At 72.7% G+C, this 228096-nt stretch carries 205 protein-coding genes, 3 rRNA genes, 2 pseudogenes and 1 riboswitch (1 of these 211 running past the window's edge); of the genes and pseudogenes, 124 read left to right on the top strand and 86 right to left on the bottom strand.

The window, feature by feature from the left end; translation table 11 throughout:
- The first annotated feature begins 49 nt into the window (after positions 1-49).
- Entirely contained in the window at positions 50-991 is a 942-nt protein-coding gene (locus tag Srubr_RS07060; RefSeq protein ID WP_189998146.1) for a 5-dehydro-4-deoxyglucarate dehydratase, read from the top strand.
- On the top strand, positions 988-2151 hold the full coding sequence (locus tag Srubr_RS07055) for a hypothetical protein (protein ID WP_189998145.1): 1164 nt from the start codon (positions 988-990) through the stop codon (positions 2149-2151). The genes Srubr_RS07060 and Srubr_RS07055 overlap by 4 nt, the downstream gene beginning before the upstream one ends.
- A 127-nt stretch (positions 2152-2278) precedes the next feature.
- Here Srubr_RS07055 and Srubr_RS07050 read toward each other — a convergent pair whose 3' ends face one another.
- Complete coding sequence (locus Srubr_RS07050) at positions 2279-3499, bottom strand: MFS transporter (RefSeq protein ID WP_189998144.1); 1221 nt, start codon at positions 3497-3499, stop codon at positions 2279-2281.
- A 289-nt stretch (positions 3500-3788) separates the two neighbouring features.
- Between Srubr_RS07050 and Srubr_RS07045 the strand changes: the two genes are divergently transcribed.
- The 15 genes from Srubr_RS07045 to Srubr_RS06975 all read left to right on the top strand — a co-directional run bounded on the left by Srubr_RS07045 (position 3789) and on the right by Srubr_RS06975 (position 21511).
- Positions 3789-4445 carry a GntR family transcriptional regulator gene (locus Srubr_RS07045; protein WP_189998143.1) on the top strand — a complete coding sequence of 219 codons (657 nt, stop codon included), beginning with the start codon at positions 3789-3791 and terminating at the stop codon, positions 4443-4445.
- The gene (locus Srubr_RS07040) at positions 4442-5353 is read left to right on the top strand and encodes a dihydrodipicolinate synthase family protein (RefSeq protein ID WP_189998142.1); all 912 of its coding nucleotides are present in this window, start codon (positions 4442-4444) and stop codon (positions 5351-5353) included. Before Srubr_RS07045 ends, Srubr_RS07040 begins: the two co-directional genes overlap by 4 nt.
- A complete protein-coding gene (gene araD, locus Srubr_RS07035; RefSeq protein ID WP_189998141.1) occupies positions 5341-7083 on the top strand; it encodes an L-arabinonate dehydratase in 1743 nt (580 codons plus the stop codon). Before Srubr_RS07040 ends, araD begins: the two co-directional genes overlap by 13 nt.
- 80 nt (positions 7084-7163) lie before the next feature.
- Positions 7164-8099, top strand: a complete 936-nt coding sequence (locus Srubr_RS07030) for a carbohydrate ABC transporter permease (protein WP_189998140.1) — start codon at positions 7164-7166, stop codon at positions 8097-8099.
- Positions 8096-8980, top strand: a complete 885-nt coding sequence (locus tag Srubr_RS07025) for a carbohydrate ABC transporter permease (RefSeq protein ID WP_189998139.1) — start codon at positions 8096-8098, stop codon at positions 8978-8980. The genes Srubr_RS07030 and Srubr_RS07025 overlap by 4 nt, the downstream gene beginning before the upstream one ends.
- Positions 8977-10269 (top strand): pectate lyase family protein, encoded by a 1293-nt coding sequence (locus Srubr_RS07020; protein WP_189998138.1) that lies wholly within the window; start codon positions 8977-8979, stop codon positions 10267-10269. Before Srubr_RS07025 ends, Srubr_RS07020 begins: the two co-directional genes overlap by 4 nt.
- Positions 10266-11405, top strand: coding sequence for a Gfo/Idh/MocA family protein (locus Srubr_RS07015; protein WP_189998137.1), 1140 nt, complete (start codon positions 10266-10268; stop codon positions 11403-11405). The genes Srubr_RS07020 and Srubr_RS07015 overlap by 4 nt, the downstream gene beginning before the upstream one ends.
- Positions 11405-12250 carry a DUF6807 domain-containing protein gene (locus tag Srubr_RS07010; protein ID WP_189998136.1) on the top strand — a complete coding sequence of 282 codons (846 nt, stop codon included), beginning with the start codon at positions 11405-11407 and terminating at the stop codon, positions 12248-12250. Before Srubr_RS07015 ends, Srubr_RS07010 begins: the two co-directional genes overlap by 1 nt.
- Entirely contained in the window at positions 12247-13752 is a 1506-nt protein-coding gene (locus Srubr_RS07005; protein ID WP_189998135.1) for a glycoside hydrolase family 43 protein, read from the top strand. Before Srubr_RS07010 ends, Srubr_RS07005 begins: the two co-directional genes overlap by 4 nt.
- Positions 13753-13781: 29 nt before the next feature.
- Positions 13782-15767, top strand: a complete 1986-nt coding sequence (locus Srubr_RS07000; RefSeq protein ID WP_189998134.1) for a pectinesterase family protein — start codon at positions 13782-13784, stop codon at positions 15765-15767.
- A gap of 70 nt (positions 15768-15837) precedes the next feature.
- Complete coding sequence (locus Srubr_RS06995) at positions 15838-17172, top strand: ABC transporter substrate-binding protein (protein WP_189998133.1); 1335 nt, start codon at positions 15838-15840, stop codon at positions 17170-17172.
- Between the two features lie 103 nt (positions 17173-17275).
- A complete protein-coding gene (locus Srubr_RS06990) occupies positions 17276-18055 on the top strand; it encodes a rhamnogalacturonan acetylesterase (protein ID WP_189998132.1) in 780 nt (259 codons plus the stop codon).
- 92 nt (positions 18056-18147) lie between these two features.
- Positions 18148-19464, top strand: a complete 1317-nt coding sequence (locus tag Srubr_RS06985; RefSeq protein WP_413790250.1) for a pectate lyase family protein — start codon at positions 18148-18150, stop codon at positions 19462-19464.
- Between the two features lie 53 nt (positions 19465-19517).
- Positions 19518-20633: a pectinesterase family protein gene (locus tag Srubr_RS06980; protein ID WP_189998130.1), complete on the top strand. Its 1116-nt coding sequence runs from the start codon at positions 19518-19520 to the stop codon at positions 20631-20633.
- 80 nt (positions 20634-20713) lie between these two features.
- Positions 20714-21511 (top strand): HAD family acid phosphatase, encoded by a 798-nt coding sequence (locus Srubr_RS06975; RefSeq protein WP_189998129.1) that lies wholly within the window; start codon positions 20714-20716, stop codon positions 21509-21511.
- A gap of 18 nt (positions 21512-21529) precedes the next feature.
- On the opposite strand, the gene Srubr_RS06970 is transcribed toward Srubr_RS06975, so the two are convergent.
- From Srubr_RS06970 to Srubr_RS06955, 5 genes and pseudogenes are all read right to left on the bottom strand, one after another.
- Positions 21530-22396, bottom strand: coding sequence for a hypothetical protein (locus Srubr_RS06970; RefSeq protein ID WP_189998128.1), 867 nt, complete (start codon positions 22394-22396; stop codon positions 21530-21532).
- Positions 22393-22962 (bottom strand): SigE family RNA polymerase sigma factor, encoded by a 570-nt coding sequence (locus tag Srubr_RS06965; protein WP_189998127.1) that lies wholly within the window; start codon positions 22960-22962, stop codon positions 22393-22395. Before Srubr_RS06965 ends, Srubr_RS06970 begins: the two co-directional genes overlap by 4 nt.
- A 280-nt stretch (positions 22963-23242) precedes the next feature.
- Positions 23243-24697: a peptidoglycan D,D-transpeptidase FtsI family protein gene (locus Srubr_RS06960; RefSeq protein ID WP_189998126.1), complete on the bottom strand. Its 1455-nt coding sequence runs from the start codon at positions 24695-24697 to the stop codon at positions 23243-23245.
- Positions 24698-24761: 64 nt separating this feature from the next.
- A pseudogene (locus Srubr_RS40245) lies at positions 24762-25264 on the bottom strand (GNAT family N-acetyltransferase).
- Between the two features lie 52 nt (positions 25265-25316).
- A complete protein-coding gene (locus Srubr_RS06955; RefSeq protein WP_189998125.1) occupies positions 25317-26090 on the bottom strand; it encodes an IclR family transcriptional regulator in 774 nt (257 codons plus the stop codon).
- A gap of 145 nt (positions 26091-26235) precedes the next feature.
- Between Srubr_RS06955 and Srubr_RS06950 the strand changes: the two genes are divergently transcribed.
- Entirely contained in the window at positions 26236-27765 is a 1530-nt protein-coding gene (locus Srubr_RS06950; RefSeq protein WP_189998124.1) for an aldehyde dehydrogenase (NADP(+)), read from the top strand.
- Positions 27766-27990: 225 nt separating this feature from the next.
- Here the strand turns inward: Srubr_RS06950 and Srubr_RS06945 are convergent, their stop codons facing one another.
- Positions 27991-29367: an MFS transporter gene (locus tag Srubr_RS06945; protein WP_189998123.1), complete on the bottom strand. Its 1377-nt coding sequence runs from the start codon at positions 29365-29367 to the stop codon at positions 27991-27993.
- A 49-nt stretch (positions 29368-29416) separates the two neighbouring features.
- Here Srubr_RS06945 and Srubr_RS06940 point away from each other — a divergent pair, with 49 nt between their 5' ends.
- Positions 29417-30415: a GlxA family transcriptional regulator gene (locus Srubr_RS06940; protein ID WP_229926902.1), complete on the top strand. Its 999-nt coding sequence runs from the start codon at positions 29417-29419 to the stop codon at positions 30413-30415.
- Between the two features lie 315 nt (positions 30416-30730).
- Here Srubr_RS06940 and Srubr_RS06935 read toward each other — a convergent pair whose 3' ends face one another.
- The gene (locus Srubr_RS06935; RefSeq protein ID WP_229926901.1) at positions 30731-31390 is read right to left on the bottom strand and encodes a DUF6461 domain-containing protein; all 660 of its coding nucleotides are present in this window, start codon (positions 31388-31390) and stop codon (positions 30731-30733) included.
- Positions 31391-31519: 129 nt separating this feature from the next.
- On the opposite strand from Srubr_RS06935, the gene Srubr_RS06930 reads away from it, so the two are divergent.
- Both Srubr_RS06930 and Srubr_RS06925 read left to right on the top strand, forming a co-directional pair.
- Positions 31520-32239, top strand: coding sequence for a DsbA family oxidoreductase (locus tag Srubr_RS06930; protein WP_189998122.1), 720 nt, complete (start codon positions 31520-31522; stop codon positions 32237-32239).
- Positions 32240-32357: 118 nt separating this feature from the next.
- A complete protein-coding gene (locus Srubr_RS06925) occupies positions 32358-33419 on the top strand; it encodes an aminotransferase class V-fold PLP-dependent enzyme (protein WP_189998121.1) in 1062 nt (353 codons plus the stop codon).
- On the opposite strand, the gene Srubr_RS06920 is transcribed toward Srubr_RS06925, so the two are convergent.
- Positions 33368-33931 (bottom strand): MarR family winged helix-turn-helix transcriptional regulator, encoded by a 564-nt coding sequence (locus Srubr_RS06920; RefSeq protein WP_189998120.1) that lies wholly within the window; start codon positions 33929-33931, stop codon positions 33368-33370. The genes Srubr_RS06925 and Srubr_RS06920 overlap by 52 nt on opposite strands.
- Before the next feature lie 145 nt (positions 33932-34076).
- On the opposite strand from Srubr_RS06920, the gene Srubr_RS06915 reads away from it, so the two are divergent.
- Positions 34077-35138 carry an alkene reductase gene (locus tag Srubr_RS06915; protein ID WP_189998119.1) on the top strand — a complete coding sequence of 354 codons (1062 nt, stop codon included), beginning with the start codon at positions 34077-34079 and terminating at the stop codon, positions 35136-35138.
- 230 nt (positions 35139-35368) lie between these two features.
- On the opposite strand, the gene thpD is transcribed toward Srubr_RS06915, so the two are convergent.
- From thpD to Srubr_RS06890, 5 genes are all read right to left on the bottom strand, one after another.
- Positions 35369-36262 carry an ectoine hydroxylase gene (gene thpD, locus Srubr_RS06910; protein WP_189998118.1) on the bottom strand — a complete coding sequence of 298 codons (894 nt, stop codon included), beginning with the start codon at positions 36260-36262 and terminating at the stop codon, positions 35369-35371.
- A gap of 6 nt (positions 36263-36268) precedes the next feature.
- A complete protein-coding gene (locus Srubr_RS06905; protein ID WP_189998117.1) occupies positions 36269-36673 on the bottom strand; it encodes an ectoine synthase in 405 nt (134 codons plus the stop codon).
- Positions 36674-36765: 92 nt separating this feature from the next.
- Positions 36766-38037: a diaminobutyrate--2-oxoglutarate transaminase gene (gene ectB / locus Srubr_RS06900; protein WP_189998116.1), complete on the bottom strand. Its 1272-nt coding sequence runs from the start codon at positions 38035-38037 to the stop codon at positions 36766-36768.
- Between the two features lie 13 nt (positions 38038-38050).
- Complete coding sequence (gene ectA, locus Srubr_RS06895) at positions 38051-38569, bottom strand: diaminobutyrate acetyltransferase (RefSeq protein ID WP_189998115.1); 519 nt, start codon at positions 38567-38569, stop codon at positions 38051-38053.
- Positions 38570-38892: 323 nt separating this feature from the next.
- On the bottom strand, positions 38893-39993 hold the full coding sequence (locus tag Srubr_RS06890) for a pyridoxal-phosphate-dependent aminotransferase family protein (RefSeq protein ID WP_189998183.1): 1101 nt from the start codon (positions 39991-39993) through the stop codon (positions 38893-38895).
- A gap of 139 nt (positions 39994-40132) precedes the next feature.
- On the opposite strand from Srubr_RS06890, the gene Srubr_RS06885 reads away from it, so the two are divergent.
- The 5 genes from Srubr_RS06885 to Srubr_RS06865 all read left to right on the top strand — a co-directional run bounded on the left by Srubr_RS06885 (position 40133) and on the right by Srubr_RS06865 (position 44763).
- Complete coding sequence (locus tag Srubr_RS06885; protein WP_189998114.1) at positions 40133-40981, top strand: transporter substrate-binding domain-containing protein; 849 nt, start codon at positions 40133-40135, stop codon at positions 40979-40981.
- On the top strand, positions 40978-41811 hold the full coding sequence (locus Srubr_RS06880) for an amino acid ABC transporter permease (RefSeq protein ID WP_189998113.1): 834 nt from the start codon (positions 40978-40980) through the stop codon (positions 41809-41811). The genes Srubr_RS06885 and Srubr_RS06880 overlap by 4 nt, the downstream gene beginning before the upstream one ends.
- Positions 41808-42602, top strand: coding sequence for an amino acid ABC transporter ATP-binding protein (locus Srubr_RS06875; protein WP_189998112.1), 795 nt, complete (start codon positions 41808-41810; stop codon positions 42600-42602). Before Srubr_RS06880 ends, Srubr_RS06875 begins: the two co-directional genes overlap by 4 nt.
- 18 nt (positions 42603-42620) lie before the next feature.
- A complete protein-coding gene (locus tag Srubr_RS06870) occupies positions 42621-43712 on the top strand; it encodes an amidohydrolase family protein (protein ID WP_189998111.1) in 1092 nt (363 codons plus the stop codon).
- A gap of 142 nt (positions 43713-43854) precedes the next feature.
- Positions 43855-44763, top strand: a complete 909-nt coding sequence (locus Srubr_RS06865) for an SCO1860 family LAETG-anchored protein (RefSeq protein WP_189998110.1) — start codon at positions 43855-43857, stop codon at positions 44761-44763.
- Between the two features lie 72 nt (positions 44764-44835).
- Here Srubr_RS06865 and cobC read toward each other — a convergent pair whose 3' ends face one another.
- The 6 genes from cobC to cobM are packed head-to-tail and all read right to left on the bottom strand — an operon-like array spanning position 44836 to position 51162.
- The gene (cobC, locus tag Srubr_RS06860) at positions 44836-45933 is read right to left on the bottom strand and encodes an Rv2231c family pyridoxal phosphate-dependent protein CobC (protein ID WP_189998109.1); all 1098 of its coding nucleotides are present in this window, start codon (positions 45931-45933) and stop codon (positions 44836-44838) included.
- On the bottom strand, positions 45923-46852 hold the full coding sequence (locus Srubr_RS06855; RefSeq protein WP_189998108.1) for a sirohydrochlorin chelatase: 930 nt from the start codon (positions 46850-46852) through the stop codon (positions 45923-45925). Before Srubr_RS06855 ends, cobC begins: the two co-directional genes overlap by 11 nt.
- A complete protein-coding gene (locus tag Srubr_RS06850; RefSeq protein ID WP_189998107.1) occupies positions 46849-47439 on the bottom strand; it encodes a precorrin-8X methylmutase in 591 nt (196 codons plus the stop codon). Before Srubr_RS06850 ends, Srubr_RS06855 begins: the two co-directional genes overlap by 4 nt.
- Positions 47436-49115, bottom strand: a complete 1680-nt coding sequence (gene cobJ, locus Srubr_RS06845) for a precorrin-3B C(17)-methyltransferase (RefSeq protein ID WP_189998106.1) — start codon at positions 49113-49115, stop codon at positions 47436-47438. The genes Srubr_RS06850 and cobJ overlap by 4 nt, the downstream gene beginning before the upstream one ends.
- A complete protein-coding gene (gene cbiE / locus Srubr_RS06840; RefSeq protein WP_189998105.1) occupies positions 49112-50347 on the bottom strand; it encodes a precorrin-6y C5,15-methyltransferase (decarboxylating) subunit CbiE in 1236 nt (411 codons plus the stop codon). The genes cobJ and cbiE overlap by 4 nt, the downstream gene beginning before the upstream one ends.
- Positions 50344-51162, bottom strand: a complete 819-nt coding sequence (gene cobM / locus Srubr_RS06835; RefSeq protein ID WP_030791188.1) for a precorrin-4 C(11)-methyltransferase — start codon at positions 51160-51162, stop codon at positions 50344-50346. Before cobM ends, cbiE begins: the two co-directional genes overlap by 4 nt.
- A gap of 91 nt (positions 51163-51253) precedes the next feature.
- Between cobM and Srubr_RS06830 the strand changes: the two genes are divergently transcribed.
- On the top strand, positions 51254-52147 hold the full coding sequence (locus Srubr_RS06830; RefSeq protein ID WP_189998104.1) for a ZIP family metal transporter: 894 nt from the start codon (positions 51254-51256) through the stop codon (positions 52145-52147).
- Between the two features lie 11 nt (positions 52148-52158).
- Here Srubr_RS06830 and cobI read toward each other — a convergent pair whose 3' ends face one another.
- The 10 genes from cobI to Srubr_RS06780 all read right to left on the bottom strand — a co-directional run bounded on the left by cobI (position 52159) and on the right by Srubr_RS06780 (position 65730).
- Positions 52159-52890, bottom strand: a complete 732-nt coding sequence (cobI, locus tag Srubr_RS06825; protein WP_189998103.1) for a precorrin-2 C(20)-methyltransferase — start codon at positions 52888-52890, stop codon at positions 52159-52161.
- Positions 52887-54236, bottom strand: coding sequence for a cobyrinate a,c-diamide synthase (locus tag Srubr_RS06820; protein WP_189998102.1), 1350 nt, complete (start codon positions 54234-54236; stop codon positions 52887-52889). Before Srubr_RS06820 ends, cobI begins: the two co-directional genes overlap by 4 nt.
- A complete protein-coding gene (gene cobO, locus Srubr_RS06815) occupies positions 54233-54832 on the bottom strand; it encodes a cob(I)yrinic acid a,c-diamide adenosyltransferase (protein ID WP_189998101.1) in 600 nt (199 codons plus the stop codon). The genes Srubr_RS06820 and cobO overlap by 4 nt, the downstream gene beginning before the upstream one ends.
- Positions 54832-56820: a putative cobaltochelatase gene (locus Srubr_RS06810; RefSeq protein ID WP_189998100.1), complete on the bottom strand. Its 1989-nt coding sequence runs from the start codon at positions 56818-56820 to the stop codon at positions 54832-54834. Before Srubr_RS06810 ends, cobO begins: the two co-directional genes overlap by 1 nt.
- Positions 56817-60467, bottom strand: a complete 3651-nt coding sequence (gene cobN, locus Srubr_RS06805) for a cobaltochelatase subunit CobN (protein WP_189998099.1) — start codon at positions 60465-60467, stop codon at positions 56817-56819. The genes Srubr_RS06810 and cobN overlap by 4 nt, the downstream gene beginning before the upstream one ends.
- Positions 60464-61972, bottom strand: coding sequence for a cobyric acid synthase (locus Srubr_RS06800; RefSeq protein ID WP_189998098.1), 1509 nt, complete (start codon positions 61970-61972; stop codon positions 60464-60466). The genes cobN and Srubr_RS06800 overlap by 4 nt, the downstream gene beginning before the upstream one ends.
- On the bottom strand, positions 61969-62913 hold the full coding sequence (locus Srubr_RS06795; RefSeq protein WP_189998097.1) for a cobalamin biosynthesis protein: 945 nt from the start codon (positions 62911-62913) through the stop codon (positions 61969-61971). The genes Srubr_RS06800 and Srubr_RS06795 overlap by 4 nt, the downstream gene beginning before the upstream one ends.
- 98 nt (positions 62914-63011) lie before the next feature.
- Positions 63012-63154, bottom strand: a riboswitch (cobalamin riboswitch).
- A 158-nt stretch (positions 63155-63312) separates the two neighbouring features.
- On the bottom strand, positions 63313-63534 hold the full coding sequence (locus tag Srubr_RS06790) for a hypothetical protein (RefSeq protein WP_189998096.1): 222 nt from the start codon (positions 63532-63534) through the stop codon (positions 63313-63315).
- A 34-nt stretch (positions 63535-63568) separates the two neighbouring features.
- Positions 63569-64852 (bottom strand): inorganic phosphate transporter, encoded by a 1284-nt coding sequence (locus Srubr_RS06785; RefSeq protein ID WP_189998095.1) that lies wholly within the window; start codon positions 64850-64852, stop codon positions 63569-63571.
- A 143-nt stretch (positions 64853-64995) separates the two neighbouring features.
- Entirely contained in the window at positions 64996-65730 is a 735-nt protein-coding gene (locus tag Srubr_RS06780) for a lysozyme (RefSeq protein ID WP_189998094.1), read from the bottom strand.
- A 217-nt stretch (positions 65731-65947) separates the two neighbouring features.
- Here Srubr_RS06780 and Srubr_RS06775 point away from each other — a divergent pair, with 217 nt between their 5' ends.
- From Srubr_RS06775 to Srubr_RS06765, 3 genes are all read left to right on the top strand, one after another.
- Positions 65948-66769, top strand: a complete 822-nt coding sequence (locus tag Srubr_RS06775; protein WP_229926900.1) for a class II aldolase/adducin family protein — start codon at positions 65948-65950, stop codon at positions 66767-66769.
- A 678-nt stretch (positions 66770-67447) separates the two neighbouring features.
- Positions 67448-68575: an alpha/beta hydrolase gene (locus Srubr_RS06770; RefSeq protein ID WP_189998093.1), complete on the top strand. Its 1128-nt coding sequence runs from the start codon at positions 67448-67450 to the stop codon at positions 68573-68575.
- 193 nt (positions 68576-68768) lie between these two features.
- A complete protein-coding gene (locus Srubr_RS06765) occupies positions 68769-70187 on the top strand; it encodes a hypothetical protein (protein WP_189998092.1) in 1419 nt (472 codons plus the stop codon).
- A 16-nt stretch (positions 70188-70203) separates the two neighbouring features.
- On the opposite strand, the gene Srubr_RS06760 is transcribed toward Srubr_RS06765, so the two are convergent.
- The gene (locus Srubr_RS06760) at positions 70204-70623 is read right to left on the bottom strand and encodes a VOC family protein (protein WP_189998091.1); all 420 of its coding nucleotides are present in this window, start codon (positions 70621-70623) and stop codon (positions 70204-70206) included.
- Between the two features lie 638 nt (positions 70624-71261).
- Here Srubr_RS06760 and abc-f point away from each other — a divergent pair.
- The 3 genes from abc-f (at position 71262) to Srubr_RS06745 (ending at position 74338) form a co-directional block, all read left to right on the top strand.
- The gene (abc-f, locus tag Srubr_RS06755; protein WP_189998090.1) at positions 71262-72860 is read left to right on the top strand and encodes a ribosomal protection-like ABC-F family protein; all 1599 of its coding nucleotides are present in this window, start codon (positions 71262-71264) and stop codon (positions 72858-72860) included.
- A gap of 335 nt (positions 72861-73195) precedes the next feature.
- Positions 73196-73417, top strand: coding sequence for a helix-turn-helix domain-containing protein (locus Srubr_RS06750; RefSeq protein WP_004002281.1), 222 nt, complete (start codon positions 73196-73198; stop codon positions 73415-73417).
- A 117-nt stretch (positions 73418-73534) separates the two neighbouring features.
- Positions 73535-74338 (top strand): enoyl-CoA hydratase/isomerase family protein, encoded by an 804-nt coding sequence (locus Srubr_RS06745; RefSeq protein ID WP_189998089.1) that lies wholly within the window; start codon positions 73535-73537, stop codon positions 74336-74338.
- Positions 74339-74449: 111 nt separating this feature from the next.
- On the opposite strand, the gene Srubr_RS06740 is transcribed toward Srubr_RS06745, so the two are convergent.
- From Srubr_RS06740 to Srubr_RS06720, 5 genes are all read right to left on the bottom strand, one after another.
- Entirely contained in the window at positions 74450-75205 is a 756-nt protein-coding gene (locus Srubr_RS06740) for an SDR family oxidoreductase (RefSeq protein WP_189998088.1), read from the bottom strand.
- 4 nt (positions 75206-75209) lie between these two features.
- Positions 75210-76994 (bottom strand): glycoside hydrolase family 15 protein, encoded by a 1785-nt coding sequence (locus Srubr_RS06735; protein ID WP_189998087.1) that lies wholly within the window; start codon positions 76992-76994, stop codon positions 75210-75212.
- Positions 76995-77150: 156 nt separating this feature from the next.
- Positions 77151-77951, bottom strand: a complete 801-nt coding sequence (locus tag Srubr_RS06730; RefSeq protein ID WP_189998086.1) for an SURF1 family cytochrome oxidase biogenesis protein — start codon at positions 77949-77951, stop codon at positions 77151-77153.
- A gap of 49 nt (positions 77952-78000) precedes the next feature.
- On the bottom strand, positions 78001-78234 hold the full coding sequence (locus Srubr_RS06725) for a hypothetical protein (protein ID WP_078637757.1): 234 nt from the start codon (positions 78232-78234) through the stop codon (positions 78001-78003).
- Between the two features lie 103 nt (positions 78235-78337).
- A complete protein-coding gene (locus Srubr_RS06720; RefSeq protein WP_189998085.1) occupies positions 78338-79321 on the bottom strand; it encodes a DEDDh family exonuclease in 984 nt (327 codons plus the stop codon).
- A 410-nt stretch (positions 79322-79731) separates the two neighbouring features.
- On the opposite strand from Srubr_RS06720, the gene Srubr_RS06715 reads away from it, so the two are divergent.
- Both Srubr_RS06715 and Srubr_RS06710 read left to right on the top strand, forming a co-directional pair.
- Positions 79732-80535: an acetoacetate decarboxylase family protein gene (locus Srubr_RS06715; protein WP_189998084.1), complete on the top strand. Its 804-nt coding sequence runs from the start codon at positions 79732-79734 to the stop codon at positions 80533-80535.
- Between the two features lie 328 nt (positions 80536-80863).
- Positions 80864-81574: a VIT1/CCC1 transporter family protein gene (locus Srubr_RS06710; RefSeq protein ID WP_189998083.1), complete on the top strand. Its 711-nt coding sequence runs from the start codon at positions 80864-80866 to the stop codon at positions 81572-81574.
- Between the two features lie 233 nt (positions 81575-81807).
- On the opposite strand, the gene Srubr_RS06705 is transcribed toward Srubr_RS06710, so the two are convergent.
- Positions 81808-83205: a CoA transferase gene (locus tag Srubr_RS06705; protein ID WP_189998082.1), complete on the bottom strand. Its 1398-nt coding sequence runs from the start codon at positions 83203-83205 to the stop codon at positions 81808-81810.
- Positions 83206-83273: 68 nt separating this feature from the next.
- Positions 83274-84797 (bottom strand): S8 family peptidase, encoded by a 1524-nt coding sequence (locus Srubr_RS06700; protein ID WP_189998081.1) that lies wholly within the window; start codon positions 84795-84797, stop codon positions 83274-83276.
- A gap of 285 nt (positions 84798-85082) precedes the next feature.
- Between Srubr_RS06700 and Srubr_RS06695 the strand changes: the two genes are divergently transcribed.
- The 3 genes from Srubr_RS06695 to moaA all read left to right on the top strand — a co-directional run bounded on the left by Srubr_RS06695 (position 85083) and on the right by moaA (position 88223).
- Positions 85083-85439 carry a DUF485 domain-containing protein gene (locus tag Srubr_RS06695; protein WP_189998080.1) on the top strand — a complete coding sequence of 119 codons (357 nt, stop codon included), beginning with the start codon at positions 85083-85085 and terminating at the stop codon, positions 85437-85439.
- Positions 85436-87061 (top strand): solute symporter family protein, encoded by a 1626-nt coding sequence (locus tag Srubr_RS06690; protein ID WP_189998079.1) that lies wholly within the window; start codon positions 85436-85438, stop codon positions 87059-87061. The genes Srubr_RS06695 and Srubr_RS06690 overlap by 4 nt, the downstream gene beginning before the upstream one ends.
- A gap of 172 nt (positions 87062-87233) precedes the next feature.
- Positions 87234-88223 carry a GTP 3',8-cyclase MoaA gene (gene moaA, locus Srubr_RS06685; RefSeq protein ID WP_189998078.1) on the top strand — a complete coding sequence of 330 codons (990 nt, stop codon included), beginning with the start codon at positions 87234-87236 and terminating at the stop codon, positions 88221-88223.
- Positions 88224-88244: 21 nt separating this feature from the next.
- Here moaA and Srubr_RS06680 read toward each other — a convergent pair whose 3' ends face one another.
- Both Srubr_RS06680 and Srubr_RS06675 read right to left on the bottom strand, forming a co-directional pair.
- Positions 88245-88469, bottom strand: coding sequence for a hypothetical protein (locus Srubr_RS06680; RefSeq protein ID WP_189998077.1), 225 nt, complete (start codon positions 88467-88469; stop codon positions 88245-88247).
- A 238-nt stretch (positions 88470-88707) separates the two neighbouring features.
- Positions 88708-89115 (bottom strand): DUF3099 domain-containing protein, encoded by a 408-nt coding sequence (locus tag Srubr_RS06675; RefSeq protein ID WP_189998076.1) that lies wholly within the window; start codon positions 89113-89115, stop codon positions 88708-88710.
- Positions 89116-89360: 245 nt separating this feature from the next.
- On the opposite strand from Srubr_RS06675, the gene Srubr_RS06670 reads away from it, so the two are divergent.
- A complete protein-coding gene (locus Srubr_RS06670; protein ID WP_189998075.1) occupies positions 89361-89645 on the top strand; it encodes a GlsB/YeaQ/YmgE family stress response membrane protein in 285 nt (94 codons plus the stop codon).
- Positions 89646-89706: 61 nt separating this feature from the next.
- Here the strand turns inward: Srubr_RS06670 and tyrS are convergent, their stop codons facing one another.
- From tyrS to Srubr_RS06645, 5 genes are all read right to left on the bottom strand, one after another.
- Positions 89707-90975 carry a tyrosine--tRNA ligase gene (gene tyrS / locus Srubr_RS06665; RefSeq protein WP_189998074.1) on the bottom strand — a complete coding sequence of 423 codons (1269 nt, stop codon included), beginning with the start codon at positions 90973-90975 and terminating at the stop codon, positions 89707-89709.
- Positions 90976-91041: 66 nt separating this feature from the next.
- Positions 91042-92433, bottom strand: a complete 1392-nt coding sequence (locus tag Srubr_RS06660; protein ID WP_189998073.1) for a TldD/PmbA family protein — start codon at positions 92431-92433, stop codon at positions 91042-91044.
- Positions 92430-93953 carry a TldD/PmbA family protein gene (locus Srubr_RS06655; RefSeq protein ID WP_189998072.1) on the bottom strand — a complete coding sequence of 508 codons (1524 nt, stop codon included), beginning with the start codon at positions 93951-93953 and terminating at the stop codon, positions 92430-92432. Before Srubr_RS06655 ends, Srubr_RS06660 begins: the two co-directional genes overlap by 4 nt.
- Before the next feature lie 164 nt (positions 93954-94117).
- Positions 94118-94303 carry a DUF397 domain-containing protein gene (locus Srubr_RS06650; RefSeq protein WP_189998071.1) on the bottom strand — a complete coding sequence of 62 codons (186 nt, stop codon included), beginning with the start codon at positions 94301-94303 and terminating at the stop codon, positions 94118-94120.
- Positions 94300-95151 carry a helix-turn-helix domain-containing protein gene (locus Srubr_RS06645; protein ID WP_189998070.1) on the bottom strand — a complete coding sequence of 284 codons (852 nt, stop codon included), beginning with the start codon at positions 95149-95151 and terminating at the stop codon, positions 94300-94302. The genes Srubr_RS06650 and Srubr_RS06645 overlap by 4 nt, the downstream gene beginning before the upstream one ends.
- Before the next feature lie 168 nt (positions 95152-95319).
- Here Srubr_RS06645 and Srubr_RS06640 point away from each other — a divergent pair, with 168 nt between their 5' ends.
- From Srubr_RS06640 to Srubr_RS06625, 4 genes are all read left to right on the top strand, one after another.
- Positions 95320-95811 carry an ATP-binding protein gene (locus tag Srubr_RS06640; RefSeq protein ID WP_189998069.1) on the top strand — a complete coding sequence of 164 codons (492 nt, stop codon included), beginning with the start codon at positions 95320-95322 and terminating at the stop codon, positions 95809-95811.
- A gap of 236 nt (positions 95812-96047) precedes the next feature.
- Positions 96048-96752 carry a 3-oxoacyl-[acyl-carrier-protein] reductase gene (gene fabG / locus Srubr_RS06635; RefSeq protein WP_189998068.1) on the top strand — a complete coding sequence of 235 codons (705 nt, stop codon included), beginning with the start codon at positions 96048-96050 and terminating at the stop codon, positions 96750-96752.
- A 5-nt stretch (positions 96753-96757) separates the two neighbouring features.
- Positions 96758-97525 carry an enoyl-ACP reductase FabI gene (gene fabI / locus Srubr_RS06630; protein WP_189998067.1) on the top strand — a complete coding sequence of 256 codons (768 nt, stop codon included), beginning with the start codon at positions 96758-96760 and terminating at the stop codon, positions 97523-97525.
- A gap of 239 nt (positions 97526-97764) precedes the next feature.
- Positions 97765-98136 carry a hypothetical protein gene (locus Srubr_RS06625; RefSeq protein ID WP_189998066.1) on the top strand — a complete coding sequence of 124 codons (372 nt, stop codon included), beginning with the start codon at positions 97765-97767 and terminating at the stop codon, positions 98134-98136.
- Here the strand turns inward: Srubr_RS06625 and Srubr_RS06620 are convergent.
- Positions 98114-98806 (bottom strand): FadR/GntR family transcriptional regulator, encoded by a 693-nt coding sequence (locus Srubr_RS06620; protein ID WP_189998065.1) that lies wholly within the window; start codon positions 98804-98806, stop codon positions 98114-98116. The genes Srubr_RS06625 and Srubr_RS06620 overlap by 23 nt on opposite strands.
- Before the next feature lie 82 nt (positions 98807-98888).
- Between Srubr_RS06620 and Srubr_RS06615 the strand changes: the two genes are divergently transcribed.
- From Srubr_RS06615 to Srubr_RS06605, 4 genes are all read left to right on the top strand, one after another.
- Entirely contained in the window at positions 98889-100205 is a 1317-nt protein-coding gene (locus Srubr_RS06615) for a CynX/NimT family MFS transporter (RefSeq protein WP_373313608.1), read from the top strand.
- 58 nt (positions 100206-100263) lie between these two features.
- Positions 100264-100383, top strand: a complete 120-nt coding sequence (locus Srubr_RS41315) for an SGM_5486 family transporter-associated protein (protein ID WP_258565284.1) — start codon at positions 100264-100266, stop codon at positions 100381-100383.
- A gap of 475 nt (positions 100384-100858) precedes the next feature.
- A complete protein-coding gene (locus tag Srubr_RS06610) occupies positions 100859-101065 on the top strand; it encodes a hypothetical protein (protein ID WP_189998063.1) in 207 nt (68 codons plus the stop codon).
- A gap of 78 nt (positions 101066-101143) precedes the next feature.
- Positions 101144-101662, top strand: coding sequence for a SixA phosphatase family protein (locus tag Srubr_RS06605; protein ID WP_189998062.1), 519 nt, complete (start codon positions 101144-101146; stop codon positions 101660-101662).
- 296 nt (positions 101663-101958) lie between these two features.
- Here Srubr_RS06605 and serB read toward each other — a convergent pair whose 3' ends face one another.
- Complete coding sequence (gene serB / locus Srubr_RS06600; RefSeq protein ID WP_189998061.1) at positions 101959-103182, bottom strand: phosphoserine phosphatase SerB; 1224 nt, start codon at positions 103180-103182, stop codon at positions 101959-101961.
- 572 nt (positions 103183-103754) lie between these two features.
- Here serB and Srubr_RS06595 point away from each other — a divergent pair.
- A complete protein-coding gene (locus Srubr_RS06595) occupies positions 103755-106406 on the top strand; it encodes an FHA domain-containing protein (protein ID WP_229926899.1) in 2652 nt (883 codons plus the stop codon).
- A 98-nt stretch (positions 106407-106504) separates the two neighbouring features.
- On the opposite strand, the gene Srubr_RS06590 is transcribed toward Srubr_RS06595, so the two are convergent.
- Positions 106505-107245 carry a transglycosylase SLT domain-containing protein gene (locus Srubr_RS06590; protein WP_189998059.1) on the bottom strand — a complete coding sequence of 247 codons (741 nt, stop codon included), beginning with the start codon at positions 107243-107245 and terminating at the stop codon, positions 106505-106507.
- Between the two features lie 538 nt (positions 107246-107783).
- On the opposite strand from Srubr_RS06590, the gene Srubr_RS06585 reads away from it, so the two are divergent.
- From Srubr_RS06585 to Srubr_RS06575, 3 genes are all read left to right on the top strand, one after another.
- Positions 107784-108929, top strand: coding sequence for a GAF domain-containing sensor histidine kinase (locus Srubr_RS06585; protein ID WP_189998058.1), 1146 nt, complete (start codon positions 107784-107786; stop codon positions 108927-108929).
- Positions 108922-109563, top strand: a complete 642-nt coding sequence (locus Srubr_RS06580) for a response regulator (RefSeq protein ID WP_189998057.1) — start codon at positions 108922-108924, stop codon at positions 109561-109563. Before Srubr_RS06585 ends, Srubr_RS06580 begins: the two co-directional genes overlap by 8 nt.
- A gap of 168 nt (positions 109564-109731) precedes the next feature.
- A complete protein-coding gene (locus tag Srubr_RS06575) occupies positions 109732-109971 on the top strand; it encodes a chaplin (RefSeq protein ID WP_189998056.1) in 240 nt (79 codons plus the stop codon).
- A gap of 153 nt (positions 109972-110124) precedes the next feature.
- On the opposite strand, the gene Srubr_RS06570 is transcribed toward Srubr_RS06575, so the two are convergent.
- Positions 110125-110913, bottom strand: a complete 789-nt coding sequence (locus Srubr_RS06570; protein WP_189998055.1) for a hypothetical protein — start codon at positions 110911-110913, stop codon at positions 110125-110127.
- Positions 110914-111061: 148 nt separating this feature from the next.
- Here Srubr_RS06570 and Srubr_RS06565 point away from each other — a divergent pair, with 148 nt between their 5' ends.
- The 3 genes from Srubr_RS06565 to Srubr_RS06555 all read left to right on the top strand — a co-directional run bounded on the left by Srubr_RS06565 (position 111062) and on the right by Srubr_RS06555 (position 113416).
- Positions 111062-111859, top strand: coding sequence for an ABC transporter ATP-binding protein (locus Srubr_RS06565; protein WP_189998054.1), 798 nt, complete (start codon positions 111062-111064; stop codon positions 111857-111859).
- 60 nt (positions 111860-111919) lie between these two features.
- On the top strand, positions 111920-112348 hold the full coding sequence (locus Srubr_RS06560) for an NfeD family protein (protein WP_189998053.1): 429 nt from the start codon (positions 111920-111922) through the stop codon (positions 112346-112348).
- Positions 112349-112471: 123 nt separating this feature from the next.
- Complete coding sequence (locus tag Srubr_RS06555) at positions 112472-113416, top strand: SPFH domain-containing protein (protein ID WP_189998052.1); 945 nt, start codon at positions 112472-112474, stop codon at positions 113414-113416.
- A gap of 96 nt (positions 113417-113512) precedes the next feature.
- On the opposite strand, the gene Srubr_RS06550 is transcribed toward Srubr_RS06555, so the two are convergent.
- The 3 genes from Srubr_RS06550 to Srubr_RS06540 all read right to left on the bottom strand — a co-directional run bounded on the left by Srubr_RS06550 (position 113513) and on the right by Srubr_RS06540 (position 115553).
- Positions 113513-114019, bottom strand: coding sequence for an HNH endonuclease (locus Srubr_RS06550; protein WP_030791048.1), 507 nt, complete (start codon positions 114017-114019; stop codon positions 113513-113515).
- A gap of 167 nt (positions 114020-114186) precedes the next feature.
- Entirely contained in the window at positions 114187-114726 is a 540-nt protein-coding gene (locus Srubr_RS06545; protein ID WP_189998051.1) for a YbhB/YbcL family Raf kinase inhibitor-like protein, read from the bottom strand.
- 44 nt (positions 114727-114770) lie between these two features.
- Positions 114771-115553 (bottom strand): sporulation protein, encoded by a 783-nt coding sequence (locus tag Srubr_RS06540; protein ID WP_189998050.1) that lies wholly within the window; start codon positions 115551-115553, stop codon positions 114771-114773.
- A 100-nt stretch (positions 115554-115653) separates the two neighbouring features.
- On the opposite strand from Srubr_RS06540, the gene Srubr_RS06535 reads away from it, so the two are divergent.
- From Srubr_RS06535 to Srubr_RS06510, 6 genes are all read left to right on the top strand, one after another.
- Complete coding sequence (locus Srubr_RS06535) at positions 115654-116304, top strand: DNA-3-methyladenine glycosylase (protein WP_189998049.1); 651 nt, start codon at positions 115654-115656, stop codon at positions 116302-116304.
- Between the two features lie 605 nt (positions 116305-116909).
- Positions 116910-118436 (top strand): 16S ribosomal RNA (locus Srubr_RS06530).
- 295 nt (positions 118437-118731) lie between these two features.
- Positions 118732-121851 (top strand): 23S ribosomal RNA (locus tag Srubr_RS06525).
- 110 nt (positions 121852-121961) lie between these two features.
- Positions 121962-122078 (top strand): 5S ribosomal RNA (rrf, locus tag Srubr_RS06520).
- Together the 16S, 23S and 5S rRNA genes form the textbook arrangement of a ribosomal RNA operon.
- Positions 122079-122229: 151 nt before the next feature.
- Entirely contained in the window at positions 122230-123384 is a 1155-nt protein-coding gene (locus Srubr_RS06515) for a hypothetical protein (protein ID WP_203854923.1), read from the top strand.
- Positions 123276-124064, top strand: coding sequence for a tetratricopeptide repeat protein (locus Srubr_RS06510; RefSeq protein WP_194732797.1), 789 nt, complete (start codon positions 123276-123278; stop codon positions 124062-124064). Before Srubr_RS06515 ends, Srubr_RS06510 begins: the two co-directional genes overlap by 109 nt.
- A gap of 71 nt (positions 124065-124135) precedes the next feature.
- Here the strand turns inward: Srubr_RS06510 and Srubr_RS06505 are convergent, their stop codons facing one another.
- Complete coding sequence (locus Srubr_RS06505) at positions 124136-125482, bottom strand: DUF1015 family protein (protein ID WP_189996033.1); 1347 nt, start codon at positions 125480-125482, stop codon at positions 124136-124138.
- Positions 125483-125556: 74 nt separating this feature from the next.
- On the opposite strand from Srubr_RS06505, the gene Srubr_RS06500 reads away from it, so the two are divergent.
- From Srubr_RS06500 to Srubr_RS06485, 4 genes are all read left to right on the top strand, one after another.
- Positions 125557-126585, top strand: a complete 1029-nt coding sequence (locus Srubr_RS06500; protein ID WP_189996034.1) for an HAD hydrolase-like protein — start codon at positions 125557-125559, stop codon at positions 126583-126585.
- Positions 126586-126760: 175 nt separating this feature from the next.
- Entirely contained in the window at positions 126761-127804 is a 1044-nt protein-coding gene (locus Srubr_RS06495) for a FecCD family ABC transporter permease (protein ID WP_189996035.1), read from the top strand.
- Entirely contained in the window at positions 127801-128847 is a 1047-nt protein-coding gene (locus Srubr_RS06490) for a FecCD family ABC transporter permease (protein ID WP_189996036.1), read from the top strand. The genes Srubr_RS06495 and Srubr_RS06490 overlap by 4 nt, the downstream gene beginning before the upstream one ends.
- A complete protein-coding gene (locus tag Srubr_RS06485) occupies positions 128844-129686 on the top strand; it encodes an ABC transporter ATP-binding protein (RefSeq protein ID WP_189996037.1) in 843 nt (280 codons plus the stop codon). The genes Srubr_RS06490 and Srubr_RS06485 overlap by 4 nt, the downstream gene beginning before the upstream one ends.
- On the opposite strand, the gene Srubr_RS06480 is transcribed toward Srubr_RS06485, so the two are convergent.
- Positions 129670-130017 (bottom strand): sterol-binding protein, encoded by a 348-nt coding sequence (locus Srubr_RS06480; protein WP_189996038.1) that lies wholly within the window; start codon positions 130015-130017, stop codon positions 129670-129672. The genes Srubr_RS06485 and Srubr_RS06480 overlap by 17 nt on opposite strands.
- Before the next feature lie 42 nt (positions 130018-130059).
- Here Srubr_RS06480 and Srubr_RS06475 point away from each other — a divergent pair, with 42 nt between their 5' ends.
- The 6 genes from Srubr_RS06475 (at position 130060) to Srubr_RS06450 (ending at position 136163) form a co-directional block, all read left to right on the top strand.
- Complete coding sequence (locus Srubr_RS06475; protein WP_189996039.1) at positions 130060-130341, top strand: hypothetical protein; 282 nt, start codon at positions 130060-130062, stop codon at positions 130339-130341.
- 23 nt (positions 130342-130364) lie between these two features.
- The gene (locus Srubr_RS06470) at positions 130365-131180 is read left to right on the top strand and encodes a TlyA family RNA methyltransferase (RefSeq protein WP_189996040.1); all 816 of its coding nucleotides are present in this window, start codon (positions 130365-130367) and stop codon (positions 131178-131180) included.
- A complete protein-coding gene (locus Srubr_RS06465) occupies positions 131177-132094 on the top strand; it encodes an NAD kinase (RefSeq protein WP_189996041.1) in 918 nt (305 codons plus the stop codon). The genes Srubr_RS06470 and Srubr_RS06465 overlap by 4 nt, the downstream gene beginning before the upstream one ends.
- A gap of 39 nt (positions 132095-132133) precedes the next feature.
- Positions 132134-133876: a DNA repair protein RecN gene (recN, locus tag Srubr_RS06460; RefSeq protein ID WP_189996042.1), complete on the top strand. Its 1743-nt coding sequence runs from the start codon at positions 132134-132136 to the stop codon at positions 133874-133876.
- A gap of 74 nt (positions 133877-133950) precedes the next feature.
- Positions 133951-134703, top strand: a complete 753-nt coding sequence (locus Srubr_RS06455; RefSeq protein ID WP_189996043.1) for a hypothetical protein — start codon at positions 133951-133953, stop codon at positions 134701-134703.
- Positions 134704-135008: 305 nt separating this feature from the next.
- Positions 135009-136163, top strand: coding sequence for a glycosyltransferase family 4 protein (locus Srubr_RS06450; RefSeq protein WP_189996044.1), 1155 nt, complete (start codon positions 135009-135011; stop codon positions 136161-136163).
- A gap of 234 nt (positions 136164-136397) precedes the next feature.
- Here Srubr_RS06450 and Srubr_RS06445 read toward each other — a convergent pair whose 3' ends face one another.
- Entirely contained in the window at positions 136398-138044 is a 1647-nt protein-coding gene (locus Srubr_RS06445) for a PucR family transcriptional regulator (RefSeq protein ID WP_189996045.1), read from the bottom strand.
- A gap of 224 nt (positions 138045-138268) precedes the next feature.
- Here Srubr_RS06445 and Srubr_RS06440 point away from each other — a divergent pair, with 224 nt between their 5' ends.
- Both Srubr_RS06440 and Srubr_RS06435 read left to right on the top strand, forming a co-directional pair.
- Positions 138269-139777 carry an APC family permease gene (locus Srubr_RS06440; RefSeq protein WP_189996046.1) on the top strand — a complete coding sequence of 503 codons (1509 nt, stop codon included), beginning with the start codon at positions 138269-138271 and terminating at the stop codon, positions 139775-139777.
- A 9-nt stretch (positions 139778-139786) separates the two neighbouring features.
- Complete coding sequence (locus Srubr_RS06435) at positions 139787-141400, top strand: flavin monoamine oxidase family protein (protein WP_268257583.1); 1614 nt, start codon at positions 139787-139789, stop codon at positions 141398-141400.
- A 15-nt stretch (positions 141401-141415) separates the two neighbouring features.
- On the opposite strand, the gene Srubr_RS06430 is transcribed toward Srubr_RS06435, so the two are convergent.
- Both Srubr_RS06430 and Srubr_RS06425 read right to left on the bottom strand, forming a co-directional pair.
- A complete protein-coding gene (locus Srubr_RS06430) occupies positions 141416-142780 on the bottom strand; it encodes an FAD-binding oxidoreductase (RefSeq protein ID WP_189996047.1) in 1365 nt (454 codons plus the stop codon).
- 84 nt (positions 142781-142864) lie between these two features.
- On the bottom strand, positions 142865-144667 hold the full coding sequence (locus Srubr_RS06425; protein WP_189996378.1) for a glycoside hydrolase family 15 protein: 1803 nt from the start codon (positions 144665-144667) through the stop codon (positions 142865-142867).
- A gap of 542 nt (positions 144668-145209) precedes the next feature.
- On the opposite strand from Srubr_RS06425, the gene Srubr_RS06420 reads away from it, so the two are divergent.
- The 11 genes from Srubr_RS06420 to Srubr_RS06370 all read left to right on the top strand — a co-directional run bounded on the left by Srubr_RS06420 (position 145210) and on the right by Srubr_RS06370 (position 157742).
- Positions 145210-146859 carry a CTP synthase gene (locus Srubr_RS06420; RefSeq protein ID WP_189996048.1) on the top strand — a complete coding sequence of 550 codons (1650 nt, stop codon included), beginning with the start codon at positions 145210-145212 and terminating at the stop codon, positions 146857-146859.
- 87 nt (positions 146860-146946) lie between these two features.
- Positions 146947-147573, top strand: coding sequence for an NUDIX domain-containing protein (locus Srubr_RS06415; RefSeq protein ID WP_189996049.1), 627 nt, complete (start codon positions 146947-146949; stop codon positions 147571-147573).
- Between the two features lie 164 nt (positions 147574-147737).
- A complete protein-coding gene (locus tag Srubr_RS06410; RefSeq protein ID WP_189996050.1) occupies positions 147738-149813 on the top strand; it encodes a tetratricopeptide repeat protein in 2076 nt (691 codons plus the stop codon).
- A 135-nt stretch (positions 149814-149948) separates the two neighbouring features.
- On the top strand, positions 149949-151073 hold the full coding sequence (gene ald / locus Srubr_RS06405) for an alanine dehydrogenase (RefSeq protein WP_189996051.1): 1125 nt from the start codon (positions 149949-149951) through the stop codon (positions 151071-151073).
- A gap of 425 nt (positions 151074-151498) precedes the next feature.
- Positions 151499-152632 carry a ParA family protein gene (locus Srubr_RS06400; protein WP_189996052.1) on the top strand — a complete coding sequence of 378 codons (1134 nt, stop codon included), beginning with the start codon at positions 151499-151501 and terminating at the stop codon, positions 152630-152632.
- Positions 152617-153165, top strand: a complete 549-nt coding sequence (locus Srubr_RS06395; RefSeq protein WP_189996053.1) for a hypothetical protein — start codon at positions 152617-152619, stop codon at positions 153163-153165. The genes Srubr_RS06400 and Srubr_RS06395 overlap by 16 nt, the downstream gene beginning before the upstream one ends.
- 18 nt (positions 153166-153183) lie before the next feature.
- The gene (locus tag Srubr_RS06390; protein ID WP_189996054.1) at positions 153184-154227 is read left to right on the top strand and encodes a segregation and condensation protein A; all 1044 of its coding nucleotides are present in this window, start codon (positions 153184-153186) and stop codon (positions 154225-154227) included.
- Positions 154224-154841, top strand: coding sequence for an SMC-Scp complex subunit ScpB (gene scpB / locus Srubr_RS06385; RefSeq protein WP_030790591.1), 618 nt, complete (start codon positions 154224-154226; stop codon positions 154839-154841). Before Srubr_RS06390 ends, scpB begins: the two co-directional genes overlap by 4 nt.
- 13 nt (positions 154842-154854) lie before the next feature.
- Entirely contained in the window at positions 154855-155916 is a 1062-nt protein-coding gene (locus Srubr_RS06380; protein WP_189996055.1) for a pseudouridine synthase, read from the top strand.
- 64 nt (positions 155917-155980) lie between these two features.
- On the top strand, positions 155981-156988 hold the full coding sequence (locus Srubr_RS06375) for an ADP-ribosylglycohydrolase family protein (protein ID WP_189996056.1): 1008 nt from the start codon (positions 155981-155983) through the stop codon (positions 156986-156988).
- A gap of 4 nt (positions 156989-156992) precedes the next feature.
- On the top strand, positions 156993-157742 hold the full coding sequence (locus Srubr_RS06370; protein WP_189996057.1) for a nucleotidyltransferase domain-containing protein: 750 nt from the start codon (positions 156993-156995) through the stop codon (positions 157740-157742).
- On the opposite strand, the gene Srubr_RS06365 is transcribed toward Srubr_RS06370, so the two are convergent.
- Both Srubr_RS06365 and Srubr_RS06360 read right to left on the bottom strand, forming a co-directional pair.
- The gene (locus Srubr_RS06365) at positions 157668-158411 is read right to left on the bottom strand and encodes a nucleotidyltransferase domain-containing protein (RefSeq protein ID WP_189996058.1); all 744 of its coding nucleotides are present in this window, start codon (positions 158409-158411) and stop codon (positions 157668-157670) included. The two genes, Srubr_RS06370 and Srubr_RS06365, sit on opposite strands and share 75 nt — an antisense overlap.
- 22 nt (positions 158412-158433) lie before the next feature.
- Entirely contained in the window at positions 158434-158919 is a 486-nt protein-coding gene (locus Srubr_RS06360; protein WP_189996059.1) for a Rieske (2Fe-2S) protein, read from the bottom strand.
- Positions 158920-159065: 146 nt separating this feature from the next.
- Here Srubr_RS06360 and aroH point away from each other — a divergent pair, with 146 nt between their 5' ends.
- From aroH to der, 5 genes are all read left to right on the top strand, one after another.
- On the top strand, positions 159066-159428 hold the full coding sequence (aroH, locus tag Srubr_RS06355) for a chorismate mutase (RefSeq protein WP_189996060.1): 363 nt from the start codon (positions 159066-159068) through the stop codon (positions 159426-159428).
- A complete protein-coding gene (locus Srubr_RS06350; protein ID WP_189996061.1) occupies positions 159425-160510 on the top strand; it encodes a prephenate dehydrogenase in 1086 nt (361 codons plus the stop codon). The genes aroH and Srubr_RS06350 overlap by 4 nt, the downstream gene beginning before the upstream one ends.
- Before the next feature lie 172 nt (positions 160511-160682).
- Positions 160683-161378, top strand: coding sequence for a (d)CMP kinase (gene cmk, locus Srubr_RS06345; protein WP_189996062.1), 696 nt, complete (start codon positions 160683-160685; stop codon positions 161376-161378).
- Positions 161379-161440: 62 nt separating this feature from the next.
- Positions 161441-162028 carry a lysophospholipid acyltransferase family protein gene (locus Srubr_RS06340; RefSeq protein WP_373313540.1) on the top strand — a complete coding sequence of 196 codons (588 nt, stop codon included), beginning with the start codon at positions 161441-161443 and terminating at the stop codon, positions 162026-162028.
- 81 nt (positions 162029-162109) lie between these two features.
- Positions 162110-163591: a ribosome biogenesis GTPase Der gene (gene der, locus Srubr_RS06335; protein WP_189996064.1), complete on the top strand. Its 1482-nt coding sequence runs from the start codon at positions 162110-162112 to the stop codon at positions 163589-163591.
- A 63-nt stretch (positions 163592-163654) separates the two neighbouring features.
- Here the strand turns inward: der and Srubr_RS06330 are convergent, their stop codons facing one another.
- Both Srubr_RS06330 and Srubr_RS06325 read right to left on the bottom strand, forming a co-directional pair.
- Entirely contained in the window at positions 163655-164050 is a 396-nt protein-coding gene (locus Srubr_RS06330; RefSeq protein WP_189996065.1) for a hypothetical protein, read from the bottom strand.
- 79 nt (positions 164051-164129) lie between these two features.
- A complete protein-coding gene (locus tag Srubr_RS06325; protein WP_189996066.1) occupies positions 164130-164921 on the bottom strand; it encodes a hypothetical protein in 792 nt (263 codons plus the stop codon).
- 545 nt (positions 164922-165466) lie between these two features.
- Here Srubr_RS06325 and Srubr_RS06320 point away from each other — a divergent pair.
- The gene (locus Srubr_RS06320; RefSeq protein WP_189996067.1) at positions 165467-166162 is read left to right on the top strand and encodes a LysM peptidoglycan-binding domain-containing protein; all 696 of its coding nucleotides are present in this window, start codon (positions 165467-165469) and stop codon (positions 166160-166162) included.
- Between the two features lie 74 nt (positions 166163-166236).
- Here the strand turns inward: Srubr_RS06320 and ctaD are convergent, their stop codons facing one another.
- Positions 166237-167922: an aa3-type cytochrome oxidase subunit I gene (ctaD, locus tag Srubr_RS06315; RefSeq protein WP_189996068.1), complete on the bottom strand. Its 1686-nt coding sequence runs from the start codon at positions 167920-167922 to the stop codon at positions 166237-166239.
- 419 nt (positions 167923-168341) lie between these two features.
- Between ctaD and Srubr_RS06310 the strand changes: the two genes are divergently transcribed.
- A complete protein-coding gene (locus Srubr_RS06310; protein ID WP_189996069.1) occupies positions 168342-168557 on the top strand; it encodes an I78 family peptidase inhibitor in 216 nt (71 codons plus the stop codon).
- Between the two features lie 109 nt (positions 168558-168666).
- On the opposite strand, the gene Srubr_RS06305 is transcribed toward Srubr_RS06310, so the two are convergent.
- Positions 168667-169686 (bottom strand): phosphatase PAP2 family protein, encoded by a 1020-nt coding sequence (locus Srubr_RS06305; protein ID WP_189996070.1) that lies wholly within the window; start codon positions 169684-169686, stop codon positions 168667-168669.
- A gap of 238 nt (positions 169687-169924) precedes the next feature.
- Positions 169925-171136, bottom strand: coding sequence for a glycosyltransferase family 39 protein (locus Srubr_RS06300; RefSeq protein WP_189996071.1), 1212 nt, complete (start codon positions 171134-171136; stop codon positions 169925-169927).
- Between the two features lie 259 nt (positions 171137-171395).
- Here Srubr_RS06300 and Srubr_RS06295 point away from each other — a divergent pair, with 259 nt between their 5' ends.
- Positions 171396-173021 carry an MFS transporter gene (locus Srubr_RS06295; protein WP_189996072.1) on the top strand — a complete coding sequence of 542 codons (1626 nt, stop codon included), beginning with the start codon at positions 171396-171398 and terminating at the stop codon, positions 173019-173021.
- Between the two features lie 157 nt (positions 173022-173178).
- Positions 173179-174369: an acyl-CoA dehydrogenase family protein gene (locus Srubr_RS06290; protein ID WP_189996073.1), complete on the top strand. Its 1191-nt coding sequence runs from the start codon at positions 173179-173181 to the stop codon at positions 174367-174369.
- Between the two features lie 37 nt (positions 174370-174406).
- Here the strand turns inward: Srubr_RS06290 and Srubr_RS06285 are convergent, their stop codons facing one another.
- Together Srubr_RS06285 and Srubr_RS06280 are read right to left on the bottom strand one after the other, a co-directional pair.
- Entirely contained in the window at positions 174407-174844 is a 438-nt protein-coding gene (locus Srubr_RS06285; protein ID WP_030790534.1) for a cell division protein SepF, read from the bottom strand.
- Between the two features lie 312 nt (positions 174845-175156).
- Positions 175157-176077, bottom strand: a complete 921-nt coding sequence (locus tag Srubr_RS06280) for an ABC transporter substrate-binding protein (protein ID WP_189996074.1) — start codon at positions 176075-176077, stop codon at positions 175157-175159.
- A gap of 437 nt (positions 176078-176514) precedes the next feature.
- Between Srubr_RS06280 and Srubr_RS06275 the strand changes: the two genes are divergently transcribed.
- From Srubr_RS06275 to Srubr_RS06235, 9 genes are all read left to right on the top strand, one after another.
- Entirely contained in the window at positions 176515-177372 is an 858-nt protein-coding gene (locus tag Srubr_RS06275) for an amino acid ABC transporter permease (protein ID WP_189996075.1), read from the top strand.
- Positions 177369-179150, top strand: a complete 1782-nt coding sequence (locus Srubr_RS06270) for an FAD/NAD(P)-binding protein (protein WP_189996076.1) — start codon at positions 177369-177371, stop codon at positions 179148-179150. The genes Srubr_RS06275 and Srubr_RS06270 overlap by 4 nt, the downstream gene beginning before the upstream one ends.
- The gene (locus Srubr_RS06265) at positions 179147-179908 is read left to right on the top strand and encodes an amino acid ABC transporter ATP-binding protein (RefSeq protein WP_289970766.1); all 762 of its coding nucleotides are present in this window, start codon (positions 179147-179149) and stop codon (positions 179906-179908) included. The genes Srubr_RS06270 and Srubr_RS06265 overlap by 4 nt, the downstream gene beginning before the upstream one ends.
- A 34-nt stretch (positions 179909-179942) precedes the next feature.
- Positions 179943-181025: an LLM class flavin-dependent oxidoreductase gene (locus Srubr_RS06260; RefSeq protein ID WP_189996077.1), complete on the top strand. Its 1083-nt coding sequence runs from the start codon at positions 179943-179945 to the stop codon at positions 181023-181025.
- A complete protein-coding gene (locus Srubr_RS06255; RefSeq protein ID WP_189996078.1) occupies positions 181022-182320 on the top strand; it encodes an NtaA/DmoA family FMN-dependent monooxygenase in 1299 nt (432 codons plus the stop codon). Before Srubr_RS06260 ends, Srubr_RS06255 begins: the two co-directional genes overlap by 4 nt.
- A 22-nt stretch (positions 182321-182342) precedes the next feature.
- A complete protein-coding gene (locus Srubr_RS06250) occupies positions 182343-183125 on the top strand; it encodes a DUF1684 domain-containing protein (protein ID WP_189996380.1) in 783 nt (260 codons plus the stop codon).
- 244 nt (positions 183126-183369) lie between these two features.
- Positions 183370-184272: a S1 family peptidase gene (locus Srubr_RS06245; RefSeq protein WP_189996079.1), complete on the top strand. Its 903-nt coding sequence runs from the start codon at positions 183370-183372 to the stop codon at positions 184270-184272.
- 199 nt (positions 184273-184471) lie between these two features.
- Entirely contained in the window at positions 184472-187978 is a 3507-nt protein-coding gene (locus Srubr_RS06240) for a DNA polymerase III subunit alpha (RefSeq protein ID WP_189996080.1), read from the top strand.
- Positions 187975-188943, top strand: a complete 969-nt coding sequence (locus Srubr_RS06235; RefSeq protein ID WP_189996081.1) for a DNA polymerase Y family protein — start codon at positions 187975-187977, stop codon at positions 188941-188943. Before Srubr_RS06240 ends, Srubr_RS06235 begins: the two co-directional genes overlap by 4 nt.
- A 23-nt stretch (positions 188944-188966) precedes the next feature.
- Here the strand turns inward: Srubr_RS06235 and Srubr_RS06230 are convergent, their stop codons facing one another.
- Positions 188967-189341: a cupin domain-containing protein gene (locus Srubr_RS06230; protein WP_189996082.1), complete on the bottom strand. Its 375-nt coding sequence runs from the start codon at positions 189339-189341 to the stop codon at positions 188967-188969.
- An 87-nt stretch (positions 189342-189428) separates the two neighbouring features.
- Between Srubr_RS06230 and Srubr_RS06225 the strand changes: the two genes are divergently transcribed.
- Together Srubr_RS06225 and Srubr_RS06220 are read left to right on the top strand one after the other, a co-directional pair.
- On the top strand, positions 189429-189875 hold the full coding sequence (locus Srubr_RS06225; RefSeq protein ID WP_189996083.1) for a MarR family winged helix-turn-helix transcriptional regulator: 447 nt from the start codon (positions 189429-189431) through the stop codon (positions 189873-189875).
- A 162-nt stretch (positions 189876-190037) separates the two neighbouring features.
- Positions 190038-190904 (top strand): esterase/lipase family protein, encoded by an 867-nt coding sequence (locus tag Srubr_RS06220; protein WP_189996084.1) that lies wholly within the window; start codon positions 190038-190040, stop codon positions 190902-190904.
- 50 nt (positions 190905-190954) lie between these two features.
- On the opposite strand, the gene Srubr_RS06215 is transcribed toward Srubr_RS06220, so the two are convergent.
- Positions 190955-191923, bottom strand: coding sequence for a lytic polysaccharide monooxygenase auxiliary activity family 9 protein (locus Srubr_RS06215; RefSeq protein ID WP_189996085.1), 969 nt, complete (start codon positions 191921-191923; stop codon positions 190955-190957).
- Between the two features lie 187 nt (positions 191924-192110).
- Here Srubr_RS06215 and Srubr_RS06210 point away from each other — a divergent pair, with 187 nt between their 5' ends.
- Positions 192111-192590, top strand: a complete 480-nt coding sequence (locus tag Srubr_RS06210) for a GNAT family N-acetyltransferase (RefSeq protein WP_189996381.1) — start codon at positions 192111-192113, stop codon at positions 192588-192590.
- 12 nt (positions 192591-192602) lie between these two features.
- On the opposite strand, the gene Srubr_RS06205 is transcribed toward Srubr_RS06210, so the two are convergent.
- Together Srubr_RS06205 and Srubr_RS06200 are read right to left on the bottom strand one after the other, a co-directional pair.
- Positions 192603-192740 (bottom strand): hypothetical protein, encoded by a 138-nt coding sequence (locus tag Srubr_RS06205; protein WP_189996086.1) that lies wholly within the window; start codon positions 192738-192740, stop codon positions 192603-192605.
- Between the two features lie 313 nt (positions 192741-193053).
- Positions 193054-193983, bottom strand: a complete 930-nt coding sequence (locus Srubr_RS06200) for a GNAT family N-acetyltransferase (protein ID WP_189996087.1) — start codon at positions 193981-193983, stop codon at positions 193054-193056.
- Between the two features lie 72 nt (positions 193984-194055).
- Here Srubr_RS06200 and Srubr_RS06195 point away from each other — a divergent pair, with 72 nt between their 5' ends.
- Positions 194056-194427, top strand: a complete 372-nt coding sequence (locus Srubr_RS06195) for a GntR family transcriptional regulator (RefSeq protein WP_189996088.1) — start codon at positions 194056-194058, stop codon at positions 194425-194427.
- 114 nt (positions 194428-194541) lie between these two features.
- Here Srubr_RS06195 and Srubr_RS06190 read toward each other — a convergent pair whose 3' ends face one another.
- The 3 genes from Srubr_RS06190 to Srubr_RS06180 all read right to left on the bottom strand — a co-directional run bounded on the left by Srubr_RS06190 (position 194542) and on the right by Srubr_RS06180 (position 197013).
- Positions 194542-195324 (bottom strand): DUF72 domain-containing protein, encoded by a 783-nt coding sequence (locus Srubr_RS06190; protein ID WP_189996089.1) that lies wholly within the window; start codon positions 195322-195324, stop codon positions 194542-194544.
- A gap of 46 nt (positions 195325-195370) precedes the next feature.
- Complete coding sequence (locus Srubr_RS06185; RefSeq protein ID WP_189996090.1) at positions 195371-196465, bottom strand: DUF5925 domain-containing protein; 1095 nt, start codon at positions 196463-196465, stop codon at positions 195371-195373.
- A gap of 116 nt (positions 196466-196581) precedes the next feature.
- Positions 196582-197013: a hypothetical protein gene (locus tag Srubr_RS06180; RefSeq protein WP_229926717.1), complete on the bottom strand. Its 432-nt coding sequence runs from the start codon at positions 197011-197013 to the stop codon at positions 196582-196584.
- Positions 197014-197317: 304 nt separating this feature from the next.
- Between Srubr_RS06180 and Srubr_RS06175 the strand changes: the two genes are divergently transcribed.
- Positions 197318-198124, top strand: a complete 807-nt coding sequence (locus tag Srubr_RS06175; RefSeq protein ID WP_189996092.1) for an SGNH/GDSL hydrolase family protein — start codon at positions 197318-197320, stop codon at positions 198122-198124.
- 402 nt (positions 198125-198526) lie between these two features.
- Positions 198527-198796, top strand: coding sequence for a hypothetical protein (locus Srubr_RS06170; RefSeq protein ID WP_189996093.1), 270 nt, complete (start codon positions 198527-198529; stop codon positions 198794-198796).
- A 40-nt stretch (positions 198797-198836) separates the two neighbouring features.
- Here the strand turns inward: Srubr_RS06170 and Srubr_RS06165 are convergent, their stop codons facing one another.
- The 4 genes from Srubr_RS06165 to hmgA form a co-directional block, all read right to left on the bottom strand.
- Positions 198837-200033, bottom strand: coding sequence for a CaiB/BaiF CoA transferase family protein (locus Srubr_RS06165; RefSeq protein WP_189996094.1), 1197 nt, complete (start codon positions 200031-200033; stop codon positions 198837-198839).
- Between the two features lie 140 nt (positions 200034-200173).
- Positions 200174-201328, bottom strand: coding sequence for a type ISP restriction/modification enzyme (locus Srubr_RS06160; protein ID WP_189996095.1), 1155 nt, complete (start codon positions 201326-201328; stop codon positions 200174-200176).
- Between the two features lie 24 nt (positions 201329-201352).
- Positions 201353-202102, bottom strand: a complete 750-nt coding sequence (locus Srubr_RS06155) for a GntR family transcriptional regulator (RefSeq protein ID WP_189996096.1) — start codon at positions 202100-202102, stop codon at positions 201353-201355.
- Between the two features lie 46 nt (positions 202103-202148).
- The gene (hmgA, locus tag Srubr_RS06150) at positions 202149-203459 is read right to left on the bottom strand and encodes a homogentisate 1,2-dioxygenase (protein WP_189996097.1); all 1311 of its coding nucleotides are present in this window, start codon (positions 203457-203459) and stop codon (positions 202149-202151) included.
- 151 nt (positions 203460-203610) lie between these two features.
- On the opposite strand from hmgA, the gene Srubr_RS06145 reads away from it, so the two are divergent.
- The 8 genes from Srubr_RS06145 to Srubr_RS06110 all read left to right on the top strand — a co-directional run bounded on the left by Srubr_RS06145 (position 203611) and on the right by Srubr_RS06110 (position 212543).
- Complete coding sequence (locus tag Srubr_RS06145; RefSeq protein ID WP_189996098.1) at positions 203611-204150, top strand: hypothetical protein; 540 nt, start codon at positions 203611-203613, stop codon at positions 204148-204150.
- A gap of 811 nt (positions 204151-204961) precedes the next feature.
- Positions 204962-205579, top strand: a complete 618-nt coding sequence (locus tag Srubr_RS06140) for a TetR/AcrR family transcriptional regulator (RefSeq protein WP_189996099.1) — start codon at positions 204962-204964, stop codon at positions 205577-205579.
- Positions 205580-205720: 141 nt separating this feature from the next.
- On the top strand, positions 205721-207100 hold the full coding sequence (locus tag Srubr_RS06135) for a CitMHS family transporter (protein WP_189996100.1): 1380 nt from the start codon (positions 205721-205723) through the stop codon (positions 207098-207100).
- Positions 207101-207123: 23 nt separating this feature from the next.
- Positions 207124-208362 carry an MFS transporter gene (locus tag Srubr_RS06130; RefSeq protein ID WP_189996101.1) on the top strand — a complete coding sequence of 413 codons (1239 nt, stop codon included), beginning with the start codon at positions 207124-207126 and terminating at the stop codon, positions 208360-208362.
- 102 nt (positions 208363-208464) lie between these two features.
- Positions 208465-209157, top strand: coding sequence for a hypothetical protein (locus Srubr_RS06125; protein ID WP_030781527.1), 693 nt, complete (start codon positions 208465-208467; stop codon positions 209155-209157).
- Positions 209144-209791, top strand: coding sequence for a class F sortase (locus tag Srubr_RS06120; RefSeq protein ID WP_189996102.1), 648 nt, complete (start codon positions 209144-209146; stop codon positions 209789-209791). The genes Srubr_RS06125 and Srubr_RS06120 overlap by 14 nt, the downstream gene beginning before the upstream one ends.
- A gap of 266 nt (positions 209792-210057) precedes the next feature.
- The gene (locus Srubr_RS06115; protein WP_189996103.1) at positions 210058-211446 is read left to right on the top strand and encodes an aldehyde dehydrogenase family protein; all 1389 of its coding nucleotides are present in this window, start codon (positions 210058-210060) and stop codon (positions 211444-211446) included.
- Between the two features lie 14 nt (positions 211447-211460).
- A complete protein-coding gene (locus Srubr_RS06110) occupies positions 211461-212543 on the top strand; it encodes a Zn-dependent alcohol dehydrogenase (protein WP_189996104.1) in 1083 nt (360 codons plus the stop codon).
- Between the two features lie 70 nt (positions 212544-212613).
- On the opposite strand, the pseudogene Srubr_RS06105 reads toward Srubr_RS06110, so the two are convergent.
- Positions 212614-212835: pseudogene (locus tag Srubr_RS06105) on the bottom strand (ArsR/SmtB family transcription factor); the annotation flags it as partial.
- Positions 212836-212878: 43 nt separating this feature from the next.
- Positions 212879-213514: a TetR/AcrR family transcriptional regulator gene (locus tag Srubr_RS06100; RefSeq protein WP_189996105.1), complete on the bottom strand. Its 636-nt coding sequence runs from the start codon at positions 213512-213514 to the stop codon at positions 212879-212881.
- A 103-nt stretch (positions 213515-213617) separates the two neighbouring features.
- On the opposite strand from Srubr_RS06100, the gene Srubr_RS06095 reads away from it, so the two are divergent.
- The 3 genes from Srubr_RS06095 to Srubr_RS06085 all read left to right on the top strand — a co-directional run bounded on the left by Srubr_RS06095 (position 213618) and on the right by Srubr_RS06085 (position 215813).
- On the top strand, positions 213618-214769 hold the full coding sequence (locus tag Srubr_RS06095) for an acyl-CoA dehydrogenase family protein (protein ID WP_189996382.1): 1152 nt from the start codon (positions 213618-213620) through the stop codon (positions 214767-214769).
- Positions 214770-214828: 59 nt separating this feature from the next.
- Positions 214829-215116, top strand: a complete 288-nt coding sequence (locus Srubr_RS06090; protein WP_189996106.1) for a YiaA/YiaB family inner membrane protein — start codon at positions 214829-214831, stop codon at positions 215114-215116.
- A gap of 73 nt (positions 215117-215189) precedes the next feature.
- Complete coding sequence (locus Srubr_RS06085; RefSeq protein WP_189996107.1) at positions 215190-215813, top strand: TetR/AcrR family transcriptional regulator; 624 nt, start codon at positions 215190-215192, stop codon at positions 215811-215813.
- A gap of 43 nt (positions 215814-215856) precedes the next feature.
- Here Srubr_RS06085 and Srubr_RS06080 read toward each other — a convergent pair whose 3' ends face one another.
- A complete protein-coding gene (locus tag Srubr_RS06080) occupies positions 215857-216318 on the bottom strand; it encodes a MaoC family dehydratase (RefSeq protein WP_189996108.1) in 462 nt (153 codons plus the stop codon).
- Positions 216319-216432: 114 nt separating this feature from the next.
- Between Srubr_RS06080 and soxR the strand changes: the two genes are divergently transcribed.
- Complete coding sequence (gene soxR, locus Srubr_RS06075) at positions 216433-216891, top strand: redox-sensitive transcriptional activator SoxR (RefSeq protein WP_189996109.1); 459 nt, start codon at positions 216433-216435, stop codon at positions 216889-216891.
- A gap of 6 nt (positions 216892-216897) precedes the next feature.
- Here the strand turns inward: soxR and Srubr_RS06070 are convergent, their stop codons facing one another.
- Complete coding sequence (locus Srubr_RS06070) at positions 216898-217650, bottom strand: 3-keto-5-aminohexanoate cleavage protein (RefSeq protein WP_189996110.1); 753 nt, start codon at positions 217648-217650, stop codon at positions 216898-216900.
- Positions 217651-217760: 110 nt separating this feature from the next.
- Positions 217761-218363, bottom strand: coding sequence for a hypothetical protein (locus tag Srubr_RS06065; RefSeq protein ID WP_189996111.1), 603 nt, complete (start codon positions 218361-218363; stop codon positions 217761-217763).
- 208 nt (positions 218364-218571) lie between these two features.
- Between Srubr_RS06065 and Srubr_RS06060 the strand changes: the two genes are divergently transcribed.
- Positions 218572-221361 (top strand): penicillin acylase family protein, encoded by a 2790-nt coding sequence (locus Srubr_RS06060; protein ID WP_189996112.1) that lies wholly within the window; start codon positions 218572-218574, stop codon positions 221359-221361.
- A gap of 27 nt (positions 221362-221388) precedes the next feature.
- Here the strand turns inward: Srubr_RS06060 and Srubr_RS06055 are convergent, their stop codons facing one another.
- Both Srubr_RS06055 and Srubr_RS06050 read right to left on the bottom strand, forming a co-directional pair.
- Positions 221389-222690 carry a serine-threonine protein kinase gene (locus Srubr_RS06055; RefSeq protein WP_189996113.1) on the bottom strand — a complete coding sequence of 434 codons (1302 nt, stop codon included), beginning with the start codon at positions 222688-222690 and terminating at the stop codon, positions 221389-221391.
- Between the two features lie 31 nt (positions 222691-222721).
- Positions 222722-223942, bottom strand: a complete 1221-nt coding sequence (locus Srubr_RS06050) for an exo-beta-N-acetylmuramidase NamZ family protein (protein WP_189996114.1) — start codon at positions 223940-223942, stop codon at positions 222722-222724.
- A gap of 139 nt (positions 223943-224081) precedes the next feature.
- Here Srubr_RS06050 and Srubr_RS06045 point away from each other — a divergent pair, with 139 nt between their 5' ends.
- The 3 genes from Srubr_RS06045 to Srubr_RS06035 are packed head-to-tail and all read left to right on the top strand — an operon-like array spanning position 224082 to position 227130.
- Positions 224082-224852 carry an SDR family oxidoreductase gene (locus Srubr_RS06045; protein WP_189996115.1) on the top strand — a complete coding sequence of 257 codons (771 nt, stop codon included), beginning with the start codon at positions 224082-224084 and terminating at the stop codon, positions 224850-224852.
- Positions 224849-226510: a class I adenylate-forming enzyme family protein gene (locus tag Srubr_RS06040; RefSeq protein ID WP_189996116.1), complete on the top strand. Its 1662-nt coding sequence runs from the start codon at positions 224849-224851 to the stop codon at positions 226508-226510. The genes Srubr_RS06045 and Srubr_RS06040 overlap by 4 nt, the downstream gene beginning before the upstream one ends.
- A 26-nt stretch (positions 226511-226536) precedes the next feature.
- A complete protein-coding gene (locus Srubr_RS06035; protein WP_189996117.1) occupies positions 226537-227130 on the top strand; it encodes a TetR/AcrR family transcriptional regulator in 594 nt (197 codons plus the stop codon).
- 16 nt (positions 227131-227146) lie between these two features.
- Here Srubr_RS06035 and Srubr_RS06030 read toward each other — a convergent pair whose 3' ends face one another.
- On the bottom strand, positions 227147-227368 hold the full coding sequence (locus tag Srubr_RS06030; protein WP_189996118.1) for a hypothetical protein: 222 nt from the start codon (positions 227366-227368) through the stop codon (positions 227147-227149).
- Positions 227365-228096 carry the 3' portion of a type III PLP-dependent enzyme domain-containing protein gene (locus Srubr_RS06025; protein ID WP_189996119.1) on the bottom strand. It continues 612 nt past the right edge of the window, so 732 of the gene's 1344 nt are visible here — the last part of the coding sequence; the start codon falls outside the window, past its right edge; the stop codon is at positions 227365-227367. Before Srubr_RS06025 ends, Srubr_RS06030 begins: the two co-directional genes overlap by 4 nt.

Raw genomic sequence — 228096 nt, 5'->3', positions numbered from 1 at the left:
TTCAGAAATATAGACAGTGATCAGAAACATGCACCGACAGGGAGCGCCTGTGACGCCAGCCCCTCTCGCCGCCCGGCTCCGCGACCCGCGCGGACCGCTCTTCTTCCCCGTCACGGCCTACGGCCCGGGCGGCTCACTCGACCTGGACGCCTACCGCACCCATGTGCGCCGCGGCGTCGAAGCCGGTGCCGCCGCCGTCTTCGCCGCCTGCGGCACCGGGGAGTTCCACGCGCTGCTGCCGGAGGAGTTCGAGGCCTGCGTCCGCGCGGCCGTCGAGGCCGCCGACGGACGCGTCCCGGTCGTCGCGGGCGCCGGATACGGCACCGCCCTCGCCGTCCGCTACGCCCGGCTCGCCGAGGCCGCGGGCGCCGACGGCCTCCTCGCCATGCCGCCGTACCTGGTGCTCGCCGGCCAGGAGGGCCTGCTGCGGCACTACCGCGAGGTCGCCGCGGCCACCGCCCTGCCGGTGATCGTCTACCAGCGCGACAACGCCGTCTTCACCCCGGAGACGGTCGTCGGACTCGCCCGCACCGAGGGCGTCATCGGCCTCAAGGACGGCCTCGGCGACCTCGACCTGATGCAGCGCGTGGTCAGCGCCGTCCGCACCGAGGTCCCCGGCGACTTCCTGTACTTCAACGGCCTGCCCACCGCCGAGCAGACCCAGCTCGCCTACCGCGCGCTCGGCATCACCCTGTACTCCTCCGCGGTGTTCTGCTTCGCCCCCGAGATCGCCCTCGCCTTCCACCGCGCCCTGCGCACCGGTGACCTGCCCGTCGCCCACCGCCTCCTGGACGGCTTCTACGGCCCGTTCGCCGACCTGCGCGCCCAGGGCCGCGGCTACGCCGTCTCCCTGGTCAAGGCGGGCGTACGGCTGCGCGGCCTGGACGTCGGCGAGGTCCGGCCCCCGCTGCACGAACCGGCCGACGACCACGTCAAACAGCTCGCCCGGCTCATCGAGCGCGGCCAGGCGCTGCTGGAGGGGGACGCGTGAGGGCGTCGGCGTTCGTCTACCCCTGGGACGTGGGCGGCGACCCGGAGGCGCCCGCGCGCATCGCCGGGCTCGGCGTCGAGCAGGTCACCCTGGCCGCCGCCTACCACTCCACCCGCGCGCTGACCCCCCGCCACCCACGGCACCGCGTCGTCACCGCCGAGTACGCGGCCGTCCTCTACCCGCCCGGCGACCGCTGGGCGGGACGCGGCCTGCGCCCCTACCCGGCCGGCCGCTGGGCCCCGGGCAACGCCTACGCCGAGGCCGCCGAGGCCCTCGCCGCGGCCGGCCTGGAGGTGCACACCTGGGTCGTCCTCGCCCACAACTCCCGCATGGGCGCCGAACACCCGGACACCTCCGTCGTCAACGCCTACGGCGACCGCTACCCGTGGGCGCCCTGCATCGCCCAGCCCGGCACCCGCGCGTACCTGACCGACCTGGCCGCCGAGGCCGCCGTACGCCCCGGCGCGCGGGGCACCGAACTGGAGTCCCTGGGCTGGTACGGGTTCCAGCACCTGCACGCCCATGACAAGACCGCCGGCGTGCCCCTCGGGGAGGCCGGGCAGTACCTGATGTCCCTGTGCTTCTGCCCGTCCTGCCGGGCCGGCTACGGCGAGCAGGGCCTGGACGCCGACACGCTGGCCACGGCCGTGCGCCGGGCGCTGGAGCCGCTGTGGCGGGGCACGGCCGACGACACCGGCTGGCCGACGGTGGAGAAACTGCTCGGCGAGGAGCCGGCGGCGGCCACGCGCGCGTGGCGGGACACCACCGCCCGCACCCTCCAGGAGGAGGTCGTCGCCGCCGTACGCGCCGCCGCGCCGAGCGGCTTCCGGGTGCTGCTGCACGCCGACCCGGTCTCCTACCACTGCGGCGCCAACGCGGGCGTCGACCCCGCCCACATCCTGTCCGTGGCCGACGGCGTCGTGGTGCCCTGTGCGGGCGGTACGGCGGCGCTGGCGCCGTTCGCCGCCGAGGCGCGCCGGGGGACGGTGCTGGCCGCCAACCTCACCGTCGTCACCGGCATGGGCGGCAGCCCCGGCACGCTCGCGGCGGACGCGGCCCGCGCGCGTGCCGAAGGCGCCACCGAACTGCGGCTGTACCACGCCGGGCTGGCCTCCGACGAGGACCTGGCCGCGGTGCGGGCGGGGCTGGCGGCCCGCTGAGGGGGACATGTGAGGCCGGTGCCGGTCTGGGGGCTTCGCCGAGGGGTTCGTGCGGGGCCGGTGTCGGTCGGGGGCTTCGCCGGGAGGCATGTGAGGCCGCACCGGCCGGGGGCTTCGCCGAGGGGGTTCATGTGAGGTCCACGCCGACCGGGGTCTCCGCCGGGGCGGCCGGCCGCTTCCGCAGCGGGACGGCCGACGCCAGCAGGGCCAGGCCGCACAGCGGCAGCAGCGGGCCGGGGCCGGCCGGTTCCACCAGGCCGGTCCCGGCGGCCAGCCCGACCGCCGTGGGCGTGAACATCAGCGTGTTGGCGGTCGCCGTAGCCCGGCCCAGCAGCGGCTCCGGCGTGCCCCGCTGCACGGCGGTGAGCGCGGCGATCAGCACACAGGGCAGGCCCAGCCCGCCGGCCGCGCTCGACGCCAGGGCCACCGGGTCCCACGGCACCGCCCGCGCCGCCGCCGCGACCGCGGTCAGCGCGATCCCGGCCGCCGCGAGCCGCCGCGCGCCCAGCCGGCGCAGCGCCGGCCCGGCGAGCAGCCCGGCCGCCACCGAGCCGGCGCCCTGGGCGGCGTACAGCACGCCCAGGTAGGCGGGGGAGTGGCCGAGGCGGTCGACCACGGCGTACACCGCCGTACTCGCGAGCGAGGTGAACAGCATCGTCAGGCCGCCCGCCAGGACCAGCGGGCGCAGCGCCGGGTGCCCCCACAGGTGGCGGGTGCCCTCGGCGGTCTCCCGCCACCAGCCCGCGCCGGACGGTACGGGCCGTTCCTCGCGGACCCGCAGCAGGGCGCACATCCCGGCCGCGAGCACGAAGCTGGCCGCGTCCAGGCAGGCCACGGCGGGGCCGCCCCAGGCCGCGTACAGGCCGGCGCCGGTCAGCGGGGCGACGAGTTTCATGCCCTCGGTGACCGTCATCCGCAGCCCGTTGAAGTCACCGAGCAGGCGGGTGCCGACCACGGTGGTCACCAGCGCCGACTCGGCGGCGTCATGGACGGTGCCGGCGGCGCCGTACACCAGCAGCACGGCGTACAGCAGCCACACGCGGTGCGGGGAGTCGACGGCGAAGAGCACCGGGAGCAGCGCGGCGAGGCCCAGGTTCAAACAGATCAGCAGGGGCCTGCGGCGCACCCGGTCGGCGAGCGTACCGAGCGCCGGACCGGCGAGCGAGGGCGCCCACATCGCGAGCATGCACAGCGCGGCGAGGGCGTCGGAGCCGGTCATGTCCTTCACCCACACCCCACAGGCCAGCCACAAGGAGGAGGTGCCGAACCCGGACACCACCACGGCCCCCAGATACAGCCCGGCATCCCGGTCCCGCAGCACCCGGAACACGGTCGGAGAAGTCGTCATGCCCGCCCATCGTGGGCCTAAGGCAGGGGCGCGGGGATCGGGAGGATGCCCGGGACCGGGGGGGCGCGGACAGGGGTGCGGGTAGGGAGTGGCGGGAGCCGGGCTAAGGCGGTTCCGGTGCCCCCGTGGGGAGTCACCGGGCCGCCCCCGCCCCGACGAACCGGAACCCACGCCCCCGCAACTTCCTTTGTCAGAAGCATTGACGAAACATTCGGCCCCTCCTACCTTCAACGCGTCGTACTTCGTACGTCATATATGAGACGCGATATGTGAGATCCGAGAGGGCCGCATGACCTCTGTGCCCACCCCGATCCCGTCCCGTACGCAGTACGTGCTGGACGCGATCAAACACCGCATCCTCACCGGGCGGCTGACGCCCGGTCAGGCGCTGGTGGAGACGGAACTGGCCGCGCAGTTCGGGGTGTCCAAGACCCCGGTGCGCGAGGCGCTGAAGACCCTCGCCGGGACCGGCCTGGTCGTGATGAGCCAGTACAAGGGCGTCACGGTGCGCATGGTGGACGCGGACATGGCGCGCGAGGTGTACGACGTACGGCTGCTGCTGGAGCCGGAGGCCCTGCGCCGGGCCGTCACCAGGGGCGCCTCCCTCGACGCCGCCCGCGACGCGCTGACCCGCGCCGACGACGCCACCGACACCGCCGAACGCTCCCTGGCCAACCGGGAGTTCCACCGCGCCCTGTACCTGCCCTGCGGCAACCCGCTGCTCGCCCGGATGCTGGACCAGGTCCGCGACCAGGCCGCCCTCGTCTCCGCCGTGGCCTGGGCCACCGACCCCTCCTGGGAACGGGAGGCCGCCGAGCACCGCGAGATCCTGCGGCTCGCCCTGGACGGCGACGCGGACGGGGCAGCGGGCGCCCTGCACGCCCACATCGCGTCCTTCGTCGGCCGGGCGTTCCCCGAGCCCCTCCCCACGGAAGGCGAGCAATGAGCAGCGTGACCTTCGAGACCCAACGGACGGCCCTGGCCGACGTGGTGGCCATCCCGGTGACCCCCTTCGCCGCGGACGGCACCGTCGACACCGCCGCCCACCGGGCGCTGCTGCGCCGCCTGCTCGACGGCGGCATCACCACCCTCACCCCGAACGGCAACACCGGCGAGTTCTACGCCCTCACCCCCGAGGAGCGCCGGCTGGTCGCCGAGCTCACCGCGGACGAGGCCGGTGACCGCGCCGTGATCCTGGCCGGCGTGGGCCACGACCTGCCCACCGCGATCGCCTCCGCCCGGCACGCCGGGAGCCTCGGCGCCCGGATGGTCATGGTCCACCAGCCGGTGCACCCGTACGTGTCGGCGGCCGGCTGGGTCGACTACCACCGCGCCATCGCCGAGGCCGTCCCCGAACTGGGCGTGGTGCCCTACATCCGCAACGCGCAGCTGCCCGGCGCCCGGCTCGCCGAACTCGCCGACCACTGCCCGAACGTCATCGGCGTGAAGTACGCCGTCCCGGACGCCGCCCGGTTCGCGGCCTTCGCCCGGGACGCCGGCCTGGACCGCTTCGTCTGGGTGGCCGGCCTCGCCGAACCGTACGCCCCCTCCTACTTCTCCGCGGGCGCCACCGGCTTCACCTCCGGGCTCGTCAACGTCGCCCCGGCCGTCTCCCGGAACATGCTGGACGCGCTGCGCGCCGGCGACTACCCGGCCGCCATGAAGGTCTGGGAGCAGATCCGCCGCTTCGAGGAGCTGCGCGCCGCGCAGGGCAGCGCCAACAACGTCACCGTCGTCAAGGAGGCCCTCGCCGCGCTCGGACTGTGCCGCCGGGACGTCCGCCCGCCCAGCAGGCCGCTGCCCGAGAACGAGCGCGCCGAGGTCGCCGCCATCGCCGCCGGATGGTCCATGTGAACGCGACCCCCAAGCGGCCCGAGGAACTGCGCAGCCACCAGTGGTACGGCACCGACGGGCTGCGCTCCTTCAGCCACCGCGCCCGCACCCGCCAGCTCGGCTACCTGCCCGAGGAGCACCTGGGCAAGCCGGTCATCGCCATCCTCAACACCTGGTCCGACATCAACCCCTGCCACGTCCACCTGCGCGACCGCGCCCAGGCCGTCAAGCGCGGGGTGTGGCAGGCGGGCGGCTTCCCCCTGGAGTTCCCGGTCTCCACGCTCAGCGAGACCTTCCAGAAGCCGACCCCCATGCTCTACCGCAACCTGCTCGCCATGGAGACGGAGGAGCTGCTGCGCTCCTACCCGGTCGACGGGGCGGTGCTCATGGGCGGCTGCGACAAGTCCACGCCCGCGCTGCTGATGGGCGCGGCCTCCGCCGACCTGCCCGCCGTGTTCGTGCCGGCCGGTCCGATGCTCCCGGGCCACTGGCGCGGCGAGGTCCTCGGCTCCGGCACCGACATGTGGAAGTACTGGGACGACAAGCGGGCCGGCCTCATCGGCGACTGCGAGATGGCCGAGCTGGAGAGCGGCCTGGCCCGCTCGCCCGGCCACTGCATGACGATGGGCACGGCGTCCACGCTCACCGCGGCGGCCGAGGCGCTGGGGGTGACCGTGCCGGGCGCGTCCAGCATCCCGGCGGTGGACTCCGGGCACGACCGGATGGCGGCGAAGGCGGGCATGACCGCCGTGGAACTCGTCCACCAAGGCCGCAGGCTGTCCCGCATCCTCACCCGGGAGGCCTTCGAGGACGCCGTCACCACCGTGCTCGGCCTCGGCGGCTCCACCAACGCGGTGATCCACCTCATCGCCATGGCAGGCCGGGCCGGGGTCCGGCTCACCCTGGACGACTTCGACAGCATCGCCCGCACGGTCCCGGTCCTCGCCAACGTCCGCCCCGGCGGGCGGAAGTACCTGATGGAGGACTTCCACTTCGCCGGCGGCCTGCCCGGCTTCCTGTCCCGGATCACCGACCTGCTCCACCTGGACCGGCCGACGGTGTGCCACGACACCCTGCGCGAGCAGCTGGCCGGCGCCCGGGTCCACGACGACGACGTCATCCGCACCCGGGACAACCCGGTCGCGAGCGAGGGCGGGGTCGCGGTGCTGCGCGGCAACCTCTGCCCGGACGGCGCGGTCATCAAGCACATCGCCGCCGAGCCGCACCTGCTCAAGCACACCGGACCGGCCGTCGTCTTCGACGACTACAAGACCATGCAGCGCACCATCAACGACCCCGCGCTCGGCATCACCGCCGACAGCGTCCTGGTGCTGCGCAACGCCGGCCCCAAGGGCGGCCCGGGCATGCCCGAGTACGGCATGCTGCCGATCCCGGACCATCTGCTGAAGCAGGGCGTGCGGGACATGGTCCGGATCTCCGACGCCCGGATGAGCGGCACGAGTTACGGCGCGTGCGTGCTGCACGTGGCCCCCGAGTCCTACGTCGGCGGCCCGCTGGCCCTGGTGCGCACCGGCGACCTGATCACGCTCGACGTCGAGGCGCGCACCCTCCGGCTCGACGTGGACGACGCCGAACTGGAGCGTCGCAGGGCCGAGTGGACCCCGCCGCCCGTGCGCTACGAACGCGGCTACGGCGCGCTCTACAGCGAGCAGATCACCCAGGCGGACACCGGCTGCGACTTCGAGTTCCTCGCCCGGCCGGGCACGGTGCAGGACCCGTACGCGGGCTGAACCGCACTGGATCACGGCCCCCTGTGGCCGAGATCTCGAACACTGATCGGAAAGCGCTTCACCGAGAACGGAGAACAGTCATGGCCCAAGCCGCAGCCGTGGCGAAGCCGCCCGCGCCACCGAGGCGGCGCCGTGCCTCCGCCACCCCGCGCAGGCTGCCGTACCTGCTGATCGCCCCGGCGGCCCTGCTGATGCTGGGTTTCATCGCCTACCCGGTGCTCAGTGTCTTCTACTACAGCCTGCAGAACTACAACCCCACCAAGCCCTGGCGGAACGGATTCGCGGGCCTGGACAACTTCACCCGGGCCTTCGCGCACGACCCGCAGTTCTGGGACACCCTGACCTTCAGCGCCAAGTGGGTCGTGGTGGAAGTCGCGTTGCAGCTGCTGTTCGGTCTCGCGCTGGCGCTGATCGTCAACCAGACCTTCGTGGGCCGGGCGGTGGGCCGCGCGCTCGTCTTCTCGCCCTGGGCGGTCTCCGGCGTGCTGACCTCCGCGATCTGGGTGCTGCTCTACAACTCCCAGACCGGCATCAGCCGTTACCTCGCCGACGCGGGGCTGGGCTCGTACGGCACCAGCTGGCTGTCGGACACCTCCACGGTGTTCCCGGCGGCGGTGGTCGCCGACCTGTGGCGCGGGGTGCCGTTCTTCGCGATCCTCATCCTCGCCGACCTCCAGTCCGTCTCCAAGGACCTGTACGAGGCCGCCGAGGTCGACGGGGCGAGCCGGCTCAAGCAGTTCTGGCACATCACCCTGCCCCACCTGAAGGACGCCATCGTCCTGTCCACACTGCTGCGCGCGGTGTGGGAGTTCAACAACGTCGACCTGCTGTACACCCTGACCGGCGGCGGCCCGGCCGGCGAGACCACCACCCTGCCGCTGTACATCGCCAACACGTCCGTCGACGCCCACAACTTCGGCTACGCCTCCGCCCTCACCACGGTGGCGTTCGTGATCCTGCTCTTCTGCTCGATCGTCTATCTGCGGCTGAGCAAGTTCGGAGGTGAGTCCAGGTGATCACCGAGATCGCTCCCGCTCCCGAGCGCGTGGCGGCCGAGCCCGCCCGGCCCGGTGGGAAGCGCCGCGCCTGGGACGAGGTCCCGCGCTGGCAGATCTACGTCCCGCTGACCGTCTACCTGCTGTTCACCCTGATCCCCTTCTACTGGATCCTGCTCTTCGCGCTCCGCCCGGCCGGCTCCACCTCGCTGGTGCCCTGGCCGATGACCTTCGAGCACTTCGAGAAGGTGTGGACCGAACGCAGCTTCGGCACCTACTTCACCAACAGCGTCTACGTCGGCCTGGCCACCCTGGTGCTGACCACCGTCGTCGCCCTGGCCGGCGGCTACGCGCTGGCCCGCTTCGACTTCCGGCTCAAGCGCGGCTTCATGCTGGCGCTGCTGTGCTCGCAGTTCGTGCCGGGTGCGCTGCTGCTGGTGCCGCTGTTCCAGATCTTCGCCAACCTGCGGATGATCAACTCGCTGGGCAGCGTGGTCATCGCCGAGACCGTCTTCCAGCTGCCGCTGTCGATGATCCTGATCAGCGGGTTCATCCGGAACGTGCCCTACTCCCTGGAGGAGGCCGCCTGGGTGGACGGCTGCAACCGTCTGACCGGCTTCCGGATCGTGGTGCTGCCGCTGCTGCGGCCCGGTCTGATCGCCGTCGGCTCCTTCGCCTTCGTGCACGCCTGGAACCACTTCCTGTTCGCCCTGATGTTCCTCTCCGACCAGGGCAAGCAGACCATCCCGGTCGGCCTGAACACCCTGATGAGCGCCGACAGCGTCGACCTGGGCGCCCTGGCGGCGGGCGGCATCATCGCGGCCGTCCCGGTGGTGATCGTGTTCGCCTTCATCCAGAAGTGGCTGATCACCGGCTTCAGCGCGGGGGCGGTGAAGGGATGAGACCGCGCCACCTGCTCCCGGCGGCGGCCCTGGCCGGACTGTTCTGCCTGCCCGCCCACGCCGCCGGCACGGCCGGCCGGGACATCAGCCGCGACGTCCTTGCCGCCGACGACGGCTGGGCGGCGTACGGCACCGGCACCACCGGAGGCGCGGCGGCCGACGACGCGCACGTGTACACGGTGACCGACCGCGCGGGGCTCGTCCGCGCCCTCGACGGCGGCAGCGACACCCCGAAGATCATCAAGATCGCCGGCACCATCGACGCCAACACCGACGACTCCGGCCGCCGGCTGGACTGCGCCGACTACGCCACCGGCGGCTACCGTCTGAAGGAGTACCTGGCCGCCTACGACCCCCGCACCTGGGGCTCCGCCAAGCCCAGCGGCCCCCAGGAGGAGGCCCGGCAGGCCTCGGCGGCCCGGCAGGCCGAGCGCGTGCAGTTCACCGTCGGCTCCAACACCACCATCGTCGGCCTCGGCCGCGCGGTGCTGAAGGGGGCGAGCCTCCAGGTCCGGAACGCGGACAACGTCATCGTCCGCAACCTCGAACTCCGCGACGCCTACGACTGCTTCCCCGTCTGGCAGCCCAACACCGGCGGTCTCGGCGACTGGAAGAGCGCCTACGACACCCTCTGGCTGACCGGAGCCACCCACGTCTGGGTCGACCACGTCACCGCCTCCGACGAGGGCCACCCGGACGCCGGGGAGCCCGCCTACTTCGCCCGCAACCACCTGCGCCACGACGGCCTGCTGGACATCACCAACGGCTCCGACCTGATCACCGTCTCCTGGTCCCGGTTCGCCGGCCACGACAAGGCGATGCTCATCGGCAACAGCGACACGGCCGCCGGGGACCGGGGCCGGCTCCGGGTCACCCTGCACCACAACCAGTTCGAGTCGGTCGTCCAGCGCGCGCCCCGGGTCCGCTTCGGCCAGGTGCACCTGTACGACAACCGGTACGTGGTCACCGACGACGACTACCGCTACTCCCTCGGCGTCTCCACCGAGTCCGCCCTCTACGCCGAGAACAACGCCTTCCACACCCCGGCCCACGTGGAGGCCGCCGACCTGGTCAAGAGCTGGAACGGCAGCGCGCTGCACGCGAGCGGCACGTTGTTCAACGGCTATCCGGTCGACCTGCTCGCCATCCACAACGCCTACAACTCCGGCAGCGAGCGCGACCTGACGGCGGACGTCGGCTGGACACCCGTCCTGCACGGGAGGATCGACAGCGCGGCGGTGGCCGACCGGGCCGTGGCGCGCGGCGCGGGCGCGGGGAGGATCCGGTGACCGTACCCGTCGTCCTCGCGGGCGCCCGCGGTCACGGCCGCTGGCACCTGGACAACATCCGCCGGCTCCAGGCCCGGGGCGTGGTCCGCCTCGCCGGGATCTGCGAACTGACCCCGCTCACCGCGGCGGAGATCCCGGACGGTCTGGGCACCCCGGAGCAGTCCGCCGACCTCGGGGCGCTCCTGGACGCCACCGGCGCGCGGATCGCCGTGATCTGCACGCCCATCCCCACCCACACCGACCTGGCCCTCACCGCCGCCGTCCGGGGCGCGCACCTGCTGCTGGAGAAGCCGCCCGCGCCCTCCTACGCCGAGTTCCGCCGCATGGCCGACGGCGTCGCCGAGGCTCGGGTGGCCTGCCAGATCGGCTTCCAGTCGCTCGGTTCGCACGCGGTGCCCGCGATCCGGCGCCTGATCGCCGAGGGCGCCATCGGCACGGTCAAAGGGGTGGGCGCCGCCGGGGCCTGGGCGAGGGACGAGGCCTACTACCGGCGGGCTCCCTGGGCGGGCCGGCGGCGGCTGGACGGCGCCGACGTGGTCGACGGGGTGCTCACCAACCCCCTCGCGCACGCCGTCGCCACCGGCCTCGCCCTGCTCGGCACCACCCGCGCCGAGGACGTCACCGGCATCGAGACCGAACTGCTGCGCGCCAACGCCATCGAGTCCGACGACACCTCCTGCGTCCGCGTGCACACCCCGCGCGGTCCGGTCACGGTCGCCGCGACCCTGTGCGCCGAGCACCCCGGGGAGCCGTATGTGCTGGTGCACGGCGACCGCGGCCGGATCACCTTCTGGTACAAGCAGGACCGGGTGCTGCTCCAGCGCACCGGGCACGGCCCCGAAGAGACCGAGTACGGCCGCACGGACCTGCTGGAGAACCTGGCCGGCCACCTGGAGCACGGCACCGCGCTGCTGGTCCCGCCCGACGACACCGGCGCCTTCATGCGGGTCGTCGAGGCGATCCGCACCGCCCCCGACCCGGCACCCCTGCCGGAGACCGCCTGGCGGTCGCTGCCGGACGAACGGCGCCGGATCGTACCCGGCGTCGAGGGACTGGTCGCCGCGGCGGCGGACACCCTCGCCCTCTACTCCGAACTGGGCGCCTCCTGGGCCCTGCCGAACGAGGTGAGCACCTGATGACATCCCCCGACAGCCTGGTCCTGCGGGCCGCCGGCCGCCCGGTCGGCCGCTACGTCACCCGGCCCGGCCTGCCCGCCCGGCTCGCCCCACGCCCCTATCTGCACCCCGTCACCACCCTGGCCGGCACCCCGGTCACCGAGGTGAGCCCCGCCGACCACGCGCACCACCTCGGCGTCGGTGTCGCCGTTCCCGACGTCGAGGGGCACAACTTCTGGGGCGGGCGCACCTTCGTGCGCGACCAGGGCCCGACCGAGCTGGACAACCACGGCGTCCAGCGGCACACCGGCTTCCAGCTGTGCGACCCGGACGGCTTCGTGGAGGAGCTGCGCTGGGCCGCCGCCGGCACCGAGCTGCTGCGCGAGCGCCGCACGGTCGCGGCCACCGGGCTCACCGAGACCGCCTGGGCGCTGGACTTCACCTTCTCCCTCACCAACGTCACCCCCGGCCCGCTGTCCTTCGGCAGCCCCGCCACCAACGGCCGGCCCGGCGCGGCCTACGGCGGCTTCTTCTGGCGGGCCCGCAAGGAGTCCCGGCCCCCCGAGGTCTTCACCGCCGACCGGGAGGGCGAGGCCGAGGCGCACGGCACCCGCGCCGACTGGCTCGCGCTGGCCGGCGCCGGCTGGACGCTGGCGTTCGCCGGGGCCACCGAGGACACCCGCCGCGACCCCTGGTTCGTCCGGGCCGCCGAATACCCCGGAGTGGGCTCCTCCCTGGCGCACACCGAGCGGCTGACCGTCGCGCCCGGCGAGACCGTCGTGCGCCGGATCGTCACCGTCGTCGCCGACGGCCGCCCGGCCCGCGACGAGGTGGCCGCCCTGGTCCGCAAGGCGGTGGCCCAGTGACCGGCACCTACCGCAACCCGGTGCTGAACGCCGACTGGTCCGACCCGGACGTGGTCCGCGTCGGCGACGACTTCTACCTCACCGCCTCCAGCTTCGGCCGCGCCCCCGGACTGCCCCTGCTGCACTCCCGGAACCTGGTCGACTGGACCCTCGTCGGACACGCCCTCGCACGCCTGGAACCGGAGGAGGAGTACGCCCTGCCCCGGCACGACCGCGGGGTCTGGGCGCCGTCCATCCGGCACCACGACGACCGGTTCTGGATCTTCTGGGGCGACCCCGACCAGGGCGTCTTCCAGGTCAACGCCCCGGAGATCAGGGGCCCGTGGACCCGCCCGCACCTGGTCAAGGAGGGCAAGGGCCTGATCGACCCGTGCCCGCTGTGGGACGACGAGACCGGCGAGGCCTACCTCGTGCACGCCTGGGCCAAGTCCCGCTCCGGCGTCAAGAACCGCCTCACCGGCCACCGGATGCGCCCCGACGCCACCTCGCTGCTCGACGAGGGCAAGGTGATCGTCGACGGCGACCGCATCCCCGGCTGGTTCACCCTCGAAGGGCCCAAGCTCTACCGGCACGACGGCTATTTCTGGATCCTCGCCCCCGCCGGGGGAGTGGAGACCGGCTGGCAGGGCGCGTTCCGCTCGCGCGGGTTCTTCGGCCCCTACGAGGAGCGGATCGTGCTGGAGCAGAAGGACACCGACGTCAACGGCCCCCACCAGGGCGGCTGGGTGCGCACCGCGGTCGGCGAGGACTGGTTCCTGCACTTCCAGCAGCGCGGCCCCTACGGCAGGGTGGTCCACCTCCAGCCGATGCGCTGGGGCCGGGACGGCTGGCCGGTGCTGGGGGACGAGGGCGCCCCCGTCGCCGTACACCGGCGGCCCGCGCTGCCGGCGCAGCCGCCCGCCGCGCCCGCCACCGACGACGACTTCCCCGGCGGCCGGTACGGCCGGCAGTGGCAGTGGACCGCCAACCCCGGCGACGGCTGGGCCACCCAGCACTCCGGGGACGGGCTGCGGCTGACCTGCGTGCGCTCGGCCGACGCCCACGACCCGCGGAAACTGCCGAACGTCCTCACCCAGCGGCTGCCCGGGCTGCCGAGCGCGGTCGAGGCCGAGCTGCGGCTGGACGCCGCCGAGCCGGGCGCCCGCGCGGGACTCGTGGTGCTCGGGGACGCCTTCTGCTGGATCGGGCTGGAGCGCGGCGCCGACGGCACGGTGCGGCTCGTGCACCGGTTCGCGGAGGCGGTCGCCGAGCGGGAGCGTGACGCCGGGGTGCCGTGCGTCGCGCCCGGGGGCCGGGCGCGGCTGCGGATCGAGGCCGGGCCCGGGGCGCGCTGCCGGTTCTCCTACGACGTCGGGGACGGGTTCCGCCCCTCCGGCCCGGTCTTCGCGGCCACGCCCTGGCGCTGGGTCGGCGCCCTGCTCGGCCTGTTCGCCGTCGCGCCCGAGGGACCCGGGCACGCGGGCTCGGCGACCTTCACCCGGTTCCGGATCACGCCCCTGTAGTCGCCCGAGAAGCCCTGTTGGGAGCCGCAATGACGCACATCCCTGGCAAGCGCCTGCCCCGTCCGGGCCCCGTCCTCGCCGCCGTGACCGCCCTCGTCGCCACGTTCGGCCTCGGCCTGGCGGGCGAGGCGAAGGCCGCCGCCCCGCGGGCCGCGACCCCGGCGAAGACCGCCGGGCCCTTCGACGACGACCGGCCGCACGGCTTCGCCTCGCTGACCGGCGGGACCACCGGCGGAGCCGGCGGCCGGGTCGTCACCGTCACCGACCAGGCGTCCCTCGCCCGCTACGCCTCGGCCCCGGAGCCGTACGTCATCCGGGTCGCCGGATCGATCGCGGTGGAGCCCTTCGGCTCGGACATCGTGGTCGCCTCGGACAAGACCATCGTCGGCGTCGGCGACACCGGCGAGATCGTGCACGGGGAACTGCACCTGAACCCCGGCACGCACAACGTCGTCATCCGCAACCTGACCATCCGGGACTCGTACGTCGAGGGCGACTGGGACGGCAAGACCACCGACTTCGACGCCATCCAGATGGACGGCGCCGACCACGTCTGGATCGACCACAACACCTTCACGCACATGGGCGACGGGCTGCTCGACATCCGCAAGGACAGCCAGTACGTCACCGTCTCCTGGAACCGGTTCACCCACCACAACAAGGCGCTCGGCATCGGCTGGACCAGCGACGTGCGCACCCAGATCACCATCGACCACAACTGGTTCTCCGGCACCAAGCAGCGCAACCCCTCCGCCGACAACTGCGCCTACGCCCACCTGTACAACAACTACCTGTCCGGCCAGGTGGCCGACGGCGACCCGGTGTGGACGTACGGCAACTACGCGCGCGGCCGCACGAAGATGGTCATCGAGAACAGCTACTACGACGGTGTCCAGCACCCCTACCAGGCCGACGCCACGGCCGAACTGGTGCAGCGCGGCTCGATCCTGAGGCACACCAGCGGACGGACCGACGAGCACGGCACCGCGTTCGACCCGCACGCCTTCTACGACTACCGGCCGGACCCGGCCGCCGCCGTCCCCGCCCTCGTCGAGCGCTTCTCCGGCCCGCAGCAGCGGATCGGCACCGTGCTGCGCGTGCCGGGCGAGTACCCGACCGTGCAGTCGGCGGTGGACGCCGTGCCCGACGGCAACACCGTGCCGGTGACGATCGAGATCGCGCCCGGGACCTACCGCGAGAAGGTGTACGTCCCGCCGTCCAAGCCCCGTATCACGCTGCTGGGCACGGGACGCGACCGGTCGGACACCGTCATCGTGTACGACACGCCCGCCGAGTACGGCGGCTCCAGCGGCAGCGCCACCGTCCGCGTCGCCGCGAACGACACCACCGCCCGGCACCTGACCTTCAGTAACGACTTCGACGAGGCCGCCGTCGAGCTGAAGGGCGAGCAGGCGCTGGCGATGAAGACGACCGGCGACCGGATCGTCTTCGAGGACACCGCGTTCCTCGGCAACCAGGACACCCTGATGACCGACAGCCCCAAGCTGACCACGACCAGCCGGGTGTACCTCCGTAACGCGTACATCGAGGGCGACGTCGACTTCGTCTACGGGCGCGCCACCACCGTCATCGAGCGGTCGGTGATCCGGGCGCTCAGCCGGGGCTCCGCCACCAACAACGGCTACATCACCGCCGCCTCCACCTGGAAGGGCAACCCGTACGGGTTCCTGATCACGGACTCCAGGATCGTCAGCGACGCCCCCGCCGGCTCCGTCCACCTCGGCCGGCCCTGGCACCCGGGCGGCGAGCCGGACGCGGTCGGCCAGGTGCTGATCCGGAACACCGGACTGCCCGCCGCGATCAAGTCCGCGCCGTGGACCGACATGAGCGGCTTCTCCTGGAAGGACGCCCGGTTCGCCGAGTACCGCAGCCACGGACCCGGCGCCGCCGTCACCGTCGACCGGCCGCAGCTGAGCGACGCGGACGCACGGTCGTACACCGTCGCCGACTACCTGCGCGGCACGGACGGCTGGGCGCCGTACGCCCGCCGCTGACCCGCCCACGACTTCGCACCACCCCCACACCACCCTGTCCCCGCACCATCCAGCAGAAGAGAGCCGACCAATGAACAGCAGCATCCGCAGGAGCAGGCGCGCCGCCCTGGCCGTTGCCCTGGGCTCCGCCCTCGCGCTGACCGCCACCGCCTGCGGCGACGACGGCAGCGGCAGCGCGGGCGGGAAGGGCGACGAGGGCTCCGGCACGGGCACGATCACCTTCTGGGACAACAACGGCGGTGTCCGCACCGACATCTGGAAGCAGATCATCGCCGACTTCGAGCACAAGTACCCCGACATCAAGGTGAAGTACGTCGGGGTGCCCGCCGCGAGCGCGCAGTCCAAGTACGACACCGCCATCCAGGGCGGCGGCCTGCCGGACGTCGGCGGCGTCGGCACGGCGATGCTCGCCGAGGTCGCCGCGCAGGGCGCGCTGGAGCCGCTGGACGAGCGGCTCGCCGGCAGCCCGCTCAAGGGCAAGCTCAACACCAAGTTCCTGGAGAGCGTGAAGGCGGCCGGCGGGGACGGCAGGACGTACACCGTGCCGACGTCCGCGAACAACGGCACGCTGTGGTACCGCACCGACCTGTTCCGCGCGGCCGGGCTGGAGCCGCCGACCACCTGGACGAAGTTCTACAAGGCCGCCGACAAGCTCACCGACAAAAGCAAGAACGCCTTCGGGTACACCATCCGCGGCGGTGACGGCTCCATCGCGCAGGCCCTGGACGCGATGTACGGGCAGAGCGGGATCACGTCCTTCTGGAACGGCGACAAGACCACCGTCAACGACCCGAAGAACGTGGCCGCGCTGGAGAAGTACACCGGCCTGTACAAGAAGAACACCCCGTCCGCCGACGTCAACAACGACTTCACCAAGATGGTCGCCCAGTGGGACTCCGGCACCATCGGGATGCTCAGCCACAACCTGGGCTCCTACGCCGACCACGAGAAGGCGCTGAAGGGCAGGTTCCGGGGCATTCCCAGCCCGACCCTGGACGACGGGACCCGGGTGCAGGTCTCCAACCCGGTCGACGGGCTCGCCCTGTTCAAGTCCGGCGAGAACAAGGCCGCCGCCTGGAAGTTCATCGAGTTCGCCGCCTCCCACGAGGCCAACAGCAAGTGGAACGAGTCGGCCGGGTCGGTGCCGGCCAACGCGGAGGCCGCGCAGGACGCCTGGGTGCGGGCGAACGAGCCGGCGAAGCTGGCGGCCGAGGCGCTGGACGGGGCCGGCACGAAGATCGTGCAGCTGCCGTACTACCTGCCCGACTGGAACACCATCTCCAAGGCCGACAACGAGCCGAACTTCCAGAAGGTGCTGCTCGGCAAGATGAGCGCCAAGGAGTTCCTGGACCTGCTGGCCGACCAGCTCAACAAGGCCCAGGAGGACTGGAAGCAGAACCACTGAGGTCCCGGGTGGTCGCGGTGGCGGGGAGCCGCCGCCCGGTCACGGGCCGGTCGCGCGGTTCCCCGCGCCCCTTGTCGGAAAACGTATGTGAAAGGCGCAGGTTGTGTCCCTTACGCGCAGACAGGTCACGTCCGCCGCTGTCGCCGCCGTCCCCTTGGCCGGGCGGCCCGGGAAAGAGGCGCGGACCCTCTACATCGCCGGTGATTCCACGGCCGCCCAGAAGTACGCCGACGCCGCTCCCGAGACCGGCTGGGGCATGGCACTGCCCTTCTTCCTCCACAAGGAGCTGACGGTCGCCAACCACGCGGTGAACGGCCGGAGTTCGAAGAGCTTCGTCGACGAGGGCCGGCTGGACGCCGTACTCGCCGTGCTCCGGCCCGGGGATCTCCTGCTCGTCCAGTTCGGGCACAACGACGAGAAGGCCACCGACCCCACCCGCTACACCGAGCCGTGGACGTCGTACCAGCGGTACCTGCGGCTGTACCTCGACGGCGCCCGGACCCGGGGCGCCCGGCCCGTCCTCGCCACCTCCGTGGAGCGCCGCCGGTTCGCCGCCGACGGCACCGCCCAGGCCACCCACGGCGACTATCCGGCGGCCATGCGGGCGCTCGCCGAGGCGGAGCGGGTCCCGCTGCTCGACCTCCAGGCGTTGTCGCTCGCGCTGTGGCAGCGGCTCGGGGCGGAGGAGACGAAGACCTACTTCAACTGGACCGCCACGGAGCAGGACAACACGCACTTCAACCCGCCGGGCGCCGTCGCCGTGGCGCGGCTCGTGGCGCGTGAGCTGCTGCGCACCGGGGTGCTGGCCCGCCGCGACGTCCGCCGGCTGGACGAGGACGTCCCGGCGTCCTGGATCACCTGGCCGGACGCCCCCGCGTCCTGACCGGCCCTCGTCGGGCCACCGGGCCACCGGCCCATCCGATGCGTCGGGCCACCGATTCACCGAGTCATCAAGCCATCTAGGAGAGCCGCACAGTGCGTACACAGAGATGTCATGGACGGGTCATGGGCGCGCTGGTGGGCGCCACCGCCCTCGTCCTCGCCGTCACCGGCACCGCGTCCGCGCACCCCGCCCACCACACCGGCCCCGACCGGCAGGTACTCCCCGCCCGGGACGGCTGGGCCGCGTACGGCACCGGGACCACCGGCGGGGCCGCCGCCGACCCCGCGCACGTGTACACCGTCACCACCTGGGAGCAGTTCAAGGCCGCCCTCGCCGACGGCGGCAGCGCGCCGAAGATCGTCCGGGTGAAGGGCACGATCGACGCCGACGGCCCCGGCTGCGACTCCTTCGCCGTGCCCGGCTACGACTTCGCCGCCTATCTGAAGACCTACGACCCGGCGGTGTGGGGCCGCACCAAGACCCTTGACGCCGAGCCCGACGACAGCCCCGAGGGCTTGCGCCGCGCCTCCGCCGCCCGCCAGGACGCCTCCATCAAGGCGGCCGTCCCCGCCAACACCACCATCGTCGGCATCGGCCGCGACGCCGGGTTCAAGGGCGCCAGCCTCCAGATCAAGGGCGTCGACAACGTCATCGTGCGCAACCTGGCCTTCGAGAGCCCCCTCGACTGCTTCCCGCAGTGGGACCCCACCGACACCGCCGACGGCAACTGGAACTCCGAGTACGACAGCGCCGTGGTGCACGGCTCGACCCACGTGTGGATCGACCACGACACCTTCACCGACGGCGACCACCCGGACAGCACCCTGCCGTCGTACTACGGACGGATCTACCAGCAGCACGACGGCGAGCTGGACGTCGTCAAGGGCTCCGACTACGTCACCGTCTCCTGGAACGTCTTCGAGGACCACGACAAGACGATCCTCATCGGCAACAGCGACAGCGCGGCCACCGCCGCCGTCGACCGCGGGCACCTGAAGGTCACCTTCCACCACAACCTGTTCCGGAACCTGGTCGAGCGGGCCCCGCGCGTCCGCTTCGGGCAGGTGGACTCGTACAACAACCACTTCGTCGCCGGCGACGGCTACTCCTACACCTACGGCATCGGCATGGAGTCCCGACTCGTCGCCGAGCACAACGCGTTCACCCTGCCGGACGGCGTCCGGGCCGGTTCGGTACTGAAGAAGTGGAAGGAGGCGCCGGTCACCGCCGCCGACAACCACGTCAACGGCCGACCGGTGGACCTCCTCGCCGTCCACAACGCCGAGGTACCCGGCGAGACCCTCCAGGCGGGGGCCGGCTGGACACCACAGCTGCGCACCCGGATCGACCGGCCGCAGGCCGTCCCCGGCATCGTCGGCCGCCACGCGGGCGCCGGACACCTGCGCTGACCCGCTCCCGGCCGGGGCGCCCCCGCCCCGGCCGCCCGAGAGGAAGGACTCCCATGCCCCTGACCAGACGGGCCCTGCTCACCGCGGGCACCGGCACCGCCGCCGCGCTCGCCCTGACCCCCGCCCCCGCCCACGCCCGCACCCGCCCCTTCGGCCACCACGGCTCCCCGGACCGCCGCCGCACCCCGGGCACCCTGTACGTCGACCCGCACGGCCGGGGCGACTTCACCTCCGTCCAGGCCGCGGTCACCGCCGCCACCGGCAGCGGCCGGACCCTGGTCATCGCCCCCGGCACCTACCGCGAGACGGTCGCCGTCGACGCCGGCCGTACGGAGATGACCTGGATCGGCGCCTCCGAGGACCCGCGGGACGTGGTGATCGTGTACGACAACGCGGCCGGCACCCCCAAGCCCGGCGGCGGCACCCACGGCACCAGCGGCTCGGCCACGACCACCGTCCAGGCCGACGGGTTCACCGCCCGCTGGATCACCTTCGCCAACGACTGGCTGCGCGCCGACCATCCGGACACCACCGGCACCCAGGCCGTCGCGCTCAAGGCACAGGGCGACCGGAGCGCCTTCTGGCACTGCCGCTTCCTCGGTCACCAGGACACCCTGTACGCCGACTCCACCGCCCTGTCCGCCTTCGCCCGGCAGTACTACGCCCACTGCCACATCGAGGGCGACGTCGACTTCGTCTTCGGGCGGGCCACGGCCGTGTACGAGCACTGCCGCTTCCGCACCCTGGACCGCACCGACCTGTCCGCCCCGCCCTACGGCTTCGTCTTCGCGCCCTCCACCGCCCGGGCCAACCCGCACGGCATGCTCGCCGTGCGCTGCCGGTTCACCTCCGGCGCGCCGGACGGGGCGTACAAGCTGGCCCGGCCGTGGGTGCCGTCGAACGAGACCACGGCCCGGCCCGCGCTGGTCGTCCGGGACAGCGTCATCGGGCCCGGCATCGACCCGGTGGCCCCCTACGCCGACATGCGGGACGCCTACCCCTGGCAGTCCATGCGCTTCGGCGAGTACCGCAACTCCGGTCCGGGCGCGGTGGTCACGGTTCCGGCCAACCGGCCGCAGCTCACCGCCGCCGAGGCCGCATGGCACACCCCGGCCGCCTACCTCGGCGACTGGCGCCCCCGGGAAGCGGCTCGTATATCGATCGGGTAACAGGGCTCGCGCTCTCGATGTGATGCGCGTAGACAGTCTCCGACCTGGTACATCACTCTCATCCACCGGATCGGAGAACCATGCGGAAGTCCCTCAGGGCCCTCGCGGCCGGCGCCGCCTGTGCCGTCGCCGGCGCGGCGCTGTACGGCGCGGGCCCGGCCACCGCCGGCCAGTCGACCGCCAACTCCACCCACGAGCCGTACAACATCGGCCAGTTGGTGAAGGACATCGACACCTACTACGGCACCACCGTCGACGCGAACGGCGTCTACCAGGCGTCCCCGGACAGCCCGTACGCCCGGGACCTGGCGCGGATCGACGCCGACGCCAAGAGCTACATCGACAAGGCCGCCCGCAAGGCGCACCGCCGGGGCGAGAAGCCCGCCGTCGTCTTCGACATCGACGACACGCTGCTGCTCAGCCTGGACTACGAGAAGCGCACCAACTACACGTACGACGACGCCGACTGGAACGCGTACGTGGACCGGGCCGACCGCCCGGCCGTCTTCGGCAGCCCGGAACTGGTGCGCTACGCCGACTCCAAGGGCGTCGAGGTCTTCTACAACACCGGTCTGGGCGAGGCCCGCCGCGCCGCCGCGGTGGCGAACCTGAAGAAGGTCGGCGCCGACGTCAACCTCGACACCGCCCACATGTTCCTCAAGGACAAGGCCAACCCGCCGGCCTACCTGAAGAACTGCGCCACCCCGGGCAACTGGAAGTGCACCACGGTCCAGTTCAAGTCCGCCACGCGCAAGCACATCGAGCAGGACCTCGGCTACGAGATCATCGCCAACTTCGGCGACCAGTACTCGGACTTCGGGGGCGGCTACGCCGACCGCACCTACAAGCTGCCGAACCCGACGTACTTCGTCTCCTGACGACAGGGCCCGCGGGCGTCAGGAGCGCTCGTGCGGGGCGAAGTCACCGGTCACCGTGTAGGTGTGCCCGGCGGTGGCCCCCGTCATGACGTAGCCGTCGTCCTTGGCGTCCCGCCCCCCGCGGGCGTGGTCGTACTGCCCGGCGAACACCCACTCGCCCTCCGGCACCGTACGCCCCGGCCTCAGCGTCCAGGTGTAGACGACGAACCCGTCCCGCTCCGCGACGCTCTGGGCGAAGTCCGCCTCGGGCAGCGAGCGCCAGGCGCCCGTGGAGGTCACCCCGCCGGTCTGCGCGATCCTCAGCTCGACGGTGAGCGACTGAAGCGGCGCGGACGTCTTCAGGGTCAGATTGCTCTGCGCCCAGAAGTCGTTGCTGTGCGGGTCCACCGACCCGTCCGACCACAGGGGGCCGTTCCGCTCGGCGCGGGCCGGCGGCCAAACGGCCGGGGCGGTGGCCCCGGGAGTGGCGGAGGAGGGTGAGGAGGGGGAGGAGGGGGAGGAGGAAGGCGTGCGGGACGGCCCGCCGTCGGCCTCACCGGGCGTCGGGCGCGTCGTGGGGGCGGGGGGTGCCGGGGCCGTGGAGCGCTCCGGTGCCGCGCTGGGCGTCGGCGACACCGCCACCGTCCGCCGGGCCGGCGGGTCCTCCCGCACGGCGGACGCCACCGCGTAGCCCCCGGCCGCGAGCACACCGGCCACCGCGGCCGTCGCGGAGACCACCCGCAACCAGCCCGCCACCGGCGGGCGCACGGCCCGGTGGCCGGGACCGGTCGGCTCGGCCATGCCGCGCTCCACCCGGGCCAGGATGCGCGCGCGGTCCGGTTCATGGGCCTCGGCCGCCTCGTGCAGCCGGGCGCGCAGCTCGTCGTGCACGTCCTGCCGCCTCATCGGTTCCTTCCTCCGCTCTCGCCGCCCCGGGCCGCCATCGCCGCGCGCACCCGCCGCGGGTCGCCCTGCGGGCCGAGCAGCCGCTGGAGTTCGGCCATGCCCTTGGACGTCTGGCTCTTTACCGTACCCACCGAGATCCCCAGCGCGAGCGCGGTGTCCTTCTCCGACAGGTCGAACGCGTGCCGGAGCACCACGCACGCCCGTTTCCTGAACGGCAGCCGGCGCAGGGCCTCCTGGACGTCCACCACACCGGCGACGTCCGGGACCTCGGTCCGCTCCTCGCCGCGCGGCCAGAACAGCGCGATCCGCCGCCGCTCGCGCACCGCGCCGCGGATGCGGGTACGGGCCAGGTTGGCGACCACGCCCCGCGCGTACGCCACCGGCCGGTCGGCGGCGCGCACCCGGTCCCAGCGGTGCCACAGCGCCAGCAGCGCGTCCGCCGCCAGGTCGTCCGCGGCGTCCGCTTCGCCGGTCAACAGGTGGGCGAGGCGGGCCAGTTCGGCGTAGTGCCGTTCGAAGAAGGCATGGAACTCCACGGAGGCGGCGTCGTCGACGACTGTGCCCACGGGTGACCTCTTCTCGATGCGCGCTCTGGAGGTGAGTGTCATGTGAATGACATGCGAGGGTCCAGGGAGGCCCGGACGGAGATCCGGAAGCGTAGCAGTGATCGTTTATGTGTTCTTGTACGGGGGGTCGGACACCGTATGACCGACCGAACCTGTCGGGGGACACGGAAACGATCCGAAAAGGGTTCACAAGGGAGGGGAGAAGGAGGGGGAATCCGCGCCGGACGAGCCGGGGGGAGTGCGTGGCGCCCCGCCCCCTGCCGGGGCGCCACGGGCGGTGCTACTTCAGTGCCGCCTGCATCATGGCCCGCGCCACCGGCGCCGCCAGGCCGTTGCCGCTCACCTCGGAGCGGGCCGCGTCGGACTGCTCCACCATGACCGCGACGGCCACTTCCTTGCCGCTCGCGTCCGACTTGCCGTAGGAGGTGAACCAGGCGTACGGCGTCTTGCTGTTGTTCTCGCCGTGCTGCGCGGTACCGGTCTTGCCGCCGACGGTCACCCCGTCGATCAGCGCGTTCGTGCCCGTACCGTCCTTCACCACCGTCTCCATCGCCGACTGGAGCTGCTCGGCGGTGCCGGCGCTGATGATCTCCGAGGTGTCGGTGTCGTCGTCGTAGTCCTTCAGCACGTCACCGCCGCTGTCGGTGATCCGCGAGACCATGTGCGGCGAGACCAGCTTGCCGCCGTTGGCTATGGCCGCGGACACCATGGCCATCTGGAGCGGGGTGGCCGTGACGTCGAACTGGCCGATGCCCGACAGGGCCGTCTGCGCCTTGTCCATGCCGGAGGGGTAGACGCTCGCGTAGGCGCGCACCGGCACGTCCTGCTCGTCGTCGTTGAAGCCGAACTTCTCGGCCATCTCCTTGACCTTGTCCTGCCCCAGCTCGACGGCCATGTGACCGAAGACGTTGTTGCAGGAGTAGCGCAGGGCGACCCGGATGGAGGCGTTCTCGCACGGCGCCGACTTGTTCTCGTTGTTCAGCGGCTGCACCGTGCCCGGCATGATGTACGGGTCCGGGCTGTCGGTGGGCTGGTCCACGTCCTTGTACAGCCCGTCCTCCAGCGCGGCGGCGGCGACGACCAGCTTGAACGTCGAGCCCGGCGGCAGCGGCTGGCGCAGCGCGCGGTTGGTGAGCGGCTTGTCCTTGTCCGCGTTGAGCGCCTTCCACGCCTTGCCCGCGGTGTTCGCGTCGGTGAGCGTGGAGGGGTCGTACGACGGCGTCGAGACCGCCGCGAGGATCTTCCCGGTCTTCGGGTCGATCGCGACGGCCCCGCCCTTCTTGTCGCCCAGCGCGCGATAGCCCGCTTTCTGCACGGCCGGGTCGATCGTCGTGAGCACGTTGCCCGGGTCGGGCCGCTCCCCGGTGACGGTGTCCATCACCGTCTTGAGCTTGGTGTCCGTGCCGTTGAGCAGGTCCGTGTAGATGCCCTCCAGCTGGGTGGGGGCGTAGGCCTGCGAGGCGTAGCCCGTCACCGCCGCGTACAGCTCGCCGTCCGTGTACGTGCGCTTGTACGCGAGATCGCTTCCCTTCGTCCGCGCGGAACCGGTGATCGCCTCACCGGCCACGATGATGTTCCCCAGGGGACGCGAGTACGTCGCGATCACGTTCCGCCGGTTGTCCTTGTCGTCCGCGAGGGCCTGGCCGTCGTAGAACTGCAGCCATGTCGCCCTGACCAGCAGGGCGAGCACGAGCAGCAGCGCGAAGACGGACGCCCGCCTGATCGTCTTGTTCATCCCGCACGGAAGACGACCGGACCGGTGCCGATCGTTCCCGTACGCCCCGTTTTTCATCCGGCTCTCAGGGAGCGGCCTCCTTGGGGCGGCCGCCCGCCACGCCCTCCCGCACCGGCACGACCTCCTCGATCTCCCGGCCCCGCGCGTTCGCGAACCCCCGGGCGCGGGACGTCTCGGGGAAGCCGCACTTGGCCAGTACCCGCAGCGAGCCCGCGTTGCCGGCCGCCGCCCGGGGCGGACAGCGGGCGTTCGGGGACCTCGGCGAGCAGGGCCCGCAGCGCGGCCGTCGCCACGCCCGGCCCCAGACGCGCGGTCGGTCCAGTACGACACCTCGCGCTCGCCGGCCTCCCCGTACACCAGCGCGTTGCCCGCCACGGTCCCGTCGGCCGGGACCGTGCGCAGGACGGCGCGGCCGGCGCGCAGGCGCCGCCAGTACGCCGCGAAGACCTTTGGGCCGGTGGAGACCTCCGGCCCGGACGCGGCCATCCGGACGGCCTCCGGGTCGGTCATCCGGTGGTGGAACACCCGTACGTCACTGTCCCGGACGGCGCGCAGCGCGATCTCCACGCGACCGAGCCCAGGCGCGCTGTCCCCGGCAGCACACCTCGGCCCGGTCGGCTCACAGCCGGCGGGTCGCCAGGGTCAGCCGGTCGCGCGCGTCGAACAGCGCGTCCTTGATCATCTGCTCGTGGGCCGGGGTCAGCCGGGCCACCGGCACCGAGCAGCTGATGGCGTCCCGGGCGGGCGTGCGGTAGGGGATGGCCACGCCGAAGCAGCGCAGGCCCAGCGTGTTCTCCTCGCGGTCGACCGCGAAGCCCTGCTCCCGGACCTGGCGCAGCTCCTCGATGAGCCGCTCCCGGTCGGTGATGGTGTGCTCGGTGAGCGCGGGCAGCGTCTCGGGCAGCAGCTTGCGCACCTGCTCGTCGGTGTAGGTGGCGAGGATCGCCTTGCCGAGCGAGGTGGAGTGGGCGGGCAGCCGGCGGCCGACCCGGGTGAAGGGGCGCAGGTAGTGCTGGGACTGGCGGGTGGCCAGGTAGACCACGTTGGTGCCGTCGAGCCGGGCGAGGTGGATGGTCTCCGTGGTGTCGTCGGAGAGCCGGTCCAGGGTCGGGCGGGCGGCGGCCACCACCTCGTCGCCGTCGATGTAGGAGGTGCCGACGAGCAGCGCCCGCACCCCGATGCCGTACCGCGTGCCCGTGGCGTCCGTCTCCACCCAGCCGAGCTCCACCAGCGTGCGCAGCAGCATGTACAGGCTGGACTTGGGATAGCCCACGGCCTCCTGGACGGCCGCGAGGGAGTGCATACCGGGCCGGCCGGCGAAGTACTCGAGCAATTCCACGGTCCGTACCGCGGACTTGACCTGCGCCCCGCCCCCTGCGTCGCCTGCCGTCATCGCCCTTGACCCCTTCGTTCGACGAGGACCTGAGATATATAGTCTCCGAGCAGCGTTCATCATCAGAGACAGTGTTCAGTATATCGAACGCGGCTGATGGGTGACGCACCGGTTCAATCAGTGCGGCCTTTTGGAGGGACCCGCGGTGGCAGCAGCACCAGTCTGGAGTGTCGACCCGCGCACCGGGAAGCAGCGCGAACAGGTTGCGGTCGAGGCCACAGCCCAGGAGGTGGACGCGGCCGTCCGGGCGGCGCACGCGGCGCGCGAGGCGCTCGCCGACCGCGCCGTCCGCGCCGCCTTCCTGCGCTCGGCCGCCGCGGGCCTGGAGCAGGCCCGGGACCCCCTGGTCGGCACCGCCGACGCCGAGACCGCCCTCGGCCAGGTCCGGCTGGCCGGTGAACTCGCCCGCACTGCCTACCAGTTGCGGGCCTTCGCGGACATCGTCGACGAGGGCGCCTTCCTGGACGTCGTCATCGACCACCCCGACGCCACCGCGACCCCGCCCGTGCCGGACCTGCGGCGCTACAAGGTGCCGCTCGGCGTCGTCGCCGTCTACTCCGCCTCCAACTTCCCCTTCGCCTTCTCCGTCGCCGGCGGCGACACCGCGAGCGCGCTCGCCGCGGGCTGCCCCGTCGTGGTCAAGGCCCACCCCGACCACCCGGCACTGTCCGAGCGGGTCGCCGAGGTGCTGCGCCGGGCCGCCGCCGAGCACGGCGTCCCCGAGGGCGTCGTCGGCCTGGTGCACGGCTTCCAGGCGGGCATCGAACTGATCAAGCACCCGCTGGTCGCCGCGGCCGGCTTCACCGGCTCCGTCCGCGGCGGCCGGGCGCTGTTCGACGCCGCCGCCGCGCGCCCGGTGCCGATCCCGTTCCACGGCGAACTCGGCTCACTCAACCCGGTCCTGGTGACCGAGGCCGCCGCGGCCGAGCGGGCCGAGGAGATCGGCGGCGGGCTCGCCGGCTCGATGACCCTCGGCGTCGGCCAGTTCTGCGTCAAGCCCGGCCTGGTGCTGGTGCCCTCCGGCGGCGCCGGCGACCAGCTGGTGAAGTCGCTGGCCGACGCCGTCGCCGGCACCGACGCCGGGGTGCTGCTCGACCACCGCATGCGGGACAACTTCATCGCCGGCGTGGCCGAACGCGCCGAGCTGCCCGACGTGGACGCGCCCGTCACCCCGGGCGAGGGCGGCGAGCACACCGTCAGCGCGGGCTTCCTCACCGTGCCGGCGGCGAAGCTCACCGAGGAGGGCGACCACGACCTGCTCCTGGAGGAGTGCTTCGGGCCGGTCACGGTGGTGGCCCGCTACGCCGACGAGCAGGAGGCCAAGGCCGTCCTGTCCCGCCTCCCGGGCAACCTCACGGCGACGGTCCAGCTCTCCTCGGAGGAGGCCGCGGGCCAGGGCCGGGGGCCGGAGCTGCTCGCCGAACTGACCCCGCTGGCCGGGCGGGTCCTGGTCAACGGCTGGCCGACCGGGGTGGCCGTGGCACCGGCCCAGCACCACGGCGGGCCCTACCCGGCGACCACCTCCACCTCGACCTCCGTGGGCGGCACCGCCATCGAGCGGTGGCTGCGGCCGGTCGTCTACCAGAACGCGCCCGAGGCGCTGCTGCCGGCCGAGCTGAAGGACGACAACCCCCTCGGCCTGCCCCGGCGGTTCAACGGCCGGCTGGAGCGGTAACCGGTCCGCGCCGCTGGTCGTGCGGCCGGTCTGGCGTGGTGACTGGTCTGTGTTGCTGGGTGTGCGGCCGGTCGGCGTGGTGACTGGTCTGTGTTGTTGGGTGTGCGGCCGGTCTGGCGTGGTGACTGGTCTGCGTTGCGGGTGTGCGGCCGGTCTGGCGTGGTGACCGGGCCGCGCCGCTGGTCGTACGGTCGGTCGGCGTGGTGAGTGGTCCGCCCCGTCGGTTCAGCGGGCGGCGGGAGCGGTGGCCCGTCGGCAGCCCAGCAGGAACGTCACGGCGAGCAGGGCCGCCGCCACGGTCAGGCTCGCCCGCAGTCCGGCGGCGAAACCGCCGTCCACCAGGGCGCCGAACACCGCGATCCCGAGCCCGCCGGACACCTGCCGGGCCGCGTTGAGCACCCCGGCGGCCACCCCCGTCCGCTCGGCCGGCACGGCGTCCAGCAGCACCGTGGTCAGGGCCGGGATGGCCAGCGCGACACCGACGGCCATCGGCACCAGCAGTACGGCCACCACCGCGGCCGGGGTGCCGGCGCCCACGGTGAACAGGGCCAGCAGGCCCGCCACCGCGAGCGCCTGGCCGGCCAGCAGCGGCACCCGGGCGCCGTAGCGCCCCGTGAGCCGGCCCGCCACCACGTTCGTCCCCGCGATCAGCCCGGTCATCGGCAGGAACAGCAGCCCGGCGGCGAGCGCCGAACGGCCCTGCACCTGCTGGAAGAACAGCGAGAACACGAAGACCATCCCGTAGAACGCCACGCTGGACGCCGACCCGGTGGCCACGGCCAGCCGTACCGCCCGGTCGCGGAACAGGCCGAGCGGCACCACCGGGTGCGGCTGCCGCGTCTCGATCAGGACGAACGCGACGGCGGCGGCCACGGCCACGGCACCGGAGACGAGGCCCGCCGTACCGCCCTCGATCACCGCGAACGTCAGCGCGGTCAGGGCGAGCACGGCCGTCGCCTGGCCCGGCAGGTCCAGCGGGGCCGGGCGGCGCGCCGAGCGGGGGGCGCGTACCAGCAGGACCAGCGCGGCCACGCCCAGCGGCAGATTGACGAAGAAGATCGCCCGCCAGTCCCACCAGGTGGTCAGTACCCCGCCCGCCACCGGACCGAGGGCCAGCGCCGTCGAGCTGCCCGCCGCCCAGGTGGCCACCGCCCGGCCACGCCGGGCCGGATCCGGGTACGCCTGGCGCACCAGGGCCAGCGAGGCGGGCAGCACCACGGCCGCCGCCGCCCCCTGCACCGTCCGCGCGCCGATCAGCGCCGGCAGGCCCGGCGCCAGCCCGCAGGCCGCCGAGGCGAGCGTGAACACCGTGATGCCCAGGGCGTACGCGCGACTCGCCCCCGCGCGGTCCGCGAAGGCGCCCGTGGACAGCATGAGCGCGGCCAGGGCGAGGGTGTAGGAGTCCACCACCCACTGGAGCCCGGACATCCCGCCGCCGAGGGAGGAGCCGATCGCCGGGAGGGCGACGGTCACGATGGTCGAGTCCAGGGTGATCAGGGCGGTCCCGAGGATGGCCGCCACGAGGGTGAGCACCGGCGCGGTGCCCGTTTCCTCCTTCTGGCCGGTCAGTTGAGGGGTGGTCAGAGTCTTTCCGTTCGGCATACGGCCATGGTGCTGATCTTTTCCGCCGTACAGTAGTGGCCTGAATGCCATGCATCCGGAGGTTCTGGCCATGCTGCGTGTCGCCGTCGTCGCGTCCCCGCCCGTGTCGATGTTCAACCTCGCCATCCCCGAGCTGCTCTTCGACAAGGTGCGGGTCGACGGCGAGCCGGGCTACGAGGTCGTGATCTGCGCGCCCGAGCCCGGCCCCATGCCCACCACCGGCACGCTGGACCTGTACGTGCCCCACGGCCTGGAGGCGCTGCGCGAGGCGCACACCGTGATCGTCGCGGGCACCGGGCGACCCCTGTCGCCGGATCCCCGGGTGGTCGAGGCGCTGCGCGAGGCCGCGGCGGCGGGCAAGCGCATCGCCTCCATCTGCTCCGGCGCCTTCTCGCTCGCCGAGGCGGGCCTGCTCAAGGGCCGCAAGGCCACCACCTACTGGGCGCAGGCCGGGGAGCTGCGCCGCCGCCACCCCGACATCGACCTCCAGGGCGACGTCCTGTTCGTCCAGGACGGCCCGTTCCTGACCGCCTCCGGCTACGCGGCCGGGATCGACCTGTGCCTGCACATCGTCCGCACCGACTACGGCGCCGCCATCGCCAACGAGGTCGCCCGCCTCGCCCTGGTCGCCCCGGTCCGGCCCGGCGGGCAGACCCAGTTCACCCAGACCCCGCTGCCGCCCGAGCGCGGCACCGCCTGCGCCGACACCCGCGGCTGGGCGATGCGCAACCTGGACAAGCCGCTCACCCTGACCGACCTGGCCCGGCACGCCGGTGTCTCGGTGCGCACCCTCACCCGCCGGTTCCAGGCCGAGAGCGGGGTCAGCCCGTTGCAGTGGCTGCTGCACCAGCGCATCGAGCGGGCCAAGGAACTGCTGGAGACCACCCGGCTGCCCATGGACCAGGTGGCCGCCGCCTGCGGCCTGGGCACCGCCGACTCCCTGCGCGCCCACCTGGTCCGCCGCACCGGCCTCACCCCGAGCGCGTACCGGGCCCAGTTCAGCAGGCACGGCACCGCGGCCGCGGCCGGCACGCCCGCGGCGGCCTGACCCGCCGGACCATCTGTCGCGCGGAAGTCGGAGACAGTGGGTCTCGGTCCGGCGGGCTGCTGTACCGCTCCAACGTCGCCTTGCCCGTGGACCGGTCGGCAAGGCGCAGTTCCCAAGGCCCGGTGTCACCCCGCACCGGCTCCCCAGCCCCTGAGCTGCCCGCAGGGCGGTGCGTCACAACGGATGCCGGGTGGTGGTCACCGGCGCGTCGGTCTCCGCCCGTGCACGGTCGGAGGCCGCCGCGATCTCCTCGTAGGTCCATTCCTTGTGCAGACGCTCTCCGTGGGCATCGGTGATGTCGACGACCAGGCCGGTCTACTCCTCGGCGGGCTGTTCGGGCACAAGTCCCAGTTCGTACGTGACGTCCTGGAGCAGGGATTCGGTGACACGTACGCCGGTGAGTCTCTCGGCCAGAGCGAGAACCGCCGCCTTCCCGTCGACGACCGGGGCGCTCTCGTCGTGCTCTCCCCCGGGAGTCAGCGGGAAACCGACTTCCCGCAACAACGGCACCAGTTCGTCGGGGCTGCTGCCGTCGCGCGCCGAGGGGGCCTCGAACGTCGTACGGAGCTCACCGTCCTCGAACCAGTGGAAGAGGTGGATGGGCTTGCCGCCGTTGCTCGAGTGCGCCACGACCTGGCCGCCCTCCGACAGCGCCTCCGCGCACGGCACCCCAAGGCCGCCGTCAAAGCCGAGGACAACTGTCCAGTCGCCGTCCTTGCCCGGGACCGTGAAGGCGCCCGCGACGTAGGAATCGTCCCAGTAGTCGTCATCCACGTCGGCACGGTGCGCATCTTCCGCCTCGATCAGCCCGGCCGTGCCCTCACCGGTGCCGCGCGGTTCCGCCTCCATCGCACGCAGTACCTCCCGCGGGCTCCTTCCCCGTATCGATGTCAGGGTGTATCCGCTCTCCACCATGTGGCGGAAGAGCGGCGAGGTGCGGATCCAGGCGTAGTCGTGTGCGGTCACCGGGTTCATACGGCGCAGTGTGCCTGACGTCTCTGACAGTGCGGGCACAGGGGAATATCCGGTCCTGCTTGAATGTTCACATACCCGGCCCGGGGAGATCCCCCACGGCCGTACGACCTGGAGAGAGAGCCGGAAGACATGCGCGTCGAGATCTGGAGCGACATCGCCTGCCCTTGGTGCTACGTGGGCAAGGCCCGCTTCGAGAAGGCGCTGGCTGCCTTCCCGCACCGCGACGAGGTGGAGGTGGTGCACCGCTCCTTCGAGCTGGACCCGGGCCGTGCCAAGGGCGACGTGCAGCCGGTGATCACCATGCTGACCAGGAAATACGGCATGAGCGAGGCCCAGGCCCAGGCCGGCGAGGACAACCTGGGCGCCCAGGCCGCCGCCGAGGGCCTGGACTACCGCACCCGGGACCGCGACCACGGCAACACCTTCGACATGCACCGCCTGCTGCACTTCGCCAAGGAGCACGGCCGGCAGGACGCGCTGATCCAGATCCTCTACCGGGCCAACTTCGCCGAGGAGCGGTCCGTCTTCGCCGAGGGCGACGAGCGCCTGGTGGAGCTGGCCGCCGAGGCCGGACTGGACGCCGGGGCCGCCCGCGCGGTGCTCGCCGACCCGGACGCCTACGCCGACGAGGTACGCGCCGACGAGCGCGAGGCCGCCCAGCTCGGCGCGACCGGCGTGCCGTTCTTCGTCCTCGACCGCAAGTACGGCGTCTCCGGCGCCCAGCCCGCCGAGGTCTTCACCCAGGCGCTGACCCAGGCATGGGGCGAGCGCTCCCCGCTGCGGCTGGTCGGCCGGGGTGACAGCGACGCTTGCGGCCCGGACGGCTGCGCGGTCCCGCAGCAGGGCTGAAGACGGCAGGCCGCAGGACCCGAAACCGCAGGTCACGGGCGTGCTATAAGCACTGCTACGCGTTACCACGTAAAAATCCGCAATGGACGGGGAGTTCCGCGGGCCGCAGAGTGGTCCCATGCAGACCACGGAGACCTTCGACCGCCTCGTCCGCGCCGAGTTCCGGCCCCGGAGCACCTACCTCAACACCGCGAGCAACGGCCTGTTGCCGGCCCGTACCGTCGCCGCCCTGAACGAGGCGGCGCTGCTGCGCGCCGAGGGCCGGCCGCTGACCCGGCTGTACGAGGACGTGGAGGCGAGCCGGGCCGCGTTCGCCCGGCTCGCCGGCGTCCCGGCCACCCGGGTCGCGGCCGGCGCCTCGGTCGCCGCGCACACCGGGGTGATCGCCGCCGCGCTGCCCGCGGGCGCCGAAGTCCTCACCGCCGAGGACGACTTCACCTCCGTGCTCAACCCGTTCCACGTCCGCGGCGACCTCAAGGTCCGCACGGTCCCGCTGGAGCGGATCGCCGAGTCCGTCCGGCCGGGCACCGCGCTCGTCGCGGTCAGCGCCGCGCAGTCCGCCGACGGCCGGCTCGCCGACCTGCCCGCCCTGCGCGAGGCCGCCCGCGCCCACGGCGCCCGCACCTACGTCGACTTCTCGCAGGCCGCCGGCTGGCTGCCCTTCGACGCGGACGCCTACGACTTCACCGCGTGCGTCGCCTTCAAGTGGCTGCTGGGCCCGCACGGCGCCGCCTTCCTCACCGTGCCCGAGGACTTCGGCGGACTCACCCCGCTGCTCGCGGGCTGGGTCGCGGCCGAGCACCCGTGGGACAGCTGCTACGGCCCGGTGGCCGAACTCGCCCGTTCGGCCCGGCGGTTCGACCTCACCCACGCCCTGTTCACCTTCGCCGGACTGCGCCGGTCCCTCGAACTCGTCGAGGAACTGGGCGTGCCGGCGATCCACGCCCACGACACCGCGCTCGCCGACCGGTTCCGTACGGGGCTCGCCGCGCTCGGCCACGAGCCGGTGCCGGCCCCCGGCTCGGCGATCGTCTCGGTGCCCGGACTGGGCGCCCGGCAGCCGGAGTTGAGCGAGGCGGGCATCGAGGTCTCCGACCGCGCGGGCAACCTGCGCGCGGCCTTCCACCTCTACAACACGCCCGAGGACGTGGACCGCCTGCTGGCCGCGCTGACCGCCTGACCGTCCCGGTCCTCCCGCGCGGCCGACGCGCACAGATTGGCCTCGACCCGACCGAGCAGCCCCAGCAGTTGCTCGCGCTCGGCGGGCGTCAGCCCGGCGAAGCTCTCCTCCTCCAGCGCGCTCCACAGCCGCGCCACCTCGTCCAGCAGCCGTGCCCCGGACTCCGTGGCCTCCACGAGCACCGCGCGCCGGTCCGCCGGGTCCGGCAGCCGCCGCACGTGGCCGGCCTGCTCCAGCCGCTGGAGCATCTTCGTCACCGTGGACGGGTCCAGTCCGAGCAGCCGGATCAGCTCCGACTGCCGGGCCGGGCCGCGCTCCCACAGGTGCATCATCACCAGTTCCTGGCCCGGGTAGAGGCCGAGCCCGCGCAGCAGTCCGGCGGCGGCCGTGCGGTGCAGCCGGGCCACCCGGCTCAGCGCGTGCCCGACCGGTCCGCCCCGGGCGGCGGCGGGCAGCTCGGCGTGGGAGTGCCGGGCGGCGTCCGCCGTCGCCGGTTCGCTGCTGGCGTCCATGGGTGGCTCCCGCGCTGTTCGTAGATCCCGTCCGTACGGTCCCGAAGCCTACTCACCGACATTTGCTTGGTCGACCAAGGAATGCGTTAAGGTGGTCCGTGCCGATCTACTTGGTCGGCCAACTAACTCTTCTTGGGGGTTTACCATGACCACCGCCTTCGACCCCGTGGACCTCCCGGGCCTGCGGCTGCCCAACCGCATCGCCATGGCGCCGATGACCCGCAGCCGGGCCGCAGCCGGCGGACTGCCCACCGCCCTGACCGCCGAGTACTACGCCCAGCGCGCCTCGGCCGGCCTGATCGTCACCGAGGGCATCCAGCCCTCGGCCGTCGGCCAGGGCTACCCCGACACCCCCGGCCTGCACACCGCCGGGCAGATCACCGCCTGGCGTACCGTGACCGACGCCGTGCACGCCGCCGGGGGCCGGATCTTCGCCCAGCTCATGCACACCGGCCGCGTCGGCCACCCCGACCTGCTGCCCGGGGGACTGGTCAACGTCGCCCCCTCGGCGGTGGCGGCGCGCGGCCAGGTCTACACCCACCAGGGGCCCAAGGACTTCGTCACGCCCCGGGAACTGTCCGAGGCGGAGATCCACGCCACCCTCGCCGACTTCGCCGCGGCGGCCCGGGGCGCCGTCGAGGCCGGGTTCGACGGTGTCGAACTCCACGGCGCCAACGGCTATCTCATCCATCAGTTCCTGGCGCCCGGCAGCAACCGGCGCACCGACGGCTGGGGCGGCTCCGTGCCGGGCCGCGTCCGCTTCGCCGTGGCGGCCGTCCGGGCCGTCGCCGAGGCGATCGGTCCCCACCGCACCGCCCTGCGGATCTCCCCGGGAAACCCCCTCAACGACATCGAGGAGCCCGAGCCGGAACCGGAGTACACCGCGCTGCTCGACGCGCTGGAGCCGCTGGGCCTCGCCTACCTGCACGTGATGGAGAGCGCGGACTTCCGCGCCCTGACGCCCGTGCTGCGCAAGCGCTTCAGCGGGGCCTTCGTCCTCAACCCGGCGACCGAGGACCCCACCGGACCGGACGCCCTCGCCCTGATCGAGGACGGCTCGGCCGACCTGATCGCCTTCGGCCGGCTGTTCCTCGCCAACCCCGACCTCCCGGCCCGCCTCCGCACCGGCGGTCCGTTCAACCCGGCGGACCCGGCGACCTTCTACGGCGGCGGAGCCGAGGGCTACACGGACTACCCGACGCTGTGACCCCTGGCGGACGGACCCGGCGCAGCGGACGAGACGGTGTGTCTCAGCGGTAGCCGGCCAGGCCGTCCGCGAGTTCTTCCTCAGAGCGCGCTGCGTCGCCGCCGTAGGTGTGGTGACAGCCGGACGCGGTCGGACCCGCCACCCCCGAAGAGGGCGCGGGTCCGACCGCTGATCCGGGCGTCGACGGCTTGATCGACGAGCCGGTTTACGAGGTCACCCGGGGTCCGGGCTCACCGCACCGGCGTGAAGTCACGCGCCCCGATGAACTCCGGCCGGCGCACCGGTGCCGCGAACGGTTCCACCGCCGTGTTCTCCACGCTGTTGAAGACGATGAACACGTTGCTGCGCGGGTACGGCGTGATGTTGTCGCCCGAGCCGTGCATGCAGTTGCAGTCGAACCAGGTCGCCGAGCCGGCCCTGCCGGTGAACAGGCGGATGCCGTGCTCGCTCGCCAGGGCGGTCAGCGCCTCGTCGGACGGGGTGCCCGCGTCCTGCATCTGGAGGGACTTCTTGTAGTTGTCCTTCGGCGTGGCACCGGCGCAGCCCAGGAACGTCCGGTGCGAACCCGGCATGATCATCAGGCCGCCGTTGGTGTCGAGGTTCTCGGTCAGCGCGATCGAGACGGACACCGTCCGCATGTTCGGCAGGCCGTCCTCGGCGTGCCAGGTCTCGAAGTCCGAGTGCCAGTAGAAGCCGCTCGCGCCGAAGCCCGGCTTGACGTTGATCCGGGACTGGTGGACGTACACGTCCGAGCCGAGGATCTGGCGGGCGCGGCCCACCACGCGCGGGTCGCGCACCAGGTTCGCGAACACCTCGCTGATCCGGTGCACCTCGAAGACGGAGCGGATCTCCTTCGACTTCGGCTCCACGATGGAGCGTTCGTCGGCGCGCACGTCCGGGTCGGACACCAGCCGGTCCAGCTCACGCTTGTAGACCTCGACCTCGTCCGGCGTGATCAGCTGGTCGACGGCGAGGAAGCCGTCCCGCTCGTAACGCTGGAGGTCGGCGGTCGCGATCGGGCCCGGGGTGTCCGGGGCGCCCCAGACGACGGGGTCCTGACGGGGGACGGTCACCTCGGCGGTGCCGCGGGTCGGGTAGAGGTCCTTCACGGTGGCGGTGGTCATGGGTTCTCACACCTCCTCGGGCTCGGTGAGCAGGGGGTAGACGCCGTTCTCGTCGTGGTCCTCCCGGCCGGTGACCGGCGGGTTGAACACGCAGATGCAGTGGAAGTCCTCCTTGACGCGCAGCGTGTGCCGCTCGTGCCCGTCGAGGAGGTACATGGTGCCGGGCGTGATGGTGTACGTCTTGCCGGTCTCGTGGTCGGTGAGTTCCGCCTCGCCCCGGGTGCAGACGACGGCCTCGATGTGGTTGGCGTACCACATCGACGTCTCCGTCCCGGCGTACAGAATCGTTTCGTGCAGGGAGAAGCCGACCCGCTCCTTCGCGAGGACGATCCGCTTGCTCTCCCAGGTGCCCGACGCCGCCTTCACATGGCGGTCGGTGCCCTCGATCTCCTTGAACGATCGGACGATCACGGTGCTGCTCTTCCTCCTTGCCCGGCCTTGCCAGGCGGTTCGCGGGCGTTCTCCAGGCGTCTCTAGGCGGTCTCCACGCCTCTACGCCGTCTTCATGCGGTTTCGCGGACGGAGCGGGCGAGGACGCTCAGGCCCTCGTCCAGTTCCTCGGGGGTCACGGTGAGCGCGGGCAGCAGCTTGACGACCTCGCCCTCGGGGCCGGACGTCTCGATCAGCAGCCCCAGTTCGAAGGCGCGCCGGGCGACCCGAGCGGCCCGGTCCTTCGCGTGGAACTCCAGACCCCACACGAGCCCGCGCCCGCGGTACTCCTTGACGTCGGCGAGGTTCTCCTCGGTGATGGCGATCAGCGCCCGCTCGACCTGCTCACCGCGGGCGCGGGTCTGCTTCTCCATGGCCGAGCCGTCGGTCCAGTACGTCTCCAGGGCGGCGGTGGCGGTGACGAAGGCGGGGTTGTTGCCGCGGAAGGTGCCGTTGTGCTCGCCGGGCTCCCACACGTCCAGTTCGGGCCGGAACAGCGTGAGCGCCATGGGCAGGCCGTAGCCGCTGATCGACTTCGAGACGGTGACGATGTCCGGGGTGATGCCGGCCTCCTCGAAGGAGAAGAAGGCGCCGGTACGGCCGCAGCCCATCTGGATGTCGTCGACGATGAGCAGCATGTCCTGCCGCTCGCACAGTTCCTTCAGCGCGCGCAGCCACTCGGGCCGGGCGACGTTGATGCCGCCCTCGCCCTGCACGGTCTCCACGATCACGGCGGCGGGCTTGTCCAGTCCGGAGCCCTGGTCCTCGAGCAGCCGCTCGAACCACAGGAAGTCCGGGACCGTGCCGTCGAAGTAGTTGTCGAACGGCATCGGCGTGCCGTGCACCAGCGGGATGCCGGCGCCGGCCCGTTTGAAGGCGTTGCCGGTGACCGCGAGCGAGCCCAGCGACATGCCGTGGAAGGCGTTGGTGAACGACACGACCGCCTCGCGTCCCTTCACCTTCCGCGCCAGTTTCAGCGCGGACTCCACCGCGTTGGTGCCCGTCGGCCCCGGGAACATCACCTTGTACGGCAGGTCCCGCGGGCGCAGTACCAGATCCTGGAAGGTACGCAGGAAGGTCCGCTTGGCCGTGGTCGACATGTCCAGGCCGTGCGTGACGCCGTCCCGGTCCAGATAGTCGAGCAGCGCCCGTTTCAGTACCGGGTTGTTGTGGCCGTAGTTGAGTGATCCGGCGCCGGCGAAGAAGTCCAGGTAGGCATGGCCGTCCTCGTCGTACATCCGGCTGCCCTGGGCCCGGTCGAAGACGGTGGGCCAGCCGCGGCAGTAGCTGCGTACCTCGGATTCGAGGGTCTCGAACACGCTCAGGTCGGGCTGGGTGATGGTCACGGTGAATCGCTCCTCAGAGGGCGGTGGACTCGGTCAACGGGCCGATGCGGTACAGGACTTCGGGGTCGTGCGAGCCGCCCGGGAACAGGTCGGCGGGGAACAGCACCTCGCGGCTGACCCGTGCGCCGTGCCGCTCGGCGAACGAGGTGAACAGCCGCTCGGAGGCGGTGTTGCCGGGGGTGATGGTGGTCTCCAGCTCGGTGATGCCGCGCTCGGCGACGAGGCGCCCGGCCAGCCCGTCCAGCAGCCTGGCGGCGATGCCGCAGCCCCGGTGGGCGGCGTCGACGGCCACCTGCCAGACGAGCAGGGTGCGGGGGCGGCCGGGCCGCAGGTAACCGGTGACGAAGCCGACCGGCTCCCCGTCCGCGCCACGGGCCACCACCGAGGTGCCGGCGAAGTCCCGGCACCACAGCAGATAGCTGTAGGAGGAGTTCAGGTCGAGGGTTTTCGATTCCTTGGCGATGCGCCAGAGCGCGGCTCCGTCGCTGGTCGCCGGACTTTCGATGAGCAGGTCTGCGGGTGCGGCGGTCATGCGGCACGAATTTAGCGAGGTGAATTCGAAAATGCACGGGAGTCGGCGCGGGGTCACCTCGGCCGCGGTGAAGTATGTCCGTAATGCACCCGGGAAAATCGGTACAAAACTCGTTCGCTGTGGAGTGTGTCACAGCCCGAAATGCCGGAGAAACCTCCCGGAAAACTCGCTCGTTTAGCTCTGCAAAAAGCGGGCAGAAGAAGATGGGAAGCTATCGTCCGGCGAATCGGCGGGAATTGTGAAAATGAATGGAGTGGGTTTCGGTAACGTCCGGGCATAAAAAAGTTCCCGGGAGCGGAGCCCCCGGGAACGGCGAACGGACCTCAGCGCCAGGCGTCCTCCGCGGCCCGGCGGGCGGCGGCCGGGTCGACCGTCAGACCCTGCTCCGCGAGCGCCGCGCCCAGCGCCGCCAGGCAGCCCTGCACCGCGCCCGGCGTCGCGTCCCGGCCGTAGTGGTTGACCCGGATCATCTCCTTGGCCAGCGCCCCGCCGCCGGCCGCCAGCGGCAGCGCCGGATCGCTCTCCAGGGCCCGTGCCACCACCTGCGACGCCACCACGCCGGACGGCACCCGCAGCGTCGTCGCGACCGGCGCCGCGTCCCGCTCCTGGCGCACGTACGGCTGAAGGCCCCCGCCGAGCGCCACCGCGCCGGCCCGCGCGGCCCGCGCCGCGCGCCGGTGCCGGGCCATCACCGTCTCCAGCCCCTCCGACCCGATCCGCTCCAGGCACGCCTGGAGCGCCAGCATCTCCAGCTGGGCCGGCGCGTGCGGCAGCGCCTTGCGGCCCGCGTCGGTCCAGCGCTCCTTCCAGTCCAGCAGGGACAGGTAGGAGCGGCGCGGGGCGTTCGGGTTGGCGGCCATGCGGGCCCACGCCCGCTCGCTCACCGAGATCGCCGACACCCCCGCCGGGCCGCCCATCGCCTTCTGCGCCCCGATCACGCACAGGTCCACGCCCCAGGCGTCCGGCAGCACCGGCTCCGCGCCCACGGAGGCCACCGCGTCCAGATAGAAGAGGGCACCCTGCTCCCGTACCGCCTCGCCGATCTCCGCGACCGGGTTGGTGTTGCCGGTCGCCGCCTCCGCGTGCACCAGCGACACGAAGTCGATCTCCGGGTGCTCGGCGAACGCCTCCCGGACCTGCCCGGCGGTCACCGCCGTGTGGAAGGGGACGGAGAGGTCGTGCACGGTGGCGCCGGCGTCCCGCAGCCAGTCGCCGAAGGTCTGGCCGTACGGACCGGTGATCACGTTCAGGGCCACCGTGCCCGGCCCGGCCGCCGCGCGGATCGCGCCCTCCAGCGGCAGCAGCGCCTCGCCCTGGGTGATCAGGACGTCCTGCCGGGTGCCCAGCAGCCGGGCCACGCCGTCCTCGATGGCGGCGAAGCGCTCGGCACTCAGCGGGGGCAGATCGAGGAAGGGGTGGGTCACGGCGTGCTCTCTCTTCATACGGGAAGTCGATTCCCTCGATCTTAGGTGCAACGGCTCCGTTACCATGGGTTTGATTTGAGGGGCTCAAACTTTTCCTTATAATCGGAACCCAACGTTCCCCTACCGGGAGATTCCCCCCATGACAACGCTCCTCGGGCGCCGGACCCGCGCTCTGGCAGCCATCACCGTGACGGCCGGGCTCGCGCTCGTGGCCGGCTGCTCCTCGGACGACGGCGGGGGGAGCGGCAAGACCACCGTCAAGGGCGTCCACCTGGCCAAGGCGGGACAGCTGACCACCTGCACCCACCTCCCGTACCCGCCGTTCCAGTCGGAGGTCGACGGCAAGGTGCAGGGCTTCGACGTCGCCCTGATCGACCTCGTCGCCAAGGACCTCGGCGTCGAGCAGAAGATCCTCGACACGCCCTTCGAGAACTTCAAGACCGGCGCCTTCCTCAACTCGGGGGAGTGCGACCTGGCCGCCGCCGGCATGACCATCACCGACGAGCGCAAGAAGAACGTCGACTTCTCCGCCCCGTACTTCGAGGCCACCCAGGCCGTCCTCGTCGACAAGGACAGCGGGATCACCTCGCTCGCCGACGTCAAGGCCAAGGGCAGGAAGCTCGGCGCCCAGGCGCAGACCACCGGCGAGGACTACGTCAAGGAGAAGGGCTACGACCCGATCTCCTTCGAGTCCTCCGACGCGGTCCTCAACGGCCTGCGCACCGGCCAGGTCAAGGCTGTCGTCATCGACTACCCGGTGGTCCAGGGCTGGCTGAAGGACAAGGCCAACGCGGACAAGTTCAAGGTCGTCGACAACCTCAAGACCGGCGAGGAGTACGGCTTCACCGTCAAGAAGGGCAACACGGCGCTGCGCGACGCCATCGACAAGGCCCTCAAGCAGGCCAAGGCCGACGGCACCTACAAGAAGATCTACGAGAAGTGGATCGGCCCGTACGACGCCTCCGTCGCGTCTCCCGCCGCCTCATGACCGACACGGACACAGCCCTCCAGCCGAAGAAGAAGGGACTGACCCGGCGGCAGAAGCGCACCCTGTCGCGGGGCGTCCAGTACGCCGTCTTCGCCGCCGCCGTGATCGCCTTCGCGGTCACGGCCGACTGGGGCCGGCTGCGGAACCAGTTCGCCCAGGCCGACATCGCCGAGCAGATGTTCCCGGACGTCATCACACTGGCGCTGAAGAACACCGTGCTGTACACGCTGTCCGGCTTCGTGGTCGGGCTGGTCCTCGGCATGGTCATCGCGCTGATGCGGCTGTCCTCCGTCGGCCCCTACCGCTGGCTGGCGGGCGTCTACATCGAGATCTTCCGCGGCCTGCCCGCCCTGCTGATCTTCATCTTCGTCGGCGTGGCCGTGCCCCTCGCCTTCCCCGGCACGGAGATCCCCGGCGGCACCTACGGCAAGGTCGCCCTCGCGCTCGGCCTGGTCTCCGCCGCCTACATGGCCGAGACCATCCGCGCCGGCATCCAGGCCGTGCCCAAGGGACAGATGGAGGCGGCCCGTTCGCTCGGCTTCTCGCCGGCGAAGGCCATGATCTCCATCATCATCCCGCAGGCGTTCCGGATCATCCTGCCGCCGCTGACCAACGAACTCGTCCTGCTGTTCAAGGACTCCTCGCTGGTGCTGTTCCTCGGCGTCACCCTGGAGGAACGCGAACTGTCCAAGTTCGGCCGGGACCTGGCCAGTACGACCGCCAACTCCACGCCGATCCTGGTCGCGGGCCTGTGCTACCTGCTGGTCACCATCCCGCTCAGCCTCGTCGTGCGCCGCATGGAGACCAAGGCCCAGGAGGCGATCCGGTGAGCCGTCCGGAGATCGAAGTCCGGGGGCTGCACAAGTCCTTCGGCGACAACGAGGTGCTGCGCGGCATCGACCTGGAGATCAGCCAGGGCGAGGTCGTCTGTGTCATCGGCCCCTCCGGGTCGGGCAAGTCGACGCTGCTGCGCTGTGTGAACCTGCTGGAGGAGCCCACCAAGGGCCAGGTGTTCGTCGGCGGCACCGAGGTGACCGACCCGGACGTCGACATCGACGCCGTACGCCGCCGTATCGGCATGGTCTTCCAGCAGTTCAACCTCTTCCCGCACCTGAGCGTCACCGAGAACCTCACGCTGCCCCAGCGCCGGGTCCTTGGGCGGGACAAGGCGACCGCCGCGCGGACCGCCGCCGAGAACCTGGCCCGGGTCGGCCTCGCCGAGAAGGCGGACGCCTACCCGTCCTCCCTCTCCGGCGGCCAGCAGCAGCGCGTCGCCATCGCCCGCGCGCTCGCCATGGGCCCGGAGGTGATGCTCTTCGACGAGCCGACCTCCGCGCTCGACCCCGAGCTCGTCGGCGACGTCCTCGCCGTGATGCGCATGCTCGCCCGGGAGGGCATGACGATGATGGTCGTCACCCACGAGATGACCTTCGCCCGCGAGGTCGCCGACCGGGTCGTCTTCATGGACGGCGGAGTGATCGTCGAGGACGGCAGCCCGGACCAGGTCATCGGAAACCCGCGGCACGAGCGCACCCGGCACTTCCTGTCCCGCCTGCTCGACCCGGCGATGGCCGAGGTGGAGGAGGAGACCTCCGACCAGGTGGGCAAGTCGAAGCCGTAGGCCGTTAGGGTGCGGTGCATGAGCGATGGCGCTGTGCTGCACGTGAAGGGGCGCGTCCTGGCCGGTCCGGACGACGTCCGGGACGAGCTGTGGGTGGTCGGGGGCCGGATCTCCTACGACCGCCCCGCCGGCGCCCGGGACGTCAGGACCGTCACCGGCTGGGCCCTGCCCGGCCTGGTCGACGCCCACTGCCACGTGGGCCTGGACGCGCACGGCCCGGTCGACGCCGAGACCGCCGAGAAGCAGGCGCTCACCGACCGGGAGGCGGGCACCCTGCTGATCCGGGACGCGGGCTCGCCCTCCGACACCCGCTGGATCGACGACCGCGCCGACCTGCCGAAGATCATCCGGGCGGGCCGGCACATCGCCCGCACCCGCCGCTACATCCGCAACTACGCCTGGGAGATCGAACCGGACGACGTCGTCGCCTACGTCGCCCAAGAGGCCCGGCGCGGCGACGGCTGGGTCAAGCTGGTCGGCGACTGGATCGACCGCGACCTCGGCGACCTCGCCCCCTGCTGGCCGCGCGAGGCGGTGGCGGCGGCCATCGCCGAGGCCCACCGGCTCGGCGCCCGCGTCACCGCGCACTGCTTCGCGGAGAGCTCGCTGCGCGACCTGGTCGAGTCGGGCATCGACTGCATCGAGCACGCGACCGGGCTCAGCGAGGACCTGATCCCGCTGTTCGCCGAGCGGGGCGTCGCCATCGTGCCCACCCTCGTCAACATCGCCACCTTCCCGAGGCTCGCCGAGGGCGGAGAGCGGAAGTTCCCCCGCTGGTCCGCCCATATGCGCCGGCTGCACGAGCGGCGCTACGACACCGTGCGCGGCGCCTACGACGCCGGCATCCCGGTCTACGTCGGCACGGACGCCGGTGGCTCGCTGGCCCACGGCCTGGTCGCCGAGGAGGTCGCCGAGCTGGTCGCCGCCGGCATCCCGCCCCTCGCGGCCCTGTCGGCGACCACCTGGGGCGCCCGGGACTGGCTCGGCCGCCCCGGACTGGAGGAGGGCGCGCCCGCCGACCTGGTGGTGTACGAGGCCGATCCCCGGGCCGACGTACGGGTGCTGGCGGCGCCGCGCCGGGTGGTGCTGAACGGGCGGATCATCGAGTGATCGAGTAGCCGCGCCCCCGATTCGAATCACCGTGCGGGGTATTCACGTTCGGGTGAAGTAGCCCCGGAACGCTGACCGTTCACCCACACCGGGGACAAGGTTGACGGGTCCCAAGCACGTTTCCTCTGGGGGTCCCACCGCCTTGAACAGCAACAACTTCCGCATGCCCGCACGCCGTTCGGCCGCCCTCGCGACGGCCGCCGCCCTCACCGCGGCACCCCTGGCCCTGGGCACGGGCACCGCGCACGCGGCCACCGGCCAGGGCCGCGCCTCCGCCGCCGTGCTGCGCACCGCGCTCGATGTGTCCCTGCTGAACAGGACCGTGAACGTCCCGCTCGCGGTCTCCTTCAACGAGGTCCAGGCACCGCGCAGCGCGGACCGGACGGCGCTGTCCGTCCGGCTCGACGGCGTCGACGGCGGCAAACCGTTCACCGTGGTCGGCGCCGACGTCGCCGAGTCGAAGGCCACGGCCACCGCCCGGCGCGCCGAGGGCTCGGTCCGCGTCGCCCACGCCCGGCTGCACGTCCCCGGGCTGCCCCTGCTGTCCCTGATCGAGGCGGAGACGATCACCGCCCGGGCCACCTGCGCGGCCGGCCAGGCACCCACCGCCGAGGCGAACGTCCTCGGCACCGTCACCGTCCTCGGCAAGCGCGTCACCCTGACCGCCGGCGGCCCCGTCGAGGTGAAGGTGCCCGGCGTCGGCGAGGTCCGCCTCGACCTGTCCCGGCACACCACGACGACCCGCACGGCCGCCGCGACCGCCCTCGGCCTCAAGGTCTCCGTCAACCCCCTGAAACTCAACGTCGCCGAGGTCGAGGGCACGGTCACCCTGGCCGAGGCCACCTGCGAGTCCCCGACGGCCCCGCCCGCCACCAAGCCGGCCCCCGGCCACGAACCGGCCGCCGGCACCCGCCCCCAGGGCACCCCGTCGGAAACCAGTCTCGCGGAGACCGGCGGCGACTCGACCACCCCGTACATCGCCGGCGGCGCCCTCGCCCTGCTGCTGGCGGGCGGGGGAGCGCTGACCTTGGCCCGGCGCAGGAAGCACTGACGGCTCGGGAGGGCCGGACGGCCGCCGGGACGTCCGACGGCCGCCGCTCTTTGCTCGGTGGGCCGCCCCCGGTCAGGGAGCGGCCTCGCAGGGCGGGGAGTCCGGCGCGTCGAGCACGGCCGACAACGCCTTCAGGAAGCCGTCCGTCGTCGTGCGGTCGCGTACGGCCAGGCGGATCCAGTCGCGGTCCAGGCCCGGGAACGTGTCGCCCCGGCGGACCGCGTAGCCGAGGTCGCGCAGGCGGTGGCGGACCGTGGCCGCGTCCGGGACGCGGACCAGGACGAAGGGGCCCTGGGCCGGCCGCACCACCCGTACCCCGTGGGCGGCGAGCGCGGTCAGGCCGGCCACCAGGTGCGCCCGGTCCCCGGCGATGCGGTGGGCAGCGTGGCCCGCCTCGGCCAGCGCCCGGGGGGTCACGCACGCCCGCGCCGCGGCCAGCGCCGGGGTGGAGACCGGCCACAGGGGCTGGGCCCGTTCCAGTTCCGCGATGATCTCCGGGGGAGCCAGGACATAGCCGATGCGCAGACCGGCCAGGCCCCAGGTCTTGGTCAGGCTGCGCAGCACGACGAGGCCGGGCACGTCGGTGCGGCCGGCCAGGGCCTCCCGCTCACCCGGTACCGCGTCCATGAACGCCTCGTCCACCACCAGCGTCCGGCCGGGGCGGGCGAGCCCGGCGACCATCCGCGCCGGGTGCAGTACCGACGTCGGGTTGGTGGGGTTGCCGATCACCACCAGGTCGGCGTCCTCCGGGACGGCCGACGGGTCCAGCCGGAACCCGTCCCGCTCCCGCAGCAGCACCCGGTCCACGCTGTGCCCGGCGTCCCGCAGCGCCGCCTCCGGCTCCGTGAACTGCGGATGCACCACCACCGGCCGGCGCACCTTCAGCGCGCGGGCCAGCAGCACGAACGCCTCCGCGGCCCCCGCCGTCAGCAGCACCCGCTCCACCGGCAGCCCGTGCCGCGCGGCCACCGCCGCCCGCGCGGCCCGCCCGTCCGGGTAGGCCGCGAGGGACGACAGCGAACCGGCGATCTCCTCCCGCAGCCACCCCGGGGGTGTGTCCGCCCGGACGTTGACGGCGAGGTCCACCACACCGGCCCCGGCGTCCCGGACCTCGGCGTCCCCGTGGTGCCGCAGGTCCGGCTCGGGGGCGCCGCCCGGCTCAGTGCGCATGGCTGTGCGAGTGGCCCCCGTGGTGGTGCCCGTGCCCGTGGTGCCCGTGCCCGTGGTGGTGACCGTCGTCGTCCGGGTGGAAGTGCGGCTGCTGCGGCAGCCCCACCTTGTCCTCGAACCCCGGCAGCGCGATCCGGTACACGCACGAGTCGCAGTTCATCCGCAGATCGCCCTTGACGGCCTCCTCGTACCGCTCCATCACCAGGTCCAGCAGCTCCGGCTCGGGCCCGATGACATCGGCCGACCGCACGTCCAGCTCCGGGTGCGCCGCCGCCCAGTCCCCCGTCTGCTGCCGCACCCGGTCCGGCAGGATGCCGGTGAACAGGAAGTACGGCAGGACCACGATCCGCTTCGCGCCCAGCGCCGCGCACCGGTCCAGGCCGCTCGGCACGTCCGGCGCCGCCAGCGACACGAACGCCGTCTCCACCCCGGCGTACCCGCGGCCCTCCCACAGCAGCCGCGCCGCCTTGAACACCTCGGCGTTGGCGTCGGGATCGGTGGAACCGCGCCCGACCAGCAACACCGTCACATCCGCGCGGTCCGCGCCGTCCAGCACCTCCTCCAGCCGCCGCTCCAGCACGCTCAGCAGCGCCGGGTGCGGGCCCAGCGGACGGCCGTAGGTGTAGGAGATGCCCGGGTGCCGCTCCTTCTCGCGGGCCAGCGCGGCCGGGATGTCACCCTTGGCGTGCCCGGCGGACACCAGCATCAGCGGCACCGCGGCGAACCGGCGCACGCCCCGCCCGACCAGTTCGGCGACGGCCTCGCCGAGCGGCGGCGGGGACAGCTCGATGAAGCCGCCCGCGACGGGCAGATCGGGGTGGCGGCGCCCCAGTTCCCGGACGAAGTCGCGGAACGCCTCGGCACCGGCGTCGTCACGGGTGCCGTGTCCGGCGATGAGCAGGGCGGGCGGGGTGGTCACGAAGTCTCCTCGGAATGTGAAACGGGGTGGTACAGCAGGGCGTTGAGCGCGGCGGACGCGACCGCCGACCCGCCCTTCTCGGACACGTTGCTCACGGCGGGCAGTCCGCTCTCCCGCAGCGCGGCCTTGGATTCGACCGCGCCGACGAAACCGACGGGCAGCCCGATGACGAGGGCCGGCTCGGCGTCCAGGGTCAGCAGCTCCTCCAGCGCGGTCGGCGCGTTGCCGATCACCCAGAGGGCACCGGGACCCACCTGCTCGTACGCGAGCCGGATCGCGTGCGCCGAACGGGTCAGCCCCGGCCCGGCCACGGCGTCCCTCAGCCGGCAGACGGTCTCGCGCCGGGTGATCCCGGCGGCCACCATCTCCACGTCCACGACCACCGGCGCCCCGGCGTGCAGCGCGGCGTGCGCCCGCACCAGGTCCTCCTCGGCCATGACGAGATCCGTCGCGTACTGAAGATCGGCGGCGGAGTGGATGACCCGCTCCACCACCGCCCGGGTCAGCGGCGGGAAGTGCGAGGTGTCCAGGCGGGCGCGCAGCCGGCGGTAGGACTCCTGCTCGATCGGGTGGACGACACGGTTCACTTCGGCTCCTCCCGCGATGCCTGCCAGCGGTAGCCGCGCGGGGTCACCATCCGTCCCGCGACGATCCGGGTGGCCGTGTTGCCCACGGTGACGACCGTCATCATGTCGACGGTCGCCGGATCCAGCGCGGCCAGCGTGGTGACCCGGCTCGACTCGTCCGGCCGGGACGCGTTGCGCACGACACCCACCGGCGTCCCCGGCTCCCGGTGCCCGGCGAGGATCGCCAGCGCCTTGGGCAGCTGCCAGTCCCGGCCCCGGGAACGCGGGTTGTAGAAGGTGACGACCAGGTCCGCCTCGGCCGCCGCCCGCACCCGCCGCTCGATGACCTCCCACGGCGTGTGCAGGTCGGACAGGCTGATCGACACATGGTCGTGGCCCAGCGGCGCGCCCAGGACCGCCCCGGCGGCCAGCGCCGCCGTCACCCCGGGCACCCCGACCACGTCGATGTCGTCCGACGCCTCCGCGAGCGCCGGGGACGCCATGGCGTACACCCCCGCGTCCCCGCTGCCGATCAGCGCCACCGCGTGCCCCGCGCGGGCCTCGGCGACCGCCGTCCGCGCCCGCTCCTCCTCCGCGCCGAGACCGGACTCGAGCACCCGGGTCCCCGGCCGCAGCAGATCGCGGATCTGGTCCACGTACTGGTCCAGACCCACCACCACCGAGGCCCGCCGCAGCTCCGCCGCCGCCCGCGGGGTGAGCAGGTCCCGGGCACCCGGCCCGAGCCCGACCACCGCGAGCCGCCCGCGCGCCGGACGCCGTACCACCGCACAGGTCGCCATCGCCGACTTCCGCTTCGGCACGAGGAGTTCACCACCGCGCAGCAGGGCGGCGGCCTCGGCGACCGACGGCGTACCCACCGCGGCCAGCGGCGCGGCGGACGGGTTCGGCACCTCCACCCGCGCCAACTCCTCCGCGGAGTACGTCACCAGGGGCACCCCGAGCCGCTCGGCGGCGGCCACGATGCCCGGCTCCGAGGCCTTGGCGTCCACGGTGGCCAGCTCGGCGACCGACCGCGCCGACAGCCCCGCCTCCCGCAGCGCCCCCTCCACCAGACCGAGTACCTCCCCGGCCGGCGCGCCCCTGGACGCCCCGACCCCGACCACCAGCGACGGCGGACGCAGCAGCACCTCCCGCTCGCCCGGTACGGCGTCCCGGTCGGTGACCCGGACCGTGTACGCCCCCTCGTCCGCGACCGGCAGCGGCGGCAGCGGCCACGCCACCTCCGCCGCCAGCGCCACCGGCTCCCCGTCCAGCAGCGCCCGGGACACCGCCGCCACCGCACCCTCGTACGGCAGCCCCAGCGTGTCCAGACCCGGCAGCCCCACCGCGTCCGTCGCGGTCGTCACCACCGGCTCCGCACCCAGCAACGCGCCCACCTCGCGGGCCAGTTCATTGGCGCCGCCGCCGTGCCCGCCGAGCAGCGACACCGCGAACCGGCCGCCCTCGTCCACACACACCACACCCGGGTCGGCCGCCTTGCCGGCCAGCAACGGCGCCAGCAGCCGCACCACCGCGCCTGTCGCCAGGAAGCACACCAGCTGCTCGCACTCGGCGAACGCGGCCCGCACCGCCTCCTTGACCGGGCCCTCGTACACCCGCGCGCGGTCCGGCCAGGCCGCGGCCAGCCGGTCCCGCGCCGCCGCCCCCGCCGCGGTGGCGGAAATCAGGCCGATCACTGGTCAACTCCTTCACTAGACACCGGGGTTCTCACGCCCCACAGCAAAAACACCGGATTGGTCGCCGCCAGCCGGGTCACGTCCCCCGGCAGCGGCGCCAGCCGCGACGACTGCAACAGCACCCCGTCACAGACCAACCCGGCCTCCGTCAGCGCCGCGCGCGCCGCCGGCACCCGGTCCAGCGCGGCCATCGCCACGACGACCGTCCGCCGCGCCCGCCGCGCGCACGCGGCGACCACCTCCGGCAGCTCCCGGCCCCCGCCGCCGACGAACACCGCGTCCGGATCGTCCGCCAGCCCCGCCAGGGCCGCCGGCGCCGCACCGTGCACCACGTCCACCGCGACACCGTGGGCGCGCGCGTTGGCCCGGATCCGCCCGACCCCGTCGGCCGCCTTCTCCACGGCGACGACGGCCGCGCCGAGCCGCGCGCACTCCACCGCGACCGACCCCGACCCGGCACCCACGTCCCACACCAGGTCGCCCAGGCGCGGCCCCAGCCGGGCCAGGGCCAGCGCCCGCACCTCGAACTTGGTGATCATCGAGTCCCGGTGCGCGAACGCGTCCTCCTGAAGCGCCCACCGCTCCGGCGCCCCCGGCACCCCCGCGACCGTCCGCACCGCGCCGAGCGCCCGCGCCTCGTCCAGGCACAGCACCACGCTCACCGCCGCACCCCAGTCCCGCGCCGCCGCCTCGGCCGCCGTCACCCGCTCCACGCGCTCCCGCTGAGGATCACCGAGGGCGCTCGCCACCACCAGCACCCGGTCCCCGGGCAGCGCCGCCCCCAGCTCGGCCGGCCCGGCCCCCGGACCGGTCAGCACCGCCACCTTCGGCCGCGCCCGGCACACGTTCACCGCCGTCCGCAACTCCCGCCCGTGCGCGCTCACCACGACCGCGTCGTCCCAGGGCAGCCCGATCCGGGCGAACGCCGTCGCCACCGAGGACACCCCCGGCCGCACGTCCAGCAGCCCGGCACCGAACCGCTCCGCCAGCGCCCGCACGATCCCGAAGAACCCCGGGTCCCCGGACGCCAGCACCACCACCGGCAGCTCCTTGCCGACGTACTCCGCGACGGTGTCCAGCGCGGGCGCCAGCGGCCCGAGCACCACGCGCTCCGCCCCCTCGGGCAGCGCCGCGGCGTCCAGGTGCCGCCGCCCGCCGACCACCAGCGCGGCCCCGGCGAGCAGGTCCAGGTCGGCCGGCGCCCCGGTCCCCGTACCGACGACCGTGATCAACTCTTCGCCCTCTGCTCCCGCAGCGCCCGCCGCGCCTCGGGGTCGGCCTTGCGGTAGCCGTGGAAGTGCCCCGGGTGGTACAGGTGCGAGCGGGTGCCGGACGCGTCCAGCGCGGGACCGACCAGGAACAGCGTGTGCTTCCAGAGCTTGTGCTCCTTGACCGTCTCCTCCAGCGTGCCGATCGTGCACTTCACGACCAGCTCCTCCGGCCAGGTCGCCTGATACGCGACCACCACCGGCGTCGAGGTGGGGTAGCCGCCCTCCAGCAGCTCCCGCACCAACTGCCCGCTGCGCGCCGCCGACAGGAACACGGCCATGGTGGTGCCGTGCCGGGCGAACTCGCGCACCTCCTCACCGGGCGGCATCGGCGTCTTGCCACCGCCCAGCCGGGTCAGCACCACCGACTGCGCGACCTCCGGGATCGTCAGCTCCCGCTGCGCCAGCGCGGCCACCGCGGAGAACGACGACACGCCCGGCACGACCTCGGTCGCGATGCCGATCTCCCGGCAGCGGTCCAACTGCTCCTGCGTGCCGCCCCACAGCGCCGGGTCGCCGGAGTGGATCCGGGCGACCTTCAGCCCCTCCTCGAACGCACGTCGGTACACCGCGACGACGTCCTCCAGCGACATGGCCGCCGAGTCCAGGATCTCGGCCCCCTCGCGCGCGTGGTCGAGGACCTCCGCCTGGACCAGGCTCGCGGCCCAGATCACGACGTCGGCCTCGGCGATGGCCCGCGCGGCCCGGAACGTCAGCAGATCGGCGGCGCCGGGCCCGGCACCGACGAAGGTCACCTTGCCGGTGGTGGCATCGGCCATGGAAATCGGTCCTCTCCTACGAGTACTGCGAGAACTGCGGTGACTGCCGTCGGACGTGCGGGAACCCGGGTCGATCCGATAGCAAGGGCGTATGGCGGTCTTCGTCGCGCTCGGCGCGTTCCTGATGACGCTGGCCGGCGGCTGGACGGCACAGCGCGTGACCGACCGCCGCCATCTGGTGCTGGGCCTGGCCGGCGGGCTGATGCTCGGCGTGGTCGGCCTGGACCTGCTGCCCGAGGCCCTGAGGGCGGCCGACCACGAGATCCACGGCGTCCCGGCCGCGCTGCTGCTGTTCGTGGCCGGCTTCCTCCTCGCCCATCTGGTGGAACGCCTGCTCGCGGCCCGCCGCGCCGCGCACGGGGCGGTCGAACACACGGCGGTCCGGCACGAAGCGGTTGAAGGTGACGCGGCCGAGCACGCGGCGGTCCCGCACGGGGCGGTCGAACGCGACGCGGCCGAGCACGGGCCGGCCCGGCACGCGGCGGCCGAGCACGCGGCGGTTCCGCACGACGCGGTCGAACGCGACGCGGCCGGGCACCGCCACCGCAGCCCCGAGGTGGGCCTGACCGCGGCGGCCGCCATGGTGGGGCACAGCCTGATGGACGGCGTGGCGATCGGCGCGTCCTTCCAGGTGGGCGGCGGCATGGGCACCGCGGTCGCGCTCGCCGTCATCGCCCACGACTTCGCGGACGGCTTCAACACCTTCACCCTCACCCGCCTGTACGGCAACGCCCGCCGCAAGGCCCTCGCCATGCTCTTCGCGGACGCCGTCGCCCCCGTCGCCGGAGCCGCCGCGTCCGCGTTCCTCGCCATCCCGGAGAACGTCCTCGGCGGCTATCTCGGCCTGTTCGGCGGCGCCCTGCTCTACCTCGCCGCCGCCGAGATCCTCCCCGAGGCCCACCACGCCCACCCCGCCCGCTCCACCCTGCTGTGCACGGTCGCGGGCGTCGCGTTCATCTGGCTGGTGGTGGGCGTCACCGGATGACGGGGACGGTCTCACAGCTTCCCGCCCCGGCCGCCGTCCCGCCGCGGGGGCGCGATCAGCGTCGACAGATACGGCAGCGGCGACCCGTCCAGCTCGGCGGCCGGCCGCACCGACTCCTCCGGCAGCCCCAGCGCCGACCCCCACACCGCGTCCGCGAGCCGCCCGGTCTCCGCCAGCGCCGCGGCGACCTCGGCGGCCTGCCGCCCGAACTTGTACGCCACCACCGTGCCCGGCCCGGCCAGCGCCTCCTTCAGCACCGCCGCACCGGCCGTCACCGGCACCAGGGTCAGCGGCTCGGTGCCCTCCGTCAGCACCGCCCCCGACCGCGCCGCGAGATCCTGCATCGCGGTGATCCCCGGCACCGTCTCCACGACCACACCGGGCACCAGCTCCACGAGGGTCTGCGCCAGATAGGTGAACGTCGAGTACACGTTCGGGTCGCCGATGGTGGCGAACGCGACGCACGCGTGCGCCTCCAGCAGCCCGGCGACCCGCCGACCCGCCGCGTCCCAGGCCGCCTCCCGGCGCGCCCGGTCGGTCCGCTCGTTCAGCGCGAACACCACCCGTACGATCTTCTCCGCGGGCACGTAGTGCGCCACCGTCGCCTCGGCCCGCCCCCGCTCCCCGGTGTCCATGACGGGCACCACGACGACATCGGCCGCGCGCAGGGCGTTGACCCCCTTGACGGTCACCAGCTCCGGATCACCGGGACCGACCCCGACTCCGATCAGCCTGCTGCTCATGACGTCCGGCACCTCTCCACGAACCGACGGGCGACACCGGGCTCGGACGCCCAGTGCGTGTGCAGATAACTCGCGTGCACGCCCTGCTCTACGAAACCTTCGACCCGCCGCACCGGAGCCGTGACCCCCCAGGCGGGAGCGGCACCCGCGCCCGGCTCCACGACCGTGCGGTGGAACTCGTGCCCCCGCATCCGCGTCCCGGCCGCCGCCAGCACGCTGTCGCCCACCGCCACGGCGTCCCGGTAGCCGAGCGTCAGCCGCTCAGTCATCCGCGCGGTGGCGTCCAGCACACCGCACATCGGCCTGCCGTCCAACTCGCGGCACAGGTACAGCAGTCCGGCGCACTCGGCGGCCACGGGGGCGCCGGAGCGGGCCAGTTCGGCGACAGCCTCGCGCAGCGGCTCGTTGGCGGACAGCTCGGCGGCGTACACCTCGGGGAAACCCCCGCCGACGACCAGCCCCGCCGTGCCCTCGGGCAGTCGCTCGTCCCGCAAGGGGTCGAAGGCGACGACCTCGGCACCGGCGGCGGTGAGCAGCTCGGCGTGCTCGGCGTAGGAGAAGGTGAAGGCCGGACCGCCGGCCACGGCGACCACCGCACGCCGCCCCGTCGCGCCGACGGGCGCCTCCCAGGGAGCGTCCGGCAGCGGTCCCGCACTGCTCGCCAGCCGCGACAGAGCGTCGAGATCGCAACCCCGCTCGACCTGCGCGGCCATCGCCGCGACCGCGTCCACCGCGTCGGCCCGCCGCTCGGCGACCGGGACCAGCCCCAGGTGCCGGGACGGCGTGTCCACCTGCGGAACCCGCCGCAGCACCCCCAGGACGGGCACCCCGGCCGAATCCAGTGCCTCTCTGAGCAGCTCCTCGTGCCGGTCGGACCTGACCTTGTTCAGGATCACGCCCCCGAGGCGCACCCGCGGGTCCCACGAGGCGAACCCGTGCACCAGCGCCGCAACCGACCGCGACTGCGAGGACGCGTCGACCACCAGCACCACCGGCGCCCGCAGCAGCTTCGCCACGTGCGCGGTGGACGCCAGCTCACCCTGCCCGGCCGCCCCGTCGTACAGCCCCATCACGCCCTCGACCACGGCCAGGTCGCACCCCCGCGCCCCGTGCAGGAACAGGGGAGCGATCAGCTCCGGCCCGCACAGGTACGCGTCCAGGTTGCGCCCCGTACGCCCGGTCGCGAGGGCGTGGTACCCCGGGTCGATGTAGTCCGGCCCGACCTTGTGCGGGGACACGGCGAGCCCCCGCGCGGCGAACGCGGCCATCAGCCCCGTGGCGACGGTGGTCTTGCCGCTGCCCGACGAGGGCGCGGCGACGACCAGCCGAGGCACCGACGATGTCACCACTCGATGCCCTTCTGGCCCTTCTGCCCCACGTCCATGGGGTGCTTGACCTTGGACATGTCGGTGACGAGGTCGGCGAAGTCCACCAGTTCTCGAGGCGCGTTCCGCCCGGTGATCACCACGTGCTGGGTACCGGGCCGGTTCCGCAGCACCTCGATCACCTCGCCGGTGTCCACCCACCCCCAGTGCATCGGGTACGCGAACTCGTCCAGCACGTACAGCCGGTACGTCTCGGCGGCCAGGTCACGCTTGACCTGCTCCCAGCCCTCCCGGGCCTTCTCCTCGTTGTCCATCTGGGCATCGCGCTGGACCCACGACCAGCCCTCGCCCATCTTGTGCCAGTCGACAGTGCCGCCCTCACCGGAGGCACCGAGCACCCGCAGCGCGTTCTCCTCGCCGACCTTCCACTTCGCCGACTTGACGAACTGGAACACCCCGATGGGCCACCCCTGGTTCCAGGCGCGCAGCGCGAGCCCGAACGCGGCGGTGGACTTGCCCTTGCCGACGCCCGTGTGCACCACGACCAGCGGACGGTTCCGCCGCTGACGCGTCGTCAGCCCGTCGTTCGGTACGACACTCGGCTGTCCCTGCGGCACTACGCGGCCCTCCTGCCCTGAATACCCTTCACCAGCCCGGCGATCGCGTCCGCCCGCAGCTCGTCCAGCGTCACGGCGGTACCGCCGAGATCGGCGGCGAGCCGCCCGGCGAGCCCGAGCCGCACCGGCCCCGACTCACAGTCCACGACCACCGAGGCGACGCCCTCGGCCGCGAACAGCCCGGCGGCCCTGGACGCGAGCAGCACAGGCTCCGGACCGCCCGTGGCCCGTCCGTCCGTCACCACGACCACCAGCGGTCGCCGCGCCGGGTCCCGCAGCCGCTCCACGCGCAGCACCTCGTGCGCCTTCAGCAGCCCGGCCGCCAGCGGCGTACGACCGCCGGTCGGCAGCGACTCCAGGCGCGCGGCGGCGGCGTCGACGGACGAGGTGGGCGGCAGCGCGACCTCCGCCGAACTGCCCCGGAAGGTCACCAGCCCCACCTTGTCCCGCCGCTGGTAGGCGTCCAGCAGCAACGACAGCACGGCACCCTTCACGGCACTCATCCGCTGCCGCGCGGCCATCGAACCGGAGGCGTCCACGACGAACAGGACGAGGTTTCCCTCACGCCCTTCGCGGGTCGCCTGCCGCAGGTCGTCCCGGCGCACGACCAGCCCCGGCCCGGACCGTCCCCGCGCCCGCTGATGCGGCGCCGCGGCCTGCACGGTGGCCGCCAGATGCAGCTTGGTCAGCGTCCCCTGCGGCCGGCGTGCCCCCGTGGTGCGCCCGTGCTCGGTCCGCGCCCGCGAGCGCCGCCCGGCGGCACCCTCGCCGATCCCGGGGACGCTCAGCACCTTGGTGCGGAAGGGCTCGGCGGCCCGTACGGCCGACTGCTCGCCCGCGCCGGACGCCTGCGGCTCCCCGCCCTCACCGGCCTCCGGCCGCGCGGCCTCACCGCCATCGCCCTGCGGACCGCTGTCCGGCGCCGGCTGCCCACCGCCGCCGGGACCATCCGGGTCCGGCTCGTCGTCGCCGTCGTCCCCGGAGTACTGCTCCAGCGTCTCGTCCAGCTTGTCCTCGTCCAGGCCCGGCGCGTCGAAGGGTGCACGGCGCCTGCGATGCGGCAACGCCAGCAGCGCCGCCTGCCGCACATCCTCGGCGAGTACGTCCGTCCGCCCGGCCCACGCGGCCAGCGCCGTCGCGGTCCGAGCCATCACGATGTCGGCGCGCATGCCGTCCACCTCGAAAGCCGCGCAGGTCGCCGCGATCTGCCGCAGCGCCGCGTCACCGAGCCGCACCTGCGGCAGCAACTCCCGCGCGGCGACGATCCGCTGCCGCACGGCGGCCTCTTCCTGCGCCCACTGGGCGGCGAACCCGGCGGGATCGTCGTCGTAGGCGAGGCGCCGCCGCACGACCTCCACCCGCTGGTCCGGCTCCCGCGAGGCGGCGACCTCCACGGTGAGCCCGAACCGGTCGAGCAACTGCGGCCGCAGCTCGCCCTCTTCCGGGTTCATGGTCCCGACGAGCAGGAACTTCGCGGCGTGCCGCACGGAGACGCCCTCGCGCTCGACGTACGAGGCACCCATCGCGGCCGCGTCCAGCAGCAGGTCGACCAGGTGGTCGTGCAAGAGGTTCACTTCGTCGACGTAGAGGATGCCCCGATGGGCGTCGGCCAGCAGACCGGGCTCGAAAGCCTTGACACCCTCCGCGAGCGCCCGCTCGATGTCCAGCGCGCCGACCAGCCGGTCCTCGGAGGCACCGACGGGCAGCTCGACCATGCGCGCGGGCCGCTCGGTGCCGTTGCCCGCCTCGTGCGGGCCGTCCGGGCACGAGGGGTCGGGCGCGGCCGGGTCGCACGAGAACCGGCACCCGGGCACGACGGCCACCGCGGGCAGCAGCGCCGAGAGCGCCCGCACCGCCGTCGACTTGGCGGTGCCCTTCTCGCCGCGCACCAGCACACCACCCACTGCGGGGCTGACGGCATTGAGGAGCAAGGCCAGCCGCAGGTCGTCCTGGCCGACAACGGCCGTAAAGGGAAACGGGGTTGTCACTGGTCGCCCTCCAAGTCGCCTTCCAGCTCCAGGTACGTGGCGCGCAGCCGCTCCAGCGTGTCCGCGTCCGGCTCCGCCCACAGCCCACGGTCCGCCGCTTCCAGCAAGCGTTCGGTGATGCCGCGCAGCGCCCACGGGTTGGACTTCTTCATGAAGTCCCGGTTCTCCGGGTCGAAGACGTACTCCGCGCTCAGCTTCTCGTACATCCAGTCGTCCACCACGCCCGCCGTGGCGTCGTAGCCGAACAGGTAGTCCACGGTCGCCGCCATCTCGAAGGCGCCCTTGTACCCGTGCCGGCGCATGGCCGCCATCCAGCGCGGGTTGACCACGCGGGCCCGGAACACCCGGTGCGTCTCCTCGCCCAGTGTCCGGGTCTTCACCTGGTCGGGGACGGCCGAATCACCCACGTAGGCCTCGGGGCTGGCGCCCGTCAGGTGCCGGACCATGGCGACCATGCCGCCGTGGTACTGGAAGTAGTCGTCCGCGTCGACCAGGTCATGCTCACGCGTGTCGACGTTCTTCGCCGCCACCGCGATCCGCCGGAACGCCGTCTCCATGTCGCCGCGTGCCGCCCGTCCGTCGAGCCCGCGGCCGTAGGCGTAGCCGCCCCACACCGCGTACACCTCGGCGAGGTCCGCGTCGCTGCGCCAGTTCCGCGCGTCGATCAACGGCAGCAGGCCCGCGCCGTAAGCACCCGGCTTGGAGCCGAAGATGCGGGCGGTGGCGCGGCGCCGGTCGCCGTGCTCGGCCGCGTCCTCGTCCACGTGCGCCCGCACGTAGTTGGACTCGGCCGGCTCGTCCAGCTCCGCCACCGCCCGGACCGCGTCGTCGATCAGCCCGACCACATGCGGGAACGCGTCCCGGAAGAACCCGGAGATGCGGACCGTGACGTCGATGCGAGGTCGCCCTAGTTCGGCCAGGGGGATCACCTCGAAGCCGGTCACCCGGCGCGAGGCCTCGTCCCACACCGGGCGGCAGCCGAGCAGGGCCAGGATCTCGGCGATGTCGTCGCCCTGGGTGCGCATCGCGGAGGTGCCCCACACGGTGAGGCCCACGGACTTCGGGTACTCCCCGGTGTCGCTCAGGTACCGCTGCACCAGCGAGTCCGCCAGCGACTGCCCGACCTCCCAGCTCAGCCGGGACGGGATGGCCTTGGGGTCGACGGAGTAGAAGTTGCGGCCCGTCGGCAGGACGTTCACCAGGCCGCGGGTCGGGGAGCCGGACGGGCCGGCCGGGACGTAACCGCCGTCCAGGGCCCGCAGGATGTGCCCGATCTCGTCGGTGGTGCGCGCCAGCCGCGGCACGACCTCGTCGCACGCGAACTCCAGTACCGCGACCGCGTCGGGCAGTTCGGCGCCGAGCACGCCCCGCAGGACGGCCGGGACCACCGTACGGTCCCACGCCCGGGCCTCCATGCCCTCCGCGATCCGCCGGCACATCTGCTCCAGCAGGTCGATGGCGTCGGCGGCGGACCGGGCCGGGCCCTCCATCAGGTCCGTCAGCTCCACCGGGACCTTCACCGGGGCGCCCGGCTCGGCCAGCAACTCCTTTTCCACCAGCCCGAAGTGGGCCGCGAGTGAGGCCCGCAGGCCGGGCAGGGCGTTGGCCCGGCCGCCCCACACCTGTGAGGCGCGCAGTACGGCCAGTACGAGGTTCACCCGCGGGTCACCGACCGGGCCGCCGCCGAGGATGTGCAGGCCGTCGCGGATCTGGACGTCCTTGATCTCGCACAGGTAGCCGTCGATGTGCATGACGAACTCGTCGAACTCGTCGTCGTCCGGCTGCTCGTCCACGTGCAGGTCGTGGTGCAGTTCCGCCGCCTTGACGAGCGTCCAGATCTGCGCGCGGACGGCCGGGGCCTTCGCCGGGTCGAGGTCGCTGACCAGCGCGTACTCGTCGAGGAGCTGTTCCAGCTTGGCCAGGTCGCCGTAGGTGTCCGCGCGGGCCATCGGCGGCACCAGGTGGTCGACCACGGTGGCGTGCCCGCGCCGCTTGGCCTGGGTGCCCTCGCCGGGGTCGTTGACGATGAACGGGTAGATCAGCGGCAGTTCGCCGAGGACCGCGTCCGGGGCGCAGCCGCGCGAGAGCCCGAGGCCCTTGCCGGGCAGCCACTCCATGGTGCCGTGCTTGCCCATGTGCACGATCGCGTCGGCGCCGAAGCTGTTCTCCAGCCAGCGGTAGGCCGCCATGTAGTGGTGGGAGGGAGGCATGTCGGGGTCGTGGTAGATCGCGATCGGGTTCTCGCCGAAGCCGCGCGGCGGCTGGATCATGACGACGACGTTGCCGTACTGGAGGGAGGCGAGCACGATGTCGTCGCCGTCCACGTAGAGGCTGCCCGGGGGTTCGCCCCACGCCTCGGTCATCGCGTCCCGCAGCTCGGGGTCCAGCTTCTCGAACCAGGCCCGGTAGTCGGCGAGCGGCACCCGCGCGGGCGCGGCGGCCAGCTGCTCCTCGGTCAGCCACTCCACGTCGTGACCGCCGGCCTCGATGAGCCGGTGGATCAACTCGTCGCCGCCGTCCGGGTATTCGGTCAGCGAGTAGCCGGCGTCGCGGAGCGCGTCGAGCACCCGGACGGCCGACGCGGGGGTGTCCAGGCCGACGGCGTTGCCGACCCGCGAGTGCTTGGTCGGGTAGGCGGTGAAGACGAGGGCGACCTTCTTCTCGGCGTTCGGCTTGTGCTTCAGCCGGGCGTGCCGGACGGCGATCCCGGCGACCCGGGCGGCCCGCTCGGGGTCGGCGACGTACACCGGGACGTCGTCGGGGCCCTGTTCCTTGAAGGAGAAGGGGACGGTGACCAGCCGGCCGTCGAACTCGGGGATGGCGACCTGCATCGCCGCGTCCATGGGGGACAGGGCGGCGTCGGACTCCTCCCACGCGGCGCGCGAGGAGGTGAGGCACAGCCCTTGCAGCACGGGGACGTCGAGGTCGGCGAGCGCGCCGATGTCCCAGGACTCCTCGTCGCCGCCCGCGGAGGCCTGGGAGGCGTGGGTGCCGCCGGCGGCGAGGACGGTGGCCACCAGGGCGTCGGCCCGCCCCAGCAGTTCGTACAGCGCGGGGTCCGCGCCGCGCAGCGAACCGCAGTACACGGGGAGGGCGTTGGCGCCGGCCGCCTCGATCGCCTGGCACAGGGGGTCCACGAAGGCGGTGTTGCCGCTCAGTTCGTGCGCCCGGTAGAACAGCACGCCCACGGTCGGGCGGCCGTCCCGGATGTCGTAGGCGCCGTGCACGCCGAACTCGGGCATGCGGCGCGGCTCCTCGAAGCCCTCGCCGGTCAGCAGCACGGTGTCCGACAGGAACCGGGACAGCTCCAGCAGGTTGGCGGGGCCGCCCTCGACCAGGTACTTCAGGGCTTCCGCGACCACACCGGCGGGCACCGAGGACTCGGCCATCAGTTCGGCGTCGGGTACGGTCTCGCCGCCCAGCAGCACGGTCGGGATGCCGGACGCCTTCAGCGCGGCCAGCCCGTCCTCCCAGGCCCGCTTGCCGCCCAGCAGCCGTACGACGGCGAGGTCCGCGCCCTCGATCAGGGCCGGCAGTTCCCCGGCGACGTCGACCCGGGTGGGGTTGCCGATGCGGTAGCCGGCGCCCGAGGCCCGGGCCGCCAGCAGATCCGTGTCGGCGGTCGACAACAACAACACTGTGCTCATGCGGGCGCTCCCGGTGGAATGAAGGGCAGTCCTTGCGGCGCGCCGGACTCGATGAGCCGCCACAGCGCGTCCGTGTCCGCGTGCTGTTCGATGAGGTCGCCGAGCCGGTCGAGCTGCTCCTCGCGCAGCGCGGCGAAGGAGGTGTCCGGCGCGGGCACGAAGCGGCGGCCCGCGGCGGCGGCCACCTCGCGCAGGAAGGCCCGCCGGAAGCCGTCCGACTCCAGGGAGCCGTGCCAGTGGGTGCCCCAGGTCTGGCCGGCGCGGCAGCCGTCCAGGAAGGGTTCGCCGCCCTCGACGGTGGCCACGCCGTGGTGGATCTCGTAGCCGTCGACGTGCTCGCCGAGGGCCTGTCCGCTGGGCCGGGTGAGGGTCTTCTCGCGGGCGAAGCGCACGCGCACGGGCAGGATGCCGAGCCCGTCGACGTGTCCCTGACGGCTTTCGACCTCGTCCTCGATGTGCTCGCCGAGGATCTGGAAGCCGCCGCAGATGCCGAGCAGGGGGCGGCGTTCGGCGGCCCGGCGTACGAGGGCGTCCGCCAGTCCGCGTTCCCGCAGCCACTGCAGTGCCCGTACGGTGCCGCGGGTGCCCGGGATCACCACGAGGTCGGCGTCGGCCAGTTCCTCCGGCCGGTCCACGAACCGTACGACGACGCCCGGTTCGGCGGCGAGCGCGTCCACGTCGGTGAAGTTGGACATCAGCGGGATCGCGCACACGGCGACGCGGAGCACGTCCTCGCCGACCGGGGGAGTGACGGCGGACTCCCGTACGGTGCCCCGCAGGGAGACGCGCAGTCCGTCCTCCTCGTCGATGCCGAGCCCGTGCCGGAAGGGCAGCACGCCGTAGGTCCGCCGCCCGGTGAGGCCGTGCAGCATCTCCAGGCCGGGTTCGAGCAGGCCGACGTCGCCGCGGAACTTGTTCACCAGGAATCCGGCGACGAGTTCCTGGTCCTCGGGGGAGAGCAGGGCGACCGTGCCGAAGAAGGACGCGAAGACGCCCCCGCGGTCGATGTCACCCACCACCAGCACCGGCAGCCGCGCGCCCCGCGCGATGCCCATGTTGACGATGTCGGTCCGCCGCAGGTTGATCTCGGCCGGGCTGCCCGCCCCCTCGCAGATCACCGCGTCATACGTGCCCCGCAGTTCGGCCAGGCAGTCCAGCACCGTGCCCAGCAGCCGCTGCTGGCGCCCGCCGTGGTAGCCGCGCGCGCTCAGCTCGCCCACCGGCTTGCCGAGCAGCACGACCTGGCTGCTCTGCTCGCCGCCGGGCTTGAGCAGCACCGGGTTCATCAGCGCGGTCGGCTCGATCCGGCAGGCCTGGGCCTGCATGGCCTGGGCGCGGCCGATCTCCGCGCCCTCCCGGGTCACGAACGAGTTCAGGGACATGTTCTGCGCCTTGAACGGCGCCACCTTCACGCCCTGGCGCGCCAGCCACCGGCAGATCCCGGCGGTCACGACGCTCTTGCCGGCGTCCGAGGTGGTGCCAGCCACGAGGAGACCACCGTTCACTTCCCACGTCCTTTCAGCAGTGCGCGCGCGGCGAGCGTGGTGCCGAGGGCGAGCAGGCCGACGCGGCGGGAGAGCCGTACCGCCCGGTCGATGTCGGTGACCCGGACCGGCCGTCCGCTGCCGCCGTTGAGTACGGGCCGGTGTTCGACCCGGCCGCCGTAGGAGAGCGTTCCGCCGAGCCGGACGCCGAGGGCGCCCGCGAAGGCGGCCTCCACGGGACCGGCGTTGGGGCTCGGGTGCTTGCGGGCGTCGGCCTTCCAGGCGCGCAGGGCGCCGCGCGGGTCGGGTCCGGCGACGGTGGCGAGTAGGGCGGTGAGCCGGGCGCCGGGCCAGCCGGCGACGTCGTCGAGGCGGGCGGAGGCCCAGCCGTAGCGGCGGTGCCGGGGCGACTTGTGACCCACCATCGCGTCCAGGGTGTTGACGGCCCGGAACCCGAGCAGCCCCGGCACCCCGGCCACGGCTCCCCACACCAGGGCGCCCACCACGGCGTCGGAGGTGTTCTCGGCGACCGACTCGACCACGGCCCGGGCCATCCCGTCGGCGTCCAGCGCCTGCGGGTCCCGGCCGCACAGGTGGGGCAGCCGGGCGCGGGCGGCCTCGGTGTCCCCGGCGGCCAGGGCGCGCCCGATCGCCTGGGCCTCGCGGGCGAGCGAGGTGCCGCCGACGACGGCCCAGGTGGCGGCGGCGGTCAGCGCGACGGAGGCGGTACCGGAGGGGCGTACGGCGCGTGCGGCCAGCGCCCCGAGCGCGACGGCGCCACCGGCGCATACGGCGGTGTGCACGGCGCCCCAGCCCCGGTGGTCGTGCCACAAGGCGCCTTCCACGGCCGTGGCCGCGCGGCCGAACGCGGCGACCGGGTGCCCGCGGCGGGGATCGCCGAGGAGCAGATCGCCGAGGACGCCGGCGGCGGCACCGTACGCGTATGTGCGGTCGGCACCCATCGGCTCAGCCGGCCGTGGGCACAGGGGCGTTCCTGGTACGGGTCCTTCGGCAGCCGAGCATGGCGATTCGTGTCCTCACTCAGGGTGTCCACGCCCTGGTTCGACGGATTCCGGCGGCGAGAGTTCCTGGCTCCCGGGGAGTTCTTCCCCGGTGACAGTGGCGGGACCGCGCCGGATTCGCACCGGCTTCCTCTGCTGCCGCCGTACATGGCCTGGGCAGTCCACCACGTGCCCGGAAGGGCCGTCAACTTGCCTTTGACCTGGGATGCCCGACTGTGCTGAGGCCCACATCGCCGGGGCGCCGGGCGGGTCTTCGGGGCCGCCGGGACATGCGTCCGCCCCGCCGGGTCCGGCGGGTGGGCCGGTCGGCGGGGCGGAGGCGGGATCGGGGGCCTGCGGTCAGGCCACGATCAGGTAGATGCCGTAGGCCACGGCCGCCGCGCAGGCGGCGAAGCAGGCGTAGGCGCCGGTGACGGCGAGCGCGGCGGAGCCGCCCTGGGCCGTGGTCCGCTCGCGGCGGGACAGTCCGTTGATGCCGAGGGTGAACAGGGCCACCAGGCCCACCGTGAACACGACGCTGACGCCCAGCACGGAGCCGAGGGCCGCCCAGTCGATCTTCATGCGGATTGCTTCCTTCAGTAACCGTGCGGGCGGGTCAGACCGTGGCGGCCGGCGGGGCGGCGGGGGCCGGTTCGGCGGCCGGGGCGGGGATCGTGGCCGTCAGGCCGGCGGTCCTCAGGTCGGCGGTGGCCGGGGCCGTCAGGCTGTCGGCGAGCGGCCCGGCGGGCGGCGGGGTGACCGCGGCGATGGCGGTGGTGACGACACCGGCCGGCTCGCCGGTCTCCTCGACCACGTTGGTGTGGTCCACGACCTCGCGGCGGGAGATCTTCCAGATGGCGGCGCTCGCGGCGACCAGGAAGACGGCGACGGCGGCGGTGCCCCAGTCACCGAGGTCGGTGACGGACTCGGCGCCCGCGCCGACCAGCGCGGCGGCCGGCAGGGTGAGCACCCAGGCGACGGCCATGCGGGTCGCGGTGGACCAGCGGACCACGCCGCCCTTGCGGCCGAGGCCCGCGCCCATCACCGAGCCGGAGACGACGTGGGTGGTGGAGAGGGAGAAGCCGAGGTGGGAGGAGGCCAGGATGGCGGTCGCGGCGCCGGTCTGGGCGGCGAAGCCCTGGCGCGGCTCCAGGTCGGTCAGGCCCTTGCCCATGGTGCGGATGATGCGCCAGCCGCCGATGTAGGTGCCGAGCGCGATGGCCAGGCCGGCGGAGAGGATCACCCAGGTGGGAGGGTTGGCGCCGGGGGCGAGGGAGCCGCCCGCGATCAGCGCGAGGGTGATGATGCCCATCGTCTTCTGGGCGTCATTGGTGCCGTGCGCGAGCGAGACCAGGCCGGCGGAGGCGATCTGGCCGACGCGGTAGCCCTTGCGGGTCGCCTCGGTGTCGCCGGTGCCGCCGACGCGGTAGGAGAGCCGGGTGGCCAGGAACGAGGCGAGGCCCGCCACGACCGGCGCGGCGACGGCGGGGAGCAGCACCTTGGTGACCAGGACGCCGCCGTGGACGCCGTCGAAGCCGGCGGAGGCGACGGTGGCGCCGACCAGGCCGCCCATCAGGGCGTGCGAGGAACTGGACGGCAGGCCCACCAGCCAGGTCAGCAGGTTCCAGAGGATCGCGCCGACCAGGGCGGCGAAGATGACCTCGGGCCGGATGCCGGTCTCGTCGACGAGACCCTTGGAGATCGTGTTCGCGACCTCCACGGAGAGGAAGGCGCCCGCGAGGTTGAGGACGGCGGACATGGTCACCGCGATCTTGGGCTTCAGGGCGCCTGTGGAGATGGTGGTGGCCATCGCGTTCGCGGTGTCGTGGAAACCGTTCGTGAAATCGAACGCGAGAGCGGTTACCACCACAATCGCGAGGATCAGCGAGAAGCTTTCCATTTACCCAGGCAATCGTTCGAGGTCGTTGGCTGGATGAACGTAGGCAACCTGGGTGAACGGAAGATGAACTGGGGCGGGCACGGCGGTGTCGGCAATCCCATACCCGGGTTCTGTTCCGCCCCTCCAGGTCGGACACCCCTTGGCTACCGGCCCCGCGCGAAGATCCGCAGCCGGTCCAGGGTGCCGTTGAAGAGATCCTGGTCACCCGGCAGCGTGCCCTTCGTGCGGTACTGCCAGAACGTCCAGTACCGCCAGCCGCCGGGCAGCGCCCCGGGCTTCGCGGTGCCGTGCCGGGCGATCCACAGCGGGTGGTTCTTCGAGAACGCCCGGCTGTTGCCGGTGCACAGCTTCCACCACTGGGTCGTCGTGTAGATCACCGGGCGGCGGCCGGTTCTGCGCCGGGTCTCGTCGCTGAACGAACGGATCCAGGCGACCATGCGCTTCTTGCTCAGTCCGTAGCACTGGCGCGAGCCGTAGGGGTTGTACTCGATGTCGAGCGCGGGCGGCAGAGTCCAGCCGTCCCCCCGCCAGCCGCCGCCGTGCTTCACGAAGTACGCGGCCTGCTTGGCGCCGGAGGACCGGTCGGGGCGGGCGAAGTGATACGCGCCCCGGATCATGCCGGCCTTGCGGGCGCCGGAGTACTGCTCGGTGAAGTAGGGGTTGCGGTAGCCGGTGGACTCGGTCGCCTTGACGTAGACGAACCGCGCCCCCTTCTTCCGCGCGTCCGGCCATTTCACGTGCCGCTGGTACGACGACACGTCATGGCCCTTGGGCGGCTTGGCGGCGGCGGTCGCGGGACCGGTGAGGGCGAGGACCGCCGCCACGGCCGCCGCGAGGACGCTCGCGCGGCGGCGGGCAAGGGTGGGTACACGGGCCATGCGGTTCCCCCGGGGTGGCGGACGACGGGCGCGCCGGCCCTCGCGGGCGGCGGCGCTCGTGGAGTGGGCAGGAGTGAGTCATTCAAGGTCCGCCGATCACGGCACTCTGGGCGATTTCAGGCGTTTCACACCGAAATCCCCCCGTTCGGCCTCACGGTTTCCGCCCCGGATCCACCGGCCGCCGCTCCCCGTCCCCCCCGGCTGGCAGGATCACCGCATGGCTGAACCACGACGGAACGCGAAGGACGGGCGACCGGACGGACGACGGGATGGGCGACCGGACGGACGACGGGATGGGCGACCGGGCGAGCGGCAGGCCGAGGGGGAGGGCGTGCGCCGGGGCGCGGGGGAGGGCGCGGGGCCGGCCGTCGGGGTGGACGCGGGGGAGGACCCACGGCAGGACGTGACGCGGCTCTGGGCGGAGGTGGTCGCCACGGCGCGGCGGACCGTCGCCGACGGGCTGGTGGTCGGCACCTCCGGCAACGTCTCCGCCCGCCTCGGCGACCTCGTCCTGGTCACCCCCTCGGGCGTGCCCTACGACCGGCTCACCCCCGCCGACCTCACCGGCGTCGACCTCACCGGCCGCCAGGTGCTCGGCACCCTCGTGCCGACCAGCGAGCTGCCCATGCACCTCGCCGTCTACCGCGCCACCGACGCCCGCGCGGTCGTCCACACCCACGCCGTGCACGCCACCGCGGTCTCCACGCTCGTCCCCGAGCTGCCGCCGGTCCACTACATGGCCGCCGCCCTCGGCGGTCCCGTACGGGTCGCTCCCTACGCCCCCTACGGCACCGACGAGCTGGCCGGGAACATGCTCCGGGCTCTCGCCGGCCGCTCCGGCTGCCTGCTGCGCAACCACGGCACGGTCACCTACGGCGCCACCCTGGACCAGGCCTACGACCGCACCGCCCAGCTGGAGTGGATGTGCCGCCTGTGGCTGACCGCGTCGTCGGTGCCGGGCCTGACCCCGTCCCTGCTCACCGAGGCACAAGTCGCGGAGGCCGGGGAACGTTTGAAGGGGTACGGCCAACGGAGGTGACCCCTTTTGCCGAACAACAGCCCGCCCCGCACCCCGCCCGACCGGTCCCGCCCGGGCCCACCGGCCTCACTGCACGGCACCTCGCCGACCGCGCGCGCCGCGTATGACAGGGCCCTGCCGACCGCACGCGCCGCGTACGCCCGAGTCCTACCGATCGCGCGCGCCGTGTACGACCGAACCGTGCCGACCGCACTGGCCCTGCTCCGCCGGCTCCGGCCGGCCGGGCTCGCCGTGCGGCCGGGGTGCCGGCCGTCGGCGGCCTCGCCTTGGCCCCGGCAGCCGATGACGGTCATGGCCATGGCGACGTCCGGCACCCCGGCCGCGCACGACCGGGCCCGGCCGGCCCCGCTCGCCGCGCTCCGCCGCACCCTCGCGGACCGGCCCGCCCCGGCCCGCCGCGACGACCCTTGGCCCCGGCACGCCGGTACGTGGCTCCGGCCCCGGCACATTGCCGCCCGGCCGCGCCGCGCCGGCACGTCGCCCTGGCCCTGGCGCGTACGCACCCCACCCCGGCGCGACGGCACCCCGCCCACGCCCCCGCGCCCGGCCCTCCCACCCTCCGCACCCCGCCCCGCTTCCGTCCCAGCCCCCTCACCCCGCCCCTCTCCCGTCCCAGCGCCCTCACCCCGCCCGGCGCTTCGGCTGGCCGCCGCCCGGCGCCGCCGTGACACTGGATCCGTGCGCACCGTCTCAGCGACCGCCGGCGCGGTCACCGCCTTCCTGGCCGCCGGCACGGCTTCCGTGGTCGTCGGCCGGCTCGCCAGCGACGCCGCGTTGAAGGTGTCCGCGGGCCGCCCGCTGCCGACCGAGCCCCGGCTCACCGTGCACGGCGCGGCCGCCGACCGGATCACGCTCACTCGCGACCTGGCCAGTCTGCGCCCCGGCGTCTACGGTCTCGCCGGCGACGGCTCGCACGCGGTCGTCGGCCCCGTCGTGGAGGGGACCCCGCACGCCGCCGACACCGTCGTACGGCGCCTGGAACGCGTCACCCACGGCACCTTCACGGCCGGCGACGCGGCCTGGCTCACCCCCAACCTGTACGTCGGCAACCCCCGCACCGCCCTCGGCCTGGACCACACCGACGTCGACGTGCCCGGCGAACTCGGTGCCCTGCCCGCCTGGTTCGTGCCCGGCGGCCGGGACACCTGGGTGATCGCCGTACACGGCCTCGGCACCACCCGGGAGCACGCCCTGAACGTCATGGGCTTCCTGCACGCCCGCCGGCTGCCCGTCCTCGCCCTCGCCTACCGCGGCGACCCCGGCGCCCCCCGCCCGCCGGACCGGCTGAACCACCTCGGCGAGACGGAGTGGCGGGACGTCGAGGCGGCCATCCGGTACGCCGTCCGCCACGGCGCCCGCCGCGTCGTCCTCCTGGGCTGGTCCACCGGCGCCGCCATGGCCCTGCGCGCCGCCGAGCACTCCCAGGTCCGCGACCGCGTCGCCGGGCTCGTCCTGGACTCCCCGGTCCTCAGCTGGCCGGCCACGCTGCGCGCGCTGGCCCGGGCCCGGCACACCCCGGAGCCGCTGCTGCCGCTCGCGGTGCGGGCCGCGCAGGGCCGGGCCGGACTGCACCCCGACGGGCTCGCCGAGCCGGGCGGCCCGGACCGGCTCCAGGTGCCCACCCTGCTCGTGCACGGCCCGGACGACCGGGTCGCGCCCTGGGAGTACTCCCGCCGGCTCGCCCGGCGCCGGCCCGGCCTCGTCACCCTGCACACCGTCCCGGACGCCCCGCACGCGGCGATGTGGAACGCGGACCCCGAGGAGTACGAGGAACGGCTGCGCAGGTTCCTCACCCCGCTGCTGTGACCCCGGGCGCCGGGACCCGCGAGGGCCGGTGCCCGGCATTCCGGTTACGGCCGTGGGACCGATCCGGACACCGTCGTACGACTGGCTCGATCCTGTCCCTCCCACCGCCCCGCGCCCCGTGCCCTGCCCGGCCCCGGTGCCCGCCCTGACATTCCGTTTGGGTTTTCGGACCGTCAACCGGAAGACTGCACCCGTGACGTCCCGTATCCCGCGCGACTCCAGGCTCCGACTCGTCCGACCTCGACCCCTGGCCGCCGCCCCCAGAGCTGTGAACCAGCGGCGTCCGCGCCGCCCGGCGCCCCGGCCGCCCGAGGGCACGCCCGCCCCCGCCGAACTGGCCGGAATGGCCCGTGCCGGTCTGGCCGGCGCGGTCCGCGTCGCCCGCTGGGCCGACACCGCCCTCGGCCCCGGCCGGCACGGCGCCACCGCCGACGGCAAGGCGACCCTCTCCGACGCCACCGCCGAACGCGCCGCCGCCGACCTGGGCCTGACCGTCGCCCAGGTCCGCGCCGACTGGGACACCGCCCGCCTCGCCGGACTCGTCGAGGTGCACGGCGACAGCGCCCGGCCCGGCTGGCGGCTGCGCGCCTGGGACCGCGACGACAGCGCCGTACTGCGCGGCTGGGTCGCCCTCTTCGACGCCTGGTCGCTCGCCTCCCCCGAGCCCGCGGAGCACGAGCCGGCCGCCGTCGCCGAAGTCGTCTCGGCCATGCCCCAGGTGCTCTCCTTCCTCCAGCTCTCGGCCGGCCCGGTCCCGGTGGAGCAGCTGCTCGACCTGCTCCAGCAGCGGGTCACCGAACTGCGCACCGAACGCTGCGAGATCGCCTACGAACCCGGCACCGGACGGCCCGCCGGATCACCCGTCCCGGCCGCCGCCGCGCCCGCCGCCGACGCCCCGCTCGCCCCGCTGCTCGACTGGGCGCTGCGGGCCCTCGCCTCGGTCGGCGCCCTCACCTACGGCGGCGGCCAGGCCACCCTCACCCCGCTGGGCAGCTGGGCGGTGTGGGTCAAGCTGGAGCAGATCTGCGTGGCCGCGCAGAGCCCCGCCGGCAACATCGAGCAGTCCGCCGAGGACATGCTGCGCGGCTGTGCCCAGCTGCGCCCCAACGCGGCCCGCGCCGAGTACCGCGCCTGGCTCGCCGCCCGCCCCGTCGGCAGCGCCGTCACCGAGCTGATCGACGCCGCCCGCGGCGACGACGCGCTGCTGCGCGGGCTGGCCTTCGAGGCGCTGCGCGTCGTCGGCGCGCCCGCCGAGCCCGACGTACGGGCGGTGGTGCGGGAGCCGGCGCTGCGGCCGTACGCCCTGCTGTGGCTCGCCGAGCACGACGGGGTCGACCCGGAGGACGCCCACGAGGTGCTCACCCGGCAGGAGGCCACCTGGCTGTGGGTGGACACCGCCGCCGCGGTCGCCGACCACGGTGAGGCGCCGATGCTGGTGCGGCACCTGGAGTCCGCCGTGCAGCCCACCGTGCCCCAGCTGCTCGAAGAGGTCCGCGCGGTCGGCCACCCGCGCACCGTGCAGGTGCTGGTCGCGCTCGCCGCGGCGCACCCCGACCCGGCGCTGGCCAAGGCCGTGCGCCGGGCCGCGTTCCAGGTGCACACCGGGGGCTGAGCACCGCCGGGGCGGCTCAGACCACCCCGGTCTCCGGGGCGTACGTCCCGAAGCTCCAGATGTTCCCCCCGGCGTCCCGGGCCAGGTACTCCCGGGCACCGTAGTCCTGGTCCGCCGGGGGCATCAGGATCTCCACCCCGTGTGCCGCGGCCCGCTCGTGGTGGGTGTCCACGTCGTCCACCACGACGTACACCCCGGCGGGGCCCGCGTGCTCCAGGGCGGCGTCGAGGGGGCCGCCGCGGCCCTTGGAGCCGACCATCACCACGCCGCCGGCCTGGACCAGCTCGGCGTGCAGGACCGTGCCGTCCGCCGTCTCGTACACCGACAGCTCGGTGAAGCCCAGGCCCTCGGTGAGCTGCCTGATCGCCGCCTTCGCGTCCGTGTACAGCAGCGTGGGGCAGATGCCCGGCCGTCCGCCGCCGCCCGTGCCCGCCATGCCGACCACTCCTTCGCGCACCGATTCCGTCGTCCTCCGGCGGCCGTCGCACCGCACGCGTCTTCGCTTCCCACCGCACACAACACCCGAAACCGCCACATCCCGCCGGACACGGGCATTACCCGCCCGGGTGACTTCCCGGGTCCCCCCACGCCTGACTTCCCGGGTCCCCACGCCCCACCGGCCCGCCCCGCCCACCGGCTCCCGGGCGGCCACCCGGTGCGCCCGCACCCCCCGCGCCTTTTGGGCACCCCCCTCGCCCCTGGCCGCGTACCTCCGCCGGGCGCTCGGCGGCGCCCGCGTACCCGGACCGGACCTGGTGCCTCGGCGTGGGGCGCCGTCGTGGCCGGGGACGACACCGCGGTGGCGTCCCGCACCGGCGGTACGCGCGCGTGGGGCACCGCCCCGTCGTCGTGCCCCCCGCACACGGGAGGCGATCACGCTCCGGGACGACGGACTGCTCACCGCCGCCCCCTGGGCAAACTCCCGCCCACCCCGTGCCCGGTCACCGGGACGCAGGAAAACTGCTTGCACCGCCCCGTTAGACTGGGCCCCATGGCCATTCTCCTCGCGCATTAGACGGCGGGAACGTCCTCAGCCGCCCACCCGCCAATCCCTGTACGCCCTGGAGTCTGTCCGTGATCTCCGCCTCCGGTATCGAGCTGCGCGCCGGTGCGCGCGTCCTCATCGAGAACGCCACCTTCCGTGTCGCCAAGGGCGACCGCATCGGCCTCGTCGGCCGCAACGGCGCAGGCAAGACCACCCTCACCAAGTGCCTGGCCGGCGAGGGCATCCCGGCCGCCGGCACGATCACCCGCTCCGGCGAGGTCGGCTACCTCCCGCAGGACCCCCGCACCGGTGACCTCGACGTCCTCGCCCGCGACCGCATCCTGTCCGCGCGCGGCCTCGACGTGCTGATCCGCAAGATGCGGGAGAACGAGGAGCGCATCGCCAACGGCAAGGGCTCGACCCGCGAGAAGGCCCTGAAGCAGTACGAGCGCCAGGAGACGGAGTTCCTCACCAAGGGCGGGTACGCCGCCGAGGCCGAGGCCGCCACCATCGCCGCCGCGCTGAACCTGCCCGACCGGGTGCTCGGCCAGCCGCTGCACACCCTCTCCGGCGGTCAGCGCCGCCGTATCGAGCTGGCCCGGATCCTGTTCTCCGACGCCGACACCCTGCTGCTGGACGAGCCCACCAACCACCTCGACGCGGACTCGATCATCTGGCTGCGGGACTACCTGAAGTCCTACCGCGGCGGCTTCATCGTCATCTCCCACGACGTCGACCTCGTGGACACGGTCGTGAACAAGGTGTTCTACCTGGACGCCAACCGCTCCGCGATCGACATCTACAACATGGGTTGGAAGCTGTACCAGCAGCAGCGCGAGGCCGACGAGAAGCGCCGCAAGCGCGAACGCGCCAACGCCGAGAAGAAGGCCGCCGCGCTCAACGCCCAGGCCGACAAGATGCGCGCCAAGGCCACCAAGACGGTCGCCGCGCAGAACATGGCCCGCCGCGCCGAGAAGCTGCTCTCCGGCCTCGAGGACATCCGGATGTCCGACAAGGTCGCCAAGCTCCGCTTCCCGGAGCCCGCGCCCTGCGGCAAGACCCCGCTGATGGCCGAGGGCCTGTCGAAGTCGTACGGCTCGCTGGAGATCTTCACCGACGTCGACCTCGCCATCGACAAGGGCTCCCGGGTCGTCATCCTCGGCCTCAACGGCGCGGGCAAGACCACGCTGCTGCGCCTCCTCGCGGGCGTGGAGACGCCGGACACCGGCCGGGTCGTCCCCGGCCACGGCCTGAAGCTCGGCTACTACGCCCAGGAGCACGAGACCCTGGACCCCGACCGCACGGTCCTGGAGAACATGCGCTCGGCCGCCCCCGACATGGACCTGGTCGAGGTCCGCAAGGTGCTCGGCTCGTTCCTGTTCTCCGGCGACGACGTCGACAAGCCGGCCGGGGTCCTCTCCGGCGGCGAGAAGACCCGGCTCGCCCTCGCCACGCTGGTCGTCTCCTCGGCGAACGTGCTGCTCCTTGACGAGCCGACGAACAACCTGGACCCGGCCAGCCGCGAGGAGATCCTCGGCGCCCTGCGCACCTACAAGGGCGCGGTCGTCCTCGTCACCCACGACGAGGGCGCCGTCGAGGCGCTCCAGCCGGAGCGGATCATCCTGCTCCCGGACGGCGTCGAGGACCTGTGGGGTTCCGACTACGCGGATCTCGTCACCCTGGCGTGATCGACGGGCCGGATGCGTCCCGCATGGATCATTCGGCCTATCCGTGATCCATCATCTGTGTGAGATCTCCTCGTATCGAGGTGTGTCATACACGGATTTCGCGGCCGACCCCCCAGTAGCCAGGGGTCGGCCGCTCGGCGTTCCTGACCTGGTACTTCGCGAATCCACCCGTACGGACCCCTGGACCCCACCCGTTGGAATCTCGTATTCCGGTTGTGGGGAACCCCTCCTGTCGTCACAACGATGTCTCACCGACCTTGCCGAATGGGTGGCCATCACGCCCAGGAGGGGTGATCATGAGGAGACCAGAGCGCACTTCCCATGAGGAGGCACGGGTGGCCGAGACTCTGAAGAAGGGCAGCCGGGTGACCGGCGCCGCGCGCGACAAGCTCGCGGCAGACCTGAAGAAGAAGTACGACTCCGGTGCGAGCATCCGGGCGCTGGCCGAAGAGACCGGCCGCTCGTATGGCTTCGTGCACCGGATGCTCAGCGAGTCGGGCGTCACGCTCCGTGGGCGTGGCGGAGCGACCCGGGGTAAGAAGGCCGCTTCGTCCTGACTCCGGGCGGCCCATCGGCTTCGATGGTGGCCACCCGGTCGGCGGACCGACCGGCCGGGTGGTTACTGTGCAGTCACTTAGCTCAGCTCTGCTGACCGCACCCATCGGAGGCACCCCATGGCTTCGCCCGACCAGGACCTCGCTCCCGCACTCGACAAGGACGGCGTACGGCTCACCGTCGAGGACGCCCTCGCCACGGTGACGCTGACCAACCCGGCCAAGCGCAACGCGCAGACCCCCGCCCTGTGGCGGGCGCTCGCCGAGGCCGGGCGGCTGCTGCCGGGCTCCGTCCGGGTGGTCGTGCTGCGCGGCGAGGGCCAGTCCTTCTCCGCCGGGCTGGACCGTCGCATGTTCACCCCGGAGGGGATTCCGGGCGAGCCGACCTTCGTCGACCTCGCGCGTCGCGACGACGCCGGGATCGACGCGACCATCGCCGAATACCAGGAGGCGTTCACCTGGTGGCGGCGCACCGACCTCGTGTCCATCGCCGCCGTCCAGGGCCATGCCATCGGGGCCGGCTTCCAGCTCGCGCTCGGCTGCGACCTCAGGGTCGTCGCCGACGACGTCCAGTTCGCCATGCGCGAGACCAGCCTCGGCCTCGTCCCCGACCTGACCGGCACCCACCCGCTGGTCGGCCTCGTCGGGTACGCCCGCGCGCTGGAGATCTGCGCGACCGGGCGGTTCGTCGGGGCCGAGGAGGCGGTGGCGAGCGGGCTGGCCAACCTCGCCGTGCCGGCTGCCGACCTGGACGCGACGGCACGGGACCTGGCGGCGGCGCTGCTGGCCGCGCCGCGCGACGCGGTGGTGGAGACCAAGGCGCTGCTGCGCGGTGCCCTCGACCGTACCTACGAGGAGCAGCGCACGGCCGAACGTGCCGCCCAGGCCCGCCGCCTGCGCGACTTGGCCGGCCTCGGCGAATAGCCGTCTCGGGGACTCATGCCGGGCTCCGGACCCGCCGGGCCATGCCCACGGCCCGGCGGGACGGCAGGGAGCGCACGGCGCGCACCGGCCCTGCCGAGGCGGGCGCCGCCGTCAGAACCCGTGCCGCATGCCGCCGTCGACCGGGACCATGACCCCGGTCAGGTACGACGCGGCCGGGGACAGCAAGAACGCGGCGGTCCGGCCGAACTCGTCGGGCCGGCCGTAGCGGCGCAGCGGAATCCGGGACGCGTTCGCCGTCCGGGTGGCCTCGGGGTCGGCGGACCGCGCGTCCAGCTCGCGCACGCGATCGGTGTCGATCCGGCCCGGCAGCAGCCCCACCACCCGGATGCCGCGCGGCCCCAGCTCGTCGGCGATCGACTTGGCGAACCCGGCGAGCCCCGGCCGCAGCCCGTTGGACACCGTCAGCCCCGGGATCGGCTCGTGCACAGAGCCGGACAGCACGAACCCGATGACCCCGCCCTCCGGCAGCTCGGCCGCCGCCGCGCGGGCCAGCCGTACCGCGCCGAGAAAGACCGACTCGAACGCGTCCCGCCACTGCTCGTCGGTGTTGTCGGCGACGAACCCGGGCGCCGGACCGCCCACGCTCACCAGCACCCCGTGGAAGCCCCCGAAGTTCTCCCGGGCCGCCGCGATCAGCCGCTCCGGGGCGCTCGGGTCGGCGTTGTCCACGGCCACGCCCACCGCGTTCGGGCCCAGGGCGGCGGCGGCCTCGGCGACCCGCTGCTCGTCCCGGCCGCTGACGACCACCTTCGCCCCGTCCGCGACGAGTTCCCGCGCGGTGGCGTTGCCCAGTCCCCGGGTGGCTCCGGTGACGACGTACACCCGGTCCTTCAGTCCAAGATCCATGGCCCTATCCTGCCCCGTCCTCCCCGAAGAGCGTGAGCGCCGTGTTCACCAGGCCGACATGGCTGAACGCCTGCGGGAAGTTGCCCAGCTGGCAGCCGTCGACGGGGTCGTACTCCTCGGCCAGCAGACCCACGTCGTTGCACAGGCCCACCAGCCGGTCGAACAGTTCGCGGGCCTCCTGGGATCGGCCCGTCATGTGCAGGGCGTCGGCCAGCCAGAAGGAGCAGGCGAGGAAGGCGCCCTCGCCGCCCGGCAGCCCGTCGATCACCGAGTCCTCGGTGTCGTAGCGGCGCAGGAAGCCGCGGTGCCCGAGGTCGTCGCGGATGGCGTCGACCGTGCCGACCACCCGGGGGTCGTCCGGCGGCAGGAAGCCCACGCGGGGGATGAGCAGCAGCGCGGCGTCCAGTTCCCGGGAGCCGTAGTACTGGGTGAAGGTGTTGCGTTCCTTGTCGTAGCCCTTCTCGCACACCTCCCGGTGGACCTCGTCGCGCAGCCGGCGCCAGTCCGCCAGGTCGCCGCTCAGCTCGTGGTGCCGCTCCAGCGTCTTGACGGCCCGGTCGGCGGCCACCCACACCATCACCTTGGAGTGCACGAACTGCCGCCGGCCGCCGCGCACCTCCCACAGGCCCTCGTCCGGCCGCCGCCACGCCGACCCCAGGAACCTCATCAGCGAGCGCTGCATGGCCCACATGTGCGGCTTGGTGGGCAGGCCCGAGGCGCGGGCCAGCGACAGGGAGTCCATCACCTCGCCGTACACGTCCAGCTGGAGCTGGTCGACGGCGTCGTTGCCGGTGCGCACGGGGGCGGAGCCGGCGAAGCCGGGCAGCCAGGGCAGTTCCGTCTCCCGCAGCCGTCGCTCGCCGGCCACGCCGTACATGATCTGCAGATCGGCCGGGTTGCCGGCCACCGCGCGCAGCAGCCAGTCCCGCCAGGCCTCGGCCTCCTCCTGGTAGCCGGCGGTGAGCAGCGCGCCGAGGGTGAGGGTGGAGTCGCGCAGCCAGCAGTAGCGGTAGTCCCAGTTGCGCACGCCGCCCGGCTTCTCGGGCAGCGAGGTGGTCGGCGCGGCGACGATCCCGCCGGTCGGGGCGTAGGTGAGGGCCTTGAGGGTGATGAGGGAACGCACCACCGCCTCCCGGTACGGCCCGTCGTAGCGGCACCGCCCGGCCCAGCACCGCCAGTCGGCGACGCTGCTCTCCAGCGCCTCGTACGGGTCGATGAGCGGCGGGCGTTTCTCGTGCGAGGGGTGCCAGGTGAGCACGAACGCGACCCGCTCGCCCGCGGCGACGGTGAACTCCGAGTGGGTGCCGTACTCCTCGCCCCAGGTGGGTACGGCCGGCTCGGCGCGCAGCCAGGCGGAGTCCGGCCCGGCGATGGCCACCCGGTGGCCGTCCGCGCGGCGCACCCACGGTGTGATCGAGCCGTAGTCGAAGCGCAGGCGCAGCGTGCTGCGGACGGTGACCCGGCCGCTGAGGCCCTCCACGATCCGTACGACGTCGGGGGCGCGCTCGCGCTGCGGCATCAGGTCGGTGACGCGTACCGCTCCGTCCGCGGTCTCCCACTCGGTGTCCAGGACGAGGGTGTCGGGCCGGTAGGCGCGGCGGGTGCAGCGGTCCGCCCCCTCGGGCGCGATCCGCCAGTGGCCGTGGTCCTCGTCGCCCAGCAGCCGGGCGAAGCAGGCGCCGGAGTCGAAGCGCGGCAGGCACAGCCAGTCGATCGAGCCGTCCTTGCCGACCAGGGCCGCGGTCTGCTCGTCCCCGATGAGGGCGTAGTCCTCGATGCGCGCGTTCACGGGATGCGGTTTCCCGGCGGACCGGAGGGCCAACCAGGCGGTCGGCCGGGGGAGTGAGCCGGCCACCGGGGCGGGGACGGAGCCGGCCGGTCGCCGGACAGGGCCGCGGAGAGGGGGCGTGCCGCTGCGGGTGCCGTGTGCGGGACGGGGCCGGGATCAGACCGACGCCGGTTCCGCCTCCTCGGTTCGCCGCTCCGCCGCGGCGGCCTCCTCCCGGTCCCGCAGCTCGCGCCGGACCAGGAACCACCAGCCGACCGGGACGGCCGCCGCGAACAGCCACCACTGGATCATGTACGCGTAGTTCAGCGGGGCGTCCTCGTTGCCCGGGTCGGAGATCTGCTCCGGGGAACCGTCCTTCGCCTGCGGCGCGATCTGCTGGATGTAGCCGCCGAGCACCCGGGCGCCCAGCCGCCGCGCCTCCTCCTCGCTGTTGATCAGCATGATCTGCCGGTCGGGCAGGCCCTTGACGTTCTTGATGCCGCTCGCGGCGGTCGTCTCGTCGGACATCAGCCGTCCGGTGACGGTGATCCGCCCGGCCGGCGGCGCGGGCACCTCGGGGAAGTCGGTCTGCGCGCCGTTCGCGGGAATCCAGCCCCGGTTGACGAGCAGCACCTTTCCGTCGTCCAGGACGAAGGGCGTGAGGACGTGGAAGCCGACCTTGCCGTCCGAGTTGGTACGGCGGCGGACCACGACCTCCTTGGCGGTGTCGAAGGTGCCGGTCGCGGTGACCGTGCGGTACTTCTCGGCGCGGGTCACCGTGTGTCCGGGGGAGGTGAGCCGCTCCACCGGGACCGGGTCGGCGCGCAGCGCGGCGGAGACCAGGTCGTTGCGCGCGGTGCGCTGCTCGTAGCGGTGCTGCTGCCAGAAGCCCAGCCGGATCATCGTAGGGATCAGCGCGATCGCGACGAGCGTGAGGATCACCCACTGGCGGGACAGCAGGAAGCGGTAGCGGTGCACCCCACGACGGTACCTCCGCGCCGTGGGGTGCGTTCAGGCGGGTACCGGGTCAGACCCGGTCGACGATGCCGGCCCTCCCCTCGGCCCGGGCGCAGTGCGCGCCGCAGAACCAGTGGCCCTCCACCTCCACGCCCTGGCCGATGATCTGCACCCGGCAGTGTTCGCAGATCGGGGCCATGCGGTGGATCGCACAGGAGAAGCAGTCGAATACATGCACGGCGCCTTGTGCGTGCACTTCGAAGGTCATTCCGTAGTCATTGCCGCAAACTTCGCATGTCGCCATGCGCCACAGGGTGAGCCGTCGCCGATCCCCCGGCGAGCCGGTACCGGGTGAGTCGTGGGGCAATCACCCGTTCGTACGATGATCCGCGCGGGGGTGCTCGTGGCTACTCGTCGGCCGGCTCCACGTCCCGCAGCAGCTGGCCGAACGCGGCCTCGTCCACGATCGGCGTGCCGAACTGCCGGGCCTTGACCGTCTTGGACGTGCCCGAGTCGGGGTCGTTCGTCACCAACAGGCTGGTCAGCCGGGAGATGCTGGTGGCCACGTGCAGCCCGGCCTCCGTGGCGCGGTCCTCCAGCAGCTCGCGCTCCGTCGAGGTGTCACCCGAGAAGGCGACCCGCATGCCCTGTTTGAGCCTTTTGCCGTCTTCGTAGCGTCCTGGGTTGGGATAAGGGCATGCGGGCCTTTTGCGGGAGGGGCGCCAACTCGCCGCCCGATAGCCGCCGTAGCCGCCCGTCGCCTGCCGGGGCACCGGCCGGTCCGACCACTCCGTCAGCGGCCGGCACTCCAGCAGCGGCAGCCGCACCCCGCCCGCCGCCGCGGCCCGCAGGCTGGGCCGGAACGCCTCCGCCAGCACGCGCGCGTCGTCCAGCGCGTGGTGCGCCCGCTGCTGTACCACCCCGAAGTGCGCCGCCAGCGACTCCAGCTTGAAGTTGGGCAGCGGCAGCCCCAGCTCCTTCGACAGCGCGATGGTGCACAGCCGTTGCCGCACCGGCGCCTCGCGCCGCACGCGCGCGTACTCCCGCGCGATCATCTGCCAGTCGAAGACCGCGTTGTGCGCGACCAGCACCCGGCCGTCCAGCCGGGCCGCGAACTCCTCGGCGACCTCCGCGAACAGCGGCGCGCCGGCGAGCATCTCGCTCGTCAGACCGTGTATCCACACGGGACCCGGATCGCGCTCCGGGTTGACCAGCGTGTACCAGTGGTCCTCGACCTCGCCGCGCGCGTCCAGCCGGTACACGGCCGCCGAGATGATCCGGTCGTCCCGGGCCAGTCCGGTGGTCTCCACGTCAACGACCGCGTATCCCTTCGGATACGCGGCCGGCCACGGGGTGGCGGAGGGCGCTGCGGTCGCACGGTCTTCGAGCATGGTCACTGAGGATACGGGCCGCCACTGACAACACCGTCCCCCAGGTCCGGCACCCGAGCCCCCGGCCCGACCGCCCGCCCGCTTCCCCCACGCACGCGCGCGTGCCGGCATCGGCGTCGCCCCGCACCCGCCGACCGGCGCCCGCTTCCCGCACGCGCGCGTCCCCTCGCCTGGCTCCGGTGGGGGCGCCTGGCGATTCGGCCCGCTCCCCGCACGCGCGCGTGCCCCCGCCTGAATCCGGCCCTCGCACTGACTCAGGAGGCCCGCTCCCCGCACGCGCGCGTGCCCCTGTCCGGCTCGCCGTGACAGCCAACTCCCCTCGCCGCGCGCCTGTTTACCCGGCCCCGGGACTGCTGTAACTGTGTTACAGGTGACGGCGCGTCAGGTGTCCCGACGAAGGGCGGTACGGTATGGCACGCGTACGGTACGGCGCGCGGACCGAGCGGGAGAACGCCGCCACGCGCACCGCGGGCGCACGGCTCTCCGGCCTGTGGTCCACCGGGGTGGTGGCCGTCTGGGAGACCGACCCGGACGCGGTCGCGGCGGTCCTGCCGCGCCCGCTGAAGCCCACCGCACGGCCGCTGGTGCGGGCCGCCATCAGCAGGGCCGACCTGCGCGGACAGCCGCTCGGCGCGGGTTCCTTCGCGGTCGCGGCGGCCCACGGCCCGGTCCGCGGCTGGTACCCGCTCGTGATGCCGATGACCCGGGAGCGGGACCTGTCCGGCGGGCGCGAGGTGTTCGGGGAGCCCAAGAAGCTCGGCGCGGTCACCGTCGAGCGGGACGGGCTCGTCGTCCGCGCGTCGATGGCCCGGCACGGCATCGCCTTCGTGGAGGTGCGCGGCGCGGTGAGCGGCCCGCTGCCGCTGCCCGGCCCCGTCCGCCGGACCGACTTCTGCTTCAAGTTCCTGCCCGCGGTGAACGGCCGGGGCTTCGACGGCGACCCCCTGCTCGTGCACTGCGTACGCGACGAGAAGGTGCGCCGGCTGGAACGGGTCACCGGAGACGTCGTCCTGCGCGAGTCGGTGTACGACCCCGTCGCCGACTTCCCGGTCCTGCGCCTGGTGGAGATCACCATCGGGGAGAAGACCGGCGACCAGCGCGGCCGGGTGGTCGAACGTGTCGACCCGCGCGCCCTGCTGCCCTTCCTGCACCAGCGCTACGACGAGCCGTTCCAGGCCCTCGACGCGCCGCCAGCCGCGACCGGGGGCCGCTGACGGACCTCCGGGCGGGACGGGCCGCCGTCGTCACCGGGGCGGCGAGCGGGACCGGGCTCGCGATGGCCCGGCGGTTCCGCAGCGGCGACCACCCGCACGCCGGGGGCACCCAGCCCTGCGCCCGCGAGGCCCTCCGGGGCGCCTGCGCCGGCGAACCGCGCACGGAGGTCGCCGAGCCCCTGGAGCGACCACCGCCCGACGTGACCGGCCCAGTGTGCGCACGGGGGCGTCGGTTCGCGTGTGGTGACGGAGGGACGGCGGAGCTGGTACGGCGGCGGGGGAGCGTCGGTGCGGTGGCCCGGAGTCTCGCGGTGGGATCCTCCCTGCTGTGACGGAACCCACCCACGACGAGGCCCACGGCGGCGCCCTCGGCTCCCGGCTGAACTGGCTGCGGGCCGCCGTGCTGGGCGCGAACGACGGCATCGTCTCCACCGCCGGCCTGGTCGTCGGCGTGGCCGGCGCCACCGAGAGCCGCTCCGCCCTGCTCACCGCCGGACTGGCCGGCCTGCTCGCCGGCTCGATGTCCATGGCGGCCGGCGAATACGTCTCCGTCTCCACCCAGCGCGACTCCGAGATGGCCGCGCTGGCCGTGGAGCGACGGGAGTTGCGCGACCAGCCGGAGGCCGAACTGCGGGAGCTGACCGACCTGCTGGCCTCGCGCGGCCTGTCCCGGGAGGTGGCCCGCGAGGCCGCCGAACAGCTCACCGCGCGGGACGCGCTGAGGGCCCACGCGCGCGTGGAGCTGGGCATCGACCCCGACGAGCTGACCAACCCCTGGCACGCGGCCTGGGCGAGCTTCCTGGCCTTCACCGTCGGCGCGTTGCTCCCGCTGCTGGCCATCGTGCTGCCCCCGGCCGGCGCGCGGCTCCCCGTCACCGTGTGCTGCGTCCTCGCCGCCCTGGTCCTCACCGGCTGGAGCAGCGCCCGGCTCGGCGCGGCCGACCCCCGGCGCGCGATCCCGCGCAACGTGGCCGGCGGGGCACTGGCGATGGCGGTGACCTACGCGGCGGGCAGCCTGCTGGGGGCGGCCGGGGTGTGAGCGCGGCGGGAGCCTGGCCGCGCCGACCGCCGCGGGCACGACGTACCGTGCGGTGCGCCCGTCACCCGAGAGCGCACCGCCCTGAAGGCACTGGTCACCCACGACTGTTGACCGTGTCGACCGGTGACCGTGACTACACCGAGCGACCGCATCGACCGTTGAGCGCGTCGACCGTTGAGCGCGTCGATCCTTGACGGCGTCATCATTGATCACATCACCGTTGACCGCGTCCGTCACCCGCGGGCGACCGTGGCGGCGGTCCAGCAGGCCGGGGACGAGCCCCACGGCACCGGGGGCCGGGCCCAGTCGGCGGGGCCGCCCGTGAAGGACACGGCCGGGCGGGCGTACCGCAGCCGGCCGAGCGCGCCGCCGGTCTCCGCCAGCCAGGCGTCCGGGCCCGGGTACGGCTCCCCGCCGGCCGGTTCCGGGCGGATGCCGGAGGTCAGCCAGTGCGCGGTCCGGGCCAGCGCGAGCCGCACCAGCCGGCTCCCGCCGTCGTACGACTGCTCGGTCAGCTCCCGCAGCACGGCCGCCGCCAGCAGATAGCCGGTGCCGTGGTCCAGGGCCTGCGCGGGCAGCGCGCCGGGTTCACCGGCCGTGCCCTCGGTGACCGCGATGCCGGTGGCGACCTGCACCAGGCTGTCGAAGCCGCGCCGCCCGTGCCAGGGCCCGTACGCGCCCCAGGCCGACACCTGCGCCACGACCAGGCCGGGGTGACGCGCGCTCAGCGCCTCGGGGCAGAGCCCGAACCGGTCCAGGGCGCCCGGCCGGTAGCCGGTCACCACGACGTCCGCCGTGCTCAGCAGGTCCTCCAGGACATCCCGGTCGGCGCCGAGGTCCAGCGTGGCGGACCGCTTGCCGAAGCCCGTGTCGGCGTGCTGGTCCGGCAGTTCCGGCAGCCAGGGGGCGTCCAGGCGCAGCACGTCCGCGCCGAGCAGGGCGAGGGTGCGGGTGGCGACCGGGCCGGCCAGGACCCGGGTCAGGTCCAGGACGCGCAGTCCGGCGGCGGGCAGGACGGCGGCGGCGTCCGGGTCGAGCGGCGGGAACTTGCGCGGGGGCGCCGTGTCCAGCCGCTCGCGCTCGACCAGCGGGCGCGCGGCGACCTCGGCCGCCTGCTCGTGGGCCCGCCACCGCTCCGGCGTGCGCAGGGCCACGGCGAGACCGCCCGCGCCGCCGACGGTCTCCTCCACCTCCACGGCCGCGCGCCCGGCGAGCAGCCCGGCGACCCGCTCCGCCGGGGCGTCCTCGGGCAGCCCCAGCGCGCCGAGCAGCCGGGCCCGGTGGTGCGGGTAGTTGGCGTGCGTGCGCACCCAGCCGTCGGCCGTCCGCCAGAACCGGGACAGGGGCGCGAAGGAGACCGGCGCCCGGCCGTCCACCCGCAGCAGCCGCTCGCTGTGGAAGGCCGCCGCCACCGCGCCGTCGTCGACCCGGACGTCCGGGACCTCGGCGAGCCCGGCCCGGCGGGCCGCCAGCTCCGCCGCGGCCAGCCCGCAGGCGCCGACGCACGCCCGGGCCAGCTCCCGCACGGGAAGGCGCGCCGTGAGCACGCCCTCCCGCGGGACGGCGGTGAGCCGGGAGAGCCGGGCGGGATCGCCGCCCAGCGCGGACCACGCGTACATGAGTGCAGTCATGACTGCACTATGCATTATTGATTCAATCAATATGCTGCGTGGAGCCCACAGGTACCTCCGGGCGGCGTCTACCTGGTCACCGCGGCCAGCGCGTCCGCCACGCCCCAGCCGTAGAAGCCGTTGCGGTTCTTCGTCCCCTCGCACACCGCGTCCACCTTGCCGTCACCGTCGATGTCGTACGGGTCGGTGCAGGGCGTGGCGGTGGCCTCCGCGTACAGCAGCGCCTTCACGGCGGCCGCCGGGGCGTGCGGGTGGGTTGACTTGATCAATGCGGCGACACCGGCGACGTGCGGGGTCGCCATGGACGTTCCGGCCATGTAGCCCCACTTGCCGCCCGGCAGCGTGCCCAGGATGAGGCCGCTGGTCGCCGGGGCCTGCGGCGGCTGGTAGTAGTCGCCGCCGGGCGCGGCGATGTCGGCCACGCCGAGACCGTAGTTGGAGAAGGACGACTTCAGCCCCTTGGCGCCGGTCGCCGCGGTCGTGACGACACCCGGCAGCTGGGTCGGTATGTCAAAGCACTCGTGCGGGTCGATCACCCGGTCCGACGGGGTGCCGTCGTTCGGCGAGTCCTCGTCGGTGATCGCGTGGGACGCGAGGTCGTAGTTCTCGTTGCCCGCCGCCGCGACGTTGACCGTGCCCTTGCCCTCCGCGTAGCGCGTGGCCCGGGTGATGGCGTCCACGAGCGCCTTCTGGTCCGGGTCGGTGGTGCAGTTGAAGTACCACGGGTCGGTGTAATAGCTGTTGTTGGTCACGTCGACGTGGTGTTCGGCCGCCCATACGAAGCCGCAGACCACGGCCTCGGTGTAGAAGTAGCCGCCCGGGGTGGACACCTTGATGCCGGCGACCTTCACCCCCGGCGCCACGCCCGTCATCCCCACGCCGTTCTTCGCCGCCGCGATCTCACCGGCCACGTGCGTGCCGTGCGGGCTCTCCGAGGCGCCCGGCCGCCAGGCGCCGTCCGTCGTGTCCGGCTTGCCCGACACGCAGTTGACGGAGGCCGCCCGGTCGAAGTTGGGCGCGATGTCCGGGTGGGTGTCGTCGACGCCCGTGTCGATGACGGCGACCGTGACGTCCGGGCTGCCCAGGGTCTTCTCGTGCGCCTTGTCCGCCTTGATGGCCGGCAGGTCCCACTGGAGGGGCTCCAGCGGGTCCTGGCCGGCGGCGGCCCGGACACCGGCGGCCTCCGCCGCGCTCAGCGCCTTCGGCGTGCCCACGTCGGTGGTGGACTGGGCGGGCAGCGGCGCGTTGCGCGTGGCCCCCGCCGAGGCGACACCGCGCACGGCACGGACCGCCTGGGCGAACCCGGGGTTCGCCGAGTGCGCCACGATCACCCCGATCCGGTCGTAACTCGCCACGACTGTACCGCCGTTGCGGGCGATCTCCCGCCGCACCGACTCGATCGTGGAACGGTCCGTCCGCGTGTTCACCACGTACGACAGGGTGGGGCCGTCCGCCGCCCGCTCCGCCGTCGCCGCCGGGGCCGTCGGGGCCGCCGCGGAGGCCGCCGACGGCAGGAAGCCGAGCGTGGCGGTCAGCGACAGCACGGCCGGTACGGCGAGCGCCAGTCGGCGTCTGGAGCACAGATGAGCCATGGGATCTCCACATCATCCGGATACGGAACCGCCCGGAACACGGTGACGGTCCGGGCAGGTACATGACGAGACGGTGCTGGGCCGAAGCTATCCCCCGGCGCTGATCCCCGAAAGGCCCAGGGGGACTTGAACCGCTCCCCGGGCGGCGCCGTGACCGTGGACGGGAGGGCCGAAAGGTCAGGCCCCCTACGGGAATCACCCGATGGAGTCGAGTGATGACTCCTTGTAATGTGGTCCCGTCCCTGTGAGATGAACAAGCGCACGTCCGTGACGCGAGGAGACTCCGTGGCTACCGAGACACCGCCACCCGCGCAGACCCCGACCCGCCTTCCCTCCGCCGAGGAGTTCACCGAGGTGCAGCAGAGCGCGGAGTTCGGTGAACTGCGCCGCGCCCACCGCTCCTTCGCCTTCCCCCTGACGATCGCCTTCGCCGCCTGGTACCTGCTGTACGTCCTGCTGTCCAACTACGCGGGCGACTTCATGGGCATCAAGGTGGCCGGCCACATCAACGTCGCCCTCGTCCTGGGCCTCGCCCAGTTCCTCACCACGTTCCTGATCGCCTGGTGGTACGCCCGCCGCGCCGCCACCCGGCTCGACCCCCGGGCCGAGGCCATCAAGTCCCGGATGGAGGGCGGAGCATGAGCGCCGTACCGCACACGCTGCTGGCCGCCGGCGAGGCGAGCGAGCACCGGACGCTGATCATCACCCTGTTCGCGGTGTTCGTCGTCGCGACCCTCGTCATCACCGTCTGGGCGGGCCGGCAGACCAAGGACGCCGCCGACTTCTACGCGGGCGGACGGCAGTTCACCGGCTTCCAGAACGGCCTCGCCGTCTCCGGTGACTACATGTCCGCCGCGTCCTTCCTCGGCATCGCCGGCGCCATCGCCCTCTTCGGCTACGACGGCTTCCTGTACTCCATCGGCTTCCTCGTCGCCTGGCTCGTCGCCCTCCTGCTGGTCGCCGAACCGCTGCGCAACTCGGGCCGCTACACGATGGGCGACGTACTCGCCTACCGCATGCGCCAGCGCCCCGTGCGCACCGCGGCCGGCACCTCCACCATCGTCGTGTCGATCTTCTACCTGCTGGCCCAGATGGCCGGCGCCGGCGTGCTGGTCTCCCTGCTCCTCGGCATCACCAGCGACGGCGGCAAGATCGGCATCGTCGCCCTGGTCGGCCTGCTGATGATCGTGTACGTCACCATCGGCGGCATGAAGGGCACCACCTGGGTCCAGATGGTCAAGGCGGTGCTGCTCATCGCCGGCGCCGTGCTGCTGACCTTCCTCGTCCTGCTGAAGTTCGACTTCAACATCTCCGAACTGCTCGGCAGGGCCGCCGACAACAGCGGCAAGGGCAGCGCCTTCCTGGAGCCCGGCCTGCGGTACGGCGCCACCGGCACCAGCAAGCTGGACTTCCTCTCCCTCGGCATCGCCCTGGTCCTGGGCACGGCCGGCCTGCCGCACATCCTGATCCGCTTCTACACCGTCCCCACCGCCAAGGCCGCCCGCAAGTCCGTCCTGTGGGCCATCGGCCTGATCGGTGTCTTCTACCTGATGACCCTCGCCCTCGGCTTCGGCGCCGCCGCGCTGATCAAACCGGGCGAGATCATCGCCTCCAACAAGGCGGGCAACACGGCCGCCCCGCTGCTCGCGCTGCACCTGGGCGGTGTGGACTCCAACTGGGGAGCCATCCTGCTCGCCACCATCTCCGCGGTCGCCTTCGCCACGATCCTCGCGGTCGTCGCCGGCCTCACCCTGGCCTCGTCGTCCTCGTTCGCGCACGACATCTACGCCAACGTCCTCAAGAAGGGCCGGGCCACCGAGCAGCAGGAGGTGCGCGCGGCCCGCTGGGCGACCGTCGGCATCGGCGCGGTCTCCATCGTCCTCGGCGCCCTGGCCCGCGATCTGAACGTGGCCGGGCTGGTCGCCCTCGCCTTCGCGGTCGCCGCCTCCGCCAACCTGCCGACCATCCTCTACAGCCTGTTCTGGAAGCGGTTCACCACCGCCGGCGCCCTGTGGTCGATCTACGGCGGCCTGGTCACCGCGGTCGGCCTGGTGCTGTTCTCCCCGGTGGTCTCCGGCAAGCCGACCTCGATGTTCCCCGGCGTCGACTTCCACTGGTTCCCCCTGGAGAACCCCGGCCTCATCTCCATCCCGGTCGGCTTCCTGCTCGGCGTGGTGGGCACCCTGCTGTCGAAGGAGACCCCGGACGCCGCGAAGTACGCGGAACTGGAGGTGCGGTCCCTGACCGGCACCGGAGCCCACTGACGCGGCATGCGGGACGACCGCGTCGGCCGGGACTGTACGGTCCTACGACGCGGTCGCGCCGTACCTCGTGGGATCGGGCCGCTGTCGATGTCAGCGGGGTCACGTACGCTCGCAGGTGACGGACGGGGCATCCGCGACCGAGAATGGGTGACCGGGAGAGGGAGGGGCCCACGTGCTCATCGACACCTACGGCCGGGTTGCTACCGACCTGCGCGTCTCGCTGACCGACCGGTGCAATCTGCGCTGCACCTACTGCATGCCCGAGGAGGGCCTGCAGTGGCTGGCCAAGCCCGACCTGCTCACGGACGACGAGATCGTCCGCCTCATCGACATCGCGGTGCGCACCCTCGGCATCGAGGAAGTCCGCTTCACCGGCGGCGAGCCCCTGCTCCGCCCCGGCCTGGTCGGCATCGTGGAGCGCGTCGCCGCCCTCGCCCCGCGCCCCCGGATGTCCCTGACCACCAACGGCATCGGCCTGGTCCGCACCGCGACCGCCCTGAAGGCGGCGGGCCTCGACCGGGTCAACGTCTCCCTGGACACCCTCCGCCCGGACGTCTTCAAGACCCTCACCCGCCGCGACCGCCACCAGGACGTCCTGGACGGCCTGGCCGCCGCCCGCGAGGCCGGCCTGACCCCCGTCAAGGTCAACTCGGTCCTGATGCCGGGCCTGAACGACGACGAGGCCCCGGACCTGCTCGCCTGGGCGATCGAGCACGACTACGAACTGCGGTTCATCGAGCAGATGCCGCTGGACGCCCAGCACGGCTGGAAGCGCGAGGGCATGGTCACCGCCGGGGACATCCTCGCCTCCCTGCGCACCCGTTTCGACCTCACTCCCGAGGGCGCCGACGCGCGCGGCTCCGCCCCCGCGGAGCGCTGGCTGGTGGACGGCGGCCCGCACCGGGTCGGCGTGATCGCCTCGGTGACCCGGCCGTTCTGCGCGGCCTGCGACCGCACCCGCCTGACCGCCGACGGCCAGATACGCACCTGCCTGTTCGCCACCGAGGAGACCGACCTGCGCGCGGCCCTGCGCTCGGGCGCCCCGGACGAGGAGATCGCCCGCGTCTGGAAGCTGGCGATGTGGGGCAAGAAGGCCGGAGCGGGCCTGGACGACCCGTCGTTCGTCCAGCCGGACCGGCCCATGTCGGCGATCGGCGGCTGAACCGGGCGCGATGCCCCGGCGCTACGCCCCGGCCTCCTCGGCGGCCCGCCACTCCTCGAACCGCACGACGTCCTTCAGGAACCCCCGCACCCCGAGGAACTGCGACAGATGCTCGCGGTGCTCCTCGCAGGCCAGCCACGTCTTGCGCCGCTCCGGCGTGTGGACCTTGGGGTTGTTCCACGCCAGCACCCACACGGCGGCCGTGCGGCAGCCCTTGGCCGAGCAGATCGGGGTTACGTCACTCACGGTTTCGTCTCGGTTCGTCTCGTCGAGGGTCGGAAAACGAAAGGGCGGAAAACAAGGCGACGCCGGGCAGCCACGGGGGGAGCTGCCCGGCGTCGGTCCGTCGCTCCGACGGGGGATGCGGAGCGCCTACGCAGTATGTCACGGCAACCCCGTCGCCCGGGACCGGAACAGCTAGATTGATCTGAGGTTTTCTTGAGCTCCCAGGTGGCAGCCCCGGCGGTCCCCGCGTCCGCCGTGCTCAGACCGGGTCCGGGCGCTCGCCGCCCGCCCCGGCCGCCTGGTTCGTCGGCACGTCGCGCGGCGCGGAGTCCCGTACGGATTCCGCCCGTTGGTCCTCGGCCGGCGGGGCCGCGATCATCGGACGCAGCGGCGTGGTGACGAACGTCGACGGCAGCGACGGCGGCCGTTCGCGGCCCGCGTTGGCGACCACCACGGCGATGTAGGGCAGCACCGCGCCGAGCACGAGCGCCACGATCGCGACGTACCGCTCCACGTTCCACAGCGAGGCCGCGAGGATCACCGACACGGTACGGACCGACATCGAGATCACATACCGCCGCTGTCGGCCCCGGACGTCCTCGGCGAGTCCGGTCCGCGCGCCGGTGATCCGGAACACCTGGCCGCCACCGCCGTGCTGTTTCCGCATCACCATTCACCATCCGCCCGCATCGGACCCGTCCCGGCCCGCACCCTCGTCCGCGTCCGGCGGGAATCCCGGCCGGGCCACCCCCCACGTTACGCCGCCCCCGCGCCGCGATCGAGGCCGGGTCGCCCCCTGCCTGCGGCGACGCCCCCGGCCCCGGCGCGTACGGGGTAAGCCGACATGCGCCGTACGGCCCACCGCCCCACACTGGCGGTAATGCTCACGTCGAGCCGTACGAGGAGGCAGCCATGGGCTGGTTGTGGGCGATCATCTTGGGATTCGTGCTGGGCATCATCGCCAAGGCGGTCATTCCGGGCAAGCAGCACAGTCCACTCTGGCTGACCACCATCTGCGGCATCCTCGGCGCCATCGTGGGCAACGCGGTCGCCCGCGCGGTCGGCGTGGCGGAGACCAAGGGCATCGACTGGAGCCGGCACATCTTCCAGTTGGTGGCGGCGATCATCATCGTCGCGGCCGTCGACGCCCTCTACATGGCGACGCTGGGCAAGAGGAAGCACCGGGCCCGGGCGTAGGGCAGGCAGCGGGCCCGGGTGTGGGGGCGCGGGTTCCCCCGCGCCCCCACACCGCACGGCGTCACGCGGAGACGACCTCCACCGCGGCCAGGTTCTTCTTCCCGCGCCGCAGCACCAGCCACCGGCCGTGGAGCAGGTCCTCCCGGGCGGGCACCGCGTCCTCCGCGGTGACCTTGACGTTGTTCACGTAGGCCCCGCCCTCCTTCACCGTCCGCCGGCCCGCGGACTTGCTGGGCACCAGGCCGACCTCGGCGAGCAGGTCGACCACCGGGGCCAGCTCCGAGACCCGGGCGTGCGGCACCTCCGACAGCGCCGCGGCCAGCGTCCGCTCGTCCAGCTCCGCCAGCTCGCCCTGGCCGAACAGCGCCTTGGACGCGGCGATCACCGCGGCCGTCTGGCCGGCGCCGTGCACCAGCGTGGTCAGCTCCTCGGCCAGCGCCCGCTGCGCCGCCCGGGCCTGCGGACGCTCCTCGGTCTGCCGCTCCAGCTCCTCCAGCTCCTCGCGGGACTTGAAGGACAGGATGCGCATGTACCGGGAGATGTCCCGGTCGTCCACGTTCAGCCAGAACTGGTAGAACGCGTACGGGGTCGTCAGCTCCGGGTCGAGCCAGACGGCGCCGCCCTCGGTCTTGCCGAACTTGGTGCCGTCCGCCTTGGTCATCAGCGGGGTGGCCAGGGCGTGCACCGAGGCGTCCGGCTCCAGCCGGTGGATCAGGTCCAGCCCGGCCGTGAGGTTGCCCCACTGGTCGCTGCCGCCCTGCTGGAGCGTGCAGCCGTAGCGCCGGTAGAGCTGGAGGAAGTCCATGCCCTGGAGGATCTGGTAGCTGAACTCGGTGTAGCTGATGCCCTGGTCGGACTCCAGGCGGCGGGCCACGGAGTCCTTCGTCAGCATCTTGTTGACGCGGAAGTGCTTGCCGATGTCCCGCAGGAACTCGATCGCGGACAGGCCCGCGGTCCAGTCCAGGTTGTTGACCATGATCGCCGCGTTCTCGCCCTCGAAGGACAGGAACGGTTCGATCTGGGCGCGCAGCCGGTCCACCCAGCCGGCCACCGTCTCCGGGTCGTTCAGCGTGCGCTCGGCCGTCGGGCGCGGGTCGCCGATCAGGCCCGTGGCACCGCCGACGAGCGCCAGCGGACGGTGCCCGGCCTGCTGGAGCCGGCGCACGGTGAGCACCTGCACCAGGTGCCCCACGTGCAGGGAGGGCGCCGTCGGGTCGAAACCGCAATAGAACGTGACGGGACCGTCCGCGAGCGCCTTGCGCAATGCGTCCTCGTCGGTGGACAGGGCGAACAGCCCGCGCCACTTCAGCTCGTCGACGATGTCCGTCACGGTTCTCGTGTCTCCTTGATGATCTTCCGGCGGCCGGGTGACACCCGGCCACGAACGCCTACGAGGTTATACGCCCCGACTGACAGAGCTCATGTTGAAATCCGGGATGCGCAGCGCGGGCATCGCGGCGCGGGTGAACCAGTCGCTCCACTCGCGCGGCAGCGTCTTCTCCGTCCGCCCGGCCTCGATGGCCCGGCCCAGCAGGTCCACCGGCGACTCGTTGAACCGGAAGTTGTTCACCTGCCCGGTCACCTCGCCGTTCTCCACCAGGTAGACGCCGTCCCGGGTCAGGCCCGTGAGCAGCAGGGTCGCCGGATCGACCTCGCGGATGTACCACAGGCAGGTCAGCAGCAGCCCGCGTTCGGTGTCCTCGACCATCTCCTCCAGCGAGCGCGCGCCGCCGTCCAGGATCAGGTTGCCGAGCACGGGGGCGACCGGGAGCCCGGTCAGGGCCGCGCTGTGCCGGGTCGTCGTCAGGTGCTTCAGCACGCCCTGGCCGATCCACTCCGTGGCGTGCGTGGGCAGCCCGTTGTCGAACACGGACTCGTCGCCGCCGGAGGAGTGGGTGATCACGAAGGGCGGGCACTCCAGCCCCGGCTCGTTCGGGTCGCTGCGCAGGGTGAGCGGCAGCTCCGTCAGGCGCTCCCCGATCCGGGTGCCGCCGCCCGGCTTGGAGAACACCGTCCGCCCCTCGACCGCGTCCCGGCCGGAGGCCGACCACAGCTGGTAGATCAGCAGGTCCGCGACCGCGGTCGGCGGCAGCAGCGTCTCGTAGCGGCCCGCGGGCAGCTCGACGCGGCGCTCGGCCCAGCCGAGCCGTACGGCCAGCTCGGCGTCGAGCGCGCCGGGGTCGACGTCCTTGAAGTCCCGGGTGGAGCGGCCGGTCCACGCCGAGCGGGTGCGGTCCGGGGACTTGGCGTTCAGCTCCAGCGTGCCGGTGGGCTGGTCGTGCCGCAGGCGCAGCCCGGTGGACGTGCCCACATAGGTCGACACCAGCTCGTGGTTGGCGAAACCGTACAGTTCCCGGCCGCCCGCACGCGCGCGGGCGAACGCCTCGCCGAGCGCCGGCGCGAAGTCGGCGAACACCGCGGAGGAGGTCTCGGCGGGCGCGTCCGTGAAGTCGGGGGACTGGGGCACCCCGCCGACCAGCGGCTGCGCGTCCTCGGCGGGACCGGCACCGCGCGCGGCGGCCTCGGCGGCCCGCACCAGCGGCTCCAGCTCCTCGGCGGTGACCGCCGACCGGGACACCACACCGGAGGCGGTGCCCTCGGCACCGTCCACGGTCGCGATCACGGTGAGCGTACGGCCGCGGGTCACCCCGTTGGTGGTGAGCGCGTTGCCCGCCCAGCGCAGGTTGGCGGTGGAGTGCTCGTCGGCGATGACGACACAGCCGTCCGCCCGGGACAGCGCCAGCGCCTGCTCGACGACCTCGTGCGGCTTGTGGGTACGGACGCTCATCGGCCGGCCTCCTGCGTGGTGTTCAGAATGGTGACGCCCTTGAAGAGGGCCGAGGGGCAGCCGTGGGACACGGCGGCGACCTGGCCCGGCTGGGCCTTGCCGCAGTTGAAGGCGCCGCCGAGGACGTACGTCTGCGGTCCGCCCACGGCGGCCATCGAGCCCCAGAAGTCGGTGGTCGTGGCCTGGTAGGCGACGTCCTTCAGCTGCCCGGTGATCCGCCCGTTCTCGATCTTGAAGAAGCGCTGGCCGGTAAATTGAAAATTGTACCGTTGCATGTCGATCGACCAGGACCGGTCGCCGACGACATAGATGCCCCGGTCCACGCCCCCGATCAGATCCTGAGTGGACAGCCCGGCGGGGTCCGGCCGCAGCGACACGTTGGCCATGCGCTGTACCGGCACGTGCGCGGGGGAGTCGGCGTACGCGCAGCCGTTGGACCGCTCGAACCCGGTCAGTCGCGCTGTCCGCCGGTCCAGCTGGTAGCCGACCAGCGTGCCGTCCTTCACCAGGTCCCAGGACTGCGCCGCCACGCCCTCGTCGTCGTAGCCGATGGTGGCCAGGCCGTGCTCGGCGGTGCGGTCACCGGTGACGTTCATCAGCTCGGAGCCGTACCGCAACGTGCCGAGCTGGTCGAAGGTGGCGAAGGAGGTGCCGGCGTAGGCGGCCTCGTAGCCGAGGGCGCGGTCCAGCTCGGTGGCGTGGCCGATGGACTCGTGGATGGTCAGCCACAGGTTGGAGGGGTCCACCACCAGGTCGTACACGCCCGGTTCCACGCTCGGCGCCCGCATCTTCTCGGCGAGCAGCTCCGGAATCCGGGCCAGCTCGTCGTCCCAGTCCCAGCCCGTCCCGGTCAGGTACTCCCAGCCGCGCCCCACCGGCGGGGCGAGGGTGCGCATGGAGTCGAACTCGCCGCTCGCCTCGTCGACCGAGACGGCCGTCAGCTGCGGGTGCAGCCGTACCCGCTGCTGGGTGGTCACCGTCCCGGCGGTGTCCGCGTAGAACTTGTTCTCGTGGACGGTGAGCAGCGAGGCGTCTACGTGGTCGACGCCGTCCGCGCTCAGCAGCCGGTCGCTCCACTCCGCCAGCAGCGCCGACTTCTCCTCGTCCGGCACCGTAAACGGATCGATCTCGTACGACGAGATCCACGTCTTGTCCGCGTGCACCGGCTCGTCGGCCAGCTCCACGTGTTCCTCCGACCCGGCGGCCTTGATCACCTGCGCGGACAGCTTGGCCATGGCCACCGCCTGCGAGGCGACCCGGGCGGCGGCGTCCATGGTCAGGTCCACACCGGAGGCGAAGCCCCAGGTGCCGCCGTGCACCACCCGGACCGCGTACCCGAGGTCGGTGGTGTCCGACGATCCGGCGAGCCGCGCGTCCCGCAGCCGCCAGGAGGCGCTGCGCACCCGCTCGAACCGGAAGTCCGCGTGCTCGGCACCCAGCGCCCGCGCGCGTGCCAGCGCGGCGTCGGCGAGGGCGCGTAGGGGGAGCGCCAGGAAAGAATGATCGATTTCGTGGGGCATCGGTGAGAACCCTTCGGGCGCTTGCCTTGTGGTGACCTTCGCTGGCAGTGAATCATGCCGCGCCGGTCACACTCCCGGGAAAATTCCTGGCCGCGAGGGCACAGACCGACGGGCGGGCACGAGATTGACTCGTACCCGCCCGTCGACGCGCAAGCGATGCGAACTCAGCGGCCCAGGAGCGTGGTGAAAGCCGTCCAGGTGGCCGGGGTGACGGTGAGGGGGCGGATGTCCTTGTCCTTGGAATCGCGGATGCGGACGGCCTCGGGACGCAGGGCGACCTCCACGCAGTTGTCCCCGTCTCCGCCGCTGTAACTGCTCTTGAACCAGTCCAGCTCGGGGGTGGTGCTCATAGCGCTCCTCGCATCTGTTCCAAGACGTCCACCGTAGCCCGGCAGTCCAGGGCCTGGGAACGCAGCTTGCCATAGCGCTGATGGAGGACGCTCACTTCACCGGGATCAGAGATCAGACTGCTCGACCGGTGTCCCTCGGTGTAACCGAACCATTGGTGTCCGGGTGTCTCGGCCATGTACAGCTGACCGTCGGACCCACAGTGACCTTCCTGGCGCAGGGGCATGATCTGGATCTCGACGTTAGTCCGTTCGCCCACACTCAGCAGATGGTCGATGACAGTCCTGGTGACCGTGCGGCCACCGACCCCGCGTTCCAGAATGGCCTGCTCGATGATGAACGCAAAGGCGGTGTTCGGTCGCTCGGTCAGTAGCATCTGCCGCTCCAGACGCGCCGCGACCTTCTGATCGATCTGCTCCTTGGTGTGCGGCGGGAGTTGACGCTCAAATACCGCTCGTGCGTACTTCTCCGGCTGTAGCAACCCCGGAACCGCCCGACACTCATACGCGTATAGGGAGATCGCCTCCTCCTCGATCCCCGCCCACTGTTGGAACCACGACGCCAGCCCTGCCCGCCTCGTCAGACTCTTCGCCGCCGCAGTAAGGACCTTCGCCCCGACCGGCCCCAGCACCTCACCCGCCCGTGCCGGCAGATCCGCCGGAGGGAACCGTTTTCCCTGCTCGATCTTGGCGACGTACGCGGCCGAGTACCGTACTCGCGGCGCGAACTCCTCCTGGGTCAGCCCGGCTTCCTCCCGCAGCGCCTTCAGAACCGCGCCGAAGGTCTTGAGACTGTCGGAAAGTTCGGCTTCAGTGTTGTTCGCAGTGCCTCCGCCGTGGTCCACCGTCATGGCCGCGTGCCTCCTGTGCTCACGTCTCCGTGCCCTCACCGAAACCCCGCCCGCCCACCCAGGGTCACGGGGAGTTACCCACCCAGTCCAGAGTGTGCACTGATACAGCCGCGACTGTATGGGCGTCGTACCTGTTGGCGGCGCGGACGAGAGCAGAACGCTGGCCTCATGTCAGCGCCAGAGGCCCAAGTGGCCGTAACCGTAAGTGTGTTCGTGCAGCGCTTCTCCGCCACCCGCCGAGGGGCCCGCCTCGCCCGCAGGCTCGCCGCGCACCGTCTCCACCTCTGGGGCATGCCGTACGGCGGCCCGGCTTCCGACGCCGTCACCCTCGTCGTCGCCGAACTCGCCGCCAACGCCGTGCTCCACGGCCGCGTCCCGGGCCGCGACTTCGAGCTGCGCCTGAGTTACGACCGCGCCGCCGGTGTCGTACGCGTCGAGGTGTCCGACACCCACCCCGGGCGGCCCGAGCCCCCTGGGGCGGCGGCTCCGAGCCGCCCCCTGGACGCCGAGGGCGGCAGGGGACTGCTCCTCGTGGCGGCCGTCGCCGCCCGCTGGGGCGTCGGGGAGCGGCTGGGGCCGGGCAAGACGGTGTGGGCGGAGTACGAGGTGCCGCCGGCGGCCGACGGCGGCGGGGCCGGGTGTCCGGCCCGGTCCCGCTGAGAGACACCTCGGGCACCCGCCGGGCCGGGGCGGCCGCGCTTCCACCCGGTACGGCGGACCGAGTGCGAAGCTCTCTGGTGGTGTGCCGACTGTAGGGACCCCACAGTGTGCGGCATGAGCCACTGTCGGTGCCCGATTGCCCGTGGGCGCGGTGGTACCGATAGGTTTCCGGTGAAGCCACCTGCCGCCCAGGAGTCCGGGCGGATAAGTAAGACCGCTATCGAAAGGGTGATCCGTTGAGCCGCTCGGTTCTCGTCACCGGAGGCAACCGAGGCATCGGCCTCGCCATCGCCCGCGCTTTCGCCGACGCCGGCGACAAGGTCGCGATCACGTACCGCTCGGGTGAGCCGCCGGCCGGCTTCCTGGCCGTCAAGTGCGACATCACCGACCCGGAGCAGGTGGAGCAGGCCTACAAGGAGATCGAGGACCGGCACGGACCGGTCGAGGTCCTGGTCGCCAACGCCGGCGTCACCAAGGACCAGCTCCTGATGCGCATGTCCGAGGACGACTTCACCTCGGTCATCGACACCAACCTCACCGGCACCTTCCGCGTCGTCAAGCGCGCCAACCGCGGCATGCTGCGGGCCAAGAAGGGCCGCGTCGTCCTCATCTCGTCCGTGGTCGGCCTGCTCGGCTCGGCGGGACAGGCGAACTACGCCGCCTCCAAGGCCGCGCTGGTCGGCTTCGCGCGTTCCCTGGCCCGGGAGCTGGGCTCGCGCAACATCACCTTCAACGTCGTCGCGCCCGGTTTCGTCGACACCGACATGACCAAGGTGCTCAGCGACGAGCAGCGCCAGAACATCGTCGCCCAGGTGCCGCTCGGCCGGTACGCGCGGCCGGAGGAGATCGCCGCCGCCGTGCGCTTCCTCGCGTCCGACGACGCCTCGTACATCACTGGAGCCGTCATCCCGGTTGACGGCGGACTGGGAATGGGTCACTGATCACCATGAGCGGAATCCTCGAGGGCAAGCGCGTCCTGATCACCGGTGTGCTGATGGAGTCCTCCATCGCCTTCCACGCCGCCAAGCTGGCCCAGGAGCAGGGCGCCGAGATCATCCTGACCGCGTTCCCGCGGCCCACGCTGACCGAGCGCATCGCCAAGAAGCTGCCGAAGCCGACCAAGGTCATCGAGCTGGACGTCACCAACGACGAGCACCTCGGGCGGCTGGCGGACGTCGTAGGCGAGGAGCTGGGCGGCCTGGACGGCGTCGTGCACTCCATCGGCTTCGCGCCGCAGGACGCGCTCGGCGGCAACTTCCTCAACACGCCGTTCGAGTCCGTCGCCACCGCCATGCACGTCTCGGCGTTCTCCCTGAAGTCGCTGACCATGGCCTGCCTGCCGCTGATGCAGAACGGCGGCTCGGTCGTCGGCCTCACCTTCGACGCGCAGTACGCCTGGCCGCAGTACGACTGGATGGGCCCGGCCAAGGCCGCCCTGGAGGCCGTCAACCGCTACATGGCGCGCGACCTGGGCAAGCAGAACATCCGCTGCAACCTGATCTCGGCGGGCCCGATCGGCTCCATGGCGGCCAAGTCCATCCCGGGCTTCAGCGACCTGGCCTCCGTGTGGGACACCCGCTCCCCGCTGGAGTGGGACCTGAAGGACCCGGAGCCGGCCGGCCGCGGCATCGTCGCCCTGCTGAGCGACTGGTTCCCGAAGACCACGGGCGAGATCATCCACGTCGACGGCGGCCTGCACGCCATCGGCGCCTGACCCACCTCACGAGGCCCCGCCCGAGCCATACGAGGCCCTGCTGAACCTTACGACGCCCCGTTTCCCGCCGCGCGCGGGGAGCGGGGTGTCGCCGTAGGGCCGGGCGCGCGTGCCGGGTGTCATCCGTCCGGCCCACCGGCCGGGCCGCCGCCGGGCCATCGGCGCACCCTGGGGGTACGTCCCCGGACGACGCGTTCGCTCGCACGCCCCTCCGCAGCCCGGCCGAGGAGGTCCCGCTCGTGCGCCTGTCCCGCAGCCTGGCCCCGCTGCCGGTGGCCCTGGCCCTCGTGCTGTCGCTGCCGTACGCCGCGCTGCCGTACGACGCGCCCGTGCACGCGCACGCGCGCGTGGAGGCCGGCGCGTCACCCTCGCCGGTCCGGTTCGGCGCCTCCTGCCGTACGGCCGTACGCGGCTCCCAGGTGGTGGCCCACTGCCACAACCCCTATGTGGACATCGACCGCGTACGGCTGCACATCGAGTGCGCCCGCTGGTGGGACATCGACACCGACAGCGCCCCGGCGGACGCCTGGCCGGCCATGACCGTACGGCTCACCGGCCGGTGCTGGAAGGAGATCCGCTCGGTGTGGATCAGCCACCAGAAGGCGCGCTGAACCGCCCCGGATTGCACAGGAACGGATAGCTCGCGGCCTCCCCGGCCGCCGCCTCGGCGTCCCCCGCGCGGATCGCGTCCACCAGGCGCGCGTGGTCCATGTGGGTCTCCGGGGTCAGCTCCGCCCCGACGTCCGCGCGCAGCCAGTCGCGCAGCACCTCGCCGAGATCCGCGTACATCGCCGTCATCACGTCGTTGTGGGAGGCGGCCACCACCGCGAGGTGGAAGGTGGCGTCGGCCGCCACGAAGGACTCCGTGTCGCCCGTCTCCCACGCCTGCTCGCGCCGGACCAGCAGCGCGTCCAGCTGCTTGAGGTCCTTCTCGGTGCGCCGTTCGGCGGCCAGCTTGGCCGCGCCCGACTCCAGCGTGGAGCGCAGCTCGGCGATGTGCCGGGGGTCGGCGTCGGCGAAGCGGCGGTGCATCACGCCGGCCAGCTCGCTCGTGGCCACGACGTACGTGCCCGAGCCCTGGCGGATGTCCAGCAGCCCGTTGTGCGCGAGCGCGCGGACGGCCTCGCGGACGGTGTTGCGGGCGACACCGAGCTGCTCGACCAGTTCGGGCTCGGTCGGGATACGGGAGCCGACCGGCCACTCGCCGGAGGTGATCTGGTTGCGCAGTTCGGCGATGACCTGCTCGGACAGCGCCGAACGGCGCGGGTGGCTCAAGGGCATGGCACACCTTCGCACGAGGGGACCGGGCGCGGACGCTCCGGGGATGGACAGGTAATCATCCTATGATTCTATGATGGGTCTTATGGCTAGTGAGGAAATCCGGACAGTGGACACCCGTACGGCGATGACACCGACCCAACGCGGTGCTGCCGCCGCGACGAACACCCCAGAGACGACCCCCGGCGCGGGCCGCACGCGCGCGTGGGCCACCCGGCTGGTCGTCGTGGGCATCATGCTGGCCGCCCTGAACCTCCGGCCGGCCATCACCAGCCTCGGCGCCCTCCTCGAAGAGGTCCGCGACGGGCTCGGCATGAGCGGCAGCGTGGCCGGACTGCTCACATCCGTGCCCCCGCTGTGCTTCGCCGTCTTCGGTGTGATGGCACCCCGTCTGGCCCGCCGCTTCGGGCCGGCCGCCGTGGTGTGCGCCGGCATGGCCGCCATCGCCGTCGGCCTCGTCATACGGCCGTACGTCGGCAACACGGCCGGATTCCTGGCCGCCAGCGCGCTCGCCCTGATGGGCATCGCCGTCAGCAACGTCCTGATGCCGGTCATCGTCAAGCGCTGGTTCCCCGACCGGGTCGGTTCCATGACCGGCCTGTACTCGATGGCCCTCGCCGCCGGTACCTCCCTCGCCGCCGCGCTGACCGTCCCGCTCACCGACGCCATGGGCGGCAACTGGAAGTCCGGCCTCGTGGTGTGGGCGACCATCGCCGCCGCCGCCGTCCTGCCCTGGCTGCCGCTGATCCGCGACCGCGGCCCGGCCGGCGCCCAGACGGAGGAGACGGCGCCCGAGCCCGCGGAACAGCAGGCCCCGCTGCGCATCACCCGCAGCCGCACCGCCTGGTCGCTCGCCGTCTTCTTCGGCCTCCAGGCCACGGCCGCCTACATCACGATGGGCTGGATGCCGCAGATCTTCCGGGACGCCGGTGTCTCGGCCGGCACCGCCGGTGTGCTGCTCGCCGTCACCATGGTGATGGGCGTGCCGCTGGCCTTCATCATTCCCAGGGTCGCCACGCGCCTGCCCCACCAGGGGCCGATCGTCCTGGTGCTGGGTGTCTGCGGGCTCGCCGGATACGCCGGCCTGTACCTCGCGCCGTCCGGCGGCGCCTGGGCCTGGGCCCTGCTGCTCGGCGTCTCCAACTGCGCCTTCCCGCTCGCCCTGACCATGGTCGGCATGCGCGCCCGCAGCGGACCGGGCGTGGCCCAGCTGTCCGCGTTCGCCCAGAGCACGGGCTACCTGATCTCCATCCCCGGCCCGCTGCTGGTCGGCGTGCTCTACCAGCAGAGCGGCGGCTGGGGACTGCCGATCGCCCTGATGGCGGCGCTGATGGTGCCGCAGATGGTGGTGGGCTTCATCGCCGGCCGCGACCGCACGGTCGAGGACGAGGCGACGAACTGACCCGACCGGGGGTGCCCCCGGCGCCGTCCCGGGGGAGACGGGGTGCGAGACTGGACGCATGCAGCCTGTGCTCGACCCGAACCCGCAGAACGGCCAGAAGAAGATGCTGCTCGTCTTCGGCTCGTTCCTCGCCATCTTCGTGATCATCGCCGTGGTGGCGATCATCGCGTCCCCGTGACGCCGGGGAGGACGCCCGACCTGCCGTGACCACGTGGTCCTGCCGGACTGCCTGGGTGCGGCGGGGGCGTCCCGTGATTCCGGGAATCACCTGCCTCCGGCGGGGCACCTGGCGATTCGGGAGGATCGCCTGGCACCGGCGGGGTGTCCGGTGGTCCGAGAGGATCGCCTGGCCCGACGGGACCGCCTGACGGGTCCGGTTGCCCCGGCCTTCCGGCTTACGGTTCCTCCGGGGGCGGAGGGCCTGTCGGCTCTGTCCGGACTTGTCGGTTCTATCTGGTCCTATCGATTCTGCGGGTTATGTCGGCTTCATCCGGGCGGAGGGTGGTGCTGGCCCCACCCTCCCCTAGGGGGCCAGGGTCAGGGTCAACTGGGTGGGAATCCGGATGGGTTGGCGGCCCTGGATTCCGTAGCTTCGAGATGTGACCCCGCGAGGCGGTCACGGCACCCTCGAAGACCCACTCACGGAGGCGACCATGCCGGCCCGCACCCACTCCCGGCCCCACCCGGCTACCACGGGCGGCGCCGGCACCCGACTGCCCTGGTGGGCGCTCGCCCTGCCCGTCCTCGCCTTCCTCGCGCTGCTCGCGCTGATACTCAACCCGTCGGACGCCCAGGCGGCCGGCGGCGACCAGGCGCTCGCACGGTTGCTGGAACGCGTCCAGCAGCTCGTCGCGCGCTGACGGCAAGACCCCTCGCGCGGTGAACCCGCATGTCAACTCCCTGCGCCGGGTGGCCCGTTTCATGCGAAGCTGGATCTCATGAGCGTCGCAGAACCCCGCAGGATCGTCCTCTTCCGGCATGCGAAAGCCGACTGGCCCCAGGTTCCCGACCACGAGCGCCCACTCGCCGAGCGAGGCCGCATGGACGCCCCTGTCGCCGGACGCAAGCTGGCCGATACCGGCATCACCTTCGACCTGGCCCTGTGCTCCACCGCGATCCGCACTCGCGAGACCTGGAAGCTCGCCGTCCAGGAACTGCCGCACCGGCCGAAGACCGTCTACGAGGAGCGGATCTACGAGGCATCGCCGGGCGAGCTGATCGCCGTGCTGAACGAGCTGCCCGACGAGGTGCGGAACGTGATCCTCATCGGCCACAACCCGGGCGTGCACGGCCTGGCCGACATCCTGGCCGGTTCGGCCGAGGGTGACGCGCGCGCCAGGATGAACCGCCGTGGCTTCCCCGCCGCCGGCTTCGCCCTGCTCTCCTACGACGGCCACTGGAAGGGCGTCGAGCCCGGCGTGGCCACGCTCACGGACTACTGGGCCCCCTCCGAGTGACCCACCGCCGCCCCGGCACGCCGTAGACGGGAGGGCCCGGAACCCGGGCGGGGTGCCGGGTCCTCCCGCCGGCGCGACCAGGGTGGCCGCATCCCCGCGACCGACTCCACCGATGGCGATCCCACCGGTGGCCGATCCGCCGGTGGTCGCCCCTCGGTGGACGGATCGCCGACGGCCGCCCGCAGACCGGCGCGGCCCCGCACCACCCGGCTCGGTACCGCCCAGCCCGGCACCATCCGGACCGGCACTTCCCGGCCCGGCCTCGCCCGGCCTCGCCCGGCCCGGTCCCGCCCGCCTCAGCCCTCGTCGTGCGTGTCCGCCGCCTCGACCTCTTCCCGGGTGATGCCGAGGAGGTAGAGGACCGTGTCCAGGAAGGGGAAGTTCACCGCCGTGTGCGCCGCCTCCCGTACCACCGGCTTGGCGTTGAAGGCCACGCCCAGCCCCGCCGCGTTCAGCATGTCCAGGTCGTTCGCGCCGTCACCGATCGCCACCGTCTGCGACAGCGGCACCCCGGCCTCCGCGGCGAACCGGCGCAGCAGCCGCGCCTTGCCGGCCCGGTCCACGATCTCGCCGACGACCCGGCCGGTCAGCTTGCCGTCGATGATCTCCAGCGTGTTGGCCTGCGCGAAGTCCAGGCCCAGCCGCTCCTTGAGATCGTCGGTGACCTGGGTGAAGCCGCCGGAGACGACCCCCACCTGGTAGCCGAGCCGCTTCAGGGTGCGGATCAGGGTGCGCGCGCCCGGCGTCAGCCGGACCTGCCCGCGCACCTTCTCCACCACCGACGCGTCCAGCCCCTTCAGCAGCGCCACGCGCGCGTGCAGCGACTGCTCGAAGTCCAGCTCCCCGCGCATCGCCGCGGCCGTCACCTCGGCGACCTCGTCCTCGCAGCCGGCGTGCGCGGCGAACAGCTCGATGACCTCGTCCTGGATCAGGGTCGAGTCCACGTCCATGACCACCAGCCGCTGGGCGCGCCGGTGCAGGCCCGCCGAGACCACGGCGATGTCGACACCCAGTGCCGCGGCGTCGGAGGCCAGGGCGGTGCGCAGCGGCTCGGTCTCCACGCCGGAGACGGCGAACTCCACCGCCGTCACGGGGTACTTGGCGAGCCGGAAGATACGGTCGATGTTGCCGCCGGCCTTCGCGATCCGGCCGGCGATCGCGGCCGTGGACTCGGCGGTGAGCGGGTGGCCCAGCACGGTCACCAGGGAGCGCCCGAGGCCGCGCGGACGGTTGTCGCCGTGTCCGGAGATGATCTCGGCCTGCATCTTCATCGACTCGGCCCAGCTGTGCACGGTGGCCCGCAGGTCGCCCTCCAGACCGGCCGGCGGCTGGGTCACCAGGACGCACAGCACCAGCCGGCCCCGGGTGACGACCTGCTCGATGTCGACGACGTCGACGAGGTAGGCGGCGAGGGTGTCGAAGAGACCCGCCGTGATGCCCGGCTGGTCCTTGCCGAAGATCTTGACAAGGAGGGTGGGGACCTCGGAGGTCTGCGAAGCGGAGGTCTGCGAAGCGCTCATGGTGTCACCACCGTATCCGGCACCCAGTGCCTCCCGCCGCCGAGGTCCGCCTGACGGACACGGAACAATGGCCGACGCCCCGGTGTCGCAGACCTTGCGGCCGGCCGGCCGACCGGCGAGGCGGGGGACCAGGACACCGCCTCGCCCCACCCCGAGCGTGCCACGCCGGCCGGCGAACGGCGATCCGCGGCCCGTTCCCACCCGCACCGCCACGGGCCCTCCCGGCACAGGGCGCCGGCCCGGCGCGCCCGGTGGCGTGATCCCGACGGCCGTGCGGGTCTCGGTGCTCTTCGGCGAGCCCGCTCATCCCGCCCGGGCGGTCCCGCTCGGCGCGGGCTCCCGACGTATCTCCGCGACACCGGCGGCCCCGTCCGCCCCCTCGCGGCGATTGCCACCGTCCGGCCCGGTTTCACCCCCCCGTCACCAGGGCGAAGTAGACGGCGCCCGGGACCGCTTGGCAAGGCCCGGGTTTCGGTCAGGGGGCCGCGCCTGGAATAGTTCCCCACGATGTTCGACATCCCTAGACTCCCCGCCACGGGGGCAATTCGGGGGACAACTCAGTGGGGCATGGAGTGCCGGAACTCGTACTGGAATCAAACGGACGGACCTGGACGCTCGACCCGTCCAGGCCTTACACCCTCGGCCGTGATCCGCAGGGTGACATCGTCTTCGACGACGCCAGGGTCTCCTGGCGGCACGCCACGGTCAGCTTCAACGGCCACACCTGGGTCATCGAGGACCACGGCAGCACCAACGGCACGTACGTGCACGGTCAGCGCGTCCGGTACACGGAGATAGCCCCCGGCTCGTCGCTGCACCTCGGCAACGCCACCGACGGCCCGCGGGTGAACCTCTCGGCGACCGCCGTACCGGTCGGCGGCCCGGCTCAGGAGCCGCGGCCGCAACCGTACGCACAGCCGCAGGCGCAGGCGGCGGCACCGTACGCGCCCCAGAGCCCCGCCGCCCCCGACTGGTCCCAGCAGGCCATGCCCCAGCAGGCCCCCGCCCACCAGGCGCCCGCCCACCAGGCCGTGCCCCAGCAGGCCCCCGCCCACCAGCAGGCCATGCCCCAGCAGGCCATGCCCCAGCAGGGCGCGCCCCACCAGGCCCCGCACGCGGGCTGGCAGCAGGCCGGGCCCGCCGGGCAGTACGCGCAGCAGACGCCCGGTGGTGACGCGGGGGCGCCGCCGGTCTACGGCGACCGCAGCCCGACCACGTTCCACCAGTTCGCGCTCGGCCGCGTGATGCGCATCGGCCGTGCCCTGGAGAACGACCTGGTCGTCTCCGACCTCCAGGTCTCCCGGCACCACGCCGAGTTCCACGCCACGCCCGACGGCCGCTTCGAGATCCGCGACCTCGGCTCGCACAACGGCACCTATGTCAACGGCCAGCCGATCCCCAAGGGCGGCTCCGTACAGCTGGGCCCGGCCGACATCGTCGGCGTCGGCCACTCCACCTTCCGGATCGTCGGCGACCGGCTGGAGGAGTTCGTCGACACCGGTGAGGTCTCCTTCTCGGCCCGCCACCTGACCGTCACGGTCGACGGCGGCAAGCAGATCCTCAAGGACGTGTCCTTCGGCGTCCCCGAGAAGTCGCTGATCGCCGTGATCGGCCCGTCCGGCTCCGGCAAGTCCACCCTGCTCAAGGCGCTCACCGGCTACCGGCCCGCCAACCAGGGCGAGGTGCTGTACGACAACCGGAACCTGTACAAGCAGTTCGCCGAGCTGCGCCAGCGCATCGGCCTGGTGCCGCAGGACGACATCCTGCACCGCGAGCTGACCGTGAAGAAGGCCCTGAAGTACGCGGCCAAGCTGCGCTTCCCCGCCGACACCACGGCGCGGGAGCGCGACGCCCGCATCGACGAGGTGCTGCGCGAGCTGAAGCTCGACATCCACAAGGACAAGAAGGTCACCTCGCTCTCCGGCGGCCAGCGCAAGCGCGTCTCGGTCGCCCTGGAGCTGCTCACCAAGCCGTCGCTGATCTTCCTGGACGAGCCCACCTCCGGCCTCGACCCGGGCATGGACCGGGACGTCATGCAGCTGCTGCGCGGCCTCGCCGACGACGGCCGCACGGTCCTCGTCGTCACCCACTCGGTGGCCGAGCTGGCGCTGTGCGACAAGCTCCTGGTGATGGCCCCGGGCGGCGCGGTCGCCTACTTCGGCCCGCCCGAGGAGGCGCTGAACTTCTTCGGTTACGACAGCTGGGCCGATGTCTTCTCCGCCTTCGAGAACTACCGCGACTACGACTGGGCGGGCCGCTGGAAGGGCTCGCAGCACTACCAGATGTACGCGGCGGAGATCGACGCCGTGGCCCCGCAGACCGGCCCCGTACCCGTACCGCAGGCGCTGCGGCCGCCCAAGCCGCAGAGCTGGGGCTCGCAGCTGATGACCCTGGTCCGGCGCTATGTCGCGGTCATCGCCTCCGACAAGGGCTTCCTGGCGCTGACGGTGCTGCTGCCGGCGGTCATCGGCGCGGTCAGCCTGCTGATCCAGCCCGACCGCGGGCTGCTGCCCAACCCGGTCAACCCCAAGACCCACCTGCCCGCCCCGAACGGCACCGCCACCACCGTCCTGCTGATCCTCGCCGTCGGCGCGTGCTTCGCGGGCGCCGCCAACTCGGTCCGGGAGCTGATCAAGGAGCGGGTGATCTACGAGCGGGAGCGCGCGACCGGCCTGTCCCGCTCGGCGTACCTGATGTCCAAGGTGGTCGTGCTCGGCGCCGTCACCATGTTCCAGGGCCTGCTGGTCGGCCTCATCGGCTTCACCAGCCGCGAGATCCCCGGCGAGGGGCTGGTGCTCGGCGGCTCCACGCTGGTCGAGCTGTGCCTGCCGATCATGGCGCTGGGCTTCACCTCGATGATGGTCGGCCTGGTCATCTCCTCGCTGGTGAAGACCGCCGAGAAGACCATGCCGCTGCTGGTGATGTTCGCGATCGTCCAGGTCGTCTTCACCGGCTGCCTGTTCACCCTGCACGGCACGCTCGGCGTGAACGAGTTCTCGTACCTGATGCCGTCCCGCTGGGCGGTGGCCGCGGCAGGCACCACGCTGGACTTCAACGCCATCGCCCCGAACACCGACGACCCGGGCAGCACCGACCCGCTGTGGGACCACGCCGCCTCGGCCTGGGGCCTGGACATGCTCGTCCTGCTCGCGCTCGGCGCGGTCTGCGGCTTCTTCGTCTCCCGCTTCCTGCGCCGTCACGAGCCGGAGGTCATGCGCAAGTAACCGCGCCCGTACACGCCCGCGCTAACGCCGAAGGGCGGCACCCCGTGATCCGGGGTGCCGCCCTTCGGCGTTACGTGGCTGAGGTCCCGCGCCAGGCCTCAGTACGCGCTGTTGACGTTGTCGATCGAGCCGTACCGGTCGGCCGCGTAGTTGGCGGCGGCGGTGATGTTGGCGACCGGGTCGTAGATGTTCCAGGACGTGCCGGGGACGTGGTAGGCGCTGAAGGTCGGCGGGATGACCTGGAGCAGGCCCTTCGACGGGATGCCGTTGACGGCGTTGATGTCCCAGTTGTTGATGGCGAGGGGGTTGCCGGAGGACTCCCGCATGATGTTGCGGTGCAGGCCGCTGTAGCTGCCCGGGATGCCCTTGGCCTTCATGATGGACAGGGCCTGCCGGATCCAGCCGTCGAGGTTGTTGGCGTACGTCTTGGCGGCGACCGGCTGGATGTCCAGACGCTGGGTGGAGCGGGTGGCGGCCTGGACGGCGGAGTGCTGCCGCACGGCCTTGCGGGCGGCGGCCTGCTTCTGCTCGGCGGCCTTGGCAGCCTTGGCGGCGGCAGCGGCGTCGGCGGCCTTCTTGCGCGCCGCGAGAGTGTCCAGCTTGACGTTGTCGGCGGCCTCCCGGCCGGTGACGGTGCCCTGGACGTTTTTCAGCACGAGGCCGGAGGAGACCTGCGCGGCCGCGGCCGGGGCACCCGTGGTGACGGTGCCGTCGTGACCGACGGTGGCCGAGAGGGCGACGGCGGCGGTGCCGAACGCGGCGACACCCGCGACGGCGGCGATCCTGCGCTGCTTGGTCAGCGGACGACTATGGGCACGGCTGAGCATGTTCTTGGGCATGGCTGATGGACCTCTTCGATAGCGCGGAGGTCGCTCCTGCGTCCGCCGGGGGAATCGGCTCCTCCCGCACGAACGCCGCGGTGGGAACCCGCGGCGCTGAGCGACGAGGCAATTCTTAGCGGCCGCAAAATGCCCAGGCAAAGGCGTGACATACGATCCCGGGTAGTGGATCAGGGAAGGGCAAAATAGGACAGACGGGACCGTCGATCCCGTTCATGCGGACGGGTGCATCTCCTATGTGCCTTCGTACGTGATGTAGACCCTATGCGCGGGCTCACATGGAATACCGGTCCTCCTCACAGCGAGTTGCCATCGCAACGCCCACCGTGAGGCTCCTCCTCCCCAGGTATGAGACGGCCGCCGCCGGCCTCGTCCCCGAGGCAGAGCCCGGCCCCTCGCGCGCGCGTACGTCACGTATGTACGTACGGCGTCCACCACCTGCGCCCCCGGCTCCGCCGACCGCCCTAGGACCAGGGGACCAGGCCCCGCCGTCACCGGCCCGATCCGGGGTGTCGGACCCCGCCGGTACCGTGAGGACATGAGTCAAGGCCCCCGGTCCGGCCTCGCCGCGGTCAGCTCCGCGCTGCTGGCCATGAGCAGGCATCTGGAGGTGCGCGACGTGCTCAAGACGATCGTCGCCTCCGCCCGCGAACTGCTCGACGCGCAGTACGCCGCCCTCGGCGTCCCCGACGACCACGGCGGCTTCGCCCAGTTCGTCGTCGACGGCGTCAGCGAGGAGCAGTGGCGTGCCATCGGCCCGCTCCCGCGCCAGCACGGCATCCTCGCCGCGATGCTGCACGAGGCGAAGGCCGAGCGCCTCGCCGACGTGCGCAAGGACCCCCGCTTCGAGGGCTGGCCGGACGCCCACCCCGACCTGGCCGACTTCCTGGGCCTGCCGATCAGGGACGGCGAGGAGGTCATCGGGGCGCTCTTCCTCGCGAACAAGCGCTGCCCCAAGCCGGAGGGAAGCTGCGGCTTCACCCAGGACGACGAGGAACTGCTCTCCATCCTCGCCCAGCACGCCGCCATCGCCCTCACCAACGCCCGGCTCTACGAGCGCAGCCGCGAACTGACCATCGCCGAGGAGCGCTCCCGCCTCGCCCACGAACTGCACGACGCGGTCAGCCAGAAGCTGTTCTCGCTGCGCCTGACGGCCCAGGCCGCGGCGGCGCTCGTCGACCGCGACCCCGCCCGCGCCAAGGGCGAACTGCACCAGGTGGCCTCGCTCGCCGCCGAGGCCGCCGACGAACTGCGCGCCGCTGTCGTGGAGTTGCGGCCCGCCGCGCTGGAGGAGGACGGCCTCGTCGCCACCCTGCGCACCCAGATACAGGTCCTCGACCGCGCCCACACCGCCCGCGTCACCTTCACCGGCGCCGGCCTGCGCGCCCTGCCCGCGGCCCAGGAGGAGGCCATGCTCCGGGTCGCCCAGGAGGCTTTGCACAACGCCCTGCGGCACTCCGGCGCGGCACACGTGGACGTCAGCGTGCAGCGGCGCGGCTGCGGCGCCGTCCTGCGCGTCACCGACGACGGCGGCGGCTTCGACCCCACGGCGGTCCGCCGCGCCGGCCGCCACCTCGGCCTGGTCTCCATGCGGGACCGGGCCGGCGGGGTCGGCGGCTCGCTGACCGTGGAATCGGCGCCCGGCAAGGGCACCACGATCGAGATGGAGGTCCCCGGTGGGTGAACCGATCAAGGTGCTGCTGGTCGACGACCACCAGGTCGTCCGCCGGGGCCTGCGCACCTTCCTTGAGGTGCAGGACGACATAGAGGTCGTCGGCGAGGCCGCCGACGGCGCCGAGGGAGTCGCCCGCGCCGAGGAACTGCGGCCCGACGTCGTCCTCCTGGACGTCAAGATGCCGGGTATGGACGGCATCGACGCGCTGCGCAGACTGCGCGAACTCGGCAACCCCGCGCGCGTGCTGATCGTCACGAGCTTCACCGAGCAGCGCACGGTCGTCCCGGCCCTGCGCGCGGGCGCCGCCGGCTACGTCTACAAGGACGTGGACCCCGACGCCCTCGCCGGTGCCATCCGCTCCGTGCACGCCGGGCACGTCCTGCTCCAGCCCGAGGTCGCCGACGCCCTGCTCGCCCGGGAGGAGGCGGGCGGCGGACAGGGCAGGGGAGGCTCGCTCACCGAGCGGGAGCGCGAGGTGCTCGGCCTGATCGCGGACGGCCGCTCCAACCGGGAGATAGCCCGCGCCCTCGTCCTGTCCGAGAAGACCGTCAAGACGCACGTCTCGAACATCCTGATGAAGCTCGACCTGGCCGACCGCACCCAGGCCGCGCTGTGGGCCGTACGCCACGGCGTGGCCGGCTGACCCGCCCCGGCCGGGCCCGCGCCACGGCAACACGGAGCGTCACGGACCGGACTGAGATTCATACCGTCGTGGGAATGTCACCCGGACGGCGCATCCTCCGGTGATCCTCGCCGTTCTCCAGTGCGTGCCGCGGTGATCGCCGCGGTGGACACCCAGGAGGGGTAGACAGTGAAGAACCTGAAGAAGGCAGCGGCCGTGACGATGGTGGCGGGTGGCCTGGTGGCCGCCGGCGCGGGGATCGCCTCCGCCGACAGCGGCGCCGCCGGCCGGGCCGCCGGGTCCCCGGGTGCCGTCTCGGGCAACGTCGTCCAGGTGCCGGTGCACGTCCCGGTGAACGCGGTCGGCAACAGCGTGAACGTCATCGGCGTACTGAACCCGGCCTTCGGTAACCTCGGCGTCAACAGCTGACCCGCACCCGGACAGCACCCCAGGTCTCCCGGCCCCACCGGGAGGCCTCGCCGTTCCCGTACCCGAACCCCGAGCCATACACGGCGCCCCCCTGCCTGCCGGCCCCTCACGAGCCGCCGGCACCGACGCCCGTAACCGAGCCCCCGCAGCCGGTCACCGCCCCCCGCGCTCCCGCTCCTCCACATACGCGTTGTACGCCGCCACCTGGGCCCGCCGGGCCGTACGTTCCACCGGCCTCAGCGCCTCGGACCGCGCCCGCATCTCGGCGGAGCTGACCGCGCCCCCGTGCCCGTTGCCGTACGCCAGGGACACCAGCAGCCCCACCCGCTGCGCCAGCTCCAGCACCCGCACCGCACGCGGCGGATACCCCGGCGCCAGCACTTCCCGGCCCCGCTCGGCCCGCGCCCGGTACGCGTCGATCGCCGCCTCCGCCACCGGCCCCGACCCGGCGACGTCCAGCTTCGACAGCACCTCGGTCGCCTCCCGCAGCGCCTCCGCCAGCTCGCGCTCGGCCTCACCGAGCGACGGCACGTCGGCCGGCGGCGCCTCGCGCACCGGCAGCACCCGCCAGACCACCTCGGCGTGCACATCGCCCTCGGGCCCGGCCTCGTACACCTCCGGCACCAGCCCGAACGCGGCGCCGTGACAGACCACCGCCTCCCCGGCCTCCAGCGCCCGCGTGTTGAACTCCGGCGGGCCGCTCAGCCCCAGCGGATGCCCCGGCGCCGGCAGCGCCACCCGCAGCCCGGTCACCCCCAGCGCGCGCAGCCGCCCCAGCGCGAGCGTCAGCCCGACCGGCGCCGGCTCACCGGGCAGCCCGTCCACCCGGTGCACCGTGTCCTCGCCCACGATGGCGAGGGCGGCGTCGTCCGGAGGGACAAGTCCGGCCAAAAGGGCATTGCCCCAAGCTGCGAGGCGTCCTGAACGCGGTTCCGAGAGCATGCCCCCACCCTAAGGACCGGACCGATGGAATGGAGCGGGGCACTCGTGGCGTAGATTTCATAAGGGCTGCGCCCACCGGCGCGAGACCCCGTCACAGGCGTACGCGACAGCCGAGACCGGCCACACTGCAAGGGGAGACAACGCGCTCATGAGCGATGTTCTGGAGCTTGAGGACGTATCCGTGGTCCGCGAGGGCCGGGCTCTGGTGGACCAGGTCTCCTGGTCGGTGAAGGAGGGCGAGCGCTGGGTCATCCTCGGCCCCAACGGCGCGGGCAAGACCACCCTCCTGAACGTCGCCTCCAGCTACCTCTACCCCAGCAAGGGCACCGCCACCATCCTCGGCGAGACCCTCGGCAAGCCCGGCACCGACGTCTTCGAGCTGCGCCCCCGCATCGGCATGGCCGGCATGGCCATGGCCGACAAGCTCCCCAAGCGCCAGACCGTCCTGCAGACCGTCCTCACCGCCGCCTACGGCATGACCGCCGGCTGGCAGGAGCAGTACGAGGACGTCGACGAGCAGCGCGCCCGCGCCTTCCTCGACCGCCTCGGCATGAGCGACTACCTGGACCGGAAGTTCGGCACCCTCTCCGAGGGCGAGCGCAAGCGCACCCTGATCGCCCGCGCCCTGATGACCGACCCCGAGCTGCTCCTGCTGGACGAGCCCGCCGCCGGTCTCGACCTCGGCGGGCGCGAGGACCTGGTGCGCCGCCTCGGCCGGCTCGCCCGCGACCCCATCGCCCCCTCGATGATCATGGTCACGCACCACGTCGAGGAGATCGCCCCCGGCTTCACCCACGTCCTCATGATCCGCCAGGGCAAGGTCCTCGCCGCCGGCCCCGTCGAGCTGGAACTGACCTCCCGCAACCTCTCCCTGTGCTTCGGCCTCCCGCTCGTCGTGGAGCAGGTCGGCGACCGCTGGACCGCCCAGGGTCTGCCTCTGTCCTGACCCCGCCGCTCCCCCCTGCGCGCCCTGTCCGCCGCCCGACCGCGGCCCTACCATGACCATGTGAACATCGACGCATGGGTGTGGTGGCTCGTCGGCGCGGCGGCGCTCGGAATCCCGCTCGTGGTCACCGCCATGCCCGAGTTCGGCATGCTCGCGGTGGGAGCCGTCGCGGCGGCGGTCGTCTCGGCCCTCGGCTTCGACGCCGTCATCCAGGTCCTGGCGTTCGTCGTCGTCTCCGTCGCCCTCATCGCCGTCGTCCGGCCCATCGCCGCCCGGCACAGCAGACAGCGACCACAACTCGCCACCGGCGTCGAGGCGTTGAAGGGCAGACAAGCCGTCGTCCTGGAACGGGTCGACGCGTCCGGCGGCCGGATCAAGCTCGCCGGAGAGGTCTGGTCGGCCCGCGCCCTCGACACCGGCCGGACCTACGAGGCGGGTCAGGAGGTGGACGTCGTGGACATCGAAGGGGCCACCGCGATCGTCCTGTGAGGACAACTCACCGGGAACGGCTCACGAGTTGCGCGACGGTCTGACAGACTCGACCAGCAAGATCCTCAACAGACATGAGATCTGCCGAAGGCGCCGAGGCGGAGAAGGGTACGGGGAGCGACGATGGAACCGGTCATCATCGTCCTGATCATCCTGGTGGTGTTGGTCTTCATCGCCCTGATCAAGACGATCCAAGTCATCCCACAGGCCAGCGCCGCCATCGTCGAGCGCTTCGGCCGCTACACACGGACGCTGAACGCGGGCCTCAACATCGTCGTCCCGTTCATCGACACCATCCGCAACCGCATCGACCTGCGGGAACAGGTCGTCCCGTTCCCGCCGCAGCCGGTGATCACCCAGGACAACCTGGTCGTGAACATCGACACGGTCATCTACTACCAGGTCACCGACGCCCGGGCCGCCACCTACGAGGTCGCCAGCTACATCCAGGCGATCGAGCAGCTCACCGTCACCACCCTGCGCAACATCATCGGCGGCATGGACCTCGAACGGACCCTGACCTCCCGCGAGGAGATCAACGCCGCCCTGCGCGGCGTCCTGGACGAGGCCACCGGCAAGTGGGGCATCCGCGTCAACCGCGTGGAGCTGAAGGCCATCGAACCGCCCACCTCCATCCAGGACTCGATGGAGAAGCAGATGCGCGCCGACCGGGACAAGCGCGCCGCGATCCTCCAGGCCGAAGGTGTCCGGCAGTCGGAGATCCTGCGCGCCGAGGGCGAGAAGCAGTCCCAGATCCTGCGCGCCGAGGGTGAGGCCAAGGCCGCGGCCCTGCGCGCCGAGGGCGAGGCCCAGGCCGTCCGCACGGTCTTCGAGGCCATCCACGCCGGCGACCCGGACCAGAAGCTGCTCTCCTACCAGTACCTCCAGATGCTCCCCAAGATCGCCGAGGGCGACGCCAACAAGCTCTGGATCGTCCCCAGCGAAATCGGCGACGCCCTCAAGGGCCTCTCCGGGGCCGTCGGCAACTTCGGGTCCCTCGGCGGCGGTTCGGGCAACAACGGCAGCAACGGCGGTACGGAACGCCGGGAGAAGCCTCCGATCGACTGAGCCGCGTCCACCCCGCGCCCCGCGAGGGGCGCGGGAACCCGCGCGAGCACGCCACGACGACGGGCGGCCACACTCCCGGAAGAACCCGGCAGACGCCTAGGCCGCGTCCCTGGCGAGCCACTCGGGAAGCGCGGCGATCTCTTCCTGCCCCAGCGAGAGCAGCATCGCGTCGGCCGGCGTGGGTTCGAACGGCTGCCGCAGCAGCGTCATCCCGGCCTCCTCCGGAGTCCGGTTCGCCTTGCGGTGATTGTCCTCCGCACACGCGGCCACCGTGTTCAGCCACGTGTCCTGCCCGCCTTGCGCTCGCGGCACCACATGGTCCACGGTCGTGGCCCGGCGCCCGCAGTACGCGCACCGGTGCCGGTCCCGCACCAGCACCCCCCGCCGCGACCACGGGGCTCGTCTTCGGAACGGCACCCGCACGTACCGGCACAGCCGGATCACCCGGGGCACCGGGATGTCGACATCCGCACCGCGCATCCGCAGTTCGGGGTGGGCCTGTTCGACCACGGCCTTGTCCTGGAGCACCAGGACCACGGCTCGGTTCAGGGACACCGTCGACAGCGGCTCGAAACTCGCGTTCAGGACCAACGTGTCACGCATCCAGCCCACCTCCCGTATGCGCCTGCCCACCCCCGGCGGGCTTGGATCAACTCTGGACGGGCACGCCGAGATGGACAACGCAATAAAAAATGCCCGCCTCCGATCACTTCCAAGACCGGAGGCGGGCAAACGTTCAGTGAACGCTGGACTGGATCGCGTTACGGCGCTCAGCCCTGCGCGGGGTTCTCGTACTCGCCGATCAGCTGGGCGCGCGCGAGCGTGTGGAACCGGAGGTTGAAGCCGACCACGGCCGGCGAGGCGTCCGCGTCCGGACCCAGCTTCTCCTGGTCCACCGCGTACACCGTGAAGACGTACCGGTGCGGGCCGTCCCCGGGAGGCGGAGCGGCACCGCCGAAGTCCTTCGTCCCGTAGTCGTTCCGCGCGTGCACGGCACCCTCGGGCAGCCCCTCGAACTTGCCGCCGCCCGCACCCGCGGGCAACTCGGTCACCGAGGCCGGGATGTCGAACAGGACCCAGTGCCAGAACCCGCTGCCGGTCGGCGCGTCCGGGTCGTAGCAGGTCACGGCGAAGCTCTTGGTCTCCGGGGGAAAGCCCTCCCAGCGCAGCTGCGGCGAGGTGTTGCCCTCCGCGTACACCTGGGCGCTTCCCAGCGTGGCACCCTCCCGGACGTCCTCGCTCGTCACCGTGAACGACGGCACGGGCGGATGGAAGTCATGGGGGAGCGGCCGCCGCTTGAGCTCGGTCACCTCGGTACCTCCTGATCGATGATCTGGAACCAGCAGCTCCGAGCCTAGAACCAGTTGCGCTTGCTGCCGACCTCGGACAGCCACTGGTTGAGGTAAGCCGCCCAGTCGGTCCCCTGCCAGTCGTTCAGGCCCACCTGGAAGGACCGGTAGGTGTCCGAGCCCTCGCTGAACAGACCCGGCTTCTTGTCCATCTCCAGCACGACGTCCATCGCGTGCTCGTCCGCCACGAAGCTCAGCTCGACCTGGTTCAGGCCCCGGTACTGCGCCGGCGGGAGGAACTCGATCTCCTGGTAGAACGGCAGCTTCTGCCGCGTACCCCGGATGTGGCCGCGTTCCATGTCCGCGTTCTTGAAGCGGAAGCCCAGCTGGATGAAGGCGTCCAGGATGGCCTTCTGCGCCGGCAGCGGATGCACGTTGATCGGGTCCAGGTCGCCGGAGTCCACGGCCCGCGCGATCGCCAGCTCGGTGGTCACGCCGATGTGCATCCCGTGCAGCGACTGCCCGTCGATCATGGTGACGGGCGTCTCCCAGGGGATCTCCAGCCCGAACGGCACCGCGTGCACGGCACCTGCCTGGAGCTCGAAGGCACCGCCGAGCCGCACCTTCGTGAACTCGATGTCCTGCTTGTACTCCTGGTCGCCGTTCTCCACCTCGACCTTGGCCTGGAGACCGACGGACAGCCCCTCGATGGCCTGGTTCACGGAACCGCCCTGGATCCGCACCTCACCCTGGACGACACCGCCCGGCACCACGTTGACCTCGGTCAGCACCGTCTCGACCGACGCGCCGCCGGCCCCCAGGCTCGCAAGCAGCTTCTTGAACGCCATGGCACTCCCTATTACGAAGAATCCTCGACCGGTACGAACGCGATCCGCCCACGACCGGTTCCGCCGGGCCGGTACGCCCTCTGGACTACCCTCGGAGGGCATGATCGCGCCCCCGGACCGTACGCCACTGCCCCGCACCTTCTTCGACCGCCCGGTCCTGGAGGTCGCCCCGGACCTCCTCGGCCGCATCCTGGTCCGCAGCACACCCGACGGCCCGATCGCCCTCCGCCTCACCGAGGTGGAGGCCTACGACGGCCCGAACGACCCCGGCTCCCACGCCTACCGCGGCCGCACCGCCCGCAACGCCGTGATGTTCGGCCCGCCCGGACACGTCTACGTCTACTTCACCTACGGCATGTGGCACTGCATGAACCTGGTCTGCGGACCCGAGGGCCGGGCGAGCGCCGTGCTGCTGCGCGCCGGCGAGGTGGTGGAGGGCGCCGAGCTGGCCCGCAAGCGACGCCTTTCGGCCCGCAACGACAAGGAACTGGCCAAGGGTCCCGCCCGGCTGGCCACCGCCCTGGGGATCGACCGGGCACTGGACGGCACGGACGCGTGCACCCCGGACGAGACCCCGCTGCGGGTACTGACCGGCACGCCGGTCCCCTCCGACCAGGTACGCAGCGGTCCCCGCACCGGTGTCGCCGGCGTGGGCGGCGACGGCGACCTCCACCCGTGGCGCTACTGGGTGGCGGACGATCCCACCGTCAGCCCCTACCGGGCGCATGTGCCCAGGCGCCGCCGAGGTTGACGCGGCCGGTCGGAGTGCGTAACGTATTCCGAGCCGCTGAACCGGGTACGGCGATCGCCTGCAGCCGGAGCGGCCAACCCACTACCTAGCACAAGCCCTTCGACAGGGTCGTTTCGAGCGCCCTCGTGTGCCCGAATTCGAACCCGCGGGACTCGATTATGAGCCCCGGAAGGAATCGGCTAACGTAGTGAATGTCGAAAGGGCGGACGGCGAAAGCCGAAAGCCCCTGGGCAAATCCCGCCGACCGGGAATCGGAACCGAAAGGATCTGATAGAGTCGGAACCGCCGGAAAGGGAAACGCGAGAGCGGGAACCTGGAAAGCACCGAGGAAATCGGATCGAGAAAAGATCTGATAGAGTCGGAAACGCAAGACCGAAGGGAAGCGCCCGGAGGAAAGCCCGAGAGGGTGAGTACAAAGGAAGCGACCGTTCCTTGAGAACTCAACAGCGTGCCAAAAGTCAACGCCAGATATGTTGATACCCCGTCTCCAGCATCCGCTGGGACGAGGTTCCTTTGAAAAAACACAGCGAGGACGCTGTGTGCGAGGGGACTATTCCTCCTCTCGCACCGCTCTCGTGATGTGTACACCGGATTACCGGTAAACATTCACGGAGAGTTTGATCCTGGCTCAGGACGAACGCTGGCGGCGTGCTTAACACATGCAAGTCGAACGATGAACCTCCTTCGGGAGGGGATTAGTGGCGAACGGGTGAGTAACACGTGGGCAATCTGCCCTGCACTCTGGGACAAGCCCTGGAAACGGGGTCTAATACCGGATATGAGCCTGGGAGGCATCTCCCGGGTTGTAAAGCTCCGGCGGTGCAGGATGAGCCCGCGGCCTATCAGCTTGTTGGTGAGGTAACGGCTCACCAAGGCGACGACGGGTAGCCGGCCTGAGAGGGCGACCGGCCACACTGGGACTGAGACACGGCCCAGACTCCTACGGGAGGCAGCAGTGGGGAATATTGCACAATGGGCGAAAGCCTGATGCAGCGACGCCGCGTGAGGGATGACGGCCTTCGGGTTGTAAACCTCTTTCAGCAGGGAAGAAGCGAGAGTGACGGTACCTGCAGAAGAAGCGCCGGCTAACTACGTGCCAGCAGCCGCGGTAATACGTAGGGCGCAAGCGTTGTCCGGAATTATTGGGCGTAAAGAGCTCGTAGGCGGCTTGTCGCGTCGGTTGTGAAAGCCCGGGGCTTAACCCCGGGTCTGCAGTCGATACGGGCAGGCTAGAGTTCGGTAGGGGAGATCGGAATTCCTGGTGTAGCGGTGAAATGCGCAGATATCAGGAGGAACACCGGTGGCGAAGGCGGATCTCTGGGCCGATACTGACGCTGAGGAGCGAAAGCGTGGGGAGCGAACAGGATTAGATACCCTGGTAGTCCACGCCGTAAACGGTGGGCACTAGGTGTGGGCAACATTCCACGTTGTCCGTGCCGCAGCTAACGCATTAAGTGCCCCGCCTGGGGAGTACGGCCGCAAGGCTAAAACTCAAAGGAATTGACGGGGGCCCGCACAAGCGGCGGAGCATGTGGCTTAATTCGACGCAACGCGAAGAACCTTACCAAGGCTTGACATACACCGGAAAGCATCAGAGATGGTGCCCCCCTTGTGGTCGGTGTACAGGTGGTGCATGGCTGTCGTCAGCTCGTGTCGTGAGATGTTGGGTTAAGTCCCGCAACGAGCGCAACCCTTGTCCCGTGTTGCCAGCAGGCCCTTGTGGTGCTGGGGACTCACGGGAGACCGCCGGGGTCAACTCGGAGGAAGGTGGGGACGACGTCAAGTCATCATGCCCCTTATGTCTTGGGCTGCACACGTGCTACAATGGCCGGTACAAAGAGCTGCGATACCGTGAGGTGGAGCGAATCTCAAAAAGCCGGTCTCAGTTCGGATTGGGGTCTGCAACTCGACCCCATGAAGTCGGAGTCGCTAGTAATCGCAGATCAGCATTGCTGCGGTGAATACGTTCCCGGGCCTTGTACACACCGCCCGTCACGTCACGAAAGTCGGTAACACCCGAAGCCGGTGGCCCAACCCCTTGTGGGAGGGAGCTGTCGAAGGTGGGACTGGCGATTGGGACGAAGTCGTAACAAGGTAGCCGTACCGGAAGGTGCGGCTGGATCACCTCCTTTCTAAGGAGCATCTAGCTGCCGCAAGGCAGCCAGAGCCACTACGTCGGCGAATGTTCGACGGTGGTCAGCTCATGGGTGGAACGTTGACTACTCGGCACACTTGATCTTCTGGTCTTCTTAGTACTGCTTCGGCGTGGAACGGAACGGCTGGGTGGTGAGGGTGTCGGGCACGCTGTTGGGTGTCTGAGGGAATGAACTTTCCTCAGTTGCCGGCCCCAGTGAACTTCGGATTCGTCCGGGGGTGATGGGTGGCTGGTCGTTGTTTGAGAACTGCACAGTGGACGCGAGCATCTGTGGCCAAGTTTTTAAGGGCGCACGGTGGATGCCTTGGCACCAGGAACCGATGAAGGACGTGGGAGGCCGCGATAGTCCCCGGGGAGTCGTCAACCAGGCTTTGATCCGGGGGTTTCCGAATGGGGAAACCCGGCAGTCGTCATGGGCTGTCACCCGCTGCTGAACACATAGGCAGTGTGGAGGGAACGCGGGGAAGTGAAACATCTCAGTACCCGCAGGAAGAGAAAACAACCGTGATTCCGGGAGTAGTGGCGAGCGAAACCGGATGAGGCCAAACCTTCGACGTGTGAGACCCGGCAGGGGTTGCGTCGTGGGGGTTGTGGGATCTCTCTTCTACGGTCTGCCGGCCGTGGGACGAGTCAGAAACCGTTGATGTAGGCGAAGGACATGCGAAAGGTCCGGCGTAGAGGGTAAGACCCCCGTAGTCGAAACGTCAGCGGCTCGTTTGAGAGACACCCAAGTAGCACGGGGCCCGAGAAATCCCGTGTGAATCTGGCGGGACCACCCGCTAAGCCTAAATATTCCCTGGTGACCGATAGCGGATAGTACCGTGAGGGAATGGTGAAAAGTACCGCGGGAGCGGAGTGAAATAGTACCTGAAACCGTGTGCCTACAAGCCGTGGGAGCGTCGGACATCAGCTTGCTGGTGTCTCGTGACTGCGTGCCTTTTGAAGAATGAGCCTGCGAGTTTGCGGTGTGTTGCGAGGTTAACCCGGGTGGGGAAGCCGTAGCGAAAGCGAGTCCGAATAGGGCGTTTTAGTAGCACGCTCAAGACCCGAAGCGGAGTGATCTAGCCATGGGCAGGTTGAAGCGGAGGTAAGACTTCGTGGAGGACCGAACCCACCAGGGTTGAAAACCTGGGGGATGACCTGTGGTTAGGGGTGAAAGGCCAATCAAACTCCGTGATAGCTGGTTCTCCCCGAAATGCATTTAGGTGCAGCGTCGTGTGTTTCTTGCCGGAGGTAGAGCACTGGATAGGCGATGGGCCCTACCGGGTTACTGACCTTAGCCAAACTCCGAATGCCGGTAAGTGAGAGCGCGGCAGTGAGACTGTGGGGGATAAGCTCCATGGTCGAGAGGGAAACAGCCCAGAGCATCGACTAAGGCCCCTAAGCGTACGCTAAGTGGGAAAGGATGTGGAGTCGCAGAGACAACCAGGAGGTTGGCTTAGAAGCAGCCACCCTTGAAAGAGTGCGTAATAGCTCACTGGTCTAGTGATTCCGCGCCGACAATGTAGCGGGGCTCAAGCGTACCGCCGAAGTCGTGTCATTGCAGCATGAGGGCCAACGCCCGCTGTGATGGGTAGGGGAGCGTCGTCTGCCGGGTGAAGCGGCACTGGAAGGTAGTCGTGGACGGTTGACGAGTGAGAATGCAGGCATGAGTAGCGATACAAACGTGAGAAACGTTTGCGCCGATTGACTAAGGGTTCCTGGGTCAAGCTGATCTGCCCAGGGTAAGTCGGGACCTAAGGCGAGGCCGACAGGCGTAGTCGATGGATAACCGGTTGATATTCCGGTACCCGCTGTGAAGCGTCAAACATCGAATCCAGTGATGCTAAGGCCGTGAAGCCGCCCTGGAGCCTTCGGGCAAAGGGGAGTGGTGGAGCCGCTGACCCAAGTTGGTAGTAGGTGAGTGATGGGGTGACGCAGGAAGGTAGTCCATCCCGGGCGGTGGTTGTCCCGGGGTAAGGGTGTAGGCCGCAAGGTAGGCAAATCCGCCTTGCATGTGGCTGAGACCTGATGCCGAGCCGATTGTGGTGAAGTGGATGATCCTATGCTGTCGAGAAAAGCCTCTAGCGAGTTTCATGGCGGCCCGTACCCTAAACCGACTCAGGTGGTCAGGTAGAGAATACCGAGGCGTTCGGGTGAACTATGGTTAAGGAACTCGGCAAAATGCCCCCGTAACTTCGGGAGAAGGGGGGCCACGTCTGGTGATCGGCTTTGCGCCGTGAGCTGGGGGTGGCCGCAGAGACCAGCGAGAAGCGACTGTTTACTAAAAACACAGGTCCGTGCGAAGCCGTAAGGCGATGTATACGGACTGACGCCTGCCCGGTGCTGGAACGTTAAGGGGACCGGTTAGCTCACTTTCGGGTGGGCGAAGCTGAGAACTTAAGCGCCAGTAAACGGCGGTGGTAACTATAACCATCCTAAGGTAGCGAAATTCCTTGTCGGGTAAGTTCCGACCTGCACGAATGGCGTAACGACTTCTCGACTGTCTCAACCATAGGCCCGGTGAAATTGCACTACGAGTAAAGATGCTCGTTTCGCGCAGCAGGACGGAAAGACCCCGGGACCTTTACTACAGTTTGATATTGGTGTTCGGTTCGGCTTGTGTAGGATAGCTGGGAGACTGTGAAGCTCGCACGCCAGTGTGGGTGGAGTCGTCGTTGAAATACCAGTCTGGTCGTGCTGGATGTCTAACCTGGGTCCGTGATCCGGATCAGGGACAGTGTCTGATGGGTAGTTTAACTGGGGCGGTTGCCTCCTAAAGGGTAACGGAGGCGCCCAAAGGTTCCCTCAGCCTGGTTGGCAATCAGGTGTTGAGTGTAAGTGCACAAGGGAGCTTGACTGTGAGACCGACGGGTCGAGCAGGGACGAAAGTCGGGACTAGTGATCCGGCGGTGGCTTGTGGAAGCGCCGTCGCTCAACGGATAAAAGGTACCCCGGGGATAACAGGCTGATCTTCCCCAAGAGTCCATATCGACGGGATGGTTTGGCACCTCGATGTCGGCTCGTCGCATCCTGGGGCTGGAGTCGGTCCCAAGGGTTGGGCTGTTCGCCCATTAAAGCGGTACGCGAGCTGGGTTTAGAACGTCGTGAGACAGTTCGGTCCCTATCCGCTGTGCGCGTAGGAGTCTTGAGAAGGGCTGTCCCTAGTACGAGAGGACCGGGACGGACGAACCTCTGGTGTGCCAGTTGTTCTGCCAAGGGCATGGCTGGTTGGCTACGTTCGGGAGGGATAACCGCTGAAAGCATCTAAGCGGGAAGCCTGCTTCGAGATGAGGACTCCCACCCACTTGATGGGGTAAGGCTCCCAGTAGACGACTGGGTTGATAGGCCGGATCTGGAAGCACGGTAACGTGTGGAGGTGACCGGTACTAATAGGCCGAGGGCTTGTCCATTGATGCTCGCGTCCACTGTGTATGTTCTGAGGCAACGAACGGTTGCCGGCTCAGAGCTGAACCGAGAACACAAGTAAAGAGTGTGCTTGTTCGCTCGAAACCATTAGGGTTTCGGTGGTCATAGCGTGAGGGAAACGCCCGGTTACATTCCGAACCCGGAAGCTAAGCCTCACAGCGCCGATGGTACTGCAGGGGGGACCCTGTGGGAGAGTAGGACGCCGCCGAACAATCTTTGGAGGACCCCTGGTCACCAGCGTTCAGCTGGGACCAGGGGTCCTTTTGTTTTTACAATGCTTGCGGTACCACAGACAGGAGTCACCATGTCCACCAACTCTCCCGGCGACCGTCCGGAGCGCGACCAGCGGCGACGGGACAGTGGTGACCGGGGTGACCGCGGCGGCTTCCGGCGAGACAACGACCGCCGGGACAGCGAGCGTCGCGGCAGTGACCGGGGCGGCTACGACCGTGGCGGCTACGGCCGGCGCGACGATCGCCGCGATGACCGTCGTGACGACCGGCGTGATGACCGTCGTGGTGGTGGGTTCCGTCGCGAGGGCGACCGGGGCGGGCGTCCGGGGTTCCAGCGGGACGACCGTGACCGTGGTGAGCGCGGCGGCTTCCGCCGTGACGACCGCCGCGATGACCGGCGCGATGACCGACGGGACGACCGGGGAGACCGCGGGTTCCGTCGCGACGACCGCCGCGACGACCGGCGGGACGACCGGGGTGACCGTCCGTCGTACCGCCGTGACGACGACCGCGGTGGCTTCCGCCGTGACGACCGTCGCGACGACCACCGTGGTGGTTTCGGGCGCCGTGACGACCGTCGCGACGACCGGCGGGACGACCGTGAGCGCGGTGAGCGCGGCGGCTTCCGGCGCGACGATCGCCGCGATGACCGTCGTGACGACCGGCGTGATGACCGTCGTGGTGGTGGGTTCCGTCGCGAGGGCGACCGGGGCGGACGTCCGGCGTTCCAGCGGGACGACCGTGACCGCGGTGAGCGCGGCGGCTTCCGCCGTGACGACCGCCGCGATGACCGGCGCGATGACCGACGGGACGACCGGGGAGACCGCGGGTTCCGTCGCGACGACCGGCGGGACGACCGCCGTGACGACCGGCGGGACGACCGGGGTGACCGTCCGTCGTACCGCCGTGACGACGACCGCAGTGGCTTCCGCCGTGACGACCGGCGCGATGACCGCCGTGACGACCGTGGTGGCTTCCGTCGGGACGACAGCCGTGGGGAGCGCGGTGGTTTCCGGGGACGGGACGACCGCGGCGGCCGTGGGCCCCGCAGGGACGACCGCGGTGGCCGGCCGGGCGGCGGCTTCCGGGGACGTGACGGACGGGACGACCGCCGTGGCGGTGGCCGGTTCCGCGACGAGCGGGACCGGGACAGGGACCGGGAGCCGATCAAGCGGCTGCCGATCCCGGAGGACGTCACCGGCGACGAGATTGACAAGGACGTCCGGCAGGAGCTGCAGAGCCTGCCCAAGACGCTCGCGGAGGACGTCGCCAAGAACCTGGTGATGGTCGCCCGGCTCATCGACGAGGACCCCGAGGGCGCCTACGGCTACTCCAAGGTCGCCCTGCGCCTGGCGTCCCGGGTGGCCGCCGTGCGCGAGGCCGCCGGGTTCGCCGCGTACGCGACCCAGAAGTACAGCGAGGCCCTCGCCGAGTTCCGGGCCGCCCGGCGGATGACCGGCACCGTCGAGCTGTGGCCGCTGATGGCCGACTGCGAGCGCGGGCTCGGCCGGCCGGAGAAGGCGCTCGACATGGCCGGCGCCTCGGAGGTGCACAAGCTGGACAAGGCCGGGCAGGTCGAGATGCGGCTCGTCGCCGCCGGCGCCCGGCGTGACATGGGCCAGCTGGACGCGGCCATCGTGACGCTCCAGAGCCCGGAGCTGGCCTCCAACTCGGTGCAGCCCTGGACCGCGCGCCTGCGCTACGCCTACGCCGACGCCCTGCTGGCCGCCGGCCGGGAGCGCGAGGCCCGGGAGTGGTTCGCCAAGGCCGTCGAGGCCGACCGGGACGGCAGCACGGACGCCTCCGACCGGCTCGCCGAGCTGGACGGCGTGGAGTTCGTCGACGCCCTGGCCGAGGACGCCGCGGACGAGCCCGGGGAAGCGGACGAGCCCGGGGAAGCGGCCGGGTCCGGGGAAGCGGCCGGGTCCGCGGACGCCTCCCCGGAGGACGGCGACAAGCACTGACGCCGGCAGTCACCTGAAAGGGGGGCGGGTTCCCATGGAGCCCGCCCCCCTTTTCAGGTCCTGCCCTCGGCTCAGATCTCCAGCGCGCGCAGCACCAGCCCCGACGCCGGCTTCGGGCCGAACGACGTCGACTTGCGGGGCATCGTCACCCCCTGCCGGGCCAGGTCGCGTACGACCTCCTCGCGGACCGGGTGCATCAGGACGGCCGTACCGCCGTCGCGTTCCGCCTTCTCGACCGTCGCCGCCGTGTCGTGGATGTACGCGACGTGCGCCGGGGAGTCCTCGGGGATGCGCCAGACGTGCTCCAGCAGCGTGGCGTGCAGCACCGTGGCGTCCAGCGAGCGCCAGGCGGCCGGCCGGTCCGCCGGGACCGTCCGGGCCAGCAGCCGCGGGTCCGGACGGTCGAGCAGGTGGAAGGCGCCGTCACCGGCCAGCAGGAACGCGTTGCCCGCGCAGGACGCGTCCGCCAGGGCGGCCAGGGCCTCCGGCAGGGGCGCGTCGAGCCGTCGTACCCGGAACAGGCCCTTCACCGCCCGGAGCGCGTCCGCGACCGGCAGCCCGTGCAGCAGCCGGTGGATGGCGCGGACCCGCAGCGGATAGCGGACGGTGTCGACCAGCAGGACCAGGCCGTAGTCCCAGGGGCTGGGGGAGGGGTGTTCCAGGCGCAGCCGCCGGTAGGTGGCCCAGCGGTGGTGGCCGTCGGCGATCAGTGCCTGGCGGCCGGCCAGGTCCCCCTGGACGCGGGCCAGGTCGACGGGGTCGGTGATGGACCACAGGCGGTGCCGGAAGCCGTCCTCGGTGGTGGTGGCCAGCAGCGGCGGGCGGCTCGCCGTGCGCTCGATCACCTCGGCCGCCGTACCGGTGCCCGCCTCGGCCGCCGTACCGGTGCCCGCCCCGGCCGCCGTACCGGGGGCCATGGCGCCGTCCCCCCGGTAGGTCAGCAGCAGCGGTTCCAGGTTCGCGCGGGTCGCGCGCATCAGGGCGGCGCGGTCGGCGACCACGGGCGGCATGACGTCCTCGTGCGGCAGCACCACGCCCTCGGCGGGCTCCGTGACCCGCAGCGTGCCGATGATCCCGCGCTGGAGCATGCCCTCGCCGTCGCGCTGCTCGTACACGTACAGGCCCGGATCCGGGTCGGCGACGAGGATGCCCTCGGCCAGCCAGCGGCGCAGGGTGTCGGCGGCCTGCTCGGTGCGGGCGCTGGGCGTGCCGGCCTGCGGCAGGATCAGCCGGACGATGTTGTGCGGGTCGGCCGACTGGAGATGGTGCAGGCCGTCGGGCCGTACGACGACGTCGTAGGGAGGGGAAGTGACGGAGGCGAGGCTGCCGACCCGGTCGGGGTCGTAACGCAGGCCGCGGAACGGGGTGAGTTCCAGGCCGCGGCGCGTCGTTGCCTCCGAGTGACCTGCTGTCTTCATCCCGGCATCGTACGTGTGCCGGTGGCATGCGGGATGATCGGGGGAAAGGCGAGTCTACGAGGAGCGATACGGACATGAGCCAAGGCGTCAGGACCAGGCCCGAGGGCAGTGGGCAGCCCCTGAGCGAGGCGTACGACACGGCGCTGCTCGACCTGGATGGGGTGGTCTACGCGGGCGGCAGCGCGATCGCGCACGCGGTCGACTCGCTGGCGGTGGCCCGCTCGGGCGGCATGCGGCTGGCGTACGTCACCAACAACGCGCTGCGCACCCCGGACACGGTGGCCGGGCACCTGACGGAGCTGGGCATACCGACCGGCGCGGACGACGTGATCACCTCCGCGCAGGCCGTCGCCCGGCTGATCAGCGAGCAGGTGCCGGCCGGGGCGCGGGTGCTGGTGATCGGCGGCGATGGGCTCAGGGTGGCGCTGCGCGAGCGCGGCCTGGTGCCGGTGGAGTCGGCGGACGACGACCCGGCGGCGGTCGTCCAGGGCTACGGCGGGCCGGACCTGCCGTGGGGCCGGTTCGCGGAGGCGTCGTACGCCGTCCGGCGGGGCGTGCCGTGGTTCGCGTCCAACACCGACCTGACGATTCCCAGCGGGCGGGGCATCGCTCCGGGGAACGGGGCGGCCGTGGAGGTGGTACGGATCGCGACCGGCGCCGAGCCGCAGGTCGCGGGCAAGCCGCTGCCCCCGATGCACCGCGAGACGATCATCCGGACCGGTGCCGAGCGCCCGCTGGTGGTCGGGGACCGGCTGGACACCGACATCGAGGGCGCGTTCAACGGCGGGGTCGACTCGCTGCTGGTGCTCACCGGAGTCACCGACGGGGCGCAGCTGCTGGCCGCGCCGCCTCACCACAGGCCGACCTATGTGGACGCGGATCTGCGCGGGCTGCTCACCGGGCAGCCGGAGGTCACCGGGGACGGGGCCGGCTTCCGCTGTGGCGGCTGGACGGCGACGGCCGGGGCCGACCGGCTGGAGCTGACGGGCGACGGCGAGGCGCTGGACGGGCTGCGGGCGCTGTGCGCGGCGGCCTGGACGGCGGCGGGCGAGGGTTCCTGCGCGCTGGACGGCGGGAAGGCGCTGGCCCGGCTGGGGCTTTGACGGGTTCGGCTGGGGTGGTCACCCTGCGGCCGTGCGGTCGGGGTGGTCACCCTGCGGCCGTGGCGGTCGGTGGTGGTCACTCCCGGCAGGAGGGGCGACGGGGTCGCACGGGACCAGCGGGACCGGGCACGTACCGGGGATCGAGAAGGAGCGCAGGGTAGGCTAACCTAACCCCGTGTTGGTCGACAGTCCTCCGGAACAGCGCGCGGAGCACGCCCCCGCGCCCCCAACCCGCCATGTGGCCAGGGCCCTTGGGCTCCTGCTCTCGGCCGTGCTCCTGGTGCTCGTCGCCCTGGCGAGCATCGCGATCGGAGCGAAAGGGCTGTCACCGGCCCAGGTCTGGCACGGCCTGTTCCACGACACGGGCACGTACGGCGACGTGGTCGTGGGCGAACGGCTCTCGCGCACGGTACTCGGTCTGCTGGTCGGTGCCGCGCTCGGCCTCTCCGGCGCGGTGCTCCAGGCGCTGACCCGCAACCCGCTGGCCGACCCCGGACTGCTCGGCATCAACGCGGGCGCCTCCGCCGCCGTCGTCACGGCCATGACCTTTCTCGGCGTCACCAGCCTGACCGGCTACGTGTGGTTCGCGTTCCTGGGCGCGGCGGCGGTCGGCGGGCTGGTGTGGTTCCTCGGCGGCAGCCGGGGCGCCACCCCGGTGCGGCTCGCGCTCGCCGGTACGGCGATCACCGCGGCCCTGTACGGCTATCTCCAGGCCGTGATGATCACGGACGGCGCGGCCCTGGGCAAGATGCGCTTCTGGACGGTGGGTTCGCTGGTCTCGGCCACCGACGCGACCATCGTGCAGGTGCTGCCGTTCCTCGCGGTCGGCATGGTGCTGGCGCTGGCGCTGGCCCGGCCGCTGAACGCGGTGGAGATGGGTGACGACACCGCCCGCGCCCTCGGCGCCAACCTCGACCGCACCCGCGCGCTGGCCATGCTGTCCGCCGTGGTGCTGTGCGGTGCCGCGACCGCCGCCTGCGGCCCGATCATGTTCGTCGGCCTGATGGTGCCGCACGTCGTGCGCTCCTTCACCGGCCCCGACCTGCGCTGGATCCTGCCCTACGCCATGGTTCTGGCGCCCGTGCTGCTGCTCGGCGCCGATGTCCTCGGCCGGGTCGTGGCCCGGCCCGCCGAGCTCCAGGTCGGCATCGTCACCGCGCTCATCGGCGGCCCGGTCTTCATCTTTCTCGTACGACGGCGGAGGACGGCCCAGCTGTGAAGACCCACTCCAGGAGCCGTGCCGTGCGCACCCCCGGCGGGCTCTCCGTGCGCCTGGACCCGCGTGCCCTGACCGTCGTCGTGCTGCTGCTGGTCGCCGCCTGCGCCGCCGGCGTCGCCCTGATCGGGACCGGCGACGCGCGGATCCCGGCGGCCGACGTGCTGCGCACGCTCGCCGGGAACGGCACCGCCTACCAGGACTTCATCGTCAACGAACTGCGCCTGCCCCGGGTCCTCGTCGGCCTGCTGGTCGGCGCCTGTCTCGGCCTCGGCGGCGCCCTGTTCCAGTCGATCTCCCGCAACCCGCTGGGCAGCCCGGACGTGCTGGGCCTGTCGCAGGGCTCCACGGCCGGCGCGCTGACCGTGATCGTGCTGCTGTCCGGCAGCGCCTCGCAGGTGACCGCCGGCGCGCTGGCCGGCGGTCTCGCGACCGGTCTCGCCGTCTATCTGCTCGCCTGGAAGCAGGGCGTGCACGGCTACCGGATGGTGCTGGTCGGCATCGGCGTCAACGCGGTCATGACGGCCGTCAACGGCTATCTGCTCACCAAGGCCGACCTGGTCGACGCCGCCCGCGCGGTGGTGTGGATGACGGGTTCGCTCAACGGCCGGGACTGGGCCCAGGTCTGGCCGCTGCTCGCGCTGTGCGTCGTCCTCGTCCCGCTGGTCCTCGTCAACGCCCGGGGCTTGCGGATGATGGAGATGGGCGACGACATCTCCCACGCGCTCGGTGTGCGCGTGCAGTGGGTGCGGCTGCTGCTCATGGTCAGCGCCGTCCTGCTCACCGCCGCCGCCACGGCCGCCGCCGGCCCCGTCAGCTTCGTCGCGCTGACCGCGCCGCAGCTCGCCCGCCGGCTGACCCGCTCGCCGGGGCCCAACCTGGTGCCGTCGCTGTGCATGGGCGCGACCCTGCTGGTCGCCGCCGACTGGGCCTCCCAGCGCGCCTTCGGCGCCGACCAGCTGCCCGTCGGCGTGGTCACCGGCGTGCTCGGCGGCGCCTACCTGCTGTGGCTGCTGGTCACCGAGCGCCGGGCGGGCCGGATATGACCCCCGCCGGCCCGACGAACAATCCGAGGAGCACTGTGAACCGCCTGTCCGCCGAGAACGTCACCCTCGCCTACGACCAGCGTGTCATCGCCGAGCAGCTGTCGGTGGAGATCCCCGATCACTCCTTCACGGTGATCGTCGGCCCGAACGCGTGCGGCAAGTCGACGCTGCTGCGGGCGCTGTCGCGGATGCTCAAGCCCAGCGAGGGCCGGGTGCTGCTGGACGGACAGGCCATCCAGTCGATGCCCGCGAAGAAGGTCGCCCGCACCCTCGGCCTGCTGCCCCAGACGGCCGTCGCGCCCGACGGCATCACGGTCGCCGACCTGGTCGGCCGGGGCCGCTACCCGCACCAGGGCCTGCTGCGCCAGTGGTCGGCCGAGGACGAGCGGGTCGTGCGGGAGTCGATGCGGCAGACCGGCGTGGCCGAGCTGGCCGACCGGTACGTCGACGAGCTGTCCGGCGGGCAGCGGCAGCGGGTGTGGATCGCCATGGCGCTCGCCCAGCAGACCCCGCTGCTGCTCCTGGACGAGCCGACCACCTACCTGGACATCCAGCACCAGATCGACGTCCTCGACCTGTGCGCCGAACTCCACGAGGAGCAGGGCCGGACGCTGGTGGCGGTGCTGCACGACCTCAACCACGCCGCCCGCTACGCCACCCACCTCATCGCCCTGCGCGGCGGGAAGGTGATCGCCGAGGGCGCGCCGGGCGACATCGTCACCGCCGAGCTGGTGGAAGAGGTGTTCGGACTGCGCTGTCAGGTGATCGACGACCCGGAGACGGGCACCCCGCTGGTCGTGCCCGCCGCCCGCAAGGCACGGCTCACAGCAGCTTCCTGAGCCGGAACAGATCCAGCAGGCTCGCCTCCAGCCGTACCCGGCCCGAGCCCCAGGCGGTCGCGAAGTTCAGTTCGCCGTCCACCAGGGCCACCAGGTCGTCCCCGGCCAGGGCGAGCCTGATCTGCGCCTTCTCCCGCGGCGGGCCGGGGAGGGTGGCGTCCACCTCGATCCGCCCGCCCGTCATCCGGCCGGCGAAGGTGACGTCCAGGTCGGTGATGTGGCAGCTCACCGAGCGCTCCAGCGCGGCGGCCGCGCGGACCTCGCCCTCGGCCCCCCGCATGCTGTCCGAAAGCTTCCCCAGTGCGGCGCGGCACTCCTCGATCGTGGCCATCGCCCCCGACGGTACCGCAGCGGTTCGGGGTAGCGTCGGGGCATGAGCGAGACCGTGTCCGAGGCCGGTACGGCGGCGCCGGCCGAACCCGACCGGGCGTCCGAGCCCGCCGCCCCGGCCCCCCTGGGCATCCCGCGCACGCCGACCGGCGACGCGGGCGTCGACGCGTGCCTGGAGCGGCTGGCCGACGCCGACCACCTCGCCACCGACGGACACGCGGAGGTGTACGAGGATGTACTCCGGGGGCTGCGCGACGCGCTCACCGCGCTCGACGCCCGCCCGGAACCTCCGGCGCCCCCGACGCCGTACCCCAGCAGACCGTAACCAGAGCAGGAGCTGAACCGAACGTGGCAGGAGTCGCACGCCGCCGTCTCGACGCGGAGCTGGTCCGCCGGAAGCTCGCCCGTTCGCGCGAGCACGCCAGCCAGCTGATCGCCGCCGGGCGGGTCACCGTCGGCAAGACCGTGGCGACCAAGCCGGCCACGCAGGTGGAGACCGCCGCCGCCATCGTCGTCCAGGCCGACGACAGCGATCCCGACTACGTCTCCCGGGGCGGGCACAAACTGGCCGGCGCGCTCGCGGCCTTCGTGCCGCAGGGGCTCGTGGTCGAGGGCCGGCGCGCGCTGGACGCCGGAGCGTCCACCGGTGGCTTCACCGATGTCCTGCTGCGCGCGGGCGCCGCCCATGTCGTCGCCGTGGACGTAGGCTACGGGCAGCTCGCCTGGTCCCTGCGGCAGGATGCACGCGTCACCGTCAAGGACCGTACGAACGTACGCGAGTTGACGCTGAAGGCGATCGACGGGGAGCCGGTGGAGCTGGTCGTGGGGGATCTGTCCTTCATCCCGCTCGGACTGGTGCTGCCCGCCCTGAAGGGGTGCGCGACGCCGGACGCCGATCTGGTGATGATGGTCAAGCCGCAGTTCGAGGTGGGCAAGGAGCGGCTGGGCAGCGGCGGTGTCGTGCGCAGTCCCGAGCTGCGGGCCGAGGCCGTGCGGAAAGTGGCCGAGCAGGCGTGGGAGCTGGGCCTCGGGGTGCGGTCGGTCACCGCCAGCCCGCTGCCCGGGCCCTCGGGGAACGTCGAGTACTTTCTCTGGCTGCGGGCGGGGGCACCCCGGGTGGACCCGGCCGACGTCGACCGTGCAGTGGCGGAGGGGCCGCGTTGACACAGAACCATGGGCGTACCGTTTTCCTGCTCGCCCACACCGGGCGGCCCGCGGCGATCCGCAGCGCGGAACTCGTCGTCAAGGGCCTGCTGCGGCATGGCATCGGGGTGCGGGTGCTGGAGGAGGAGGCGTGCGACCTGCCGCTCCCGGACGAGGTGCACCTCGTCAAGGAGGCCACCGCGCAGTGCCTGGACGGCTGTGAGCTGCTGATCGTGCTGGGCGGCGACGGCACGCTGCTGCGCGGGGCCGAGTTCGCGCGGGCCTCCGGGGTGCCGATGCTCGGCGTCAACCTGGGGCGCGTCGGCTTCCTCGCGGAGGCCGAGCGGGACGACCTGGACCGGGTGGTGGACCGCGTGGTGGCCCGGTCCTACGAGGTCGAGGAGCGGATGACCGTCGACGTCGTCGTGCACCGCAACGGCGACATCGTGCACACCGACTGGGCGCTGAACGAGGCGGCCGTGCAGAAGGCCGGCGCGGAGAAACTGCTTGAGGTCGTGCTGGAGATCGACGGGCGGCCGGTGTCGGAGTTCGGCTGCGACGGGGTGATCCTGTCCACGCCCACCGGGTCCACCGCCTACGCCTTCTCCGCCGGTGGCCCGGTGGTCTGGCCGGAGGTGGAGGCGCTGCTGATGGTGCCGATCAGCGCGCACGCGCTGTTCGCCAAGCCGCTGGTCACCTCCCCGGACTCGGTGCTCGCGGTGGAGGTGCTGCCGCACATCCCGCCGGGCGTGCTGTGGTGCGACGGCCGGCGCACGGTCGAGCTGCCGCCCGGGGCGCGGGTGGAGGTGCGCCGGGGGGCGGTGCCGGTGCGGCTGGCCCGGTTGCACCACTCGTCGTTCACCGACCGGCTCGTGGCGAAGTTCGCCCTGCCGACCACGGGGTGGCGGGGAGCGCCGCACCACTCCTCGGAGTGACACAGGCGGGCCATGTGCGCTGGCCGCCCCGGACCTCGTATGGTCTGTTCCGTGTTGGAGGAGATGCGGATACGGTCGCTCGGGGTCATCGACGATGCCGTCGTCGAACTGTCACCGGGGTTCACCGCGGTCACCGGTGAGACGGGTGCGGGCAAGACCATGGTGGTCACCAGCCTGGGGCTGCTGCTCGGTGGCCGGGCCGACCCGGCGCTCGTGCGGATCGGGGCGGAGAAGGCGGTCGTGGAGGGGCGGGTCGCCGTACCCCCCGGAGCCGCCGCCGTCGCACGCGCCGAGGAGGCCGGGGCCGAACTGGACGACGGCGCCCTGCTGATCAGCCGTACCGTCTCCGCCGAGGGCCGCTCGCGGGCGCATCTGGGCGGGCGCAGCGTCCCCGTCGGGCTGCTCGCCGAGCTGGCCGACGACCTGGTGGCCGTGCACGGGCAGACCGACCAGCAGGGGCTGCTGAAGCTGTCCCGGCAACGGCAGGCGCTCGACCGGTACGCGGGCGACGCCGTCGCCGTGCCGCTCGCCGAGTACACCGGGGCCTACCGGCGGCTGCGGGCCGTCTCCGCCGAGCTTGAGGAGATCACCACGCGCGCGCGGGAGCGGGCGCAGGAAGCCGACATGCTGCGCTACGGGCTCGACGAGATCGCCGCCGTGGAGCCCCGGCCCGGCGAGGACGCCGAGCTGGCCGAGGAGGCCGGGCGGCTCGGGCACGCCGAGGCGCTGTCGTCCGCCGCGACGGCCGCGCACGCCGCTCTCGCGGGCAACCCGGAGGACCCCGAGGGGATCGACGCCTCGACCCTCGTCGCGGGCGCCCACCGCGCCCTGGAGGCCGTACGGGCCCACGACCCGGCGCTGGCCGCGCTCGCCGACCGGATCGGGGAGATCGGCATCCTGCTCACCGACGTGGCCGGTGAGCTGGCCGGATACGCCGACGATCTCGACGCCGACCCGCTGCGGCTGGCCGCCGTGGAGGAACGCCGGGCCGCACTGACCGCGCTGACCCGCAAGTACGGCGAGGACATCGACGCGGTCCTCGCCTGGGCCGAGCAGGGCGCCGCCCGGCTCACCGAGCTGGACGGCGACGACGAGCGGATCACCGAGCTGACCGCCGAGCGCGACGCGCTGCGGGGCGAACTGGGCGTCCTCGCGCAGCGGCTGACCGACGCGCGGACCGAGGCCGCCCAGCGGTTCGCCGCGGCCGTCACCGCCGAGCTGGCCTCGCTGGCGATGCCCCACGCGCGCGTGTCCTTCGACATCCGGCAGACCGACGACCCCGAGGGCGTCGAGGTCGGCGGGCGCACGGTCGCCTACGGCCCGTCGGGCGTGGACGAGGTCGAGCTGCTGCTCGCCCCGCACCCGGGCGCCCCGGCGCGGCCCATCGCCAAGGGCGCCTCGGGCGGTGAGCTGTCCCGGGTGATGCTCGCGGTGGAGGTGGTCTTCGCGGGCACCGACCCGGTCCCGACGTACCTGTTCGACGAGGTGGACGCCGGGGTCGGCGGCAAAGCCGCGGTCGAGATCGGCCGGCGCCTGGCGAAGCTCGCCAAGACCGCGCAGGTCGTCGTGGTCACCCACCTGCCCCAGGTCGCCGCGTTCGCCGACCGTCAGCTGCTGGTGGAGAAGACCAACGACGGCTCCGTGACCCGCTCCGGTGTCAAGGTCCTGGAGGGCGAGGAACGCGTCCGCGAGCTGTCCCGCATGCTGGCCGGCCAGGAGAACTCCGAAGCGGCCCGCGCCCACGCGGAGGAACTGCTGGCCACGGCGAGGGCGGAGGTGTAGCGGGGGCGGCCGGGGAGTCCCGGGACGTTTCCCGGGTGCGGCCCGGTCCTGAGCCGTTTTCTAAGGTGGGCGGCATGATCGTCAAGCGAACGTGCCGTCCCCTGCTCCTCGCCGCCGCGCTCACCCGGACCGGGCAGGCCGTGCTGCGCGCCGCCCCGCCCGGCGGACGCGCGCGCTGGGAGCGGACCAACCACGCCGGGCGGTCCGTCGGGCTGTACGCCGGGCCCGCCGTGGCGGTGGGGGCCGGGATCGCCGCCGCGCGGGTGCACCCCGCGGCCGGGGCCGCGGTGCTGGCCGCCGGGGTGTGCGGGGCGTACGACGACGTCGCCGGGGACCACCGGCGCGGGTTCCGGGCCCATCTGCGGGCGCTGCGGCACGGGGAGATCACCAGCGGGGCCGTGAAACTGTTCGGGATCTCGGCGGCGGGGCTGGCCGCGGGCGCCGTGCTGAAGGAGCGGCCGGCCGACAAGCTGCTCGCCGGGGTCGTCATCGCCGGGAGCGCCCATCTCGTGAACCTGCTCGACGTACGGCCGGGCCGGGCCGCCGGCGCCGTGCTCGCGCTCGGGGCCCCCGGGCTGCTGCGCCAGGGGCCCGGGGCGCGGCTGGCCGCCGGGGCGATGGGCGCCGCGGCGGCCGTGCTGCCCGACGACGCGAGGCAGCGGGTGATGCTCGGGGACACGGGGGCACACGCGCTCGGCGCCGCGCTGGGGGCGGCCGTGGTGGCGGGAAACCGGCGCGCGGGACTGCTCGCGCACGCCGTGGCGCTGGTCGCCGCTGCCTGCTGCGGGGACCGGGTGAGCGCCCTGGCGCGTACCCTGCCCGGCTGACCTCGCCGTATGTCCGCGCGTACCGCCCGTGCGGGGCAGGCTCTCCCTCACCCATGTGGGTGATGTGCTCCGGCGCATTGCCCCGGCCCGCCGCACGATGCGCCCTCCCGGAACTTCCCTGAACGCCCGTGTGCCCTGGCATGCTTGGCGGGGAACGCGGGCGGACAGCGGGCCCCGACGGTCCGCCGGGGAGGCGCGCGGGCTGCGCTCTTCCGCCCCCCTGAGCCCCCAACCTTCTGTACGTTTTCCCGTGACCGCCCCACGCGCCTTCTCGTGACCGTCCACGAACCAGGAGCCTTGGCCCCGTGAGCCCGCTGAGCAGCAACGCACCGCACGGCCGGCCGCCGCTGCGCACCGTGCAGGTGCTCGGCGGAGCCAACGCCGCCAGCAGCGCGCATGTGCGCTCCCTGGCCGAGGGACTGGTCGCGCGGGGCGTACGGGTCACGGTGTGCGCCCCCACCGAGGCCGACCGGGCCTACGACTTCAGCGGCACCGGCGCCGACCACGTCCACGTACCGCGCAGCAGCGACCCCGTCTCCGTGGCCGCCCTCCGCACCGCCTGCGCCCACGCCGACCTGGTGCACGCCCACGGGCTGCACGCCTCCTTCCGGTCCGTGCTCGCGCTCGGCGGGCGCACCACCCCGCTGGTGGTCACCTGGCACGACCGCGCCCACGCGGAGGGACCGCGGGCCCAGCTGCTGCGCATGCTGGAACGGCGGGTGACGCGCACCGCGGCCGTCGTCCTCGGCACCAGCCCCGACCTGGTCGACCGCGCCCGGCGGACCGGCGCGCGGGACGCCCGGCTCGCCCCGGTCGCCCTGCCCGGCCGGCGCCGTCCCGACGGCCCCGACGAGGCGGCCGACCACGACGACCCCGACCGGCAACGGTCCAAGGTCCGCGCCGAACTCGGCGCGATCGGCCGCCCGTTGCTGCTCGCGGTCGGCTCCCTGGACCGCCACCGCGGCTACGACGTCCTGCTCGACGCGGCCCGCCGGTGGCGGGAGCGGGACCCGGTGCCGCTGGTGGTGATCGCGGGGGAGGGGCCGCTGCGGCCGGTGCTCCAGCGGCGGATCGAGGACGAGGAGCTGCCGGTGCGGCTCGTCGGCCGCCGCGACGACGTACCCGACCTGCTGGCCGCCGCCGACCTGGCCCTGATCACCAGCAGATGGGAATCGCGGTCCGTCCTCGCCCAGGAGGCGCTGCACGCGCGCGTGCCGCTCGTCGCGACCCGGGTCGGCGGCATCCCCGACCTCGTCGGCGACGCGGCCGAACTCGTCCCGTACGGCGATCCGGTGGCCCTCGCGGAGACGGTCCTCGAACTGCTCGCCGACCCCGGGCGGCGCGCCCGGCTGCGCGAGCGCGCGGCCCGGCAGTGCGCGACCTGGCCGACCGAGGACGAGACCGTCGCCCAGGTCCTCAGCGTCTACGACGAGCTGACCCAGCCCAGGCCACTGGCCTAGGCCCTGTCGTCACACTCCCGCCTGCCGCGCGACGCCACGCACGCTCCCCCAAGCTCTTCGAGCAGGGGGCACCCCCACTCGCCGCACCGGGCCCAGATCCAAGTACGCCCAGTACGAGGGGAAGGGCCCGGCACTCCCAGCCTCCGGCCGGGGGACCCCCGGAGCACGCACCTGACGCCGCGCGGCCCGCTACGGGCGGACGGCGGGAGTTCGACGACAGGACCCTGGAGGCCGCTAGGGAACGTGCCGGCGGGCCCGCAGGGCCAGGCTCAGGGCCAGGACCGTCTGCGGGTCGTCCAGGTCGGTGCCCAGCAACTCGCCGATGCGGGCCAGGCGGTTGTACAGCGTCTGACGGTTGAGGTGCAGCTCGCGGGCCGTCTCCGCCTTGCGGCCCGCGTGCGCGAGGTAGGTCTCCAGCGTCGGCAGCAGCGGCGGCCGGGAGCGCCCGTCGTGCTCGCGCAGCGGACCGATCGCCCGGTCCACGAAGGCCGCGAGGTCCGGGTGGTCGCGCAGCCGCCACAGCAGCAGGTCGATGTCTAGGCGCCGGGCGTCGTACCAGGGCCGGTCGGTCAGGCCCTGGGCGGCCGTCGCCGTCTCCGCCGCGTGCCGCAGCCCCGCCGAGGCCGCCGCCCAGCCGCCGGCCACCCCGACCACCACCACCGGCGGCGGCGAGCCCGGCCGCCGCATCCCGGCCCGCTCCACCCCGGCCCGCAGCGCCGCCGCGACCCGGTCCGCGACCGCCGTCCGTTCCGCCTCCGAGCGCAGCCCGACCAGCACCAGGACCCGGCCCTCCACCGGCCGTACGCCCAGCAGCACCGGCACCCCCACCGCGGCCAGCTCCTCGGAGACCGCCCGGGCGAGCACCGCCCAGCCGCCACCGGGCGAGAGCGTGTCCCCGATCCGCATCACCACCGGCAGCAGCGGGCTGTCGCCCGGCTTGAAGCCGAGCACCCGGGCCTGCGCCGGGGCGTCCTCCGCCGCGATCCGGCCCTCGGCGAGATCGGTGAGGAAGTCCCCGCGCCCGCGCGCCGCCAGCTCCTCCTCCTGCCGGGCCTGCATCAGCACCACGGCCAGGATGCCCGCGGCCCGCTCGGCGGCGATCCGGTGCACCGGGGCCGGCGTCGCGCGGACCGGCAGCAGGACCAGCCGGGCGCGTACCGAGCCCGCCGTGCCGGGGCCGCCGCCGGGCACGTCCACCAGCACCGTGCCGGCCGGCGGCGGGGCCTCCTTGTGCGGGCCGCGCAGCCCCTCCCACACCTGGAGCGGATCGGCGCCCTCCGGCCCGGCCCCGGCGGCGTACAGCAGCCGGCCGTCCGCCGTCTCCAGGAACACCGGGTTGCCGCTGAAGTCGGCCAGGATGCACAGCACCTGCGGCACCCCGCCGCCGCCCAGCAACGCCTCGGTGCAGCGCCGGTGCACCTCCTCGGCGCGCTGGAGCAGCGCGTAGTGGCCGTTGACGATCTCGGTGTGGATCTCCTCGGTCACCGTCACGAACGGCACCTCGCGGTGCAGCTGGACCAGCGGCAGACCGGCCGCCCGCGCCGTGTCCACCAGCGCCGCCGGCAGCCGGCCGAAGCGCGGGCCCAGCTCCACCACCAGCGCGGCGATGCCCCGCTCGGCCAGGGTCCGCACGAACGCCCGCTGCTCGGCCGGCCGGGTGCCCAGGCCGTAGCCCGTGGTGAGCAGCAGTTCGCCGCCCTTGAGCAGCGAGGCGATGTTCGGGACCTCGCCCGCGTGCACCCAGCGCACGGTGCGGCCGAGCCGGTCGGCGCCCGCCAGGATCTCCGGCAGTCCGCTGCGCAGTCCGGGCAGCTCCAGTGCCCGCTGCACGGTGATGCCGGCGCCCTGGGTGTCGAGTCGGTGGTCCGTACGGCTGTCCATGCAGCGGACGCTACCCGTGCACACGTTTCGGTGACATCTCCGAGCGATCACGGCGGCGGTCACCGGCCCCGCGCGGGCGACACTGCGTCGCCCCCGGCCCGCGATTACCCGACCGACTGCCTGTTGTGGTGTACGTCACCGTCCCGGCACACTGTCGCAACCCGTACAAGAACCGCCGTTTGACCTTCGGATTTCGTTGCGCGAGCACCACATGAGGGGCGGGAATGACAGAGAAACCCACGCGAGAGGTACAGCGCCTCAAGGCGGACTCCGTAGGACTGGTGGGCGTGGTGTTCATGGCGGTGGCCACCGCCGCGCCGATCACCGCGATGACCGGCAACCTGCCGATCGCCGTCGGCTTCGGCAACGGCACCGGAGCGCCGGCCGGCTATCTCTTCGCGACGCTGGTGCTGGCGGTCTTCTCCGTCGGCTACGTCGCCATGGCCCGCCGCATCACCGCGGCCGGCGCCTTCTACGGCTACATCTCGCACGGCCTGGGGCGCATCGCGGGCATGGCCTCCGGCATGCTCGCCGTGCTCGCCTACGTGGTCTTCGAGGCGTCCATCGTCGGCGTCTTCTCCTACTTCGCCCGGACCACCGTCCGCGACCAGCTCGGCGCCGACCTGCCGTGGGCCGCCTACGCGGCCGCGATGCTGCTGGTGACGGCCGTGCTGTCGTACTTCGACATCAACCTGACCGCCAAGGCGCTCGGCGTGCTGCTCGTCGCCGAGATCGCGGTGCTCTTCGCGGTCGCCACCGCCGTACTGCTGCGCGGCGGCGGTCCGGACGGCATCCCCGTCGCGCCGGTCAACCCCAAGAACGCCTTCACCGGCACCTCCGCGGGCCTCGGCCTGTTCTTCGCGTTCTGGTCGTGGGTCGGCTTCGAGTCGACGGCGATGTACGGCGAGGAGTCCCGCGACCCCAAGCGCGTCATCCCGCGCGCGACCCTGATCTCGGTCATCGGCGTCGGCCTGTTCTACATCTACGTCTCCTGGATGACCATCGCCGGCAACGGCCTCGACGGCGCGGTACGGGTCTCCGCCGGCGCGAGCCCCCTCGACCTGTTCTTCGACCCGGCGCGCGGCTTCATCGGCGCCTGGGCGGTGGACGCCTTCCAGTGGCTGCTGATCACCGGCTCGTTCGCCTGCGGCATGGCCTTCCACCAGTGCGCGGCCCGCTATCTGTACGCCATCGGCCGCGAGGGCTTCCTGCACCCCGCCCTCGGCCGCACCCACCCGCGCCACGGGTCGCCGTACCTCGCCTCCTTCGCCCAGTCCGTCATCGCCGTCGTCATCGTCGGCGCGTTCTGGGCGACCGGGCAGGACCCGTACATCCACCTGTACACGCTGCTGGCGATCCTCGGCACGATGGCGATCCTCATCGTGCAGACGCTCTGCTCCTTCGCCGTCATCGGCTATTTCCGCCGCAACCACCCCGAGGACCGGCACTGGTTCCGCACCCTGACCGCGCCGCTGCTCGGCGGCCTCGGCATGGCCGCCGTCGTGGTGCTGCTGGTGGTCAACATGGACACCGCGGCCGGTACGGCGGCCGGCTCGCTCTTCTTCGAGGCCATCCCGTGGATCGTCGGGGTGGTCTTCTTCGGCGGCCTCGGGCTCGGCCTGTACCTGCGGGCCCGCAGGCCGGAACGGTACGAGGTCATCGGCCGGATCGTCCTGGAGGACGCGGCCGAGCGCACGGACGACGACGTAGAGCAAGCCCCCGCCAACGCCTGAGGAGGCACCGTGTCCCGAACACGGCTCATGCACGTCCTTCGCACCCTCACCGCCGACCACGCCGCCGCCCGGCGGCTCGGTCTGCCCGTCGCCGAGGCACGGGCCGTGCGCCGGCGCACCTTCCTCAAGGGCGCCGCCGGCACGGCCGCGGTGACGGCTGCCGCGACGGCCGCCGTGACCGGCCCGGCACCGGCCGCCGCCGCGTCCGCGCCCCGCGTCGCCGTCGTCGGCGCGGGGATCGCCGGACTGACCGCGGCCCTCACCCTGCGCGACGCGGGATACGCCTGCACCCTCTACGAGGCCCACCCCTCCCGCGTCGGCGGCCGGATGTACACCCAGCGCGACCACTGGGCCTGGGGACAGACCTCGGAGATCGGCGGCGAGCTGATCGACACCGGGCACAAAAAGATGCTGGAACTGTGCCGCCGCTTCTCCCTGCCGGTCGAGGACTTCGCCGGCGGCGGTCCCCGGGGCGCGGAAGAGGTCCTCTGGTTCGACGGCGCCTACTACCCGCGCGACCGGGCCGACGAGGACTTCAAGGCCGTCTACCAGGCCTTGCGCGCGGACCTCCAGGCCGCCGGCGAGGTCACCTGGGACCGGACCACCCCGGCCGGCACCGCCCTGGACAACCTGTCCCTGTACGAGTGGGTCGAGACGCGGGTGCCGGGCGGCCACGCCTCCCCGCTCGGCCGCTTCTTCGACGTCGCCTACGCCGTCGAGTACGGCGCCGACACCACCGAGCAGTCCTCGCTCGCCCTCGTCCTGCTCATGGGCTACCAGCCCAACCCGGGCCACTTCAACGTCTGGGGCCTGTCCGACGAGCGGTACCACATCGTCGGCGGCAACGACCGGCTCCCGCGGGCCATAGCCGGCGCCCTGCCCGACGGAACCATCCGGCACGGCTGGTCCCTCCAGGCGGTGCGGGCCGGCGCCGACGGCACCCAGACCCTCACCTTCACCGAGGCGGGCAGCACCCGCACGGTCACCGCCGACCACACCATCCTGTGCGTGCCCCTGCCGGTCCTCCAACGGCTGGACCTGAGCGGAGCCGGCTTCGACCCCCGCATGACCAGCCTGCTGCGCGACGCCCGCATGGGCCACTGCACCAAGCTCAACATGCAGTTCACCGGCCGCCCCTGGCGCGGCACTGGCCCCTGGCCCGGAGTGTCCGCGGGCGACTGCTTCACCGACCTCGGCGTGCAGCAGACCTGGGACACCACCAAGGTCCAGCCCGGCACCGGCGGCATCCTCATCCAGTACGGCGGCGGCAGCCGCGCCAGGTCGCTGACGCCGACGGGCCCCTTCTCGTACGAGAGCGACCCCTACGTCAAGGACCTCGCCACCCGCTACCTGAAGGACATCGACGCCTTCTTCCCCGGCACGTCGGCCGCCTGGACCGGACGCGCCCAGCTGTCGGCCTGGCACCTCAACCCGTACTCCCTGGGCGCCTATTCGTACTGGCCGGTGGGGTACCTGCACCGGTACGCGGGCTACGAGGGCACGGCCCAGGGCCGCATCCACCTCGCCGGCGAGCACTGCTCCTACGACTTCCAGGGGTTCATGGAAGGCGGCGCGCGGGAGGGCGAGCGGGCGGCGCGGGAGGTGATCGCCGCCCTGGGCTGACCGGGGGCCGGGGCCTCACACGGGCCGGATGTTGTGGTTGCAGCGGAAGACGTTGTCCGGGTCGTAGCGCCGCTTCACCTTCTCCAGCCGCAGGAGGTTCCCCGCGCCCAGCCCTGCCCGGACCCGCTCCGGGCCTTCGTCGCCGATCAGGTTCAGGCACACGGCCCCGGTGCTCCACGGCACCAAGGCGGCGCACGCCTCCCGGACCCAGCGAAGCGCCCGCTCGTCGTCCGCCGGGTCCGCCCAGAGTGCGCACGGGTGCGCGGTCCACGGGGCGTCACGCCAGGCCACCGGGTAGCCGCGCGGCCCGGCGGCGACCGCCCCGTCCTGCGGGAACAGCAGATACCGGGAGCAGGTCGCCGCCGGCAGGCCCTCCCCGCCCGCGCCGAAGGCGTCCACCGCCTCCTGCGGCAGCCCGGTCAGACACCGGGCCGACCGGTGGTGGCGCAGCCCGGGCGGGGTGTCGAGCAGGCGCTGCGCCGCTGTGTACGGCAGGTCGCCGGCCGGCCCGGCCGCGTGCGGCAGCGCGCGCAGCGGCCCGGCGAGGTCGCGCAGCCGGTCCGTGCCGCCGGCGTGGGTCAGCACGGCCGCGCACCGCGGGCCGCCCGCCGGTGCGGGCGGCCCGGCCTGGTACAGCACCGCGCCGCCCAGCTCGTCCGGCGCGGTACAAAAGACCTCCCGGAAGGCGCGGACCACCTCCGCTCCGTACCCGGGCGGGTAGCGCAGCAGGGCGAGGGAGAACCGCGGCAGCTCGTGCAGCCGCAGGGTGAGCGCGGTGGCGACACCGAAGTTGCCGCCCCCGCCGTGCAGCGCCCAGAACAGCTCGGGGTGCTCGTCGGCGCTCGCGCGCACCCGCTCGGCATCGGCGGTCACCAGTTCCACGCCGAGGAGGTTGTCGACGGCCGGCCCGAAGAGCCGGTCCAGCCAGCCGGTGCCGCCGCCCAGGACGAAGCCGGCCACACCGGTGGTGCGGGAGCGCGCGCCGGTGGTCGCCAGTCCGTACGGCAGGGCCGCCCGGTCCAGGTCGCCCGTCGTGGCACCGCCCTCGACCCGGGCCGCCCCGGCCACCGGGTCGACGGTCACCCGGCGCATCCGGCTCAGGTCCACCACCAGCGCGCCGTCGGCCGCCGCCGTGCCGGCAGCGCCGTGGCCGCCGCCGCGCACCGCGATGCGCAGGTCCAGCTCCCGGCCGAAGCGGACGGCCCGCACCACGTCGGCGGCGTCCGCGCACCGGGCGATCACCGCCGGCCGCCGGCCGTCCCGCGCGTCGAACACCGCGCGGGCCGCGTCGTAGCCGGGGTCCCACGGGGCGAACACCTCGCCGGCCAGATCCGAGCGGAGGGCGGCGAGTGCCGAGTGCGCCGTGGAACGGAAAGCCACGTCGTCAGCCTAGGCGGAGCGCCCCGAAGGGGCGCGGGGAACTGCGCGACCGGCCACGACGGACCCGCGGCCGACCGACGGCCTTCACCCCCCGTACGCGCCGGACGCGGTCAGCCGCAGTGCCGTGTCGATCAGCGGCACGTGGCTGAACGCCTGCGGGAAGTTCCCCACCTGCCGCTTCAGCCGCGGGTCCCACTCCTCGGCGAGCAGCCCGAGGTCGTTGCGCAGCGCGAGGAGCTTCTCGAACAGCTTGCGGGCCTCGTCCACCCGGCCGATCATCGCCAGGTCGTCCGCCATCCAGAACGAGCAGGCCAGGAAGGCGCCCTCGTCGCCGGGCAGGCCGTCGACGCCCGCGTCCTCGCCCTCGGTGGGGTAGCGCAGGATGAACCCGTCCGGGGTGGACAGCTCGCGCTGGATCGCCTCGATGGTGCCGATCACCCGCTTGTCGTCCGGCGGCAGGAAGCCCATCTGCGGGATGAGCAGCAGCGAGGCGTCCAGCTCCTTCGAGCCGTAGGACTGGGTGAAGGTGTTGCGCTCCTTGTCGTAGCCCTTCTCGCACACGTCCCGGTGGATGTCGTCGCGCAGCTCGCGCCAGCGCTCCAGCGGGCCGTCCGCGTCCCCGGACTCGATCAGCTTGATGGTGCGGTCCACCGCGACCCAGGCCATCACCTTGGAGTGCACGAAGTGCCGGCGCGGGCCGCGCACCTCCCAGATGCCCTCGTCCGGCTCCTGCCAGTGGTCCTCCAGGTAGCGGATCAGCTTCAGCTGGAGCAGGGAGGCGTAGTCGTTGCGGGCCAGACCGGTCATGTGGCCCAGGTGCAGGGCCTCGGTGACCTCGCCGTACACGTCCAGCTGGAGCTGGTGCGCGGCGCCGTTGCCGACCCGGACCGGGGCGGAATTCTCGTAGCCCGGCAGCCAGTCCAGCTCGGCCTCGCCCAGCTCCCGCTCGCCGGCGATGCCGTACATGATCTGGAGGTTCTCCGGGTCGCCGGCGACCGCCCGCAGCAGCCACTCGCGCCAGGCGCGGGCCTCCTCGCGGTAGCCGGTGCGCAGCAGTGAGGACAGGGTGATCGCCGCGTCCCGCAGCCAGGTGTAGCGGTAGTCCCAGTTGCGCACGCCCCCGATGTCCTCGGGCAGGGAGGTCGTCGGGGCGGCGACGATGCCGCCGGTGGGGGCGTACGTCAGCGCCTTGAGGGTGATCAGCGAACGGATCACCGCCTCGCGGTAGGGCCCGTGGTACGTACAGTGCTCGACCCACTCGCGCCAGAAGTCCTCCGTGGCCTCCAGCGAGGTCTCCGGCTCCGGCAGCGGCGGCGGCTCCTTGTGCGAGGGCTGCCAGGAGATGGTGAAGGCGATGCGGTCGCCCGGGGCCACGGTGAAGTCGGCGTAGGTCGTCAGCGCCTTGCCGTAGGTCTCGGCCTCCGTGTCGAACCACACCGAGTCGGGTCCGGCGACGGCCACCGTGCGGCCCTCGTGCCTGTGCACCCACGGCACCACCCGGCCGTAGGAGAACCGCATCCGCAGCGCGGAGCGCATCGGCACCCGGCCGGTGACGCCCTCCACGATCCGGATCAGCTGGGGGGCACCGTCACGCGGGGGCATGAAATCGGTCACGCGTACGGTGCCGCGCGGGGTGTCCCACTCGGTCTCCAGGATCAGCGAGTCGCCGCGGTAGCCGCGCCGGGCGGCCGTGGGCGGCTTGGCGTCCGCCGCGTGCGCCGGGCCGAGCCGCCAGAAGCCGTGCTCCTCGGTGCCCAGCAGGCCGGCGAAGATGGCATGCGAGTCGAAGCGGGGCAGGCACAGCCAGTCCACCGTGCCGTCCCGGCAGACCAGTGCGGCGGTCTGCATGTCTCCGATGAGTGCGTAGTCTTCGATGCGCCCGGCCACGTGCAACTCCAGTCGAACGGCCACGTCACACCCCCGCGCAGGGGGCTGTCGCTAGTGCGGTCAAGGGTCGTTGTTGTGTGTCGTTGAGCGGTGAAGCAAAGCAGCCCGCCGAGCCCTGAGGCAACACGACAGTCCTTGCTCAACGAACTGCCGCGCTCTCGTTGTTCCGGGTTGGTGCAGGCGGGGGTGTGCCGTCGTTACCGGCCGGGCTCGGCAGTGAGTGTCCGAGCAGGATACGACGCGTGCAGATGATCCGGGTGCCGCTCCGGACAACCCGTATGGGCCGAACGAGTGAGCGCCGGGTGAGAACCGTGTGCCCGCACGGGTGCGAAAGTTGCCAGAGTGACTCCGGTGTTCTCATGGTGTGCCCGGGCGGGCGCGGAGCGTGGCCGGAAGCCATCTCGCTCAGGCGCTGATACGCTGGTAGCCCGTGGACCGGTGGGAGAAAACCCCCCGAACCGCAGCGACGGCACCCCCGGAACTCTCCGGGACGGAAGCCGCACCGCATCACCGCCAGCGACCACGGGAGCCCCCTCTTGGCCATGCCGCCCAAATCCACGACGACCAAGCACATCTTCGTCACCGGGGGTGTCGCCTCCTCGCTCGGCAAGGGTCTGACCGCCTCCAGCCTGGGCATGCTGCTCAAGGCCCGGGGCCTGCGTGTCGTGATGCAGAAGCTCGACCCGTACCTGAACGTCGACCCGGGCACGATGAACCCCTTCCAGCACGGTGAGGTGTTCGTCACCAACGACGGCGCCGAGACCGACCTGGACATCGGTCACTACGAGCGCTTCCTCGACCGCGACCTGGACGGCTCCGCCAACGTCACCACGGGCCAGGTGTACTCCACCGTGATCGCCAAGGAGCGGCGCGGCGAGTACCTGGGCGACACCGTGCAGGTCATCCCGCACATCACCAACGAGATCAAGCACCGCATCCGGCGCATGGCCACCGACGAGGTCGACGTGGTCATCACCGAGGTCGGCGGCACGGTCGGCGACATCGAGTCGCTGCCGTTCCTGGAGACCGTCCGCCAGGTCCGCCACGAGGTCGGCCGGGACAACGTCTTCGTGGTGCACATCTCGCTGCTGCCCTACATCGGCCCCTCCGGCGAGCTGAAGACCAAGCCCACCCAGCACTCGGTGGCCGCGCTGCGCAACATCGGCATCCAGCCCGACGCGATCGTGCTGCGCTGCGACCGGGAGGTCCCCACCGCGATCAAGCGGAAGATCTCCCTGATGTGCGACGTGGACGAGGCCGCCGTGGTCGCCTGCCCCGACGCCCGCTCGATCTACGACATCCCCAAGGTCGTGCACACCGAGGGCCTGGACGCCTACGTGGTGCGCAAGCTGGACCTGCCGTTCCGGGACGTGGACTGGACGACCTGGGACGACCTGCTCGACCGCGTCCACAACCCCGAGCACGAGGTCACTCTCGCCCTGGTCGGCAAGTACATCGACCTGCCCGACGCCTACCTGTCGGTCACCGAGGCGCTGCGCGCGGGCGGCTTCGCCAACCGCGCCCGGGTGAAGATCAAGTGGGTCACCTCCGACGACTGCAAGACCCCGGCCGGCGCCAAGGCGCAGCTCGCGGGCGTGGACGGCATCTGCATCCCCGGCGGCTTCGGCGACCGCGGCGTGCTGGGCAAGGTGGGCGCGATCAAGTACGCCCGCGAGAACAAGATCCCGCTGCTCGGCCTGTGCCTGGGCCTGCAGTGCATCGTGATCGAGGCCGCCCGCAACCTGGCCGGCGTCCCCGACGCCAACTCCACCGAGTTCGACCCGGCCACCGCCCACCCGGTGATCTCCACCATGGCCGAGCAGATGGACATCGTCGCCGGCGAGGGCGACATGGGCGGCACGATGCGGCTCGGCATGTACCCGGCCAAGCTCGCCGAGGGCTCCATCGTCCGCGAGGTCTACGACGGCAAGGAGTACGTCGAGGAGCGCCACCGCCACCGCTACGAGGTGAACAACGCCTACCGCGCGGAACTGGAGAAGAAGGCCGGCATCGTCTTCTCCGGCACCTCCCCCGACGGCAAGCTCGTGGAGTACGTGGAGTACCCGCGCGATGTCCACCCGTACCTGGTCGCCACCCAGGCCCACCCGGAGCTGCGCTCCCGGCCGACCCGCCCGCACCCGCTGTTCGCCGGTCTGGTGAAGGCGGCCGTCGAGCGGAAGAACTCCAAGTAACACGCCGGTTGTACGGTGGCCGGGGTGCGTACCTTCGTAGGAGGTGGGCACCCCGGTTTCACTGTGCGTATGCGGAAGGAACAGGGCATGACGATCAAGGACACCCGTGCGGAGTGGGAGATCCGGTCCACGGAGACCCCCTTCACGGGCAACAAGACCTCCGTGCGCACCGACGAGGTGGTCATGCCCGACGGCTCGGTGGTCAGCCGGGACTACCAGGTCCACCCCGGCTCGGTCGCCGTCCTCGCGCTGGACGAGGAGGACCGGGTCCTGCTGATCAACCAGTACCGCCACCCCGTGCGGCACAAGCTGTGGGAGATCCCGGCCGGCCTGCTGGACGTGCCCGGCGAGAACCCGCTGCACGCCGCCCAGCGAGAGCTGTACGAGGAGGCGCACGTCAAGGCCGAGGACTGGCGGGTGCTGACCGACGTGTACACCACCCCCGGCGGCTGCGACGAGGCCGTGCGGATCTTCCTCGCCCGCGAGCTGTCCGATGCCGACGGGGAGCGCTTCGCGGCGGAGCACGAGGAGACCGACATGGAGCACGCGCGCGTGCCGGTCGACGAACTCGTGCGCCGAATCCTGGCCGGGGACGTGCACAACAACTGTCTCGTGGTCGGCGTGCTGTCCCTGGTCGCCGCCCGCGGCGGGGACGGGCTGGACGCCCTGCGCCCGGCCGACGCGCCCTGGCCCGCGCGCCCCTTCGAGAGCTGACCGGACCCGTCCGGACCACTGGTGTGACCATCGCCTGATCCGATCGGGCGATGCGTTCGCCGCGCTCCTCCGGGTACGTCGCAGAGCGTGAACTAGGCTCTGCAAACGCCCGTACCGGAAGACACCGGCGGGCTTGCGCGTGCGGTGGGACGGGAGTGTGGCCCGTGACGGAACAGGCGGTGGACCCAGACGGTGCGGAGCTGTCCGCGCCCCCGGCCCCGAAGGACCGTTTCCTGGGCCGGGCCCGGGAGCTGAAGGAACTGCGCGCCGACATCGAGCGGGCCGGCCTGGACACCCTCTCCGGGCGCAAGGCGCCCCGCGCGCGCGTCCTGCTCATCGCCGGCCGCCCCGGCTCCGGCCGTACCAGCCTCGCCGAGGAACTCGTCCGCCGGGTCGCCGGCCGCTACCCGGGCGGGGTGCTGCGGGCCCGGCTCAGCGAGCCCGACGGCACCCCGGTGCCTGTCGAGCGGGCGGCCCGCGCGCTGCTGGAGGCGCTGGACCTGCCCGCCCCCGCCGGAGCCGCCGAGGACGACCTCGCCGCGGCCCTGCGGGCGGCCCTCGCGGGCAGGCGGGCGGTGCTGCTGCTGGACGACGCGGCCGGCGCCGACCAGGTCGACGCGCTCCTGCCCGAGGCCCCGGACTGCCTGGTGGTCGCCGTCTCCCGGGGCCCGCTCACCGGGATCGCCGACGTCCGCCCCTGCACGCTGGGCGGCCTCGACACCAAGTCCGCGGTGGACCTGCTCACCGGCTACGCCGGCGCCGTCCGCGTCACCGTCGACCCGCGCGCCGCGGAGAGCCTGGTGGAGGCGTGCCAGGGCCACCCGGCCGCCCTGGTGCTGGCCGGCGGCTGGCTCGCGGCCCGTCCCAAGGCCACCGTCTCCGACCTGGCCAAGCGGCTGCACGCGGCCACCGAGGAGGGCACGGAGGGCGCCGAGGCGACCCCGCTGTCCCGCGTCTTCCGGCTCGTCCACGACCAGCTGCCCGGACCGGCCGCCCGGCTGCTGCGGCTGCTCTGTCTCGCCCCGGCCGGCCTCGCCGACCCGCACACCGCCTCCGCCCTGGCCGGCTGCTCGGTCGACGCCGCCCGCGCCACCCTGGACGACCTCACCGCCCTCGGTCTGCTGCGCGCGGTGGACTCCCCGCTGCCCCAGTACGAGGTCCCCGGCCGGCTGCACCCGCTGCTGCGCGCCCTGGCCGAGGCCCAGGAGCGGCCCGCCGAGCTCCAGCTGGCCCGGGCCCGGATGCTGGAGCGGACGGTGCGGCTGCTCCAGTCCTGCCGGGCGATCACCGAGACGGACAGCCCGCAGGCCCGGGAGAAGCTGAACGGCATGCCGCCCGCCCTGCGCTTCCCGAACCCGCGGGCCGCCGCCGACTGGCTGCGCATCCGGCGGCCCGCGCTGCTGGCTTCGGTGCGCCTCGCGGTGGCCGACGGCGAGCTGGACACCCTCGCCCGCCGGCTGATGTCCCAGCTGGTGCGGGCCCTGGCGGCCCATGTCGGCACCCAGGCCGCCGCCGCCGACCTGTACGGGGTGCACAGCCTGGTGCTGGACGTCGCCGAGCGGCGCGGGCTGCCCAGGGAGAAGGCCGCGGCCCTGCTGAACCTGGGCGACCTGGACGCGCAGACCGGCCGCACCCGGGAGGCGCTGGCCCGCTACCGGGCTGCGCTGGACGCCGGGCGGGAGGCCAATGACCCGTACGCCACGGGCCGCGCGATGGAATCCGTAGGCGGCGCCCACCAGGAACTGGGCGATCACGACCGGGCCGCCGACTGGTTCGGCCGGGCGCTGGCCGAGCGGCTGGCCCGCGGCGAGGTCCCGGAGGCCGCCCGGCTGTACGGCAGGATCGCCACCGCCCACACCTACGCCGGCCGCTACGGCGAGGCGCTGCGCAACTGGCGGGCCGCCCTGGCCGGCTACCGCAGGAGCGGCGATGTCGCCGCCAGCGCACGGGCGTTGAGCGAGATCGCCCGGGTGCAGGAGTACGCGGGACGGCCCGAGGAGTCGCTGCGCACCTGCCAGGAGGCAGTCGAGTGGGCCCGGCGGGCCGAGGACGCCCGGCTCCAGGCCGCGGTGCAGCTGCGGCTGGCCGACACCCTGGACCGCCTCGGCGACCCGGCGGCGGCCCGGCTGCACCGGGCGGCGGCGGAGCGCATGCTGGCCGAGGAGCGGCCGGAGGACGACGCGAGGCCGGAACAAGACGCTAACGCCTGCGAAATCCGCACCGCATCCAGCGAAGATTGATGCAATGAAAGGCTAGACAGCTCGAACACCTTCATTAGACTGGCTCTGCCGCACTCTCCTGCGGTGTCTCCCGGTATGCCCCCGCATGTCTGGGTACGTCTGTAATGCACCCCCATACCCTCTGAGCCAAGGACCGTGATCGACGTGAAGGTCGGCATCCCCCGCGAGGTCAAGAACAACGAGTTCCGGGTGGCCATCACCCCCGCCGGTGTGCACGAGCTGGTGCGCAACGGCCACCAGGTCGTCGTCGAGCGGGGCGCCGGCCTCGGCTCCTCGATCACGGACGAGGAGTACGTCTCCGCCGGTGCCGCCATCCTGGACACCGCGGACGAGGTCTGGGCGAGCGCCGACCTGCTGCTGAAGGTCAAGGAGCCGATCGCGGAGGAGTACCACCGCCTCCGCAAGGACCAGACCCTCTTCACCTACCTGCACCTGGCCGCCTCCAAGGAGTGCACCGACGCGCTGCTGGCCTCCGGCACCACGGCCATCGCCTACGAGACCGTCGAGCTGCCGAACCGCGCGCTGCCGCTGCTCGCCCCGATGTCCGAGGTCGCGGGCCGGCTGGCCCCGCAGGTCGGCGCCTACCACCTGATGCGCGCGGCCGGCGGCCGCGGCGTGCTGCCGGGCGGCGTCCCGGGCGTGACCCCGGCCAAGGCGGTCGTCATCGGCGGCGGTGTCTCCGGCTGGAACGCCGCCCAGATCGCCATCGGCATGGGCTTCGACGTGACCCTGCTCGACCGCGACATCAACAAGCTGCGCGAGGCCGACAAGATCTTCGGCACGAAGGTCAAGGCCGTCATGTCCAACTCCTTCGAGCTGGAGAAGGCCGTCCTCGACGCCGACCTCGTCATCGGCGCGGTCCTCATCCCGGGCGCCAAGGCCCCGAAGCTGGTCACCAACGAGATGGTGGCCCGGATGAAGCCCGGAAGTGTCCTTGTCGACATCGCGATCGACCAGGGCGGCTGCTTCGAGGACTCCCGTCCCACCACGCACGCCGAGCCGACCTTCAAGGTGCACAACTCGGTCTTCTACTGCGTCGCCAACATGCCGGGCGGCGTGCCCAACACCTCCACCAACGCGCTCACCAACGCGACGCTGCCGTACATCGTCTCGCTGGCCAACAACGGCTGGGTGGAGGCGCTGCGCCGCGACGCCGCGCTCGCCAAGGGTCTCAACACCCATGACGGCAAGGTGGTTTACAAGGAGGTCGCGGAGGCCCACGGCCTGCCCCACGTCGAGCTGGAGTCGCTGCTCGGCTGACCTGCGTCAGCAGGTCACGACCGGGTGAGTCGTCAAGTCACCACCCGCCAAAAGGCGATTCGTCAACACGTCTCGTCAATCCCGCGCACCCGGCCGGACCTTGCCCGACAAGGTCCGGCCGGATGTGTGTATGGTCACTTTGCGGCTCTCGGTCAACTCGCCTCGAACGTAACGCTTCGACCGATTCGCACACCCTGGAAACCTGCTGTGCGACGGCCGTACGCCCTTGACAGCGACATGTTTCATTGCCGACACATCCTGCCGGGTCCGGCGGATTGTGTTGCTGCGGACCGCCGACACGCCATAGAGTCGCCAACCGTCGGCATGGTGCCACGCTGACCTTGTCTAGAAGTTTCCTGGTCACCAAGGAGGTAAGACGACTTGTGAATGAGTCGACATTTTCTCCCGGGGGTGGTCAACCAGGAATGCCGGTCCGGGGCCAGGGCCCCGCGGGATTCGAGGCTGTCGGCTCCGTAGCTGTGCGCACCTTCGCAGCCCACCAGAGTTCCGGTCCGCGGACGGCCGGGACAGCACACCAGAGCATGGATGGCCATCACGTGAACGCCATGGCCGGCGACGGAAGTGGCGCGCCCCACAACCACTTCGCCGACTACGACGAACTGCCCGAGGGGCACTTCTACGACCCCGACGCCGAGTACGAGCCGGACCCGGAGTACGCGGCCACGCTCGCGCCCGACGCGGCCCGTCAGCGCCGTGAGCGCATCGGCCCGACCGGGCGCCCGCTGCCCTACTTCCCGATCCCGGGCCCGCTGACCGACCACGGCCCCGCGAAGATCATCGCGATGTGCAACCAGAAGGGCGGCGTCGGCAAGACGACGTCGACCATCAACCTGGGCGCCGCGCTCGCGGAGTACGGCCGGCGCGTGCTGCTCGTGGACTTCGACCCGCAGGGCGCGCTGTCGGTAGGGCTCGGGGTGAACCCGATGGAGCTCGACCTCACCGTCTACAACCTGCTCATGGAGCGGGGCATGTCCGCGGACGAGGTCCTGCTGAAGACCGCGGTCCCCAACATGGACCTGCTGCCCTCCAACATCGACCTGTCGGCCGCCGAGGTCCAGCTGGTCTCCGAGGTCGCGCGCGAGTCCACGCTCCAGCGGGCCCTGAAGCCGCTGCTGCCCGACTACGACTACATCGTGATCGACTGCCAGCCCTCGCTCGGCCTGCTCACCGTCAACGCCCTGACGGCCGCGCACAAGGTGATCGTGCCGCTGGAGTGCGAGTTCTTCGCGCTGCGCGGTGTGGCCCTGCTGACCGAGACCATCGAGAAGGTCCAGGAGCGGCTCAACCCCGACCTGGAGCTCGACGGCATCCTCGCCACGATGTACGACTCGCGCACCGTCCACAGCCGCGAGGTGCTGGCCCGCGTGGTCGAGGCCTTCGACGACCACGTGTACCACACGGTCATCGGCCGCACGGTCCGCTTCCCGGAGACCACGGTCGCCGGTGAGCCGATCACCACGTACGCCTCCAACTCCGTCGGTGCCGCCGCCTACCGCCAGCTCGCCAGGGAGGTGCTCGCCCGGTGTCACGCCGAGTGAGTCTGCCCGGGGCCGACGAACTCTTCCGTACGACAGGAGGGATGGCGCTCCAGCCGTCCACTCCCCGGCGCGCGGCGGGCGGTGAGGCCCGGGTGCCGGCTCCCGCCGGGGAGAGCGACGAGACGGCCGCCGGGGAGGACGTACCGCCGTCGGTACCCGTGCGAGGCGGCGACGGAGAGGGCGCGGAGCACGTGGCGGCGGACGCCGGGCCCGCCGAGACCGGCGAGTCCCGCAGCCGCCCGGTGCGCCGTCAGGCGGCGCAGGAGGCCCCGGCCGCCGCGCAGCCCCGCAAGCGCGGGCGGTCGGCGACCCGGCGGCCCAGCGGGCGCGAGCGGCACGACGAGAAGATCACCGTCTACGTCTCGGCCGAAGAGCTGATGGACCTGGAGCACGCTCGTCTGGTGCTCCGCGGCGAGCACGGGCTCGCGGTGGACCGCGGGCGGATCGTCCGCGAGGCGGTGGCCGTGGTCCTGGCCGACCTGGAGTCCCGCGGGGACGCGAGCATCCTCGTACGCCGGCTGCGCGGGCGGTAGCGATAGCCTGCGGGGGCTATGACCTGGAACGAAGCCCCTGCCCCCGGCGCACCGGCCGGCCGTCGGCGCGTGCTGGGGCGGGGCCCGGGTGCCGGGCCGGCCGAGCCGCCCGCCGCACCCGCCGAGCCGGTCGCCCTGCCTGCCGAGCCCGCTGAGGCGGAGCTGCCGGAACCCGGGTATACGGAGCCGAAGCCGGAGCCGGAGCCGAAGTCCGCCTCGCCGGAGACCGGGGCGGCCGGGCCCGAGTCCGCTCCCGACGGTGTCTTCAAGGTCCGCCTCGCCAACTTCGAGGGCCCCTTCGACCTGCTGCTCCAACTGATCTCCCGGCACAAGCTGGACGTCACCGAGGTCGCCCTGTCCAAGGTCACCGACGAGTTCATGGCGCACATCCGGGCCATGGGGCCGGACTGGGACCTGGACCAGACCACGGAGTTCCTCGTCGTCGCGGCCACGCTGCTCGACCTGAAGGCCGCCCGGCTGCTGCCCGCCGCCGAGGTGGAGGACGAGGCCGACCTCGCCCTGCTGGAGGCCCGGGACCTGCTGTTCGCGCGGTTGCTTCAGTACCGCGCCTACAAGCAGATCGCCGACATCTTCAACGAGCGGCTCGACGAGGAGGCCCGGCGCCACCCCCGCACCGTCGGCCTGGAGCCCGGGCACGCCGAGCTGCTGCCCGAGGTCGTCATCAGCATCGGCCCGGAGGGCTTCGCGAAGCTCGCCGTCAAGGCCATGCAGCCCAAGCCCCGGCCGCAGGTGTACGTCGACCACATCCACGCCCCGCTGGTCAGCGTGCGGGAGCAGGCCCGGATCGTGGTGGCGCTCCTGCGCGAGCGGGGCGAGGCCGGCTTCCGGGAGCTCACCGAGGACGCCGGGGACACCCTCACCGTCGTGGCCCGGTTCCTGGCGCTGCTGGAGCTGTACCGGGAGAAGGCCGTCGCGCTGGAGCAGGAGACCGCGCTGGGGGAGCTGACCGTGCGCTGGACCGGCGGGGAGACGGATCCGGCGCCGCTGGTCACCGACGAGTTCGACCGCCCGCCGGAGCGGCCCGAGGAGGAGAAGGCATGAGCGAGCCCGCCGGTCTCGACCTCAAGCCCGCCCTGGAGGCGATGCTGATGGTCGTGGACGAGCCCGCGACCGAGGAGCACCTGGCGCGGCTGCTGGAGCGGCCCCGCCGGCAGGTCGCGGACGCCCTGCGCGAGCTGGCCGACGAGTACACCGCGCAGGGCCGCGGCTTCGAGCTGCGGTTCGTCGCGGGCGGCTGGCGCTTCTACACCCGCGCCGCCTACGCGCCCGCCGTCGAGCGCCTGGTCCTGGACGGCCAGACCGCACGGCTCACCCAGGCGGCGCTGGAGACCCTGGCGGTGGTCGCCTACCGCCAGCCGGTCAGCCGCAGCCGGGTCTCCGCCGTGCGCGGGGTGAACTGCGACGGCGTGATGCGCACCCTGCTCCAGCGCGGTCTGGTGGAGGAGGCGGGCACGGAACCCGAAACAGGTGCGATCCTGTACAGGACGACGAACTACTTCCTGGAGCGGATGGGCCTGCGCGGCCTGGACGAGCTTCCGGAGCTCGCGCCCTTCCTCCCCGAGGCGGAGGCGATCGAGGCCGAGACCCAGGAGGGGGTCCCGTCGTTCGACCCGGACGCGCCCGACGCGCCCGGCGGTCAGGACGCAGACGACTAAGACGGAAACCTTGATGCGAAGCAGCGGCAGCGGCAAGAGCGGCGGGCGCGGTAACTACCGCGGTGCCGGCAACAACAGGGACCAGAAGCAGGGGCAGGGCCGGCCCCGCAAGCCCCGCCCCGAGGAGCGCCGCTACGACGTGGGCCCCGGGGCCACCAAGGACGGCCCCAAGGCCGGCCGCGGCGGTGCCGCGCGCGGCGGCGCCAAGGGCGGCCCGAAGCGGCCCCAGCAGGGCGGCCGTACGGCCCCGGCGCGCTCGCGCGAGTACGAGACGCGGGTCGAGGAGCGCAACCGGGAGCGGTACGCGGGCAAGAAGGACATCAAGCTGCCCAAGACCTTCCCGGGCGCCGAGCAGGAGGGCGAGCGGCTGCAGAAGGTCCTCGCGCGCGCCGGCTACGGCTCCCGGCGGGCCTGCGAGGAGCTGATCGAGCAGGCCCGGGTCGAGGTGAACGGCGAGATCGTCACCGAGCAGGGCAAGCGGGTCGACCCGGAGAAGGACGAGGTCAAGGTCGACGGCCTGACCGTGGCGACCCAGTCGTACCAGTTCTTCTCGCTGAACAAGCCCGCGGGCGTGGTCTCCACCATGGAGGACCCGGAGGGCCGGCAGTGCCTCGGCGACTACGTCACCAACCGCGAGACCCGGCTCTTCCACGTCGGCCGGCTGGACACCGAGACCGAGGGCGTCATCCTGCTCACCAACCACGGCGAGCTGGCGCACCGTCTCACCCACCCGCGTTACGGCGTGAAGAAGACCTACCTCGCGGCCATCGTCGGCCCGATCCCGCGCGACCTGGGCAAGCGGCTGAAGGACGGCATCCAGCTGGAGGACGGCTACGCCCGCGCCGACCACTTCCGCGTGGTCGAGCAGACCGGCAAGAACTACCTGGTCGAGGTGACCCTGCACGAGGGCCGCAAGCACATCGTGCGCCGCATGCTGGCGGAGGCCGGCTTCCCGGTCGAGCGGCTGGTGCGCACCGCCTTCGGCCCGATCACCCTCGGCGACCAGAAGTCGGGCTGGCTGCGCCGCCTGTCGAACACCGAGGTCGGCATGCTGATGAAGGAAGTCGATCTCTAAGCGCGCCTTGCGCTTGATCGCCGTCCCCCTTTATTGTCATGGTGACGATAAAGGGGGATGACGCATGCCGAAGCAGTCGGCGACCGGAGCACTTCTCGGACTCGCCCTCGGGGACGCCCTCGGCTACCCGGCCGAGTTCAAGACCGTGCCGCTGATCGAGTCGGCCTTCGGGCCCTGGCGCGGACTGGAGCTGCCGCGGCGCGCGCTCGTCTCCGACGACACGCAGATGACCCTCGCGGTCGGCCGCGCCCTGCGGACCGCCCTGGACCGCGGCGACGTGACGCCTGAGGGGCTGGAGGGGCCCCTGCGCGCCGCCTTCGTGGAGTGGTACCGCTCGCCGGAGAACAACCGCGCCCCCGGCGGCACCTGCCTGCGCGCCTGCGAGCTGCTCACCGACCAGGGCCGGACCTGGCAGGACGCCAGCCAGACCGGCTCCAAGGGCTGCGGCGCCAACATGCGGGTCGCCCCGATCGGCCTCGCCCCCGGTCTGAGCGGCGAACAGCGCGCCGGCGCCGCCCAGTTGCAGGCCGCGCTCACCCACGGCCACCCCACCGCGCTGGCCGCCTCCGACCTCACCGCCCACGCCGTCCACCTGCTCGCCCAGGGCACCGACCCCGCCGGACTCGTCGGGCGGCTGCGCTCGTACGCCCTGGAACACCGCACGCACTACGACCACACCTGGCTCGGCGATTTGTGGACCCGCGCCCAGGACCCCGGCCCCGAGCACTTCATCGCGCGCGGCTGGGACGAGTGCCTGGAGATCCTCGGCCGGCTCCAGGAGGCCGTACGGACCGTCTCCCCGGAGACCGACCCCTGCCTGGCCACCGGCGAGGGCTGGATCGCCGAGGAAGCCCTGGCCACCGGGCTGCTGTGCTTCCTGCTCTTCCCCGAGGAGCCCGTCACCGCCCTGCGCCGGGCCGCCTGCACCGCCGGCGACTCCGACTCCATCGCCTGCCTCACCGGCGCCTTCGCGGGCGCCTGGCTGGGCGCCGGGGCCTGGCCCGCCGACTGGGCGGAGCGGATCGAGTACCGGGGCGACCTGTTGGCCCTGGCTACCCTCTGGGACGCTTAGGCCCATGCTCGACGACCTCGACATAGACCTGGCTCCGGTGATCGCGGAACAGCCCGCCCCCCTGCTGTTCGCCACCGTCTCCGGAGCTCACCTGTACGGCTTCCCCTCGCAGGACTCCGACGTGGACCTCAGAGGCGTCCACCTGCTCCCCGCCCCCGACCTCGTCGGCCTGCGCGAGCCGGAGGAGACCCGCTCGCGGTCCTGGGTGCGCTACGGCGTCGAGCTGGACCTCGTCACCCACGACCTGCGCAAGTTCGCCCGCCTGATGCTCCGCCGCAACGGCTATGTGCTGGAGCAGCTGCTCTCCCCACTGGTCGTGCACACCGGTGAGGCCCACCGGGAGCTGACCGCGCTCGTCCCCGGCGTCCTCACCAGCCACCACGCCCACCACTACCGCGGGTTCGCCGCGACCCAGTGGCGGCTGTTCGAGAAGACCGGCGAACTCAAGCCGCTGCTCTACACCTTCCGGGTGCTGCTCACCGGCATCCACCTCATGCGCAGCGGCGAGGTCCAGGCGCATCTGCCCACGCTCCTCGACCTGGCGGGCGGGCCCGGCTACCTGCCCGAGCTGATCGCCGCCAAGCGGGAGCGGGAGAACGCCCGCGCCGACGTCGACCGGGACCGCGTGGCGACGGACGTGGAGCGGCTGCACACCGCGCTGGACGAGGCGCAGGCCGGCTCAGCGCTGCCCGACACCGCCACCGCCCACGATGCCCTGCACGACCTCGTGGTCCGGCTCCGCCTGGAGGGCTGAGGCCCGGCGCACCCGGTACAGGAAGGCGGCCACGCGCGCCCGGTCCGGCTCGGCCGGCAGCGGACTGCCCCTCAGGGCCTGCTCCGTCTCGCCCGCCAGCCGGGCCATCCACGCCTCCACCCGCGCCCACGGCACCTCCCCGCGCCGGACCGCCAGCAAGGGCTCGCGCAGCTCGCCCACGCCGATCCGCAGCTCGCCGGTGCGCAGCAGGTCCCGGGCGGACGTCAGCAGGCGCAGCAGGTGCATCGCGTGCTTCCAGCGCGGGGCGCCCGTGGTGCGCACGTCGGCGTCGAGCCGCCTGCGCTGGCCGAGGGCGTACCGGGTGAAGGTGTCGTGGACCTGCCGGGACAGGAAGGCGTCGCGCAGGGACAGCAGTTCCTGGCCGGTGTCGTCCACGTGCTCCACCAGCGGGGAGTGCAGGCACTCCAGGATGTTCGGGTTGCCGCGCAGCGCCAGCTCGCAGAACCGCTCCAGCTCCCAGGAGAAGCGCTCCTCGCCCGGCCCCTCCACATGCGTCGGCGGCTTGTCGAACCGCCAGAACAGCGGGGTCGGGGCGAGGAACACCCCGCGCCGGTCGGTGTCGCTGGCGTCCGTCGCCAGGCCGAAGGCGCGGGAGCCCATGACACAGGCGTAGACGGTGTGGTCGCGTATCAGGTCCTGCGGCTGCATCCCCGGAGCGTACGCGGGCGGCTCAGGTCAGGTAGACGGAATTTCCGTGCACCATGACCTGCTCCTCGGCCAGTGGCCTGGTCGCCGGGCCGGCGGTCACCGAGCCGTCGGTGATGCGGAACCGGCTGCTGTGACACGGGCACAGGATGGTGCCGTCCGTCACCTGGCTCACCGTGCAGCCCTGGTGGGTGCAGACCGCCGAGAACGCCTTGAAGCTGCCCTTCTCCGGCTGGGTGACCACGATCTTCCGGTCCTCGAAGACCTTGCCGCCGCCCTCGGGGATGTCGTCGGTGCGGGCCAGCGGTTGGCCGGCCGGGGCGGCCTCCCGCGCGGCGGGGGACGTCTCCCCGGCGCCGCCCTCGGCGGCGGGGGAGGGCGGGGACGCCGGAGCCGTGGGCGGTTGCGGTGCCGTGGAGGCGCCGCTGTCGCCGCCGCACCCCACGCAGCCCAGGGCGAGCGCGCCGGCGCTCGTGGCGAGAACGGTGCGCCGTGTCGCTGGCTGGGGCATGTCAGACCTCCGTACAGACGTACATATCCATGGATACCGGACGTTCCGCATCGTCTCAGCGCGCGGACGGCGCACGCCCGTACCGCGCGGCTGACTACGCTGGACGGACCAAGAACGAAACACGCACGTCAGCGAGGAGCAGCGCCGTGGCGGTACGAGCGGTCCGGGGAGCCGTCCAACTGGAACGGGACGACGCCGGTCACATGGCGGAGCAGGTCGGTGCGCTGCTCACCGCCGTCCTGGAGAGGAACGGACTGACCGCCGACGACCTGATCAGCATCTGGTTCACGGCCACCCCCGACCTGCACAGCGACTTCCCGGCCGCCGCCGCCCGCCGGCTCGGCATCGTCGACGTCCCCCTGATCTGTGCCCAGGAACTCGACATCGAGGGTGCCATGCCCCGGGTCGTGCGGATCCTCGCGCACATCGAGTCGGACAAGCCCCGCGCCGACCTCGCCCACGTCTACCTCGGCGCCGCCGCGGCCCTGCGCAAGGACATCGCCCAGTGAGAACCGCCCTCGTCATCGGAACCGGCCTGATCGGTACCTCCGCCGCCCTGGCCCTGGCCCGGCGCGGCGTCGCCGTCCACCTCGCCGACCACGACCCCGGACAGGCCCGTACGGCCGCCGCGCTCGGCGCCGGCACCGACGAGGCGCCCGACGGCCCGGTCGACCTGGCGATCGTCGCCGCCCCGCCCGCCCACGTCGCCAAGGTGCTCGCCGACGCCATGCGCCGCGGCCTGGCCCGCGGCTACCTGGACGTGGCCAGCGTCAAGGGCGGCCCGCGCCGCGAACTCGAGGCGCTCGGCCTGGACCTCACCTCCTACATCGGCACCCACCCGATGTCCGGCCGGGAGAAGTCCGGCCCGCTGGCCGCCACCGCCGACCTCTTCGAGGGCCGCCCCTGGGTGCTCACACCCACCCGGGACACCGACACCGAGGTGCTGAACCTCGCCCTGGAGCTGGTCTCGCACTGCCGGGCCGTCCCGGTGGTCATGGACGCCGACGCCCACGACCGCGCCGTGGCCCTCGTCTCCCACATGCCCCACCTGGTGTCCAGCATGGTGGCCGCGCGCCTGGAGCACGCCGAGGAGTCCGCCGTACGGCTGTGCGGGCAGGGCATCCGGGACGTGACCCGGATCGCCGCCTCCGACCCGCGCATGTGGATCGACATCCTGTCCGCCAACCCGGGCCCGGTCGCCGACCTGCTCTCCGAGGTCGCCGCCGACCTGACGGAGACGGTCCGGGCGCTGCGCGACCTGGAGTCCGCCGACGCGGCCCGGCGCGGCGAGGGCAGCGCGGGCATCGAGGACCTGCTGCGCCGCGGGAACGCCGGCCAGGTGCGGGTACCCGGCAAGCACGGCTCCGCGCCGCGGGCCTACGAGACCGTGGTCGTCCTCATCGACGACCAGCCCGGCCAGCTCGCCCGGATCTTCGCGGACGCCGGCCGGGCCGGGGTCAACATCGAGGACGTGCGCATCGAGCACGCCACCGGGCAGCAGGCCGGTCTGGTGCAGCTCATGGTCGAACCCCAGGCCCAGACGGCGCTGAAGGAGGCATTGCGGGAGCGGGGCTGGGCGCTGCGCCAGTAGCGTCCGCGCGACACGGCCCGCCCGCCCCGGGCGCGGCCGCCCGCGTACGCCCGTCCGCCGCAGGGCCCCGCCGCCAGCGTACGTCCGGACGAGTGACCCGCACCCAGTAACCTTGTGCGGGGCGCTCTCGCTCCCCGCACCCCGCCCGCACCGCACCAGGAAGGTGTCCCCCGTGGAAAACGGCGCCGCCCCGACCGCCAGGCCCGTGATCGTCGCGATCGACGGTCCCTCCGGCACGGGCAAGTCGAGCACGTCGAAGGCCGTCGCCGCGCAGCTCGGCCTCAGCTACCTGGACACCGGCGCCCAGTACCGGGCGATCACCTGGTGGATGGTGACCAACGGCATCGACCTGGAGGACCCGACCGCCATCGCCGCCGTCGCGGGCAAGCCGGAGATCGTCTCGGGCACCGACCCGGCCGCCCCCACCATCACGGTCGACGGCGTCGACGTGTCCGGCCCGATCCGCACCCAGGAGGTCACCTCCAAGGTCAGCGCGGTCAGCGCGGTGCCCGAGGTCCGCACCCGGATCACCGAGCTCCAGCGCTCGCTGGCCGCCGCCGCGGAGCACGGCATCGTCGTGGAGGGCCGGGACATCGGGACGACCGTCCTGCCGGACGCCGACCTGAAGATCTTCCTCACCGCCTCCCCGGAGGCCCGCGCGGCCCGCCGCAGCGGCGAGCTGAAGGGCGCCGACGTCCACGCCACCCGCGAGGCCCTGATCAAGCGGGACGCGGCCGACTCCAGCCGCAAGACCTCGCCGCTCGCCAAGGCCGACGACGCCGTCGAGGTGGACACCACCGAGCTGACCCTCGCCCAGGTCATCGAGTGCGTCGTCACCCTGGTCGAGGAGAAGCGGGCCGGGAAGTGACGCTCGTGCCGGTGCCCTCGCAGCGGGGCGCGGAGGTCGGCCGCCGCATCGGCGTCGGGCTGATGTACGGCCTGTGGCGGCCCCGGGTGCTCGGCGCCTGGAAGGTGCCGGCCACCGGCCCGGTCATCTTCGCCGTGAACCACTCCCACAACATCGACGGGCCGATGGTGATGGGCGTGGCGCCCCGCCCCACGCACTTCCTGATCAAGAAGGAGGCCTTCGTCGGCCCGCTGGACCCCTTCCTGACCGGCATCGGCCAGCTGAAGGTGGACCGCGCCACGGCCGACCGGGGCGCGATCTCCCAGGCCCTCGGCGTGCTGGCGGACGGGGGAGTGCTGGGCATCTTCCCGGAGGGCACCCGGGGCGAGGGCGACTTCGCCGCGCTGCGCGCCGGACTGGCCTACTTCGCGGTCCGCAGCGGGGCGCCGATCGTCCCGGTGGCGGTCCTGGGAAGCGCCGAGCGCCCCGGCAGGTTGATAAAGGCACTGCCCCCGCTGCGCTCCCGCGTCGACGTGGTCTTCGGGGACCCCTTCGAAGCGGGTGACGGCAGCGGCCGGCGGACGCGTGCGGCGCTGGACGCGGCGACCGAGCGGATTCGCAAACAGCTCACCAGCCACCTGGAAAACGCCAGGCGCCTGACCGGGCGCTAGGCGACACTTGAGTAGTGGATCAGCCCCCACCGGGCGGCCGGTCCACCGATCACCACCAATGAACGACGAGGTACGGACTTCATGAACGACGACATCCAGCCCGACGGCTCGGCCGAGCACGAGTACGAGCACGGGGCTCTCGGCGACGCCGAGTACGCGGAGTTCATGGAGCTCGCCGCGGTAGAGGGCTTCGACATCGAGGACGTCGAGGGCGCCATCGAGGCGGCGGGCCACGGTCCGCTGCCCGTGCTCGCCGTCGTCGGCCGCCCCAATGTCGGCAAGTCGACTCTGGTGAACCGGATGATCGGCCGCCGCGAGGCGGTCGTGGAGGACCGGCCGGGCGTCACCCGCGACCGTGTGACCTACGAGGCCGAGTGGGCCGGGCGCCGCTTCAAGGTCGTCGACACCGGCGGCTGGGAGCAGGACGTCCTCGGCATCGACGCCTCGGTGGCGGCCCAGGCCGAGTACGCGATCGAGGCGGCCGACGCGGTCGTCTTCGTCGTGGACGCCAAGGTCGGCGCGACCGACACCGACGAGGCGGTCGTCCGGCTGCTGCGCAAGGCCGGCAAGCCGGTCGTGCTGTGCGCCAACAAGGTCGACGGCCCGAGCGGTGAGGCGGACGCCGCCTATCTGTGGAACCTCGGCCTCGGCGAGCCCCACCCGGTCTCGGCGCTGCACGGCCGGGGCACCGGCGACATGCTCGACGCCGTCCTGGAGGTGCTGCCGGACGCGCCCGAGCAGTCCTTCGGCACCGCGATCGGCGGCCCCCGCCGGATCGCCCTGATCGGCCGCCCGAACGTCGGCAAGTCCTCGCTGCTGAACAAGGTCGCCGGCGAGGAGCGCGTCGTCGTCAACGAGCTGGCGGGCACCACCCGCGACCCGGTGGACGAGATGATCGAACTCGGCGGCAAGACCTGGAAGTTCGTGGACACCGCCGGCATCCGCAAGCGGGTCCACCTCCAGCAGGGCGCCGACTACTACGCCTCCCTGCGCACGGCGGCCGCGGTGGAGAAGGCGGAGGTCGCGGTCATCCTGCTGGACGCCTCCGAGAACATCTCGGTGCAGGACCAGCGGATCGTCACCATGGCCGTCGAGGCGGGCCGCGCGATCGTCCTGGCCTTCAACAAGTGGGACACCCTCGACGAGGAGCGCCGCTACTACCTGGAGCGGGAGATCGAGACCGAGCTGGGCCAGGTCGCCTGGGCGCCCCGGGTGAACGTCTCGGCGCGCACCGGCCGGCACATGGAGAAGCTGGTCCCGGCGATCGAGACGGCCCTCGCGGGCTGGGAGACCCGGGTTCCCACCGGCCGCCTGAACGCCTTCCTCGGCGAGCTGGTCTCGGCCCACCCGCACCCGATCCGGGGCGGCAAGCAGCCGCGCATCCTGTTCGGCACCCAGGCCGGCACCAAGCCGCCGCGGTTCGTGCTGTTCGCCTCCGGCTTCATCGAGGCGGGCTACCGGCGCTTCATCGAGCGCCGGCTGCGCGAGGAGTTCGGCTTCCAGGGCACCCCGATCCACATCTCGGTGCGGGTGCGCGAGAAGCGCGGCGCGAAGAAGAAGTAGCAGCGGTACGACACGACGGGCGGCCCCTGGTTCTCCAGGGGCCGCCCGTCGTGTGCGGGGGTGTCACGCGCCGCGGCGCTGCCCCGGCGGCAGGGCGGCGGCCGGGACGTACGGCGTCCCGGAGTCCTGCTGCCGGCCGAGCGTGCCGACCCGCTGCCACTGCGACTGCTGCCGGGCGCTGTAGGCCCCCGCGCTGTAGGCGCTGTAGGAGCTGCTGAACGTCCCCGCCCGGTGGCCGCCGTATCTGCTGCTGCCGTCCGGGAAGTCCCCGAAGGCGCTGAACCTCAGCTCCTCCTCACCGCTGCGGTCCCCCGGCAGCGTGCGGAAGGTCTTGACCCACTCCGCGTAGAGCGTGTCGTAGATCGGTGTGGCCGACGGTCCACCGGAAGGCTCCTGTGCCGCCCGGGCGGGCGGCACGGAGGAGAAGGACCGACGGGGCGGTGTGTCGTATGCGTGCACGTATGTCCAAACGACCGGAACCCCGAAGGGATGCGGTCGTACAACTCCCCACGGGGGCGGCCCGCCCGGCGGGCGAGCCTCACGTACCGGCGAGAGGCAGCGCCGCGGCGACCAACTTCCCTTGCGCGGCGGCCTTGTCGAGCGCCTCGCGCAGCAGGTCCTCCCGCGGCTGCCGTCCGATGGAGCCCACCGGCGCCGCGAACATCAGCACCTGCTGGTGCTTGTTGGCGGCGGCCCGCCAGCCCTCGGTCACCTGGAGCGGCTGGTGCGCCTGCCACCAGGCCACCGGCCGGCCGCCGTCGCCGCCCGGCTGGAGCACCGCGTGCAGCTGTCCCATGGCCAGGAGCACGGACCAGCCGTGCAGCACCTCGGGCACACCGGTCAGCTCGGGCACCGGCGTGAAGCCCTGCTCGAGGAGCAGCTGGAGGAATTCGTCGCCGGGTCCGTCCGTGCCCGGCCGGACGATCGCGGAGGTGGGCTCGACCACGAGGGCGGGGTGCAACTCGCCGTCGACGAGGACCAGTCCGCTGGTCACGCCGAGCACCGCCTGCTCGGGCACGGACCGCTGCGGCTCGCCGCCGGCCGGCGCGTCGTCGACGACGCCGATGGACCGGACGGCGCCCCGCAACTGCTCCTCCGTGACCTGCACGACCTGCGAGGGCAGGCAGCCGGCGTGGGCGAAGGCGAGGACGGCGGTCTCGTCGCCGACGAACAGTACGGTGCTGGTGCGCTCCTGCTCGGAGTCGCCCGGGGTGCGACAGGACGTGCAGTCGTAACTGCCCGGGGCGTTCTCTCCGGCGAGCAGCCGTTCGGCTTCTTCGTCGCCGATCTCGGCGCGTACGGCGTCACTGACGTCGAGCATGCGCGGCACGGGTGGCTCCCTCGGGATGCGGTGCTGGTGTCGGCCGGGTGGCTCCCGGCCGCTGAGCCCCGGGGTTGCGGGCTCATGAAGAAGACAACGGGCGTGCTGTGGTGGGAGTCACGCCTCGCCGAGGACTGGTTCGCGCCTTCCCCCGCACAGGGTCACCTTGGGTGGGGAACCCGCCACACACCGTCAACTTCTTGTATGGCGAAGGAGCTTGAAAGGGTGAGGTGGCTCACAGGTCGTCGAGGGGTGGCGGTGGGGATATCCGTAAATCGCCGCATGTAGTGGGTGGCCGGAAATCGACGCTACCTCCGGTAACCGGCAACTGGCCTGGCACGACGGCGAGTTGGTTGATTCCGGCAGCTCGTCCTCCCTAGATTCCTCCGCCGTGTGCAACGAGCACCGCTCGGGTACGTCCGCCGGCCGGCGTCAGGCAGAGCACGATCGCCGACACCGGCCGCGGCGGACGGGGCGGGCGCGAGGGACCGCGGTCGTGCGGGGTTCCGGCGCGTTCCGCCCGGGGGAGCCCGGGTTCGTGGAGAGGGAACCATATGTCCGAGTGTGCCGATACCACCCGTCACCCCGCCCGTTCCGAGGGCACCCGCAAGGGCCGCGCCGCGACCACCCTGGCGGGAGCCGCCCTGCTGGCCCCCTTGGGCCTGCTGGCCGCGACCGGCAACGCCGCCGCGGCGGACAACGGGGTGTGGGACCGCATCGCCCGGTGCGAGAGCGGCGGCAACTGGCACATCAACACCGGCAACGGCTACTACGGCGGGCTCCAGTTCTCCGCCGCCACCTGGCGCGCGTACGGCGGCACCGCCTACGCACCGACGGCCGACCAGGCCTCCAGAAGCGCGCAGATCGCCGTCGCCACCCGGGTCCAGCAGGCCCAGGGCTGGGGCGCCTGGCCGGTCTGCTCCGCCCGGGCCGGAGCCTCTGGCGCGGCCCCGACGGCCGCCCGCACCGGCTCTCCGGGCACGGCGGCCCACAGCGGCGGCGCGACGACGAAGTCCGCCCCCGCCAAGTCCGCCCCCACCCGGTCCGCCCCGGCCAAGGCGCCGGAGCGCCCGGCGGCCGGCGCCGGCCGCAGCGCCTCCCGCGGTGACTACACGGTCCGCGAGGGCGACACCCTGAGCACCATCGCCGCCCGGCACGGGACCACCTGGCAGCGGATCTACGCCGCCAACCGGGCCGTCATCGGCGCCGACCCCGACATGATCGTGCCCGGTCAGCGCCTCGCGCTCTGAGCGCCGGACACGGTGTACGCGGGCGGCCGCCGTCCCAGCCGGGGACGGCGGCCGCCCGCGTCCGGCACCCGGCCTCACGACTCCCGCGCCTGATGCCCCTTCGGCTCGGGCTGCGGGGCCTGGCCCGCGTACTCCGGGTGGTGCAGGTCGAAGGCGGGGGACTCGCTGCGGACGCGGGGCAGCGTGACGAAGTTGTGCCGGGGCGGCGGGCAGGAGGTCGCCCACTCCAGCGAGCGGCCGTAGCCCCAGGGGTCGTCGGCGTGGACCTCCTCGCCGTACATGGCGGTCTTCCAGACGTTGTACAGGAACGGCAGCGTGGACAGGCCGAGCAGGAAGGAGCCGATCGACGAGACCGTGTTCAGCGCGGTGAAGCCGTCGGCCGCCAGATAGTCGGCGTACCGGCGGGGCATGCCCTCGGCGCCCAGCCAGTGCTGCACCAGGAAAGTGGTGTGGAAGCCGATGAACAGCGTCCAGAACTGGATCTTCCCCAGCCGCTCGTCCAGCATCTTGCCGGTGAACTTCGGCCACCAGAAGAAGAAGCCGCCGAAGACCGCGAAGACGACCGTGCCGAAGACGACGTAGTGGAAGTGGGCGACGACGAAGTACGAGTCCGTGACGTGGAAGTCCAGCGGCGGCGAGGCCAGGATCACCCCCGTCAGACCGCCGAGCAGGAACGTCACCAGGAAGCCCATCGCCCACAGCATCGGCGTCTCGAAGGACAGCGAGCCCTTGATCATCGTGCCGGTCCAGTTGAAGAACTTCACCCCCGTCGGCACCGCGATCAGGAACGACATCAGCGAGAAGAACGGCAGCAGTACCGCGCCGGTGGCGAACATGTGGTGCGCCCAGACCACCATCGACAGCCCGGTGATCGCCATCGTGGCGCCGACCAGCGTCAGATAGCCGAAGACCGGCTTGCGGCTGAACACCGGAATGATCTCCGTGATGATCCCGAAGAACGGCAGCGCGATGATGTAGACCTCGGGATGCCCGAAGAACCAGAACAGGTGCTGCCACAGCAGCGCCCCGCCGTTGGCCGCCTGGAACACCTGCGAGCCGAACCGCCGGTCCGACTCCAGCACCAACAGGGCCGCCGCCAGCACCGGGAACGCCATCAGGATCAGGATCGACGTGAACAGCGTGTTCCAGGTGAAGATCGGCATCCGGAACATCGTCATGCCCGGCGCCCGCATCCCGATGATCGTGGCGATGAAGTTGACCGCGCCCAGGATCGTCCCGAAACCCGACAGCGCCAGGCCCATGATCCACAGGTCCGGGCCGACGCCGGGGGAGTGGTGGGCGTCGTTGAGCGGCGCGTAGGCGAACCAGCCGAAGGCGGCCGGTCCGTCCGGCACCACCAGCGAGCCCAGCACGATCAGCCCGCCGAAGGCGAACAGCCAGTACGACAGCATGTTCAGCCGGGGGAAGGCCACGTCCGGGGCGCCGATCTGCAACGGCATCAGCTCGTTGGCGAAGCCCGCGAAGCTCGGGGTCGCGAACAGCAGCAGCATGATCGTGCCGTGCAGCGTGAACAACTGGTTGAACTGGTTGTTGTCCATCAGCTGGAGCCCCGGCCGGGCGAGTTCGGCACGCATCAGCAGGGCCATGACCCCGCCGGCCAGGAAGAAGCCGAACGCCGTGATCAGATACAGATGACCGATCTTCTTGTGGTCGGTGGTGGAGAGCCAGTCCACCACCACCCGGCCGGCCCGGTGGCGCCCCGCCGGACGCGTCGTCACCCCTGCGGTCTCGGTCCCCATCGCTCGCCCCTTCGCATCGTCGCGCCCGGGCCCGCCCGCCGGTCGCCCCGGCCCGCGGGCGGGTACCCGCGAGCGGCCGCCGGGATGCCCGCCGGGCCGTGCACCGGGGCGGGGCGCGGCCCGGGGGCGCCGGATCCGTGAATTTCCCATGTGGCGTCAGATGCCGTGGCACCGCACCGGATTGCGCGGGGAATCGCGCCCGGGGTCCGCCCCGGTCCCCACTGCGGCACTTTCCGCCGGGGAATTCGAAGGCGCCGTCCGACACGCGTGAATTCTGTTCGATTACCCCGGTAAGCCGAACGGAAACCCCCCGCACGTGTGACGGACTTCGGACAAAACCCGGGAGCGGAAGCTGTGACGGAGATGTGACCGGGGACGGCCGCTTCTCCTGCCCGGCCGGGCCCGGCTAGCGTGGCCGTATGGCACCGATTCCCACTCCGCCAGCGGAGCCCCAGGACAATCCGGACGGGTACGTCGGCCTGGACGCCGCCCACGCCGAGCGGCTCGCCCGGCGGCGCGGCTGGACCACGGTACGGTCGCTGCCGCCGGGTGCGATTATCACCATGGAGTACCGGGCCGGACGGCTGAACTTCGAGGTACGGGACGACCGGGTGAGCCGGGCCTGGAGGGGGTGACCCGGCGCCGGTACGACGAGGGCCCCGCTCCTGCCGCAGGAGCGGGGCCCTCGTCGTACCGGCGCCGGGGGGAGGTGGTGCGTACCGGACCCCGTCGCCCGATGTACCGTCAGCCGCCCGTCAGGGGGCGGGCCGGCTGGTTCGTGCCGCGCGGGACGCGGTCGGCGTGCGGCGGGCGACGGCTGCCCGCCGGGGAGACCGGGGTGCGCTCCGAGCGGATGGTGTGCGGTCCCGGAGCCAGGTGCGCAAGGCCCCGGGAGGCCCGGGTCGGGGAGACCGGTTCGCGGGCCGGGGCCGGCTGCTCCGCCGGGGTGCCGAGCGGCCGGAGCGCGACCGGGGTGACCGGGACGGCCGGCTCGGACCCGCCGCGGCGGGTGCGCCAGCGGTCGCGCAGGTCGAACAGCCACAGTTCGGTCTTGGCGATCAGCGGCTCGAACCAGGGCAGGGCGAGCAGGATCAGCAGGCCGGCGGCCCAGCCCAGCAACACGTCGCTCAGCCAGTGCGTACCGAGGTAGACGGTGGTGAGGCCGACGCCGAGCGAGGTGACCGCGGAGAGGGCCGACAGCCAGCGGCGCGCTCTCGGGGTGGAGGCCAGATAGGCCAGGATGCCCCAGGTGACGACCGCGTTGGCGGTGTGGCCGCTGGGAAATATATCGCCGCCCAGGCCCATCTCGTTCGAGCCGATCGTGGTGGCGTAGTGCGGGCCGAGCCGTCCCATGCCGATCTTGGCGGCGCCGACGGTGGCGTTCAGCAGCAGCAGCGAGGTGGCGAGGGTGAGCAGCGGGCGCACGGTGTGCTGCCGCCAGGAGCGCCAGCCGAGCCAGGCCGCGACCATCACGGCGGTGGGGCCGCGCTGGCCCAGCACCACGTAGTAGTCGAGGAACGCGTGGATCTCCGGCCACTGCTGGTACGGCCGGAAGAACATGACCTGCCAGTCCAGCCGGACCAGCCAGGAGGTGGTCACGACGGCCCACACGATCGCCAGGTAGAAGGCCAGGGTCGCGGAGAACAGCACGACCCGGTGCCGGCTCATCCGCGGCATATCGATGTGGGCCGGGCGTTCCGGCTCCCGGTCCAGTCTGGCGAACACCCGGTCCAGACGCCGGGTGAGGTTTCGTTCGGTACGCACCCAATCGACGTTACAGCGAGTGAGCGGTGTTCCCGGTCGAAACTGCTGCTTTGTGATGACGATGTGATGTGGGAAACCTCTCAAGGGCGGCCAGAATTCCTGCGATTCCGCAATCCGGGGAGGCCGATCGGGTCAATTCCTTTGATCGCGCCGGGTGTTGTTTATATGGCGCTTATGAATGCGTTAACCCGGTCCTGGCGTGGAATTCTCCCGGACGTCATCGGGCCGACGGATTCGATCATGGAGGCCCGGAGCCGTTCAGCCAGAACGCCCCGTAGACCGCCGCCGCGCCCGCCAGACCGGCCGTGACCAGGGCCGCGACCGGCGGGCGCCGGCGGGCCAGGGCACCGGCGAGCGGCAGCAGCAGGGGGAAGGCGGGCATCAGCAGCCGTGGCTTGGAACCGAAGTAGCTGGACGCGCACAGGGCGAGGGCGAGGACGACGCCCGTGTACACCAGCGGCGCGGCCGGCTGGCGCCGGCGCACACAGGTGACGTACAGCCAGATCAGCAGGGCCACGCCGGCGATCAGGCCGAGGCCGGCAAGGGCGGACGGAAAGGACGTGAACCGGCCGGCCACGAAGCGGGCGAAGGCGTAGCCGCCGTCGAAGCCGTTGCGCCATCCGGCCTGCACGTCCAGATAGCCGAGCGGACCCGCGCCGGTGCGGTGGCCGACCCACAGGACGTACCCGGCGGCCCCGAGCGGAGCGAGCAGCATGCCGAGCACACGCCGCCGGGCGGGAGCACCGGGCCCGGCCGAGCCGCCGGGGGCGGGCGTGCCGGGGCGCGCGCCCGGTGCGTGGCGCGTGCCGCGTTCTCGTACGAGCGAGAGCACGCCCGCCGTCCACACCGCGGCGACCACCGCCGCACCCACCGGCCGGGTCAGCCCCGCCAGCGCCGCGAGCGCACCCGCGCTCACCCACCGCCCGGTCAGCACCGCGTAGAGGGACCAGGCGGCCAGCGCCGTGAACAGCGACTCGCTGTACGCCATCGACTGGACGATCCCGACCGGCAGCACCGCCCACAGCAGCACCGCGAAGAAGCCGGTCCGGGGACCGTACAGCCGGTCCGCGACGGCGAAGATCCCGGTCGCGGCGGCGAGCGAGGCCAGCAGGCTCACCACGAACCCGGCGTCCGCGTACGACAGCGGGGTGAGGGCGTGCAGCAGCCGCTCCAGCCAGGGCAGCAGCGGGAAGAACGCCAGGTTGGAGTGGACGTCCCCGTTCGGCAGCCGCACCTCGTAGCCGTAGCCCAGTTCGGCGACCCGCGTGTACCACAGCGAGTCCCAGCGCGCGGTCAGCAGCGTGTAGGCGCTCTTGCCGCGCGCCGCGCTCCACCCGGCCAGCACCGCCAGCCCCAGGGCGCGGACCGCCGCGTAGCCCAGCAGGGCCGGGGCCGCCCGGCGGAGGAGGGGGGCGCGGGCCGGGACCACGCGCGTGTCAAGATCGCTCACGGGCTCGATTATCGACCGCGCCGCGCACCGAACCGGCCGCCGGGTCACGGTCAAGGGCTGGTGGCGTGCGGTACGCCACACGGGTTGCCTCGCGCGTGTGAGAGGTCCGCCACGTGTCCGCACGGCCGACTCGCGTACGCTGACGAGTCACTCGCGTGGGTTCGCGCGGGCCGGAGACACCGCTCGCTCCGGCCGTACGACGGGCAGTCCCCACCCCGTCGGTCCGCCCCGCGCGAGGGATCATCTGGGAGGTACGTACATGTCCGGGACGACCACGGCTGCCGTAGGGCGGCATCGTCGGGCGGCCGGGGCCGGTGCCGACCGGTGGGTCGTCCTCGTCGTCCTGTGCGCGAGCCTGCTGCTCGTCGCACTCGACGCCACCGTGCTGCACGTCGCGGTCCCCGCCGTCACCGAGGACCTCCGGCCCGGCGCCGTGGAACTGCTGTGGATCGTCGACGTCTATCCGCTGGTCTGCGCCTCGCTGCTGATCCTCTTCGGCACCCTGGGGGACCGGGTCGGCCGCAGACGGGTGCTGCTGCTCGGCTACGGCCTCTTCGGCGTCGCCTCCGCCCTGGCCGCGTTCGCCGGGAGCGCGCCGATGCTCATCCTCGCCCGCGCGCTGCTCGGCGCCGGCGGCGCGATGATCATGCCGGCGACCCTGTCGATCCTCCGGCAGGTCTTCCCCGACCGGCGCGAGCGCGCCCTCGCCATCGGCGTCTGGAGCGCGGTGGCGGCGGTCGGCGCGGCGGTCGGGCCGCTGCTCGGCGGGTTCCTGCTGGAGCACTTCTGGTGGGGTTCGGTCTTCCTGGTCAACATCCCGTTGATGCTGGTCAGCCTTCCGGTGGGCCGGATGCTGCTGCCGGAGTCGCGGGGCACGGACGGCGGCCCCTGGGACGTGACCGGCGCGCTGCTCGCGGCGGGCGGGCTCTTCGGCTGCGTCCTCGGGGTGAAGCGGCTCGGCGGCGGGGAGGCGGCGGCGAGCCCGGTCACCGTGCTGCCCCTGCTGGCCGGCGCCGCCCTCCTCTTCCTCTTCGTACGGCGCCAGCGGCACCGCCCGCACCCGCTGGTGGAGCTGCGCATGTTCGCCCGGCCCGCGTTCGGCACCTCGGTGGGCTGCATCGTGCTGGCCATGCTCGCGCTGGTCGGCCTGGAGCTGGTCGCCGCGCAGTACCTGCAACTGGTGCTCGGGCTGTCCCCGCTGGAGACCGGGCTGAGGCTGCTGCCGCTGACCGTCGCGGCGATGGCGGCGGGCCTGGCGGGCGCCCGCGTGCTGCGCCGCTTCGGACCGCGCCGGATGGTGTGCGCCGGGTTCTGCCTGACGGCCGCCGCGGTGCTGATCCTGACCGCGATGGGCGGCACCGACGACCCGCCGCTGCTGCTGGCCGGGTTCGTGCTGCTGGGCTTCGGTCTGGAGACCACCCTCTTCGGCGCGTACGAGTCGATGCTGAGCGAGGCCCCGGCCGGCCGGGCCGGTGGCGCGGCGGCGATCGGCGAGACGTCGTACCAGCTCGGCGCGGGCATCGGCATCGCGCTGCTGGGCAGTGTGATGAACGCGGCCTACGCCCCGGGGCTCCGCGCGGTACCCGGCGTGCCCCGGCCCGCGGCGGACGCGGCGGGCCACTCGCTCGGCGAGGCATATGAGGTGGCCGGGCGGCTCGGCGGGGGCGCCGGTGCCGCGCTGCGCCGGGCGGCGCGCGACTCCTTCGTGCACGGGCTGCATGTGACGCTGCTGGTGAGCGCGGGGCTGTTGCTGCTGGGCGCGCTGCTGGCACTGCGGCTGCCGTGGGTCATGCAGTGCGGCGAGGAACCGGACGGCGGCGAGGTGGAGCTGCCGGCCCCCCGGGAGGCGGAGCCGGCCACGGCCAAACCACGGGTCACCGCCTGACCCCCGGCTTTGCCGGGCGGTACGGGAGAGCGCGCCCCTGGCATGGGCCACCCTGCCGGTCCGCTCTGGACGTGTGGGACGCTCCGCCGTAACGTCGGCCGGAGAGCCGTAACTAGCGCTGCTAGTTTTGTCGCGTTCCCGTTCCGGAGGGTGTCCCATGTCCGCGTCCGCGAAGCTGCCCCCGTTCGATGCCGCCGACCCGCTCGGCATCGACGATCTGCTGGAACCTGAGGACCTGGCGATCCGGGACACGGTCCGCGGCTGGGCGGCCGACCGTGTCCTGCCGCACATCGCCGACTGGTACGAGAAGGGCGAGCTGCCCGGCATCCGGGACCTCGCCCGCGAACTGGGCGCGCTCGGCGCCCTCGGCATGTCGCTCACCGGGTACGGCTGCTCGGGCGCGAGCGCCGTGCAGTACGGCCTGGCCTGCCTGGAGCTGGAGGCGGCCGACTCGGGCATCCGGTCGCTGGTCTCCGTGCAGGGCTCCCTGGCGATGTACGCCATCCACCGGTTCGGCAGCGAGGAGCAGAAGCGGCAGTGGCTGCCGCGCATGGCGGCCGGCGAGGTGATCGGCTGCTTCGGGCTGACCGAGCCCGACCACGGCTCCGACCCCGCCTCGATGCGCACCCACGCCAAGCGTGACGGCGGCGACTGGGTCCTCAGCGGCCGCAAGATGTGGATCACCAACGGTTCGGTCGCCGGGGTGGCCGTGGTCTGGGCGCAGACGGAGGAGGGCATCCGCGGCTTCGTCGTGCCCACCGACAGCCCCGGCTTCTCGGCGCCGGAGATCAAGCACAAGTGGTCCCTGCGCGCCTCGGTCACCAGCGAACTGGTCCTGGACGGCGTACGGCTGCCCGGCAGCGCCGTGCTGCCGGAGGCCACCGGGCTGCGCGGACCGCTCAGCTGTCTCTCGCACGCCCGCTACGGCATCGTGTGGGGCGCGATGGGCGCCGCCCGCAGCAGCTTCGAGGCGGCCCTGGACTACGCGACGTCACGGGAGCAGTTCGGACGGCCCATCGGCGGCTTCCAGCTCACCCAGGCCAAGCTCGCCGACATGGCCGTGGAGCTGCACAAGGGGATTCTGCTCGCCCACCATCTGGGGCGGCGGATGGACGCCGGGCGGCTGCGTCCGGAACAGGTCAGCTTCGGGAAACTCAACAACGTCCGCGAGGCCATCGAGATCTGCCGTACGGCGCGGACGATCCTCGGTGCCAACGGGATCTCCCTGGAGTACCCGGTGATGCGGCACGCGACCAATCTGGAGTCGGTGCTCACCTACGAGGGCACCGTCGAGATGCACCAGCTGGTGCTGGGCAAGGCGCTCACCGGGCTGGACGCCTTCCGGTGAGCCCCCTGGCAGGGCGGGGCCGGTGAGCGGCCCTGCCTCAGCTCTGGTTGAAGAAGCCGTCGGAGCGGTGCGCGGACGCCTCGCCGCTGATGATCTCCGTGTCGGCCGGGGTGAGCAGGAACACGCGGTTGGACACGCGGTCGATCGAGCCGCGCAGCCCGAAGATGAGCCCGGCCGCGAAGTCCACGACCCGCTTGGCGTCGCCGGGCTCCATGTTGGTGAGGTTCATGATGACCGGGACCCCGTCCCGGAACAGTTCGCCGATGGCGCGGGCGTCCCGGAAGCTGTCCGGGGTCACCGTGCCGATCCGGCGGCCCTTCTCCTCGGCGGTGTCCGTGGCCACCCGCACGCGCGGGTCGGTGACCCAGGCGTCCCCGGACTCGGTGCCCTCGGAGTAGTCGTCGTCGTAGTAGCGCTCGTCATCGTTGTCGTCGACGAGGCCGAGCCATGCACTCGCCTTGCGTACCGATCCCATGGACGCCTCCTCTCACAGCGGTCTTTCTTGCTTTCCGCATCCCTATGGTCATCCATGATGCGGACGGTGCGCCAAGTGGATAGACGCCGCGCGGGGGGTTTGTGACGGTACTGGTGCACAGCCGATCCGTCGAGAGTCCTTGTGCCCCAAGGGTCGTGACTCACACCGCTGCTGACTGAGAGTGAAATATGATTGTTCGCGGCGGACGGGTGAGAAGAGGTGCGTCCGGGTGATCCTGACAGGCACTCAGACGGGCCCCGGCCGGTCGCCGGGGCCCGTTTGGCCGTCAGTTGCGCTGTTCGGTGACGCTGTTCAGCTCCGCTGTTCCGGCGGGCTGACGCGGGACTCCTCGATCGCCGAGCCGGTCGTCCCCCACTTCTTGAGAATCCGCTCGTAGGAGCCGTCGGAGAGCAGCTTGTTGACGGCCGCCTGGAAGGCCGGCGCCAGCTTCGAGCCCTTCTTGAAGGCGAAACCGACGTCCAGGCGGTGGTACTCGTTGAGGAACTTCAGGCCGTCCTGATGGGCGACGGCGTAGCGCAGGCCGTTGATCGTGGACATCACCACGTCGCTGCGGCCCTGCTGGAGCGAGGACCACACCGCGCTCGTCTCGCCGTAGGTCTGCACCCGGTACGCCTTCTCGCCCGCGTCGGTGCACACGTGCTTGCCGCGCTCCAGCGTGGCCTCGAAGGTGGTGCCGGCGCCCGTCGCCACGTTCAGGCCGCACAGCTGCCTCAGGTCGGTGATCTTCGCCAGGTCGCTGTCCGCGCGGGTGGCGAAGCCCTGGCCGTCGTTGACGTAGGTGACGAAGTCCACGGTCTTGCGGCGCTCGTCGGTGACGCCGAAGTTGCTGGCGCCGAAGTCGTACTTGCCGCTGTCCAGGGCGGGCAGGATCGCGTCGAAGCTCGCCTGCTCCACCTTCAGCTCGATGCCGAGCACCCGGGCCACCGCCTTGGTGAAGTCGACGTCCTGACCGGTCAGGGTCTTGCCGTCGCCCAGATAGGCGGTGCCGGGCGGGGTGCCGCCGACGCTGACCGCGACGGTCAGGCTCGTGGTGCCGGCGGGCAGCAGCTTCGCCACGGCCGGGTCCTTCCGGATGGCGGAGACGACGTCGGTGGTGGGTATCCCGGCGTTCTTGGCCGCCACTCCCGGGGCGTCCGTACCGCCCGTACCGCCGGAGCCGGAACCGCAGGCGGTGAGCAGCAGGGCGGCCGACGTGATGGCGGTAAAGGGCATGAAATACCGAAAAATGGGCGTACGCATCGGTCAGCGATCTCCTGGGAGCAGACGGGTGTGCGAAGAACGCGAGGGGAGGGGCGCGTGTGAAGGCGGGGGGAGCAAGAGAACGCGAGGAGGCCCGCCAAAAGCGGCGGGCGCGCGCAGGGGGTCAGCTCAACAGGAAGAGGACCACACGCGACCGAAGTCGATGTGGGAGCGGGTGACCAGCCACTGCTGTGGATGCATGGGCCAAGTGGAACAGGCATCCGGTTCCGCGTCAACTGACTTGAGATGTACGGCTCACAGTATGGACAGCCTTGACAGCGGACCGAAACGGCCCCGTACTCTCGGGCGTACGGTCCTGCTGAGGGGCTCGGCCGTATCCGCGCCGCGCGGCGCGCCCGTGTGAAGGCATCACCTTCGTTCCGACGATTCACGCGTCACGGAGCCTTCGCATGTCATCCGACACCCTCGCCCAAGCCCCCGCCCCGGCCAAGACCCCCCAACCCGCCGACGCCCCGCGGATCGTCCCGCGGCGCCGCTTCGGCCAGTGGACGGCGGCCGTCGCCGTCCTCGTGCTGCTCGGGTTCGCCGTCAACTCCGTCCTGAACAACAAGGCGTTCCAATGGGACGTCGTCGCCGACCACTTCACCTCCGACGCCATCCTGCGCGGACTGTGGCTCACCCTGTGGCTGACCGCCGTGGTGATGGCCCTCGGCTTCGCCCTCGGCACCCTGCTCGCCGCGTTCCGGCTGTCCGCCAACCCCGTGCTGCGGGCGGTCGCCTGGGGCTACGTATGGCTGTTCCGGTCCATCCCGATCCTGGTGCAGCTGCTGCTGTGGTTCAACATCGGGGCGCTGTACCCGCAGGTCTTCGGCGTGAAGACCGTCGACCTGCTCAGCCCGGTCGCCGTCGCCATCGTCGGCCTCACCCTGCACGAGGCCGCCTACGCCGCCGAGGTCGTGCGCGGCGGCATCCTCTCCGTCGACCGCGGGCAGATCGAGGCCGCCCAGGCGCTCGGCCTGAGCCCCGGGCGGCGCTGGTGGCGGATCGTGCTGCCGCAGGCGATGCGCTCCATCGTGCCGCCCGCCGCCAACATGCTGATCGGCACCCTCAAGGGCACCTCGATCGTCAGCATCATCGCCGTCAACGACCTGCTGTTCTCTGCCCAGTTGGTCTACCACCGCACCTACCAGGTGATCCCGCTGCTGATGGTCGCCACCCTCTGGTACGCCGTGGTCACCTCGCTGCTCGGCATCGGCCAGTACTACGTCGAGAAGCGCTACGCGCGCGGCACGGAGCAGACCCGATGAGGCAGCAGCTGGTGATCGTCGGGGCCGGGCCGCGGGGGACCGGCGTCCTCGAACGCCTCGCCGCCAACGCGCCCGCCCTGTACGCCGGCGAGGGCCTGGACATCCACCTGGTCGACCCCCACCCGCCGGGCGGCGGACGCATATGGCGCCAGGAACAGTCCCCGCTGCTGTGGATGAACTCGCACGCCGAGGACGTCACCATGTTCACCGACGACACGGTGGCCATGGACGGCCCGGTGCGCCCGGGCCCCACCCTGCACGAGTGGGCCGGGCTCGACGGCCGCGTCTTCCCCGACCGGCGGCTCCAGGGCCGCTATCTGCGCTGGGTCTACGAACGGGCCCGGGCCGCCCTGCCGCCGAACGTCACCGTCCACCACCACCCCCGGCGCGCCCTCAGGATCAGCGGGCCCCGCGAGGGCCGCCAGCAGGTGTGGCTCGACGGCCGCCCGGACCCGCTCCCGGCCGACCTGGTGATCCTCGCCCTCGGCCACCTGGACGCCGAACCCGACGGCGAGCAGGCCGCGCTGGCCGCCTACGCCCGCGAGCACGGCCTGGTGCACCTACCGCCCGACTTCACCGCCGACAGCGACCTGTCCGCGCTGCGGCCCGGCGAACCCGTCCTCGTCCGCGGCTTCGGGCTGGCCTTCGTCGACCTGATGGTGCTGCTCACCGAGGGCCGCGGCGGACGGTACGAGGGCGAAACGTATCTGCCCTCGGGGCGGGAGCCGGTGCTCCACGTCGGCTCCCGGCGCGGCGTGCCGTACCACTCCAAGATCGGCTACGACCTCGCCGGCGACCGCCCTCCGCTGCCCCGCTTCCTCGGCCCCGCCGAGGTGGACGCCCTGCTGGCCCGCCCCGGCGGCCCCGACTTCCGGCGCGATGTGTGGCCGCTGGTCGAGAAGGAGCTGGGCTTCGCCCACTACCACCGGCTGTTCACCGCCCACCCCGGGCGCACGGCGATGGCCTGGCGGGACTTCGAGGAGAAGTACGCGGCGGCCGACGGCCCCGACGGGCTGCGGGCCCTGGTCGCCGCCGCCGTGCCCGACCCCGCCGACCGGCTCGACCTGGCCGCGCTCGACCGCCCGCTGGACGGCGTGCGGTACGCCTCGCACGACGCCTTCCAGGACGGGCTGCGCGACTACATCGAGGCGGACCTGCGCCGCCGCCACGACCCCGCCCACAGCCCCGACCTGGCCGTCTTCCTCGGGCTGCTCTCCGTCTACGGGCAACTGGTGCGGCTCGGCGACATCGGGCCCTGGTGGCACGGGTTCTTCAGCTACCTGGCGTCCGGGCCGCCCGGACCCCGGCTGCGGCAGATGCTCGCGCTGTCCCGGGCCGGGCTGCTCCGGTTCGTCGGGGCCGGCATGACCGTCACCGCCGAGGACGGGGTGTTCCGGGCCGCCAGCCCCACCGTGCCGGGCTTCACCGTCACCGCCCGGGCGCTGGTGGAGGCCCGGCTGCCCGAGCCCGCCGTCGGCCGGACCCGCGACAACCTGCTGCGCGCACTGCGCGCCGACGGCGCCGCCGAGACCCCCGACGGACTGCTCCGGACCGACCCCCGCGACGGCCGCATCCTGGACACCGCCGGGCGCCCGCACCCCCGGCGGTTCGCGCTCGGCCCGTACACCGACGTCCGCACCCCCGGCGCGTTCACCCGGCCGCGCACCGGCGGCCCCGCGTTCCGGCAGAACGACGCGACGGCCCGGGCGGTGCTGTTCTTCCTCCACTCACAGGCAGCCCCCCACGCGGCCCCACAAGCAAAGGAACTCGCGCGATGAGCGTCATGGTCGACATCAGGTCGGTGTACAAGAGCTTCGGCTCGCTCGACGTGCTCAAGGGCATCGACCTCCAAGTGCGCACCGGTGAGGTCACCGTCGTGCTCGGCCCCTCCGGCTCCGGCAAGTCCACCCTGCTGCGCACCATCAACCACCTGGAGAAGGTGGACCGGGGCGAGATCAGCGTGGACGGCGCGCTGATGGGCTACCGGCGCTCCGGGAACAAGCTGCACGAACTGCCCGAGCGCGAGGTGCTGCGGCAGCGCACCCGGATCGGGTTCGTCTTCCAGAACTTCAACCTCTTCCCCCACCTCACCGTCCTGGAGAACGTCACCGAGGCGCCGGTGTCCGCGCTGAAGCGGCCCCGGAAGGCGGCGGAGGAGACCGCGCACCGGCTGCTGGAGCGGGTCGGGCTCGGGGACAAGGCCGGCGCCTATCCGCGCCAGCTGTCCGGCGGGCAGCAGCAGCGGGTGGCCATCGCGCGGGCGCTCGCGCTGGAGCCGAGGCTGCTGCTGTTCGACGAGCCGACGTCCGCGCTCGACCCCGAGCTGGTGGGGGAGGTGCTGGACGTCATCCGGGACCTGGCGGCGCAGGGCACCACGATGATCGTCGTCACCCACGAGATCGCGTTCGCCCGCGAGGTCGCCGACACGGTGGTGTTCATGGCCGACGGCCGGATCGTGGAACAGGGAACCCCGCAGCAGGTGCTGGGCGCGCCGCGCGAGGAGCGGACCCGGACGTTCCTGGCGAAGGTGCTGTGAGGGTGGAACGGCACGCGAGAGGGAAGGGGCCGGCATGAGGGGGCTGGTGCACCTCGCCGCCGCGCTCGATCTGCCGGGCGTCTTCGACGGCGGGGCGTTCACCGCTCTGGCGCGGCTCGCCGAGCGCGGCGGGCTGGACTTCGTGACGCTGGACGACTCCTTCGCCCGGCCCGGCCCCGACGCGCTCGGCGTGCTGTGCCGGGTGGCGCCCGCGACCCGGCGGATCGGACTGGTGCCGACGGTCACCACCACCCACACCGAGCCCTTCCGGGTGCAGGCCGCCGTGGCCACCCTGGACTGGGTCGGCCGGGGCCGGGCCGGCTGGCGGATCGACGTGTCCGTCACCGAGGAGGAGGCCCGGCTGTTCGGCCGCCGGCACACGGCACCCGCCGACGCCCTGTGGCGGGAGGCGGGCGAGGTCGCCGACGTGGCCGCCCGGTTGTGGGACAGCTGGGAGGACGGCGCCGAGATCCGGGACGTGGCCGGCGGCCGCTTCCTGGACGGGGACCGGGTGCACCGCGTCGACTTCACCGGCACCGGCTTCTCGGTCCGGGGACCCTCGACCGTGCCCCGGCCGCCGCAGGGCCACCCGGTCCGCGTGGTGGACGCCACCGACGCCCACGCCTGCGCGGTCGCCGCCCGCCACGCCGACGTCGCCCTGGTCCGGGCGGCCTCACCCGGCCAGGCCGCGGGCGTACGGGACCGGCTGCGGGAGCAGGCGCGGGCCTTCGGGCGGGACCCGGAGGCGCTGCGGGTGCTGGTGAGCCTGCTGGTGGACCTCGGCGACGGCGAACACGCGGCGCGGCCCGGCCACGGAGGCGGCGGGCCGCGTCCCACCGGGCACGGGCCGCTGTACCGGGGCGGCCCCGTCGACCTCGCGGAACTGGTGGCCTCCTGGCACGCCCAGGGCGTCACCGACGGCTTCCACTTCGTCCCCGTCGAACCGCGCCGGGACCTGGAGCGGCTGGTCAACGGCACGGTGGCGCTGCTCCAGCACCGCGGCCTGTTCCGCACCTTCTACCCGGGCAGCACCCTGCGCGAGCACCTGGGCCTGGCCCGGCCCGCCGGCCGGTACGCCGTGTCCGGGGCGCCGGCGGTGCCCCGGAGGGCGTCATGACCGTACGACAGCTGCACCTGGCGGCCGCGCCGCCGGGCGCGGGCCGGCCCGACGCGGGCGGCGACGACCCGGCCGGCCTGGGACCGGACGCGGTGTGGGCCGGTACGCGCGCCGGTTCCCGGATCGCGTTCGCCGCCTACGAACGGCTCGCCGGCACCGCCGAGCGCGGCCTGTTCGACTTCCTCCTGCTGGACGAGGAGCCGCCGCTGCCCGAGCACCGGGGACGGCCGCACGAGCCGGTTCCGGCCGGCGGGCCGGAACCGGTCGCCGTGCTGAACGCGCTCGCCGGGGTCACCACCCGGCTCGGTCTCGCCGCCACCGTGAACGCCGCCTGCGCCCAGCCCTACGAACTCGCCCGCACGCTGGCCACCCTGGACCACCTGAGCGCGGGCCGGGCGGGCTGGCGGGTGGCGGTCCCGGCGGACCCCCGCACCGGCGCCGACCACCGCTTCGCCGGCCACCTTGACCCGTACGGCCGGGCCGCCGAACTCGTCCTGGCCACACGGAAGTTATGGGACTCCTGGACCCCCGAGGGGGTGTCCAGGCCGTTCGCCCACCGGGGCCGGCACTTCGACATCGCGGGCGAGTTCGGGCTGCCCCGCTCGCCCCAGGGCCACCCCGTGGTGATCCGCTCCGGGGACTGCGAGCGGGCCCGGGAGCCGGCCGCGGCCTGGGCCGACGTGCTCCTCGTCCGGCACGTCCCGCCGGAGCCGGCCCGCGCCCGCTACGCCGACGTCAAACGGCGGCTCGCGGCGTACGGCCGTGCCCCCGGGGACCTGAAGGTGATGTCCCGGATCACCGTCGTCCTCGGGGACACCGCGGCCGAGGCGCAGGAGCGGGCCGCCGGGATCAGACGGCGGCTGATCACCCCGCGCCACGCGCTGTGCGCGGTGGAGCGGGTCTGGGGAACGGACCTGTCCGGGTACGACCCCGACGGCCCGCTGCCCCGGACCGAGCCCCGCGCCCGGGACCGCCGTACGCTCGCGCTCGCCGCGCGCTGGCGGGCGCTGGCCGAGGAGAAGGGGCTCTCCCTGCGGGAGACCGTGATCGAGGCGAGCGGCCGGCAATCCTTCGTCGGCACGCCCGGCACGGTCGCCGCCGACCTGCACCGGTACGCCGAGGAGGGGGCCGCCGACGGCTTCCTGCTGGCCCCGCAGCTCCCGGACGGGCTGGAGGAGTTCGTGGACCGGGTGGTGCCGCTGCTCCAGGAGCGCTCCGCCTTCCGCACGGAATACCGGGGCGGCACGCTCCGCTCCCATCTCGGGGTGCCGGGAGGGACGACGGATGACGACTGACACGAGGAAGGGAACCGACGAGATGACGACGGACGCGTCCGACGCCTGGAAGCGGTGGCACGAGGAGCGGGTGGAGAGCGTCTCGGCGCCCTACGGACCGCTCGCGCTGACCGCCACGCACTGGATCGAGGACTATCCGGACGGTCGACTTCCGGACATTCCGGGGAAGTGGGTGGCGGAACCGGACGGGGTGGTGCTCACCGCCGCTGGGGCCGACGGCCTGACCGTGGCCGGCCGGCCCTTCGCGGGCGAGACCCGGCTGGCCGTCGACAGCGGCCCGGAGGCCGCGGCGCGGGTCGCGCTGGGGGAGAAGCGGCTGGTCGTCCTGGTGCGCGAGGGCGTGTGGGGAGTACGGGTGTACGACCCCGCCTCCGCCGCCCGGCGGGCCTTCCGGGGCATCGAGGCCGACCCCTACGACCCCCGCTGGTCGGTGCCGGGCCGGTTCACGCCGTACGACTCCGCCCGCACCATCCGGCTCGGCAACGCCGACGGCCGCGAGCGCGGCTTCGACCTCGCCGGTGAGCTGGTCTTCCCGCTGGCCGGCCGGGAGCGGACGCTGAAGGTCGCGCGGCGGGCGGACGGCGGCCTGTGGGCGGTGTTCGCCGACGCCACCAGCGGCGACACCAGCTTCCGGTTCCGCTTCCTGTTCCCGGCGGCGCCGGACGCCGAGGGGCGCGTGACTGTCGACTTCAACCGCGCGCAGCTCCCGCCGTGCGCCTTCGCCGGCCACTTCATCTGCCCCCTGCCGGCCCCCGGCAACACGCTGGACGTGGCGGTGGAGGCGGGGGAACGCCGGCTGAGCTGAGCCGCGGCGCGCCGGCCGGTCCCGCCCGAAGGACGTGGGGCCGGTCCGGTGGTGTCCCGGGGGCGTTCGGGTGGTTCCGGGCCGACGGCCGAAAGGCACCCTTGTGCCGACCGGCCGTTCGGCCGAATACTCCACCCCAGCGCTTGTCAGGGGCATGTACATCGCGATCCGGTCGGGCTCCTGGCTGCGCCTCACGGGCCCCGACCCCACGCGGGCCCCCGACTTCCCTTGGAGGGAACGAAAAGTGAGGATCAAGCGCACCACTCCCCGCGCCGGCACCGCAAGACGGACCCAGCTGACGGCCGTGGCCGCCGGCCTCCTCGCCGCGGCGGCGTTCGCCGCCCCCACCGCGAACGCCAGTGACGTCCACACCTTCAGCGCCGCCCAGCTCACCCAGGCGAGCGACTCCGTCCTCAAGGCCGATGTACCCGGCACGGCCTGGGCGGTGGACGCCAAGACCAACCGCGTCGTCGTCACCGTCGACAGCACGGTGTCCGAGGCCGAGATCGCCAAGATCAAGAAGCAGGCCGGGGCCGGCGCGGACGCCCTGGTGATCAAGCACACGCCGGGCAAGTTCAACAAGCTGATCTCCGGCGGCGACGCCATCTACGCGAGCAGCTGGCGCTGCTCGCTGGGCTTCAACGTCCAGGACTCCAGCGGCAACTACTTCTTCCTCACCGCCGGGCACTGCACCGACGGTGCGACCACCTGGTGGTCGAACTCCGGGCACACCACCACGCTCGGCACCACGGCCGGGTCCAGCTTCCCCGGCAACGACTACGGCCTCGTGCGCTACACCAACAGCTCGGTGGCCAAGTCGGGCGCCGTGGGCAGCCAGGACATCGCCAGCGCGGCCACGCCGTCGGTGGGCACGACCGTCTACCGGCGCGGATCGACGACCGGGACGCACAGCGGCCGGGTCACCGCGCTCAACGCCACGGTCAACTACGGCGGCGGCGACGTCGTCTCCGGCCTGATCCAGACCACCGTGTGCGCCGAGCCCGGCGACTCCGGCGGCCCGCTGTACGGCGGCTCCACCGCCTACGGCCTGACCTCCGGCGGCAGCGGCAACTGCTCCTCCGGCGGGACGACGTTCTTCCAGCCGGTCACCGAGGCGCTGAGCGCCTACGGGGTGCACGTCTTCTGACGCCCTGCCCGTACCGGCCCGGCCCCCGCACACCCCGGTGTGCGGGGGCCTCGTCGTGGGACCGCAGCGCGTTTGCGCAGGTCGGAGGCGGTCGAACGGGTGTCGTACACATGTTCGGGAATGGAGGTATGGTGGGGAGAGCAGTAGGGAACTGATGTTCGAGAGTCGTTTTCGGGGCTCACGTGTGCGGGAGGTGGGTGTGCCGGGCTTCGCGCATCTGCACACCGTCTCCGGGTTCTCCCTGAGGTACGGGGCGTCCCACCCGGAGCGGCTGGCCGAGCGCGCCGCGGAGCGGGGCATGGACGCCCTCGCCCTGACCGACCGCGACACCCTCGCCGGTGCCGTGCGCTTCGCCAAGGCCTGCGCCGGGGCGGGCGTCCGCCCGCTGTTCGGGGTGGACCTGGCGGTGGCGCCGAGGGAGCCCGTACGCCGTGACAAGCGCCGCAGTCCGGTACGCGGCGGTGCCTTCGTGGACGAGTCGGACCCCCGGGTGACCTTCCTCGCCGCGGACGGCGCCCGTGGCTGGGCCGATCTGTGCCGGCTCGTCACCGCGGCGCACGCGGACGGCGGGACCCCGCTGCTGCCGTGGGCCGGCAACCAGGGCGAGGGACTGGTGGTGCTGCTCGGACCCGACTCGGACGTGGGGCGGGCGCTCGCCGCCGGCCGGCCCGACCGGGCGGCGGTCCTGCTGGCCCCGTGGCGCGAGGTGTACGGCGACGCGCTGCGGCTGGAGACCGTCTGGCACGGCCGTACCGGCACCGGTCCCGGCTCGCTGCGGCTGGCGGCCCGTACCGTCGGGTTCGCCGCCGAGCAGGGGGTGCGGCCGGTGCTCGGCAACGCCGTCCGGTACGCCGACCCCGGGCAGGGACCGGTGGCCGACGTGCTGGACGCCGCCCGGCGCCTGGTGCCCATCGACCCCCGCCGGGAGCTGGACTCCGGCGAGGCATGGCTGAAGGACGCCCCGGCCATGCTGGACGCCGCCGAGCGGATCGTGGAGGCGGCCGGGTACCGGCGGGGGGCCGCCCACCGGCTGCTGGAGCAGACCCTGGCCACCGCCGCCGAGTGCCGGGTCGACCCCGAGGACGACCTGGGCCTGGGCAGCGTGCACTTCCCCGAGCCGCACCTCGTCGGCGCCGGCCGGCGCACCGCCCAGCGGGCGCTCGCCTCCCGGGCGGCGGCGGGCATGCTGCGGCTCGGCTACGGCGGGCGGCGCGCGTACTGGGAACGCATGCACCACGAGCTGGACATCATCGCCCACCACGGCTTCGCCTCCTACTTCCTGACGGTCGCCCAGGTGGTCGACGACGTACGGGCCATGGGCATCCGGGTGGCCGCCCGCGGTTCCGGGGCCGGGTCGCTCGTCAACCACCTGCTCGGGATCGCGCACGCCGACCCGGTCGAGCACGGGCTGCTGATGGAACGCTTCCTGTCCAAGGAGCGGGTGGTGCTGCCGGACATCGACATCGACGTGGAGTCCGCGCGGCGGCTGGAGGTCTACCGGGCGATCATCGGCCGGTTCGGCGCCGAGCGGGTCGCGACCGTCGCCATGCCGGAGACCTACCGGGTCCGGCACGCCATCCGGGACGTGGGCGCCGCGCTGTCCATGGACCCGGCCGAGACCGACCGGATCGCCAAGTCCTTCCCGCACATCCGGGCCCGCGACGCCCGCGCGGCCCTGGCGGAACTGCCCGAACTGCGGCGGCTCGCCGGGGAGAAGGAGAAGTACGGCAGGCTGTGGGAGCTGGTCGAGGCGCTCGACGCGCTGCCGCGCGGGGTCGCCATGCACCCGTGCGGGGTGCTGCTGTCCGACGCCTCCCTGCTCGCCCGTACGCCGGTGGTGCCGACCAGCGGCGAGGGGCTGCCCATGGCCCAGTTCGACAAGGAGGACGTGGAGGATCTCGGGCTGCTCAAGCTGGACGTCCTCGGGGTGCGGATGCAGTCGGCGATGGCGCACGCGGTCGCCGAGGTGGAGCGGGCGACCGGGGAGCGGATCGACCTGGACGCGGTGGCGCCGGGCGACCCGGAGACCTACCGGCTGATCCGGTCCGCCGAGACGCTGGGCTGCTTCCAGATCGAGTCGCCCGGCCAGCGGGACCTGGTGGGGCGGCTCCAGCCGAGCACCTTCCACGACCTGGTCGTGGACATCTCGCTGTTCCGGCCCGGCCCCGTCGCCGCCGACATGGTCCGGCCGTTCATCGAGGCGCGGCACGGACGGGCGCCGGTGCGCTACCCGCACCCGGACCTGGCGGAGCCGCTGAAGGGGACGTACGGGGTCGTCGTCTTCCACGAGCAGGTCATCGACATCGTCGCCATCATGACCGGCTGCGGGCGGGGCGAGGCCGACCGGGTGCGGCGCGGGCTGTCCGATCCCGACTCGCAGGGCCGTATCCGGGTGTGGTTCGCCCAGCGGGCGGCGGCCCGGGGGTACGACGCGGAGACGATCGGGCGCACCTGGGAGATCGTGGAGGCCTTCGGGTCGTACGGCTTCTGCAAGGCGCACGCCGTCGCCTTCGCCGTGCCCACCTACCAGTCGGCGTGGCTGAAGGCCCATCACCCGGCCGCCTTCTACGCCGGGCTGCTCACCCACGACCCGGGGATGTACCCGAAGCGGCTGCTGCTGGCGGACGCCCGGCGGCGCGGGGTGCCGGTCCTGCCGCTGGACGTGAACGTCTCCGGGGCCGCCCATCGGATCGAACTGGTGTCCGATTCGAAGGTGTGGGGGCTGCGGCTGGCGCTCCGCGACGTCCACGGCATCAGCGAGGCCGAGGCGCGACGGATCGCGGACGGACAGCCGTACTCCTCGCTGGTGGACTTCTGGGAGCGGGCCCGGCCGAGCCGCCCGCTGGCCCAGCGGCTCGCCCAGGTGGGCGCGCTGGACGCCTTCGGCGCCAACCGGCGCGACCTGCAACTGCACCTGTCCGAGCTGCACCGGGGGGCCCGGGGCGGCGGCGGTGGCCAGCTCCCGCTGGCCGGCGGCCGGAAGACCGCGCCGGCCGGGCTGCCGGACCTGACCCCGGCGGAGCGGCTCAGCGCCGAGCTGGGCGTGCTGTCCATGGACGCCTCGCGCAATCTCATGGACGACCACCGGGAGTTCCTCGCCGAGCTGGGCGTGGTCTCCGCGCGCCGGCTGCGCACGGCCCGGCACGGGGAGACCGTGCTGGTCGCGGGCGCCAAGGCGGCCACCCAGACCCCGCCGATCCGCTCCGGCAAGCGGGTCATCTTCTCCACCCTGGACGACGGCACGGGGCTGGTGGACCTGGCCTTCTTCGACGACTCCCACGACGCCTGCGCCCACACCGTCTTCCACTCCTGGCTGCTGCTGGTGCGCGGGGTGGTGCAGCGGCGCGGCCCGCGCAGCCTCAGCGTGGTCGGCTCCGCCGCCTGGAACCTCGCCGACCTGGTGGAGGTGCGGCGCGCGGAGGGGCTCGACGGGGTCGCCGCCCGGCTGGCCGCGCCCACCGGCGCGGACGGGACGCCGGCGGAGGGCGACGACGGCCCGTTCCGGACCCGGGTCGCCGGGTCCGAGGGGCCGCCCGCGCCGGCCGGCTCCGCGGCCCGCGACCCGATGGCGGACCGGACGATCCGCATGCCCACGGGATACGAGCTGCACCCCTGGGCCGATCTGCGGCCCGCGGGTGAGGACGCCGCGCGGGCCCCCGCGGCGGTACGGAAGTTGTGGCACCAGAGTCCGGGGAGTGCGGGATGACCATCCTCTGCGTACGTTTCCAGCTGCCGCCGATGTACGAGGCGGCCCTGCCGGGGCTGCTCGGGCTGCTGGAGGAGTTCACCCCGGTGGTGGAGGCGCTGCCGCCGGACGGCGCGCTGGCCGATCTGCGCGGCGCCGAACGGTACTTCGGGCGCGACGCGGTGGAGCTGGCCTCGGTGATCCGGGTACGGGCCCTCGCCCGGTACGGCGTCGACTGCGCGATCGGCGCCGGGCCGGGCCCGATGCTGGCCCGGGTGGCGCTGCGCGAGGCCCGGCCCGGGGTGACCCGCGCGGTGCCGGCGGACGCCGTCGCCGAGTTCCTCGCCGGCCAGCCCGTCACCGCGCTGCCCGGCGTCGGCGCGGCGACCGCCCGCACCCTGGACGAGTACGGCCTGGACACCCTGGGCCGGGTCGCCGCCGCGCCGCTGTCCACGCTCCAGCGGCTGATCGGGGCGCGGGCGGGCCGGGAACTGCGGGAGAAGGCGAGCGGCGTCGACCGCGGCCGGGTCGTCCCGAACGCTGTCTCCCGCTCACTGGTGACCGAACGGACCTTCTCCCTCGACGAGCTGGACCCCGGGCGGCACCGCAAGGCGCTGCTGTCGGCCGCCGAGGAGATCGGCGCCCGGCTGCGCGCGGTGGAGAAGGTCTGCCGCACCCTGACCCTCACCGTGCGCTACGCCGACCGGTCCGCCACCACCCGCGGCCGCGCCCTGAAGGAGCCGACCGCGCACTCGGCGGCCCTGACGAGGACGGCCTACGGCATGTACGAGGCGCTGGGCCTGCAACGCGCCCGGGTCCGCGCGCTCGCCCTGCGCGCCGAGGACCTGACCCCCGCCGACCAGGCCGCCCACCAGCTCACCTTCGACCCCGTGGACGAGAAGGTCCGCCGCCTCGAGCAAACGGCAGACCGAGCCCGAGCCAAGTTCGGCCCCCGCGCGGCGTTCCCGGGCGCCTTGGCGGCGTGACTTCGCCGCGCCTGACCCTTGGTTCAGTTGGCCCACGGCGGGGCCAGCAGCGTGCCGTCGGCCAGCTCCGCGGTGAGGCCGACGGAGGTGGTGACCCAGGTGAGCGCGGTGTGGCCGGTCGGATTCTCGACGGCCAGGGTCGTGCCGGGGTTCACGATCACCGTGTCGCCGGCCGCGATCCGCTCGCTGTGCCCGTCGAGAGTGATCAGGAGTTCACCGGCGAGCAGGTGAAGGATCTCCTCCCGGCTGACGGTATGGGCGGGCGCCTTGGTCCTGGCCGGTATCTCGCCCCGCCAGGCACACAGTTCGGTGCTGCCGGTACGAGGAGAGGCGTACGAGACGAAACGGGCACCGCGGATCTCGTGGGTGACGGCTGCCGAGGAGCGGACTACGGGCATGACGGTGATCTCCGTTCACTTGGTCAAGTAGCTTGACTACATAGTCAGGCAGCTTGACCGAATTGGCAACAGTGTTTGAATGCCTCCGTGCAGAACTCCGATGCCCTGGCCCTGTCCGCCGCCGTCCTCGCCGTGGCCGGCGACCTCGCGCAGCGCATTCATGAGGGCGTGGTCGCCCGGGGCTTCCCGGGCCTGCGGCCCGCCCACGGGTTCGCCTTCGCGCGGCTCGCTCCCGCCGGGGCCACCGTCACGGATCTCGCCGCGCATCTGGGGGTGACCAAGCAGGCGGCGAGTCAGTTGGTGGACGAGGTCGAGCGCAAGGGGTACGTCGAGCGCAGGCCGCACCCCGGGGACGCGCGGGCCCGGCTGGTCGTGCTGACCGAACGCGGCTGGGCGTGCACCCGGGCGGCGGAGGAGGCGGCCGGTGAAGTGGTCGGGAAGTGGGCCGAGGCGCTGGGGGAGGGCGAAGTGGGCGTGCTGCTGGACCGGTTGGTGCGCATCGCGCCCCGCGGGCCGGTCAGACCTGCCTGGTGACGGAGTGTCGGGGTGGGGATCTGGTTAGCACCGCAAGTTTTTACTGGCGCGTAACTTCACAGTTGGAGTACTCGGCCGTAACTTGACGAGTGAACAGCATCCCGTGATCCGGATCACAGGGTTGGCCGTGCACCTCCCTTTGAGCCGCAAGGAGATCACACGATGCTGCCCTGGAAGCGAGTGCTCAGACCGCTCGCCGCGCTTCTGTTCGCCCTCGCCCTCGCCGCCGTGCCGGCCGCCACCGCCCGTGCCTCCGGCACCGCCGCGGCCGGCGGCGGCTGGAACGACTACGCGTGCAAGCCGTCCGCCGCCCATCCCCGGCCCGTCGTCCTCGTCCACGGCACCTTCGGCAACTCGGTCGACAACTGGCTCGGCCTCGCCCCGTACCTCACCAGCCGCGGATACTGCGTCTACTCCCTCGACTACGGGCAGCTCCCCGGGGTGCCGCTCTTCCACGGTCTCGGGCCCATCGACAAGTCGGCCGGGCAGCTGTCCGCCTTCGTCGACAAGGTGCTCGCCGCCACCGGAGCCGCCGAGGCCGACCTGGTCGGCCACTCCCAGGGCGGCATGATGCCCCGCTACTACCTGAAGTTCCTCGGCGGCGCGGCCAAGGTGCACGCCCTCGTCGGCATAGCCCCCGACAACCACGGCACCGACCTGATCGGCCTCACCAACCTGCTGCCGTACTTCCCCGGCGCCGAGGACCTGCTCAAGGCCACCACCCCCGGTCTCGCCGACCAGATCGCCGGCTCCGGCTTCCTCACCAAGCTCAACGCGGGCGGCGACACCGTCCCCGGCGTGCGCTACACCGTCATCGCCACCAAGTACGACGAGGTGGTCACCCCCTGGCGCACCCAGTACCTGAGCGGCTCGGACGTCCGCAACGTCCTGCTCCAGGACCTCTGCCCGCTCGACCTGTCCGAACACCTCGCGATCGGCCTGTTCGACCGGATCGCCTTCCACGAGGTGGCCAACGCCCTGGACCCGGCCCACGCCACCGCCACCACCTGCGCCTCAGCCCTGAGCTGAGCCGCCGCCGGGGCCTGTCCGGTCTGAGCCGCCGGACAGGCCCCGGAGCCTCACCGGCGCCGGCCGCCGCCCGCCGCGCGCCGCCGCACCGACAGGAACAGCGCGGCCGAGCCGACCGCCAGCGCCGCCGCGCCGCCGACGGCGAGGGAGGAGGCGCCGGCGGAGGCGCCCGTCTCGGCCAGCCTCGCCGAACCCCCTTCCGCCTCCGGACGGTTGGCCGGTGTGGCGGGCTGCTCCGCCGGGGCGGCGGCGGCCGGTTCCGCCGAGGTGTGCGCGTCGTCGTCCCCGTGCCCGTGGTGCTCGACCGTCGACTTGCCGGCGCCGGCCGCGATCTGCTCCTCGGAGGGCGCGGACGCGCTCGGCGCGGGAGCGCTGCCGTCGCCGGCGCCGCCGAAGTCGACGTCCGAGCACGAGTAGAACGCCTCCGGGCTGTCCGAGCGCTGCCACACCGCGTACAGCAGATGTCGGCCGGACCGCTCGGGCAGGGTGCCGGTGAAGGTGTAGAAGCCGCCCGCCGGGACCGGGTCGGTGACCTCCGCCACCGGGTGCTCCAGGTCCAGGTCGGCCCAGGCCAGTCGCTTCGCAGGGTCGTACCCCGGCTTCGTGGCGTACACGGTGAACGTTCCCTTGTGCGACGCGGTCACCCGGTACTTGAAGGTGTACGACCCGCCGTGCACGCGCGTCGCAGGCCAGTCGGCGCGGGCCAGGTCGAGCCCCTTGAACTCCTCGTTGCCCGCGCTGCACAGCCGGCCGTCCGGGATCGACTGCCGGTGCCGCCCGGCCGCGTCGCCGATCCGGATGCCGTTCCAGTCGTACAGGGCCTGCGTCCCGCCCGCCGCGACGGCCGCCTCGCACGCGGCCGACTCCGGGCTCTCCGGGCCTTCCGCGTAGCACTGCGCGACCCGGCTGACCGGGTCGCCCATCGTGCCGTGCGCGGCCGCGGGCCACGCGGCGAACACGCTCAGACCGAGCGCGGCGACGGTGACGGCGGACGCTGTGGCCTTGCGGCTGCTGGGCATGCGGATCTCCTCCGAACGGTGCGTGGGCGATCCGAAGCTAGCCCCGCGACAGCGCCGGAACGCCCGTCGGGAGCCGTGGGAGGAGATCCTTATGGTCCGCTTAAGGGAGTGCTCAGGCTCAGCTCAGACAGATAGCGTGCGCCCCATGATCGACAAGAGCCACAGCGGCACGGAAGGCAACGCCGGCATGGAAGACAGCGCCGGCACGGAAGGCAGCGCCGGCACGGAACAGGTCCGGCCGGCCGGCGCGCGGGACGTACCCGCCGTGCGGGCGGTGACGGACGCGGCGTACCACCACTACATCGAGCGCATCGGGGTCGTGCCCCAGCCCATGGAGGCCGACCACGCGGCGGACGTGGCCGCAGGCAAGGTGTTCGTCACCGGCGATCCCGTCGTCGGGCTGGTGGTGGTCGAGGCGTTCGCCGACCATCTCTTCCTGGACAGCATCGCCGTCCACCCGCAAGCCCACGGCACGGGCGTCGGACGCCGCCTGCTGCGCTTCGTCGACGCACGCGCGCGAGCACTCGGGCTGGGCGAGATCAGGCTCTATACGAACGCGATGATGTGGGAGAACCAGAAGATCTATCCGCGCTACGGCTACGAGGTCGTGGCCCGCCGGGTCGACGGCCCCTACGACCGGGTCCACTACCGCAAACTGCTGGGCTGAGCCGCCCTCGTGTCAGGCGTCGGGCCACCAGGTGCGCGCGATGTCCTTGCGCACCTCCGGCCGTCCCGCCGGGGTCTCTTCCGCCTCCTCGGATATCCGGCGGCTGTCCGTCCGCTTCAGGGGCTTCTTCTGCACGGTCATGCGGCGCATCGCTGCCTCCTTCGTGGCTACCGGGTTCCGTGTTGTCACGGAGGTAGACGTTTTCCGGGAGATTTCCTCATCGGTACCGGTTTGTCAGTGGTGGCTGTCACGTCCGTACTGGCAGTGGCGTGTGTCACCCTCCGGGCATGAAGAGCGAGACCACGCACAGGGGTGCTGGTGCCCCGGAAGCGGTCTGGGATGCGCCCGATCCTGTGGAGCCGCCGACCCAGGCCGTGCGCGGGGAGCGACCGTCCGGGCGCGGTGCGCTGTGGCGCGAGGAGGTGGTCGGCGAGCGGTACGCGGTGGTGGCCGTCGTGTGGCCTCAGCCGAAGTCACGGACGTAACGGACCTCCCGCGCGCAGAAGTCGTATCCGAGCCACTTGTTGATCGCGATCATGGGTTCGTTCCCGGTGTCGTTGCCCGTGAACGCCTCGGTGAGACCGGCGGCGCGGGCCCGGCGCAGGGAATGGATCTTGGCGAGCTTGGCCAGGCCACGGCCGCGGTGGGCGCGGACGGTGCCGGTCATCGCCGTCGAGTAACGGGTGCCGCCGTCGGTGTAGGCCACGGTGAAGGCGACCGGTCGGCCGTCGGCGCAGACCACCACGGTCAGCTCCCGGTTCAGCAGCGGGTGGTGCCAGACCTCCTCGACCCACGCGTCGTAGTCCGTGAACTCGGTGTCCACATCGCCCGGTTCGTCGCGCACCGTCTCCGCGTCCAGCTCGAACAGCGGCCGGGGATCGGCCGCGAAGTCGGCGGCCGTGCGCAGCTCCACCCCGGGCGGGGTCTTGGGGACCGGCGGCAGGGTGCCGTGCGCCAGGTCGAGCCGGAGGAAGTGGGCGCTGCGGCCCGGCCGGTAGCCGTGCCGCTCGGCGAAGGCCCGGTTGGCCGGCTCGTCCAGGGCCCAGGCCAGCAGCCGGGTCGCGCCCAGGTCCGCCAGGTACTCCTCGGCGACCCGCGTCAGCAGCCGGCCGGCCCCGCGCCCGGTCCGGTCCGGGCGGACGTAGATGTTCAGCGCGCCCTGGCCCGGCTCGGGGCTGTCGTGGATCAGATGGACCTGCGCCGTGCCGATGATCTCGCCGTCCTCCTCCGCGACGAGCGGCCGGAACCGGGCGGCGGGACGGATGTGGGCGGCCGTGTGCCGCACCGAGTCCGGGGTGAACAGGATGTACGGCAGCGCGAGGCGGCGCACCCGGGCGAAGCCCTCCGCATCGGCCGGGACATCAGGGCGCAAGTCACGTACGAGGACTGTCATGGCACCGCACCGTACGAGGCCGGGCCGCCGGGCTGCCTCCCATTTTCCGGCGGGTGCGGGACAATCGGCCCCGTGAGCCTGAAGATCCGCATCGATGACAGCGCGCCCCCGTACGAGCAGGTGCGGGCGCAGATCTCCGAGCAGGCGCGGTCCGGGGCGCTCCCGGTGGGGTACCGGCTGCCCACCGTCCGGGGGCTGGCCGAGTCACTGGGGCTCGCGGTGAACACGGTGGCCAAGGCGTACCGGGCGCTGGAGGGCGACGGGGTGATCGAGACGCGGGGCCGCAACGGCACGTTCGTGGCCGCCGCCGGACCGGCCGCGCAGCGGGAGGCTGCCTCGGCCGCCCAGGCGTACGCCGAGCGTGCCCGGCGGCTCGGCCTCGCCGAGGACGAGGCACTGCACGCCGTACGGGACGCCCTGCGGGCGGCTTACGGGGAGGACTGAGGAGGGGCCCGTTCCGCCGCCCGGCCGTTCCCCGGCCGATGTGTGCTCGCTCGGGGGCGTGGGGCGGCGGCAGCGGCGGTTCCGGGCCGCCGGGCGCCTGTCCCTCGGCGGGAATCAGCCGGCGCCGCTGCGCGAGTTCGCCCGCTCCGGTGTTCTCGTCACCGTCAGCCCCGCCCGGCGTGCCGCCCGCCCGAACACCACCGCGTCCTGTACCGCCGCGCCGCCCGGGTCGTTGTTGAAGTACGCGTACACGTCCTGGTCGTCGGGCCAGGTCGTCGCGACGCGGTCCACCCAGGTCTCCAGGCTGTGCCGGCCGTAGCGCGGCCAGGGCCGGGCGCGGCCCTGGTGGAAGCGGACGTAGCCCCAGCCGGCGGTGCGCCACAGCGGGCCGGCCGGGCGTGCCAGGACGTCCGCCCAGCACAGGGCCGCGCCCCGGGCCACCAGCACCGCGCGCACCTCGCCGGTCCACCAGGAGTCGTGCCGGGGCTCGACCGCCACCCTCGTACCGGGCGGGAAACAGGCCAGGCAGGCGTCCAGCAGGGCCGCATCGGCGCGCAGGGTGGGCGGGAGCTGGAGGAGGACGGGGCCGAGGCGGTCGCCGAGACCCGCCGCGTGGGTCAGCAGCCGGTGCACCGGTTCCCCGGGCTCCTTCAGCCGCTTGACGTGGGTGAGGAACCGGCTGGCCTTGACCGCGACCACGAAGTCCGGCGGCACCCGCTCCCGCCAGCCGGCGAAGGTGTCGTACGACGGCAGCCGGTAGAAGGCGTTGTTGATCTCCACGGTCGCGAACAGCCGGGTGTACTCCTCCAGCCACCGCCGCGCCGGCACCCCGGCCGGATAGACGAGGTCCCGCCAGTCCTTGTACTGCCACCCCGACGTTCCGACATACAGGGTCATACCCCCATGAAAGCACTCGCCGTGGCCGTACTCACCCGAGCGGTGCTCACAGGTACAGCCCCGCGTCCGCTCCCTCCCGGGCCCCCGGTACCGACGTCGGCGCGGTGCCCCGGCGCAGCGCGTACAGCTCGGCCAGGGTCGCGCCCTCCCGGCCGATGCCCTGCTCGGTGCCGAGCCAGTCCACCGCCTCCCGGTGGGTCAGCGGGCCCACCTCGATCCGGGCCAGGCAGCGGCCGGGGCGGACCACGGCCGGGTGCAGCCGCTCCAGGTCCTCGTTGGTGGTGACGCCGACCAGTACGTTGCGGCCCTGGCCGAGCAGGCCGTCGGTGAGGTTCAGCAGCCGGGACAGGGCCTGTCCCGCGGTGTGCCGGGCCTCGCCGCGGATCAGTTCGTCGCAGTCCTCCAGCAGCAGCAGGCGCCAGCGGCCCTTGCCCGCGCCGTCGTCCTCGCCGATCGCGATGTCCATCAGATAGCCGACGTCGGAGAAGAGCCGCTCGGGGTCCAGGACGCAGTCGACCTGGCACCAGTCCCGCCAGGAACGGGCCAGCGTGCGCAGCGCGGAGGTCTTGCCGGTGCCCGGCGGGCCGTGGAGCAGCAGCAGCCGGCCGGCGATGTCCTCGGGCGTCGTCCGCATCAGCCGGTCCATGGCGTCCGCCACCGGCGCCGTGTAGTTGGCCCGGACCTCCTCCCAGGTGCCCGCGGAGATCTGCCGGGTGGTGCGGTGCGGGCCGCGCCGCGGGGAGACGTACCAGAACCCCATCGTCACGTTCTCCGGCTGCGGTTCCGGCTCGTCGGCCGCGCCGTCCGTGGCCTGGCCGAGGATCCGCTCGGCCAGGTCGGCGCTGGTCGCGGTGACCGTCACGTCCGCGCCCCGGTTCCAGCGGGAGACCAGCAGGGTCCAGCCGTCCCCCTCGGCGAGGGTCGCGCTGCGGTCGTCGTCGCGGGCCACCCGCAGCACTCGGGCGCCCTCCGGCAGCAGGGTCGCTCCGGAGCGGACGCGGTCGATGTTCACCGCGTGCGAGTACGGTTGCTCGCCCGTCGCGAAGCGGCCGAGGAACAGCGCGTCGACGACGTCGGACGGGGAGTCGGAATCGTCGACGTGGAGCCGGATCGGCAGGGCGTCGTGTGGGTTCGCGGACATGTCCGCCATGATCCGGCACGGATGCCCCGCCCGCACGGCATTTCCGGCCCAACGCTCCGCCGGAAGAGCCGTACCGTCCTTCGGAAGCCCGACCACCGGCTCCACGTCCGGAAGCGTCAGTCGTGCCGGCCCCTCCCGGAACCGCGCCCCCGCAACAGCGCGACCAGCAGGACCAGCAGGCTGAACCCGGTCACCACGACCACCCCGCCCCCGGCCGACCAGCGGTGCGCGGCCAGCATGCACTGGGCGACCAGCAGGTCGACGGCGATCGCGCCCGCGAGGGCGGTGACCGCGCGGCCGAGCGGATCCGGCCCGCGCAGCGCTGCGGCGATCGCCCCGGCCGGCGCCGCGAGCAGAAAGAAGAGCGTGCACGGGGCACGCAGGGGTGATCCGGAGTCGATCAGCGCGAGCAGCGCGCCGGCCGTCGCGACGGCGGCCACGGCCCCGACGAGCACCGGTGCCGGGCCCCTCCCCGGCCCCGGCCGGACGCAGTCGGTGTCCGTCCCGGTGCCGTCCGGCGAAGGTGGCTTGATACGTATGTTCTGCATTGGCGACTTTGCCCCCCGACGCGCCTGATGCCGGGTTTCAATGTGGCGCAGCCGTCGGCGGGGCGTCAAGACGGCGGCATGGACGGAACGGACGTTCCCCGAAGCGCTCCGACGGTCGTTCTCCCTTGTGTCCCAAGGGAGTTGGCGCAGTGTCAACGGACGCGGCGTGCACGCGCAAGGCATGAGCGGTGAATGTCTCTGGTCGATTTCGTTGAGACCGCGACAGTTTTGGCATGAACACTTCCTGTCAACACGCGTAGCTGCTACCAACGTTGAGGCAGAGATCCTGCTAAAGGGAGGTTCCATGAGACGTTCCCGACTTACCGGACTCGTTACCTCACTCCTCCTCGCCGCCGGCCTCGGTCTCACCGGGGCCGCTTCGGCGCAGGCGACCTCGACGGCCGCGGCCGGCGGCTACGTGGCCCTCGGCGACTCCTACTCCTCCGGAGTGGGCGCCGACAGCTACATCGGCTCCAGCGGCAACTGCAAGCGCAGCACCAAGGCGTACCCGTACCTGTGGAACGCCGCCCACAGCCCCTCGTCGTTCGCCTTCAACGCCTGCTCGGGCGCCACGACGGACGACGTGCGCGCGAACCAGCTCGGCTCGCTCTCCTCCTCCACCTCGCTGGTGTCCGTCACGGCCGGCGGCAACGACGCGGGCTTCGCCGACGTCATGACGACGTGTGTGCTCCAGTCCGACAGCTCCTGTCTCTCCCGGATCAACACCGCCAAGGCGTACGTCGCCAACACGCTCCCCGGCAAGCTGGACACCCTCTACGGCGCGATCAGGGCCAAGGCCCCGTCCGCCCGGGTGGTCGTCATCGGCTACCCCCGCTTCTACCTGCTCGGCCAGACCTGCCTCGGCCTCTCCGAGACCAAGCGGGCCGCCATCAACGACGCCGCCGACTACATCGACACCGCCATCAAGGCCCGCGCCACGGCCCACGGCTTCGTCTTCGGCGACGTCCGCACCACCTTCTCCGGCCACGAGATCTGCTCCGGCTCCTCCTGGCTGCACAGCGTCGACTGGCTCGACATCGGCGACTCGTACCACCCGACCGCGGCCGGCCAGTCCGGCGGCTACCTGCCGGTGTTCACGAACAACACGTGACCCGGACGGGCTCGCCCCGCCGGGTGATCTTCCGGGCGTGTCCCGGGAAACCGGTCAGGGCGAGCCCGTGGGCGAGGCCGACACCGCGGGTGCCCGGGTGCCCGGCGAGGTGAGATCGCCCACGTTCCGTCCGGCGGGCGACACGCCCTTGATCGCGGACGACCTCGATCCACCGCGACATCACTCGCCGTAACCGCCGGGCTGTTGGCGGCCCGCACGACCCGCCAGGTGACCGCTTGTCCAACTCACCCTGAAATCGGTCGGATTCGGAGAGTAGTCAAAGGGGGATGGTCAACCCCCTTACAGGGATGGTGAATCCTGTGACCGAGATACCCGGGTGCCCCAGTGGGGCGATAGGGTTAGCCTGCCCGGGCCGGGTGACTCGTACGGGTGGGGAGTGACATGGAACAGATAACGATGCGCAGCAGGGCGCGGGTCCCTGCGATCACCTGCGGGAGCAGCGCGACCAGTTCGCGCCTGGACCGCCATCTGTCGGTGCTGGCGGGACCCGCCATACCGCAACGGGAGACGGTCGAGGCGACCTCGCTGATGCGTGAGCTGACGGCACGCGGCTCCGTGCACCAGCGCAGCGACCGGCGTGCGCGGGTCAGCCGGGTGTCCCTCTTCGCGCCGCTGCGCCGGCTGCGCCGTTCGCTGTTCGGCGGTCACTGACCGCACCGCGGGGCCCCGTCCTCCGAGCGGGGTGCCGCGCTCAGGCCACCACACCGTCCCGGCGCAGCGCTGCGATCTCGTCGTCCGTCATCCCCACGGCACGCAGCAGCGCTCCGGTGTGCTGCCCGAGCGCGGGCACCTCACCCATCCGCGCCTCGTCCCCGCCCGGCAGTGTGATGGGCGGCAGCAGCGCCCGCAGCGGTCCGGCCGGCGTTCCCACCTGACGCCACCGCTCCCGCGCCGCAAGCTGCGGATGCTCCGCCAACTCGCGCACGTCCCGCAGCCGGGCACAGGCGATGCCCGCCCGCTCCAGCCGGGCCAGCGCCTCCCCGGCGTCCAGCCCCCGCAGCGCCGCCGCCACCAGCGCGTCGGTCCGCTCCCGGTGCGCCACCCGGGCGGCGTTCGTCGCGTACGCCGGGTCCGTGCCCAACTCCGGGTCGCCCAGGACCTGTTCGGCCAGCCGCCGCCACTCCCGGTCGTTCTGCACCGACAGCAGCACCCGGCCGCCGTCCGCCGTCGGATAGGCGTCGTACGGAGCGATCACCGCGTGCGCCAGCCCGGTGCGGGCGGGTGGCTCACCGCCGTGCATCGTGTGGTGCAGCGGATGGCCCAGCCACTCGGCGAGCGCCTCCAGCATCGACACCTCCACCGGGCCGCCCCGCCCGGTCGTGCCGCGGCGCACCAGCGCGGCCAGCACACCGGAGAACGCGTACATGGCCGCCGCGATGTCCGCCGCCGGGACGCCCGCCTTCACCGGCTGCTCCGGAGTCCCCGTCACCGACACCAGGCCCGCCTCGCACTGCACGAGCATGTCGTAGGCCCGCTTGTTCGCGTACGGTCCCGAGCCGCCGTAGCCCGAGATGTCCACGGCGATCAGCCGCGGGTGCGCGGCGCACAGCGTGGCCGCGTCCAGGCCGAGCCGGGCCGCCGCGCCGTGCGCGAGGTTCTGCACGAACACGTCCGCGTCCGCGACCAGCCGCCGTACGACGGCCAGGCCGCGCGGGTCCTTCAGATCCAGCGCGAGGGACTCCTTGCCGCGGTTGCACCACACGAAGTGCGAGGCCAGACCGCGGGCCGCCGTGTCGTAGCCGCGCGCGAAGTCGCCGCCGTCGACCCGCTCCACCTTGATGACCCGGGCGCCCAGGTCGGCGAGCTGCCGGGTCGCGAAGGGCGCGGACACGGCCTGTTCGACGGCTACGACGGTGATGCCCTCCAAGGGGAGCGGGAGTTGATCCATGGGGTGGATGATCTCCCCTGACCGGCGGCCTTGTCAGCAGTACGGGCGCCGTCAGCCGTGATCGACGAGGAGTGGGCCCGGTGCCGGCTCGGTCTGACCGCGCAGCTGCCGGAGGCCGCCACGCGCCCCCGTACGGTGGGCTAGAGCAGCGCGAACTGCCCCTCCGGCCCTTCCTCCTGATGGTCCAGCACCGACGCCGGACGCCGGGCGGACTCCGAAACCGGGAGGACGCCCGCCCGCCGCAGCTCGCCCGCCGTCACCGCCGACACCGGCCGCAACCGGGCGCGCGGGGCCCGCAGTTCGGCCAGCAGCGCGAGGACCGTGATCAGCTCCAGCAGCTCCGAGGTCCAGCTCTGCGGCCAGGCCGCCGGGCGGATCGCGGCGAGCGTGCCCGGCTCGGCCGGCGCGGTACGGGCCGCGAACCAGGACTCCAGCACCCGGACCCCGGCCACCTCGAACTCCCAGACCTCGGCCGGGACGGGGGAGATCCGGCCCTCGTCCAGGTACAGGGCCGCCTCCTCGGGGTCGTACCGCAGGGTCCCCGGACGGCCCGGCAGCGGCGCCCGGACGTACGGCCGGCGGCCACCGGGCAGCCGGGGCCGCTCCCCGTCCCGGCACATCAGCCACAGCATCCGGCGGCCCAGCTCCACCCCGGCCGCCCACAGCTCGCCGTCGTCGGTGAGCGGCACGGTCAGGTCCGGGCGGACCACCGCCATGATCCACGCCAGCACGTCCGCCGCCAGGGGGCGCGCGCCCAGGCGGACGGACAGCAGGTCCACCAGGCCCGGGGCCAGGTTCGGTTCGGCGCCGCCGGGGCGCCGGTACAGCGGGCGGATCCGGCCGGTGCGCAGCGTGGGCAGCAGCGGGGTCGCCAGCAGCGGCAGGTCCGCGTCACCCGTCTGGGCCGTGAACACCTGCCGTGCGTCCGCCACCCGCCACAGCTCCGGGCGGGCCGTGTCGATCAGCCGGTGGTCCGGGATCAGCCACCGCTCGTCGAACGGCGCGGCCAGCACCCGCACCGGCTCCGCGCAGGGCCCCTCGGCCCGGGCCAGCCGCCCGGTACCGGTGGACTGACCGGGCAACTGGGCCACGGCCGAGGTGAGCGCACGTGCCCGGGTCGGCTCGAACAGGGCCTCCCGGTCCGGTCCCTCGGCCCTCAGCAGCGCCTCCCAGCGGGCCCGCAGCGAGCCCGGATCGGGCGCCGTCGGCCAGTGGCGGCCCGGCCGCAACGGTGCGACGGACCACGGCATGAGGTCCACCAGCGGCGGAGCGTCGTCGTGCGTCACGGTCGGCATCGTACGGCCTCGACCGCCCCCGGTTCAGGTGGCGTCGAGCGTGACCGTGAACGAGAACCGGTCCCCCCGGTAGTGGATGACGGCCACGTCCAGCACCCGCCCCTCGCTGTCGTACGTCACCCCGGTGTAGTGCAGGATCGGGCTGAGCAGCGGCACATCGAGCAGCCGCGCCGTGACCGGATCGGCGAGCCGCGCCTGCACCGTGTCGGTGATCCGGCTGATGTCGGCCTTGACCACGTCCCGCAGCACCTTGGTCATCGGCCAGCGCACCAGGTCGTCCGGGTCGATCCGCTCGGCCAGGTCGGGCCGGATGTGGTTGACGGCGTGGTTGGTCGGCTCCCCGGTCTTCTCGTCGCCGCGCAACCGGTGGTACACCGCCACCTCCGCGAGGTCCGGGAAGTACTCGGCGAGCGCGGCCGGAACCGGCACCCGCCCGTGCTCCAGCAGCTCGGTCGTCATCCCGGACTGCTGGGCCACGATGGCGTCCACCGAGCCCAGCAGCCGCACCGGCGCCCCGCGCCGCACCCCGGGCTCGATGAACGTGCCGCGCCGCCGGTGCCGGCTGATCAGCCCCTCGTCCTCCAGCTCCTTCAGCGCCTGCCGCATGGTCAGCACGCTCACGCCGTAGTGCTCCGCCAGCCGCTCCTCGGTGGGCAGACGCAGCGGATCCTCGGGGGAGCGGCCCAGTATCGAGGCGCGCAGCGACTGCGACACCTGGTACCACAGCGGCAGCTTGCGGTTCAGGACGATGGAGTCCGGGGCGAAGGAGGTCACCCCGCTATCCGTACCCGGCGGGGAACCTCCCGCGCAACGGCGGCCGTCATCCCCGGAAGTGCCGCTGAAGTCCCTGCCACACATCGTCGTAGCGCCGCTGGAGGTGGTCCGCGCCGGCCGCGTGCGGGGTGAGGGTCACCGGCCAGCGGGTCTCGAACATGAAGGCCAGCCCGTCGTCGACCTTGTGCGGCCGCAGCTCGGCCGCGCTCGCCCGGTCGAACGTCTCCCGGTCCGGGCCGTGCGCCGACATCATGTTGTGCAGCGAGCCGCCGCCGGGCACGAAACCCTCCGCCTTGGCGTCGTAGGCGCCCTCGATCAGGCCCATGTACTCGCTCATCACGTTCCGGTGGAAGTACGGCGGCCGGAAGGTGTCCTCGCCCACCAGCCAGCGCGGCGCGAACACCACGAAGTCCACGCCGGCCAGGCCCGGGGTGTCCGACGGGGAGGTCAGCACCGTGAAGATCGACGGGTCCGGGTGGTCGTAGGAGATGGTGCCGATCACATTGAACCGGCGCAGGTCATAGACGTACGGCACATGGTTGCCGTGCCAGGCGACCACATCCAGGGGGCTGTGGTCGTAGGTGGCCGTCCACAGGTTGCCGCAGAACTTGTTCACCACCTCCACCGGGCCCTCGACGTCCTCGTACGCGGCGACCGGCGCCCGGAAGTCCCGGGGATTGGCCAGGCCGTTGGCGCCGATAGGACCGAGGTCGGGCAGCCGGAACGGCGCCCCGTAGTTCTCGCACACATAGCCGCGCGCGGAGTCGTCCAGCAGCTCCACACGGAAGCGCACCCCACGGGGGACCAGCGCCACATGGGCCGGCTCCACCTGCAACCGGCCGAACTCGGTGTGCAGCAGCAGCCCGCCGCGCTCGGGCACGATCAGCAGCTCACCGTCGGCGTCGGAGAAGACGCGCTCCATCGAGGCGTTGGCGTGGTACAGGTGCACGGCCATGCCCGTGCGCTGCGTCGCGTCGCCGTTGCCGCCCAGCGTCCACAGCCCGCCGAGGAAGTCGGTGCCGGCCGGGGGCTCGGGCAGCGGGTTCCAGCGCAGCCGGTTGGGGTCGGGCACCGTCTCGGTGAAGGGGGCCGTGCGCAGCGCGCCGTTGCCGGTGCGGGTGAACGGCGGGTGGGCGGCCGAGGGGCGGATGCGGTAGAGCCACGAGCGCCGGTTGTGCGCGCGCGGTTCGGTGAACGCCGTACCGCTCAGCTGCTCCGCGTACAGGCCGAGCGGCGCGCGCTGCGGCGAGTTGCGGCCCTCGGGCAGGGCGCCCGGCACCGCCTCGGAGGCGTGCTCATTGCCGAACCCGGTCAGATACGACAGCCCCTCGGCGGCTTTCCGCGTGTCCCCGCTCATGTTCGCTCCTCGCGCTCCTGATTCCTATGGTTCACCGTAGGAATGAGCGGGGGTCCGCGCAAGAGGGTTCCCGGTCCTCCCTCCGAGGTAGGGGGCGAACCAGACCTGAGGCGGATCCGGGGCACCGGGGCGCTGTTCTACGCTCCGGATCATGTCGTGGAAGAAGTGGACGCGCGGGCGGCTCACCGCGCTCGTGGTGTGCGTCCTGCTGCCCTGGGGAGCGGCGGCCTGCGCAACCGGTGAGGCGCACGAGGGCACGGTCTCGCCCTCGCCCGTGGGGTCCGTGCTGGACAGCACCGACGAGACGGGCCGCAACCTGCGCGAGGTGCCGGCGAAGGACGCGCCCGCCGTCGCCGTCGAGGTCGCCCCGGCCTCGGCCGGCGGCTGGGACGTCCGGCTGAGGCTGCGTCACTTCCGCTGCTCCCCGCCCGGCACCCGGCCGGCCGCCGCCCTCGGGCGCGGGCTCGTCCATCTCTACGTCGACGGCCACCGGGTCGCCCGGCTGCACACCCCCTCCTACCACCTGGCCGCCGACCGCGTCCCGCACGGCACCCACCAGATAACGGCCCGGCTGTACGCCGACGACGGCACGGTGTGGGCGGTCCACGGCAAGCCGATCGAAAGCACCGCCGACATCACGGTCTCCGACGCGGAGACGACCAAAACCACCCCCGCCACGCCGGCCGCGTGAGCCCGGCGGCGCGCGGCCGCGCGCCGGGGGGACGGGAGTCGCGCAGGAGGGGGACGGGGACCGCCCGTGCCGCCTCGAAGACGGCCGCCGGACGCGTCCGGCCATGAGGCGACGGATGCCTGCACCGGTGCGGCGACGACGGCCGGACGGAGGGGGAGGCGGTGGCGAATCCGGCGGGTCCGGTGGGTTCGGTGGGTGGGCCTGGCTGTACGCGTGCCCGCCGGCGCGGGGAGCGGGATCGAGGGGCCGGTCGGGGCGGCGGGTGGTCCGGTCGGTCGGCGGGGGAGTGCGGGTGCTCCGGTGGGGATGGCCCTGCCGGTGTGGAATTTCGGTGGCCGGGTCGGGCCGGACGGCGGGGAAAGCGGTGGCGGACCCGGCTGGTTCTCGGCGGGCGCGGCTGTGCGAGGGACTGGTCGGCGCGGGGAGCGGGACGGGTCGTGTCGGTGGGCGGTCGGGCTGGGGTGGCGGGTGGTCCTGTCGGGTCGGCGAGCGCATGGCTGGCGCGGCCGGCTCAGTGGGATACCGGCCGGGGCTGTGGGGGAGTGGCGGCTGCTCCGGCGGCCCGGCACGGGCGGGGCCGGGGCCGGTGGCCGGTGGCCGGGGACGGTCGGCGGGCGGTGGTGGTCGGCGGTCGTGGTCGTCCCGTCGGGCGCGTGGGCGGGTCGGCGGTCGGTGCGGCCACCGGGTGCCGTGTCCGGTGGCGTACCCCGGCAAGCGCGGTCCCCGTGTGCGCCCGCGTCCGCGGATGAGTGCCGGGCCGCCCCTCTCCGTACTGTGAGGAAGGTTTACCTAACCCTGGCGGAAAGGCATCATGAAGCCCGTGCCCCACGCGACATCGCTCCGTCGCGCGCCCGTCCAGCGGCGCAGCGCCGAGCGGCTCACCCGGATTCTCGACGCCTGCGCCGGCCTCCTCGACGAGGTCGGCTACGACGCCCTGAGCACCCGCGCCGTCGCCCAGCGCGCCGGCGTCCCCATCGGCTCGGTCTACCGGTTCTTCGGCAACAAACGGGAGATGGCCGACGCCCTCGCCCAGCGCAACCTGGAGCGGTACGTCGAGCGCGTCACCGAGCGGCTGGACAAGGCCCGCACGGGCGACTGGCGGGCCGCCATGGACGCCGTCCTGGACGAGTACCTCGCCATGAAGCGCACCGCGCCCGGCTTCTCGCTGGTCGACTTCGGCAACCAGATCCCGGTCGGCTGCCGCCACGACGAGCCCAACACCCGCGTCTCCGACCGGCTCACCGAGCTGCTCGCCGGCTACCTCGGCCGCACCCCCGACACGGATCTGCGGCGGGTCTTCCTGGTCGCCGTGGAGAGCGCCGACACCCTCGTACAACTCGCCTTCCGCATCGACCCGCAGGGCGACGAGGCGGTCATCGCGGAGACCCGGGAGCTGCTGCGGGCCTACCTGGCGCGCGTACTCGACTGACCGGCCCCGCGCCTGACCTGGACTTTTGCGCTTATTGCTCGCACGTCAACATCTTGTTAACGCCGGTTGAACGGACCTAACGTCATCGCACCGCCGACCCCCAGGTGGGATGTTCAAGGGCGAACGTTAGGTATCCATTTCATGCTGACCATCCTCGGCTTCGCCATGATCGCGACCTTCCTGGTCCTGATCATGCTGAAGAAGATGTCGCCGATCGCGGCGCTCGTGCTCATCCCCGCGCTGTTCTGCGTGTTCGTGGGCAAGGGCGGCAAACTCGGTGACTACGTCATCGACGGCGTCACCAGCCTCGCCCCCACCGCGGCGATGCTCATGTTCGCGATCGTCTACTTCGGTGTGATGATCGACGTCGGCCTCTTCGACCCGGTCGTGCGGGGCATCCTGAAGTTCTGCAAGGCCGACCCGCTGCGCATCGTCGTCGGCACGGCGGTCCTCGCCGCGATCGTCTCCCTGGACGGCGACGGCTCCACCACCTTCATGATCACCGTCTCGGCGATGTACCCGCTCTACAAGCGGCTGAAGATGTCCCTGGTCGTCATGACCGGCGTCGCCGCCATGGCCAACGGCGTGATGAACACGCTCCCCTGGGGCGGCCCCACCGCCCGCGCCGCCACCGCGCTGAAGGTGGACGCGAGCGACATCTTCGTCCCGATGATCCCGGCCCTCGCCATGGGCCTGCTGTTCGTCCTCGTCCTCGCCTACGTCCTCGGCCGCCGCGAGCGCGGGCGGCTCGGCGTGCTCACGCTGGACGAGGTGCTGGTGGAGGAGACCGAGACGGTGCTGGTCGGCGCCGCCCCCGGCGCCAAGGCCGGCGCTTCCGGCACCGGCGCGGACCTGCCCGGGGAGCCCGCCGAGGACGGCTTCCAGGGCCTGGACCCGGACCGCCCCACCCTGCGCCCCAAGCTGTACTGGTTCAACGCGCTGCTCACGGTCGCCCTGCTCACCGCCATGATCATGGAGTGGCTGCCGATCCCGGTGCTGTTCCTGCTCGGCGCCGCCCTCGCGCTGACCGTCAACTTCCCGCACATGCCGGACCAGAAGGCCCGGATCGCCGCCCACGCGGAGAACGTCCTCAACGTCTCCGGCATGGTGTTCGCCGCCGCCGTCTTCACCGGCGTCCTGCAGGGCACCGGCATGGTCGACCACATGGCCGAGTGGCTGGTCGGCAACATCCCCGACGGCATGGGCCCGCACATGGCCCTCGTCACCGGCGTGCTGAGCGTCCCGCTCACCTACTTCATGTCCAACGACGGCTTCTACTTCGGTGTCCTGCCGGTGCTCGCCGAGGCGGGCCAGGCGCACGGCGTCTCCTCGCTGGAGATCGCCCGCGCCTCGATCGCCGGCCAGCCGCTGCACATGTCCAGCCCGCTCGTCCCGGCCGTCTACGTCCTGGTCGGCATGGCCAAGGTGGAGTTCGGCGACCACACCCGGTTCGTGGTGAAGTGGGCCGCGCTCACCTCCCTGGTGGTGCTCGGCTCGGCGCTCCTGTTCGGCATCGTCTGATCACCCCGGAAAGGACCGCGCCCATGGCGCCCGGTGGAAACCGCGGCTGGCTGCTCCGCCTCGTCATCGCCTTCGGCTGCGCCCAGGGGGCGGTGTCGATGGCCCGCCCCGCCGTCTCCTACCGCGCCCTCGCGCTGGGCGCCGACGAACGGGCGGTCGGCGTCATCGCCGGTGTCTACGCGCTGCTGCCGCTGTTCGCCGCCGTACCGCTCGGCCGCCGCACCGACCACGGCCGCTGCGCGCCCCTGCTGCCCGCGGGCGTGGTCCTCATCGCGGGTGGCTGCGTGCTGAGCGGACTGGCCGGCTCCCTGTGGGCGATGGCCCTGTGGAGCGGCGTGATGGGCCTCGGCCACCTGTGCTTCGTGATCGGCGCCCAGTCGCTGGTGGCCCGCCAGTCCGCGCCGCACGAACAGGACCGCAACTTCGGCCACTTCACCATCGGCGCCTCCCTCGGCCAGCTCGTCGGCCCGCTCGCCGCGGGCGCCCTCGTCGGCGGTCCCGGCCTGGCGCGCAGCAGCGCGCTCGCCCTCGTCACGGCGGGTGCGGGCGCCGCCGTCGCGTTCACCGCGCTGTGGCGGATCGAGGACCGTACGGCCGGCCCGGCGCGCGCGCCGCGCGGCGGGCGGGTGCCGGTCGCGGGCATCCTGCGCGCCCGGGGTGTGCCCGCGGGCATGCTGATCAGCCTCTCGGTGCTGTCCGCGACCGACATCCTCACCGCCTATCTGCCGGTGGTCGGCGAGCACCGGGGCATCGCCCCGGCGGTGATCGGTGTTTTGCTCGCCCTGCGGGCCGGCGCCACCATCGCCTGCCGGCTCGTCCTCACCCCGCTGCTGCGGCTGCTCGGCAGGTCCGCGCTGCTCACCGGGACCTGTCTGCTGGCGGCCCTGCTGTGCGCGGGGGTCGCGCTGCCGGTGCCGGTGTGGGCGCTCGGCGCGATGCTCACGCTCCTCGGCTTCTGCCTGGGCGTCGGCCAGCCGCTGTCGATGACGACGGTGGTGCAGGCGGCGCCCGAGGAGGCCCGCTCCACGGCGCTCGCCCTGCGGCTGACCGGCAACCGGCTGGGCCAGGTCGCCGCCCCGGCCGCCGCGGGCCTGGTCGCCGGGGTGGCGGGGGTGGCGGCGCCGTTCCTGATGCTGGGCGGGCTGCTGCTGGCCTCCTCCGGGGTGGCGCTGCGCTCCTCCGGGGCGCCCCGGGAGGAGGCCGGACGGGTGGCGGGAGAGCGGCGCGCGGGCCGGGGACTGCGCCGCACGAGCGATATCTGACGGCGCGTCCGGCGCAGTTGCCGGGAGCCGCGCGGTCCTTGAGGCAGTGTCCAGGCGAAAGAGCGATTTGTATGAAAATCGTCTGAACCCGGAGGATTGCGCATGCCCACCCTGACACTCCCCCGTGCAGCCGGTTCCCGCGCGGGCGCCACCGTCGTCCTCACCGCCCTGGCCGCGGCGGGCGCGTCGTGGGTGGCGGCGCCGAACGCGGCGGCCCAGGGGGAGAACGGCGACATCAGGATCCACAACGCCCGCTCCACCAACCCCCCGTCGTTCATCGGCTCGGCCAAGGACGACCCGGTGGTCTGCAAGTTCTTCCTGGAGGCCGTCAACTTCGACACCCTGACCAGCATCGCGTACACGATCACACCCCAGCCCCCGCTGCCCACCGCCGCCACCGTGACCGGCATCATCCAGCTGGCTGGCGGCGCCGGGCACACCGACCCGCTGGGGCTGGCCGACGGGCAGTACAAGATCAGCTGGACGGTGGGGGCGCCCCCGGCCCTGAAGGAGAAGGTCTTCCGCGTCAACTGCCACGACGGCAAGGTGGAGGGCGCGCCCGGCGGCCAGATCGAGGACCACCAGCAGCACGACGGGGAGCACCAGGACAACGGTTCCTGGGGTCAGAGCGACCACGACGGCCCGAAGGGCGGTGTGCACGCGGGCGGCGGCGGCCTCATCGACACGGCCGCCGCGTACTCCCCGGTGGCCGCCGCGGCGGCCGTGGGCCTGGTCGCCGTCAGCGCCGCCGTGTACGTCCGGCTGATCCGCCGCCGGCCCCATGGCGCCGCGTAGACGGCGCAGGCCCTGGTACCGGACCCGCGCCTACCGCCTCGCGCGGACGGCCGTGCTGGTGACCGTCCTGGTGGCGGTCGGCTCGCGCTGCGGGGGACCCGACGGACCGGCCGAGGCCGGCCGGGCGGGCGGCGCGGACGAGGCGGCGGCCCCGGCCGCCCCGCCGCCCCGCCCGCTGCCCCGGTCCCGGCCGACCTCCTTCCGCGTGCCCTCTCTGGGGATCGACGCCCCGGTCGTCCCGCTCCGCCTGGACGCCCACCGGGAGCTGGAGACGCCGCCGGTGGACCAGCCCCGGCTGGTCGGCTGGTACGCGGGCGGGCCCACGCCGGGCGAGGCGGGCACCGCGGTCGCCGTCGGCCACCGCGACACCCGCAGCGGAGCCGCGGTGTTCGCCGGGCTCGCCTCGGTCAAGCCCGGCAAGGCCGTCGAGGTGCGGCGGGCGGACGGACGGACCGCCGTCTACTCCGTGGACCGGGTGAAGGTCTACGACAAGGCCGGCTTCCCCGACCGGGAGGTCTACGGCGCGACCGGGCGCCCGGAGCTGAGGATCATGACCTGCGGCGGCCTGTTCAGCCGGCGCACCGGCTACACCAGCAACGTGGTGGTCTTCGCCCATCTGACCGCGGCGAAGTGAGCGGCGGGCGCGCCCGGGAGGCCGGCGGCCGGTGAACCAGCGCCCGGGGGACGGGACCGGTCAACCGGCGTCCAGGGGACGGGCGCCCAGTCAACCGGCATTCAGTGAACCGGCGGCCCGGTCGTGCGGCGGACTCCGCGTCCGCGCCGGCCGGGCCGTCCGCGATGATGTCCCGGTAGGCCCTTGGCCCGGGAATGTCTGGCGCGGAAAAACTATCACCGCTAGTTTGTGTGCCGGACGACGTGGACCCGCCGGGAGGACACAGCATGAAGGCACATGACGCCCTGTACATCGACGGCGCCTGGCGCCCCGCCCAGAGCGGGGACGTGATCGAGGTCGTCAACCCCGCCGACGAGCAGGTCATCGGCAAGGTCCCGGCGGGCGGCGCCTGGGACGTCGACACCGCCGTACGGGCCGCGCGCGCCGCCCTGCCCGCCTGGGCCGCCACGCCCCCGGCCGAACGCGCCGCCCGCCTGGCCGCCCTGCACCGCGCCCTGACCGAGCGCAAGGACGACATCGTCGCGACGGTCACCGCCGAGCTGGGCTCACCGCCGAAGTTCTCCGAGGCCGTGCACGCGGCCGTGCCCCTCGCGGTCGCCGCCTCCTACGCCGAACTGGCAGCGAAGCACTCCTTCGAGGAGAAGGTCGGCAACTCCACCATCCTGCACGAGCCCATCGGCGTGGTCGGCGCGATCACCCCCTGGAACTACCCGCTCCACCAGATCGTCGCCAAGGTCGCCCCGGCCCTCGCCGCCGGCTGCACGATCGTCCTCAAGCCCGCCGAGGACACCCCGCTCGTCGCCCAGCTGTTCGCCGAGGCGGTGCACGAGGCGGGCGTGCCCGCGGGCGTGTTCAACCTGATCACCGGCCTCGGTCCGGTCGCCGGGCAGGCCCTCGCCGAGCACCCCGGCGTCGACCTCGTCTCCTTCACCGGCTCCACCGCGATCGGCCGGCAGATCGGCGCGGTGGCGGGCGCGGCCGTGAAGAAGGTCGCCCTGGAACTCGGCGGCAAGTCCGCCAACGTCATCCTGCCGAGCGCCGACCTCGCCCGTGCCGTGAACGTCGGCGTCGCCAACGTGATGTCCAACTCCGGCCAGACGTGCAGCGCCTGGACCCGCATGCTGGTCCACCGCGACCAGTACGCCGAGGCCGTCGACCTGGCCGCCACCGCCGCCGCCAAGTACGGCGACCGGATCGGCCCGGTGGTCAGCGCCAAGCAGCAGGCCCGGGTGCGCGGTTACATCGAGAAGGGCATCGCCGAGGGTGCCCGGCTGGTCGCGGGCGGCCCCGAAGCCCCGCGCGAGCGCGGCTACTTCGTCAGCCCGACCGTCTTCGCCGACGTCACCCCGGAGATGACGATCGCCCAGGAGGAGATCTTCGGCCCGGTCCTCACGATCCTGCGCTACGAGGACGAGGAGGACGCCCTGCGCATCGCCAACGGCACGGTGTACGGCCTCGCGGGCGCGGTCTGGGCCGCCGAGGAGGCCGAGGCGGTGGCCTTCGCCCGCCGCATGGACACCGGGCAGGTCGACATCAACGGCGGCCGGTTCAACCCCCTCGCGCCCTTCGGCGGCTACAAGCAGTCCGGCGTCGGCCGGGAACTCGGCAGCCACGGACTCGCCGAGTACCTGCAGACCAAGTCCCTCCAGTTCTAAGGAAGTCAGCGACCATGGCCGTACGAGCCGCCGTCCTGCCCGCCGTCGGCGCCCCGCTGGAGATCACCGGCATCGAGCTGCCCGACCCCGGTCCCGGACAGGTCCGGGTCCGCCTCGCCGCCGCCGGCGTCTGCCACTCCGACCTGTCCCTGTCCAACGGCACCATGCGGGTGCCGGTCCCGGCCGTCCTCGGCCACGAGGGCGCCGGCACGGTGATCGCCGTCGGCGAGGGCGTCACCCATGTCGCCCCCGGCAGCCCTGTGGTGCTCAACTGGGCGCCCGCCTGCGGAAGTTGCCACGCCTGCGCGCTCGGCGAGGTCTGGCTCTGCGGCAACGCGCTGAACGGCTCCGCCGACGTCTACGCCCGCACCGCCGACGGCACCGAGCTGCACCCCGGCCTGAACGTGGCCGCGTTCGCCGAGGAGACGGTGGTCTCCGCGTCCTGTGTGCTGCCGGTACCGGACGGGGTGGATCCCGTCGACGCCGCCCTCCTGGGCTGCGCGGTCCTCACCGGCTACGGCGCCGTCCACTACTCGGCGGGGGTCCGGCCCGGCGAGACCGTCGCCGTGTTCGGCGTCGGCGGAGTGGGTCTCGCCGCGCTCCAGTCGGCCCGGATCGCGGGCGCGTCCCGCATCGTCGCCGTCGACGTCACGCCCGCCAAGGAGGAACTGGCCCGCGCCGCCGGCGCCACCGACTACGTCCTCGCCTCCGACACCACGCCCCGCGAGATCCGCGCCCTCACCGGCAAGCAGGGCGTCGACGTGGCCGTGGAGTGCGCGGGCCGCGCGGTCTCCATCCGCGCGGCCTGGGAGTCCACCCGCCGGGGCGGCCGGACCACGGTCGTCGGCATCGGCGGCAAGGACCAGCAGGTCACCTTCAACGCCCTGGAACTCTTCCACTGGGGCCGCACCCTGTCGGGCTGCGTCTACGGCAACACGGACCCGTCCCGCGACGTGCCGATCCTCGCGGACCACGTCAGGCAGGGTCGCCTGGACCTGTCCACCCTGGTCACCGACCGCATCACCCTGGAGGACATCCCGGCGGCCTTCGACAACATGCTCGCGGGGAAGGGGGGCCGGGCGGTCGTGGTGTTCTGACGCCGCCCCTCACCGCAGCGCGCCGGACGGGATGCCGAGCAGGTCGGACATGGCCTGCCAGCAGTACCTACCGGTGCCGCCCCTGCCGCTCCTGGACGAGCAGCCCGCCGGCCACCAGCCGGTCCAGGTGCTCGCTCAGCGTGGAGGGGGCCACCCCGGCGTGCCGGGCCAGCTCACCGGCCGTCCACGCCCGCCCGTCCAGCAGTGCCGGCAGGCCCGCGGCCCGCGTCCGGTCGGCGATCGGCCCGGCCGGCGCGGCGAGGCCGGCGGCCCGGGGGTCCTCGGTGCTCATGTCCCCAGCACGGGGCACCGGTACTTCGGCGGTCGCCGAAGCGTCACACCCGTACCCGCTCGTACTGCTGCGCCAGCCCGTCCAGCAGCGCGCCGAGCCCCGTCTCGAAGGCCCGCTCGTCGATCTTCTCCTGCTGCTCGGCGAGCAGATGGGCCTGCCCGAGGTGGGGGTAGTCGGCCGGGTCGTAGGCGCTCGCGTCGTCCACGAAGCCGCCGGCGAACGACCCGAGTGCCGAGCCCATGATGAAGTACCGCATCAGCGCGCCGATGGAGGTCGCCTGGGCCGGCGGCCAGCCCGCGTCGACCATCGCGCCGTAGACCGCGTCGGCCAGCCGCAGCGCGGCCGGGCGGCGGCCGGGGCCCCGGGCGAGCACCGGGACGATGTTCGGGTGGTCGCGCAGGGCGGCCCGGTAGGAGACGGCCCAGTCGTGCAGCGCGGTCCGCCAGTCCCGGCCGTCCTCGAACATCGACAGGTCGACCTGCGCGCTCACCGAGTCCGCGACGGCCTCCAGGATCTCGTCCTTGGTGCGGAAGTGGTTGTACAGCGAGGGCCCGCTCACCCCCAGCTCGGCGGCCAGGCGCCGGGTCGAGACGGCCGCCAGGCCCTCCCGGTCCACGAGATCCCGGGCCGTTTCGACGATCCGGTCGGGGCTGAGGAGGGGCTTGCGCGGTCGGGCCATGGCGCACATAGTAGGGCTGCGAGGCAGAAACTAGCAGTGCTAATTTAAATGTACGGCTTTCAAGGGCCGTCGACGGATGCGTTCGGTGTGGGGTGATCTCGTGGTGAACCTGGGGCTCAGCGAGGAGCAGGCGGCCGTACGGCAGCTCGCCCGGGACTTCGTGGAGCGCGAGATCGCCCCGCACGTGGTCGCCTGGGACCGCGCCGAGGAGGTGGACCGGGGCATCGTCAAGAAGCTCGGCGACATCGGCTTCCTGGGCCTGACCATCGACGAGGAGTACGGCGGCTCGGGCGGCGACCATCTCGCGTACTGCCTGGTCACCGAGGAACTGGGCCGCGGCGACTCCTCCGTGCGCGGCATCGTCTCCGTCTCCCTCGGGCTCGTCGCCAAGACCATCGCCGCCTGGGGCGGCGAGGAGCAGAAGCGGCGCTGGCTGCCCGGCCTCACCGCGGGCGAGTACGTCGGCTGCTTCGGCCTCACCGAGCCCGGCACCGGCTCCGACGCCGGCAGCCTCACCACCCGCGCCGTGCGCGACGGCGACGAGTACGTGGTCAACGGCAGCAAGATGTTCATCACGAACGGCACCTGGGCGGACGTCGTCCTGCTCTTCGCCCGCTCCACCGACGCCCCCGGCCACAAGGGCGTGTCCGCCTTCCTGATCCCCACCGACACGCCCGGCCTGACCCGCCGCACCATCCACGGCAAGCTCGGCCTGCGCGGCCAGGCCACCGCCGAACTGGTCCTCCAGGACGTGCGGGTGCCCGCCTCCGCCATGGTCGGCGCGGAGGGCAAGGGCTTCAACGTCGCCATGTCCGCGCTCGCCAAGGGCCGCATGTCGGTGGCCGCCGGCTGCGTCGGGATAGCCCAGGCCGCACTGGACGCGGCCGTGGCGTACGCGGGGGAGCGCGAGCAGTTCGGCACCCCCATCGCCCACCACCAGCTGGTGCAGGAGCTGCTCAGCGACATCGCCGTCGACGTCGACGCGGCCCGGCTGCTGACCTGGCGGGTCGCCGACCTGATCGACCGCGGCGAGCCGTTCGCCGTGGAGTCCTCCAAGGCCAAGCTGTTCGCCTCCGAGGCCGCCGTCCGCGCGGCGAACAACGCCCTCCAGGTCTTCGGCGGCTACGGCTACATCGACGAGTACCCGGTCGGCAAGCTCCTGCGCGACGCCCGCGTGATGACGCTCTACGAGGGCACCAGCCAGATCCAGAAGCTGCTCATCGGGCGTGCCCTGACCGGCGTCTCGGCGTTCTGAGTACCCGCCTGAGTACTTCGGCGGATGTCCCCGCGGCCGCGTCCGCCGAAGCTGGGCCCATGAGCGACACACCGGTCAGACAGCAGAGCACCGCAGCCTTCTACGGCCAGGCGGTGGCATCGTTCGCGGTCGCCATGGCGGCCACCGGCATCGGCATCCTCCGGCTGGAGGCCAGCGCCTGGGTCCGCGGGTTCCTGGCGATCGCCGTGCTGTACCTCGTCACCTCCGCTTTCACCCTCGCCAAGGTGATCCGCGACCGGCAGGAGGCCGGGCAGCTGGTCAGCCGGGTCGACCAGGCCCGGCTGGAGAAGCTGCTCGCCGAGCACGACCCCTTCGACAAGGTCTGAACGGCCACGCTAAGCGCCCGCTCACCGTCGGCGGTATGGTGGTGCTCCTGTCACCGAGAGGGGCGAGCGAGCGATGAGTACGGCGGAGGAGACGACCGGCGGCGAAGTGGAGCCGTGGGAAGAGGTCACCCCGGACGCGGCCCGGCGGCTGCTCGTCGCCGCCGTGGAGGCCTTCGCCGAGCGCGGCTACCACGCCACGACGACCCGGGACATCGCGGGCCGCGCCGGCATGAGCCCGGCCGCGCTGTACATCCACTACAAGACGAAGGAAGAGCTGCTCCACCGGATCAGCCGGATCGGCCACGACAAGGCCCTCGGCATCCTGCGCACCGCGGCCCGCCGCGAGGGCAGTGCCAAGGAGCGGCTGGCCGACGCGGTCAGCTCCTTCGTCCGCTGGCACGCGGGCCGGCGCACCACCGCGCGGGTCGTGCAGTACGAGCTGGACGCCCTCGGCCCCGACGCCCGCGCGGAGATCGTCGCGCTGCGCCGCCAGGTGGACGCCGAGGTGCGCCGGATCATCGAGGACGGCGTGGCCGCCGGCGAGTTCGACGTCCTGGACGTGCGGGGCACCACGCTCGCCGTGCTGTCGCTGTGCATCGACGTGGCCCGCTGGTTCAACGTGGACGGCCCGCGCACCCCCGAGGAGGTCGGCGCGCTCTACGCCGACCTCGTCCTGCGGATGGTCGGGGCCCGCTGAGGCCCGGGGCGCGGGCGGTACGCGGGTCGCGGGTACCGCGGGCCTACAGGTAGTACCGCGACACCGACTCCGCCACGCACACCGGCTTGTCGCCGCCCTCGCGTTCCACGGTGAAGGCGACCGTCACCTGCACACCGCCGGTGACGTCCTCGACGCCGGTGATCGTCGCGGTGGCGCGCAGCCGGGAGCCGACGGGGACGGGGGAGGGGAAGCGGACCTTGTTCGTCCCGTAGTTGACGCCCATCTTCACGCCCTCCACCCGGATGAGCTGCGGCCCGATGAGGGGCAGCAGCGACAGGGTGAGATAGCCGTGCGCGATGGTGGTCTTGAACGGCCCGGCGGCGGCCTTCTCGGGGTCCACGTGGATCCACTGGTGGTCGCCGGTCGCCTCGGCGAACAGGTCGATCCGCTTCTGGTCGACCTCCAGCCAGTCGGTGTACCCCAGCTGCTCGCCCACGGCTGCCCTCAGCTCGTCGGGGGAGGTGAAGGTCCTCGGTTCTGCCATGTTCCCGGCCTCTCGCTCGCATCTCTAAGCAACTGCTTAGCATGGTCGGGTGGCGGAGCGATGTCAACGGAACGCGGGGCCGGTGAAGTCGGGGGCCTCTGTAATCTCTGAGAGGTGCCCCAGATTCCCGAGAAGATCCACGAGCTGACCGTCGGCCAGTTGTCCGCGCGCAGCGGAGCGGCGGTGTCCGCCCTGCACTTCTACGAGTCCAAAGGCCTGATCTCCAGCCGGCGCACCTCCGGCAACCAGCGCCGGTACAGCCGCGACACCCTGCGCCGGGTCGCCTTCATCCGCGCGGCCCAGCGGGTCGGCATCCCCCTCGCCACGATCCGCGAGGCCCTGGCCGAACTGCCGGAGGGGCGCACGCCGACCAGGGAGGACTGGGCCCGGCTGTCGGAGAAGTGGCGCTCGGAACTGGAGGAGCGCATCCAGCAGTTGAACCGGCTGCGCGACCAGCTCACCGACTGCATCGGGTGCGGCTGCCTGTCCATGAAGACCTGCGCCCTGTCCAACCCGGGCGACGTGTTCGGCGAGCGCCTGACGGGGTCCCGGCTCATGGCGGAGCGCCGCTGAGCGCCGCTACCGTCGTCCTCCGCCGGTGCGTCCGGCCCGGTACGGGAACCGGGCCCGCTCGGCCACCGCCTCCGCCACCAGCCGGGCGTTCGACCCGGCCCGTCGGCCGTCCGGCAGCAGCAGGGTGTCCTCCAGGCCGACCCGGATGGCCAGACCCAGCCGGACCGCCAGCCGGAGCACCGGCCAGGTGCCGCCCTCCTCGCCGTGCAGCAGCACCGGGCGGCCGTGCGCCGTCCCCAGCTGCGCCAGGAGCGACCGTGCCGACGCCCCGGCCGTCGCCGGGTCCGGGTCGGTCACCTCGGCCAGGATTCTGAGCACCCCCGGCCCGAGCGGCGAGGCGGCGAATCGCTCCGCTCCCCGGGTGCCGGACCGGATGCCCGCCTCCATGCCCACGCCCCGGGCCAGCAGTTCCGCCGCGACCTCCTCGGCGCCTGCCTCGTGCCAGTTGACCGAGGCGAAGTCGGGCAGCACCGTCCAGGAGCGCACCCGGTCGAGCCGGGCCGCCGGGTCGGGCTCCGCCCGGGCACCGGTGGTCACGCCGACCGGTACCGGCACCCGCGCCCGTATCGCCTCCAGCGCCGGGCCGACCACGCGGGGGGAGAGACTCTCGCGCCCGCACGGTGTCCGGGGGTGGACATGCACCGAGGTGGCGCCGGCCGCCACCGCCTCGGCGGCGGAACGGGCCAGATCCCGCGGGGACATCGGGACGCCCGCGTCGTCCACGGCGGAGCGGCTTCCGTTGAGACACGCCTGCACCATGTCCTGATGGTGCCCGCGGCCGCTGACGGCGCCACCCGCCTCCCGGTGGGCCTCCCGTCGGAGGGGTGCGGCACCCCCTGCGCACCCCCGCACTTCGCCGCGACCGGTGGTCAGACCGGTGTCAGCTGGCGGCCCCGGCCCGCGTGCCGGAGGGCCGGCGGGCTGAGCACGGGACGCGGGACCAGGATGCCGCAGCCCGTGCAGACCGGGCCGGACGACGGCTCGTGGTCCAGGCCGTACTTCCAGACCAGGTGCTCCTCGCCGCACACCGGGCACGACGTGCCCGGCTCCCGTTCCAGTGCGGCGATCAGCCGGCGCAGCACCTCCGCCAGCGGCGCCCGGGGGTGCACCCGGGGATCGTCGCACCAGGCGACCCCGAACCCGCCCCAGGTCAGCCGGTGCCAGTCGTCCACGCTGCCCGGCCGGCGCAGCCCGTCGTGCTTCTCCCGCTTGCGCCGCTCGGTGAAGTCCGTCTCGTAGGCGAGCCAGACGTCACGAGCCTCCTCCAGCTCCTCCAGCGCGGCCACCAGCCGCGCCGGATCGGGCGAGCGGTCCTCGGGGCCGAACCCCGCCCGGGAGCACAGATGGTCCCAGGTCGCCCGATGCCCGTAAGGGGCGAACTTCTCAAGGCACTTGCGCAGCGAGTACCGCCGCAGTGCCAGATCGCAATCCGGGTCGCGTACCTGTCTCGCCAGACTCCGGAAACCGGCCATCGCCCTGCACCTCCGTCACACCTGTACCTGCGCTGCGGTCACTTCGGCGTCGTCGCACGGACGTCGCCGAATAGACGTATCGACAGGCGATTCGGCTCCATCTCTTCTCCGGTTCTCCTCGCGGACTCCAGAAAGTGACGCATGTTCACCTTTAAACGTGGGGATAACCGGCGGTAACGTTCGGCCACCCCAGTCGCTTGGAGCTGCCATGCCACGGCGAACCCCACGTATCGCCCCTGACGGTCTGAGAACGTTCCGCCGACTCCCCGGGTTCCTGAAGACGGCGTCCGTATGCGTCCTCGTCGCCGGTCTCCTCACACCCCTCACACGGACCGCGGTGGCGGCGACCGACGCGACGGCCCCCAACGACCACTGCGGCGGCCGTTGTTCGGACATCCTGCCGCCCGGTGAGAACGGCACCGCGACCCTCGCGCAGATCCTGCTCAACCAGGCCTTCGGCACCCAGCCCGCGCACGCCGACGACCAGCTCGGCCCGTACGCCGACCTGGCCACCGGCTACAAGACGCTGACCGACGCCACCGTCAACACCTTCTTCAACGACGCCTCCTTCGGCGTCCCCGCCGACCAGGTCGCCTCCACCGAGAAGCCGGCCGGCCGCACGGACGTGACCATCGTCCGCGACAAGAAGACCGGCGTGCCGCACATCACGGGCACCACCCGCTACGGCACCGAGTTCGGCGCCGGATACGCGGCGGCCCAGGACCGGCTCTGGCTGATGGACGTCTTCCGGCACGTCGGACGCGGACAGCTCACCGGCTTCGCCGGCGGCGCACCCGCCAACCAGGGCCTGGAGCAGCAGTTCTACCGCAACGCCCCCTACACCGAGGCCGACCTCCAGGCGCAGATCGACAACGCGGTGGCGCACAACGGCGCCCGCGGCCAGCAGGCCCTCGCCGACGTCAAGGCATACCTGGACGGCATCAACGCCTACATCGACGCCTCCGACAAGGGCCGTTACTTCCCCGGCGAGTACGTCCTCACCGGCCACAAGGACTCGATCACCAACGCCGGCACCATAGAACACTTCAAGGTCACCGACCTGGTGGCGCTGGCCTCCGTCATCGGCTCCCTGTTCGGCTCCGGCGGCGGCGGAGAGGTCGACAACGCGCTGTCCCTGCTGGCCGCCCAGGACAGGTACGGCGTGGCGGAGGGCACGAAGGTCTGGGAGTCCTTCCGCCAGCGCAACGACCCCGAGGCCGTCCTCACCGTGCACGACGGCGAGAGCTTCCCCTACGGCGCCAAGCCGGCCGACCCCCAGGGCGCGGCCCTGCCCGACGCCGGCTCGGTGACCCCCGAACCCCTCGTGTACGACCGCACCGGCAGCGCCGCCACCGCGGACGCCGCGAAGACCTCGGCCGGCGCGGCCGGGACCGCGCTCGGCTCAGCTCGACGCGGCATGTCCAACGCCCTCGTGGTGAGCGGCAAGCACACCGCGAGCGGCCACCCGATCGCCGTCTTCGGGCCGCAGACCGGCTACTTCGCCCCGCAACTGCTGCTGCTCCAGGAGATCCAGGGCCCCGGCATCAGCGCCCGCGGCGCCTCCTTCGCCGGCCTGAGCATGTACGTCGAGCTCGGCCGCGGCCAGGACTACGCGTGGAGCGCCACCACCTCCGGCCAGGACATCATCGACACCTACGCGGTCGAACTGTGCCAGGACGACTACCACTACCTCTTCCACGGCACCTGCACCGCCATGGAGAAGATCGAGCAGAGGAACGCCTGGAAGCCGACCGTGGCCGACGGCACCGCCGCGGGGTCGTACACCATGCGCGTCTGGCGCACCAAGTACGGACCGGTGGCCTACCGGGCGACCGTCGGCGGCAAGAAGGTCGCCTACACCACCCTGCGCTCCTCCTACCTGCACGAGGCCGACTCCATCATCGGCTTCCAGATGCTGAACGACCCCGACTACGTCAAGGGCCCGCAGGACTTCCAGAACGCGGCCCGGCACATCAACTTCACCTTCAACTGGTTCTACGCCGACTCCCAGCACACCGCGTACTACAACAGCGGCGACAACCCGGTCCGGGCGGACGGGGTCGACGCCGACTTCCCGGTGTGGGCGGCCCCCGCCTACGAGTGGCGGGGCTGGGACCCGGCCGGGAACACCGCCGACTACACCCCGGCCGCCGCCCACCCGAACTCCGTCGACCAGGACTACTACATCTCCTGGAACAACAAGCAGGCGAAGGACTACGCCGCCGCACCCTGGGGCGAGGGCCCGGTGCACCGCGGCAACCTGCTCGACGACCGGGTGAAGAAGCTCGTCGCGGCCGGCGGGGTGACCCGGGCGAAGCTGACCCGGGCCATGGCCGACGCGGGCCTCGCCGACCTGCGCGCCGAGGACGTGCTGCCCAGGCTGCTCAAGGTCGTCACCTCCCAGCCGGTGACCGACCCCACGGCCGCCGCGGCGGTGGCCAAGCTCCAGGCGTGGGTGACCGCGGGCGCCAAACGCACCGAGACCTCCGCCGGCTCCAGGACCTACGCCGACGCGGACGCGATCCGCATCCTGGACGCCTGGTGGCCGCTGCTGGTCAAGGCCGAGTTCGAACCCGGCCTCGGCACCGGCCTGTACACCGCCCTCACCCGCAACCTGCCCGTCGACGAGGCCCCGTCCGCCGGACACGGCCCGACCGGCTCACACGCCGGCAGCGCCTTCCAGTACGGCTGGTGGTCCTACGTCGACAAGGACATCCGGGCGGTGCTCAAAGAGCCCGTACAGGGCCCGCTGGCGCGCACGTACTGCGGTGACGGCAGCCTCACCGCCTGCCGGGACCAACTGCTCGGCACCCTGAAGCAGGCGGCCGCACTGACCGCCGCCCAGGTCTACCCCGGCGACGACCAGTGCGCGGCGGGCGACCAGTGGTGCGCCGACTCCATCGCCCAGCGCGCCCTGGGCGGCATCAAGCACGGCCGCATCGGCTGGCAGAACCGGCCGACCTACCAGCAGGTCGTGGAGTTCACCTCGCACCGCTGAACCGGTCCGGGGCCGAGGGGCGGCGGGTCAGGTGACGCGGCCCGCCGCCAGTACCAGCCGCGCCAGCTCGGGGTGCACGATGTCGCTGTGCGCCCCGGTCGGCGCGCCCCCGCGCCGGACCACGGCCGCCGCGTCCACGTTGACACAGCCCGACGCCGGCAGTCCGCCGCCGAGGGCCGCCGCCAGGTCCAGCCGGGTGGTGCCGGGCACCGCCTGCACCCCGTCGTGCCCCAGGGCGCCCCAGCGCGGGCCCAGCACGGCCGCGATCTCGTTCCCGGCGCAGGAGCGGTCGTCCCCGGCGAGCCGTGAGGCCAGCGGATAGATCGTGCCGAGGGCCGTGTCGAAGCGCGAGTGGCAGCACACCAGGGGGCCGTCGACGCGCCGCTGGACGTCCTTGAGCGCCCCCGACCGGCCCGCCGCGTGCGGCAGCCGGGCCGAGAACGCGTAGTGCGAGAACGCGCCTTGCAGCAGGGTCACCGACTTCACCGTGCGCACCGGCTCCGGCAGCCCGCGCAGCGCGAACGCCACCAGCCGGCCGCCGAAGCTGTGCCCCACCAGGTGCACCCGCACCCCGGGCGCGGCCTTCGCCAACCGCCCGAGCAGCGGCCCGAGTCCGCGCTCGCCGATCGTCCCGGCCCGCCGCTTCATCTGGTAGTACGTCGCCTGCCGCAGCAGTTCCTTCGCGCCGTCCCACGGGTTCGGCAGACGGAACCCGGCCGCCCCGGCGTCCGGACGCAGCGCGGCCAGGGCCTCGGCGAACTGCTCGCAGGCGGCCACCGGGTCCCCGGTGAACACGGCCGGCTCGCCGTCCTCGTCGGTGTCGGCCACCGCCCACCGCCCCCCGGGCTCCAGCAGCAGCCGCACCAGCCGCCCGAACTCGGCCGTCCCCTCGGTGCCGGCCGGCCGCTCGTCCAGCAGCCGGGCCAGCCGGTCCAGCACGGTCGCCCGGCCCGGGAAGGTCTCCAGCAGCGCGCGCCGGGTGTCCTTGTCCAGCGCCGGGCGGGGCGCCGCCTGGACCTCCTCGGCCGCCACGGACCTCGGGAAGTCGGGGATCGGCTCGTCGCTGAACCGCATCGACGGCCAGATCACCCCGGCGTACCCGATCCGGGCCTTCGGCGCGAGCCGGGGGACGGGGGCGAAGAACCGCCGGTACAGCGCGGTCGCGCCCGAACGGTCGTTGTTCCAGCCGTGCGCGAAGACGACCAGGTCCCGCACGCCGCGGTCGGTGACCTGCGCCAGCAGCCGGTCCCGTTCGGGGCCGTCCACGTCCCCGTCCGCGTCGAAGGTCAGCTCCCAGTAGGGAGACACGCTCATCCCAGGATCGGCCATGCCGGGCTCCCTCGTCCCCGATGAAGACGCGCTACTTGTACAGGAGATACCCCTTTCGCACCCGCCGGAACGCGGCCAGCTCCTCCTGCCAGGCACCCGTCACCTCGTCGGTGTCCGCGCCCGCGTCGATCATCGTGCGCACCTGGTCGGAGCCGGTGAGCCGGTCGATCCAGTGGTCGGACCGCCACGCGAACCCGTCCCACGCCTTCCGCGCCGTCACCAGCAGCGCGACCCCGGTGCGCACGGGGTCGAAGGCGGCCCGGTCGGTCACATGGACCTGCACCCCGCCCACGGTCTTCCCCTGGAACTTGGAGAACGTGGGCGCGAAGTACGCCTCCCGGAACCGCACGCCGGGCAGCCCCAGCCCGTTCACGGCGGCGGCCCAGCGCCCGTCCACGCCCTCCGCGCCGAGGAGTTCGAAGGGCCGGGTCGTGCCGCGCCCCTCGGAGAGATTCGTGCCCTCGAACAGGCAGGTCCCGGAGTACACCATCGCGGTGTCCGGCGTGGGCATGTTGGGGCTCGGCGGCACCCAGGGCAGGCCCGAGCCGTCGTAGAACGCGGACCGCTTCCAGCCCGACATGCGTACGGTCTCCAGCGCGACCGGCGTGCTCAGGAACTCCCCGTTGAACAGGCCGGCCAGCTCCGCCACCGTCATGCCGTGCGCCTGAGCGATCGGCTTCCGGCCGACGAAGCTGGCGAACTCCTCGCGCAGCACCGGGCCTTCGGCCGCGCGGCCGGTCACCGGGTTGGGGCGGTCCAGCACGACGAAGCGCTTCCCGGCGAGCGCCGCCGCCTCCATGCAGTCGTACAGGGTCCAGATGTAGGTGTAGAAGCGGGCGCCGACGTCCTGGATGTCGAAGACGACCGTGTCCACGCCGGACGCGGTGAAGATGTCGGCGAGCGGCCGGCCGCTCTTCAGGTACGTGTCGTACACCGGCAGGCCGGTCGCCGGGTCGTCGTGGCGGCCCTCGGAGCCGCCGGCCTGGGCGGTGCCGCGGAAGCCGTGCTCCGGGCCGAAGACCGCCGTCAGCTCGACCCGGGGGTCGCGGTGCATCACGTCGACGATGTGCTCGGCGGCCCTGGTGATGCCGGTGGGGTTGGTGACGACGCCGGTCTTCTGGCCGGCGAGGAGCGCGTAGTCGTGGGCGGCGAGGTTCTCGAAGCCGGTGCGGAGCGGCTCGCGGTGGTGGTGGGGCATGGGAGTCGCCGCCAGTGCGGTCGAGGCGAGCAGGTTTCTTCGGGACAGGTCCATGAGTCCTCCAGTCCCCTAGAGGTTGGCGCGCCCGCCCTTCCTTTTACACATACCGACTGGTTAGTCTGACGCTCGCCGAGCCGAGTCGCAGCGTGTCGTGTCGAAGTCGCGTCGCGTCGTGTCGTGTCGAAGGAGACCGATGGTGGAAGCCGTGCGGGATGCGGGAGTGGTCGTCACCGGAGCGGGCGGGGGGATCGGGGCCGCGCTGGCCCGGCGGTTCGCCGCCGAGGGCGCCCGGGTCGTGGTGAACGACCTGGACGCCGGCAAGGCGAAGGCGGTGGCCGAGGAGATCGGCGGGACCGCCGTGCCCGGCGACGCCTCCCGCGTCGTCGACGCGGCCCGCGAGGCCCTCGGCGGCACGGTGGACGTCTACTGCGCCAACGCCGGGGTCGCCTTCGAGGACGGCGACCTCACCGCCCTGGACGAGCACACCTGGGAGACGTCCTGGGACGTCAACCTGATGGCCCACGTCCGCGCCGCCCACGCGCTGCTGCCCGGCTGGCTGGAGCGGGGCGCCGGACGGTTCGTGTCCACCGTCTCCGCCGCCGGACTGCTCACCATGATCGGCGCGCCCTCCTACAGCGTGACCAAGCACGGCGCCTACGCCTTCGCCGAGTGGCTGTCCCTGACCTACCGCCACCGGGGCGTCAAGGTGCACGCCATCTGCCCGCAGGGCGTCCGCACCGACATGCTGGCCGCCACCGGCAGCGCCGGCGACCTGGTGCTGCGGCCCACCGCGATCGAACCCGAGGCCGTCGCCGACGCCCTGCTGAAGGGCATCGAGGAGGACCGCTTCCTGATCCTGCCGCACCCCGAGGTCGCCGGCTTCTACCAGGCGCGGGCCGGCGAGCCCGAGCGCTGGCTCGCCACCATGAACCACATCCAGCGCAAGTGGGAGGCCGCCCGGTGACCGCCGTCCGCTACGCCGACCGCCCCTGGCTCGCGCTGCTGACCGACGACCAGCGCGCCCCGCTCGACCCCGCCGACTCCCTGGTGCACGCCCTCGGCACCGCCGTCGCCGGGCACCCCGACCGCGCCTGCCTCGCCTACTTCGACACCCGGCTGACCTACCGGGACATCGACGAGCTGACCGACTCCGTCGCCGCCCACCTCGCCGGGCGCGGACTGCGGCGCGGCGACCGGGTGGCCGTACTCCTGCAGAACTCCCCGCACTTCGTGCTGGCCGTGCTCGGCGCCTGGAAGGCGGGCGCGACCGTCGTCCCGGTCAACCCCATGTACAAGTCGGGCGAGGTCGCGCACGTCCTGCGGGACGCCGAGGTGACCGCGCTGATCTGCTCCGACCGGGCCTGGGAGGGGTACCTGCGGCAGACCGCCGCCGACTCCCCGGTACGGATCGTGCTCACCGCCTGCGAACGGGACTTCCAGACCCGCGACGACCCCCGCGTGCTGGCCTTCGAGCGGCTGCCCCAGGCCCCGGACGCCGACGACCTGACGGCGGTCGCCCGGCAGGGCGGCCGGCCCCCCGAGGGCCGCCTGCCACGCCCCGAGGACATCGCGCTGATCAGCTACACCTCGGGCACCAGCGGCATCCCCAAGGGCGCCACCAACACCCACGCCAACATCATGTACAACGCCGAACGGCAGAGCACCGGACTCGGCCTGCCCGAGGGGCCCGTCTACTACGCGCTCGCCCCGCTGTTCCACATCACCGGCATGGTCTGCCAGCTCGGCGCCTGCCTGAACGGCGCGGGCACCCTGGTGCTCACCTACCGCTTCGAGCCCGGTGTCGTCCTGGACGCCTTCGCCGAGCACCGCCCGCACTACACCGTCGGCCCCTCCACCGCCTACATGGCGCTCGCCGCCCACCCCGGCGTCACCCGCGAGCACTTCACCTCCTTCGTGCAGCTCTCCTCCGGCGGCGCGCCCGTGCCGCCCGCCCTCGTGGAGCGGTTCCGCGAGCGCTTCGGGCCGTACCTGCGGGTCGGCTACGGCCTCACCGAGTGCACCGCCCCCTGCGCCTCCGTCCCGCCCCACCTGGAGGCGCCCGTCGACCCGGTCTCCGGCACCCTGTCCGTCGGCCTGCCCGGCGCCGACACGGTCGTGCGCATCCTGGACGACCGGGGCGCGGAGGTGCCCTTCGGGGAGCACGGGGAGATCGCCGTACGCGGACCGCAGGTGGTACCCGGCTACTGGCGGCGGCCCGACGCCACCGCCGAGACCTTCCCGGACGGCGAGCTGCGCACCGGCGACATCGGGTTCATGGACGAGCGGGGCTGGCTGTACGTCGTGGACCGCAAGAAGGACATGATCAACGCGTCCGGCTTCAAGGTGTGGCCGCGCGAGGTCGAGGACGTCCTCTACACGCACCCGGCGGTGCGCGAGGCGGCCGTCGTCGGGGTGCCCGACGGGTACCGGGGCGAGACCGTCAAGGCCTATATCAGCCTCCGTCCGGGCGCCGAGGCGGCCCCCGGCGAACTGGCCGCGTACTGCAAGGAGAGACTGGCCGCGTACAAGTACCCGCGTCAGGTGGAGATCCTGCCCGAGTTGCCCAAGACGGCCAGTGGGAAGATCCTCCGTCGGGAACTGCGTTCCCGGAACACCGACTGAAAGACATGGAAAGGCAGGTGGCGGCAGTGCCCAGGACCACGGACGGAGACGGCACGCCCGTACCGCAGCGGCTGCTGGCCGCCGCCACCCGGCTCTTCGCCGAGCAGGGCTACGACCGCACCTCCGTGCAGGAGATCGTGGAGGCGGCCGGCGTCACCAAGGGCGCGCTGTACCACTACTTCGGCTCCAAGGACGACCTGCTGCACGAGGTGTACGCGCGCGTGCTGCGCCTCCAGCAGGAGCGGCTGGACACCTACGCGAACGCCGACGAGCCGGTGGCCAAGCGGCTCAGGGACGCGGCGGCCGACGTGGTCGTCACCACCATCGAGAACCTCGACGACGCGTCGATCTTCTTCCGGTCCATGCACCACCTCAGCCCGGAGAAGAACAAGCAGGTCCGCGCCGAGCGCCGGCGCTACCACGAACGCTTCCGCGCGCTGGTGGAAGAGGGCCAGAAGGAGGGCGTCTTCTCCACGGCGACCCCGGCCGACCTGGTGGTGGACTACCACTTCGGCTCCGTCCACCACCTGTCGACGTGGTACCGCCCCGACGGCCCGCTGACCCCCCAGCAGGTCGCCGACCACCTCGCCGACCTGCTGCTGCGGGCCCTGCGGCCCTGACCCGGGCGCCCGGCGCCTAGTCGATGATCTCCTTGAAGAACAGCACCGCCGAGGCGGCGGTGCCGGCGCCCGCGCTCACCGCGACCGGCCAGGCGCTGCCGGCCAGCGCCGCCAGCACGCCCGCCCCGGCGCCGACCAGCCCGGCCAGCAGGAACACGATGGCGGCGCGCTGGGTCAGCAGCGGCCCGCCCCCGCCGGGCCGCCCGGAACCGGACCGGGGCGCCGTGCCGCTCCTCACCGGTCTTCGCCGGCCGGGACCGGCTCCGGTACGCCGTCCCGGTCCGTCAGCAGCCACGGGTCCTGCGCGGGCCGCACGAGCGTGAACTCCACCCGCCCGGCCGCGTCCGTCCGGACCCCGTGCACGGCGGGCTCGGGCAGGCTGTTGTAGTGGAACGGCGTGGAGAAGTAGTACGCGCCGGTGTCCGGCACCACCACCAGGTCGCCCGGCCCGAGCGGCGGCAGCGCCCGGTCGCGGGCCAGCAGATCGCCGGCGAAGCAGGCCGGGCCGGCGATGTCCTGCCGCACGGGCCGCGCCCGCAGGGCGGCTCCGTCCGGGCCGTACGCCTCGATCCGCAGCGGCCAGGCGTCGGGGCTGAACACCGTCCGGGTGGCGACCTGCACCCCGGCGTGCGTCACGGCGATCGGCCGGCCCCCGGCGCTCTTGGTGTACTCGACGTACGCCGCCAGGAACCCGTTCTTCGCCAGCACCGACCGGCCGAACTCGGTGACGACCCGGTACCGGCCCTCGAACAGCCCCGGGGCGTGCGCCCGCAGCTGTGCGACGTAGTCGGCGAATGTCGGCGTGACCTCGTCGTCGGCGAAGTTCACCGGCAGCCCGCCGCCGATGTCGATGCCCTCCACCCGGCCCGCGCCGAACGCCGCCGTCACCTGGCCGGCGAACTCCACCGCCTGCGCCACCCCGCGCGCCATCAGGTCCAGCGGGCAGCCCTGCGACCCGGTGTGGGT

Source organism: Streptomyces rubradiris (assembly GCF_016860525.1).
In the GTDB taxonomy this organism is placed as follows: domain Bacteria; phylum Actinomycetota; class Actinomycetes; order Streptomycetales; family Streptomycetaceae; genus Streptomyces; species Streptomyces rubradiris.
The sequence above is the reverse complement of the archived record's forward strand: the minus strand, read 5'-3'. Positions and strand labels throughout refer to the sequence as shown.

What these genes read in the sequence shown, in the direction of transcription:
- Srubr_RS07050 (WP_189998144.1), bottom strand. Translation starts at nt 3,499, where the DNA reads ATGACGACTTCTCCGACCGTGTTCCGGGTGCTGCGGGACCGGGATGCC.
- Srubr_RS07045 (WP_189998143.1), top strand. Translation starts at nt 3,789, where the DNA reads ATGACCTCTGTGCCCACCCCGATCCCGTCCCGTACGCAGTACGTGCTG.
- Srubr_RS07040 (WP_189998142.1), top strand. Translation starts at nt 4,442, where the DNA reads ATGAGCAGCGTGACCTTCGAGACCCAACGGACGGCCCTGGCCGACGTG.
- araD (WP_189998141.1), top strand. Translation starts at nt 5,341, where the DNA reads ATGGTCCATGTGAACGCGACCCCCAAGCGGCCCGAGGAACTGCGCAGC.
- Srubr_RS07030 (WP_189998140.1), top strand. Translation starts at nt 7,164, where the DNA reads ATGGCCCAAGCCGCAGCCGTGGCGAAGCCGCCCGCGCCACCGAGGCGG.
- Srubr_RS07020 (WP_189998138.1), top strand. Translation starts at nt 8,977, where the DNA reads ATGAGACCGCGCCACCTGCTCCCGGCGGCGGCCCTGGCCGGACTGTTC.
- Srubr_RS07010 (WP_189998136.1), top strand. Translation starts at nt 11,405, where the DNA reads ATGACATCCCCCGACAGCCTGGTCCTGCGGGCCGCCGGCCGCCCGGTC.
- Srubr_RS07000 (WP_189998134.1), top strand. Translation starts at nt 13,782, where the DNA reads ATGACGCACATCCCTGGCAAGCGCCTGCCCCGTCCGGGCCCCGTCCTC.
- Srubr_RS06995 (WP_189998133.1), top strand. Translation starts at nt 15,838, where the DNA reads ATGAACAGCAGCATCCGCAGGAGCAGGCGCGCCGCCCTGGCCGTTGCC.
- Srubr_RS06980 (WP_189998130.1), top strand. Translation starts at nt 19,518, where the DNA reads ATGCCCCTGACCAGACGGGCCCTGCTCACCGCGGGCACCGGCACCGCC.
- Srubr_RS06975 (WP_189998129.1), top strand. Translation starts at nt 20,714, where the DNA reads ATGCGGAAGTCCCTCAGGGCCCTCGCGGCCGGCGCCGCCTGTGCCGTC.
- Srubr_RS06970 (WP_189998128.1), bottom strand. Translation starts at nt 22,396, where the DNA reads ATGAGGCGGCAGGACGTGCACGACGAGCTGCGCGCCCGGCTGCACGAG.
- Srubr_RS06960 (WP_189998126.1), bottom strand. Translation starts at nt 24,697, where the DNA reads ATGAACAAGACGATCAGGCGGGCGTCCGTCTTCGCGCTGCTGCTCGTG.
- Srubr_RS06955 (WP_189998125.1), bottom strand. Translation starts at nt 26,090, where the DNA reads ATGACGGCAGGCGACGCAGGGGGCGGGGCGCAGGTCAAGTCCGCGGTA.
- Srubr_RS06945 (WP_189998123.1), bottom strand. Translation starts at nt 29,367, where the DNA reads ATGCCGAACGGAAAGACTCTGACCACCCCTCAACTGACCGGCCAGAAG.
- Srubr_RS06940 (WP_229926902.1), top strand. Translation starts at nt 29,417, where the DNA reads ATGCATCCGGAGGTTCTGGCCATGCTGCGTGTCGCCGTCGTCGCGTCC.
- Srubr_RS06935 (WP_229926901.1), bottom strand. Translation starts at nt 31,390, where the DNA reads ATGAACCCGGTGACCGCACACGACTACGCCTGGATCCGCACCTCGCCG.
- Srubr_RS06930 (WP_189998122.1), top strand. Translation starts at nt 31,520, where the DNA reads ATGCGCGTCGAGATCTGGAGCGACATCGCCTGCCCTTGGTGCTACGTG.
- Srubr_RS06925 (WP_189998121.1), top strand. Translation starts at nt 32,358, where the DNA reads ATGCAGACCACGGAGACCTTCGACCGCCTCGTCCGCGCCGAGTTCCGG.
- Srubr_RS06920 (WP_189998120.1), bottom strand. Translation starts at nt 33,931, where the DNA reads ATGGACGCCAGCAGCGAACCGGCGACGGCGGACGCCGCCCGGCACTCC.
- Srubr_RS06915 (WP_189998119.1), top strand. Translation starts at nt 34,077, where the DNA reads ATGACCACCGCCTTCGACCCCGTGGACCTCCCGGGCCTGCGGCTGCCC.
- thpD (WP_189998118.1), bottom strand. Translation starts at nt 36,262, where the DNA reads ATGACCACCGCCACCGTGAAGGACCTCTACCCGACCCGCGGCACCGCC.
- ectA (WP_189998115.1), bottom strand. Translation starts at nt 38,569, where the DNA reads ATGACCGCCGCACCCGCAGACCTGCTCATCGAAAGTCCGGCGACCAGC.
- Srubr_RS06885 (WP_189998114.1), top strand. Translation starts at nt 40,133, where the DNA reads ATGACAACGCTCCTCGGGCGCCGGACCCGCGCTCTGGCAGCCATCACC.
- Srubr_RS06880 (WP_189998113.1), top strand. Translation starts at nt 40,978, where the DNA reads ATGACCGACACGGACACAGCCCTCCAGCCGAAGAAGAAGGGACTGACC.
- Srubr_RS06870 (WP_189998111.1), top strand. Translation starts at nt 42,621, where the DNA reads ATGAGCGATGGCGCTGTGCTGCACGTGAAGGGGCGCGTCCTGGCCGGT.
- cobC (WP_189998109.1), bottom strand. Translation starts at nt 45,933, where the DNA reads ATGCGCACTGAGCCGGGCGGCGCCCCCGAGCCGGACCTGCGGCACCAC.
- cobM (WP_030791188.1), bottom strand. Translation starts at nt 51,162, where the DNA reads ATGGCCGATGCCACCACCGGCAAGGTGACCTTCGTCGGTGCCGGGCCC.
- Srubr_RS06830 (WP_189998104.1), top strand. Translation starts at nt 51,254, where the DNA reads ATGGCGGTCTTCGTCGCGCTCGGCGCGTTCCTGATGACGCTGGCCGGC.
- cobI (WP_189998103.1), bottom strand. Translation starts at nt 52,890, where the DNA reads ATGAGCAGCAGGCTGATCGGAGTCGGGGTCGGTCCCGGTGATCCGGAG.
- cobN (WP_189998099.1), bottom strand. Translation starts at nt 60,467, where the DNA reads ATGAGCACAGTGTTGTTGTTGTCGACCGCCGACACGGATCTGCTGGCG.
- Srubr_RS06795 (WP_189998097.1), bottom strand. Translation starts at nt 62,913, where the DNA reads ATGGGTGCCGACCGCACATACGCGTACGGTGCCGCCGCCGGCGTCCTC.
- Srubr_RS06790 (WP_189998096.1), bottom strand. Translation starts at nt 63,534, where the DNA reads ATGAAGATCGACTGGGCGGCCCTCGGCTCCGTGCTGGGCGTCAGCGTC.
- Srubr_RS06785 (WP_189998095.1), bottom strand. Translation starts at nt 64,852, where the DNA reads ATGGAAAGCTTCTCGCTGATCCTCGCGATTGTGGTGGTAACCGCTCTC.
- Srubr_RS06780 (WP_189998094.1), bottom strand. Translation starts at nt 65,730, where the DNA reads ATGGCCCGTGTACCCACCCTTGCCCGCCGCCGCGCGAGCGTCCTCGCG.
- Srubr_RS06775 (WP_229926900.1), top strand. Translation starts at nt 65,948, where the DNA reads ATGGCTGAACCACGACGGAACGCGAAGGACGGGCGACCGGACGGACGA.
- Srubr_RS06760 (WP_189998091.1), bottom strand. Translation starts at nt 70,623, where the DNA reads ATGGCGGGCACGGGCGGCGGCGGACGGCCGGGCATCTGCCCCACGCTG.
- Srubr_RS06745 (WP_189998089.1), top strand. Translation starts at nt 73,535, where the DNA reads ATGGCTTCGCCCGACCAGGACCTCGCTCCCGCACTCGACAAGGACGGC.
- Srubr_RS06740 (WP_189998088.1), bottom strand. Translation starts at nt 75,205, where the DNA reads ATGGATCTTGGACTGAAGGACCGGGTGTACGTCGTCACCGGAGCCACC.
- Srubr_RS06725 (WP_078637757.1), bottom strand. Translation starts at nt 78,234, where the DNA reads ATGGCGACATGCGAAGTTTGCGGCAATGACTACGGAATGACCTTCGAA.
- Srubr_RS06720 (WP_189998085.1), bottom strand. Translation starts at nt 79,321, where the DNA reads ATGCTCGAAGACCGTGCGACCGCAGCGCCCTCCGCCACCCCGTGGCCG.
- Srubr_RS06715 (WP_189998084.1), top strand. Translation starts at nt 79,732, where the DNA reads ATGGCACGCGTACGGTACGGCGCGCGGACCGAGCGGGAGAACGCCGCC.
- Srubr_RS06705 (WP_189998082.1), bottom strand. Translation starts at nt 83,205, where the DNA reads ATGACTGCACTCATGTACGCGTGGTCCGCGCTGGGCGGCGATCCCGCC.
- Srubr_RS06700 (WP_189998081.1), bottom strand. Translation starts at nt 84,797, where the DNA reads ATGGCTCATCTGTGCTCCAGACGCCGACTGGCGCTCGCCGTACCGGCC.
- Srubr_RS06690 (WP_189998079.1), top strand. Translation starts at nt 85,436, where the DNA reads ATGAGCGCCGTACCGCACACGCTGCTGGCCGCCGGCGAGGCGAGCGAG.
- Srubr_RS06675 (WP_189998076.1), bottom strand. Translation starts at nt 89,115, where the DNA reads ATGCGGAAACAGCACGGCGGTGGCGGCCAGGTGTTCCGGATCACCGGC.
- Srubr_RS06670 (WP_189998075.1), top strand. Translation starts at nt 89,361, where the DNA reads ATGGGCTGGTTGTGGGCGATCATCTTGGGATTCGTGCTGGGCATCATC.
- Srubr_RS06660 (WP_189998073.1), bottom strand. Translation starts at nt 92,433, where the DNA reads ATGAGCGTCCGTACCCACAAGCCGCACGAGGTCGTCGAGCAGGCGCTG.
- Srubr_RS06655 (WP_189998072.1), bottom strand. Translation starts at nt 93,953, where the DNA reads ATGCCCCACGAAATCGATCATTCTTTCCTGGCGCTCCCCCTACGCGCC.
- Srubr_RS06650 (WP_189998071.1), bottom strand. Translation starts at nt 94,303, where the DNA reads ATGAGCACCACCCCCGAGCTGGACTGGTTCAAGAGCAGTTACAGCGGC.
- Srubr_RS06645 (WP_189998070.1), bottom strand. Translation starts at nt 95,151, where the DNA reads ATGACGGTGGACCACGGCGGAGGCACTGCGAACAACACTGAAGCCGAA.
- Srubr_RS06640 (WP_189998069.1), top strand. Translation starts at nt 95,320, where the DNA reads ATGTCAGCGCCAGAGGCCCAAGTGGCCGTAACCGTAAGTGTGTTCGTG.
- fabI (WP_189998067.1), top strand. Translation starts at nt 96,758, where the DNA reads ATGAGCGGAATCCTCGAGGGCAAGCGCGTCCTGATCACCGGTGTGCTG.
- Srubr_RS06620 (WP_189998065.1), bottom strand. Translation starts at nt 98,806, where the DNA reads ATGCCCTTGAGCCACCCGCGCCGTTCGGCGCTGTCCGAGCAGGTCATC.
- Srubr_RS06615 (WP_373313608.1), top strand. Translation starts at nt 98,889, where the DNA reads ATGGCTAGTGAGGAAATCCGGACAGTGGACACCCGTACGGCGATGACA.
- Srubr_RS41315 (WP_258565284.1), top strand. Translation starts at nt 100,264, where the DNA reads ATGCAGCCTGTGCTCGACCCGAACCCGCAGAACGGCCAGAAGAAGATG.
- Srubr_RS06610 (WP_189998063.1), top strand. Translation starts at nt 100,859, where the DNA reads ATGCCGGCCCGCACCCACTCCCGGCCCCACCCGGCTACCACGGGCGGC.
- Srubr_RS06605 (WP_189998062.1), top strand. Translation starts at nt 101,144, where the DNA reads ATGAGCGTCGCAGAACCCCGCAGGATCGTCCTCTTCCGGCATGCGAAA.
- serB (WP_189998061.1), bottom strand. Translation starts at nt 103,182, where the DNA reads ATGAGCGCTTCGCAGACCTCCGCTTCGCAGACCTCCGAGGTCCCCACC.
- Srubr_RS06590 (WP_189998059.1), bottom strand. Translation starts at nt 107,245, where the DNA reads ATGCCCAAGAACATGCTCAGCCGTGCCCATAGTCGTCCGCTGACCAAG.
- Srubr_RS06585 (WP_189998058.1), top strand. Translation starts at nt 107,784, where the DNA reads ATGAGTCAAGGCCCCCGGTCCGGCCTCGCCGCGGTCAGCTCCGCGCTG.
- Srubr_RS06570 (WP_189998055.1), bottom strand. Translation starts at nt 110,913, where the DNA reads ATGCTCTCGGAACCGCGTTCAGGACGCCTCGCAGCTTGGGGCAATGCC.
- Srubr_RS06565 (WP_189998054.1), top strand. Translation starts at nt 111,062, where the DNA reads ATGAGCGATGTTCTGGAGCTTGAGGACGTATCCGTGGTCCGCGAGGGC.
- Srubr_RS06555 (WP_189998052.1), top strand. Translation starts at nt 112,472, where the DNA reads ATGGAACCGGTCATCATCGTCCTGATCATCCTGGTGGTGTTGGTCTTC.
- Srubr_RS06550 (WP_030791048.1), bottom strand. Translation starts at nt 114,019, where the DNA reads ATGCGTGACACGTTGGTCCTGAACGCGAGTTTCGAGCCGCTGTCGACG.
- Srubr_RS06540 (WP_189998050.1), bottom strand. Translation starts at nt 115,553, where the DNA reads ATGGCGTTCAAGAAGCTGCTTGCGAGCCTGGGGGCCGGCGGCGCGTCG.
- Srubr_RS06535 (WP_189998049.1), top strand. Translation starts at nt 115,654, where the DNA reads ATGATCGCGCCCCCGGACCGTACGCCACTGCCCCGCACCTTCTTCGAC.
- Srubr_RS06505 (WP_189996033.1), bottom strand. Translation starts at nt 125,482, where the DNA reads ATGAAGACAGCAGGTCACTCGGAGGCAACGACGCGCCGCGGCCTGGAA.
- Srubr_RS06500 (WP_189996034.1), top strand. Translation starts at nt 125,557, where the DNA reads ATGAGCCAAGGCGTCAGGACCAGGCCCGAGGGCAGTGGGCAGCCCCTG.
- Srubr_RS06485 (WP_189996037.1), top strand. Translation starts at nt 128,844, where the DNA reads ATGACCCCCGCCGGCCCGACGAACAATCCGAGGAGCACTGTGAACCGC.
- Srubr_RS06480 (WP_189996038.1), bottom strand. Translation starts at nt 130,017, where the DNA reads ATGGCCACGATCGAGGAGTGCCGCGCCGCACTGGGGAAGCTTTCGGAC.
- Srubr_RS06475 (WP_189996039.1), top strand. Translation starts at nt 130,060, where the DNA reads ATGAGCGAGACCGTGTCCGAGGCCGGTACGGCGGCGCCGGCCGAACCC.
- recN (WP_189996042.1), top strand. Translation starts at nt 132,134, where the DNA reads ATGGTCTGTTCCGTGTTGGAGGAGATGCGGATACGGTCGCTCGGGGTC.
- Srubr_RS06455 (WP_189996043.1), top strand. Translation starts at nt 133,951, where the DNA reads ATGATCGTCAAGCGAACGTGCCGTCCCCTGCTCCTCGCCGCCGCGCTC.
- Srubr_RS06445 (WP_189996045.1), bottom strand. Translation starts at nt 138,044, where the DNA reads ATGGACAGCCGTACGGACCACCGACTCGACACCCAGGGCGCCGGCATC.
- Srubr_RS06440 (WP_189996046.1), top strand. Translation starts at nt 138,269, where the DNA reads ATGACAGAGAAACCCACGCGAGAGGTACAGCGCCTCAAGGCGGACTCC.
- Srubr_RS06420 (WP_189996048.1), top strand. Translation starts at nt 145,210, where the DNA reads ATGCCGCCCAAATCCACGACGACCAAGCACATCTTCGTCACCGGGGGT.
- Srubr_RS06415 (WP_189996049.1), top strand. Translation starts at nt 146,947, where the DNA reads ATGACGATCAAGGACACCCGTGCGGAGTGGGAGATCCGGTCCACGGAG.
- Srubr_RS06400 (WP_189996052.1), top strand. Translation starts at nt 151,499, where the DNA reads ATGCCGGTCCGGGGCCAGGGCCCCGCGGGATTCGAGGCTGTCGGCTCC.
- Srubr_RS06390 (WP_189996054.1), top strand. Translation starts at nt 153,184, where the DNA reads ATGACCTGGAACGAAGCCCCTGCCCCCGGCGCACCGGCCGGCCGTCGG.
- scpB (WP_030790591.1), top strand. Translation starts at nt 154,224, where the DNA reads ATGAGCGAGCCCGCCGGTCTCGACCTCAAGCCCGCCCTGGAGGCGATG.
- Srubr_RS06380 (WP_189996055.1), top strand. Translation starts at nt 154,855, where the DNA reads ATGCGAAGCAGCGGCAGCGGCAAGAGCGGCGGGCGCGGTAACTACCGC.
- Srubr_RS06375 (WP_189996056.1), top strand. Translation starts at nt 155,981, where the DNA reads ATGCCGAAGCAGTCGGCGACCGGAGCACTTCTCGGACTCGCCCTCGGG.
- Srubr_RS06370 (WP_189996057.1), top strand. Translation starts at nt 156,993, where the DNA reads ATGCTCGACGACCTCGACATAGACCTGGCTCCGGTGATCGCGGAACAG.
- Srubr_RS06365 (WP_189996058.1), bottom strand. Translation starts at nt 158,411, where the DNA reads ATGCAGCCGCAGGACCTGATACGCGACCACACCGTCTACGCCTGTGTC.
- Srubr_RS06360 (WP_189996059.1), bottom strand. Translation starts at nt 158,919, where the DNA reads ATGCCCCAGCCAGCGACACGGCGCACCGTTCTCGCCACGAGCGCCGGC.
- Srubr_RS06340 (WP_373313540.1), top strand. Translation starts at nt 161,441, where the DNA reads ATGTACGGCCTGTGGCGGCCCCGGGTGCTCGGCGCCTGGAAGGTGCCG.
- der (WP_189996064.1), top strand. Translation starts at nt 162,110, where the DNA reads ATGAACGACGACATCCAGCCCGACGGCTCGGCCGAGCACGAGTACGAG.
- Srubr_RS06320 (WP_189996067.1), top strand. Translation starts at nt 165,467, where the DNA reads ATGTCCGAGTGTGCCGATACCACCCGTCACCCCGCCCGTTCCGAGGGC.
- ctaD (WP_189996068.1), bottom strand. Translation starts at nt 167,922, where the DNA reads ATGGGGACCGAGACCGCAGGGGTGACGACGCGTCCGGCGGGGCGCCAC.
- Srubr_RS06310 (WP_189996069.1), top strand. Translation starts at nt 168,342, where the DNA reads ATGGCACCGATTCCCACTCCGCCAGCGGAGCCCCAGGACAATCCGGAC.
- Srubr_RS06295 (WP_189996072.1), top strand. Translation starts at nt 171,396, where the DNA reads ATGTCCGGGACGACCACGGCTGCCGTAGGGCGGCATCGTCGGGCGGCC.
- Srubr_RS06290 (WP_189996073.1), top strand. Translation starts at nt 173,179, where the DNA reads ATGTCCGCGTCCGCGAAGCTGCCCCCGTTCGATGCCGCCGACCCGCTC.
- Srubr_RS06285 (WP_030790534.1), bottom strand. Translation starts at nt 174,844, where the DNA reads ATGGGATCGGTACGCAAGGCGAGTGCATGGCTCGGCCTCGTCGACGAC.
- Srubr_RS06280 (WP_189996074.1), bottom strand. Translation starts at nt 176,077, where the DNA reads ATGCCCTTTACCGCCATCACGTCGGCCGCCCTGCTGCTCACCGCCTGC.
- Srubr_RS06275 (WP_189996075.1), top strand. Translation starts at nt 176,515, where the DNA reads ATGTCATCCGACACCCTCGCCCAAGCCCCCGCCCCGGCCAAGACCCCC.
- Srubr_RS06270 (WP_189996076.1), top strand. Translation starts at nt 177,369, where the DNA reads ATGAGGCAGCAGCTGGTGATCGTCGGGGCCGGGCCGCGGGGGACCGGC.
- Srubr_RS06265 (WP_289970766.1), top strand. Translation starts at nt 179,147, where the DNA reads ATGAGCGTCATGGTCGACATCAGGTCGGTGTACAAGAGCTTCGGCTCG.
- Srubr_RS06260 (WP_189996077.1), top strand. Translation starts at nt 179,943, where the DNA reads ATGAGGGGGCTGGTGCACCTCGCCGCCGCGCTCGATCTGCCGGGCGTC.
- Srubr_RS06255 (WP_189996078.1), top strand. Translation starts at nt 181,022, where the DNA reads ATGACCGTACGACAGCTGCACCTGGCGGCCGCGCCGCCGGGCGCGGGC.
- Srubr_RS06250 (WP_189996380.1), top strand. Translation starts at nt 182,343, where the DNA reads ATGACGACGGACGCGTCCGACGCCTGGAAGCGGTGGCACGAGGAGCGG.
- Srubr_RS06235 (WP_189996081.1), top strand. Translation starts at nt 187,975, where the DNA reads ATGACCATCCTCTGCGTACGTTTCCAGCTGCCGCCGATGTACGAGGCG.
- Srubr_RS06230 (WP_189996082.1), bottom strand. Translation starts at nt 189,341, where the DNA reads ATGCCCGTAGTCCGCTCCTCGGCAGCCGTCACCCACGAGATCCGCGGT.
- Srubr_RS06220 (WP_189996084.1), top strand. Translation starts at nt 190,038, where the DNA reads ATGCTGCCCTGGAAGCGAGTGCTCAGACCGCTCGCCGCGCTTCTGTTC.
- Srubr_RS06215 (WP_189996085.1), bottom strand. Translation starts at nt 191,923, where the DNA reads ATGCCCAGCAGCCGCAAGGCCACAGCGTCCGCCGTCACCGTCGCCGCG.
- Srubr_RS06210 (WP_189996381.1), top strand. Translation starts at nt 192,111, where the DNA reads ATGGAAGACAGCGCCGGCACGGAAGGCAGCGCCGGCACGGAACAGGTC.
- Srubr_RS06205 (WP_189996086.1), bottom strand. Translation starts at nt 192,740, where the DNA reads ATGCGCCGCATGACCGTGCAGAAGAAGCCCCTGAAGCGGACGGACAGC.
- Srubr_RS06200 (WP_189996087.1), bottom strand. Translation starts at nt 193,983, where the DNA reads ATGACAGTCCTCGTACGTGACTTGCGCCCTGATGTCCCGGCCGATGCG.
- Srubr_RS06190 (WP_189996089.1), bottom strand. Translation starts at nt 195,324, where the DNA reads ATGACCCTGTATGTCGGAACGTCGGGGTGGCAGTACAAGGACTGGCGG.
- Srubr_RS06185 (WP_189996090.1), bottom strand. Translation starts at nt 196,465, where the DNA reads ATGTCCGCGAACCCACACGACGCCCTGCCGATCCGGCTCCACGTCGAC.
- Srubr_RS06180 (WP_229926717.1), bottom strand. Translation starts at nt 197,013, where the DNA reads ATGCAGAACATACGTATCAAGCCACCTTCGCCGGACGGCACCGGGACG.
- Srubr_RS06175 (WP_189996092.1), top strand. Translation starts at nt 197,318, where the DNA reads ATGAGACGTTCCCGACTTACCGGACTCGTTACCTCACTCCTCCTCGCC.
- Srubr_RS06170 (WP_189996093.1), top strand. Translation starts at nt 198,527, where the DNA reads ATGGAACAGATAACGATGCGCAGCAGGGCGCGGGTCCCTGCGATCACC.
- Srubr_RS06165 (WP_189996094.1), bottom strand. Translation starts at nt 200,033, where the DNA reads ATGGATCAACTCCCGCTCCCCTTGGAGGGCATCACCGTCGTAGCCGTC.
- Srubr_RS06160 (WP_189996095.1), bottom strand. Translation starts at nt 201,328, where the DNA reads ATGCCGACCGTGACGCACGACGACGCTCCGCCGCTGGTGGACCTCATG.
- hmgA (WP_189996097.1), bottom strand. Translation starts at nt 203,459, where the DNA reads ATGAGCGGGGACACGCGGAAAGCCGCCGAGGGGCTGTCGTATCTGACC.
- Srubr_RS06145 (WP_189996098.1), top strand. Translation starts at nt 203,611, where the DNA reads ATGTCGTGGAAGAAGTGGACGCGCGGGCGGCTCACCGCGCTCGTGGTG.
- Srubr_RS06140 (WP_189996099.1), top strand. Translation starts at nt 204,962, where the DNA reads ATGAAGCCCGTGCCCCACGCGACATCGCTCCGTCGCGCGCCCGTCCAG.
- Srubr_RS06135 (WP_189996100.1), top strand. Translation starts at nt 205,721, where the DNA reads ATGCTGACCATCCTCGGCTTCGCCATGATCGCGACCTTCCTGGTCCTG.
- Srubr_RS06130 (WP_189996101.1), top strand. Translation starts at nt 207,124, where the DNA reads ATGGCGCCCGGTGGAAACCGCGGCTGGCTGCTCCGCCTCGTCATCGCC.
- Srubr_RS06125 (WP_030781527.1), top strand. Translation starts at nt 208,465, where the DNA reads ATGCCCACCCTGACACTCCCCCGTGCAGCCGGTTCCCGCGCGGGCGCC.
- Srubr_RS06120 (WP_189996102.1), top strand. Translation starts at nt 209,144, where the DNA reads ATGGCGCCGCGTAGACGGCGCAGGCCCTGGTACCGGACCCGCGCCTAC.
- Srubr_RS06115 (WP_189996103.1), top strand. Translation starts at nt 210,058, where the DNA reads ATGAAGGCACATGACGCCCTGTACATCGACGGCGCCTGGCGCCCCGCC.
- Srubr_RS06110 (WP_189996104.1), top strand. Translation starts at nt 211,461, where the DNA reads ATGGCCGTACGAGCCGCCGTCCTGCCCGCCGTCGGCGCCCCGCTGGAG.
- Srubr_RS06100 (WP_189996105.1), bottom strand. Translation starts at nt 213,514, where the DNA reads ATGGCCCGACCGCGCAAGCCCCTCCTCAGCCCCGACCGGATCGTCGAA.
- Srubr_RS06090 (WP_189996106.1), top strand. Translation starts at nt 214,829, where the DNA reads ATGAGCGACACACCGGTCAGACAGCAGAGCACCGCAGCCTTCTACGGC.
- Srubr_RS06085 (WP_189996107.1), top strand. Translation starts at nt 215,190, where the DNA reads ATGAGTACGGCGGAGGAGACGACCGGCGGCGAAGTGGAGCCGTGGGAA.
- Srubr_RS06080 (WP_189996108.1), bottom strand. Translation starts at nt 216,318, where the DNA reads ATGGCAGAACCGAGGACCTTCACCTCCCCCGACGAGCTGAGGGCAGCC.
- Srubr_RS06070 (WP_189996110.1), bottom strand. Translation starts at nt 217,650, where the DNA reads ATGGTGCAGGCGTGTCTCAACGGAAGCCGCTCCGCCGTGGACGACGCG.
- Srubr_RS06065 (WP_189996111.1), bottom strand. Translation starts at nt 218,363, where the DNA reads ATGGCCGGTTTCCGGAGTCTGGCGAGACAGGTACGCGACCCGGATTGC.
- Srubr_RS06060 (WP_189996112.1), top strand. Translation starts at nt 218,572, where the DNA reads ATGCCACGGCGAACCCCACGTATCGCCCCTGACGGTCTGAGAACGTTC.
- Srubr_RS06055 (WP_189996113.1), bottom strand. Translation starts at nt 222,690, where the DNA reads ATGGCCGATCCTGGGATGAGCGTGTCTCCCTACTGGGAGCTGACCTTC.
- Srubr_RS06050 (WP_189996114.1), bottom strand. Translation starts at nt 223,942, where the DNA reads ATGGACCTGTCCCGAAGAAACCTGCTCGCCTCGACCGCACTGGCGGCG.
- Srubr_RS06045 (WP_189996115.1), top strand. Translation starts at nt 224,082, where the DNA reads ATGGTGGAAGCCGTGCGGGATGCGGGAGTGGTCGTCACCGGAGCGGGC.